A 228,164-nucleotide genomic window follows, 5' to 3' on the forward strand; every position below is an offset into this window, starting at 1 on the left:
GACCTTGCGGTCGGTGTCGTACGTGACGGTCGGCGCCCCCCGGAACGCCTTCTCCTGCTGCTGCTGTGGCAGCTCCGCGACCCCCGGCAGCAGGTCCTTCAGCGTGGAGCCGGGTACGGCGCGGCAGGGCGCGGGCAGGGTCCGGTACTTGCCCGGGGGCGCGGTGGTGACGGTGGGGCCGCCCGGCTTGCTGTCGGCGTCGCTCGCGCTGCCGTCGGAGCCGGCACTGCAGCCCACGGCGAGCGCTGCGAGGAGCGCGACGCCGGGTACGTACGCCATGTGTCGCACCGTCCCAGGCTCCCTTCGGTACGGAAAACATGTTGCCGCTCGGAGGCGGCCGATGGACACAATGTGTATCGCACGCGCCGCTGTGAATGCCGGTCGGCCGACTTGTTTGCCGACCTTGGGCCCGGTTTTGCGCTTTCAGTCTTTTCGGGGGAATCTCGGGGGAATCGAGGAGTTATGTCGTACGTAGAGGTGCCGGGGGCGAAGGTCCCCATCCGGATGTGGACCGATCCGGCGTCGGTCGAGGACGTCGCCATGCAGCAGCTGAGGAACGTGTCCACGCTGCCGTGGATCAAGGGTCTCGCCGTCATGCCGGACGTCCACTTCGGCAAGGGGGCCACGGTCGGTTCGGTGATCGCGATGCAGGGTGCGGTCTGCCCGGCCGCGGTGGGGGTCGACATCGGCTGCGGGATGTCCGCGGTCAGGACGTCCCTGACCGCAAACGATCTTCCCGGCGACCTGTCACGGCTGCGTTCCAAGATCGAACAGGCCATTCCGGTGGGCCGCGGGATGCACGACGGCGCCGTCGACCCGGGGAAGCTGCACGGGTTCCCGACGTCCGGGTGGGACGACTTCTGGGGGCGGTTCGACGGGATCGCGGAAGCGGTCAAGTTCCGTCAGGAACGTGCCACGAAGCAGATGGGAACGCTCGGATCAGGTAATCATTTTATCGAGTTCTGTCTCGATGAGACCGGTTCTGTCTGGTTGATGCTGCACTCCGGCTCGCGGAACATCGGTAAGGAGCTGGCCGACTTCCACATCGGCCAGGCGCAGAAGCTGCCGCACAACCAGGGTCTGATCGACCGGGACCTGGCGGTGTTCGTTGCGGACACCCCGCAGATGGCGGCCTACCGCAACGACCTCTTCTGGGCGCAGGAGTACGCGAAGTTCAACCGCGCGATCATGATGGGGCTCTTCCAGGACGTCGTCCGCAAGGAGTTCAAGAAGGCGCGGGTCACCTTCGAACCGGTCATCTCCTGCCACCACAACTACGTGGCGGAGGAGCGGTACGAGGGCATGGACCTGCTGGTCACCCGCAAGGGGGCGATCCGGGCCGGCTCCGGGGACTACGGGATCATCCCGGGTTCCATGGGCACGGGCTCGTACATCGTCAAGGGTCTCGGCAACGAGAAGTCCTTCAACTCGGCGTCCCACGGGGCGGGCCGGCGGATGAGCCGGAACGCCGCGAAGAAGCGCTTCTCGACCAAGGATCTGGAAGAGCAGACGCAGGGCGTGGAGTGCCGCAAGGACTCCGGGGTGGTGGACGAGATCCCCGGCGCCTACAAGCCGATCGAGCAGGTCATCGACCAGCAGCGGGACCTGGTCGAGGTCGTCGCGAAGCTCAAGCAGGTGGTGTGTGTGAAGGGCTGAGGCCCCATTGCCCCAGCCGCCTCACCACCGCCCGGTCCACCGCATCCGCTACAGGGTGCGGTGGACCTTCGTGTTGGAGGCCTGGGCGCGGGGGCGGACCACCAGGAGGTCGATGTTGACGTGGCTGGGGCGGGAGACGGCCCAGCCGATCGTGTCGGCCACGTCCTCGGCGGTGAGGGGGGCGTCCACGCCCGCGTAGACCTTGGCGGCCTTCTCGGTGTCGCCGCGGAAGCGGGTGGTGGCGAACTCGTCGGTCTTGACCATGCCGGGGGCCACCTCGATGACGCGGACCGGGGTGCCGACGATCTCCAGGCGCAGGGTCTCGGCCAGGACGTGCTCGCCGTGCTTGGCGGCCACGTAGCCGCCGCCGCCCTCGTAGGAGGAGAGGGCGGCGGTGGAGGAGAGGATCACGATCGTGCCGTCGCCGCTGGCGGTGAGGGCGGGGAGCAGGGCCTGGGTGAGGTTGAGGGTGCCGATGACGTTCGTCTCGTACATCTGACGCCAGTCGGCGGGGTCGGCGCTCGCCACCGGGTCGGCGCCCAGGGCGCCGCCCGCGTTGTTGACGAGCAGGGCCAGGGAGCGGAACGCGGTGGCGAACTCGTCCACGGCCGTGCGGTCGGTCACGTCCAGGGCGTAGGCCGTCGCCTCGTGGCCCGCCTCGGTGATCTCGGCGGCGAGTGCCTCGATCCGGTCCTTGCGGCGCGCGGTGAGCACGACCCGGAATCCGGCTGCTGCCAGCGTGCGGGCGGTCGCGGCGCCGATGCCGCTGCTCGCGCCGGTGATGACGGCGATGGGGGTGGCGGTCATGGCGATCTCCTCGGGCAGTTGATCGGTAACGGGGCAAGAATATGCAGCCGTTGCCCGCCCGGTCTGCCCCGCCTCCACGGACCGGACAGGGGGCCTCGGGGAGCCGTACGGGGTTCCCCGTGGGCTGTGCGGGTGGGTAAGAGCGCGTCGGGTCTGTCGTTTAATAGGGTTATTCGGTGTGATCGGTATGTTCCGGGCATGGGACTGACGCGTAGAGGACTGCTGATGCCACTGTCCGCCGCCGCGGCGATGGCGGCGGCGATGACCGTACTGGTGGCGGCCGTGGTGCCGGGGGCGGCCGCTTCGGCCGGGACCTCCCCCGAGGCGCCGACATCCGGGGCGCCCGTGACCGAGTTGTCCGCGACCATTGGTGAGGGGGTCGGGGCCGCTCCCGTGCCCGAGGCGGACCTCTCCCACCACGGGTACGTCTCCTTCTCGGGCGGCCATATCGCGCTCCGGATCCGGAGCGAGAACCTGGGGCCCTCCGATGTGACCTCCTCGACCGTACGGCTGCGCTTCTCCGTGCCGCTCGCCCTGCGGCAGGAGCTGCCGCACGGCTGCCTCCGGTCCGGAAAGGCCACCGTGCTCTGCGAGACGGGCGGGCTGCGTTCCGGCGGCGGGGCCCGGCAGACCGCGCTCGACCTGCGGCCGGCGGGCGGTCCCGACGAGGTGATCGTGCGGCTCGACACCGTCTGGAACGGCGGGGCGCGGGACACGGACCCCAAGAACAACGTGCATCAGGTGCTCGCACCCGCCACGGGGGATGCGTACGCCTTCTGAACCGGTGATCATGGTGGGGTGATCGTCGAACGCGCGTATGCCCATGTGGACTCCCCCGATCCGGGGGAGTGGCCCTGGTCGGTGCCGTGCGTGCGGCAGTTCCTCGCCGAGGGGCTGCGGTTCCGGGCCCCGGTGACCTTCCTGGTGGGCGAGAACGGGTCGGGGAAGTCCACGCTGGTGGAAGCCCTCGCCGAGGGGTTCGGGCTGGACTCGTACGGCGGGTCGCTCGACTGGAAGTACGCGACCTCGCGGGGCAAGTCCGTGCTCGGTGAGCGCGTCCGCTTCGACGCGGCGCCCCGGGGGCGGCGGATGGTGGGCAGCCGGTCCGCGCGCAAGGGGTTCTTCCTGCGCGCGGAGACCGCCCTGGACGCGTTGGAGCGGGAGAATTTCGGGCCGGACTCCCTCAGCCACGGGGAGGGGTTCCTCGCGGCCTTCCGGGAGAAGTTCGTGGTGCCGGGGCTGTACGTCATGGATGAGCCGGAGGCCGCGCTCTCCTTCGGCTCCTGCCTCGAACTCCTCGGGCACATCGACCAGTTGGTCAAGGCGGGCGGTCAGGTGGTGTGCGCCACGCACTCACCGCTGCTCACCGCGCTGCCGGGCGCCGACATCGTGCAGGTGGGGGAGGACGGCATGGAGCGGGTGCGATGGGCGGACCTGGCCCTCGTCGACCACTGGCGGCGCTACCTCGCCGACCCGCAGGCGTATCTGCGGCACATCACCGGCTGAGGCCGTCGCCCTACGCCGCCGCGCCGCCGAACTCCCGTACCGCGTCGGCGACGATCGTCTCCAGGTGGCCGTGGTGCGCGCCCCGCCAGTACACCCGGGCGCACGCCGTGCACTGGGCGAACACGTCGTACGCCTGTTGCGTGCCGTGCTCCAGCAGATCGCTCACCGCGTCCTTGTCCGCCTCCGCCAGCGTCCCGTTGCAGGCGGTGCAGCGGGTCCACGGGGCGAGGTGCGGGGCGAAGCGGCCGAGGACGTCGCGGAGCTGCTCCTGGGGGCGGTCGCTGTAGACGTACGCCCCCGCCCAGAGTTCCCGGCGCCGCAGCAGCCCGCGGTCCCGGGAGAGCAGGACGCGCCGCTCCCGCGCGGAGAGGGCGGCGAGCGCGGGATCGCCGATGTCCTCGCTCTCGTACGCCGCGTCCACGCCCAGGAGCCTCAACCGGCGGGCCAGCGTGCCGAGATGGACGTCGAGGAGGAAGCGCAGGGGTGCACCGGGGACCTGCTGGGGGCGCTCGATCGCCCGTACGTCGATGTGTTCGCCCGGTCCCGGGACGTGCGAGCGGGCGACCGGTTCGCCGTTCACCAGCAGGGTGCCGGCCTCGGTGAGCGGGACGCCGAGGGACTCGATGACGTGGCCGAGGGTGGAGGCGCCGTCGGTGGTGAGCCGGGTGGGGCCTCCGCGGCGCTCGTGGGGGACGAAGAGCCGCAGCTCAGGGGCTACTTCGAAGGTGATCTCGGGTCCGTTCACCGGGCCAGGATGCCACTGGGGAGGGGCGGGCTGCCAGGCATTTGGGACGCCCTGCCGGGCCGCTCCTCAGGGCGGTGGTGTGAAGGCCGTCGGGGGTACGCCCACCGTGGTGGTGAAGTCCCGTACGAGGTGGGCCTGGTCGCTGTAGCCGAGGTCGGCCGCCAGCCGTGCCCAGTCCACGGCCGGTTCGGACTCGGCGCGCTCCAGCGCCTCGTGGATGCGGTAGCGGAGGATGACCCACTTGGGGCCGACGCCGACGTACGCGGAGAAGAGCCGCTGCAGCGTACGGGCGGAGAGCCCCGCGCTCCGGGCGAGCTGTCCGACCCGGCGCACCGAGCGGTCCGTGCGTACCCGGTCGACCAGCTCCATCGCCAGCGTGGCCTGCGGGTCGGGCCGGGGCTCCAGGGCGAGCAGGCAGGCGTCGAGTGCGCGGACCCGGGCGTCCTCGTCGGCCGGGTCCAGGACCGCGCCGACGGGCGGTGGCGTACGGAGCACCTCGGCGGCGTCGATCCGGCGCCCGGTCAGGTCGCTGAGGGCGTGCTCCGGCGCGAACGGGCGGAATCCGCCGGGCCGGAACTGCACCCCGCAGACCCGCCCGCGCCCCGTCAGCTTCTGGGTGAAGAGCCCGAGGCCGATGCCCGCCACCTCGGCGTACCCGGCTCTCTCGCGGGCGCTCTCCCCGGCCTCGTACCGCTGGAGGACGAGGTTGACCGACGGGTGCGGGACGACGTGGGCGGCGTACGGCTGGTCGAGGTCCCAGTCGATGAGCCAGTAGTGCTCCAGGTACGGGCGGAGCGCGGGGGCGGGCTCGCGGCGGCGGAAGCGGACCCGCGTGAACAGGTCCGGGGCGTCGACGATGCCCCGGGTGTCGCGGCGAGGTCCGGCGGCCATGACATCGATCCTAAGGAGCCCGTGGGGGCCTGTCGCGTTTCTTCAAGACGCGGGCGGGCCGGAAGGGGAGTGTGGGGTCCATGACACAGAAGATCAGTGAACTGCTGGAAGCCGCCGCGGGCCGGGCCCTGCCCGTGGTGCGGGGTATCGACGACGGGCAGCTGGACCGCCGTACGCCGTGCGCGGAGTACGACGTACGGGCGCTGGTGAACCACCTGTTCCTGGTGGTCGTGAACTTCCAGGCCCTCGCCGCCCGCAAAGAGGTGGATTTCAGCCAGGAGCCGGAGTTCGTGACGGGTGACTGGCGGGCCCGGTTCGGTGCGGAGACCGCCCGGCTGGTGGAGGCGTGGGGTGCGCCGGGCGCCGAGGAGGGCACGACCGGGCAGATGGGGCTGCCGGCCCGGACGGTGGGGCTCATGGTGCTCGGTGATCTGACCGTGCACGCGTGGGACCTGGCGCGGGCGACGGGCGCGGAGTTCGTTCCGGACCCGGGTGTGGTCGAGGAGGTGGGCCCGGGGCTGGCGGCCCTGGCGCCGAAGGCCCGGGAGATGAAGGTGTTCGGCGAGCCGTTCCCGGTGGGGGCCGGGGCTACGGCTTTCGAGCGGGTGCTGGCCGTGACGGGGCGCGATCCGGGGTGGCGTCCGGCCGGGGGCTGAGGGCGGTGGGCCGGTCGGCGGCGGGGGCCTGGGCCGCCGGGCGGTCGTAGAGGGGGCCGAGTGCGGCGTACGCGTCGTCGACGATCTCCTCGGCGAGGAGCAGCATGTCCTGCTCGGCGAGGCGGGCCGCCCGGTGGGTGTACGGGGACGGCGGGGCGGGGTGCCTGCGGCGCCACCAGCATTCGCAGGCCGCGTAGATACCGCTGGCGAAGACGAGTACGGGGATGGAGAGGGCCAGCAGTACATCGCCCACGGCGGATCTCCTTGAGGGTCGGTGTCCTCTCCATCGGCGTTTCGGGCGGGTGGGCTGAAGACCGGACTTCAGCCATTTATTTGGCGTGATGCGACCGAATAGGTGCACGTGGGCGCGGGTGTGTGAGCGGTTCGAGCGGGTGTACGCCACTGCTGCGCGGCCGCCGCCCGTCAGGCGGGCTCCGGTGGATCAGGGCCAGACCAGGCAGTACGCCTGGTGCCCCGCGTCGTGCAGCCGGTGGGAGAAGTCCTGCCACTCGTGGAGCAGCTGGTAGACGTTGTAGGCGTCGCGCGGGCCGCCGCGGTCGGGGACCGTGGACCAGATGAAGGCCGCCGCGCCGACAGCTTCCTCGCCGACGCCGCGCAGCGGGTCGACGACGGTCATGGGGAGCTTGACCACCGCGTAGTCGGGGTGGAGGACGACCAGTTCCAGCGGGGGGACCTTGTGCAGGGGTATGCCCTGGATGCCGGTCAGGACCATGGCGGCCACCGTCTCCGGCTTGATCTTGGTGAACATGCCGCCCATGCCCAGCTCGTCGCCGCCCAGCTCCTCGGGGCGCATCGAAATGGGCACCCGTGCGGCGGTCGCTCCGTCCGGGGCGCCGAAGTACTTGTAGGTCACCCCCATCCCGCCACTGCTCCTGCTCCCGGGGGGCGGTGTGCTCTCCGCGCCCCTGCCCTGTGCGCGCTCGGCCCTTCGCCGGTGCCGCCCTCGCCGGGCAGGCTCGGGCCCCAGGTCGTCGGTCCCTTCGCCCACTCCGCCACCGCGATGCATATCTCATCCACCCGACTACTTCTTAGGAGACACAGCCCCCGCCGCGCAACCCGATCATCGTGTCAGTGACCTCCCCCACGGGCGTGCGGTGAAACACCTGTCCGCAAGACCGTCCGTGCCTCTGACACCATGGCATGTGTGAGCGTTCCCTGTGTCGCCCCAGTTTCGCAGACGTGAGGGGGCCGACGCTCTTCCGTGATACGAGGGGGGCGCGCTCCCTGCTCACCGGTGGCCGGGATTACCTTGGATTTTCCGGCCAGGCCTCCCGATACCCGAATCGCAGATCAGGACCAAAGTGGCGTATTCATACGAAGCCCCAGTTTCGCAGTCGCTGTTCGACCGGGCGTCCGTCGTGACGCCCGGCGGCGTGAACTCACCCGTGCGTGCCTTCCGGGCCGTGGGCGGTACGCCCCGGTTCATGGTCTCCGGCACCGGTCCGTACCTCACCGACGCCGACGGCCGTGAGTACGTCGACCTCGTCTGCTCGTGGGGACCGATGATTCTCGGACACTCCCACCCCGAGGTCATCGCCGCCGTCCAGGAAGCGGTCTCCCGGGGCACGTCCTTCGGCACGCCGGGTGAGGGCGAGGTCGCGCTGGCCGAGGAGATCGTGGCGCGGATCGCACCGGTGGAGCAGGTCCGCCTGGTCTCCTCCGGCACCGAGGCGACGATGTCCGCGATCCGGCTGGCGCGCGGTTTCACCGGCCGGTCCAAGGTCGTGAAGTTCGCCGGCTGCTACCACGGGCACGTGGACGCCCTGCTTGCCGCCGCGGGCTCGGGCCTCGCAACCTTCGGCCTCCCCGACACGCCGGGCGTCACGGGCGCCACGGCCCGGGACACCGTCGTGCTGCCGTACAACGACCTGGACGCCGTGCGGGCCGCCTTCGCCGCGCACCCCGGCGAGATCGCCTGTGTGATCACCGAGGCCTCGCCCGGCAACATGGGCGTCGTCCCGCCCGCCGACGGTTTCAACGCCGGGCTCAAGGAGCTCTGCGCGGCGGACGGCGCCCTCTACATCTCCGACGAGGTCATGACGGGCTTCCGTACGTCGAAGGCCGGCTGGTACGGCGTCGACGGCGTCAGCCCCGACCTGATGACCTTCGGCAAGGTCATGGGCGGCGGCTTCCCCGCCGCGGCCTTCGGCGGCCGCGCCGACGTGATGGCGCACCTCGCCCCGGTCGGCCCCGTCTACCAGGCGGGCACCCTCTCCGGGAACCCGGTCGCCACCGCCGCCGGCCTCGCCCAGCTGCGGCTGCTCGACGACGCGGCGTACGCGAAGATCGACGCGGTCTCCGCCGAACTGCGCTCCCTTGTAGGTGACGCGTTCACCAAGGAAGGCGTCGCGCACACCGTCTCCTCGGCGAGCAACATGTTCTCGGTGTTCTTCACGGACGAGCCGGTCCGCAACTACGACGACGCCAAGAAGCAGGAGGCCTTCCGCTTCACCGCCTTCTTCCACTCGATGCTGGAGCAGGGCGTCTATCTGCCGCCCTCCGCCTTCGAGTCCTGGTTCGTCTCCACCGCCCACGACGAGCGGGCGGTCGAACGCATCGCCGCCGCCCTGCCCGCCGCCGCCCGTGCCGCATCGGAGGCCACCGCATGAGCAGCGGGAACGGAAGCCGCGAGGACATCACCGTGGTGCACCTGGTGCGCCACGGCGAGGTGCACAACCCGGACGGTGTGCTGTACGGGCGGCGCGCCGGCTACCACCTCTCCGAGCTGGGCCGGCAGATGGCCGACCGGGTCGCCGGCCACCTGGAGAAGCGCGACATCACCCATGTCGTCGCCTCCCCGCTGGAGCGCGCCCAGGAGACGGCCGAGCCCGTCGCCAAGTCGCACGGCCTGGACCTGGCCACCGACGCCCGGCTCATCGAGGCCGGCAACGTCTTCGAGGGCAAGACCTTCGGCGTCGGCGACGGGGCGCTGCGCAACCCGGACAACTGGAAGCACCTCACCAACCCGTTCAGGCCGTCCTGGGGTGAGCCGTACATCGAGCAGGTCGTCCGCATGATGGGCGCGCTGGACGCCGCCAAGGACGCGGCGCGCGGGCACGAGGCGGTCTGCGTCAGCCACCAGCTGCCGATCTGGATCGTCCGCTCGTTCGTGGAGCGCCGCCGGCTCTGGCACGACCCGCGCAAGCGGCAGTGCACGCTGGCCTCGCTCACCAGCTTCACGTACCAGGGCGACCGCATCGTCTCGGTCGGCTACTCGGAGCCGGCCCGGGACCTGGTGCCCGCGCATCTGCTGGCCGGGGCGAAGCCGGTGAAGGGGAAGTCGAAGGCCTTCGGCGCGTAAGCCCCCACGCGCCGCGAACATACGGGACCGACCGCCACCGCGCGGCCGGTCCCGTTCTCGTATGCGGTGTGGTGCGGGAGGGGCGGGAAGCGCCGGTGCGGGAGGGGCGGGAAGTGCCGGTGCGGGAGGGGCGGGAAGTGCCGGTGCGTTAGATTAGGTTAGCCTAAGCTAAGTTGGCTCTGACGAGAACGGTGGAGCGATGACGCAACCTGCCCCGACCCCCCTCCCCGACCCGAGACGGGCGCCGCGGTCCAGCCCGGTGAGGCACGCCGATGAGTGACTGTACGGACGTGGACGCCACCCCCCGGCCGGTCACCGGCCCCCGGATGGCCCGGCTCGCCCGGCAGCTCGAAGGCGCCCGGGACGCCGCCGCCCGGGACGCCCTGGCCGAGGCCTTCTGGGCAGAGGCCGCCCGCACCGGCACCCCCCTCGTCGAGGAGCTCGACGACGCCCCCGGCCACCGGGCCGTCACCTTCCTGTGGCGCGGCCACCGCGCCACCCGCCGGGTCCTGCTGATGGCCCCGGGCCTCACCGGGCGCGACCGGCTCGCCGACTCCCTCCTGCACCACCTGCCGGGTACCGACATCTGGCACCTCGGCCTCCGGCTGCGCGCCGACCACCGCGGCTCCTACCGGATGGTGGCCGACATCTCCGCCGGGGCCGACCCCGCCGACCCCGCCCTGCTGCAGCGGCGGCTGCTGGCGCTGCGGGCGCACGGCGGGGCCGACCCGCTCAACCCGGCCCGGATGGCGACCCGTTGGCGTGACGCGCAGGACTCGGTCTTCGCCCTGCCCGAGGCCCCGCCCCAGCCCTGGGCCGCCCGGCGGCCCGCTGTCCCGCGCGGCGGCGTCGAGCGCCACGCCGTCGCGGCCGGTGTCCTGGGTGCCGAGCGGGACGTGTGGGTCTACCTGCCGCCGGACGCCGTCCCGTACCGGCCGGCGCACGAGCCCGGGGAGCAGGGGCGCCTGCCGCTGCTGGTGCTCTGCGACGGTGACATGTGGTTCGACCGGCTCGGCCTCCAGGACACCCTGGACGCGCTGATCGCCGACGGGCTCCTGCCGCCGCTGGCGGTCCTCGCCCCGGACGCCGTCGGTACCGCCACGCGCAGGCTGGAGCTGGGCGGCCGGGAGAGCTATGTCTCCTTCCTCGCCGACGAGGTGGTGCCCTGGGCGAGCGCCCGGTGGCCGCTGACCGCGCGGGCGGACCGGACGGTGGTGGCCGGTCAGGGGCTCGGCGGGATGACCGCGCTGTACGCCGGACTCACCCGGCCCGAGCGGTTCGGCGGGATCGTCGCGCAGTCCCCGTCGCTGTGGTGGCGGCCGGGTCTCGAGCCCGGGGCCGTGGCGCCGGACGCGATCGGCACCCCCTGGCCGGCCACGCTCGCCGCCGGACTCCGCGACGGGCTCCCGGCCGGACGGGGCACGGTGCGGGGGGCCGCCGTCCGCTTCGACGTCGGCCTGCACGAGGGAGCCATGGCGGATCACACCGAGGCCCTCCAGGCGGTGCTGCGCGCCCGGGGCCACCGGGTCACCCGCAATCTCCACAACGGCGGCCACGACTACGCCTGCTGGCGCGGGTTCCTGGCGGACGCCCTGGTGGAGCTGGTGGGCACCAGCCTTGACGTGGACGCGGCAGAGTCCCAGGGCGGGACGGGCGCCGCCCACCGCTCGGCCGGGCGCCCCTCAAGGCTGCCCTCAGGCCCCGCCGCAAGGTAAAGCGTATTGAAAGTCCCCAATTGCACGGAACCGTCGTGTTGTCCAAGGCCTCTCACCCATCAGCAGTTTGTATGGCCTTGAGATAAAACGACCGCAGATGGGGACGACATGCGCGACATCAATCGAAGGGGACTGCTCGGCGCGGGGCTCGGCACCGCCGCCGCGATCGGACTCGCGGGCTGTGGTTTCTCCACTTCCTCCGGCTCGTCGGAGGGCGGCCGGTCCGGTGACGGCGGCGGTGACAAGGGTGACACCGGGAACGGCGGAAAGGGCAGCGGAAACGGTTCGCCGAAGAACAAGGCCCGTCCGATCGGCGACGGCTCCACCGCCGACACCGGAAAGCAGCCCCATCAGCCCGCCGCCCCCGTCCCGCTCGAACCCGGCCAGACTCCGCCGCAGTTCGTGATCTTTTCCTGGGACGGCGCCGGCGAGGTCGGCAACGGGCTCTTCCCGCGCTTTCTCGACCTCGCGAAAGAGCACGACGCCGCGATGACCTTCTTCCTCTCCGGGCTGTATCTGCTGCCCGAGTCGAAGAAATCCCTCTACCGTCCCCCGAACAACCCCCGCGGCGCCTCCGACATCGGCTATCTCACCGATGGCCATGTCAAGGACACGCTGAAGTACGTGCGCCAGGCCTGGCTGGACGGCCATGAGATCGGCACCCACTTCAACGGGCACTTCTGCGGCGGTTCCGGTTCCGTCGAACGCTGGACCTCCGCGCAATGGCGGAGCGAGATCGATCAGGCCATGTCGTTCGTCACGGAATGGCGGACCAACACCGGCTGGGAGAACGAGGACCCGCTGCCGTTCGACTACCGAAAGGAGTTGATCGGCGGCCGCACCCCCTGTCTGCTCGGCCAGGACAATCTTCTGCCGACCGCGGGCAAACTCGGGTGGCGCTACGACGCCAGTTCGCCCGGCGGCCGCCAGATGTGGCCCGTGAAGCGCGGCGGCGTCTGGGATCTGCCGCTGCAGGGGATGCCGTTCCCCGGCCACTCCTTCGAGGTCCTCTCGATGGACTACAACATCCTCGCCAATCAGTCGAAGAATTCGACCAAGGGCATGCCCTCGCGCTATCCGGGCTGGCGCAAGCAGGCCGCCGGCGCGTATCTCGCCGGTTTCGAGCGCGCCTACACGACGAACCGTGCGCCCTTCTTCATCGGCAATCACTTCGAGGAGTGGAACGGCGGCATCTATATGGATGCCGTGGAAGAAGTGATCAAGAAGACCGCCGGCAAGAAGGATGTGCGGCTCGTCTCCTTCCGGCAGTTCGTCGACTGGCTGGACGTGCAGGATCCCGCCGTCCTCGCCAAGCTCCGCACCCTGGAGGTCGGACAGTCGCCTGCAGGCGGCTGGAACTCCTTCTTTAAACAGGCTTGACAAGGGGCTTTACGGTCACCGAGGGGGGTGCGGGAGATCGCCGGAACTGCCATGCGAAACTTTTCACATGAGCTTTGGCCGCGCATCCCGACGCCGCTTCACCCTGCTCGCCGCCACCGCCGTGGCCGGTGCCCTGACGCTGACCGCGTGCGGGGACGGCAACAAGGCCCAGGGCGGCGGCAACACCAACTTCGTCACCGGCAGCGGGGGCATCTCCACCGTCGCGAAGGGGGAGCGCCCCGAGGCTCCGAAACTCCAGGGCAAGGGCCTGGACGGCAAGCCGCTCGACCTCGCCGACTACAAGGGCAAGGTCGTCGTGCTCAACGTCTGGGGCTCCTGGTGCGGCCCCTGCCGCCTGGAGGCGAAGTACTTCGCGAAGGTCTCCGAGGAGACCGCCGACCAGGGCGTGCAGTTCCTCGGGATAAACACCCGGGACGCGCAGCGGGACCCCGCGGTGAACTTCGAGAAGGACTACGGGATCACCTACCCGAGCTTCTTCGACCCGATCGGCAAGCTCATCCTCCGCTTCCCCAAGGGCACCGTGAACCCGCAGGCCATCCCCTCGACGGTGGTCGTCGACCGGGACGGGAAGATCGCGGCCCGCACGCTCCAGCCGCTGGACGCCGAGCAGCTGCGCGAGATGATCGACCCGATCATCGCGGAGAAGTGATCCGGTGATCCCGCTCGCCACCCACCACGGCACCGCCCTGCTCGCCGGGCACGAGGGCACGCTCACGCTCGCCTCGGCCAACGAGACCGTCCTGAGCGGGACCCTGCTGGTCTCCCTGCCCATCGCCCTGCTGGCCGGTCTCATCTCGTTCTTCTCGCCCTGTGTGCTGCCGCTCGTCCCCGGCTATCTGAGTTACGTCACCGGGGTCACCGGCACCGACCTGGCCGAGGCCCGGCGCGGCCGGGTCGTGACGGGCGCGGCACTCTTCGTCCTCGGCTTCACCGTGGTCTTCGTCTCGGGCGGAGCGCTCTTCGGCTTCTTCGGCCGGGAGCTCCAGATGCACGCCGAGGTGATCAACAAGGTCCTCGGTGTCCTGATGATCCTCATGGGCGTCTTCTTCATGGGGTTCCTGCCGGGCGTCACCCAGCGCGAGTTCCGCATCCACAAGCGGCCGGTGAGCGGCCTGGCCGGGGCACCGCTGCTGGGCGCGCTCTTCGGGATCGGCTGGACGCCGTGCATGGGCCCGACGTTCGCCGCGGTGAGCACGCTCGCGTTCAACGAGGGCACGGCCGGACGCGGCGCGATACTGACCGTCGCGTACTGTCTCGGACTCGGTGTCCCGTTCGTCCTGGCCGCGGTCGCCTTCCGCAGGGCACTCGGAGCGTTCGGCTGGGTCAAGCGCCACTACGCGTGGGTGATGCGGATCGGCGGCGGCATGATGATCGTGACCGGGATCCTGCTGCTGACCGGTGTGTGGGCGACGCTCATGCAGCAGATGCAGACCTGGTCCAACGGCTTCACTGTGGGGATCTGAGTTCATGGGCAAGACGAACACCACGGACACCGGCGCGGGCGCCGCCGCGGCCGAGCGCGAGCAGGAGCGCGTCGACAGCGCGGCCGGCGAGCGGCTCTCCACCGCGCCCCGCGAGGAGCGGCCCGAGACCGAGCCCCAGGCCGGTACCGGCGTCCCCGCCATGGGGGTGGTCGGCTGGATCCGCTGGTTCTGGCGCCAGCTCACCTCGATGCGGGTCGCGCTGATCCTGCTGTTCCTGCTCTCCCTCGGCGCCATCCCCGGCTCGCTGATCCCGCAGACCAGCGTGGACGACCTGAAGGTCCAGAACTTCAAGGACCAGCACACCACGCTCTCCCCGATCTACGAGAAGTTCCAGCTCTTCGACGTCTACAGCTCGGTGTGGTTCTCCGCGATCTACATCCTGCTGTTCGTCTCCCTCATCGGCTGCATCGTGCCGCGCACCGGCCAGTTCGTCGGCCAGCTCCGCAGCCGCCCGCCGGGCGCCCCGAAGCGGCTGACCCGGCTGCCCGCGTACACCACCTGGCGCACGGAGGCCGAGCCCGAGGAGGTCCGCGAGGCGGCCCTCGGCGTGCTGGGCAAGCGGCGCTTCCGGGCCCACACGGTGGGCGACGCGGTCGCCGCCGAGAAGGGCTACCTCCGCGAGGCCGGGAACCTGGTCTTCCACGTCGCACTGATCGTGATGCTGGTGGCCTTCGCCGCCGGGCAGCTCTTCAAGTCCGAGGGCGGCAAGCTGGTCGTGGAGGGCGACGGCTTCGCCAACACGCTCACCCAGTACGACGACTTCAAGTCCGGATCGCTCTACGACACGGACTCGCTGGCCCCCTTCAGCTTCGTCCTGGACGACTTCGTCGGCACGTACGAGGAGAGCGGCCCGCAGCGCGGCACGCCCCGCACCTTCGAGGCCCGGGTGAAGTACACCGAGGGCGTCGAGGGGCCCGAGCGCAAGGGCGTCATCCGCGTCAACGAGCCGCTCGTCGTGGACGGCACCAAGGTCTATCTCATCGCCCACGGCTACGCCCCGGTCGTCACCGTCCGGGACGGCAAGGGCAAGGTCGTCTCGCGGAACTCCGTACCGCTGCTGCCGATCGACAACAACATCACCTCCACCGGCGCCATCAAGGTGATGGACGGCTACCGGGACAAGAACGGCGTCAAGACGCAGCTCGGCTTCAAGGCCTTCTTCGTGCCGACCTTCGCGGGCCACGGCAAGGGCCAGATGTTCTCGCAGTTCCCGGGGGCGGAGTTCCCGGTGCTGGCGCTGAGCGCCTACAGCGGCTCCCTCGGGGTGGACTCAGGCCTGCCGCAGAACGTCTACCAGCTCGACACGTCCCAGATGAAGGAGTTCAAGAACGAGGACGACGAGCTGCTCAAGAAGATGCTGCGCCCCGGTGAGAAGCTGGACCTGCCCGACGGCGCCGGTTCGATCACCTTCGACGGCATCGAGGAGTGGGCGAGCTTCCAGATCTCGCAGCAGCCGGGCAACGGCCTCGCGCTCGGCGGCGCCGTCGCCGCCATCGCCGGACTCGCCGCCTCGCTGTTCATCCAGCGCCGCCGGGTCTGGGTCCGGGCGGTGCGGGGCGCGGACGGGGTGACCGTCGTGGAGATGGCGGGCCTCGGCCGCAGCGAGTCCGCGAAGCTCCCTGAGGAGCTGGGAGACCTCGCGGCCGCCCTGATCACGACTGCGCCGGTCGCCCCGGAGAAACCCGCAGTGTCCACGTCCATGGACGTGGACGGACCCGACGCCACGAACGAGGCCGGGAGCCGGCCCGTACACCCTGCTGAAGCACCTGCCGAAGGGGCTGAGAAGTGAATCTCGCCGCCGCAACCAACGAGAGCCTGGCGCACACCAGCAATGTGCTGATCTATTCGTCGATGGCCGTCTACACCCTGGCTTTCTTCGCGCACATCGCGGAGTGGGTGCTCGGCAGCCGCAGCAAGGTCGGCCGTACGGCCGCCGCGCTGTCCGGCGCGGCCGGCGGTTCCGCCGCCGCCCCGGTGGTCGTCCAGGCCGGCTCCACCGCCGTGCTGGAGCGGCCGAAGGTCGTCACCCGTGCGGCCGCCGGGACCCGTGACGTGCCCGACGGGCCGGGCGCCGCGGGCGGCACGTTCAAGGGTGACCTGTGGGGCCGGATCGCGGTCTCGCTGACCGTGGTGGCCTTCGTCGTGGAGGCGGGCGGTGTCATCACCCGCGCCCTGTCGGTGCAGCGGGCCCCCTGGGCCAACATGTACGAGTTCTCGATCACCTTCTCCACCGTGGCGGTCGGCTCGTACCTGGTGCTGCTCGCGCTGAAGAAGAACGTCCGCTGGATCGGCCTCCCGCTGGTCACCACGGTCCTGCTGGACCTCGGCATCGCGGTCACGACGCTCTACACCGACAGCGACCAGCTGGTGCCCGCGCTGCACTCGTACTGGCTGTGGATCCACGTCTCGACCGCGATCATCTGCGGCGCGGTCTTCTACCTCGGCGCGGTCGGCACGGTGCTCTACCTCTTCCGCGACAGCTACGAGAACAAGCTCGCCTCCGGTGGTACGCCGGGGAAGTTCGCCGCCTCCGTCATGGAGCGGCTGCCCTCCGCGTCGTCGCTGGACAAGTTCGCGTACCGCATCAACGCGGCCGTCTTCCCGCTCTGGACGTTCACGATCATCGCGGGCGCGATCTGGGCGGGCGACGCCTGGGGCCGGTACTGGGGCTGGGACCCCAAGGAGGTCTGGTCCTTCATCACCTGGGTCGCCTACGCCGCCTATCTCCACGCCCGCGCCACGGCCGGCTGGAAGGGCCGCAAGGCCGCCTATCTGGCGCTCGTCGCCTTCGCCTGCTGGCTGTTCAACTACTACGGCGTGAACATCTTCGTCACCGGTCTGCACTCCTACGCCGGGGTCTGAGACCGCGTACGTACGAAGGCGCCCCGGACGGATACCGAAACCGTCCGGGGCGCCTTCGTACGTCGTCAGCTCAGCGGGGTGTCCAGGACCGCCTTGCGGTGGCTGAACGTCTCCAGGGAGTAGCGGCCGTGGTAGCTGCCCATGCCGCTCTCGCCGACCCCGCCGAACGGCAGGTCCGAGACGGTCAGATGGGCCAGGGGCAGCCCGATGCCGACCCCGCCCGACGAGGTCTCGGCCAGCAGCCGCTCCCGTACGGCGGGGGAGTCGGTGAACGCGTACAGGGCCAGCGGCTTGTCCCGGTCGTTGATGAAGCCGATCGCCTCGTCCAGGCCGTCCACCGTGACCAGCGGCAGGATCGGGCCGAAGATCTCCTCGCCCATCACGGGCGCGTCCGGCGCCACATCGGCGAGCACGGTCGGCGCGATGTACTTCGTGTCCCGGTCGTGGGCGCCGCCGGTCACCGCGGTGCCGGAGTCGAGCAGGGCCGTCAGCCGGTCGAAGTGGCGCTCGTTCACGATCCGCCCGTACTCCGGGTGCTCGGCCGGGTCCGTCCCGAACAGCCCCTCCACCGCGGCCGCCAGCGCCTGCGCGAGGGCCGGGGCGGTCTCCGGGTCGGTCAGTACGTAGTCGGGGGCCACACAGGTCTGCCCGGCGTTGAGGAACTTCCCCGAGGCGAGCCGCCCGGCCACGGCCTTCAGGTCCGTACCCCGGTCGACGAAGACGGGGGACTTGCCGCCGAGCTCCAGGGTGACCGGGGTGAGGTGCTTGGCGGCGGCCGCCATGACGATCCGGCCGACCGTGCCGTTGCCGGTGTAGAAGATGTGGTCGAAGTGCTGCTCCAGCAGGGCGGTGGTCTCCTCGACCGCGCCCTCCACGACCCCGACCGCGTCCGTGTCCAGATACTGCGGCAGCAGCCGGGCCACGGCGGCGGAGGTCGCGGGCGCCAGCTCGCTGGGCTTGACCACCACGCAGTTCCCGGACGCCAGGGCGCCCACGACGGGGGCGAGCAGCAGCTGCACCGGGTAGTTCCACGGCGCGATGACCAGGACGACACCGAGCGGGTCCAGCACGGTGTGCGCGGTGGCACCGGTGGGGGCGAGATGCGGCGGTACGGGGGCGGGCTCGGGCCGCAGCCAGCCGGCGAGGTGCTCCAGGGTGTGGTCGATCTCCCGGACCGTGAAGTCGATCTCGGTCCGGTACGCCTCCTTGCGGCTCTTGCCGAGGTCGGTGCGGAGGGCATCCGCGAGGTCGTCCCCGTGCTCGGTGAGCAGGGCGCGCAGCCGCTCCAGCTGGCCGGTGCGCCAGGCGAGGTCCTTGGTGCGGCCGGTGCGGAAGGTGGCGCGGAGGCGGGCGACGAGCTCGGCGGGCGTTTCGGACATGTGGGGGCTCCTAAGGAGGGTCACGCGTGCTCCTGAGGAGGTCACGTGTGCTCATGAAGAGTCACGCGTGCTCCTGAAGGGGGGCGCGTGCGGTGCATGCGTTACCCCTTCGAGGATGGCCGACGCCGCCCCCGGGACGCGCCCACCGCGCCGGTCGGAAAGATCACCCCTGCCCGGAGGAATAGCCCCTCAGGAAGTGGGCGGGGACTTGTCGTCGGGGCCCGTACCGCCATCGCGGCGCTTGAGCTCCTCCTCGGCCTCGGCCTTCTCGGCCTTCCTGGACTCCGCCTCCGCCTCGGCCTTCCTGGCGTCCTTGTCGTCCTTGAGCGACTTGAGGAAGTCGGGGTTGTCGTCCGGGGCCACCCACTGCTGCCGCCTGCCCCGCTGCCACGAGGAGGGGCCGGTGCCGGTGGCCGCGTTGCGGCGGGCCTTGCCGGCGAAGAGCCACACGACCGGGCCGACGATCCAGAACAGCAGGATGATGAAGACCCAGGCGATCTTCGGCAGATGCCTGGTGTCCTCCTCCGAGGTGTTCAGGCAGTCGATGAACGCGTAGATCGTCAGAGCCAGCGGGACGATGAACAACAGGGCTCTCATGGTGCGTCCCCCAGTGAGCGGCGGCGGGGCTCGGTGTTTCCCCGGTGTCGCGGCCAGGGTACCGGCTGGCCGCCGTCGATCCGGGGCCCGGCGGCGGGGAGCCCCGGCGGGGCCGGGCGGAGGGGGATGACAAACTGGACCGCATGGCTTACGACGATCTCCGCTCCCTGCTCCGGGCTCTTGAACGCGATGGTGATCTCAAGCGCGTCAAGGCCGAGGTCGATCCTCACCTGGAGGTCGGTGAGATCGTCGACCGGGTGAACAAGGCGGGCGGCCCCGCCCTGCTCTTCGAGAACGTCAAGGGGTCCTCGATGCCCCTGGCCATGAACGTCTTCGGCACCGACCGGCGCCTGCTCAAGGCCCTCGGGCTGAAGTCGTACAGCGACATCAGCGACAAGATCGGCGGGCTGCTCAAGCCGGAGCTGCCACAGGGCTTCGTCGGAGTCCGGGAAGCCTTCGGCAAGCTCGGCTCGATGGTCCACGTACCGCCGAAGAAGGTGAAGTCCGACGACGCGCCGGTCCAGGAAGTCGTGCTGAAGGGCGACGACGTCGACCTGGAGCAGCTGCCCGCGCTCTTCACCTGGCCCGGCGACGGCGGCTCCTTCTTCAACCTGGGCCTCACCCACACCAAGCACCCCGAGACCGGCGTCCGGAACCTGGGGCTCTACCGGCTCCAGCGCCACGACAAGCGCACGATCGGGATGCACTGGCAGATCCACAAGGACTCCGCCAACCACTACCAGGTCGCCGCCCGGCGTGGTGAGCGGCTGCCGGTCGCCATCGCCTTCGGCGCCCCGCCCGCCGTGACGTACGCCTCCACCGCGCCGCTGCCGGGGGACATCGACGAGTACCTCTTCGCCGGGTTCGTCCAGGGCAAGCGGATCGAGATGGTCGACTGCAAGACCGTGCCGCTCCAGGTCCCCGCCCAGGCCGAGGTCGTCATCGAGGGGTGGCTGGAGCCGGGCGAGATGCTGCCGGAGGGCCCGTTCGGGGACCACACCGGCTTCTACACCCCGCAGGAACCGTTCCCCGCACTGACCATCGACTGCGTCACCATGCGGAAGCGGCCGCTGCTCCAGTCCATCGTGGTGGGCCGGCCGCCGACCGAGGACGGGCCGCTGGGCCGGGCCACGGAGCGCTTCTTCCTGCCGCTGCTGAAGATCATCGTGCCGGACATCGTGGACTACCACCTCCCCGAGGCGGGCGGCTTCCACAACTGCGCGATCGTCTCGATCGACAAGAAGTACCCGAAGCACGCGCAGAAGGTGATGAGCGCGATCTGGGGTGCCCACATGATGTCGCTGACCAAGCTGATCGTGGTCGTCGACTCCGACTGTGACGTCCACGATCTGCACGAGGTCGCCTGGCGGGCGCTCGGCAACACCGACTACGCCCGGGACCTGACCGTCACCGAGGGCCCGGTCGACCATCTGGACCACGCCTCCTACCAGCAGTTCTGGGGCGGCAAGGCGGGCATCGACGCCACCCGGAAGCTGCCCACGGAGGGCTACACCCGGGACGGGGGCTGGCCGGAGATGGTCGAGTCCGACCCGGAGACGGCGGCGAAGGTCGACCGCCGCTGGAAGGAGTACGGACTGTGAGCAGTGCGGCAGAGGCGGCGGCGTCCGTACCCGGTTCCGCGCCGTCGGACAGCAGGGTGAAGTCCTTCCTGCGGCTGGTGATGATCGAGCACTCGGTCTTCGCGCTGCCCTTCGCCTACATCGCCGCGCTGACCGCGATGTTCCAGCTCGACGGCACGATCCACTGGGGCGTCCTGCTGCTCGTCACGCTCGCGATGGTGGGGCTGCGGACGTTCGCCATGGCCGCCAACCGGATCATCGACCGGGAGATCGACGCCCGTAACCCGCGCACCGCGGGCCGCGAGCTGGTCACCGGTGCGGTGTCGGTGAAGTCGGCCTGGACGGGGGCGCTCGTCGCGCTCGCCGTCTTCCTGGGCGCCGCCGCCCTGCTCAACCCGCTCTGCCTGGTGCTGGCGCCGCTCGCGGTCGTGCCGATGGTGGTCTATCCGTACGGCAAGCGGTTCACGAACTTCCCCCACGCGATCCTGGGTCTCGCGCAGGCCATCGGGCCGATCGGCGCGTGGCTCGCGGTGACCGGCAGCTGGTCGTGGGACGCGGTGATCCTGGGGCTGGCCGTCGGCATCTGGATCGGCGGCTTCGACCTGATCTTCGCCTGCCAGGACGTGGCTGCGGACCGGGCCCACGGGGTGCTCTCCTTCCCGGCGCGCTTCGGTATCCCGGCGGCGCTCTGGGGCGCCCGGGTCTGTCACGTGATCACGACGGGGCTGCTGGTCTGGTTCGGCCTGGCGACGGACGCCGAGGTCTTCTACTGGATCGGCATGGTGATCGTCGCGGTGGCGTTCGTCTACGAGCACCGGGTGGTGCGGCCGCACGACCTGTCCCGGCTGAACCGCGCCTTCTTCTCCGTCAACGGCTTCATCGGCATGGCGCTCTTCGCCTGCGCGCTGCTGGACCTGCTGCTGCGCGGCCTGACCCCGTAACCGGGCCGCTCAGACGGTGACCAGGTTGTCCGGGCCGCGACGCGCGGGCGGCCTGCGGAAGAAGAAGGCCGCCGCCACGCCGCCTATCAGCCCGAAGAGGTGGCCCTGCCAGCTGACGCCCGAGTCGGTGGGCAGGACGCCCCAGAGCAGCGAGCCGTAGACCACGGCGACGCCGATGCCTATCAGGACGTCCCAGGGGCGGCGGTCCACGAAGCCGCGGACCAGCAGATAGCCCAGCAGCCCGAAGACCACGCCGGAGGCGCCGAGCGTCACCGTGAACGCGGGGGCGGTCAGCCAGACGCCGACGCCGCTGACCAGGATGATCGTCACGACGACGGCGGCGAACCTGCGCAGCCCGCCGAGGGCGGCGATGAAGCCGAGGACCAGCAGCGGGACGCTGTTGGAGGCGACGTGCTCCCAGCCGCTGTGCAGGAACGCGGCGGGCACCACGTCACGCAGCTCGGCCATCTCGCGCGGGCTGATGCCATAGGTGTCGAGTGCGTGTCCGGTCGCTACGTCGATCCCTTCGAGGATCCACAGCAGAGCGACGCAGCCCACCATGAGGATGCCGGCCGTGAGCGCCCGTGCGCCGCCGGTCGTGGTGGAGCCGGTGTTGCGGTCGGTTGTCCAGTAGTCGCCCATGGTCTGTCCCTGCCCCCGGGTTGCTGTCATCTGTGGAACGTCCCGGGCCGCCGCCCGGTTCCGGGTGCGGGGTGCCGGGGTGTGCCGGATAGGCTCGCTGCTGTGGAATCCGGGACTTCAGTGACTCATCAGCAGCGGCGGCCTTGGATTGTCGGGGTATCCGGTGCTTCGGGGACCCCGTTCGCGGCGGCCGTCCTGCGCGGGCTGCTGGCGGGCGGCGAGAGCGTGGACCTGGTGGTGAGCCGGGCCTCGCGGCTCACCCTGCTGGACGAGACCGGCATCGCGTTCCGGGACGGGCACTGGCGCGAGGACCTGCGCTGTTGGCTGGAACGCGGCGCCGACGGGAAGCGGGACGCCTTCGCGGTGGGCGACGCGGAGCTGGAGCGCGTACGCCACTGGCCGGCCGGTGATCTGGCCGCCGGGCCGTCCTCCGGGTCGTACCCGGCGAAGGGGATGCTCATCGTGCCGGCCTCGACGGCCTGTGTGGCCGGGGTGGCGCTCGGTCTGTCGAAGGATCTGCTCCAGCGGGCCGCGAGCGTGACGCTCAAGGAGCGCCGCCCGCTCGTCGTCGCGGTGCGCGAGACCCCGCTGAGCGGCCAGACGCTGAAGCAGATGGTGGCCCTGGACGAGGCGGGCGCGGTCGTGCTGCCCGCCTCTCCGGCGTTCTACGCGGGCGCGACGCACATCCAGGACCTGGTGGACTTCGTCGCGGGGCGGGTGCTGGACGCGGCCGGGGTGGAACACCGGCTGTACCGCCGCTGGGAGGGAGAGCTCGGTGGCGGCTCCCGCAGCCCGGGTGAGTGAGGGGCGCGGGTCAGCGCTTCTTGGTGGTGCGCGGGGCGCGGGTCTTGTCCACGCGGTGCGCGGCGGCGGGCTGGTGGGCACGCGAGCGGTTGGCCAGGTCCTGCAGCTCGCGCATCCGGGCGTAGGCCATCTCGATCGTGTACACGGTGAAGTTCACTCCTGAAGATTCGAAAGCATTTCTTGGATGTTCTAGAAGATTTGCAGGGCCTGAGCCCTGCATGCCTTAGATTCTACACGTAGACTCGCGGTACTGCTGAACAATGGAAGGTTTCAGTCATATGGACGCGGTGGACAGGCAGCTCATCCAGGCCCTCAGAGAGAACGGCAGGGCCTCGTACGCCGAGCTGGGACGGCTCGTGGGGCTCTCCGGGCCCAGCGTCACCGACCGCATCAACCGGCTGGAAACCGCCGGTGTCATCACCGGCTACCGCGCCACCGTCGACTCGGCCTCGCTCGGCCTCGGCGTCACCGCGCTGATCGGGATCTCGCTCTCGGACGCCGCCGACCACGAGGACGTCGCCCGTCGGCTCAAGGACCTCGCGGAGATCGAGGACTGCTGGTTCATCGCGGGCGACGACTCGTACATGCTCAAGGTGCGGGTCGGTGACGTGGACGGCCTGGAGAAGACGATCCGGCGCCTCAGCGGCACGAAGGGCGTCTCGCGGACCCGTACCACGATCGTGCTCTCCACCAAGTGGGAGAACCGGGTCGGGGAACTTCCCGAGGAGTCGTAGGCGTACGGTTGGTGCGGTCTGTTGTACGGAGGAAATGGGAGGCGGCCAGGTGGACGCGGGACTCAAGCGCGAGCTGGAGCAGAAGGTCCGGGCCGGCGAGCGGCTGACCCGCGAGGACGGGATCGCGCTCTACGCGTCCGACGACCTGGCGTGGCTCGGCGGGCTGGCGCACGAGGTGCGCACCCGTAAGAACGGTGACGTCGTGCACTTCAACGTCAACCGCCACCTCAACATGACCAACGTGTGCACCGCCTCGTGCGCGTACTGCTCGTTCCAGCGCAAGCCGGGCGAGAAGGACGCGTACACGATGCGGATCGAGGAGGCCGTCAGCCTCGCCAAGGCGATGGAGGGCGAGAACCTCACCGAGCTGCACATCGTCAACGGACTCCACCCCAACCTCCCGTGGCGCTACTACCCGCGCTCGCTCAGCGCGCTGAAGGAAGCCCTGCCGGACGTGGCGCTGAAGGCGTTCACGGCGACGGAGATCCACCACTTCGAGACCATCTCGGGCCTGAGCGCCTCCGAGATCCTCGACGAGCTGATCGACGCCGGTCTCGAATCGCTGACCGGCGGCGGCGCGGAGATCTTCGACTGGGAGGTCCGCCAGCACATCGTCGACCACCGCACCCACTGGGAGGACTGGTCGCGCATCCACCGCCTCGCGCACGAGAAGGGGCTCAAGACCCCCGCGACGATGCTGTACGGGCACATCGAGGAGCCCCGTCACCGCGTCGACCACGTGCTGCGGCTGCGCGAGATGCAGGACGAGACCGGCGGCTTCCAGGTCTTCATCCCGCTGCGCTACCAGCACGACTTCGTGGACATGAAGGACGGCAAGGTCCGCAACAAGCTCCAGGCGCGCACCACGATGGCTACCGGCGCCGAGGCACTGAAGACCTTCGCCGTCTCCCGGCTGCTGTTCGACAACGTGCCGCACGTCAAGGTCTTCTGGGTGATGCACGGCGTGCAGACCGCCCAGCTCGCGCTCCAGCACGGCGCGGACGACATGGACGGCTCGGTCGTCGAGTACAAGATCACGCATGACGCCGACGACTTCGGTACGCCGAACAAGCTCGGCCGCGAGGATCTGCTGGACCTGATCCGTGACGCCGGTTTCCGGCCGGTCGAGCGGAACACCCGGTACGAGATCCTGCGCGAGTACCCGGGTCCCGAGGCGGACCGGCGCGAGTCGCCGCAGCCGATGCGGGTCTGAGTCCAGCTCCGTCCACCGCGTCGTGCGAAAGCCCCGGCCGCCGTCCCCGGCCGGGGCTTTCTCGCGTTCCGGACAGGGTTGAGCCGACGGTTGGGTAATGGTTAGTCTTGCCCTATGCCACTTACCTTCGAGCTGGATCCCGTGTTCTCGCCCACCCTGCGCGACGGCATCACCGCCCTGTGGGCCGACGTCAGCAACGCGGGCGGCGCCGTCGGGTTCGTCCCGCCCGTCACGGCCGAGGAGATCCGGCCCGAGCTGCTCAAGCACCTCGTCGCCATCGAGCAGGGCCGCACCCGGCTGCTCGTCGGCCGCGACGAGGAGGGGGCCGTCGCCGCCACCGCTTTCCTCACGCTGAACACCCACCGGCTGATGAAGCACTGGCTCTGGCTCTACACGGTCATGGTCCACCCCCGCCACCAGGGCAAGGGGTACGGTCGCGACCTCATGGCCGCCACCGCCGACGCGGCCCGCTCAATCGACGGCATCGAGGCGATCCGCCTCACCTGCCGCGGCGGCACCGGCGCCGACCGCTTCTACGCCGCCTGCGGCTACAAGGAGGTCGGCCGGGTCCCGGGCGGCATCCGGGTCGCCCCGGGCGACGACCGCGACGACATCGTCTTGCTGCTCCCGCTGGGGCCGGCCACCCCCTGAAGGTCCGGCCACCCCCTGAACCCCGAGGGCCCCGGGAACCCCCTTAACCCTGAGAATTCGGGCCATGCTTCACTGGACGGGCAGGAGTGTGTCGAGAGTTCATGGGAAGAGAGGGCCTGCCGTGTCCGCTGCCAAGCCGAGCGCGATGATCCGGTACACGGCATTGCGCCTGTTGATCTTCGTCGGCTGCTTCTTCGCCGCCGGTGTCGCCGTCCACTTCGGGCTGGTGCCGTCCGGACTCGGAGGCTCCAACGTCGTCTGGGTGATCCTCCTCGGCCTCGTCCTCTCCGCCCCGCTCAGCTACGTCCTGCTGCGCAAGCAGCGCGACGAGATGTCCGAGCAGATCATCACCACGGTCGACCGGACCAAGGCCCGCCTCGACGCGAACCGCACCCGCGAGGACGCCGTTCAGTAAGCTTCCTCACACGCACGCCCCCGCGGGTCGTGCCATGTGAACTTCCCGCAGAGCCCCGGACCGGAGCGCATCGCTCCCGTGCCGGGGCTCTTGGCGTTTCCGGGGCGCCCGGAGGTGGTGCGACCCCTGAGTCGGGGGCCTGTTCCGTGGTCAAAGAAAGGCTTTGAGGTTCCCAAAGTTCAAGTGTTAACGTATTCGACATGAAGACAGCAGTGCGCCTCCGTCACGCCGCGAGCATTCCGCTCGTGGCGCGCCTGCATGTCGATCTCTGCCGCTGTATGTCCGCGGTCTGTTGCCGCGAGGTCTGATTACGGCATCATGCAGCGGCGCCGCCCTTCGACGCGGGCGCCGCGACCCCGTCCCCGTTCCACCGCACGTCCGTACGCCTGTCCTCGTACGTCCCGATGCGTCCCCCACTGGAGTGTGTCCGTGTCCGCGAATTCCGCGTCCGCCGCCCCCGAGGCCGAGCAGCCGTCCACCGGCTCCGGTCCGCGTATACCCAAGGTCCCGTTCTGGGCCCAGATCGTCGCCGGTCTGGTCCTCGGTGTCCTGCTCGGCTGGCTGGCCCGCAGCCAGGACGTCTCCTGGCTCGTCACCACGCTCGACAAGGTCGGCTCGATCTTCGTCCAGCTGCTGAAGCTGGCCGTCGCCCCGCTGGTCTTCTTCGCGATCCTGGTGTCGATCACCAACCTGCGCAAGGTCAACAACGCCGCCCGGCTGGCGACCCGCACCCTGCTCTGGTTCATGATCACGTCGCTGATCGCGGTCGCGATCGGTCTCGCGATCGGCCTGATCACCAACCCGGGCTCCGGCACCGGCCTCACGCCGAAGGACGGCAAGCTCCCCGAGAACCGCGGCAGCTGGATCGACTTCCTGACCGGCATCATCCCGGACAACGTGATCACGCCGTTCACCGAGCTCAACGTTCTCCAGATCGTCTTCATGGCGGCCGTCGCCGGTATCGCGGCCCTCAAGCTCGGCGACAAGGCCCAGCCGATCCTCACGCTCAGCCAGTCGATCCTGGAGCTGCTCCAGAAGGCCCTGTGGTGGGTCATCCGCCTCGCCCCGATCGGCACCGTCGGCCTCATCGGCTACGCCATCGCCGACTACGGCTGGGACCTGATCGGCAAGTACGCGACGTTCACCGCCGACGTCTACATCGGCTGCCTCCTGGTGATGTTCGGCGTCTACCCGCTGCTCCTGGCCACCGTCGCCAAGGTCAGCCCGCTCCAGTTCTTCAAGGGCGCCTGGCCCGCGATCCAGCTGGCCTTCGTCTCCCGCTCCTCGGTCGGCACCATGCCGGTCACCCAGCGGGTCACCGAGCGCCTCGGCGTTCCGAAGGAGTACGCCTCCTTCGCCGTCCCGTTCGGGGCGACCACGAAGATGGACGGCTGCGCCGCGATCTACCCCGCGCTGGCGGCGATCTTCATCGCGCAGATCTTCGACGTCCAGCTGGGCATCGGTGACTACGTGCTCATCGCCTTCGTCTCGGTGATCGGCTCGGCGGCCACCGCCGGTCTCACCGGTGCGACGGTCATGCTGACCCTGACCCTGTCGACGCTGGGTCTCCCGCTGGAGGGCGTCGGTCTGCTGATGGCCATCGACCCGATCCTGGACATGATCCGCACCGCCACCAACGTGGCCGGTCAGGCGCTGGTCCCGGTCATCGTCTCGGCCCGCGAGAAGATCCTCGACCACGACAAGTACAACTCGGCCTCGGCCTCCCCGATCGACGCGTTCGGCTCGTCCGACGACGCCGGCCGGGACGAGGACCGCGACCGCACGCCGGAACCGAAGGACGCGGTTCCGGTCACCGCCTAGCGGCAGCCCGGCCCGAGCGCCCCTGGTCCACCCCGCGAGGTGGGCCAGGGGCGCTTCCGCGTCGGGAGGGCGGGAACGGGCGGGCTGCCGGGCGGCTGTGTCGGCGGCGCGGCGCGGCCCGCCGTACCCTTGCCGGGAGCAGGGCTGCGGGGCGGGACTGTGGGGCGGGACTGTGGGGTGGGGAGGATGTCGGACGTGGGTGCTGTGAAGGGCAAACGGATGCCACGCGCCGTGCGTGAGCGGCAGATGATGGACGCCGCGGTGCAGACCTTCGGGCAGCGCGGGTACCGGGCCGCCTCGATGGACGAGATCGCGGAGCTGGCAGGCGTCTCCAAGCCGTTGGTCTACCTCTACCTGCACTCCAAGGAGGACCTCTTCTCCGCCTGTATCCGGCGCGAGGCACAGGCCCTGGTGGCGGCGGTGCGGGCCGGGGTGGATCCGGAGCTGCCCGCCGACGGCCAACTCTGGTCGGGGCTGCGGGCGTTCTTCACCCACACCGCCGAGAACCCGGACGGCTGGGCGGTGCTGCACCGCCAGGCGCGGTCGCACGGGGAGCCGTTCATCAGCGAGGTCGTGGTGATGCGCGACGAGATCGTCGCGTTCGTGACGGGCCTGATCGGCGCCGCCGCCCGCGAGGCCCACCGTGACCCCGCCCTCGTGGACCGGGACGTGGCGGGCCTGGCCCAGGCCCTGGTGGGCGCCGCGGAGTCGCTGGCGGGCTGGGCCAACGACACCCCGGGCGTATCGGCCAAGGAGGCCGCGGCGACCCTGATGAACTTCGCCTGGGCGGGCCTGGAGAACCTGATGCACGCCCGGCCGTGGCAGCCGCCGGCGGACGCGTCGTAGGGGGCCGTACGAGGATCAGAGTGGCTGGAGCCGGGTGCGCAGGAGGCAGAACTCGTTGCCTTCCGGGTCGGCCAGGACGTGCCAGCTCTCGTTGCCGGTCTGGCCGACGTCGGCGGGCCTGGCGCCGAGGGCGAGGAGCCGTTCCAGCTCGGCGTCCTGGTCGCGGTCTGTGGCGTTGACGTCGATGTGCAGCCGGAGCTTCCCGGTCCGGCACTCGCTGTTGGGGCTCAGGACGATCGTGGGCTGCGGGCCGCCGAAGCCGGCGCCGGGCGGCCCGATCTCGATGGACCCGTCGCTCTCCCGGCCGAGTTCGCCATAGCCGAGCACCTCGCTCCAGAACGCGGCGAGCCGCTCGGCGTCGGCGGCTTCGATGACCAGTTCGCTGATGCGGCATGCCATGGCGGCAGTGTAGGGAGCGGGGGCGCCTCGCGGGGTGCGGTGGAGGGCCTCAGGAGGTTCGTGTCACCGCCCCGGTGAGGTGCACGCGCCCGCTCCCGCTCTGCAGCGCGAAGGCGTTCCCGGCCGGGTCGGCGGCGTACGTCACGGTGGCGGGCAGCAGCACGGGAGCCCTGAAGTCGGCCCGTACGGAACGGATTTCACCGGGCTGCCCACCAGCCTCGGCCAGGCAGCGGGCCACCGTCCACATGCCGTGCGCGATGGCCCGGGGGAAGCCGAAGAGGCGGGCGGTCAGCGGGTGGAGGTGGATCGGATTACGGTCACCGGAGACGGCTCCGTACCGCCGCCCGAGATCACCGGGGAGCCGCCACTGGGTGACGGCGGGGAGCGCGGGGCCTCCGTCGGCCTCGCGGGTACCCCCGGCGGCTTTCGTCGCGTGCCGTGACAGATAGCCGCTGCGGGACTCCCACACCAGCGCCCCGTCCATCCGCGCCTCGGTCACCATCGTGACTTCGGTGCCGCGCCGGTGGGGCGTCAACTTCTCTGCGTAAAGCGTCAGTTCGAGCGCCTCGTCGGACTGTACCGGCCGTCGGGCGGCGATCTCGATCCAGGTGTGGACGAGCCCGACGACGGGGAGCGGGAAGCCCCGAGCGGTCATCAGCCGCATGGCGAGCGGGAAGGCCAGGACATGGGGGTACGTGAGCGGGAGCGGCCCGGATGCGGACCCGGGCCGGAGTGCGGATCGCTGGAAGCCGCAGATCCTGCGGTACGCGGCGAGAGGGCCGGGTGCGGCAGGGGCCGCCGGGAGGGTGAGGCGGTCGGTGGGCAGGGTGGCGCCCGGCCGGCCGGGGTGCTTGAACGGCGAGGTGACGGCCCCGCGGACGAGGGAGGCGCTCAGTCCGGTCACCGCGCTCACGCCCCCAGCAGGCTCTGGCCGCAGACCCGCAGCACCTGGCCGTTGACGGCGGTGGAGTCGGGCTGGGCGAACCAGGCGACGGCTTCGGCGACATCGACCGGAAGGCCGCCCTGGGAGAGGGAGTTCATACGGCGGCCCGCCTCGCGGATGAAGAGCGGCACGGCGGCCGTCATCTTCGTCTCGATGAAGCCGGGGGCGACCGCGTTGACGGTGACGCCGTGGTCGGCGGCGGCGCGCGGCCCGAGCGAGCGGACGAGCCCGATGATCCCGGCCTTGCTCGCGGCGTAGTTGGTCTGCCCGGTGTTGCCCGCGATGCCCGCGATGGAGGCCGTGGCGACGATCCGGCCGCCGCGCGTGATGACGCCCGCCTTGAGCAGCTCGTCGGTGGTGCGGAGCACGCTGTCCAGGTTGACCTCGATCACCGATGCCCAGCGGTCGGCGGGCATGTTGGCGAGGCGGCGGTCGCGGGTGATGCCCGCGTTGTGGACGAGGACGCCGAGCCCGTCGGGCGCCGCTGCGGCGATGCGGTCGGCGGCGTCGGGTGCGGTGATGTCCAGGGGGAGGGCTGTGGCGCCGAGCCGGTCTGCGGTGCGTTCCAGCTCCTCCCGCGACCCCGGCACGTCCAGGGCGATGACCTGTGCCCCGTCGCGGGCGAGCACCGAGGCGACGGCCGCGCCGATGCCCCGGGCGGCCCCGGTGACCAGGGCGGTGCGGCCGGTGAGCGGGGCGGCCCGGTCGGCGGCGGGGCCGGGGGCGGCGGTGGTGAGCTCGATGACCTGGCCGCTGACGTAGGCGGACCGGGGGGAGAGCAGGAAGCGGAGCGTGGACTCGGCCGCTCGGGCCGTTCCCCCGGCCGGAATCCGCACGAGCTGGACGGTGGAGCCGCGCCCGATCTCCTTGCCCAGCGAGCGGACGAACCCCTCCAGGGCCTGCTGGGCGGCGGCCTGGTGGTGGTCGTCGGGTGACGGCACCGTACCGAGGACGACGATCCGCCCGCCCGGGGTCAGGGAGCGTACGACGGGCTGCAGGGCGGCGTGGACGTCCCCGAGCCCGGCGGCGGTGGTGACCCCGGTGGCGTCGAGGACGATCGCGGCGGGCCGGTCGGTGTTGCCGACGACCGGGAGCCCGGCCCGGGAAAGCACCTCCGCCACCCCCGTGACCGCCGACGTCCCCGCCGTCAGGCGCAGCAGCGGCCCCTCCAGGTGCGGGGTCTCCAGGGTCCAGCGGCGCAGCGGGGCGGGCTGCGGCAGGCCGAGCCGACGGGTGAGGAAGCGGCCGGGTGCTGTGCCGGTGAGGTGCAGATAGCGATCGGCCATTGTCCTGGCTCCCTGCTCGGTCGTAGATTTACTCCAGAGTAAGGTTACTGAAGAGTCAGGAGCTGGTCGAGATGAACAATCCCGGACCGACCGAGACGAGATGGTCACCATGACGACGGAGCCCCGGTCCCGGCCGATCCCCCTCGCCCTGCCCCGCCCCCGCCGCGTCGCGGTCATCGGCGGCAGCCGTACCCCGTTTGCCCGCTCGGACGGCCCGTACGCGACCGCCTCCAACCAGGACCTGCTGACGGCCGCGCTCGGCGGACTGGTGGAGCGGTACGGCCTGGCGGGGGAGCGGGTGGGTGAGTTCGTGGCGGGCGCGGTCCTCAAGCACAGCCGCGACTTCAACCTGGCCCGCGAGACCGTCCTCGGCTCCGCGCTGGACCCGCGCACACCGGCGTACGACATCCAGCAGGCCTGCGGTACGGGCCTCCAGGCCGTGATCGCCGCCGCCAACAAGATCGCGCTGGGGGCCGTGGACTCGGCCGTCGCGGGCGGCTCCGACACCACGAGCGATGCCCCGCTCGGCGTCAACGACGAGCTGCGCCGCATCCTGCTGGCCGCCCGCCGCGCGAAGTCGACGGGCGCCCGCCTCAAGGCGCTGTCCGCCGTCCGCCCCCGCCACCTGGTCCCGGACGTCCCGCGCAACGCCGAACCCCGCACGGGCCTCTCCATGGGCGAACACGCGGCCCGTACCGCCCGCCGATGGTCGGTGACCCGCGAGGACCAGGACCGGCTGGCCGCCGCGAGCCACCAGCGCCTGGCGGCGGCGTACGAACGCGGCTTCCTGGACGACCTCGTCGTCCCGTACCGGGGCCTGACCCGCGACCAGAACCTCCGCCCCGCCTCCACGCCCGAGCAACTCGCCGGACTGAAGCCGGTGTTCGGCACGGACGACCCGGCGACCGCCACGATGACGGCGGGCAACTCCACCCCCCTCACGGACGGCGCGGCGACGGTGCTGCTGGCGAGCGAGGAGTGGGCCCAGGAGCGCGGCTTCGAGCCCCTGGCCTACCTCACCCTCTACGAGACGGCGGCGGTGGACTACGTGGACGGCGACGACGGCCTCCTCATGGCCCCGGCGTACGCGGTGCCGCGCCTGCTGGAGCGGGCCGGTCTGGGCATCGAGGACTTCGACCTCTACGAGATCCATGAGGCGTTCGCCTCCCAGGTGCTGGCCACCCTCGCCGCCTGGGAGAAGCAGGGCCTGTCCCCGCTGGACCGGACCCTGCTGAACGTGGCCGGCTCCTCGCTGGCCACCGGCCACCCCTTCGCCGCCACGGGCGCGCGGATCGTCGCAACGTTGGCCAAGCTGCTGGCGGAACGGGAGGCCCCGGGACGGGGGCTGATCTCGGTCTGCGCGGCGGGCGGCCAGGGTGTGACGGCAATCCTGGAACGCCCCTGACCGCTCCTTCTGTCACCCCTGCCGGACGGACGACCCGGCGACAAGACCCGCCCGACCCCCGCTACCGAGGAGCCGCACGTGTCAACGCCTTCATCCGCCCCCGTAACGACAACGCCCCCTGCTGCTGCGGTACTTGTGGAACCGACGAAGACGAGAGGCCCGGACGGCCGGGTCCGGGAGGTCTCCGTACCGGCGTTCGCGCCCCCGGTCCTGCGCGGCTCGCTGGCGGAGATCCCGTTCGACAACGCGCGGGAGGCCCCGTCCGATGCGGTGCTGAGCCGGAAGGACGTGGAGGGCGCCTGGTGGGACGTGAGCGCCGAGGAGTTCGCCGCCGAGGTACTGGCGGTGGCGAAGGGCCTGATGGCGGAGGGGCTGCGGGCGGGGGACCGGGTCGCGATCATGGCCCGTACGACGTACGAGTGGACGCTGCTGGACTTCGCGTCCTGGGCGGCCGGGCTGGTGACGGTCCCCATCTACCCCACCTCCTCCGCCTTCCAGGCCCGCTGGATCCTCCAGGACTCGGGCGCGGTGGCGTGCGCGGTGGAGACGAAGGAACAGGGCCGTCTGATCAGCCAGGAGCGCAAGCAGCTCGGCGACCTGGCGCACCTGTGGCAGTTCGACACGGGGGCGATCGGCCACCTCAAGTCCCTGGGCAAGGACATCCCCGACGCGGCCGTGGCGGCGCGCCGCGCAACGTTGGAACCCGACAGCCCCGCCACCCTCATCTACACCTCGGGAACGACGGGCCGCCCGAAGGGCTGTGTGCTCACCCACGGCAACTTCTTCGCCGAGGTGGACAACGCGATCGAGCTGCTGCACCCGGTCTTCAAGTCGGTGTCGAAGGACCCGGCCTCCACGCTCCTCTTCCTCCCGCTCTCGCACGTGTTCGGGAGGATGGTGGCGATCGGCTGCATGCGGGCGAGGGTCCGCCTGGGCCACGCCCCCTCCATCCAGACGGAGGACCTGCTGGCGGACCTGGCGGGCTTCCGCCCCACCTTCCTCCTGGCCATCCCGTACGTACTGGAGAAGGTCTACAACACGGGGAGGGCGACGGCGGAGAAGATGGGCCGGGCGTCGTCGTTCGACCGGGCGGCGCGCATAGCGCAGCGCTACGGCAAGGCACTTGAGGCCGCCGAACACGGCACGGGCCCCGGCCCCGGCTTCGGTCTGCGCGCGGCCCGCGCCCTGTACGACCCGCTGGTCTACCGCCGTATCCGGGCGGCGCTGGGCGGCAGGGTCCGCTACGTGATCTGCGGCGGCTCCCCGCTGGGCCGCCGGCTCGCCTCGTTCTACGAGGGCGCGGGCATCGGCATCTTCGAGGGGTACGGCCTGACGGAGACGACGGCGGCCCACACGGTGACCCCACCCCTCAAACCCCGCCTGGGCACGGTGGGTTGGCCGCTCCCCGGCACCTCGGTACGCATCGCGGACGACGGCGAGGTGCTGCTGCGGGGCGGCCAGGTGTTCCGGGGCTACTGGGACACGGAACGCGCGGAGCCGGTCCCGTACCTCCTCGACGGCGACTGGTTCCCCACGGGCGACCTGGGCGCGCTGGACGAGGACGGCTACCTGACGATCACGGGCCGCAAGAAGGACATCATCATCACGTCGGGCGGCAAGAACGTCACCCCCGCCCCCCTGGAGGACTGGCTCCGCGCGCACCCCCTGGTCAGCCAGTGCATGGTGGTCGGCGACAACCGCTCGTACATCACGGCCCTGATCACCCTGGAGCCGGACGGCCTGCACCACTGGCGCCAGATGGTGAAGAAACAGGACGTGCCGCTACGGGAGCTGGTCCACGACGAGGAGCTGCGCACGTCCTTGCAGAAGGCGGTGGACGAGGCGAACCGCCTGGTCTCGCGGGCGGAATCGATCCGGAAGTTCGTGGTGCTGCCGGTGGACTTCACGGAGGAACGGGGCCACTTGACGCCGTCGCTGAAGCTGAAGCGGGACGCGATCGCCCGGGACTTCACGGCGGAGATCGAGGGGCTGTACCGGCGGTGAGGGAGCTCGCCCGGCTACCCGTGGCCGGGGCGGGTTCCCGGAGCGGCCGGGCGTGGCGGACGCGATGGCAGGATGGGTGGGTGGATACGAATCGCCCATGGGCAGGACTGCATGGTGACCTGCTGGCAGCGAAGGCCTTGGTGTACGGCCCGAAGGGCTTCGTCTGCTCACAGCCGGTGCCCGAACCGGAGAGTGCCGAGTACGCAGCGCACCGCTTCACGCTGGACGGGCAGTCGGTCGCGTTCCGTGTGGCCAGGACCACCCCGACCAAGGCCGGCCAGTTCGTCACCTTGTGGCAGCGTTCCACAGAGGGCCCGATCCGGCCCTTCGACGCTGATGACGGGGTCGATCTCTTCGTCATCAGCAGTCGGGACAGCGGCCACTTCGGGCACTTCGTGTTCCCGTGGGAGGTGCTGTGCGAGCGCGGCGTCGTGTCCCGGAACGGGGCCGGCGGAAAGCGGGGGTTCCGCGTCTACCCCCCATGGGCGACCACGACCAGTCGTCAGGCCGGCAGCACCCAGGCATGGCAGGTGAACCACTTCCTGAGCCTCGGGGAGGAAGGGCCCGCCGACCTTGCGCGTGCCCAAGTTCTCTACCACCCGTAGCGCCCCGGAAGGAATGCGGACGACTTCCGTGATGACGTCGGCGAGCTGCCGACTCTCCGTCTGGGTCGGCAACGAGGCTCGGGGCTCAAGCCTCGGCCCCCGAGCTTCGGGGGCGGTCGGTTCGCTCTTTCGGGGGTACGGGGGTGGGGTCCCGGCCCGAAGCTCGGGTCCCGGGATGCGGGTGTCGGGATGCGAGGTTCGGGGGTCGAGCGCCTTCTTTAACCGGTAGGTAAGAGAAGTGGTTTGGGAAAACCTCCCCTACCTCCCTGCCCCCTCACGGCGAGCAAGTATGACTAATCGTGACAGCTTGCGGCACAGCGTCACCACTGCTTACGGTTCGAGAACCAATCGACCCCGACGCGGTGTAACAGCACCAGGCCGGGGTCTGACCGCAAGATCGTCAACCGAGAAAGCCGATCCCGTGGCTACCCAGCACACTAGCCCTGCTCTGCGCGCCCCCGCACGCTCCGCCGCGTACCCGATGGCCAAGCCCGGGTACGGCAAACGCTCCGCACCCGACCAACTTCCTCGTACGCGCGGAGACTTCGCTCTCCTGCCTGTGCGTGAGCGGTACGTTGCCGGGTTCGTCGACCATCTCCCCGAGGGTGCGGCGATGAGCGTGAAGCAGCTGGCCAAGCAGCTTCCGCTCTACGGGCAGCAGGCCATCAGCAGCGCCCTGACCGCCCTGTCCGTCGCCGGGCACCTGCGGCGTGTGCGGTGCGCGGTCGGCGCGGGAGACGAGACGCGGTGGGTGTTCCGCACCTTCTGGTCCCGCACCGCACACGACAACGAGTGGTGGCAGACCTACCTCGCCGCAGAGCACGCTGCCAACGCCGTGAGCCCCGCACCGGATGCCTCGGCCACTGACACGACTCCGCCGCCCTGGGTCCCGGCCGAGGAACCGCCGCCCGCGCCGGAGGACCCCGGTATGGAACAGGCGGCCCCCCAACCCACCGCTGTACCGCACCAACGCACCCCGGCCCAGGCGCCGGACGCAGAGCCCGCGCCTCTCGCCCCGGACACGGCCCCGGCAGCACCCCAGCCCTGCGAAGCCACCCCTTCCCCCGCCTACCTCGCCCTCGCCCGCCTCGGCCACGAGGACCACCGCCTCCCCCTCTCCGCCGACGACTGCGCAGACCTGGAACCACAGGCAGCGGAGTGGCTCGCGAGGGGCGTCAGCGTCGACTACCTGATCAGCGCCCTCACCGCAGGACTCCCCGCCCAGGTCGACACCCCCCTCGGATTCGTCCGCCGCCGCCTCACCGACAAGATCCCGCCCCGGATCCCCACGACCGCGAGCACTTCACCCGGCACCCCCGGCCCCGACCCAACTCGCCGCATCCTCATGGAATGCACCGACTGCGGCCGCCCCGGCCAACCAGAAGCCCTCCCCGACGGCCTCTGCCGCCCCTGCCGCACAACCCACCGACCCGACACCTACGACGCCCCGATCCACCCCACCGAAGCCGCCGACATCAAGGCACGCATGACCGACCTCCGCGGCCTCCTCAAATCCGTCTGAGGCCGATGGCTGCAGAACGGTCCCCGCGCACGCGGGGGATCATGGCTGCGTACCAGCCGCCGGAGGCACAGTGATGGGGGAATCATGGTCGCGTTCCACGCGTCCGCGCTGGACGGAGTCGCTCGCAACCCGGCGCTGCCGACACCCTTGCTGCTGCGCCTGCTCGCCTTCGACGGCGGCGGTGACGGCCCGCCCCGATACGCCCCGCAGCGGGCTGGACTCCCCGAGCCGGCCGTCGCGGTGATTCTGGCTCACCCGAACCCTGGCGCTCGGGTCGACTTCGCGATGAGCGAGTTGGCCGAGCCTGCGCAGCGGGCCCGGCTCGTGGACGACCCTTCTCCCAAGGTGCGGGCCGCTCTCGCGTACGGAGCCGAATGGGGCGACCCGCGTGCGACGGCCGCGCCGCTGCCGGACGACGTGTGCGCCCGCCTGCTCGACGACCCCGACCCTTCCGTACGGACGGCCCTGCTGGATTCACCCCATCTCGCGCCGTCGTTCGTGGCCTCCTTGGCCACGCACCACGATCCGGCAGCGCGCCGAATGGCGGCCCGCGCATGGGAGAGGCTGGCGCCGGACGAGCGGTCGGTGCTGCTGGCCGATCCCGACCCCGAGGTACGGCGGGCCGCCGCACTGGAGGGGTGCCGACGGGACGCACACCTCACCGCCGAACTCCTCCGCGATCCGCAGTCCGCCGGCGAGGCGCTGCGCCGCGGGCTTCTCCACCGTGCCGACGCCGAACGGCATGTCGCCGAGCGGACTCACCTGGCCGCCCTCGCCGAGAACCCGTCGCTGCCCGCAGACCTCGTGGAGCGCCTCGCCGTCGACCCCGACGAGGACGTACGGCTCGCGGTCTCCCTCAGGCCCGAGCTGGACGAGACGCGGCGCATGGCGATCGACTTCAGGGTCGGGGACCTCGACAGGGGCGACGGCGTGCACTGGGTACGGGAGGGGCTCGCCGACCCCGAGGCGCTGCGACGGGCCGCGAACTCCGCCCACCCGCTGCTCCGCCGCAGCGCCGCCCGGAGCCCCCACCTGCCGCCCGACCTGCTGCGCCTGCTCGCACGCGTCGAGGACCCGGTGGTGGAGAACTGCCTCGGCATCCACCATCCCGAAACCCCGGAGGAGGTCCTGATGCGTGTGTACGCACGGCTCGGCGGCACCTTCTCCGCCTGGATGGCGGAGACCCACCCCCGCTTTCCCCGAGAGGGCCTCGCCGCGCGCTACGCGGACCACCCGGACGGCAACTACCGACGGCTGGCCGTCCGGGACCCGGCCGCGACCCCCACGTTGATCGAACGCCTCAGCCATGACCCCACGGTCTGGACACGCCAGGCGGCGGCCGGCGACCCGCGCCTGCCCCTCCACCGGCTCCGCGAGGCACTCCATGTCCCCGAACTGGCCTCCAGCGCGGGTGCCAACCCGGCGCTCCCCGAGGACGAGATGGCCGCTGTCCTGAACCGGGCCGGCGTTCCCGCTTGAGCGATGTGGTCGTCATGAACGCGGAGCTTCAGCGCGCTCCGTACGATGCGGGCGTGATCTCTCAGATACCCGACGACACCCGTCGCCTTCTCCTCGTCGCCTGCGCCGTCACAGCTCTCGCCGCCGGAGCTCTCGGCGCGTTCGCCGCCCAATCCGTCCGGCCGAGCTGCAGCTACGTCGTGTTCTCCCTGGGGTCGGGGGCGGAACAGGAGGAGGCCGTGGAACGCGGATACTGGCAAGCCGTCGGATCCGGCGAGTGCGCCCCGCCCCACGCCCGCTGGCAGTTCTGGCGCGCCTGACAGGTGAGGGCCGCCGCCCCCCTCCCCAGCCCCCACGGCCACTACGCTGGCCGCGTGACCAGCCACGACAACGCCTACGCCGTCCACGTAAGTACCGACGCGATGCTCGAAGACCTCCGCGCGCTCGTCGAGATCGAGTCCCCGTCGCGCGATCTCGACGCCCTGGCCGCGTCCGCCGAAGCCGTCGCCACCGTCATCGAGAACCGCCTCGGCGGGCAGGCCGTGCTCATCGTGAACGAGGGCGGCACCCACGTGCACTGGGCCGGCGGTGGCGAGCCCCGCGTCCTGGTCCTCGGTCACCACGACACGGTGTTCCCGCTCGGCACCCTCGCCCGCCGCCCCTTCGCCGTAGCGGACGGCCATGCCACTGGGCCCGGTGTCTTCGACATGCTCGGCGGTCTCGTGCAGGCCGTCCACGGACTGTCGGCGCTCGGCGACCTCTCCGGCGTCGAGATCCTGGTGAGCGCCGACGAGGAGGTCGGCTCCTTCTCCTCCCGGGCCCTCATCGAGGAGCGGGCCCGTGCCTGTGGTGCAGTGCTCGTCTTCGAGGGGGCCGCTGACGGGGGAGCGCTGAAGACCGCGCGCAAGGGCTGCGGCGCGTTCCAGGTCTCCATCGCGGGCCGGGCCTCGCACGCCGGGCTGGAGCCGGAGGCGGGGGTCAATGCGCTGGTGGAAGCCGCGCATCAGGTGCTGGACATCGCCGCTCTCAGCCGGCCCGAGCTGGGGACGACGGTCACGCCGACCGTGGCGTCCGCCGGGACCCTGGAGAACGTCGTACCCGCCGAGGCCACCGTCGTTGTCGACGTCCGGGTCGAGTCGGGCGCGGAGAAGGAGCGTGTCGAAGCCGCCTTCGCCGCCCTGGCTCCCCATGTCGACGGGGCGCGGATCACCGTCGAGGGGTCCATCGGCCGGCCGCCCATGCCCGAGGCCGCCGCCTCTGAACTCTGCGCCCTGGCGATGCAGTTGATGTCCGGCATCGGGGCCGCGGCCGTCGGCGGCGGCAGCGACGGCAACTTCACCGCCGCTCTGGGTGTGCCGACGCTCGACGGTCTGGGGGCGGTCGGGGGCGGCGCCCATGCCGATCACGAGTACGTCGTCATCGACGCCATGGCCGAGCGCGCAGGCCTGGCGGCCGGGCTGGTGAAGGCCATCCAGCACGCGCCGCGGGCGTGAGTGAGGGCGGGCTTCCCACCTCGTCCGGAAACGCTCAGCTGGTGAAGTAGCCGGCGTCGAGCCCGATCCAGCCGGTGAGGCCGCGCGGATCGTAGATGTGCAGCGAGCCGTCGGTGAGGACCTCCCAGCGGACGGTGAGGGAGCCGTCGACACCGGCGCCGGTGGTCTGGCCGACCATGCCCTGGGTGCGGTTGGGGCGGATGTGCGGCGGGAGGGTGAGGATCTTCTCGCCGGTGGTCCACGGGGCCTTGTCGGTACGGGACAGCCGGAGGTGGAGGTCGATGCGGTTGCCGACCTGGCGGTACTGGGGAACGTAGTTGCTGGAGTTGGGGGTGTAGACGGCGGTGTCGTACTCCAGGGTGGTCCACGGGACGTGGTCGCCCGTGCCGTCGGTGGTGCTGGTGATGCCATAGAGGGCCATGCGGCGCGGTCCTGGTTCTTGAGTGGCGAAGCCGAAGACGAGTTGTGGCCCGTCGGGCGTCCGGCGGACGGTGATGGATTCGGTCTCGCGGTGGGACAGGCCGAGAGCCGTGGTGTTGAAGCGTCGCTCGATCATCAGGCCGGTGGTGACGTCGTAGACGTTCCACCAGGAATTGCCGGGTGAGGGGTTGGTCGGGCCGTAGGCGCTGCCCTCGTTCTGATGGACGAGATCCCCGTACAGGCACCAGGCCTGGGTGCGGTACAGGGACGGGAAGCGGTACAGCGGGGTGAAGTCGCGGCGCTTGAAGGCGGCAAGGTCGTAGACGCGGTACTCCGCACCGTCGCCCGACCCGTGGCGTACCCCGATCCGACCGTGATCCATGTCCAGGGACGGGGTGACGCCGGAGGAGCCCGGGACGGGGTCGAACACCTCGATGTCCGGGCTCCCCGCGTCGACGACGGCGCTGGGGATGAACGCGATACGGCCGATGCGCTTGCCGTAGGCGAAGCCGCTGCCGACGGGGGTGGCGTCGGTCTCCAGCCAGAGGTGGGGCCGGCCGTCGGTGTGCTCGACGCCGAGTCCGCCGCCGTGGCCGACGCCCCTCAGGTACATGGCGGCACGGACAGTGCCGTCGGGAGTGACCTCGCTGATGCAGAGATCACCCCGGCGGTCGCGCTCGGCACCGGGTACGGGGGCGCTTTCGTCGGCGAGTTGGCGGCCGTCACTGATGATCTGGGTGACGTAGGCCAGGCCGGTCACCGGGTCGAAGGCGACCTGCTGATGCACTCTGCTCTGGGTGAGCCGGAGCTCCCTGCCGAACAGATCGAGGGGTTCGGCCCGCAGGTCGAACCTGTGCTGCGCGTGCATGCCGCTGCTGAGCCGCTGCCCGGCGACGGGGGCGGTTGCCGGATCAGTTGCCGGAGCGGCTGCCTGGGCGGTTCCGCCGGGGGCGATGACCGGGGCGGCGGCTGCGGCGGCTGCGGCGGTCAGGACGGTGCGGCGAGTCAGCGACATGGCGGGAGAGCCTCGTTGACCTGCTGCGACGCCGTGACGGAGGCGCCCCCTGCCGTCGTGGGGCCGACAACGGCGACCGTGGCCACCGTCACCTTCAACGAGCCGCGGCACGGTATGCGGGCGGGACGAACGGGCATCGGCGCACAAGCCCCCTTCCAAGATCATCTGATGTGCGAAGTCGTAATTTTTGCATACCGAAGGAGAGGGCCCGGGGTGAGTTCCTGGCCTCCGACACGCCCATGAGGCGGACGGGCGAAAATGAATACCGCACCGGCCGCGAAAGGCGGAGACTCGCCCCATGGCTGACATGGAGGCGTTCCGCGAGGCGGTCACCGCATGGGCGGCCGGTGGGCCCGGCGACCCCGCCCGTGAGCTGGCCGAACAGCTCCCCTTACGGACCGCCGTCCTCCTCGAAGGCCCGAGCGACGCCGCCGCGGTCAACGCGCTGGCCGAGAGCCGCGGCCGGGACCTCGCCGCCGAGGGTGTCTGCGTCCTCCCCATGGGCGGCGCGATGAGCGTCGCCCGCTTCGCCGGTCTCCTCGGGCCCTCCGGACTGGGCATCCGCCTCACGGGACTCTGCGACGAGCGGGAGCGCGGCTTCTACGAGCGGGGGTGGGAGCGGGCCGGTGCGGGGGCGGAGCAGGAGTTCTTCGTCTGCGTGGCCGACCTGGAGGAGGAGCTCATCCGCACCCTCGGCGTGACACGGGTGGAGGCGCTCGTCCAGGCGGAGGGCGACCTGCGCGCGCTCCAGATCTTCCTGCGCCAGCCCGCGCAGCAAGGCCGGTCCCCGCGGCAGCAGTTGCGGCGCTTCCTGGGTACGAAGAAGGGGCGCAAGATCCATTACGGCCGCGCCCTCGTCGAAGCCCTGGACCCCGACCGGGTCCCCGCCCCGCTCGACGACCTGCTCGCCTGCCTCTGAAGCCGACTCCGAAGCTGAGGCATCCAAGGCACGGGGTCTGTCCGCGCGGCTCGGAGTACGGCACTCTGGAGTCCGTTCAACTCGCGTAGATTCCACGGCACTTCGCACACCCCGCACCCCACTGCCCGGTTGTCGACCCGGAGGATTCCCCCACCCATGCGCCGCGCTCCCCGAATGCGTACCCGCGCTCGTACGCGTACGAGTCTCCTCGCCCTGCTGGCACTCCTCGGCGGGCTGCTCACCGTCGCCGCCACCGCGTCCCCGGCCTCCGCCGCGCCCAACTTCAAGGCGCCCTACGCCTGCGGCCAGCAGTGGACCTACAGCCACCACTCCGCCGAGGTCAGACGGGCTCTCGACTTCGTCCGCACCGACGGCGGCGCCACCGCCGGCTCCCCGGTCCTCGCCTCCGCCCCCGGCACGGCCTACCGTCACTCCCAGCCCAGCGGCGCGGGCAACTACATCTCCATCGACCACGGCGGCGGCTGGCAGACCTACTACTTCCACCTCAACGCCTTCTCCGTCGCCAACGGGGCCCAGGTCGGCCAGGGCCGGCAGATCGGCACCACCGGATCGACCGGCAACAGCTCCGGCGCCCACATCCACTACGAGCAACTGCTCAACGGCGTCGGCCAGAACATCGTCATCAACGGCCAGTCGCTCAGCCCCTACCCGGGCTCGTACTACAACAAGTACCTGACGAGCGACAACGGTTGTGGTGGCGGTCCCGGCAAGTACTGGGTCGACACCTTCGCCAGCGCCACCGGCTACGCCGCCCCCAACACCGCCGATGCGCAGGGGATCCTCAACGCCGGTACGAACTACGTCTATTGCAAGGTGTGGGGAGCCCGTGTGGGTACGGCGACCCAGTTCAACCACTGGTGGCTGCGTACCGACCTGGACAGCGTCTACGCGGGCAAGAACGGGCGAAACGCCTACGTCTCCGCCTACTACCTCTCCCGCTGGGGCAACGACGAGGCCCGCGACAACAACGGCACGGTGATCCCGAACTGCTGACCGCACCCCCCATGACCCCGTGCATGAGCTCGGCCGAACGAGAGCGCTCCGCTCGTGACAGCTTTGCTCCCTGTTACGGCGTGCGCTACCAGGTGTCGATCACGGCCGCGTCGAACGTGTTCGTCGCCTCCGAGAACGCCTTTCGCCGTTTGCGTGACGTGCGGGATCTTGCGGCAGCGGGCACGCTCGCTGGAGACGAGGCGTACTCAGGGGGCCGGGCTGAGTACGAGGCGGCGCTAGAAGGACTCCGGGATGCCATGCGACTCGATCTGGGAGCCGATCGGTGCCATCATCCGCTCCGTCGCCCTGCGCATGGTCCGCAGACTGGCTGACCGGCCCCAGTCGGTCAGCGCTCTGACATCGGTCGTTCATATGGTGGAGAACGACGAGACCGAATTGGCCATGGGCGACATCGGTTTGCTGATTCAGTTCTACCAATTCCCTGTCCTCCGAGCGGAGTACGAGGACCTCGTCCTCGCCGCACAACAGCTCGACTCCCTCGACTCCCTCGACTCGCTCACCGACACCGGAATCGGGCAACTCGTCGTCGACGGATAGACGGGCGACGAAGGTGAGCGGTGGCGGCGCTCTGTGCTGACGGACCCGTCGGTGCGGTGTCCTCAGCGGCGGCAGGCGGTCGGAAGCACGGCAAGAACGTCCACGTCCTCACCGACCGGGCAGGGCACCTGTGCCTGCCTCGGCCGGCTCGCACCGAGGGTGAGAGCCAGCAGCTCCAGGACCTCGCAGGCCCGCAGGCAGGTCTCCTCTTCCGCCGCCGGCATGCCCACGACCGGTGCGGGGGACAGCTCCAGGTCCTGGACCGGTCGCGCCAGGTACAGCGACCGGTCGTCCGTCCCGTCCCACCGCCGGTCACGGCGGATCCCGTCGTACACGAACACGGCGGATTGCCGCGGGTCCTGGAGCGCTCGCACCGCGCCCAGGCCACGCCCACGCTGCAGCAGGCCCTCGGTGGAGTCGGGGTGGGCGTAGGGCGTTTCGTACTCGTCGCTCATCACCCCGTACCCTACCTGCCCCGGTCGACGGCCCGCCAGCCGATAGGGGCCGGGCAAGGGCCCCCGCTCGCAGGCGCCCCCGCCTCCTCACTCGAAGAACTTCAGGCTCCACCCCGTGTCCGTGTTCGGCCCCGGAACGTTGGCCCGCGAGTACGTCGTGTTCCCCCACCACGCGAACGTCCCCGTGTACCAGTGGCGGTTGGCCCAGGAGTACGGAGTGCCCTTCGGGACCGCGTGGAACATCGACGGGAACCTCGGGCCCGCCGGCGGGCTCGTGTCGATGTCCCCGTGCAGCAGCACGAACGTGTGGTGGCCGGGGCCGTTCACGTGCAGCGTCGGGTCCCAACCCGCCATCATCGTCGCCCGGTCGGAGCCGAACAGGCAGCCGTTCGACTTGTACCAGTCCCATACGTGCGTCGGGTCGCCGCCCGCCCGCAGCCGCAGGTCCGCCAGGCAGTACTGCTCGCTCCAGCTTCCGTTGGCGGAGTACACGATGTGCAGCTGCCCGTTCGGGTCCTTGATGGCCTCCGGGCTCTCGTTGATGAACGGGTTGCCCGCCACCCGTTCCCAGCTCTCGCGCGGCTGCGAGATGACGTACCGGGCGCCGGTGGGCCGGGTGGGGCTGCTCATGCGGGCGATGTAGAGGTTCTGCTCCACGTTCGTGTCGCCCGCCCAGCCCGACCAGACGAACCAGCGCTGCCCGCCGAAGGTGAACAGGGTGCCGTCGATGGCCCATTTGCCGTCCGGCAGGGCGAGTTGCGTCTCGGCGCCGTAGCCGCTGTCCGGGGTGGCGGAGCTGATCGCGAACATCCGGTGCGCCGCGCCGACACCGGCCGTGAAGTAGATGTAGTACCGGCCGCCGTCCATCACGATCTCCGGGGCCCAGACCTCACCCCGGCCGCGGGTGTCCGACCAGACCTGGCGGGCGGGGGCCGTGGCGAGGCCGTCCGTCGATGACGCCTGCCGTACGGCGATGCCTCCGCCGGTCGACTGGACGGCGACGTACGTGCCGCCCACCCTCAGCACGCTGGGGTCGGCCGCCCGCAGGCTCGTCTGTCCCTGCGGTGCCGCCTCCCGGGCCGGCGGCGCACCCTGGGCGGTGTCGGGGGAGGACAGGAACAGGGTGGCGGTGAGGGCGGCGGCCAACGCCAGGGCGCCGAGGCCGGAAGAGCGGCGGAACAGTCTCATGGGCGGCTCGCTCCCGGGTGTGCCTCCGGTGGGTGATGCCCGGTCGGGGTCGGGTGAGCGGGGAGGCTGTGGGGGTGGGTGACCCTGCCCGGTGCGCCCGTCCCGGTGGGGATTTATATCGATGGAAGAGCGCTCTCACAGCATCCCGGCGGGCCCTGGGGCTGTCAACGAGCCGCGCAGGCAGCGTTCGTGGAGCCTCAGTGCGGCCAGATCGGCGGGTCCGTGACGAAGTGGCCGCCCACGCCCGCGTGCGCCGGGTCGGCGGGGTCCAGTTCGCCGTGCTCGGCCACCAGCTTCGCCGCGTACGGCTCCGAGTCGTCCTGCGGGTCGTAGCCGAGCGCGCGCGCCGTCGTCAGGTCCCACCACAGGCGGGTGTTGGCGGACGAGCCGTAGACCACCGTGTGGCCGACCGCCTCGGCGGTCAGCGCCGCGTGGAAGAGCCGCGCGCCGTCGGAGGGGCTCATCCAGACCGACAGCATCCTTACGGAGGTGGGCTCCGGGAAGCAGGAGCCGATCCGGACCGAGACCGTCTCCAGGGCGTGCTTGTCCCAGTAGAGCTGGGCCAGGTCCTCGCCGAAGGACTTCGACAGGCCGTAGAAGGTGTCCGGGCGGCGCGGGGTGCCGACGGGGATCAGCGGGTCGCCGGGTTCCGGGCGCGGGGTGTAGCCGATCGCGTGGTTCGAGGAGGCGAACACGATGCGGCCGACGCCCTCCTCGCGCGCGGCCTCGTAGAGGTTGTACGTGCCCTCGATGTTCGCGCGCAGGATCTTGTCGAAGGTCGATTCCAGGGAGATGCCTGCCAGGTGGATCACCGCGTCCACCCCGCGTACGGCCTCGCGCAGCGCCTTCCGGTCGGACAGGTCGGCGGTGATCGCGTCCGGTTCGCCCTCGACCGGGGCCAGGTCGAGGAGGCGCAGCTCATACCCGTACGCGGGCAGCAGGGCCCGCATCAGGGTGCCGAGGCCGCCTGCGGCGCCGGTCAGCAGGACGGTGCGGGGCGTGGGCATAGGGGATCTCCTCGGTGCGGACGCCGGCGTCGGCGCGGCTGCCGGTGTCGGCGTGGACGCTGACACGGGCGGGGCGCGTTCGGGGCGTGTACGGGGGTCGGCGGACGCGTGCCGACGGGCGGTCAGGGGGCTCTCCCGGGACGGGAGAGGGCTGCCCGCCGCACCCCGCGCTTCAAACTCGTGGATCGCATTCACATGCGTGGACAAGCTAAGGAGCCCGGGCGGCTACGTCAAGAGCCCTGCACGCACCGCAAGTTCTTCGGTCCGAAGCGTTGACGAAACATTCCGAGCGGCTCTAGCTTCATCGCGTCGTACTTCGTACGTCATATATGAGACGCGATACGCGAGATGTGAGAGCCCGCCACCCATGACCTTCGCCCCTGCCCCGATCCCGTCCCGGACCCAGTACGTGCTGGAGGCCATCAAGCACGCCATCCTCACCGCGCAGCTGAGACCGGGGCAGGCGCTGGTGGAGACGGAACTCGCCGCGCAGTTCGGGGTGTCGAAGACTCCCGTGCGCGAGGCGCTCAAGACCCTCGCGGGTACGGGGCTCGTGGTGATGAGCCAGTACAAGGGCGTCACCGTGCGGCTCGTCGACGCGACCATGGCCCGGGAGGTGTACGACGTACGCCTCCTGCTGGAACCGGAGGCGCTGCGCCGGTCCATCAACCGGAAGGCCTCGCTGGAGGCGGCCCAGGAAGCGCTGGAGCGCGCCGACCTGGCGGAGGACACGGCGGACAGGTCGCTGGCCAACCGGGACTTCCACCGGGCCCTGTACCTGCCCTGCGGCAACCCCCTGCTCTCCCGGATGCTCGACGAGGTCCGCGACCAGGCGGCCCTCGTGTCGACCGTGGCCTGGTCGGCGGTCCCGTCCTGGGAGCGCGAGGCGGCCGAGCACCGCGAGATCCTGCGGCTCGCCCTGGCCGACGACGCGGAGGCCGCCGCGGGGGCTCTGCACCACCACATCGCATCGTTCGTACGCCGCGCCTTCCCCGACGACGAAGACGGGGGTGGCACCGCGTGAACCGTCTGCTGGAAACGCACCACCAGCACCTCGACGAAAGGCCGGTCCGCATGGACTTCTCCGAGCTGAAGGCGGCCCTCGCGGACGTTGTGGCGATCCCGGTGACCCCGTTCGCCGAGGACGGCACCATCGACACCGCGACCCACCGCGTCCTGACGCGCAGGCTGCTCGACGGCGGTGTCCGCATCGTCACCCCGAACGGCAACACCGGGGAGTTCTACGCGCTCACCCCCGACGAGCGGCGCCTGGTCACCGAGCTGACCGTGGAGGAGGCCGCCGGGCGTGCCACCGTCCTGGTGGGCGTCGGCCACGACGTGCCGACCGCCGTGGCCGCCGCCGAGCACGCCGCCGGAGCCGGAGCGGCGATGGTGATGGTCCACCAGCCGGTCCACCCGTACATCGCGCAGGAGGGGTGGGTCGACTACCACCGGGCGATCGCCGAGGCCGTTCCGGAGCTGGGCGTCGTCCCGTACATCCGCAACCCGCAGCTCGCGGGCGAGCGGCTCGCCGAACTCGCCGACGCCTGCCCCAACGTCATCGGCGTGAAGTACGCCGTCCCCGACGCGGCCCGCTTCGGAGCCTTCGCCCGGGACGCCGGACTGGAGCGGTTCGTCTGGGTCGCCGGTCTCGCCGAGCTCTACGCCCCCTCCTACTTCGCCACCGGTGCCACCGGCTTCACCTCCGGACTCGTCAACGTCGCCCCGGGCGTATCCCTCGACATGCTGGAAGCGCTGCGCGCCGGGGACTACGTGGCGGCGATGAAGGTCTGGGAGCGCATCCGCCGCTTCGAGGAGCTCCGCGCCGAGGAGCAGTCCGCCAACAACGTCACCGTCATCAAGGAGGCCCTCTCCGCCCTGGGCCTCTGCCGCCGCGACGTACGCGCACCGAGCCGGGTCCTGCCCGAGGCCCGGCGCGCGGAGGTCGCCGGGCAGATAGCCGAGTGGTCCCTGTGACGGACGACCGGAGGGCGGTCCGCATCGTGCCCGAGGAGCTGCGGAGCCACCAGTGGTACGGCACCGACGGCCTGCGCTCCTTCAGCCACCGGGCCCGCACCCGCCAGCTCGGCTACCTCCCCGAGGAGCACCTGGGCAAGCCCGTCATCGCGGTCCTCAACACCTGGTCCGACATCAACCCCTGCCACTCCCACCTGCGCGACCGCGCACAGGCGGTCAAGCGGGGGGTCTGGCAGGCGGGCGGGTTCCCGCTGGAGTTCCCGGTCTCCACGCTCTCGGAGACCTTCCAGAAGCCGACCCCGATGCTCTACCGCAACCTGCTGGCGATGGAGACCGAGGAGCTGCTGCGCTCCTACCCGGTCGACGGGGCCGTGCTGCTGGGCGGCTGCGACAAGTCGACGCCCGCGCTGCTGATGGGCGCCGCCTCCGCCGACCTGCCCACCGTCTTCGTGCCCGCCGGGCCGATGCTGCCGGGGCACTGGCGCAACGAGGTCCTCGGCTCCGGCACGGACATGTGGAAGTACTGGGACGAGCGGCGCGCCGGCCTCATCGGCGACTGCGAGATGGGTGAGCTGGAGAACGGCCTCGCCCGCTCCGCCGGACACTGCATGACGATGGGCACCGCCTCCACCCTGACGGCTGCCGCCGAGGTGCTGGGTGTCACGCTGCCGGGCGCCTCCTCCATCCCGGCCGTCGACTCCGGGCACGAGCGGATGGCGGCCGCCTCGGGGCTGCGGATCGTCGAACTCGTATGGCAGCAGCGGACGTTGTCGCAGATTCTCACCGCCGAGGCGTACGAGGACGCCGTCGCCACCGTCCTCGCGCTCGGCGGCTCCACCAACGCCGTGATCCACCTGATCGCCATGGCGGGCCGGTCCGGCGTCAAGCTCACCCTCGACGACTTCGACCGGATCGCCCGTACGGTGCCCGTCCTCGCCGACCTCCGCCCCGGCGGGCGGTACTTGATGGAGGACTTCCACTTCGCGGGCGGGCTGCCCGGCTTCCTGGGCCGGCTCACCGACGTGCTTCATCTGGACCGGCCCACGGTCGCGCACACCACCCTGCGCGAACAGCTCGACGGGGCGGCCGTCCACAACGCCGACGTCATCCGGGAGCGTACGGACCCGCTGGCCGAGGAGGGCGGGGTGGCGGTCCTGCGCGGCAACCTCTGCCCGGACGGCGCGGTCATCAAGCACATCGCGGCCGAGCCGCACCTGCTGCGCCACACCGGGCCCGCCGTCGTCTTCGACGACTACCAGGAGCTCCAGCGCACGATCAACGACCCGGCCCTGGGCATCACCCCCGACCATGTGCTCGTCCTCCGCAACGCCGGGCCCCAGGGCGGCCCCGGCATGCCCGAGTACGGCATGCTGCCGATCCCGGACTACCTGCTGAAGCAGGGTGTACGGGACATGGTGCGGATCTCCGACGCCCGGATGAGCGGAACCAGTTACGGGGCGTGCGTCCTGCACATCGCACCCGAGTCCTTCGTCGGCGGGCCGCTCGCCCTGGTCCGCACCGGCGACCCGATCACGCTGGACGTCGAGGCCCGGCTCCTGCGGCTCGACGTCGACGACGAGGAGCTGGAGCGGCGCAGGGCCTCCTGGACCCGGCCGCCCGCCCGCTACGGACGCGGGTACGGGGCGCTGTACCAGGAGCAGATCACCCAGGCCGACACCGGATGCGACTTCGCGTTCCTGGCCCGGGAGGGAGAAGTGCCCGACCCGTACGCGGGGTGAGCCGAGCCCGTGTCCGTACGCGGGGTGAGCCGAGTCCCGTGTCCGTACGCCGGGTGAGCCGAGCCCCGATCCCTTACGCGGGGTGAGCCCGGCGGGAGCCGCCCCGCCCTCCACCCCGTACCCCGTACTCCGCAGCCCCCAGGCCGGCCCAGGGCCGTATAGCAAGCGCTTTCACAAACGGCCCCCGCACACCCCCCCCAGCAGGCACCGCACATCCAGCACACCCCGCACTTCCCAGAGATCGGAGACGCGTCATGGCCCAATCCGCAGCCGTGGCCACACCGCCGCCCAAGGCGCCCCGGCGCCGGCCGGTGAGCCCTCGCCGCTTGCCGTATCTGCTGATCGCGCCCGCGGGCCTGCTGATGCTGGGCTTCATCGCCTATCCGGTGATCAGTGTCTTCTACTACAGCCTGCAGAACTACAACGTCACCAAGCCGTGGCGGAACGGTTTCGCCGGGCTCGACAACTTCCGGCGGATCTTCACCGAGGACGACCAGTTCTGGCCGACCCTCGGCTTCAGCGCCCAGTGGGTCTTCACCCAGGTCACGCTGCAACTCGTCCTCGGCCTCGCGCTCGCCCTGATCGTCAACCAGACCTTCATCGGGCGCGGCATCTCCCGGGCCATGGTCTTCTCGCCTTGGGCCGTCTCCGGTGTGCTGACCAGCACGATCTGGATCCTGCTCTACAACTCCTCGACCGGCTTCAGCCGTTACCTCGCGGACGCCGGGATCGGCGAGTACGGCACCTCGGTGCTGTCGGACACCGGAACCGTCTTCTGGGCGGCCACCGTCACCGAACTCTGGCGCGGTGTACCCTTCTTCGCGATCCTCATCCTCGCCGACCTCCAGTCCGTCTCCAAGGAGCTGTACGAGGCGGCGTCGGTCGACGGGGCGGGCCGGCTGCGGCAGTTCTTCCACATCACGCTGCCGCACCTGCGGGACGCGATCATCCTCGCCACCCTGCTGCGCGGCGTCTGGGAGTTCAACAACGTCGACCTGCTCTACACCCTCACCGGCGGCGGGCCCGCCGGTGAGACCACCACCCTGCCGCTCCACGTCGCCAACACCGGCATCGAGGGCCACGACTTCGGGTACGCCTCCGCGCTCACCACCGTCGCGTTCGTGATCCTCCTCTTCTGTTCCATCGTGTATCTGCGCCTGAGCAAGTTCGGAGGCGATCACAAGTGACCGTCGTACTCACGGAGAAGAGCGGCACCGCCCAGCGGTCCGCCGGCCACAGCACTCCGCCGCCCTCCTCGCGCCGCCGCCCCGGACGTGAGCGCGCCTTCGACGACGTACCGCGCTGGCAGATCTATCTGCCGCTCGGCCTCTACCTGCTGTTCACGCTCATCCCGTTCTACTGGATGCTGCTCTTCGCCGTACGGCCCGCCGGTTCCACCTCGCTGGTGCCCTGGCCGATGACCGGGCAGCACTTCTCCAAGGTCTGGAACGAGCGGAGCTTCGCCGTCTTCTTCCAGAACAGCATGATCGTCGGCGTCGCCACCCTCGTCGCCACGACGCTGGTCGCCCTCGCGGGCGGCTACGCCCTGGCCCGGTTCGACTTCAGGATCAAGGGCGCGTTCATGCTGGCGCTGCTCTGCTCGCAGTTCATCCCGGGCGCCCTCATGCTCGTGCCGCTCTTCGAGATCTTCCGGAACCTCCAGATGATCAACTCGCTGGGCAGCGTCGTCATCGCGGAGACGGTCTTCCAGCTCCCCCTGTCGATCATCCTGATCAGCGGGTTCATCAAGAACGTCCCGGTCTCCCTGGAGGAGGCCGCCTGGGTCGACGGCTGCTCGCGCTTCACCGCCTTCCGCACGGTCGTGCTGCCGCTGCTGCGCCCCGGGCTGATCGCGGTCGGCTCCTTCGCCTTCGTGCACAGCTGGAACCACTTCCTGTTCGCCCTGATGTTCCTGAGCGAGCAGGACAAGCAGACGATCCCGGTCGGCCTCAACACCCTGATCGGCGCGGACAGCGTGGACCTGGGGGCGCTCGCCGCGGGCGGTGTCATCGCCGCGGTCCCCGTAGTGATCGTCTTCGCCTTCATCCAGAAGTGGCTCATCACGGGCTTCAGCGCCGGTGCGGTGAAGGGATGACCAGGGACATGGCCACCCCGGCCCCGGACATGACAGCCCCCGGCCCCGTTCCCGTGGTCCTGGCCGGTGCCCGCGGGCACGGCCGGTGGCACCTCGCCAACCTGCGCCGGCTCCAGGACCGGGGCCGGGTCAGGCTGGCCGGCGTCTGCGAACTGGAGCCGCTGACCGCCGGGGAACTCGCCGGCGCCGGCTTCCACGACGAGGAGCCGCCCGCGCAGTCCGACGACTTCGGGGCGCTCCTCGACTCCACCGGAGCCCGGATCGCCGTCATCTGCACCCCCATCCAGACCCACACCGGCCTGGCCCTCACCGCCGCAGCGCGCGGTGTCCACCTCCTGCTGGAGAAGCCGCCCGCCGCGACCTGGGCCGACCACGCGCGGATGACAGCCGGCGTCGAAGGCGCGGGTGTCGCCTGCCAGGTGGGGTTCCAGTCGTTCGGGTCGCACGCCCTGCCCGCCATCCGCGACCTCGTACGGACCGGAGCCATCGGGAACGTCACCGGCATCGGGGCCGCCGGGGCGTGGGTCCGCGACGACGCCTACTTCCGGCGGGCGCCCTGGGCCGGGCGGCGCAGGCTCGGCTCCACGGACGTGGTCGACGGCGTCCTCACCAACCCGCTGGCGCACGCCGTGGCCACCGCGCTCGACCTCGCCTGCCGGGGCCGGGCCGAGGACCTCCGCTCCATCGAGACCGAGCTGTTCCGGGCCCACCACATCGAGGCGGACGACACCAGCAGCGTCCGGATCACCACCACCGGCGGCCTGCCCGTCACCGTCGCCGTCACCCTCTGCGCCGAACAGGCCGGGGAGCCGTACGTCATCGTGCACGGCGAGCGGGGCCGGATCACCTTCTGGTACAAGCAGGACCGGGTCCTGGTCCAGCGCGCCGGGCACGGCCCCGAGGAGACCGTCCACGGGCGGACCGACCTCCTGGAGAACCTCGTCGACCACCTGGAGCGGGGGACGCCGCTCCTGGCGCCGCCCGCGTGCACCGGCGCGTTCATGCGGGTCGTCGAGGCCGTACGTACGGCCCCCGAGCCCGCCCCGCTGCCCGCCGGCGCCTGGGAGACCCGGTACGACGGGCCCGGCGGGGGCCCGCGGCGGGTCGTGCCCGGGATCGACGCCCTGGTCGCCTCCGGGGCCGAGTCCCTCGCCCTCTTCTCCGAGCTGGGCGCCCCCTGGGCCCGGGTGAGTGAGGGGGCCACCCCATGACCCACCACCCCACGGACCCGTTCCCCGACCTCCCCGCCACCCTGACCTGCGGCACCGCCACCGTCGCCCACTACGGCTACGGGCCCGGCGCGGACGACCGCCCCCGCCTCCACCCCGTCACCACCCTGGGCGGGATCACCGTCACCGAGGAGCGCCCGGCCGACCACCTCCACCACCTGGGCGTCTCGGTCGCCGTCCCCGATGTGGCCGGGTACAACTTCTGGGGCGGCCGCACCTTCGTACGGGGCCGGGGCCCCACCGCGCTCGACAACCACGGCGTCCAGCGCCACCTCGCCCGGCCGCACCGCAGCCCTGACGGCTTCACCCAGGAGCTCGGGTGGGAGGCGGCAGGCGTGGAACTCCTGCGCGAGCACCGCACGGTGACCGCCACCCGAATCGCCTCCACCGCCTGGGAGCTGGACCTCTCCTTCGTGCTCACCAACCACGGGGGCGGGGACCTCTCCATCGGCAGCCCCGCCACCAACGGGCGTCCCGGTGCCGGGTACGGCGGGTTCTTCTGGCGCGCCCCCAAGGAGGCCGCGCCGCCCGCCGTGTTCAGCGCCACGGGTGAGGGCGAGAGCGAGGTCCACGGCCGCGCCGCCGACTGGCTGGCCCTCGCCGGGGACGGCTGGACCCTCGTCTTCGTGGGGGCGACCGAGGAGACCCGGCGCGACCCGTGGTTCGTGCGCACCACCGAGTACCCGGGCGTCGGCTCCTCCCTCGCGGCGCACGAGCGGCTGCCCGTACCCGCCGGGGGATCCGTCGTACGCCGGATCATCACCGTCGTCTCCGACGGCAGGCTGGACCGGGAGACCGCGGCCGGGTACGCGCGCCGGGCGGTGGCCCGGTGAGCGGGCCCGGGCCGGGCGGTGGCCCGGTGGACCGGCCCTGGACCGCCGACCTCGGCGACGGCACCTATCGCAACCCGGTCCTGAACGCCGACTGGTCCGACCCCGACGTCGTCCGTGTCGGCGACGACCACTACCTCACCGCGTCCAGCTTCGGACGCGCCCCCGGGCTGCCGCTCCTGCACTCCCGCGACCTGGTCAACTGGACGCTCGTCGGGCACGCGCTGGAGCGGCTCGAACCCGCCGCCGACTTCGCCTTCCCCCGCCACGACCGGGGGGTCTGGGCGCCCTCCCTGCGCCACCACGGCGGGCGGTTCTGGATCTTCTGGGGCGACCCCGACCACGGCATCCAGCAGATCAACTCCCCGCACATCGAAGGGCCGTGGAGCGCGCCGCACCTCCTCAAGGCGGGCAAGGGGCTCATCGATGCCTGCCCCCTGTGGGACGAGGAGAGCGGCGAGGCCTATCTCGTGCACGCCTGGGCCAAGTCCCGCTCCGGCATCAAGAACCGCCTCACCGGCCACCGGATGAGCGCCGACGGCCGTGAACTCCTGGACGAGGGCGTGACGTTGGTGGACGCCGACCGCCTCCCCGGCTGGTTCACGCTGGAGGGCCCCAAGCTCTACCGCCACGACGGCTACTTCTGGATCCTCGCCCCGGCCGGGGGAGTGGAGACCGGCTGGCAGGGCGCCTTCCGGTCCCGCGACTTCCGTGGCCCGTACGAGGAACGTGTCGTCCTCGCCCAGGGCCGCACCGACGTCAACGGCCCTCACCAGGGCGGCTGGGTGCGGACCGCCGCGGGTGAGGACTGGTTCCTCCACTTCCAGGCCCGGGGCGCGTACGGGCGGGTCGTCCATCTCCAGCCGATGAGCTGGGACGAGGAGGGCTGGCCCGTCATCGGCGCCGCGGGCGAACCCGTCCCCGTACACACCAAACCGGCCGCCCCGGCACAGCCGCCGGCGGCACCCGCCGTCGACGACGACTTCCCCGGCGGTCGGCCCGGCAGGCAGTGGCAGTGGACGGCCAACCCCCGGCCCGGCTGGACCGCCGGGCACGCCGGGGACGCCAGGCGCGCCGGGGACGGGCTGCGGCTCACCTGCGTACGGACCCCGGACGAGCACGATCTGCGGCTGCTCCCCAACGTCCTGGTCCAGCGGCTGCCCGCCGAGGAGTTCACCGTCGAGGTGGACCTCGCGCTGGACAGCGACGAGCCGGGCGCCAAGGCGGGGCTCGCCGTGCTGGGGGACGCCTTCAGCTGGATCGGTCTCACGGCCGGGGCGGACGGGACACCGCTCCTCGTCCACCGCTTCGCCGAGGGTGTCGCCGCACACGAACGGGACGCGGCCGAGCCCCGCGCGTCCCCCGGCGGACGGGCCCGGCTGCGCATCGAGGTGACGGCGGGGGCCCGCTGCCGGTTCTCCGCCGACACCGGCGACGGGTTCCGGCCCTCGGGCCAGGTCTTCGCCGCCACCCCCTGGCGCTGGGTCGGGGCCCTCCTCGGCCTCTTCGCCACCGCACCGGCCGGGACGGGCCCCGCCGGAACGGCCCGCTTCACCGCATTCCGCACCACCGACCCATCCCCTCCCGCATCACACCGACAGAGAAGAGCCGACGATGAACATCTCGAAGACACAGCGGGGGCGTGCCGCGGCAGCGGTCTCCCTCACGGCCGTGCTCGCGCTGACGGCCACCGCGTGCGGTGACGACGGCAGCGGTTCCGGCACGGAAGGCAGCGGAAAGGGCGAGATCACCTTCTGGGACAACAACGGCGGTCCCCGTACCGCCGTCTGGACCGAGATCATCAAGGACTTCGAGAAGCAGAACCCGGACATCGAGGTCAAGTACGTCCCGATCCCGATCGCCGACGTCCAGTCCAAGTACGACACCGCTATCGCGGGCGGCGGGCTGCCCGACGTGGGCGGGGTCGGCACGGCCTACCTGGCCAGCATCGTGTCGCAGGAAGCCCTGGAACCGGTCAACGAGCGGCTGGAGGGCTCGGCGCTCAAGGGCAAGCTCGTCGAGTCCATGGTCGAGAGCGTCCGCGCGGCGGCCGGCCGGGGCGACGACATCTACTCCGTACCGACCTCCGCGAACAACGGCGTGCTCTGGTACCGCACCGACCTGTTCGACCAGGCCGGTCTGGAGGCGCCCGACACCTGGGCGAAGTTCTACACGGCGGCCGACAGGCTCACCGACGCCAGGAACAACAAGTTCGGCTACACGATCCGCGGCGGCGCCGGCTCCATCGCGCAGGCACTGGACGCCGTCTACGGCCAGTCCGGCATCACCGAGTTCTGGAAGGGCGGCAGGACGACGCTCAACGATCCGAAGAACGTCGCCGCTCTGGAGAAGTACGCCGGGCTCTTCAAGAAGACCACGCCGGCGGCCGACGTCAACAACGACTTCACCAAGATGGTGGCCCAGTGGGACACCGGCACGATCGGCATGCTGAGCCACAACCTGGGCTCCTACCAGGACCACTTGAAGGCCCTCGGCGAGGAGAAGTTCGCGGGCATACCCGCCCCCGTCGGGGACGGCGGCACCCGTGTCCAGGTCTCCAACCCCGTCGACGGCCTCGGCCTCTTCCGGTCGAGCCGGAACAAGACCGCGGCCTGGAAGTTCATCGAGTTCGCGGCCTCCCACGAGTCCAACAGCAAGTGGAACGAGTCGGCCGGTGCCATGCCGGCCAACACCGAAGCGGCGAAGGACCCGTGGATCAACGAGACCGAGTCGACCGCGCTGGCCGCCAAGACGCTGACCGACGGCTCGACGAAGATCGTCGACCTGCCGTACTACCTGCCCGACTGGAACAACATCAGCAAGGCCGACAACGAGCCGGAGTTCCAGAAGCTGCTGCTCGGCAAGATCACGGCCAAGGCGTTCCTGGACGACATGGCCGAGCAGCTGAACGCCGCCAACCAGGAGTGGAAGGAGATCGGCAACGGCTGATCCGGCCGCACCTCCCCTCCCGCCCCCGATGACGAGGGGCCGGCGGCGGTCCGGGTCGCGCTCCGCCGCCGGTCCCTCTCCCGCGCACGCGTGCACCCCTCCTGAGAGAGGCAGCCCTCCGTGTCACTCACCCGCAGACAGACCGCCACCGCACTGCTCACCCTGCCCCTCGGCCTGGGCCTCGCCCTCACCGCCACCCCCGCGCTCGCCCACGGCGGCGGGGGCGGGAGCGGCGGGCCCCGGGCCCGTACGATCCACATCGCCGGTGACTCCACGGCCGCCGAGAAACCCGCCGACGCCGCACCCGAGACGGGCTGGGGCATGGCGCTCCCCTTCTTCCTCGCCGGACGGCTCCGGGTCGCCAACCACGCGGTGAACGGCCGCAGTTCGAAGAGCTTCATCGACGAGGGCCGCCTCACCGCGCTCCTGGCCGGTGTCCGCCCCGGCGATCTCGTCCTCATCCAGTTCGGTCACAACGACCAGAAGACCGAGGACCCGGCCCGCGGGACGGACCCGTACACCACCTATCAGGAGTACCTGCGCCAGTACGTGAAGGGCGCCCGCGCCCGACGGGCGCGGCCGGTACTGGTCACCTCGGTCGAGCGCCGCCGGTTCACCGCCGACGGCACCGCCCGGCCCACCCTCGGCGAGTACCCGGCGGCGATGCGCGCCCTGGCGGCCGAGGAGGGCATCCCCCTGATCGACGTCCAGGCGCTCTCCCTCACCCGCTGGCAGGAGCTGGGCCCGGACGGCACCGAGGCGTACTTCCTGTGGCTGGAGCCCGGAGACTCGCCCAACCACCCGGACGGCGCCCAGGACAACACCCACTTCAGGCCGGTGGGCGCCATCGAGGTGGCCCGGCTGACGGCACGGGCGCTGCTGGGCGAGGGCGTGCTCGCCGCGCGCGATCTCCGCCGGCTGGACGACCGGGTCCCGGCGGAGTGGATCACCTGGTCCGGGCCGGCCTGACACCCGCCGTACGCACTCTTCCCTCCTCCTCTCCCGACGACACAGAAGGATTCGCCATGCCCGCACGCAAGCGCCCCACCCGCGCCATCGCGGTGACCCTGGGCTGCGCCTCCCTGGCCCTCGCCCTCAGCACCCCGGCCCAGGCCACCGTCCACCCGCGCCACCCCGGTCCGGGCGTCGAGCGCGCCGTACTGCCCGCCGGAGACGGCTGGGCCGCCGCCGAGGGCTCCACCACGGGTGGCGCGAACGCCACCCCCGACCACGTCTACACGGTGACCGACCGGGCCGAACTCATCGCCGCCTTCGCGGAGGCGGGCGACGCACCGAAGATCATCAGGGTCTCCGGGACCGTGCACGGCAACTCCGACGCCGACGGCACGCCGATCGGCTGCGAGGAGTACCGGACGGGCGGCTACACGCTGGAGAAGTACCTCGCCGCCTACGACCCCGAGGTCTGGGGCCGGGACACGGTCCCCTCGGGTCCGCTGGAGGAGGCCCGCGCCGCCTCCGCGAAGCTGCAGGCGGCCGCCGTCAACATCAAGGTGCCCTCCAACACCACCCTGGTCGGCGTGGGGAAGAACCCGAAGATCATCGGCGCCGGGCTCCAGGTGAGAGACGTCTCCAACGTCATCATCCGCAACATCGGCTTCGAGGACACCTACGACTGCTTCCCCCAGTGGGACCCCACGGACGGGGCCGGGGGCGCCTGGAACGCGGAGTACGACAACCTCGTCGTGTACGGCTCCCGCCATGTCTGGATCGACCACAACACGTTCAGCGACGGCGACCGCCCCGACGCCGACCAGCCCCACTACTTCGGCCAGGTGTACCAGCAGCACGACGGCCTCTTCGACATCGTGCGCGGCGCCGACCTGGTCACCGTCTCGTGGAACGTCCTCAAGGACCACGACAAGACCATGCTCATCGGCAACAGCGACGGCGCCGGGGCCACCGACCGGGGCAAGCTCCGCGTCACGCTCCACCACAACCTCTTCAAGGACGTCAAGGAGCGGGCCCCGCGCGTGCGGTTCGGCCAGGTCGACTCGTACAACAACCACTTCGTGGCGACGGGGGGCAGCGCCTACGGATACACGTACGGCATCGGCGCGGAGTCCCGACTGGTCGCCGAGCACAACGCGTTCACCCTCACGCGGGAGGTGGACCGGGCGACGATCCTGAAGAAGTGGTCGGAGTCCTCGCTCACGGCGGAGAACAACTACGTCAACGGGCGGAAGACCGACCTGGTCGCCGTGCACAACGCGGGTGTGCCGGCCGAGCACCTCACCGAGGGCGCGGGCTGGACGCCCAGCCTGCGGACGTCGGTCCACCACCCGCTCGTCGTGCCCGTAGTCGTGGCGCTCAAGGCGGGAGCGGGCAAGGCGAGCGTGACCGGCCACTGAGAGAGCGCCTTTCGCGCTTGTACGCCCCTGAACCTGCACGTCCCTGAACCCGTACGCCCCCGAACCTGCACGTCCCCGAACCGGCCGGAGCGGCACCGCATGCTTTCCACCATCCCGGAGAGCGCCGCTCCGGCCTTTCGCGCTCACCCCGAGGAGACCCATGCCCAGCAGGCGCACCGCTCTCGCCCTGTTCGCCGGAACCACCGCCGCCCTCACCCTGGGCGTGCCCGCCGCCCACGCCGGGACCGCGCGCCTCCGTCCCTTCGGCCGTTACGGCTCACCCGCCCGACGCCGGGACCCCCGCACGCTCTACGTCGATCCCTACGGCCGGGGCGACCACACCGACGTACAGTCCGCCGTCGACGCGGTGACCGGCACCGGGCACACCCTCGTGATCGCCCCCGGTGTGTACCGGGCGACCGTGCTCATCGGCCCCGCCCACGAAGGGCTCACCCTGATCGGCGCGAGCGGCGACGCCCAGGACACCGTGCTCGTGTACGACAACGCGGCGGGTACGCCGAAGCCCGACGGCTCCGGGACCCTGGGCACCAGCGGATCTGCCTCCGTCACCGTCCGGGCGGCCGGGTTCACGGCCCGCGACCTGACCTTCGCCAACGACTGGCTGCGCTCGGACAACCCCGAGTACACCGGCACGCAGGCCGTCGCCATCAAGGTCCAGGGCGACCGGTCGGCGTTCTACGGCTGCCGGTTCCTCGGCCACCAGGACACCCTGTACGCGGACTCCCTAGCCCTCACCGCAGTTGCCCGCCAGTACTACCGCGACTGCTTCATGGAGGGGGACGTCGACTTCGTCTTCGGCCGCGCCACCGCCGTCTTCGACCGCTGCCACTTCCGTACGCTCACCCGCACCGACCTGGCCTCGGCCCCGTACGGCTACGTCTTCGCGCCGAGCACGGCCGGGGCCAACCCGTACGGCTTCCTGGTCCTGCGCTCCCGGGTCACGAGCGCCGCCCCCGACGCGTACTACAAGCTCGCCCGCCCCTGGGTGCCCTCGTCGGACCTCACCGCGCACCCCATGCTGACCGTCCGGGACAGCCAACTCGGGCCGGGGATCGACGCGGTGACGCCGTACGCCACCATGTCCGCGGGCTTCCCCTGGCAGGACCAGCGCTTCGCCGAGCACCGCAACACCGGCCCCGGCGCCCGTGTCACCGTCCCCGCGAACCGGCCGCAGCTCACCGCCGCCGAGGCCCGCGCCCACACTCCGGCCCGCTGGCTGTCCGAGGCCCGCTGACCGGACGCCCGGGACCCGCACCTCCCGGGTACGTGGGGGATGCGGGTCGTGGGCGGTGGGCGGGTCTTCCCGGCTAGCCCGCGTAGGTCTCGTACTCGGCGATCTTCGGGGTGCCGGTCGAGCCGGTGATCTCGAAGGTGATCTTCCGCAGGGTGGTCCGGGGGAAGGTGACGGCCCCCGCCCCGGTGCCGGAGGTCAGAACGGCGCCGGTGTCACCGTTCAGGAGCCGCCAGGCCTTGATGTTGCCCGTGGCGCCGGCCGCCTCGCGGATGTGGACCGAGGAGACGGCGGTGGCGGAGGCCCACTTGACCGAGGCGGAGCCGGTGGCGCCGGCGGGCGACCAGTAGGTGGTCAGGTTGCCGTCGCGGAGGTCGCCGTAGCTGGTGCCGGCGGCCTTGCTGGAGCCGTCGGAGCCGGCTCCGAGGCTGAGGTTGGTCCCGGTGGGCGGGGTGGGGTCGGTCGGTCCGGGGGTCGGGTCGGTCGGTCCCGGAGTCGGGTCGGTCGGCCCGGGGGTCGGATCGGTCGGCCCCGGCGTGGGGGTCTGCGGGGAGCAGTTCCCGTCCGAGACCTTCAGCCCCGTTCCGGCGCCGGCCGTCCGGCTCACGACGTCCGGCACGCAACTGGCCGCGTCGGCGCGGTAGGTGTAGGGGATGTTCACCGTGGTGGTGGACTTCATGTCGGGACCGGCGGGCTGGTTCGTGCCGCCCGGGCTGGACCAGGTCACGTTGTCGAGCGTGTTGCCACTGACCTGCCAGTAGCCGGCCTGGTCGGTGTAGAAGGTGCCGAGGACGTCCTTGGAGTCCTTGAAGTAGTTGTTCTCCACCTTGGCGCGGGCCCCGGCGCGGGAGTTGATGCCGGATTCGTTGAGCCTGACGTAGTGGTTGTTGTAGATGTGGGCGATGCCGCCGCGCAGCAGGGGCGCACGGGAGTCGATGTTCTGGTACAGGTTGTGGTGGTAGGTGACGAAGCCGTTCGAGCGGTCGCTCTCGCTGGACCCCACGAGGCCGCCGCGGCCGGAGTTGCGCAGGATGCTGTACGACAGGGTCACGTACTGGGTGTCGTCCTTCATGTCGAAGAGGCCGTCGTACCCCTCCGACTCCCCGCCCGACGCCTCAAGGGTCGTGTGATCGACCCAGACGTTGCGGACGCCGGACTCCATACCGATGGCGTCACCGCCGTTGGAGGTGGGCGACCCGGACTTCTTGACGTTCCGGACGGTGACGTTCTGGATGATGATGTTGCCGGCCTCGCGCAGGTGGATGCCCAGCTGGTCGAAGACGGCCCCGCTGCCGACGCCGACGATCGTGACGTTGCTGATCTGCTTGAGCTCGATCACGCCCGCGGCGGTGTTGCAGCTGCTGCCGGAGACCTTGGTGGTGTTGCCGTGGTTGATGGTGCCCTCGACCTCGATGACGATCGGGGTGCTGCTGCTGGCCCGCCCGCACAGGGCCGCGTGGATCTGGGTCCCGGTGGTGGCCCGTACCGTCTGGCCGCCGGCCCCGCCGGTGGTCCCGCCGTTCTGGGTGGCGTACCCGGTGGCGCTGCCGGTCGCCGCCGAGGCCGCGGGCGCCGACGTCAGCACCACTCCGGTGGCGGCCGCGAGGGCCAGGGCGGCCACGGCGGCCTGCAGTCGCCGTGCGACTGGTCGTCTCATGTTCGATTCCCCATTCATCTGTCGCGTTCATGACATGTGGGAGCGCTCCCGTGCGTGGTCGCGTGCGGGAGGTGGCTCCTGTTGTCGTGGGGCGTGCGGCATGCCGGAGTTCTGTGTCCGCGCCGTATCGCCAAGGATAGAAAGCGCTTTCCCTCAGGTGAAGATAGAAGGGGGCGGGAGCCTCTGGCAAGGTGCGTGCAGGGTCGTAATCTCTCGGCTTCTCCGATGCGCCGTCCTGCCCGAAGTCCGTTTGCTTGCCGCCGGGTTGGGGGACGCCGAAGCGCCCCCCTCAGGCCCCTACGCCCCCGCCCGGTCTCCCACCGGCCGCCTGCGCAGCGGGACTTCGGTCAGGGACGGCGGGGTCCAGACGCCGTCCGGCGGGTAGACGTCCGTCCCCGGGGCCACGATCGCGTCGATGCGGTCCAGGGTCTCGTCGTCCAGCGTCAGCGAGGCGCCCTTCAGCAGGCCCTCCAACTGGCCCATCGTGCGCGGGCCGATGATCACCGACGTGACGGCGGGGTGGGCGATCGGGAACGCGACGGCCAGCTCGGGCAGCGTGGTGCCGATGCTGTCCGCGACGGCCACGAGCTGCTCCACGACCTCCAGCTTGGCGGCGGTCAGCGGGGCCTCCGGGTCGAAGCGGTGGGGGGTCAGGGCCGCGCGGCCGGACGACAGGTCGATGGTCCCGCCCTTGCGGTACCTGCCGGTCAGGAAGCCGGAGGCCAGCGGGCTCCAGGTGAGGACGCCCATGCCGTACCGGCGGCAGACCGGGAGGACCGACTTCTCGATGCCCCGGGCGAGGATCGAGTACGGCGGCTGCTCGGTCCGGAACCGGCCCAGCCCCCGCCGCTCGGCGACGACGTGCGATTCGACGATCTCCTCGGCCGGGAACGTCGAGCAGCCGAACGCGCGGATCTTGCCCTGCCGTACGAGGTCGGTCAGGGCGGAGAGGGTCTCCTCGATGTCCGTCGTGTGGTCGGGGCGGTGCACCTGGTAGAGGTCGATCCACTCGGTGTCGAGGCGGCGCAGGCTCTCTTCGACCTCCTTGACGATCCAACGCCGGGAGTTTCCGCCCCGGTTGGGACCGTCGCCCATCGGGAAGTGGACCTTCGTGGCGAGGACGACCTCGTCCCGGCGGCCCTTGAGCGCCTTGCCGACGATGACTTCGGACTCGCCGGCGGAGTACATGTCCGCCGTGTCGACGAAGTTGATGCCCGCGTCGAGGGCGGCGTGGATGATCCGGACGGACGCGTCGTGGTCGGGGTTGCCGACCGAGCCGAACATCATGGTGCCGAGGCAGTGCGCACTCACCTCGATGCCGGTGCCGCCGAGTGTGCGATAGCGCATGTCCGCTCCCCTGTTCCGTAGTCCCGGCCTGTTCGGCCGGGGTTTCGCGGCACTCTAGAAGTTGGAGTGCGATCTAGGGCAAGGGGCCGGGTGGCCGACCGGGCGACCTCACGGGGGAGGGGCCCCACCGCAGTGTGCGGTGGAGCCCCTCCTCGTCACGCTTCCCACGCCTCAGGCGTCGGCGCCCGTCCTGCGGCGGCGCACGATGAACATCGCGCCGGCGCCCAGCACCACGGCCGCGCCGCCCGCCAGGGCGATCTGCGTGGTGGCGTCGGACGAGCCGGTCGCTGCGAGGGTGCCGCTCGTGGTGTTCACCGGGACGCTCGAACCCGAGCCCTGCGGGGTGACCCCGGAGCCGGCCGGGGCGGCCTTGGTGGGCTTGGGGACGGGCTTGCCGGCCGCCGCCTTGATGTCGAACTTGTTCACGGCGGCGTCGGGCGTGAGGCCGCAGCCGTCCTCGTTGAAGTAGTCACCCGCGATGAAGGTGAGGCCCTGCCCGGCAGGGGCCTTGGCGTCGACGTCCAGGCGCAGCTTGATGTCGCCGTGCTCGCCGCGCTTCAGTGCGCCGATGGTGTCGATGTAGAGGTCGCCGTCGACGGTCTTCCACTTCGGGGACGAAGCGGAAGTCCACTTCAGCTTCAGGTACTTGGCAATGTCCTTGGCGCCGCTCTTGTCGGTCGCGTGGACGCTCGCGTACGTGAGGACCTTCTCCATGTCCTTGTCGGTGCCGTTGGTCACCCGGACCGAGAAGGTGGTGGCGGTACCGGCGGTGACCTTGGAGGGGAAGCCGGTGACGACCGTGGTGAGGCCGGGCTCGTCCAGGCACTCCCCGCCGCCCTGGTTCTCCTCCTCCTTGGCGCGGGCCAGGGCCGCGTCGGCGGCGGTCTTGGCGGCGAGGGTCTCCTTCGTGGCTGCCCGCGCCTTGGTGTAGGCCCGGTCGGCCGCCACCCGTGCGTCGTCGGCGAGGTCGCCCGCGGCCTTGGCCTCGGCCTCGGCGGTGGTCTTGGCCGTCGCTGCCGCCTCGGCGGCGGTCCTGGCCTCGGAGAGGGTCTTCGCCGCGGCGGCCCTCACCTCCTCGGTGGCGTCCTCGGGCAGGGCGTCCAAAGCGGTCTGCGCGTCGGTGACCGCCTGATCGGCGGTGGTCTTCGCGACGGCGGCGTCGTCCGCGGCCTTCCGTGCGGCCTTGGCCGCCACCGCGAGGGGCGCGGTGTCGGAGAGCGCCTCCTCCACCACCTGGTACGCGATCTTCTCGGCCGCCACAGCCGCGTCGTACGCCTTCTGCGCCTCGGCCGCCGCCTTTTCGAGCTCCTTGACGGTCGGCTTGGCCGGCGTCTGTGCGGCGGGCGCGGTGTCGGCGTACGCGGGGGTGACGGAGAGCATGACGGCGGGCGTCGTCACGGCAATGGCGACGGCCGTGGCGAGAATGCGGCGAATCTTCACTTGAACCCTTTGGTCCGCGACAGAGGATGAGGATGGCCGGCCCGGTGGCGTGCACGACGTCATCGGTACGCGGGGTGAGGGCATCGTGGATCACGTTGGCGGCCTGGGGGATCGTAGGGGGAAACACCGGACGTACGCTCGGCATTTGTGGGTGGTGCCGAGGTGGCCGGCCTGGTAGCGCACCGACAGAACAAGTGAAAAGGGGCAGTTGCTCTTCAGCGCTGTGCTTTTCCTGTGATCAACGCCATGGGCCGCCCGTGCAGGTGCCTTGGCCGGTGTCCGTGCCGGGAGCCCGCGAGCTGATCCGGCCTGATCCAACGAAAGGCACTGGCTGTCAGCCGCGCAACTCCGTTGCACGTATAAGTGGTTGGCGAGCTTCCGCCCAAACTCCCTATCGCGAGCGATATCACGAATGACACGATCGGCTCGGCGTACCTGCCGTACGCCCATATCCCGATCGAAAGTGTGACGTTCAGCAGATGCGAAGATCCCTCGGTGCGGCGCGCCGAACCGCCGGTGTGGCCGTGCTCTCCCTGGCCACCGCCCTCACCGGACTCGCCCTTCCCGCCACCGCGCAGGCGGCCGTGAACTGCTCGGCCGGCGTGTGGAAGGCCCAGTTCTACGCCAACACCACATTGACCGGCACCCCGAAGGCCACCGTCTGCGATACCGCCATCGCCGAGAACTACGGCACGGGTGACCCCGCAGGCGTCAAGCTGCCGCGCGACAACTTCGGTGTCAGCTGGAGCATGACCCGCGACTTCGGCTCCGGCGGCCCCTTCGACTTCGCCGTCGCCGCCCAGGACGGCGTCCGCGTTCACCTGGACGGCTCGCGCAAGATCAACCTGTGGCGCAACGTCTCCAAGAACCAGGAGAAGACCGTCCGCGTCACCGTCCCCCGCGGGGTCCACACCCTGCGCGTGGACTTCGCCGCCTTCACCGGCCGCGCCAACATCGCCTTCTCCTACAAGTCCGTCATCGGCAAGGCCGACAAGACCGCCCCGCTGACCCCGTCCGGACTGAAGGCCGGCTACGCGGCGGCCACGCTGAAGGCAACCCTGGCCTGGTCCCGCAACCACGAGCTGGATCTGGCCGGCTACCACGTCTACCGCCGCACCGGCGGCAGCGGCGCCTGGAGCCTGCGCACCCCCAAGCCGGTCACCGGTGCCACCTTCACCGAGGTACCTCCGGCCACCGGCGACACCTACGAGTACGCCCTGCGTGCCCTCGACCGCTCCGGCAACCTCTCCTCGCTGACCGGCGTGAAGCGCGTCGTCAGCGCTGACAGGACGGCCCCCGCCGCCGTAGCCGGACTCACCGCCACGCACGACGGTTCCGTCGCCCGGATCTCCTGGTCGCCGGTGACCGGGTCGACCCACTACGAGGTGCAGCGGTCCCTCGCGCCCGGGGGGCCCTTCTCCTTCTTCTCGTCCAATCCGGGCACCGTTCTGTTGGACCACGACGCCGCCGTGGGCGTGACCTACTCCTATCGGGTACGGGCCCTGGACAGCGCGGGCAACGCCTCCGCGTACTCCGCGCCCGTCCAGCTCGTCACGGTCGAGGGCGAGCCCCTGGCACCGGCGAACGTCTCCGCCTACGGCTGGGTCGACCGCAGCACCGTCGGCTGGAAGTACCACGGGGACGCGGCCCACCGCTTCCACGTCTACGCCGCCGATTCGGCCACCGGCCCGTGGACCCGGCTGACCGGGACCCCGGTCACCGGCCTCGCCTACGAGGACTTCACGGCGCCCGTCGGGCAGGTGCGCCACTACCAGGTCAGGGCGGTCGCGACGCGCGGCACGGAGTCGGGCCCGTCGGCGACGGCCTCGGCCACCCGCACCGGCGACGTCACTCCGCCGCGCATGCCGTACGACCTGGACGCGTGGAACGGCACCGATGGTGTGCACATCTCCTGGCGCGCCAACACCGACGACACGGAGCACTACCTCGTCCTGCGCAAGCCGATGTTCGGCGCGTGGGAGCAGATCGCCGTGGTGCGTGACGTCACGTACCTGGACACCAGCACCCCGGTGGACGTGCAGTTCGGCTACACCGTCCGCTCCGTCGACGCGGCCGGCAACGTCTCGCCGATGCCCGAACCCGGCTACGGCACGGTCTACGGCCAGCGCCTTCCGGTCAACGAGAAGCCTGCCGCGCCCGCCTCGGTGACCGCGACGGCGGAGAGCGGCAACGTCAAGGTGGAGTGGACCGCGAGCGCGTCGGCCGATGTGGCCGGCTACTACGTCTACCGCACCGCCTTCGCGAACCCCGAGTCGGCCGCCGCGGTCTCCTCGCTCATCACCGGGACGACGTTCACGGACGTGGACGTGCCCGCCGGCACCACGTGGCGCTACGTGGTGCGCGCCATCAACAAGCGCAGCATGTGGTCCGACTTCTCGCCGATGGCCGAGGCCACCATCGCCTGCCCCGTCATGACCACTCCGGCCACTCCCCGGATCACCGGGAGCAGCAGGGACGGTGCGAGCTCCGCCCGCCTCACCTGGGCGGTGGGAGCGTGCGACCAGGGCGCCACCGTCTCGTACAACGTCTACCGGTCCACGTCCGAGTCGGACGTCTTCACCCCTGAGCACCGCATAGCTTCGGACGTGACGGCGCTGACCTACACGGACACCGGTCTGGCGCGGGCCAGCTACTACTACCTGATAACCGCCGTGGCCGCCGACGGCACCGAATCGGCGCCGCAGGCCAAGCCGGTCCGGATCTCGCTCCAGGCACCCTGACACCCGGTTCGATCCCCTGGGCCCCCGTAGCCCGGACGCCTCCACGCGTCCGGGCTACGGGGGCCTTCGCCGTCGCCCGGCCCGCACCCCTTGTCTGATGGTCCGTCAAGTATGACGATGGCGGCCGTCACCCGGAGCGGGCAACGTCCCGGGGCCGAACGGGAAGGAGGCCGCCGTGCCGATACCGCCGCCGTCGCTGCCGTCAGCCGACGGGCCGCTGTCGTACGGGATACAGCTCCCGGTCCAGTCGCAGAGCGCCATCTACGCCGAACCCTGGGAGGCGGCGGCGGTCCCGGCCGACCTCGTCCGCATCGCCGGGGCCGCCGACCGCGGCGGCTTCGCCTACATCGCGAGCTGCGACCACATCGCCATCCCGCGCCGGCTCGCCGAGGGGATGAGCACGGTCTGGTACGACCCCGTCGCCACGCTCGCGTTCCTGGCCGGGGTCACCGAGCGCGTGCGCCTGATGAGCCATGTCGCCGTCGTCGGGCTGCGCCACCCGCTCGTCACCGCCAAGCAGTACGCCACCCTCGACCACCTCAGCGGCGGCCGGCTGATCCTGGGCGTCGGGGCCGGGCACGTACGGGAGGAGTTCGAGGCGGTCGGGGCGGACTTCGACGGGCGCGGGGGCGTGCTCGACGAGACGATCGACGCGCTGCGGGTCGCGCTGGGGCCGGAGGAGTACCCGGAGTTCGCGGGGGAGCGGTTCTCGTTCGGCGGGCTCGGGCAGCTGCCCCGCCCCGCGCAGGAACGGGTGCCCATCTGGGTGGGCGGCTCCTCGCCCGCCGCCGTGCGCCGGGCCGCCGTGCGGGGGGACGGGTGGCTGCCGCAGGGCGATCCCCGGGACCGGCTGCCCGCGCAGATCGCCCGGGTGCACGCCCTGCGGGAGGAGGCGGGGGTCGAGGAGCCGATCGTCGTCGGTGCGATCACCGAACCGCTGTACGTCGGTGAGCCGGCGTGGTCCGTGGGGCGGCGGACCCTCGCCGGAAAGCCGGAGGAGCTGGCGGAGTCGCTGCGGGCGTACGCGGCGATCGGCGTGCACCAGATCCAGGTGCGGTTCCGGAGCCGGAGCGTGGACGAACTGACCGATCAGATGGCGGCGTTCGGTGCGGACGTGGCCCCTCATCTCGGCAGCTAGGGAGAGCGGTATGGGCAAGCTGGACGGGCGGGTCGTCCTGGTCACCGGGGCCGCGCGCGGGCAGGGCGAGCAGGAGGCGCGGCTCTTCGCGGCCGAGGGCGCGCGGGTCGTCGTCGCCGATGTGCTGGTCGGACAAGGGGAGGCGCTGGCCAAGGAACTGGGCGAGGACGTCGCCCGGTTCGTGCGGCTGGACGTGGGGAGCGAGGAGGGGTGGGCCGAGGCCGTCGGCGCGGCCAAGGACGCCTTCGGGAAGATCGACGGGCTCGTCAACAACGCGGGCATCCTGCGCTTCAACGAGCTGGTCAACACCCCGCTGGCCGAGTTCGAGCAGGTGGTGCGGGTCAATATGACGGGTGCGTTCCTCGGGATACGCGCCGTCGCGCCGGAGATCGAGGCCGCGGGCGGCGGGACGATCGTCAACACGTCCTCGTACACCGGCCTGACGGGCATGGCACTGGTGGGCGCGTACGCCGCGACCAAGCACGCCGTCCTCGGGCTCACGAAGGTGGCCGCCGTGGAGCTGGCGGGCAAGGGGGTCCGGGTCAACGCCATCTGCCCGGGGGCGATCGACACGGCGATGAGCAACCCGGCCCTGCTGGACCCGGAAGCCGACCTGAGCAGGTCGGACGCCGCACTGGACGCGTACTACCGCAAGCTCGTGCCGATGGGGCGGATCGGGCGGCCCGAAGAGGTGGCCGCGCTGGCCCTCTTCCTGACCTCCGGGGACTCCTCGTACATCACCGGGCAGCCGTTCGTCATCGACGGGGGGTGGCTGGCGGGGGTGAGCCTGTTCTGATCACGCCCCCCGCCCGCTTCTGACGAGGCATCAGCTATTGACGGGTCGCGGCGGCGGTGGAACAGTCGGTCGCACCACAATCTGACGGTGCGTCAGGAAAGCCGTCAGGAAAACTTGAGGACGGTGAACCTCCGTGGAATTCGGGCTCTTTGTTCAGGGGTACGTGCCCGCCGCGCGTGCCAAGGTGGACCCCGAGGCAGAGCACAAGGCACTGATCGAGGAGACCGAGTACGTCATCCAGGCGGACAAGTCCGGCTTCAAGTACGCCTGGGCCTCCGAGCACCACTTCCTGGAGGAGTACTCGCACCTCTCCGCCAACGACGTGTACCTCGGCTACCTCGCGCACGCCACCGACCGCATCCACCTCGGCTCGGGCATCTTCAACCCGCTCGCGCCCGTCAACCACCCGGTGAAGGTCGCGGAGAAGGTCGCCATGCTCGACCACCTCTCCGAGGGGCGCTTCGAGTTCGGCACCGGGCGGGGTGCGGGCAGCCACGAGATCCTCGGGTTCATGCCGGGCATCACCGACATGAACCACACGAAGGAGCTGTGGGAGGAGACGATCGCCGAGTTCCCCAAGATGTGGCTCCAGGACGAGTACGTCGGCTTCCAGGGCAAGCACTGGTCCCTGCCGCCGCGCAAGATCCTGCCGAAGCCGTACGGGAAGTCCCACCCGGCCATGTGGTACGCGGCCGGGTCCCCGTCCTCGTACGCGATGGCGGGGAAGAAGGGGCTCGGGGTGCTGGGCTTCAGCGTGCAGAAGGTCTCCGACATGGAGTGGGTCGTCGAGTCCTACAAGAACGCGGTCAAGGACGCCGAACCGGTGGGGGCGTTCGTCAACGACAACGTGATGGTCACCTCCACCGCGATCTGCGCCGAGACGCATGCCGAGGCGGTGGAGATCGCGGTGGGCGGCGGGCTCAACTACCTCCAGTCGCTGCTGTTCCGCTACCACGACACGTTTCCGCGGCCGGAGGGGATTCCGGAGTGGCCGCAGCTGCTTCCTGAGTACACCGAGGAGATCGTGGAGCTGCTCATCGCGGAGGAGCTGATGATCTGCGGGGATCCCGACGAGGTGCTGAAGCAGTGCCGGCGGTGGGATCAGGCGGGGGCGGACCAGCTGAGCTTCGGGCTGCCGATCGGGATCAGTCCGGAGGACACGATGACCACGATCAAGCTGATCGGGGAGCACGTGATTCCGAAGATCGACACGGACCCGGTGCATCGGACCTCGCGGTTCCGGGCCGCGGGCTGAGGCTCTCCGGACAGACCGAGCCCCTCCGGCGATTGAGGAGCGGGGGAACGGGGGCGGAGCCCCCGCCCAGGCCGGGCGGCGTCTTCCCGGACCGTCGCCCTGTGAGCCGGGGTACGTACCGCGGCCCAAGCGTGCGTACCCCGGCTGTCCCAGCCGAGCCGAAGAAGGAACCCCGGAAGGGAACCGTCATGCTCGACCACCTCATCCGCCGCGCGACCGTCGTGGACGGCACCGGCGGCCCCGCCTACACCGCCGACGTCGGCATCCGCGGCGGCAGGATCGCCGTCATCGCCGAGCCGGGGACGATCGCCGAGGAGGCCGTCACCAGTGAGGACGCCGACGGCCTCGTCCTCGCCCCCGGCTTCGTCGACCCGCACACCCACTACGACGCCCAGCTCTTCTGGGACCCCTACGCCACCCCCTCCATGAACCACGGCGTCACCACCGTCGCCGGCGGCAACTGCGGCTTCACCCTCGCCCCGCTCCACCCCGACCGGCCCGAGGACGCCGACTACACCCGCCGGATGATGTCCCGGGTGGAAGGCATGGCCCTCGCAGCCCTGGAGGAGGGCGTCGACTGGACCTGGTCCACCTTCCGCGAGTACCTCGACGCCCTCGAAGGCCGCATCGCCGTCAACGCCGGGTTCATGGTCGGCCACTGCGCCCTGCGCCGGCACGTCATGGGGGCCGACGCGGTCGGCGGGCAGCCCACCCCGGCCCAGATGGACGCCATGCTCGCCCTCTTCCACGACGCCATGGACGCCGGGGCGTGGGGCCTCTCCACCACCCAGTCCGCCACCCACGCCGACGGCGACGGCGAGCCCGTCGCCTCGCGGCACGCCCTCCCGGAGGAGCTGCTCGCGCTCTCCCGCGCGGTGGGCGAGCACGAGGGGACTCAGCTCGAAGCGATCGTCGCCGGGTGCCTGGACCAGTTCTCGGACGAGGAGATCGACCTCTTCGTCGACATGACCGCCGCCGCCGGGCGCCCGCTCAACTGGAACGTGCTCACCATCGACGCCGCCGTCCCCGAACGCGTACCGCGCCAGCTGATCCCCAGCGAACGCGCCCGCCGCGCGGGCGGCCGGATCGTGGCCCTCACCATGCCGATCCTCACGCCCATGAACATGTCGCTCGGCACCTTCTGCGCCCTCAACCTCATCCCCGGCTGGGGCGAGATCCTCGCGCTGCCCGTGCCCGAGCGCATCGAACGGCTCCGGGACGCCGGCACCCGCGCCGAGATGCTGCGCCGCGCCGACAGCAAGGAGGCCGGGGTCTTCCGGCGCCTCGCCGACTTCGGCCGGTACGTCATCGGGGACACGTACAGCGCCGCCAACGAAGGGCTCGGCGGACGCGTCGTCAACGACATCGCCGCCGAGCGAGGCCAGGACCCCTTCCACTGCCTGGTCGAGATATGCGCCGCCGACGACCTGCGTACGGTCCTGTGGCCGATGCCCACCGACAACGACCCGGACTCCTGGGCCCTGCGCCGGCGCACCTGGGAGCACGAGGACGTCATGCTCGGCGGCTCCGACGCGGGCGCGCACCTGGACCGGATGTGCGGGGCCCCGTACACCACCCGCTTCCTCGGCGACTGCCTGCGCGGGCGGAAACTCGTCCCGCTGACCGCCGCCGTCAGGATGCTCACCGACGACCCGGCCCGCCTCTTCGGGCTGCGCGAACGCGGCCGGATCGAGGAGGGCTTCCACGCCGACCTCGTCCTCTTCGACCCCGAGCGGATCGACGCCGGACCGGCCACCCTCGTCCACGACCTGCCCGGGGACAGCCCGCGCCTGGACTCCAAGGCCATCGGGATCGTCTCCGTACGCGTCAACGGGGTCGAGACCCTGCGCGACGACAAGGTGACGGGGGCGGTGCCGGGGACGGTGCTGCGCTCGGGCCGTGACACCCGGACGGTGAGTACGGCGTGAACCCCACCGGACCGCAGAAGCTCTTCATCGGCGGGGAGTGGACCGAGCCCGTCGACGGCCACTACGAGGTCATCGACCCCGCCACCGAGGAGGTCGTCGGCCTCGCCCCCGAGGCGAGCCGCGCCCAGGTGTACGAGGCCGCGGCGGCGGCCGAGGAGGCGTTCGGCCCGTGGTCGCGGACCCGGCCCGAGGAGCGCGCCGCGATCCTCGACCGGGCCGCCGACATCGTCCAGCGCGACTTCCTCGCCCATGCCGAGGTCGCCCGCGCGGAGAGCGGAGCCACCGCCTCCACCGCCCGCGGGATGCAGGTGGGGGTCGGCGTCGCCCGCTTCCGGCGGTACGCGAGAGGCGCGCTGGAGCCCGTCGAGGAGGCCATCGCGCCGCAGATCAACGAGGCCGGGCCGATGGGCCGGGCCGGGGTCTTCGGGGCGCTGGCCGTGCGCCGGCCGGTCGGCGTGGTCACCTGCATCACCTCGTACAACAACCCCTGGGCCAACCCGGCCGGCAAGATCGCGCCCGCGCTCGCGATGGGCAACACGGTCCTCGTGAAGCCCGCCCCGCAGGACCCGCTCTCCGTCTACCGGATGGCCGCGGCCCTCGCGGAGGCGGGCGTTCCGCCCGGCGTGGTGAACGTGGTCACCGGGTCGGGCGCGGAGGCGGGGGAGGCCGCCGTGGACTCCCCGGACGTCGACATGGTCAGCTTCACCGGCTCCACCGCCGTCGGGCAGCGCATCGCCGAGGTGTGCGGGCGCGGGATGAAGCGGCAGCTGATGGAGCTGGGCGGGAAGGGCGCCGCGCTGGTCATGGAGGACGCGGACCTGAACTCCGCCGTCGCGGGCATCGGCACCACGTTCTCCTTCTACAGCGGACAGATCTGTACGGCTCCGACCCGCGTCCTGGTCCATCGGTCCCGCCAGGGCGAGCTGATCGCCATGCTGGCCGCGTACGCCGAAGCGCTCACCGTCGGGGACCCCTCCGACCGGGCCACCGTCGTCGGCCCGGTCATCTCCGCCGCCCACCGCGACCGTGTCGAGGCGTACGTGGAGCTGGGCCGGAAGGAGGGCGCGCGGGTTGTCACGGGCGGCGTCCGCCCCGGCCACCTGGACCGGGGGTTCTACGTGGCCCCCACCCTCCTCGCCGACTGCACCCCTGACATGCGGGTCGTCCGCGAGGAGATATTCGGCCCGGTCGTCGTGGTCGTCCCCTTCGATGACGAGGAGGAGGGCGTCGCGCTCGCCAACGACAGCGACTACGGCCTGATCGACTACGTGTGGTCCGGCGATGTGGCCCGCGCCTTCCGCCTCGCCCGGCAACTCCGCGCGGGCGGGGTCGGCGTCAACACGGTCGGGCGGAACATGGAGGCCCCGTTCGGGGGGTTCAAGAAGAGCGGCGTGGGACGGGACGTGGGCTCGTACGCGCTGCACGCCTACAGCGAGACGCAGGCGATCGTCTGGCCCGGCTGAGGGCACTTCCCGCACGCTGCCGGAGGAGGCGCGGGAAAATTTTGAATCAGTACAAAACGGACAGTGCTGCGATTACCGTACGTGGTCACTGTCGTGCGACCGGCATGCATTGCAAGGCTTCATGTGTATGTGACCTTGAATTGATGAAGTGTTCATGGAGGATCGGCCGATGTAAGCAAGGGTGAGACGTTGGAGTCTCACCCTCCGAATGTGGATATCGCAGCGCATAGCGTCCTCCTCATGACTCAGCTGGACGCGCGGCCACGGGCCGGAGACACGGTACGGGGAAGCGCCCCGGCCGACGGCGGTGTACGCGGCAAGGGCCTCGGCGGGAACTCCGTCGGCCTGATGGGCAGCGCCGTCATCGGTGTCTCCACCGTCGCCCCCGTCTACTGCCTGACCTCCACCCTCGGCTCCACCGCCGGCGAGGTCGGCGTGCAGATGCCCGCCGTCTTCCTGGCCGGGTTCCTGCCGATGCTGCTGGTCGCCTTCGCCTACCGCGAGCTCAACAAGGTCATGCCGGACTGCGGCACCTCCTTCACCTGGACGGTGAAGGCGTTCGGCCCGCGCGTCGGCTGGATGTGCGGCTGGGGCCTGGTCATCGCGACGATCATCGTCCTGTCCAACCTGGCGGGCGTCGCCACCTCGTACTTCTGGCTGCTGGCGGGCGAGGTCACCAACAGCGCCTCGGTCGCCGCCCTGGACGACAACAAGCTCGTCCACATCACCACCTGCCTCGCCCTCATCGCCGCCGCCACCGCGATCAGCTACCGGGGGATGACCGCCACCAAGGGCATCCAGTACGCCCTGGTCGGCCTCCAGCTCGCCGTCCTCGCGCTCTTCGTGACGATGGCGCTGTCCAAGGCGGGCAGCGGTGACGCGTCCTTCGCCACCTCGCTCGACTTCTCCTGGTCCTGGCTGAACCCGTTCGCCGTCCAGTCCTTCGCGGCCTTCACCGCGGGCCTCTCCCTCTCGATCTTCATGTTCTGGGGCTGGGACGCCTGCCTGACCGCCAACGAGGAGACCACCGGCAGCGAGAAGACCCCCGGCCGGGCCGCCCTCGTCGCGATGGTCGTCCTGGTCGGCTCCTACCTGGCCACCGGCATCGCCGCCCAGATGGCCGTCGGCTCCGGCGGATCCGGGCTCGGCCTCGCCAACCCGGAGACCTCCGACAACGTCTTCGCCGCCCTCGCCGGGCCGGTGATGGGCCCCGGCCTCGGCGTGCTGCTCTTCGTCGCCGTCCTCGCCTCGGCCGCCGCCAGCCTCCAGACCACGTTCATCCCGGTGGCCCGCACGGTCCTGGCGATGTCCGCGTACGAGGCGATGCCGGCCTCGTACGCCAAGGTCCACCCCCGCTTCAAGACACCCGGCCGGGCGACGATCACGGCGGGCATCGGGACCGGCGTCTTCTACACCGTGATGACCCTGGTCAGCGAGCACGTCCTGGTCGACACCATCTACGCGCTCGGCCTCATGATCTGCTTCTACTACGCGCTGACCGCCTTCGCCTGCGCCTGGTACTTCCGCGCCGAACTGACCCGCTCCGCCCGGGACCTGGTCTTCAAGGGCCTCTTCCCGGCCGTCGGCGGTCTGCTGCTCGCCGCCGTCTTCGCCAAGACCCTCTACGACATGTGGGACCCGGCGTACGGCTCCGGCTCCTCGGTCCTCGGCGTCGGCTCGGTCTTCGTCATCGGCGTGGGGCTGCTGCTTCTCGGCGTGGTGCTGATGGTCGCGATGGAGCGCCGCAGCCCGGCGTTCTTCCGGGGCGAGGTACTGACGAAGGAGACCCCGGCCCTCGTGGTCGAGGACTGAGGTCTCCGGTACGGCGGTACGGCGGTGTTACGTGTCCGGCTACGGGCGCCAGTAACCCAGCGCGTTCACCCGGTCCTTGGGCAGGCCCAGCTCCTTGCGGAGATACGCCGACAGGGCCCGGGTGGTCGCCGTGTCGCAGGCGACCCAGACGTACGCGTCCGAGTGGTCCTCGCCCAGCAGCGCGGGCAGGGCCGCCTTCACCTCGGCGACCAGGTGCGCACCGCCCTCGCGGCGCTCCACGTGGTGCAGGGTGTGGTGGGCCTCGTCGATGCGGAACGGCAGTTTCCGGTCGGCCTCGTCCGAGGACTCGAACCAGATGGTCGCCGGGGTCCGAGGGACCGCGTCCAGCAGCGAGTTGATCGCGGGGAGTGCGGCCGGGTCACCGATCACGAAGAGCCGCGAGGGCTCCGGGTCGGGCAGGTCGAAGCCGGTGCCCTGGAGCGTCGCGTCGATCGTGTCGCCGGCCTCGGCGGCCTTCGCCCAGTCGCAGGCGGGGCCCTCGTGGAGGGCGAATTCCAGACTGAAGGTCCCGGCCTCGGGGTCCGGGTCGACCAGGGTGTAGGCGCGCTGATGCGGTTTGCCGGCGCTCTCGAACCAGAGCCGCACCCACATCGTGGGGTGCGCCCCGCCGGTCGCGGCGAGCAGTCCGCCATCGGTCACATGCACCCGGCGGAACCGGTCGGTGACTTGCTCGGCGCCGGTCACGGTGAACGTGAAATCCCGCCCCCGGAACAGTTTGAGAACGACGCCTTCCCAGCCATGACCCACGGTGTCTCCCACCTTCCCCTGGTGCCCCGGCCCACTGCCCAAAGGGTCACTTTAGGTTAGGCTAACCTAAATTCCGGGGGCTGGGGAGTGGCTGAAAACCACCGGAAGCAGGGGATGGCAGAACGATGACCGCTGACATCGACAGCGAGAGACCGGACGAGAGACCGGACAGCAGGCAGGACGGCCGGCAGGACGGCCGACAGGACCACGGGCCGGGCACGCGTGATCATGGCGGCTTCGAGGTCTTCCGGGACGGCCGGGGGATACCCCACCTGAGGGCCGGCACCGCCCTCGGCCTGGCCCGCGCGCAGGGGCACAACGCCGCCCTGGACCGGGCCTGGCAGCTGGAGACCGAGCGCCACCGGGTGCTCGGGACGACCGCCGCGTACCTCGGTGCGGAGGCCGTCGACTGGGACCGGTTCGCCCGTCGGGCCCGGCTCGCCGACACCGCCCGCCACTGCTTCGACCGCCTCGCGCCGGAGACCGCCGCCTGGGTGGGCGCGTACGTCGACGGGGTCAACGAGGGCCTGGCCGAAGGGGCCTCCCGTGCACCGGAGTTCGCCGCCGCCGGGCTCGCGCCCGGCCGCTGGGAGCCCTGGACCCCGCTCGGTGTCTGGCTCTCCACCCACATCCTCTTCGCCGGGTTCCCCACCAAACTCTGGCGCGAAGAGGTCGCCCGCAGGCTCGGCGACGACCGCGCGGCCCTCTTCGCCACCGACGGCCCCGGCACCTCCGGCTCCAACGGCTGGCTCCTCACCGGCGACCGCACCACCACCGGCGCCCCGGTCGTCGCGGGCGACCCGCACCGCTTCATCGAGGACCCGGGCGTCTACCAGCAGATCCGGCTCGCCTGCCCCGAGTTCGACGTGGTGGGCCTCGCCGTCCCCGGCGTCCCGGGCATCGCCCACTTCGGGCACACGGGGGGCGTCGCCTGGGCGATCACCAACGCGATGGCCGACTACCAGGACCTCTACCGGGAGCAGGTGCGCCGCACGGCGGACGGCGGAGTGGAGGCGCTCGGGCCGGACGGCTGGTACCGGGTCCACGCCCACACCGAGACCGTCGAGGTCGCCGGGGGAGAGCCGGAGACGGTCGAGGTCGTGGAGACCGACCGGGGGCCGGTGATCATCGGGGACGTACACGGCGATCCGAAAACCGACGCGGCCCCCGACGCGCCCGTCATCAGCCTCCGCTACCCGCCCCGAGTCACCGGCGACCTCGGCTTCGACGTGCTGCCCGCGCTGCTCCGGGCCCGTACGGTCGCCGACCTCGACACCGCCCTGGACGGCTGGGCCGAACCCGTCAACGTGGTCCTGGCCGCCGACACCACCGGGGCCACCCTGCACCGGGTCGCCGGACATGTCCCCGTGCGCCCGTACGAGAACCGGCTGCGGGTCGTCCCCGCGCACGACCCCGCGTACGCCTGGCGCGAGGGCGGCGAGCCCCTGCCCCGTACCGAGGTCGACACCGCCACCGGCATCGCCGTGATGGCCAACGAGCGCGGCCTGGCCGCCCCCCTCGGCATCGAGTTCGCACCCCCGCACCGCGCCGACCGCATACGGGAGTTGCTCGGCACGGCCCCGGGCGCGGCAGCGAGCGGGACCACCGGCGTGCGGACGGTCACCGGCCCGCCCTGGTCGGCCGCGGACATGACCGCCGTCCACACCGACACCCGCCTGGCCTCCTCCCGCCAGCTCCTCTCCCTGCTCGCCTGGGCCCCGGACCTCAGCCCCGACGCCGAACGCCTGCGGGACCGGCTGCTGCGCTGGGACCGCCACATGGACGCGGACAGCACCGACGCGACCCTCTACGCCCGGCTGCGCGCGGACGTCGTCCACCGGCTGGCCGGCCATCCCGCCCTGCGCCCCGTCACGGGCGACGCCGACCCCTGGCGCTCGACCGCGTACCCGCCGCTCTTCCGACCCTGGCTCGCCGCCGTCCCCCGGATCGGCTACGCCCTGGAGAGCCTGCTCACCGTCGGACTCCTCCCGTGCGAGGACCGGCTGGCGATGGTCGCGGCCTCGGCCGAAGCGGTCGCCGCCACGCACGCGGAGGGGCCCGGCCCGAGCGCCTGGGGCGAGGTCCACCGGGTCTCCCCCTGGCAGGCGCTGCCGGACGCGACCCCCGAGGAGGTCTGGCCGGGGCTCGCGGGCGACCACGACTGCGTGCTCTCCACCTCCAGCGTCCCCGGGATCACCGACCTCTTCGCCCGGGGGCCCGCCGCCCGGTACGTCTGGGACCTGGCCCGCCGCGAGGACAGCCTCTGGGTGGTGCCGTTCGGCGCGTCCGGAGTGCCGGGCTCCGCCCACCACCGCGACCAGACGGAGCTTTGGGCGAGCGGCCGGCCGGCCCCGGTGGTCACCGACTGGAACCTGCTGCACCGCACGGAACACGTCACGGAACACGTCACGGAACACGTCACGGAACACCGCACCGAACTCCGAACCGAGGAGACCACCACCATGACCACGACCCCCGAGCCCACCGCGTCCACCGTCCCCGCCCTGCGCCCGGCCGTCCACGAGCAGAAGGTCGAGGGCTTCGGAGTCGTCCGCCTGGTCCCGGTCGTCCCGGCTGCCGATGCCGGTCTGCTGCACGCCTGGGTCACCGAGGAGCGCGCCCGCTTCTGGGGCATGGCCGACCACACCCGCGAACAGGTCCGGGAGATCTACGAGTTCGTCGACTCGCTCGCCACCCACCACGCCTACCTGGCGCTCCGCGACGGCGTCCCGGCCGCGCTCTTCCAGACGTATGAGCCGGACGCCGACCCGGTCGGCGAGCACTACGACGTGCAGCCCGGGGACCTGGGCATCCACCTGCTGATCGCGCCCGCCGAGGGAACGGTGAAGGGGTACACGGACGCCCTTCTCACCGCGTTCATCGGCTATGTCTTCAGCGACCCGGCCCACCTGCGGGTCGTCGTCGAGCCCGACGCCCGCAACGAGAAGGCGCTCGCCCGGATGGTCCGGGTCGGCTTCGAGCTGGGCCCGGAGATCGAGAAGCCGGAGAAGACGGCCCGGCTGGCGTTCCTGCCCCGGGCGGCGCTGGGCCTGGCCTGAGGCGTACGGCGGCGGGCTGCCGAGGCGTACGCCGGAGGCTTACTGAGGCGGACGGCGGCGGGCTACAGCGGGCTGGACCCGTCCGGGTTCAGCTCGCCGCCCGCCCGGAACAGCCGCCTGGCGACGGCGTGACCGCGCCCGGCGGCCATCCGGAACCACGGCTCCGCCGCCGCCAGGCCCTCCCGCTCCCGGAGCAGCCGCCCCAGCTCCCACATCGACTCCACGTCCCCGGCCTTCGCCGTCTGCCGCAGCATCCGCTCCGCCGCCTCCGGCCGCCCCTGGCTCCGCGCGTCCAGGGCGAGCGTGCGCAGCCCCCGTACCGCACGGGCGTCCCCGGCGGCAGCGGCGGCGGCCAGCACCTGCGGGTCCGGAGGGCGGCGGTAGCGCTGGGCGATCAGCAGCAGGATGCCGGCCAGCCACATGATCCAGCTCAGGCTGATCAGCGTGCCGCTGCCCAGGAACACCCCGGTCAGGCTCAGCGCACCGCCTGCGGGCAACAGGAAGAACCCCAGCCCCATTCCCATCACATGTCCCTTTCCCTCGCAGCCCTGCCGGATCGCCGGATCCCCGGGCTGTCGGATCGCCGGCCCATCGTGCCCCGATGCCTTCCCCCTTCCGCCTCCGCCCTACCGGGGAGGACCGGTGAGGAAGACCGGATTGGTGAGGGCGGCGAGGGCGCCGGGCAGCCCCGGCACGGTCGCCGGGTGGCGGACCTCGGCGCGTACGTAGGCGGAACGGGCCGGAGTCGTCCGCCACTCCACCACGCCCTTGCCGGAGGCGGGCAGCGGGGTGGTGACCAGGGTGCCCTGGTCGGTGACGAGGTGCGCGGTGAGGCCGGGGAGGCCGGAGACCTCCAGCGTCACGGTGACGGGGGCGTCCGCCGAGGCCGGGCGCAGCCGCTCGCCGATGCCCGCGTGGCGGCCGCGCCCGTCGGACGCGGTGAAGGAGAGGGTCACGTCGGAGGATTCGGCGAGGTAGGAGCGTCCGGCCCGGATCCCGGCGAGGATCGCGTCCCGGGACAGCTCGTCGGCGAGGACCACGGTCTGCGGGAGGCCGAGCCGGTCGGGTTCGCGGTGGGCGTCGCTGCCGCCGACGGCGGGCAGCCAGCCCTGTGCTCCCGGTCCCGGCTCCCGTACTGACCCCCGTACCGGCTCCCGTGCCGATCTCCATGCCGGCTCCCGGACGGAGGCGACGAGCGCGTTGTCCCACTCCGCGAGGGCGATCTCGTCGTCCGGGGTCCAGGGCCCGTTCCACACCTCGACCGCGTCCGCCTCGGCGAAGCCGAACTTCCAGTGGCAGCCGATGCAGGTGGCGTGCGGGTGGGCGGGCACGACGAGCCCTCCGGCCCGCCGCACCTGGTGCGCGTACCGGCCGAACCGCTGGTCGCGGGCCCGGTAGCGCCAGTCGACGAAGGTGCCCGGGTCGGTGCCGACGGCGAGCACGTGCCCGTTGCGGGTGGTGATCTCCTCGCCGGTGAGGATCAGCAGGTCGTCGCCCCAGAGCCCGCCCCAGGCCCCGTGCGCGGAGGTGGTGTTGTGCTCGCTGCTGTTGATGAAGTCGAGCCCGGCGGCCCGCGCGGCGGCGGCCACCTCGGCCGGGGTGCGCCGCCCGTCGGAGTGCACGGTGTGGATATGGCAGTCACCCCGGTACCAGGCACGGCCGCGTCCCCCGGCCCGCTGGGGCGGATGGACGGGCGCGGGGGTGCGGCCCGGCTCCCCGAACCGGAGGGTGACGGTCACCTCGTACGGGAGACCCCCGGGCGCCACGGTGTAGGGGGCCAGCACGATGTGCCAGGTCCCGGCCCGCAGGGGCCCGGCGAGATAGCCGGGGGTCGCCGTGTCACCCCGGAGGAAGAAGGAGGTACGCGCCCCGCCGGACCAGCCCCGGAAGCCGCGCCCGCCGAGTTCGGTGCCGCGCTCGTCGAAGAGGCCGATGTCGAGGGCGTTGCCCTGGATGCCGGGCGGGACGGGCGTCTTCTCGTACGCGTACGAGACGGAGAGCTCGCCGACCCCGCGCGGGACGTCGACGGGCAGGTAGACGTAGTCGGGCGATCCGGCGGGGAGTGTGCCGCGCACGGTACGGGTGTGGGTGGGGCCGTCCGGTCCGCCCCCCGGCCGTTCGGCCGCGTGGGCGAAGCTCACCCCGGCCAGTGTCAGGCCGGTGGTGGCGGTGGAGGCGAGCAGGCTGCGCCGGGCGATCGGTTCCGTCATGTGAGGGCTCCCTCGATCGGGTGCGGCTGATGGCTGCCACGGTCTCGGATTTCACCGACGTACGGCTTACGTTGGCGCTTCGTACGGACGACGTCCGGAAGGACGACGCGCGGGCCGGGCGGCTCCGGCTCCGGCTTCGGCTCCGTACGCACTGCCACTGACTACGTACCCACCGACCACGACCACGACGGAGGTGCTCTCGATGCGGATCGCCACAACGATCTTCCTCACCGATGAGACGGTGACACCCGTGAGACTGGCGCGCGAGCTGGAGCAGCGCGGGTTCGCCGGGCTCTACCTGCCCGAGCACACGCACATCCCGGTGAGTCGCCGCACCCCGTACCCGGCGGGCGGCGACCTGCCCCGCGAGTACGGCCGCACCCTGGACCCCTTCGTGGCGCTCGGCCAGGCGGCGGCCGTCACCGAACGGCTCACGCTCGGCACCGGCATCACGCTGGTCACCCAGCACGACCCCGTCGACCTGGCCAAGCAGGTGGCGACCCTCGACCACCTCTCCGGCGGCCGGTTCACGCTCGGCATCGGCTACGGCTGGAACGTGGAGGAGGCGGCCGACCACGGGGTCGAGTGGGCCACGCGCCGGGAGCTGTCGCGCGACCGGATGGCGCTGATGCGGGCGCTGTGGTCGGCGGAACCGACGGCTTACGAGGGGGAGTTCGGCTCGGTCCAGGCGAGCTTCGCGTACCCCAAGCCGGTGCAGGCGCCGCGCGGACCGGTCGTCGGCCCCCGCACGCTGATCGGCGGCGGGGCGGGCCCGAAGCTGTTCGCGGCGATCGCGGAGCACGCGGACGGCTGGCTGCCCATCGGCGGCCGGGGCCTCACGGAGTCCGTACCGAAGCTGCGGGCGGCCTGGGAGGAGGCCGGACGCGACCCGAAGGACCTCCAGGTGGTCCCGTACGCCGTCCTCCCGGACCCCGGCAAGCTCGCCCACTACGCGGACCTGGGCATCGAGGAGGTCGTACTCCAGCTGCCTCCGGCCGGTGAGCCGGAGGTGCTGCGGGTTCTGGACGGGTACGCGGCGTTCCTCTGAGGCCCGGCCGTGCGGGCTCCGTGCAACCAGGGGCGCCGACAAGGCATCCTTACCCCCGGGGGATCGCATACGTGGGCACGGCCCGCACGCCTGTCCGGGCGTGCGGGCCGCGGGCCCGCCCGGGTGGGGAGTGGAATGAACAGGCCGTTGCGGCACATAGCAATCTTCTGCGGGCTGCTGGTGCTGGCGCTGCTGCTGCGGGCGAACTGGCTGCAGCAGGTCGACCGCGTGGAGCTGTCCCAGCACGAGAAGAACGCCCGGGTGCGGTTCGAGCGGTTCGCCACCCCGCGCGGCGACATCATCGTCGGCGGCAAGGCGATCACCGGCTCGAAGGAGACCGGCAGCAGGGACTACACGTTCCGGCGGACCTTCAAGGACGGGCCGATGTACGCGCCCGTCACCGGTTACGCCTCCCAGGCCCAGGGCACCTCGCTGCTGGAGCGGACGTACGACAGCGTCCTCAGCGGCCAGGACGACCGCTTCGCCTTCCGGCACGCCAAGGACGTCCTCACCGGGCAGCCGAGGCGCGGCGGCAACGTGATCACCACGATCGACGCCAAGGCGCAGAAGGCCGGCTACAAGGGGCTGACCGACCTGGGCGCCCGGGGCGCGGTCGTCGCCCTGGACCCGCGCACCGGCAAGGTGCTGGCCCTGGTCTCGACGCCCTCGTACGACCCGGAGGTCTTCGCCGGGATCTCGTTCAAGGAGAGCGACCGCTTCAAGGCCCTCCTCGACGACAAGAGCAAGCCGCTGGCCAACCGCCCGCTGCGCGAGACGTTCCCGCCCGGCTCGACCTTCAAGATCCTCACGGCCGCGGCGGCGCTGGAGCACGGCGTGGTCTCGGACGTGGACGCCCCGACGAAGGCGGTGTCGCCGTATCCGCTGCCGCTCTCCAGGAACAAGATCGGCAGCGAGGCGGGGGACGCCGTCTGCAACAAGGCGTCGATGAAGACCGCCATGCAGTACTCCTGCAACAACGTCTTCCTCGACGCGGCCGCCGAGCTGGGCGAGGACCGGATGAGGGAGACGGCGGAGAAGTTCGGCTTCAACGAGGACGTGTACGCGGAGGAGTTCGGCGACCTGCTCGCCACGAAGAGCCTCTACCCGCCGAAGCTCGACAAGCCCGGCACGGCCCTCACCGGCATGGGCCAGGGCAGCCTGACGAGCACCCCGATGCAGATGGCGATGGTGACGGCGGCCCTCGCCAACGACGGCAAGCTGATGCAGCCGCACATCGTCGAGGAGCTGCGCGGTCCGGACCTGTCCACGCTGGAGACGAACGAACCGGCGGAGATGAGCCAGGCCGTCTCCCCCGAGACGGCGAAGAAGGTCCAGGAGATGATGGAGCACACCGCGAAGGAGGGCAGCGCGAAGCGCGCCCTGATCGACGGTGTGACGGTCGGCGGCAAGACGGGTACCGCCCAGCGCGGTGTGAACGTGCGCGACGAGGTCCCGTACGGCTGGTTCGTCAGCTACGGCAAGAAGGACGACGGGCGTTCGGTCGCCGTCGCCGTCTTCATCGACCCGACGGACATGGACATCTCCCGCTCGGACATCTCGGGCGGCCGCCTCGGTGCCCCGATCGCCAAGAAGGTGATGGAGGCGGTGCTGGGGGAGTAGGGGGCCGGTGCAGCGGGGATTCATCGGTGCATTGGCCTAGGCCAATGCGCTCCAGTCCCCGTACCCTCATCCGTAGCCAGTGGCACACGCCCCCACCCCGGTTGCATGCTGGCGCGGGCACCCCCACCGAACTCTGCCCCGAGCAGCCAGGGTGAACTCCCCCACTCGCCGCCTCCAGGAGGCCACGGTGAAAGTTCGTACCAGAAGCTCGGCGATCATCGGCGCTCTTTTCCTCGCAGCATCCCTGACCCTGACGGCGACGCTGACCACGGCATCGGCCGACGAGGCCCAGGCACAGGTCGTGCTCACGGAAGTGGCCCGCGCACAGGGCCCGTCGGCGGGCGCGGCCGGACCGGACGGCAAGGTCTGGATAGCCGAACGGGCCGGAACGGTAAGGGTCCTCGGCGACTACGGCCTCGGCGAACCGGTCCTCGACATCTCCGCCGAGACCACGACCGACGGCGAACGCGGCCTGCTGGGCGTGGCGTTCGACCCGGAGTTCGCGCACTTCTACATCTCGTACACGGACCTCGAAGGCACCAGCACCATCGACGAGTTCGCGGTGCAGGACGGCGAACTCCAGCCGGACACCCGGCGGACGGTCCTCACCCAGGAGCAGCCGTACCCGAACCACAACGGCGGCGACATCAAGTTCGGCCCCGACGGCTACCTCTACATCGCGTTCGGCGACGGCGGCTCGGGCGGCGACCCGCACGGCAACGGCCAGAACCTCGACACCCTGCTCGGCAAGCTGCTCCGCATCGACCCGAGCGGCGGGGACGGGACCGACGCCGCCCCGTACGCGATCCCGCCGGACAACCCGTTCGTGGCCGACGAGAACGCGAAGGACGAGATCTGGGCGTACGGGCTGCGCAACCCGTGGCGCTTCTCCTTCGACGCGGGGACGGGCGACCTGCTCATCGGGGACGTCGGCCAGAGCGAGTGGGAGGAGATCGACTGGGCCCCCGCGAGCAGTGAGGGCGGCGAGAACTACGGCTGGTCCTCGATGGAGGGCAACCACCCCTTCCGCGGCGGCACGGAGCCGGCGAACCATGTGCCCCCGGTCCACGAGTACGACCGCAGCGGCCTGGGCTGCTCGGTGACGGGCGGCTTCGTCTACCGGGGCGAGGCGATCACGGACCTGGCGGGGGCCTACGTCTTCAGCGACTACTGCGACGGCACGCTCCGCACGATCCGGATCGAGAACGGCGAGGTGACGGAGGAGGGCGACCTGGGGGTCCAGGGCGGCGAGGTGATCTCGTTCGTGGAGGCGGGTGACGGGGAGCTGTACGTGTTGGCGATAGGCGGCGCGGTCTCCCGCCTGGACCCGGCGTAAGACACCACCCCTGGGACCCACCCCCTCAGCCCGCCTTCGGCCCGCCCGGCACCCTTTCAGCCGGGCGGGCCCACTCCAGCCCGTCCGGCGTTCGAGGACGGAACCCTTGCTGGGGTGGGCCCGGCGCTCAGAGGCCCCTCAGGTACGAGACCCTCGCAGGACGCCCGACCCCCACCGCCCCGCTTCCGTCCTCGAACGCCGGACGGGCTGGGCGGGCCCCGCTCACGTCCTCCGAGTGCGGGCCCTCCTCGTCCCCCACCACCACCCCCACAAGCTCCGTCAACGCGTTGACCCGGAAGTCCGCCGTCCCCACCACATCCGGATGCTCCGCCCACCAGTGCCCGTAAGGCCCCCGCCGCAGATGCGCCGTCCGCAGCCCCGCCGCCGAGGCGGGGAAAAGGTCGTCCGCCGGGTGATCGCCCACGTACAGCGTCGCCTCCGGCTCCGCCCCCGACACCTCGGCCACCCGCGCGAAGAAGGCCGGGTCCGGCTTCCGTACGCCCCACTCGTCCGAGGTCACCACCAGATCCGCGGGCAGGTCCAGCGCCCGCAGCCGCTCCCCGGCCCGTACCGTCCCGTTCCCCGCCACGACGACCCGGATCCCCGCCGCCCGCAGTTCCGCCAGCGCCGGCCGCACGTCCGGGTAGAGGTCCGACTCGTCGAGGTGCTCCCCGCGCCCGGCGGCCGCCCGGGCGAGGTACGCCTCGTCGACGTCCATGCCGGGCCGCAGCACCCGCAGCGCGTCCGTGGCGTCGCGGCCCTGGGCGACGGCCGCGCCCACCAGGGCGCTGAGCGTGTGCGCGGGCACTCCGAGCCAGTTGGCCCAGGACGCCCAGTGGCGGTCGTCGCGTACGAGTGTTTCGCCGATGCCGAGGACGATCGTTTCCATCACCGTGCCGACACTAGGCGTGAGGACGCCGTGGCAGGGCTCTCATTCGGTGAGTCGGCCCGCACGAGTGAAGGGGGCCGCGGGCACAGGCCCCACCGGCACCCGGTCCGGCAATCCGATACGGAGGCCCTTGTCCGGCGCGCACGCCTCGCTCGTATGCTCGGTTCATGACCGATCCTCAGAGCGGACGCCCCACCTCCAACGCCATGCGGCGCGCACTCAAGCGTGCCCGTGACGGTGTCGCCCTCGATGTCACCGAGGCCGCCGTCCTGCTCCAGGCGCGCGGCGACGACCTGACGGATCTGGCGGCATCCGCCGCCCGCGTCCGGGACGCGGGCCTGGAGGCGGCGGGCCGGCCGGGCGTGATCACGTACTCGCGCAAGGTCTTCATCCCGCTCACCCGCCTCTGCCGTGACAAGTGCCACTACTGCACCTTCGTCACCGTCCCCGGCAAGCTCCGCCGGGCGGGCCACGGGATGTTCCTCTCGCCCGACGAGGTGCTGGCCATCGCCCGCGAGGGCGCGGCGATGGGCTGCAAGGAAGCGCTGTTCACCCTCGGCGACCGCCCCGAGGACCGCTGGCCCGAGGCGCGGGAGTGGCTGGAGGCGGAGGGGTACGACGACACCCTCGCGTACGTACGCGCGATGGCGATCCGGGTCCTGGAGGAGACGGGCCTGCTGCCCCACCTCAACCCGGGCGTCATGACCTGGACCGACCTCCAGCGCCTGAAGCCCGTGGCCCCCTCCATGGGGATGATGCTGGAGACGACGGCGACCCGCCTGTGGTCCGAGCCGGGCGGCCCGCACCACGGCTCCCCGGACAAGGAACCGGCGGTGCGGCTGCGCGTCCTGGAGGACGCGGGCCGTTCCAACGTGCCGTTCACCACCGGCATCCTGATCGGGATCGGCGAGTCGTACGAGGAGCGCGCCGACTCCCTCTTCGAGCTGCGCAAGACGGCCCGCGCCTACCACGGCATCCAGGAAGTCATCGTGCAGAACTTCCGCGCCAAGCCGGACACGGCGATGCGCGGGATGCCCGACGCGGAGCTGGAGGAGCTGGCCGCCGCCATCGCGGTGGCCCGGCACATCCTCGGCCCGTCCGCCCGCATCCAGGCCCCGCCGAACCTGGTGGACGCCGAGTACGCGCTGCTCATCGGCGCGGGCATCGACGACTGGGGCGGGGTCTCCCCGCTCACCCCCGACCACGTCAACCCCGAGCGCCCGTGGCCGCACATCGACGAACTGGCCGCGAAGACGGCCGAGTCGGGCTTCACGCTCCGTGAACGGCTCACCATCTACCCGGAGTTCATCCAGCGCGGGGAGCCGTGGCTCGACCCCCGCCTCCTCCCGCACGTCCGCGCCCTGGCCGACCCGGAGACGGGCCTCGCCCGCGAGGACGTGCTTCCCGCCGGCCTGCCCTGGCAGGAACCGGACGAGGGGTTCACCTCCTTTGGCCGCACCGACCTCCACACCACCATCGACACCCAGGGCCGCACCGGCGACCGCCGTGACGACTTCGACGAGGTGTACGGGGACTGGGAGGCGCTCCGCGAGGCGGCGGCCCCCGGCATGGTCCCGTCCCGTATCGACGCCGACGTACGCCAGGCCCTGAGCCAGGCCGCCGACGACCCGACGAAGCTCACCGACGACCAGGCCCTCGCCCTGCTCCACGCGGACGGCCCGGCGCTGGACGAGCTGTGCCGGATCGCGGACACCCTGCGCCGGGACGTGGTCGGCGACGACGTCACGTACATCGTCACGCGGAACATCAACTTCACCAACGTCTGCTACACCGGCTGCCGCTTCTGCGCCTTCGCCCAGCGCCGCACGGACGCCGACGCGTACACCCTCTCCCTGGACCAGGTCGCGGACCGGGCGGCGCAGGCGTGGGACGTCGGCGCGGTCGAGGTCTGCATGCAGGGCGGCATCCACCCGGACCTGCCCGGGACGGCGTACTTCGACATCGCGCGTGCGGTGAAGGAGCGCGTCCCCGGCATGCACGTGCACGCCTTCTCGCCCATGGAGGTCGTCAACGGGGCGACCCGCACCGGCATGTCGATCCGCGACTGGCTGACCACCGCCAAGGAGGCCGGGCTCGACTCGATCCCCGGTACGGCGGCGGAGATCCTGGACGACGAGGTCCGCTGGGTCCTCACCAAGGGCAAACTGCCCACGGCCACCTGGCTGGAGGTCATCAGGACCGCGCACGAGGTGGGCCTGCGCTCGTCCTCGACGATGATGTACGGACACGTGGACCAGCCCCGCCACTGGCTGGGCCACTTCCGTACGCTCTCCCAACTCCAGCAGGAGACAGGCGGGTTGACGGAGTTCGTCACCCTCCCCTTCATCCACACCAACGCCCCGGTCTATCTGGCCGGCATCGCCCGCCCGGGCCCGACGGACCGCGACAACAGGGCCGTCACCGCCATGGCGAGGCTCCTGCTCCACCCGCACATCACCAACATCCAGACGAGCTGGGTGAAGCTCGGCACGGAGGGCGCGGCGGAGATGCTCCGCTCGGGCGCGAACGACCTGGGCGGCACGCTGATGGAGGAGACCATCTCCCGTATGGCGGGGTCGAGTTACGGCTCGTACCGCTCCATCCAGGACCTGAAGGCCATCGCCGAGCTCGCCGGCCGCCCCTCCCGCCCGCGCACCACGCTGTACGGGGAGGTCCCGGCCGAACGGGTCGCGGCGGCCACGGCTTCGGACGGCCACCTGCCGGAACTGCTCCCGGTGCTGCCGAGCTGAGGGCGAGGGGTCCGGTTGCCGTGCCGGTCAGGGGGGGGGGAGCCGCCGCCGGGTCACACGGTCGCGGCCTCCTGCGGGGCCGGGCCGGGGGCGGCGGTGGGCAGGTCGTTCCCGGACCGGTTCTTCACGAGCTCGACGTTCTCGACGAAGAGCTGGAAGAGCAGCTGGCTCGCGCTGACCTCCCGGCCGTTCTTGCCGTTGGCGCCCTGCGCGATGCCCAGGCTGCAGGGCTCCTTGTCCTCGGCCTTCACACCGATGTACCCGCCCAGCGTGCCCTCGTTCGGGCTCGCGTTCATGAATTCCCCGCCGCCTGCGTTCGCCCTGCGGATCAGGTCGTTCTTGTAGCCCGGCCCGAGGGCCATGTGGTCCTGGTTGTAGAGGAGTTCGTGGGCGCCGGGCTTCAGCGTGAACTTCAACTGGACCGCGTAGGAGGCACTGTCGGTGTTGTAGTACCCGTCGGCCTGGCCCTGGTCGCCGAGGTGCGCTCCGATCGTCAGGCCCTTGTGGTTCTCCCTGAACCCTGCCGCTGAACGGCTCTCGGCGGCCAGGTACTCCGTCAGGGCCTGCCGGGCGTCCTCGTCGCCCCAGTAGGTCAGGGCGCTGTGGGCCTCCTCGAAGCTCATGGACCTGTACAGCTCCATCCTCCCCGAGTCCGGCCCCTTGTTCGCCAGGGCGGCCAGAAGGTCGGGGCCGACGGACTCGATGACCTCGTCCATCCGGCGCGGAGGCTTGCTGGCCTTGAACTTCTTCGCGTTCGCCTTGGACGTCCTCATCTGTGCGGCCCTGTCCTTCGCGGCGTCCTTGCCGGCGCCCCTCAGCCCCGCCTGCTCCTCCCAGTGCTCGACCGTCAGCAGGTCCTGGGGGCCGGCGACGCGCTGCACGGAGGGGCTGGGGCCGTGGCCGGGGGAGGGTGCCGCCTGGCGCTGCACCTCCGTGGCGGCGGTCTGCGGGCGGGCCGCCATGACCCGGCCGGCATTCGCCTCCGCTTCGCGCTCGAACCGGTCCGACGGGTCGGAGACCCTGAGCCCTGTTCCGTTGTCGGTGCCGGCGACGGGTCCCTGGCGTTGCTGGATGACGTGGGTGAGCTCGTGGGCGAGGGTGTGCTTGTCGTGGCCGCCGTCACCGATGACGACGTGGCTGCCGGAGGTGTAGGCGCGGGCGCCGACTTCGGCGGCGGAGGCCTTGGCGGCGCCGTCGCTGTGAATGCGGCGCCGGGCGGGGGTGCTTGGTGCTCACGCGATCGCCTTCCGATTCATCGGGGCAGACGACTCGCGCGGCTGCCCGGCCCCACCCCCGAGGGGCGGTCACCGTCGTGACCAGGGCCTCTGCAGTCGTATCAGCTACTTTCCCGGCGTGAAGCCAATGATCGTCCGCCGTGGCGAGCCGAGCCCTGCCGTGAACCCGGCGGCTTCCGCCGCCTGGTGACGGAGTGCTGGATGTCCCCGAACGTCTCCGGGGTGTCGCCATCCCGTCACGGAAATTTATGTCCGTGTACGGACAAGCGCGCCGGGGTTCCTGCAGACTGCGACAGGTGCCCCCACGCCGAGGCGGCCGGTCGTCGCTTCGGCCACGCCTCCACGAGGAGAGAAGCAGTATGCGCAAACCGCCCTCCCCGTCCCCCGCCTCCACCGGCCCCAGGCCGCCCGCCTCCGTCAAGGGCCGGGCCTCGCGCGTCGGCGCGGTCCTCGCCGCCGCGGCCCTGTTCGTCCTGATCCCCGCGTCCACGGCCCACGCCGACCCGCCGCGCAACCTCCCCCAGAACGCGGGCGGTTACGAGCAGGCGTTCTCGCCCGCCTTCGACTACGACGGTGACGGCTGCTACGCCACCCCCGCCATCGGCCCGGACGGAACCCTCGCGCCCGGCCTGAAGACGACCGGCGCGATCAACGGGAGCTGCCGGGACCGGTCGGACCTGGACAACTCCCAGACGTACGCCCGCTCCCTGTGCAACAACGGCTGGTGCGCCATCGTCTACGCGGGCTACTTCGAGAAGGACCAGGCCGTCCACGGCAGCGGCCTCGGCGGGCACCGCCACGACTTCGAGCACGTCGTCTCCTGGGTCAACCAGGGCTCCAACCAGGTGGATCACGTCTCCACCACCCAGCACAGCACGGTCAAGACCTACCCCCGCTCCCAGGTGCGCTTCGACGGCTCGCACCCCAAGATCGTCTACCACAAGGACGGCGCGAGCACGCACTTCTTCCGCCTCGCCAACGGCAACGACGAGCCGCCCGAGAACCACTACGGCAACTGGCGCTACCCCCCGATCGTCGACTGGAACGGCTTCCCCAGCACGGAGTTGCGCGACCGCCTGATGAACGCGGACTTCGGCGCCGCCACCATCAAGGTCACCGACAGGGACAACCGCTTCCGCAATCTCCTCAACAACTCCAAGCCCAGCGGCATCCCCTTCGATCCCTGGGCCTGACGGACGCGGCCAGGCCGGACGTGCATCTATTGACTTTCGATCGATGCCTATCGAAATTCAATAGATGCACAGTCTTCTGGTGGGCATCCTCCGTATCGGTATCGCCGCAGCGGTCCTCTTCGGCCTCTTCGCCCAGGCCGTCATCATCCCGACGACCGCGGCCGACGAGGTGGACCTCTTCGCTCCGTACGAGCCCTACGCCCTGCCCTACGTGATCGCGTCGATCCTCGGCGTCGCCTGCGTGCAGGCCGCCCTGGGCGCGATCTGGATGCTGCTCTCGATGGTCGAACGCGACGCCATCTTCACGCGCTCCGCCTTCCGCTGGGTCGACGCCGTCATCGGAGCGGCCGTCCTGGCGACCGTTATCGCCCTCGGGGCCGCGCTCCACCTGACCCTGGACGCCATCCGGTCCCCCGATGACGGCATGGACGTCGAGAGCGCGCTGTTCGCCGCCCTGGCGTGCGTGGCGGTGGGGACGGCGTTCTCCATGCTCATGGTCATCATGCGCACGCTGCTCGGCAAGGCGATGGACATGCAGACGGAACTCGCCGAGGTCATCTGATGCCGATCGTGGTCGAACTCGATGTCCTGCTCGCCGAACGCCACATGTCCGTAGGGGAGTTCGCGGCCGCCGTCGGCATCACCCCCGCCAACATCGCGGTCCTGAAGAACGGCCGCGCGAAGGCGGTGCGGTTCGCGACGCTGGAGGCGATCTGCCGCGTACTGGAGTGCCAACCGGGTGACGTGCTGCGGTACGTCCCCGACGAGTGACCGCCCACCGCCGCCCGCAACGGTGAACCCGGCAGCCGACAGGACGGGGCCGGCCGGATTCGAACCGGCGTCCTCCCACATGCGGTGAAGGCGCGACGACCACTGCGCTACGAGCCCCGTCCCGCTCGCGAGCATACGGTCACACTGCCCACCCCGGTACGCGATTTTCTGGCGGCCCTGCGGTGTGCGGCGGCCCCGAGGAACGAGGAGCGCGAGGCCCGGAGCCGCTCGTCGCGCACAGCCGGGCGGCCGCGGCTCCCGGAGACGGCGGCCCGCTGACAGACTGGGCCCATGCCACCGTCCAGCCCCCTCCGCCTCTCCCTCCAGCAGATCGTCGAAGGGCAGCGCCGCGCCGCGTTCGTCGGCCGGGAAGCCGAACTCGACCGGTTCCGGCGCAACTTCGCGACGCCGCCCGAGGACCCGGGCCACCGGTTCGTCTTCCATGTGCGGGGCAACGCGGGGGTCGGCAAGACCTCGCTCGTACGGGAATGGCATCAGACGGCCGAGGAGTTCGGGGCGCTCACCGCGTCGGTCGACGAGAGCGCCGACTCCGTGCCGGAGGTACTCGCCACCGTCGCCGCGCAGTTCGCCGGGCAGGGGCACCCGCTCAAGGCGCTGGACCGGCTGCTGGCCACGTACCGGCGCGCCCTCCACGACACGGCCGACCGGCTCGCGACGGACGACGAACCCTCGCCCGGGGCGCTCGCCGCCGCGCAGGCCGGGCTGATCGCGGCCGGGGCGATACCCGTCGTCGGAGCGCTGGCCGGGGGCATCGACCCGGCGGTCGTGGCGCGGGGCGCGGGCGGGCTGCGGGCGGTGTTCGGGGGGCGGGCCCGGCAGCAGGAGGAGGCGCGGCTGCTGGCGGAGCCGGTACGGGTGCTCACGCCGGTGTTCGTCACCGAGATCGACCGGGTCGCGGACGCGGTGCCCTGGGTCGCCCTGTTCCTGGACACCTACGAGCGCACCGCGCCCCTGCTGGACCGGTGGCTCGTGGACCTGCTGATCCGCGGCCGGTACGGGGAGCTGCCCGCCAACCTCGTCCTGACCCTGGCCGGTCAGCGCCGCCTCGATCCCGCGCACTGGGGCGACCGGGGCCGCCTGGTGGCCGACGTGCCGCTGGGGCCGTTCACCGAGGAGGAGGCGCGCCAACTCCTTACCGGACGCGGGGTGGTGGAGGAACCCGTCGTACGGGAGGTGCTGCGGCTCTCCGGCGGGCTGCCGGTCCTGGTGTCGACGCTCGCGGCGAACCCCGGGGCGGCCGGCGAGGCGAACGCGACCGCCGTCGAACGCTTCCTGGCCGGCGAGAGCGATCCGGCCCGCCGGGCGGCGGCTCTGGCGTGCGCGCTGCCGAGGCGGTTCGACGAGGACCTGGTGGCCGTCGCCGTACCGTCCTCCCTCCCCGGGCTCTACGACTGGCTGCACGAGCTGCCGTTCGTGGTCGAGCCGCACTCGGGCCGCTCCCGCTACCACGGTGTCGTAAGGGCCCCGATGCTCCGGCTCCAGCGCACCGGCTCCCCGCAGCGGTGGAGGGAGACGCACGACCGGCTGGCCGACGCCTTCGCCGAGCGGAGGGACGCGGCTGCTCACGGTGTCGACCCGGAACGCCTCTGGGCCGAGGAACCGTGGCGCCGGGCGGCCCTGGACGTGCTCTACCACCGGCTCTGCGCCCGCCCCCGCACCGCACTGCCCGACGCCCTGCGCGCCGGGATCGAGGTGTGCGGCCGGCAGCCGTCCGCCGCCCGCCACTGGGCCCGGACCCTGGTGGAGGCGGGCGAGGACGCCGACAGCGCCGTACTCCGCGACTGGGGCCGGGACCTCCTCACCGCCTGCACCGACCAGGGCCCCCGCCCCACGGCCGTACTCGGACTCCTCCTGACCCGCGCCGAGTTGACGGACACGGACAGGGCGGCCGCCCTCGCGGCGCGCGCCTGGGACCGCTTCCGGGCCCGGGAGTTCGACGCAGCCCTGTCCGACCACGGGCGGGCGATCGCGGTGGACCCGCGCAGCGAACGCGCCTACCAGGGCCGGGCGGTGGTGCTGCGGTCGCTGGGCCGCCACGAGGAGGCCCTCGCGGACCTGGACCGGGCCGAGGAGACCGCCCCCGCCTGGGCCTGGGCGGTGTACGAGCGGGGCGAGACGTACCGGCGGATGGGCCGGCTGGAGGAGGCCCTGACCGTCCTGGACCGGGCCCACGCCCTGGACCCGTCCGCCGCCGTCCCCCTGGGCAGCCGGGGCCTGGTCCGCCACCGCCTGGGCCGCCACGAGGAGGCGCTGGACGACTTCGACCGGGCGATCGCGCTGTGGCCGGAGTACGCGTGGGCGCTGGTACGTCGGGCCCGGGTCCGTACGGCTCTCGGCGACCCCGTGGGCGCCCTCGCCGACCTGGACCGGGCCGAGGAGCTGACCCCCGGGCTGGCGGGCACGGAGGGGGAGCGGGGCGAGGTGTACCGGGCGACGGCCCGCCACGAGGAGGCCGTCGCCTGCTACGGGCGGGCGCTGTCCCTGGACCCCGCCTACGCCTGGGCCCACGGCAGCAGGGCCCTCGCGCTGGAGGCCCTGGGGAGGCTCACGGAGGCCCGCGCGGACCTGGACCGGGCGCTGGAGCTGGACCCGGAGTACGGGTGGGCGCGGGCGCAGCGGGAGCGGATGGGGACGGCGGGGGACCGGCGGGGCGGGGAGGTGGGCGTAGGGGAGGGTTCGTAGGGGCGGGGAGGGGCTGTAGGGCCGACGCCCCTTCCGACCGGCCCAAAAACGACCTCAGGGACGTCCGTCGACATACCCGTACGTACTCCGGTCGCCCCCTCTACCGCCCGTTCCCGTTCGATTACAGTGCTTGCGCGGTCGCCCGCAAAGGCCCGCACAGGCGCACGCGGTGTCGGGAAGGGGGCGGGGTGAGCACAGGGACCAGGGCGGTCTGGGGACGGGCCGAGCAGCAGGACTTCCGCAGCCGGGTCCGCGGGGCCCTGCTCGGCGGGGCCATCGGGGACGCGCTCGGGGCCGGGGTCACGGGGCTCGCGCTGGAGGGGATCCGTGAGGCGCATGGGGCCGAAGGGGTCACCGACTACGTTCCCGCGCACGGCAGACGCGGGGCTGTCACCGCCCTCACCCAGCTCACCCTGTTCACCGTGGACGGGCTGATCCGCGCCCAGGTCCGCCGCGACACCGGTGCCTGGCACCCGCCCACCGATGTGCACCGGGCCCACCTGCGCTGGGCCGCCACCCAGCACGACTGGGGGCCCGACGAGCGGCGCAAGGACAACGGATGGCTGGCCGCCGAGGAGTGGCTCTACGCCCGCCGCGGGCCCACCCGGGAGTGCCTCGGCGGCTTCGGCGACAACGTCATGGGCACGCTGGAGCGGCCCAAGAACCCCACCGCCCGGGACGCGGGCGCGGTCACCCGGTCCGCGCCGTTCGGGCTGCTCGTGGGGTGGGAGCCGCAGCTCGTGCTCCAGCTGGCCGTCGAGTGCGCGGCCCAGTCCCACGGTCATCCCGCCGCCCAGCTGGCCGCCGGAGCCTTCGCCGTACTCGTGCACGGGCTGGCGCGCGGGGAGACCCTGGACGGTTCCGTTCAGCACGCCCTGACCCTCCTGGCCGGGCGGCCCGGCCACGAACCGGTGACCGAGGCCCTCCAGCAGGCCCTCGGGTCCGTGCGGCAGGGCATCCCGGGCCCGGCTCTCATCGAGGCGCTGGGCGCGAGCGACGCCGCCGAGGAGGTGCTCGCCGTCGCCGTGTACTGCGCCCTGGTCAGCGAGGACGTACGGCACGGGCTGCGGCTCGCGGTGAACCACGGCGGGCCGTCCCGTGCCACCGGATCCCTCTGCGGGGCGCTGCTCGGTGCCCTGCACGGCGAGACCGCGCTGCCGCCGGCCTGGCTCGCGGAGCTGGAGGGGCGCCCCACCCTCCTCGAACTGGCCGACGACTTCGCGATGGAGATGACCCAGGGCCCGGCCCTGCACAGCCCGACCGCCGCCGCCCCCGGCTGGCTGGCCCGCTACCCGCGCGGCTGAGCGGCCGGGCCTGCATACGGGGGTGGCTGAGCGGCTGCCCCGGGCGGGTGGCCGGGCGGCTGCCTACGGGCGTGGCTGAGCGGCCGGGCTCCCGCCTCCGTCCTGTGCGGGGATCGTGGCGGCCGCCGCCGTACCACCGCCGCCGTCCCCGCCCCCGTCCCCGTCTTCCGCGTTGATCTGTGCCAGCACCGCGTCGCGCTCCGGGGTGTCCTCCGGCTTCACGAAGCCGATCAGGACGTACAGCACGAGCGAGACGGCGAGCGGCACCGAGACCTGGTACTGGAGCGGGACCCCGCCCTCGACGGCCCAGTCGATCGGGTAGTTGACCAGCCAGAACGCCAGCAGGCCCATCCCCCAGCTGACCAGCGCCGCCGTCGGTCCCGACTTACGGAACGGGCGCAGCAGGCCCAGCATGAACGGGATCGCGATCGGCCCCATCAGGCCGGCGACCCACTTGATCACGACGGTGATGATGTCCTTGAACGTGGGGGAGTTGACCTGCGTCGCGATCGCCATCGACAGCGCGAGGAACGTCACCGTGGTCCAGCGCGCCGCGATCAGCCCGGCGCGGTCGCCCCAGCCGCGCGCCGCCTTCGAGAGCGTCGGGGCGATGTCCCGGGTGAAGACGGCGGCGATGGCGTTGGCGTCCGAGGAGCACATGGCCATCGTGTGGGAGAAGAACCCGACGACGACCAGCCCCAACAGGCCGTGCGGCAGAAGCTGTTCGGTCATCAGGGCGTAGCTGTCGGAGGCGTCCGGCTTCTGCGCCTCGACCAGCAGCGGGGCGCACCACATCGGGAAGAACAGCACCAGCGGCCAGACGAACCACAGGATCGCCGACAGCCTCGCCGAACGGGTCGCGGAGGCGGCGGAGTCGGTCGCCATGTACCGCTGGGCCTGGTTCCACATGCCGCCGTTGTACTCGAAGGTCTTGATGAACAGGAACGCCAGCAGGAACGTCACCGTGTAGGGCCCGGCGGTCGGATCCGCGTGCCCGTCCGGAAGCTTGTCCCAGACCGTCCACAGGGTGGAGAAGCCGTCCAGCTTGCTCATCACGGCGAGCAGCATCGCCAGCCCGGCGAACAACTGGATGATGAACTGGCCCAGTTCGGTGAGCGCGTCCGCCCACAGCCCGCCGACCGTGCAGTAGATCCCCGTGATCACGCCGGTGATGAGGATGCCCTGGGAGATCGACAGGCCGGTGAAGACCGACAACAGGGTGGCGATCGCCGCCCACTTGGCGCCGACGTCCACGATCTTCAGCAGCAGCCCCGACCAGGCGAGCGCCTGCTGGGTCTGGATGTTGTAGCGGTTCTTGAGGTACTCCAGCGGCGAGGCGACATGGAGCCGCGAGCGCAGCCGGTTCAGCCGCGGGGCGAAGAGCTTCGCCCCGATGAAGATGCCGATGGCGATCGGCAGCGACCAGGTCACGAAGGACGTGACCCCGTACTGGTACGCGATCCCGGCGTAGCCGGTGAACATCACCGCGCTGTAGCCGGACATGTGGTGCGAGATCCCGGACAGCCACCACGGCATCTTGCCGCCGGCCGTGAAGAAGTCGCTGACGTTGTCCACGCGTTTGTGCGACCAGAGTCCGATCGCGACCATCACGCCGAAGTAGCCGATGAGTACAGCCCAGTCGAGACTGTTCATGTCCCCCTCCAGGGGTCCGCCTTGTGAACGGGTGCGCACTTCGTCGGTACGGCCGTTCAGCGGCGTCCCCGTGCGGGAGTCGTTCGGGAGCGGGGACTTCGGGGATTGAACCCTCTGTTCGGCCTCGCGGTCAAGAAGGCCGTGAGGTCATATATATGAACACCGATCACCAAGGCGAACGATTTTGCTTGTTCTTGACCTTGTGAGGCGTTGTCGCGCACATGGCGGCGGCCACACGATGGGCGGGCACTTCGTCGGGCCACGCGCGCGAAGGCCGCACGGGATGCGGGTCCCGTGCGGCCGAGAGTCGAGAGGAGGGGGTGCGTCAGTACGTTGGTACGTCAGCGCATCAGCGCATCAGCTCACCGGCGTTGACCAGCAGCGACTGGCCGGTGATCGCTCGCGCCCGGTCGGAGGCCAGGAATGCGACGGCCTCCGCCACATCCCCGTCCGTGGCCAGCTCCGGCAGTGCCATCCGCTCGGTGAGCCGGGCCAGCACCTCGGACTCCGGTACGCCCTCGGAGCCGGCGGTGAACTGGACGTACGCCTGCACCGGCGGCCCCCACATCCAGCCCGGCAGCACGGTGTTGACCCGGATCCGGTGCGGCCCCAACTCGCGCGCCAGGGAGTACATCGCGGAGGTCAGCGCCCCCTTCGACGCCGCGTACGCCGCCTGCCACACCTGGGAGGGCGCGGCCACCGCGGACTGCGTGCCGATCACCACCACCGAGCCGCCGCGCTCCTTGAGGGCGGGCAGGCAGGCCCGGGTCATCCGCAGCGTCCCCAGGAGGTTCACATCGATGACCGACTGCCAGGTGGTGAAGTCCGCGTCCTCCAGCCCGCCGAAGTAGCTGTCCCGGGCGGCCACATGCACCACCGCGTCGACCCCGCCGAACCGCTCGACCGCCAGGGCGGCCAGCGCCTCGCACTGCGCCTCGTCGGTGATGTCGGTCGGCAGATGGGCGGTGCGGCTGCCCTCGGGGTCGATCTCCGCCGCACTCTTCGCCAGGTTCGCGGCTGTGCGCGCACCGAGCACCGCGCGCCCTCCGTCCCGTACGACGGTCTCCGCGACCCGGTGCCCCAGCCCCGCGCCGACGCCCGACACGATGACGGTCTTCCCCGCGAGCAACATCGGTGCCTCCCGGCCCTGGAAGTTTATCTGACGGAGCGTCAGAGTAGGTGGCTGCGAGGCCCGATGGAAGGGAATGGAAGGGAAAGGGGAGAGGAGACATGGTGGACGACGATCACGGGACGCGGAGTGCGAGCTATGCCGAGCTGGCGGCATCGGGGCCGTACGGGGTGCGCCCCGGGCATGCCCTGATCACCATGGTCGAGCCGCATCCGGGCCATGAGTACGCGTACAACCGCTGGTACGAGGACGACCACTACTACGCCGGCGCTACGGCCATGCCGTGGATGTTCGCCGGGCGGCGCTGGGTGGCCACCAAGGACCTCCAGGAGCTGCGCTACCCGGAGAAGTCGGCGGTCGCCCGGCCCGTCGGTGCGGGGTGCTACCTGTCGACGTACTGGGTGACCGAGGGGCGCTACGACGAGCACATGAAGTGGACCGTCGCCATCAACAAGCGGCTCAACCGGGACGGCCGGGTCTACCAGGACCGGACCCATGTCTTCACGGCCTTCCAGGACCACGAAGCGACCGTCTACCGCGACGGGGCCGCCGGGCCGCGGGACTTCCACGCGCTCGACCACCCGTACGTCGGCCTCGTCCTCCAGGTCGTCGACGCGGACGGGACCGAGCGGCGGGCGGAGCTGCTGGAGTGGCTGCGCTCCCGGCACCTGCCGAAGCGGCTGAGCGGATCGCCCGCCGCCATGGTGACCGTCTTCCGGCCGACGCCCCTGCCCGGCGACCGGATGACGTACGTGAAGCAGGTCGAGGGGGTGGATACCCGGCTGACGCTGCTGTGGTTCCTCCAGGAGGACCCCCGTACCTGCTGGACCGAGCACTTCGCCGGACTCGACGCGGCGGTCGCGGAGACGGGGCTGGGGCGGGTCGAGCTGGTCGCCCCGTTCGTCCCGACCGTGCCGGGGACCGATCGGTACGTCGACCGGCTGAGGTGACGGCCGCCGGGTGCGGTGGCCATGCCGAGCCCCCTCGGCCAGGACGGCGAACCGGTCGAGAGGGCTCCATCAGGTGGTGCGGTGGTGCGGCCTGTGGTGCGGACAGGCGGATTTCGGTCAGGCGTCGACCGGGCCCGTGGCGACATCGCGCACGAACGCGTTCCACGCACCGGGGACGAAGGTGAGCGAGGGACCCTCGGGGGCCTTCGAGTCACGCACGGCGATGGAGAGAGCGACCGGGGACTTGACCTCGACGCACGCGCCGTTGCCCCCGGAGTACGACGACTTCGTCCACATTTCCGTAGCACCCTGAAGAATAGCCATGTTCACTCCGGTTCAGAGAGTTGGGTGAGTCGCACCAACCAGATTCCGGTTGGCGTGATCGACGCTACTCGCCAAGCCCCGTCCATGAGATGGCCGTTCACTCGACCGGGTGTCATTTCGCTGGGAACCCTTACGCTGTGAGTCGGCGGCGGTGTATCGTTCCGCCGCCGACTCGCTGGGTGCTCTTCGGTGCCCGTCAGTACCCGCCGGCATCCGTCGGTGTCCACCCGCCGGACGGTGCGGTGTCCTGATTCAGCCGGTGCACGACATTCAGCTGGTGTACGACTTGGCGATCTTGCTGATGAACTCCCGCGTCTGCTCCACGTTCAGAGCCTGCGCCCTCAGGTGCTCGTACATCACGCTGTAGCGCTGCACGTCGTGCGCCTTCTCCAGGTAGAGATCGCTCGTGACGCCCTCGATGTAGACGACGCTGGAGTCCGCGGCGTCCGGGAACTCCAGGATCGCGTACTGCCCGTTGATCCCGGGGTGCGCCCCCATCTCGAACGGCAGCACCTGCACGGTCACATGCGGCAGATGGGACTGCTCGACGAGGTGTTCCAGCTGGTCGATCATCACCTGGTTGTCACCGACCCGCCGGCGCAGCGCCGACTCGTCGATCACTGCCCACAGCCGCAGCGGGTTCTCCGGCGCGTTGATCCGGTCCTGGCGCCGGGACCGTACGTTGACGCGCTTCTCGATGTCCGACGGCGGGGCCTCGGGCAGCGCACCGCTGATCAGCGCCTCGGCGTACGCCCGGGTCTGGAGGAGACCCGGAACCATCTGGGGCTCGTACACCCGCAGGGACTCCGCGTCCGTCTCCAGACCGATGTAGACGCTGTACGGGATGTCGCCGAAGGCGTGCCACCAGCCCTGCTGGCGCGAGTCCTTGGCCATCTGCATGAGCGAGTCGACGATGCGGACGTCCTCGACCTCGTACACCCCGCAGAGGTCACGCACGTCGCGCTGGCTGATGGAGCGGCGGCCGTTCTCCAGGCGGCTGATCTTCGACTGCGAGACCAGCAGGCGCTCCGCCACCTCCTCGGCCGTCATGCCTTTGAGTTCGCGCAGGCGGCGCAGTTCCTGGCCCAACCTGCGTCGCCTGACTGTGGGATTGACGTTGGACGGCACGGAAAGTGCACCTCCGGCTATGTAGCTGTGCGTATCTACTGCTCAGCAGATTGCCACCCCTTGCCCCGGCCGCGCTGGGAAACGGCCACACGCAGGTGCGTGCGGTATAAGCCCCCGACCGCGCACCGGAGCACGTACCGGCGCGCGATAGGGCGTGCGATACGGCGCGCAAGCGCGCGGGGCAGCCGGTCGAAACCGGCTGCCCCGCGCGTGGTGCGGCTCCCGAACCGGGTCCGATGACGACGGTACGGCGGTGTGCGATTGTCCGCGCGGTGCTCTGCGCGGGTCCTGCTCGGGCCTGCCGGATCAGCTCGCGGCGGTGTGCGCCATGCTGTCGCGGCGTGCCTGTGCTTGCGGCTGCAACGGAACGCCCGCTGCCTGCTGCGTACGGCGCGGCTGGACCGCCACACCGTTCTGGACGTCCATCACGGCATGCGCCACGAGGCCGCCCATGGGGTCGTGCCTGATCAGGTCCCGGAGCCGGGAGCGCGATGAACGCCCCTCGTTCCCGGGGTACAGGTGCTTGCCGAGTCCGACCGCGTGGGCCAGTGCGGCGAGCGCCGCGGTCCGCGGGTCCGGCGGTACGCCGGTGCGGATCGCACTGTCCAGCCGGGCCCTGATGTCCCGGCTGATGGCCGTCTCCGTCGCTTGGTAGCGAGTCGTCGGCAGCACTCCGCACATCTGGCCCGCCACGGCATGAACCATGCCGCACCGCTCCAGATGAGCGAGATAGATCTGGCGCAGCCCCAGCCGGGGTCCGCCGATCCAGTGGACCGCCCGGACCGGGCTGCCACGACGGCGCAGCAGCTCCAGTGCGGAGTCCAGTGTCGGATCTCCTGTCGGCCGTGGCATCACCACGGCGATACGATCCCCGTCAGGGGCTATCCGTCCTGCCAGAGCCAGCTCCACTAGCTGTGCCCCGGCCAGGCCGAGGTCGAGCGACTGCGGCTGCGCTGTGGTACCCGTGGTCGGGTCCAGAGCGAGCAACAGAAGCTCCTCCGGGATTGTTCTGCGGCTCCTGCCCATCCATGCCTCCCCGCGTGGATGTCTGACAGGGTGACCCCTCTCACATTCATCTGTCGAGAGCGCCTGACTGCTTTGTATGGGAACCAGTAGGTATGTCGTTCTCGTCTAGCAGCTCGGCCAGGGGTTCACACAGGACACTGGTAGATGGTTCGGACAGCGCGGGGTTGCCCCGCAGCGCATGAGGAGGCATCGGTGGCGGGCGAGTCCCCCGACAAAACGGAGCAGCGGAAGTCGTCGGGGACGGCTGCGGAGGAACGCGACCCGCGCTTTGCGGTGTTCCGCGAACCCGGTGCGGAGGCCGACGCGGACACGACTGCGGCTGCGGGTGCCGTTGCGGACGAGGCTGTGGACGAGGCGACGACGGACACGGCCACTGCCGTCTTCCGGCCGCGGCTTCCGGAGGACGAGGCCGTGCGTGCGCCGGAGGCGCCTGCCGAGCCTGTCGAGTCTGCCGAGGAGGAGCCTGCGGAGGCCGCTGAGGGCGCTGTAACGCCCCAGAAGCCCGTAGGGGACTCCGGGGGCTCCGAGGGCCCTGATGCGGCCGCAGAGCCTTCTGAGGGTGACGTGGAGGACACGGCCGCCGTTGCCGACGCGGCGGAGGACGCGGCGGAGAGTGAGCCGGAGCCCGGTGACGTACGGCTGCGGGCCGTGGTGGCGGCGTGGGTCGATGCGGAGGCCGAGGGCGACGACAAGGGCGAGGGGCAGCCGGAGGACAAGCCGGCCGCTGACGCAGGTGCAGGCGCAGACGCTGGCGTGGACGCGGACGAGGACGCGGATGTCGAGCCTGACGCCGAGTCCAAGGCCGCCCCCAAACCTGTTGAAGAGTCCGCTGAGGAGCCCGAGCCCGCTGAAGAGCCCGATGCCGGGACGGAGCGCGCAACTGCAGCCGACCGTGCGGGAACCGCGGCCGACTCCGAATCCGACTCCGAATCCGACCCCGACCCGGACGGCGGCACCTCAGGTCCCGACGCCGGCACCGGCTCCGACCTGCGAGGAATCGATCAGCCCACGGCCGTCTTCAAGGCGGTCGTACCCGCAGGGCGGGTCGACCAGCCGACGACCGCGCTGAAGCTCACGCCGCAGGAACTCCAGGAGCTCAAGGCCGCGGGCGACAAGGCCCGAGGCGCGTCCGGGAGCGCCTCGCCGACGAAGCAGGCCGAGCCGGAACCGAAGAATTCGGAACCGCAGAAGCCGGAACCGCGCACGCCGGAATCCCGGAAGCCGGAACAGTCCGAGCCCGAGCGGAAGACACCCGACCAGGAGACACCTGAGCAGGGCAAGTCCGAGCAGGAGGCGCCCGAGCAGGGCAAGCCCGAGAGTGCCGTCGAGCGTACGAGCACCTTCGTGCCCCTGCGCTCCGACGAGGCACGGCCGGCCCCCGCGCCCCGCGCGCCGGAGACCCCGGAGACCGGGACCCCCACGGGCACACCGGCCGCCGCCCCGGAGACCGCCTCCGCGGCCCCGTCCGCCCCCTCCTGGGCGGCCGCCGAGCGGACCCGGCAGCAGCCGCTGCCGCCCAGGCCTCCGCTCGACCTGCTCGCCGAGCTGACGAACACTCCGCCGCCGGCCGAGACCCCGGTCCGCACGGCGGTCCGGCGGGTCAAGATCTGGACCCCGCTGGTCCTCCTCCTGCTGATCGTCTTTGCGATCGTGCAGGTCATGCGCCCGCTGCCGGAGCCCGCCCTGGAGCTCACGGCGAAGCCGACGTACACCTTCGAGGGCGGCGAGACGAAGCTGTCCTGGCCGGGCCAGGGGCAGTCCGCCGTGATGGTGGACGGCGTCGGGTCGCTCGGTTCCGAGGGGGCGCAGAAGCCGGCGCCCATCGCGAGCGTCGCGAAGGTCATGACGGCCTACGTGATCCTCGAGGAGCACCCCCTCAAGGGCGACGAGGAGGGCGAGACGATCACCGCCGACCAGAAGGCGGAGGACGAGTCCAAGAACGCGGACGAGTCGACGGCACCCCTGACCAAGGGCCAGCAGCTCACCCAGCGCCAGATGCTCCAGCTGCTGATGATCCCCTCGGGGAACAACGCGGCGCGGCTGCTCGCCCGCTGGGACGCGGGGAGCGAGGACAAGTTCATCGACAAGATGAACGACGCGGCCAAGGACCTCGGGATGACCGACTCGACGTACACGGACCCGAGCGGCCTGAAGAAGACCACCGTCTCCACCGCGACCGACCAGCTGAAGCTGGCGCAGGCGGTCATGCGGAACGATGTGTTCCGGAAGATCGTGGACATGCCCGAGATCGAGATCAAGGGCATAGACGGCAAGATCTACAACAACAACACGCTGCTCCTGGAGCCGGGCGTGAGCGGTATCAAGACCGGGTCCTCCACCCCGGCGGGCGGCAACCTGCTCTGGTCCGCGAACACCGTGGTCGACGGCAAGACGCTGTGGATCTACGGAGCGGTCATGGGCCAGCAGGCCGGTACCGGCAGGGTCTACGACAGCCTGACGCTGTCGCTGACCAACAGCCTGAAGCTGATCAAGGACGCGCAGGAGGCCCCCACCTCCACCACGGTGGTGAAGAAGGGTGACGTGGTCGGGTACGTGGACAACGGATTCGGCGCACAGACCCCGGTGATAGCGACGAAGAACCTCAAGGCGGTCGGCTGGGCCGGCCTGGAGGTCGAGCTCAAGGTCACCGACAGCGGCAAGGGCATCACGCACGCCGCGAAGGCCGGCAGCGAGGTCGGCATGGTCACCGTGGGCACGGGCACCGGAAAGGTCACGGCACCGGTGGTGCTCCAGGACGACCTGACCGAGCCGGCCTTCGGCGACAAGCTGACCAGGATCGGTTGAGCAGGCAGCGGTACGAGGACAGGCGCGGGACGGGGTGAGCGGCATCGCTCACCCCGCTCCATGTCAGGGGTATGTGTCGGAGGTACGTGTTAGCGTCCCCGGACAACTGAAGGACGCCGGGACGCGTCCTGAAAGGCGTACGGGGCCGCCGGAGGACGGGGAGAGCCGTAGTGACCACCGCGGAGCCGAGACCCGGCCGCGAGGCGGACAGCACCACCGGGAAGAGCGACAGCGCCGCCCCGCGCGTCCTGCTGCCGTCCCCCCGTACGCCGGAATCCGAAACACCGGGACCTCCCGCGCGCCCCGCCGCCCCCGAGCCGGCCACCCCCCTGACCCGGCGGCTGCTGCGCCACCCCGTCACCATCGCCACGGCCGCCGCGGCCGTCACCCACGTCCTGTGGTTCCTCTTCTTCGCCAACAGCGGCGGCGACATCGCGGCGCAGGACGCCTGGGCCGAGTTCGTGGGCCGGCACCCGGGCACCGCGTACAACCTCGCCTGGTACGGGGGCATGCACCCCGTCTCGTACAGCGTGGTCTCCCCGTATCTGATGTCGTTGCTCGGCGTCCGCTCGACGATGATGATCGTCGGTACGGTCTCGGCGGGGCTGACCGCACTGATCCTGGTCCGGGTCCGGGCCGTGCGCAATCCGCTGGCCTGCTCGCTCGCCGGGGTCTTCGCCTACCTGTGCAACGCGCTTTCGGGGCGGGTGACGTTCGGACTCGGCATGATGTTCGCCGTCGGAGCCGTCGCCGCAGTCTTCTGCTGGCCCCACCGCTGGCGGTACAAGCGGTGGGCCAAGGCGGCCGTCGCCGCCCCGCTCGCCGCACTGGCCACCGCGTCCAGCCCGGTCGCCGGGCTCTTCCTCGGGGTCGTCGCCGCCGCGCTCTTCCTCCACAAGCGGCGCCCCGGCGCGTACGCGATCGGGCTCGCCCCGGTCGCCGTGGTGGCGCTGTCCTCGCTGCTCTTCCCGTTCTCCGGTACGCAGCCGATGTCGCTGGGGACGGTGTCGCTGCCGTTCCTCTTCTCGGTGCTCGTCTTCGTCCTCGTACCGCGCGACTGGAGCACGGTCCGCACCGCGGCCGCCGTCTACGGCCTCGGCACCGTGCTCACCTACTTCATCGACTCGCAGATCGGGTCGAACGTGACCCGCATGGCGATGCTGTTCGCCGGGATCGTGCTGCTCGCCGCCCTGCCGTACACGGTGCCGCGCAGCCGCCGCTGGTACGCGCTGGTCCTCGCGTTCGCCGGGCTCAACTTCTGGATCGGCTTCAAGGGCGTCGACGACATCGTCCGCACCACCCCCACCGCCTCCTGGGCCCGTTCGCTGGCCCCCCTGGTCAACCAGCTCCAGCAGGTGGGGGCCGAGAGGGGCAGGGTCGAGGTGATCCCCGCGAGCAGCCACCGGGAGGCCTCGGCGCTGGCCACGTACAACCTGGCCCGCGGCTGGAACCGGCAGGCCGACATGAAGCGCAACCCGCTCTTCTACGACGACACCCTGAACGCGGTCAACTACCGCCAGTGGCTGGACCGCTGGGCGGTCCACTACGTGGTGCTGCCCACCGGCAGGCCGGACGGCGGCGCCGAGCGGGAGACGGAACTCGTCGGGAAGGGGCTCTCCTACCTCCGTGAGATATGGGGCGACGAGAACTGGAAGCTCTACCGGGTCCTGGAGCCGACCCCGCTCGCCGATCCGCCCGCGACGGTGGAGAAGGCGGGCGCGAACGAGATGACGATCCGGGTCGAGTCGGCCGGCCGGGTGCTGATCCGGGTCCCGTACTCGCGCTGGCTCGGCCTCGTCGACGAGCAGGGCAGGAGCCTGGAGCGGCCGCAGGAGACCGAGGAGTCCAAGCTGCGGACGCAGGAGGACGAGACCGCTCCGAAGACCTACGACAACATCCATGGCTGCCTGAACAAGATCGAGGAGGGCCCGTACGGCGACGAGTGGGTCGAACTCCTCGCGCCGAAGCCGGGGGTGTACCGGCTGGCGGCCCCGTATCAGCTGCAGCCGGGGACACCGTGCCCGGAGGAGCTCAGCTGAGCCGAACCGTCCTTTTGTGCAAGGACGTTGCGAAACTGACGGCTGTACGGGCCGCCGCACCAGGTCTTAAACCGATCGCTGTACGGGCCATCGTTTGTGGGCCCTCCCTCTGAGGCCGCCGCCCTGGCAAGGTGTCCTGGCATGAGGTGCCAACACTGCGGCGGTCAACGCGGCGCGCTGCCCGGGATGGTCTGCCCCGGCTGCGGAGCGGCCCGTTCCCGGACGGCGGCCGGCGACGGCTCCTGGGTCGCGCACGAGACCCTGACGGGCCGCGTCTCCACCCTGCCCCGACGACGTAAAGCCCTGCTCGCGACGGGAGTTGTGGTCGCGGCCGGAGGCCTGGCGACGGTGGCCGCGCTGCTTCTGTCGGGCGGCGGGAGCGTGGGCGGCGGCCCGAGCCGTACGGACGCGGCGGGCCGGGCGGGCGCCCTGCCGGACCGGATCGGGGGCGGGGCCCCCACGCGTATCGCCCCGGGCGAGGAGGCCCCCGGCGCGCCACCGGCCGAGGAGCCGTCGAGTCCGGAGGTGCCGGATCCCCCGGACCCTGCGGCTCCCCCGAATCCCCCGGAGGAGGGCCGCCGCTTCACCGCATGGACCGGCCCGGGCTGCATGGCGGGGGAGTACCGGGAGAACGGCCGCTTCGAGAGGGGCGAGGCGGGCTGGTACGCGGTCACCTCCGGCGGCTTCACCGGCGGCGGCTGCGACGGCCGGTTCAGCGCCGTCCCCATGTCGGGCAGCCCCACCGAGGACCGCGGCTCCACCGCCACCTGGTCCTGGCACCTCGGCGAGGGCTTCCGCGAGTGCGCGCTGACGGTGTTCGTGCCGGAAGGGCGCCCCCGCGATGTGGCGGGTGACCCGACCATGTACCGGGTGCTCTCGAACCCGGCCGACGCGGACTCCGCGTACACCGGGTTCGCGATACGCCAGACACGGCACCGGGGGAGCCCGGTGGAGGTGGGCAACTACCCGGTCAAGGGCGACACGTTCGCGGTGCTCCTCATCGACCGGGGCCGGGACTGGGGCGCGGCGGACCGGGTCGGGGCGCACCATGCGGCGGCGCAGATGATGGTGGAGTGCCGCTGAGGGGTACCGGTCGTCCATGCCGGGCGTAGGGGCTGTCCGCGTAGGGGGGCAGGACTGTCCGCGGACGGGAATTAGGCCTGTCCGTACGGGACGTAGGTCAGGGGGCGTCTTCGTACGGTCCGCCCCGGAAGTGCAGCGCTCCGGAAGCCCTCGAACGGTCACCGCGCTCATGCGCCGCGTCGGACCGGTCGGTGGGTGCGGACCGCCCGGCCAGGCCGCGCAGCGTCTCCAGGCCGGTCAGGACCTCCGACCGGTTGCTGGACAGCTTCATCCAGCGGGGCAGCCGGGCGAACATCGCCATCGTGGTGCCGGCGCCTCCGCGTTCGCGCAGGGTGGCGCGGACATAGTCCGACAGATGGTCGACGTGCTCCTCGTTGTAGGCCCACAGAATGCGGCCGGTACACCGGGTCTGCAACCACAGGGGCCGATGGAAGAACGGATCCTCCGTACCGCCCAGCCTGGCCCCGACGAGCCCGGCCCCGCGCATCCCCGGCTGCCACCCGGCGACGGCGCCGCACCCTCCGCAGGCCAGCCGGCGCGGCTGGAACAACAGCTCGCTGAAATAACGGACTTCGGGGAGTCCGGGGTGTGGGACGACGTGCGCGCGTCCCCCGCACCGATGACAGACCACCAGCACGAGGCCGGCGAACTGGGCCAGCCAGCGCCCTGAGTCGAAGTGCCGGACCGGGCCGGTGTCCGGTGCGTTGCCCGGCACGGGCACGGGTGCCGGGTCGGCGGACGGGGCTGCGTTCATGCAGGACACACTCGCAGGCCACGGGCGCGTCCACGACCGGATTTCGCGGAGGAGGGGCCCCGTACCCCGGTGACGTACGACCGACGTTGTGCCGCCGCGGACCCACCTGGTTCACTCACCGAATGACCCCCGACTCCGCGACCTTCGACTCCGCAACTGTCGTACGCACGCTGATCGCCGCCCAGTTCCCGCACTGGGCAGACCTCCCGGTGCGGGCGGTCGACGCGAGCGGGACGGCGAACGCGGTCTACCGCCTGGGCGACGACAAGGCGGTACGGCTGCCGCGTACGGAGGGCAGCGCGGCGGACGTGGAGACGGAGCACCGCTGGCTGCCCCGGCTGGCCCCGCAGCTGCCGGTGCCCGTCCCGGCGCCGCTGGCCCAGGGGGCACCAGCCGAGGACTTCCCCCGGCCATGGTCGGTGTGCACGTGGCTGGAGGGCACGAACCCCACTCCTGGAACGGGCACTTGGGCCCCGGAGCTCTTCGCCGCGGACCTGGCGGAGTTCGTCCTCGCGCTGCGCCGGATCGACACCACGGAGGCCCCGCCCGCGTACCGCAGTGAACCCCTGGCCGACCGGGACGCCGTGACACGCAAGGTGATCGCCGAGCTGGACGGCGTCCTCGACGCGGAGGCGGCCACCACCGCCTGGGACAAGGCGCTGACCGCCCCGGCCTTCACGGGCGCGCCCGTGTGGGTGCACGGGGACCTCCAGCCGGGCAACGTCCTGGTCGCGGACGGCCGCCTCACGGGGGTGATCGACTTCGCCTGCATGGGCCTGGCCGACCCCGCCGTCGACCTGATCGCCGCCTGGTACCTCCTGCCGGCCGGGGCCAGGGAGACGTTCCGAACGGCGGTCGAGGCCGATGAGGAGACCTGGGAGAGGGGGCGCGGCTGGGCCCTGTCGATCGCGGTGATGGAGCTCGCCGCCTACCGGGAGTCGAACCCGGTGATGGCACGGAACGCGTGGTGGGTGATCGAAGGGATCCTTGCTCGGCGGACGGGCCGGGATGGTGGTAGTCCCATGAAAGCGGGAGAGCTGACCCCCTCGTGAACTGGGGTGCCAGCCGTAGTGAGTGCGAACGCCCGGACTTCTAGCGTCTGATGGGTGAGATACGCAGAGAAGATCACCCACAGCCCGGCGGCCCGCAGCACCGCAGCCGCACTCCTCGCACTCGCCTTGGGCCTCACGGCGTCACCAGCCCTGGCGGCACCGCCCACGGGCGTGGCGACAAAGACGCCCGGAACGCACCCCACCGCAACGAACACCACCGCAACGGACACCACTGGAACGCACCCCACCGCAGCGCAAACCGGCGGGCAACTGGACCGCTACTACGACCAACGCCTCGCCTGGGGCAGTTGTCGGGAGTCCCCCGAGGACACGATGGGCGGCGACCTGGACAAGGCGGGCGTGCAGTGCGCTGACGTAACGGTCCCGCTGGACTACGCCGCTCCCCGGGGCCGCACGATCACGGTCGCGATATCCCGCCTCAAGGCCACCGACACCCGCCATCGCATCGGCGCGATCCTCCGCAACAACGGCGGCCCCGGCGGTACGGCGCTGGAGTCCCCGCCGTACACCCGCGAGGCGATGAAGGAGGTCGGCTCCCGCTACGACATCATCGGCTTCGACCCGCGCTTCGTCGGCCGCAGCACCCCGCTGGACTGCGGCTGGCCCGTCAGCTTCACCTGGTTCTCGGCCGGTGCGGGCCGGGCGGGCTTCGACCGTCAGGTGGCCCTGAGCAAGGGCCTGGCCCAGAAGTGCCGCGCCACCAATGCCTCGGTCCTCCCGCACGTCACCACGCGCAACACCGCCCGGGACATGGACGTGATCAGGGGCGCGCTGGGCGAGCGGAAGATCTCCTACCTGGGCTACTCGTACGGCACTTACCTGGGCACGGTCTACACGCAGATGTTCCCCGGACGGTACGACCGCATGGTCCTGGACGGTGCGGTGGCCCCGGGCGACTACGGCCCCCGGCTGCTGAAGGGCACGGTACGGGAGAACGACCGGGCGCTGGCCGCCTGGGCTTCCTGGGCGGCCGGCCACCACGCGGCCTACGGCCTCGGCCGCACCCGCTCGGCCGTGCTCGCCACCATCGACCGCGTGATGGCGAGGGCGGCGCGCGCCCCTCTGACCATCGGCACCGCAGCGGACGCCTTCCGGGTCGACGACACCCACATACCGATGTTCCTCTTCATGGGCATAGCCGACGACACCGACGGGGCACGGGCGTCCCTGGCCGAGCAGGTCTCCGTACTGGCCGAGGCCGCGAAGGGCCGACCCGCGACCCCGTCACCGGAGTTCAGGGAGATGCTCCGCTTCGCGCTGAGCGGCTCGGACTCGCCCTCCGGCAGCGCCCAGATGGCGATCATCTGCGGAGACGTGCCGGCCCCGCGCGACCCCGAGCTCTACTGGCGCGACATCGAACGCACCCGCGCCGCCCACCCCCTGTTCGGCCCCCTCACCGAGAACATCGGCCCGTGCGCGTTCTGGAACGCCCCGCGCGAGAACCCCACCCGAGTCCGCCACGACGCCCCGTCCCTGATCGTCGCCGCCACGGGCGACCCGCGCACCACCTACCGGAGCAGCGTCGCCCTGCACGACCAGCTGCCCAGCTCCAGGCTCCTCACCCTCAAGGGCGCCAACCGCCATGCGGTGTACGGGGAGTACGGGAACGCGTGCGTGGACACCAAGGTCAACCGGTACCTGGCGACGGGCAGGCTGCCCGGGAAGGACGAGGTCTGCGTGAAGTAGGGGCGCCTAATCCACCTCGATGCCGTAATCCTGGACCAGCTCCTCCAGTCCGCCCGCGTAGCCGCGGCCGCCGGTGACGAACTTCCAGTCGCCGTTGGCGCGGCGGCGGAAGGACCCCAGTACGAGGGCGGTCTCGTTGTCGCGGCCGTCGGAGACGTCCAGCTGGTCGAGCGGTGTTCCCTCGGCGTCGAGCAGCCGGATACCGGCGTCGGCGAATCCGGAGAGATCGGCCGCGGGGTTGGCGACGGGATCGATGGCGGCGATGACGACCAGGCGGTCGGCGCGGGCGGGCAGAGCGTCGAAGGAGACCTGGATGGCGGCCTTGTCCGGCGCCAGGGGAACGAGCGCGCGGACCGTGCCGTCGGGCGTCCGGGGGTTGTTGTAGAAGACGAAGTGGTCGTCGTCCAGGACCCGGTTGCCGTGGCAGACGAGCGCGCAGACGTCCAGGGCGACGTTGCCCGACCAGTACATGCCCAGCACGTTGTGGTCGTCGTCATCCGTCCCGCTCACGCCGTCCGGCGCCGTCCGCTGGGCGGGCACCGCCCCCGCCTCTTCGCCCCCGCTGCCCAGCCGCCCGCGCAGCCCGTGCCGGTGCAGGAGGTCGACCAGCTCGGAGCCCGCGACCAGCTCCAGGGGCTTGCCGTTGGCGAAGGTGTGGGCGCCGGGGCCGAAGTGGGACGTCGTGACGAGCACTCCCTTGTTGGCCCCGGCGTCCTGGACCGTGCCGTACAGGTCGCGGACGGCTGTGGGCGGCACGGTGCTGCGGTATCGCTTGACCTGAACGACGATCTTGCCGCCACGGATCGGGGTCGGGTCCAGCGCGTCGACGTCCACCCCGCCGTCGTTCGAGCGCTGGGTGGTCACGGCCTGCATGCCCATGGCCCGGAACAGGTCGGCGACCAGCCCTTCGAAGGCGATGGGGTCCATCTCGTACAGATCCGGCTCTTCGCCGCCTCCGTGGGTGACGACCCCGTTCCCGACGTCCTCGGGAACCCGTCCGGGGCGTACGGCCGCGTACTGGTCCGGGCGCGTCGAGAGCTGTCCCCGGAGCCCGTCCACCAGGCAGGTGACGGCGTTCACCTGCTCCAGGTGCAGGGCGGCGAAGGTCGAGCGCGAGGCCATGACCGTACCGAGGAACATGGGTGCCCGTCGGCCGGTCGTCGGGTCGTGATCGTCCACGAACCCGTTCAACGCGACCGATTCCAGCGCCCCGAACTCATCGGCGGCGAAGAGATCACGCAACACCAGCAGGAGACACTGCGCGAGGACGTCCCGGTACAGGGTGCGCCGCTGCGTGGCCGGGCGGGGCGAGTCCTTCACCTGATCGGCGTTGATCATGTAGCGCGCCGACTTCGCCTCCGGCACGACGTCGTACCGGGGCAGCTCCCAGTTCAGCACCAACTGCCGTGCCCCGGCGTCGTAGGCCGCCGACACCTGACGGGGCAGGCCCTCCGGCCACCCGGTCGAGGCGTAGAGGGCGGCGGAGAAGTACTCCACGGCGGCCTCGGGATCCCCGTTGCGCAGCCCTGTCGTCATCGCCGTGATGGCAGCGTTGTGCCGGCGGACTTCGCCCAACTGCCCCTCGGCCCAATGCTCGTACTGCTGCCGATAGGCGGCCAACTGCTGCAGGCGCTGCGCCTCCGCAGCTTGGGCGGCCTGCCGGTCACGCTCGAACGAGGCCTGCGCTTCCGCCTGCGCCTGGGCTCGCCGGGAGGCGGTCCAGCCTCCCTGCGGCTGATACTGATGCTGCTCCGGCATGCGGACGGGCTGCGCGAGCTGCCCCGGGGCGAACGCCGCGACCTGCTCGGCCCGTGCCAAGGCGCCCACCCTGAACGCCGGGGCCCGGCACCCTTCCGCGAGCAGCCGCTGCAACGACTCGACCTGCGTGCCGAGTTCCTCCGTACGCCGACGCGCCTCCGCCTCGCCCTGCTCCCGGTACGCCCTGCGCTGCTCGCGATAGCTGGAGGCGATCTCTCGCTGATGGGCGCGTTGCTGCCTGTCCAGATCCCGCTGGTACCCGGCGTGCGCCTCTTGTTGACGTTGCTGTTGGCGCTGCGCTTCAGCCCAGACACCGACCAACCCATTGGAGCGACGGCTCATGCTCTACAGGCCCTCCCCACCAGCGGCTCGGCGTGTATGCACCTCGCCCTGGCCCCATAACCAGCAGTGATGGAGTGACTCTAGTCGGCAACCTGGCGCACGCCCATGCTCTTGCCGCATACGCCCGTACGGTGTGGGAGGGGCAGGGCCCCGCACGGTTCCGCGTCACCGCGTTCTCGCGAAAGCGGGCCGCCGGAGCACCGCCAACTCATAGGCTGCGAAGCCCGCTTGTCGTTGCCTGGAAGGGAACCTGTTGGAAGAGCTGCGAAGGCTCGTCGACGCCCATGCCCGGCGCAGCCAGGGCCCGGTGCGCTTTCGCCCGGACACCTGGCGCCCCTGGCTGGAGCCGTTCGCAGCAGGGCACGTTCTCGAAACCGGCACGGCATGCACGACCGGCCGGCAGGGAGACCGCGAGATCAGCCGGGATGACGTGACGGCGCTGCGGTCGCCCGTCGAGGACGACCCCGACGGGCTCCGCGACCTGTTCGTGGCCGTCATGATCTGGGGCTCGGGCACGACCAACGGCCGCGGCCCACGCCACACGTCCGCTGCCCTCTCGGACGCCCGCCTGAAGGACGTCCTGCGGACCACCCGCGCGTCGGTCCGGAGCGGGGACCTGAAGTCGGCCTATGCCCGGTTCACCCTCAACGGCGTCGGGCGTTCCTTCTTCACCAAGTGGTTCGCGGCCGTGGACGACCGGGCCCCCGATGCAGACCGGGCCCTGATCCTCGACGTCCGGGTCTTCCGCTCACTGAACGCGCTGGGCTGGACGAGCAGAGAGGCAGCGGGAGTCGGCCATTGGCCGACCAGATACGCCGTGTACGTGAGCACCATGCATGGCTGGGCGAGGGAGCTCGGGGTCACGGCCGAGTGGCTGGAGTGGCTGCTGTTCGACCTGAATGGCAGGGTGCACGGCGACGAGCCCTGAGGGAGTGCCTTGCGGACCGGCACGGAGCGTCCTACTCCTGTGGCGGTACGAGGGTCCCCTCTCTCCGGTGAGGCAAGCCGCGATAGACCACCCAGAGACTGACGAATACCAGGACGGCTCCGCCTATCGGCCAGGCTATGGAAGCGCCTTCGCGGTAGTCCCTGATGCCGAGCGAAAAGAGCATCGAGGACGGTATGAGCCCTGCCCAGTCGAGTGCTCTGCTGATTATCGAAGAGGTCGAAGTCTCGGTCACAGCCGGATCCTGACAGGTGCTGGTGCCTTCCGCCAGAACACGGGAGGACTGCCGAAGGGCTGGTCCAAGAAGATCGCGCCTCCTCCATCACGGCGTGGTTCCGCCGGGCGGTGTGAGCTGTCCTTGGATCCAGATGGTGGGCGCTTCCTCGATCCAGCAGTCGCTGTGGACACGCAGAAGGCCGGGATCCTTGGGAGCGGCATCTTGCGCCCGATTTTCGGAGTGCCCGCGTCAAGGATCAGCGGCCCGTAGCCCTCGTACTCCGGCTTCATGGCGACCCGCATCAGCGACGCACGTCGCTCGACCGGCTTCCCCTGCCGACGCCGGGCCGGTTCATCCACACGAGAGGGTGTGCTGAAGTGTGCCGCACGATGTGTGCCGTACGCCGGAAGCCCTCCCGCCCTTACGGGCAGAAGGGCTCCTGAACTGCTGCTTTTCTGTGCCCCCGGCAGGATTCGAACCTGCGACACCCGCTTTAGGAGAGCGGTCGGAGGCGGTTGAGCACTCTGGCGGGACCGGCCGCGGCTGCCGTCCAAGGTTCTCCGGAGCTGCCGGTGTGCACCGACGTTGATGTCGGCAGTGGATGTCAGCTCAGGGGTTCGGCATCTGCTCGTCGGCCGCCCTGCGGGGTCGCGTCAACGTCGCCGCGGCGCGCCTGTCGTTTGCATGCTTCTGCTCTATCGAGGCTCGCAGATCCTCAGGGGTCGGCCATGGCGCACGCCGGTGGATCATGCGGTGACAGTTGGCGCAGATGAGGGCGAGATCGCTGAGCTTGGTGCGGCCTTCTCCTGCGATGTGAAGCGGAAGCACGTGGTGGCACTCGATGTACCCGGCACCGCGGTCCCCGTAGACCTTCTCGAAGTCAAAGCCGCACGCCTCACAAGCGAGCTGCCCGCCACGCTGGAGGACAGAAGCGATCTTCTTCTTGCGCAGGCTCTTGTTCCGTTCACGCGCCCGGTGCCGCCGCATGAGCAGCCGCCCCTCCGGCGCGCTGAAGTCGTCGTCGAACTCCTCGTCCTCAGTCGGTGCGAAGGACTGCAATTCGCCGGTCGCGATGCCCTGACGGATCAGCCGCGCGGCCTCGGTCATCTCCTGGGGCCGGGCAAGGAACTCGTGCAACACAGCGACATCCAGCGCGCCGCCGTTGGTGGGCTTCCCCCGGTAGTCCGGGTGGCGAGTGGCTATGTCGAACGTCTTGCGCGCGACGCCGTTAGAGTTGCGGAACTTCTCGTTGCGGTCCGCCTCCGCGTGGATGGGAAGCAACTGGAGGAGGGCAGACAGCTCCACCACCCGGCCGTCCTCCGCGTCCAGCCCCTTCCAACCGTTCTCCATCACTAGGTGGCAGGCAAGGATGATCTCGTCGCGAGCCCAGTCCGGGTTCTTGATGGCCTTGACCTGGAAGCCAACCCGCTTGAGCCACGCCGCGGCATGATCCTTGCCGCCGCTGAACTCGTCCCGCGTGAGGGCCCGCCCCTGATCCCACTTGTGGGCCACCCCGGCAACGGCCTTGGAGTCGTACTCCTGGCCCTCATGAACCAGGACGTACGACCGCGCCTCCCCGAAGCCGTACTTCGCCAGGAAGGCTTCACGCCCCAATTGGTCATGCTCCGCCAGGACCTTGAGCACGGACTCTCGCGTGATCGCTCCTCTTCGCATAGGAGGATCGTAGGGCCGGGCACTGACAACACCCTCGGCGTCCGACAGGTGCATCGTCGTGGCGTACGGCATCTTCGTCTGGAAGCGACAGCATGGCGCACCGCGCCACGATCAAGGGCCTTTGCAGCCGCCGAGCCGACCATGAACCCCTGCTCGATCAGTAGCCGAAGAAGTGAGGGGCCGGGTCGCTGACCTGCGCCCCTCCTTGCGCGCAACGGGCTGACCTGGTCATTGCGGGTCGCCAGTTGTCATCAATAGTCGCCGTCGTGCACCCTCGTACGGCCCCACGACGGCCCCGGCCCCGATCGTCCGCATCAAACGATTGGTTTGCTGCGGAGTCTGCCTCATCGCACGCCCCGAGCCCTTAAGGTTGGCCCATCCGAAGGTGGAGGGGCCAAGTGATCCTGCGAGAATTTCTCTACGTGGACACCAATAAGGTGCGTGCGATGCTGGCTCAGTTGGATGGGGGCGTCGCGGAAGAATCGCGGCAGACGGGGCGGACGGAGAAAAGGACCACGGTGGGACCGCGAGTTGCAGCCCAACATTTTCAAGGTTCCTCGGATGAGACGTACACAAATAAGTCGATGGGGGATGCCCTATTCCCCATGCTTGAAGGATTTCTTGAGGAGCAGGGATTCCTTGACGACATCTCGCTTGAGGTGTCCAACTTGACGCAATGGAATTCCGGCGAACTCAAGAAGTCGTACCCGCCTGGATCGTTCGTGAGAGTTACGGCGATGGGCTCGTTTTTTGATGCGCGCTACGTGGCGGCCTCATTCGCAGCCTTCGCGTCCGTCAGCGCTGGTCTGGCTGGACTTGGTTTCTCTCTCGACGGAACCGATCCCGCGCCCTCGAAGGGGAAGCAGGGGAAGCCGGGGGGAGGTAAGCAGCCTCCGACGGGTAAGGGGGCTAATTCATCGACCTCCGAACAATTGGAGGACCTGATCCCTGACTTTCCCCCTATGGCTGGAATTACTCCAAAGATGCTCCGTTCCTTTGTGCAGGTGTCTAAGGGGATGTTCAGTCCGGGGCTTCACATCAACTTGACCCCTGCGGAGGGTGTCCTGATTAGCGCTCGCCTGCAAGAGGGTAGGCAATACCTCGACAGTGAGGCTGATATCCTTCTCGCTCGCTATGGAGCGGAGGTTCAGGAACTCACGCTGGTCGGCACGGTCGGTAGCTACGGGTCGGAGGAAGGAGAGCTGCCTGATCAGGGATTTATGAAGGAAGATGAGACGGTAAGTCGAGGGGCTTTCGCAGAGGTTATGAACTCGCAGATGCGCAGCCTGGGGAGAATCGGCTTTATCGACCTTCCGCAGCACCCTGGATTTTCTCTCATTCCGTTCGCTGTGTATCGGGCGATTCCTCGACCGGGTGCGCTCGTGCCAGCTCCATACTGATCGCGCGGCGAGGCTGGAGGGCTGCCTTAACCACTACCCACCCCGGCTCCCATCCCGTCCGCCTTCGACCCACACGTCGTGGAGCGGTCGTGGTTCAGGGCGTCAAGGTGGAGCGCGCCACTGTACGAACGACCTTGACGCCCTGGGCCGCGACTGCTCGGCTCTGCCTGGGTCGAAGGTGGTCGGGATGGGAGCCCCACGACGCTCGCCCCGCTCCGGCCGGCACTCGCGAACGGCGCCCCGTCCCATCCCGGAGTCTGAGCGCCCCCGCCGGAGGCATCATCGTGAAGCCGCGGGCTTGGTTCTCGTCTCATGCCCCACGGGCCTATCCACTGCGGGCGCGCGTCGGCGGCGGCAGCGCCGAGCGGGCCGAAGGCAGGAGCGCGGGCGCAGCCAGAGCCGGGAAGCGCGCCCGGCGGAGCGGAGCGCAGCCGGGTGCCTTGATGAGGTAGAGAAACCTGTAACAGCTCTCGGCATCGGTCAAGCGGAGGGCGAATCGGTGGCCAGGAGTCGGCTGGTGAAACCGGCTTGGCGGAGGCGCTGGTACGCCTCGGATACGTCGGCAGGTACGAGCTGGCTGATCATGAATCCCTGATCCGGGTAGATCATCAGGCGCTGCAATGCGCCCATAAGCATGTCGATCACCAAACGCGCGTCACCGATGGAGTCCACGTATTCGTCCAGGCTCATCGGTGTCGAAGCGCTGACGATCTCCACCTCAGGCCACAGCTTGCGGGCAGTGGCGTACGCCCGGCGCTCCTCGTACGGCTTGCTGACCAGGAGAACGGAGGTCACCTCGACGCCCTCCTCCTCCAGCACTTCCCGCGAGAAGCGGATGTTCTCACCTGTGTTGCTCGCTCTCGGCTCCACAAGGACAGCCGCACTGGGAACGCCCAATTCGAGTGCCCGTTCCCGGTAGTGGATAGCTTCGCCCCGGGGCATCCGCTTGCGGGTTGTGGGGCTCGTGGCCCCCGTGAAGAGCAGGAGCGGCACCATCCCGCGCTTGTAGAGATCCACCGACGTGTCGGCGACTCCAAGGTCATGACTGCCGAGCCCGATAGCGACGGAGCAGGGTTGGAGGGTGTGGCCCATCTGGTGGTAGCTCCAAATGCGCCGGGCATCTTCCCAGTCTTGTGTGGAGATCACTGCGGGTCTTCCTTGTCCGTCGCCGAGTCAGGTACCTGGAACTCGTATTCCCAGGCGAAGCGCGATGCTGCGTGCACTCCAATGGCTACCTCCACGACGGTGCCGTCGGCCGTGTACGTCGTCCGGTGCAGTTCGACCACTGGTTCACCCGGCGGCAGTTGGAGAAGCTTCGATTCGTCCCCTGTGGCTGCCCGAGCGAAGATCCGCTCCTTCATGTGGTCGATCTCGTAACCAGCGTCGTAAAGCACCCGGAACCCTCCGCCCCGGCCGGCCGGTCCGGGAGTTGGGTCAACGATGCGGGTTCCCTCGACGTGTTCGGGCCGGTAGTAGCTCGTCAACGTGTGGGTGGGCTGGTCGCCTTCCTTAACGAGTCGCGCCCGCGCATACACCTGAGCTCCTGCGGGCAGTCCGTGCGCTTCCGATACGGCGGGGGGAGCCTCCACGAGACTGACTGTCTGTGTCTGCTCGTTGCGGCGGTAGGCACGTCCACTGGCTACACGGTCCGCGATGAACGCCACTTCGTCGCCATCCCGCCACTTGGCCTTGTCATACCGGGAGATACCGAGCCGCTTAAGCGGCACTTGTTGGCGTACGACCGTGCCGTGCCCGCGGGAAGAGGTGACCAGGCCCTCGGCTTCGAGAGCCTTGTAGGCGGCGTGCACGGTGGACTTGGAACCCTCGCCCGCCTCCACAAGCTCCCGGATGTGCGGAAGCTGTTTGCCTGGCGTGTAGTGGCCACGCCTGATCTGGTCGGCCAGCTTGTCTGCCAGCTCCCGCCACTTGGGCGCCATCCCGAACCCCTCTCGTCAGAACTAAGTCAAACACAGTCCCAGGACTGTTGACAGTCCCAGGACTACGGGTCATCATCTTGCCTAGGAGTTCGCAGTCCCAGGACAGCGAATCGCTAAGGGCCCGCTTTGGGCTGCTCCACGTCAATCCAGGGAGTATCAGATGCCGTCCTTCAAGATCGACACTTCTTCCGCTGTCGTGTTCGTGGCGACGCCTCCGACGCCGAAGCTCGTGAGCAAGCAGACCGGCGAGATCGCCATCGACCGTGAGACCGGCGCCCCGTTGGCCACGGTGGGTCTGCTGGTCGCGGACGAGGGGGAGGGCAACCTCTACCAGGTGACCGTGCCGAGCACGGGTGTCCCGGAGGGCCTCGCCCCGGGGACGATGGTGCACGTGGTGGGTCTCAAGGCCCGGGACTGGGAGAACACGTTCAACGGCCAGACCCGGCACGGGATCAGCTTCCGTGCGGTGGCCATCACGGCGGGTGCCTGATCATGTCGGACCTGTCCACGGTGATCGAGGTTGCGGGGGCCTTATCGGCTGCCGGTGGCCTCGGCTACGCGAAGGCCCGGTCCCCGCGGGTGTTCTGGTCGCTGGTCGGCGCCCCGGTCGCCCGGGTCCGGTTCACGCTCACCTACCGGGCGACGATGGATGTCTGCGGGCTGACGGTCCAGCCGTCCCGCCTGCGGGCGTTCATGGTCCGCAACCTGGCCCGCCGCCCCGACGTACAGCCCGTCCCCCCGCAGGTCCGCCGGGTCCGCTACTCCACCACCGGGATGCGGGCCATCCTCCGCCTTCCCGCCGGTCTGGAGCCCGCCGACGTCGCCGCCGCCTCGGAACGGTTGCGGCACGCCTGGGGCGTTCACTCCGTGCATGTGGTGGAGGTGAAGCCGGGGTTCGTGGAACTGCGGATGACCGGCTACGACGTGCTCCGCCGCGTGAAGATGCCGCGCCGCCTGCCCCGCAAGCTCACCGCTGGTCCGCTGGTCGTGCCGGTGGCGCTTCGGGAGGACGGCACCGCGTTCGTCCGGGACTACCAGAAGATCCCTCACTCCCTGACGCTGGGCGCGAACCAGTCGGGCAAGTCGATGTATCAGCGCAACCTCGTCTCTGGCCTGGCAAAGCTCCCGGTCGGCCTGGTCGGGATCGACTGCAAGCGCGGCGTGGAACAGCGCGGCTACGCGCCCCGTCTCTCCGCCCTCGCCATCACCCCCGATGAAGCGTCCGGCCTGCTGGAAGCCCTCGTTGGGGAGATGGAAGAGCGCTTCGACCTCCTCAGCGATCACGGTGTCTCGGACCTGTGGGGTCTGCCTGCCGCGGTGCGGCCGGTGCCGCTGGTGGTCCTGGTCGATGAGGTCGCGGAACTCTTCCTCGTCTCGGCCAAGAAGGATGAGGAGCGGCGGGACCGGATGGTGATGCACATGATCCGGCTCGCGCAGATGGCCCGGGCGGTCGGGATCTATCTGGAGGTCTGTGGGCAGCGTTTCGGTTCCGACCTCGGCAAGGGCGCCACCATGCTCCGCGCTCAGCTCACCGGCCGGGTCGTCCACCGCGTCAACGACAAGCAGACCGCAGACATGGGCCTGGGCGACATCGCCCCCGACGCAGTCTTCGCCGTGACCACCATCGCCCCCGACCGCCCCGGCGTCGCCGTGGCCGGGGACTCCTCCGGCGGCTGGTCCCGCATCCGCACCCCCGCCATGACCCCGGCCCAAGCCGTCGCCATCTGCCGGGAATACGCCCACCTCACCCCGCACATTGCCGCTCTGGCACCGTTCCGGCCGGCCGTTTCCGCCGCCCCGGCCCCGGGCTCCCCGCTCCTCAAGCCCCGCCCGGCAACCAGCTAACTCCCCACCCAGCACATCCAGTTGGTGTGACTGTCTCGCGCCAGGTCCCTACCCCGCCCATGCCCGGAACCGGAAGGAACCACCGCCATGGCCACCAAACGGACCACCTCCAAACCCCCGAAGAACCTCGCCCCCGACCCCGTCGCGGTCGAACCGGCGTCGTGCCAGCCGTGCGGCGGGACCGGGAACGTCGCGATCACGGTGCGGGTCGGTCGCAAGCGCCGCCCGGTCGGCCAGCAGGACGGCCTCTGCCTCAACTGCCTCGGCGAAGGCACCGACCCCGACGCCTGACCCCTTCGCCGGGGTGCCGGGCGGTGAACTCTCGTGTCCCGCCCGGCCCCGGCTCCGCCCCCTTCGAAAGGAGGTGAACCCGTGTCCCGCATCCGAATCGACGCCGTACTCATCCAGGCCGTCATCGCCGGTGCCCTGTCCTTCGCCCACCTGCACGACCTGGCCGCAGCCGCCGGACAGGACGGCTGGAAGGCCTGGGCCTACCCGGTCAGCGTGGACCTGCTCCTTGTCGCCGCCTGGCGTCGTATGCGCACCACCGCGGACAACCGCGCGGCCTGGGCCTGGTTCGTCATCGCCCTCGCCGCCTCGCTCGGTGCGAATGTCGCCACCGCCGGACTCCTCGACCTTGGTGACGTTCCCGCCTGGCTGCGCATCCTTGTGGCCGGATGGCCCGCCCTCGCCTTCCTCGGCGGCACCCTCCTCGTCCACAGCCCCCAGGCCACACCGACCGAGACCGCACCCGTCACCGCGGCAACTCTGCCCGCCCCTTCCGAGCTCGGACCGGTCCCGGACGTGACGGTGGAGCGCGCTCCCGAACCGGCCCCCGAACTGTCGCCCGCGCCTTCTCCTGAGGAAGCCGCGGCACCCGCTCCGGCTCCGGTGTCCGCTCCGGCCACGCCCGTTCCTCCGGCTCTTCTGGATCACGCCCGGAAGCTGGCCGACTCCCACCAGGCCACCACCGGAAGTCGGATCGACTCGGCCACCCTGCGCGCTCGCCTCGGCGTCCCTGCACCTCTCGCCGACGCCATTACCGCCCAACTCGCCTAACCCATAAGGAGGTTCATGCCATGGCGCGCCCGAACCGCTTCACGAACGTGCTCCGCGTCGGCCCTGTTCAGGTCGGCACCCACCACGACGGCCGCGGCCGGACCAAGCACACCGCCGCCTGCACCGCCCCCGGCTGCAACTTCTCCGCCGACTACCTCAACCGATCCGCCGCCGAACTCGCCGCCCGCACCCACCGCTGCAACCCCTGACAGGAGGTCCACCCGTGTTCACCCCGAAGATCCCGCCCCCGGACACCGCACCCACCCCGGCCATGTCCCTCGTCCAGCCGCTCACCGGCATCACCCACACCCCGGCCTGCAACTGCCACCCCAGCTCCAGCGTCGCCCCGACTGCTCCGGTCTCCCGGCCGGCCGTTCAGTTCACCCCGGGATCGCTCCTCGCCGCCGCCGCTGGCGGGACCGCCATGGTCCTGATCATCGGCACGGTCCTCGTCTCCATGCTCCTCGCGACCGCGATCACCGCCGCGTCCGTCGCGATCTGCGCCGTGGTCCTGCGCTCGCTGCTCAACCGCCCGAACAACCGCTGACAGCCCCCGGGGCGGCCTCAACCGCCAAGTTTCCGCCGCCCCGGGTGCCCACCACTTCCCGATCCAACGGACCCGAAAGGGAGATCCCATCATGCCCCAGCACACCCGACCCCGGCCGATCTGCGGCCACTGCGACGGCTTCCCCACCGTCACCATCACCACCGGCACCCGCACCCCCACCGGGCAGCGCCAGACCATCACCGCCCACTGCCCCGCCTGCCGCGGCACCGGCCACACCACCCCCTCCGCCCGCGCCCAGACCCGGATCGGGGCCTGAGCACCATGGCCGACCTGACCCCCACCCCGGACCGCCCCGGCCTCCACGTCAGCAAGCCCTCCCCGAACGCCCCGGCCACCGGCTCGGCCGTCTGCCACTGCGGAGCCTCCGCGACCGCGACCGGCGACAACCAGGTGCGTGCCCTGGTTGAGGGCTACACCGCGAACCACGGTGCCGCGCACGGCCGGACGGGACGCTGACCATGACCACTACCGCTGCTGCTGCGGCGGGCCTGGACCCGGCCACCCTGGGCGATCTGCTCCGGGTGGTCGGGGCTCCCGGCTTCGACCGTCTCACCGAACAACTCCGCCGCACCGGCGGCTGCTCCCAGCCCATCCACCTCACCGGAGCCACCAAGACCATCGACCGCACCACCGGCACCCTGCTCCACCACTACTCGACCGACACCGAGCCCGGCGGCCGGTTACGGATCGCCTGCGGCAACCGCCGCGCCTCCCGCTGCCCCGCCTGCGCCTGGACCTACGCAGGCGACACCTACCACCTCATCCGCGCCGGACTCACCGGCGATCCGGAAAAGGGCACCCCGACGACGATCCGGGATCACCCCCGGGTCTTCGCCACGCTCACGGCCCCGTCGTTCGGCCCGGTCCACAACCGGCCCGGCAACCGCCCCTGCCGTTGCGGTGTTCGGCACCCCGAGGACGCACCGGAGCTGGGCACGCCCCTCGACCCGGATACGTACGACTATGCGGGGGCGGTGCTGTGGAACAACCACGCCTCCGACCTCTGGCGCTACTTCACGATCTACCTCCGCCGCGAGATCGCCAAGCGAGCCGGACTCACGCAGAAAGCCGCCCGCGAACAGTCCAAGGTGTCCTTCGGCAAGGTCGCGGAGTACCAGAAGCGCGGGGCCGTTCACTTCCACGCGGTGATCCGCTTCGACGGACCTGACGGCCCGGACACCCCGCCCCCGGCCTGGGCGACCCTCGGCCTCCTGGACGATGCGATCCGCGCCGCCGCCGCCCGGGTCGAAGTGGTTGTGCCGGCCGTTCCGGAAGCCGGGATCAGGGACGGCTGGACGCTGCGGTGGGGCACGCAGCTCGACGTGCAGCCCATCGGCGCATTCGGCAACGGCGAAGACCTCACCGAACAAGCCGTCGCCTCCTACGTCGCCAAATACGCCACCAAAGCCGCCGAGACCACCGGCACCGTCGACCACCGCATCGGGAACAAGGAAGCCCTTGTCCTCCTCGACGTCCCCGACCACCCCCGGCGGCTGATCGAGGCGTGCTTGGACCTGCACCACGCCTACTCCGAGCGCAAGCTCCGCGACTGGGCCCACATGCTCGGTTTCCGCGGCCACTTCTCCACCAAGTCCCGCGCCTACTCCACCACCCTCGGAGCCCTCCGACAGGTCCGCGCCGACTACCGCGCCGCCGAACAACGCGCCGCCCTCGGCCTCCCCGACCCCGACGACCACCCCGAGGCCACCACACTCACGCTCGCGCACTGGGCCTACGCCGGAAACGGCCACACCCCCGGCGAATCCTGGCTCGCCGCCAACATCCACCGCGACATCCAACACAACCGCGACACCGCCCGCGAACACCGCGCCGAGCTGCAAGACCAACTCGCTCTGGAAGGAGCCGCATCGTGACCACCGCCACTGCCGAACTCCTCACCGTGCCCGAGGTCATGGCGCGGCTGAAGCTCGGACGCTCCACCGTCTACGACCTGATCCGCTCCCGCCGACTGACCTCCATCACCATCGGCCGGTCCCGCCGCATCCCTGCCGACGCGGTACGGGACTTCATCGTCAACGAGATCGAGGAAGCCGCCTGATGCCTCCCCAGCGCAAGCGCAACCCCAACGGCGCGGGCACCATCACCAAGCGCAAGGACGGCCGCTTTCAAGCTGCGGTCTACGTCCTCCAGCCGGACGGCACCCGCGCCCGCAAGTTCGCCTACGGCAAGACCTGGGCCGAATGCGACACCAAGCGCCGTGACCTGCTCGCCAAAGTGGACCAGGGTGTACCCGTGCCCACGCGGTCGGCCAAGCTCTCCGAGTGGCTGCCCTACTGGCTCGACAACGTGGTGAAGCCCCGGCGCAAGCTCAGCACGTATGACAAGTACGAAGCGCACGTCCGGCTGTACCTGATGCCCATGATCGGAGGGAAGCGGCTGGAGTCGCTCGGTGTCGCTGACGTCCGACGCTTCCTCGTCCAGCTGGAGAAGAAGACCACCGCGGCTACCGCCAAGGAATCCCATCGGGTTCTACGCACAGCCCTCACTGCGGCCTGCCGAGAGGAGCTGATCACCCGCAACGTCGCCAGCCTCGTTGAACCGCCCCGGGCGAAGTCGCGAGAGCTGAGCCCGTGGTCCCTGGATGAGACCCTGACCTTCCTGGCTGCGTCCCGCAAGGACCCTCTCTACGCCGCATTCGTCCTCGCCATCACCATGGGGCTGAGGCGCGGGGAGCTGGTCGGGCTGCGGTGGACCGATCTGGACCTAGACCGCAGGGTCCTCTACGTCCGCCAGCAAACTCAGAGGCGGCGAGGCATCCTCTACGACGATGATCCCAAGGGACGTCGCCGTCGGGCTGTGCCTCTTCCTGCGATGTGCATCGCCCCCCTTCGGTGGCACCGCATGCGACAGGCTGAGACCAAGGCGCGCGCGGGGGAGTCATGGCAGGAAGGCGGGCATGTTTTCGTCACGCGCACCGGTCGACCGGTGGAGCCCCGGAACGTCTACCGCTCCTTCACTCGGGTTGCCGAAACTGCGGGCCTCCGGGTGATCCGCCTGCACGATGCTCGGCACGGTTGTGCCACGATCCTGACCGCGGCCGGGGTGGCTCCTCGCGTCGTGATGGAGATCCTCGGGCATAGCCAGATCAGCATCACGATGGACGTCTATACGCACGTCGTCCAGGACACGCAGCGCGAGGCGATCAGCCACATGGACCGGCTGCTCAAGAGGCGCCCTGGCCGAGAGTGACCGCCGCCGTTGATGTCAGGAGTGGATGTCAAAGGCCACCTAGGAACGTTCCTAGGTGGCCTTTTCGCTTGTGCCCCCGGCAGGATTCGAACCTGCGACACCCGCTTTAGGAGAGCGGTGCTCTATCCCCTGAGCTACGAAGGCCAGCTGACCGCTGACAGCCTAGCGGATAGGACTCGCTGGGGGCGCCCCCATAGGTGTGGCGGTCGTTGGACGTACGTGAAAGGCCGTCTGACCTGGTTATTTACGGTGGGGCGGAGGTCGGTGTCAGTACCGTAGGCGAGCATGGTGCCCGGCCGGCCGCTGAAGTGTCGAGGTGCCGCGCCCGCGGCCGTTCCGATGGGGCCGGCCCAGACGGTCTCGCATCGGTCCGCTGCGCGTTGCACCCGCGTTTTCGTCTTCGCTGACGCTGACCCCCATGGTCACGTAATCCACCACAGGCCCAGCGGCACCTGCCCACCGGAACGTGGCAGCCGGTCACCGGTTAACGTCACTCCCACCCAGCCAGCGCAAGAAAGGCCGCCGCCGTGCCGCACCCCGACCCGCCCCCGAGCGGGCAGCCGGACCCCGAGCGCGCCGAGCGCATCCATGCCCTTCTCACCGGCCCCGGTGCTCCCTTCGCCGTGGTCCGGGGCGAGCAGGGTGCGTTGGAGTACTCCGACGGCCCCCGCACGCTCCGGGAGTTCGTGGAGACCACCTGGGCCTTCGGCGACACGCCGTTCCTGATCGCCGGTGAACGCCGTTACTCGTACGGGGAGTTCTTCGCCGCCGCCTCCGCCCTGGCCGTCCGGCTGAACGAGCGGTACGGGCTGCGCCCCGGTGACCGGGCCGCGGTCGCGATGCGGAACCTCCCCGAGTGGCAGATCGCCTTCTGGGCCGTCCAGCTGGCCGGGCTCATCGCCGTACCGCTCAACGCCTGGTGGACCGAGGACGAGTTCACGTACGCCCTCGACGACTGCGAGCCGGGCGTGCTGCTCGTGGACGGGGAGCGGATGGACCGGGTCGCGGGGTGGGCCCGGCGGGCCGGGGCGCGCGTGGTCCTCTTCCGCGAGGAGGGGCACCTTCCGGACGGCCTCCGTGGGGAGGGGCAACTTCCCGACGGCGTACGCGTCGAGCGGTACGAGGACCTTCCCGCGCCCGACCCCCTGGCCGCGCCGCCCTATCTGGAGCCCCGGCCCGAGGACGACGCCACGATCATCTACACCTCCGGTACCACCGGCCGGCCCAAGGGTGCGGTGGCCACCCATCTCGCCCAGGCCGGGGCCGCGCTCAACCCCCGGTACCAGGCGGCCGCCTCCGCGCTGGGGCGGGGGGCCGTCCCGGGGATGGGGCCCGCCCCGGTCTCCCTGATGACGTTCCCGTTCTTCCACGTCGCCGCGTTCACCAGCTTCTACGGGGTGATGGCGGCGGGCGGCACCCTCGTCCTGATGGACAAGTGGGACGCGGACGAGGCCCTCCGGCTCATCCGCGCCCATGGCGTCACGCACTTCGCGGGGGTGCCGACGACCGCCCTCCAGCTGCTGGACGCCGCCGAGCGTACGGGGGACGGGCTGGCGAGCCTCACCCTGTTCAGCACCGGTGGCGCCCCCGCCCCGCCCGGCCTGGTCGCCCGCCTCACCGCCCGGTACGGCGAACGCATCGAGCCCCGTAACGGCTACGGCCTCACCGAGACCGGCGGGGGCGTCCTCGCGAACGTCGGCGCCGACTACCGGGCCCACCCCGGTGAAGTCGGCCGCCCGACCCCCGTGACCGAGGTCAGGATCGCGGGAGCGGCGGGTGAGGCGTTGCCCGAGGGCGAGGTGGGGGAGCTGTGGCTGCGCGGGCAGTCGCTGTTCCGCTGCTACTGGCGCGATGCGGCCGCGACCGAGGACGCGTTCCGGGACGGCTGGTTCCGTACGGGGGACCTCGCCGTGGAGCGTGCGGGGCGGGTCGCGGTCGTCGACCGGATCACCGACATGGTGATCCGGGGCGGCGAGAACGTGTACTGCGTCGAGGTCGAGGGTGTCCTGCACGACCACCCCGACGTGAGCGACGCCGCCGTTCTCGGCATCCCGCACCCGGTGCTGGGGGAGGAGGTCGTGGCCGTCGTCCGGTTGCGTGCCGGCGGCGGGGTCACCGCCGACGCCCTGCGCGAGCACGTCGGCCGGTCCCTCGCCCGGTTCAAGGTGCCGGCCCGGGTGCTGTTCACCGAGGATCCGCTGGAGCGCAACGCCGCCGGGAAGATCCTCAAGCGCGAGCTCCGGGCCGCGGTCGTGGCCCGCGCGGAGGGCGGGGGCAGGAGGCCGGGCCCCGGATGAGGGCCGAGATGCCGGGCCCCCTGGCCCAGGATGAGGGCGGAGGTGTGCCGGGGCGGGCCCAGGCGGCGGACCGGCCTGAGGCGGCGGACCGGCCTGGGGTGCCGGACCGGGTCACGGCCGGCTGATCCGTACCCGGTAGTTCCCCGACCCGTCCTCGTCGAGCACGGATATCCGTACGCCGTTGGCACGGTCCGTGAACGTCTGGCCGGGCCGGAACGGCGCGTCCGACAGTTCCGTGTGCACGTTGGGCCGACGGGTGCAGCCGCCGCTGTCCTGGGTGGCGTCGGCGACGGAGACCGGGCCCTGGCCGGTGTCCACGTCGGAGCTGACCTTGTAGATCAGCACCCCGGGACGGCAGACCGCCTCGTCGTTGCCCGCCGGTGTTCGGACCTCCACGGCGTAGCCGGACTGGGCGCTCAGCGGGACGAAGGCGAGCTTGGTGCCGCCCGCGGTGGCCAGCGGGCCGAGCGTGTGTTCGCTGACGCCGGGCCGGGAGGCACAGCTGATCTGCTCGTTGTCGAGCCAGCCGAGCTTCCACTTGTGCCAGCCGAGGACGTCGTTGTTGGCGCCCCAGTCCTCGGACATGATGTCCCAGTGCCCCACCGAGCCGCCGCCCTCCATCGTGTAGAGGTCGGGCAGGCCGAAGACATGGCCGTTCTCGTGCGGCAGGACGCGGTAGCCCGTCTGCGCGTACGACCCCGAGCCGTCGTCCTGGCGGCTGTAGACGAAGGACGTGTTGGAGAGCGGGACGCCGTCCGCGTGCGGGGCGTCGCTGTTGCCGGAGAAGGTCACCGAGAGCACGGTGTCCAGGGCGGAGGGGCCCGCGTTCGGGGTGACCAGGACGTTGACCAGGTCGTACGCCGAGAAGTCCACCTCCGGGTCGGCTGCGGTCACGAGGTCCTCGACCAGCTGCCGGTAGCCCGGTTCGAACGGTGAGCCGCGCTCTATCCCGTACTCCGCGAACGGCATCGGCATCCGCAGCCAGTCCTTGACGGGGGCCTCGGGGCGGTAGTCGAGCCGACCGTAGGAGCTGGTCGCGAACCAGTCGGAGGTCTGCGGGAAGAACTCCTCGAACCGGTCCGCCGCCGGTTCCGTGGCCTCCGCGTCCGGGAAGTCGATCATCAGGTTGAGGGCCCTGATCTCGCCGGTGGAGCGGGCGTAGCCGGGCGGGGTCGGCATGCCCTCCGACATCTGGACGCCCATGGCCGCCGAGATTCGGCAGGGGGCGAGCGCCGAGTCCTGGGCGGTCGCCGCCGGGCCCGCCGTGGCCCTTCCGGCCCCCGGAAGCGTGGTGCTCGCCGATGCCATGGCGGCTATGACCAGGGCGGTCGCTCCGGCCAGGGCGATGGGGCGGCGGTGACTGCGTATCCGGTGGCGGGGCTGCTGCATAGAGGCGCCTTCGGGGTCCGCGGCAGTCGGCCGACCCGGACTGCGCTCTGGCGATCAGCCTGTGCCGGGCGGTCCGGGGGCGCTCGCTGGGTGCGCCGATCGGAGGGTTTCGGCGTCGGGATGTGTGACTCAGGTCACATGACGGAGTGGAAATAAGCGGGGGTCCTCTCCCCGTTTACAACGGTGTCCCCAGGAAGCGGGGAGTTGGTCCCCGGTTACGAGTGGGGATCGTCCAGCTACACATCGTTCGATCAGGGAGAGGGAGGCCCGCCGCCGTGGACACCGTCGCCGACACCACCGCACCGGCAGTTCAGCGCCGTACGCCCCGACCGCGGGCCGACGCGCTGCGCAACCGCGAGCGGATCGTCACGGCCGCACGTGAGATGTTCGTCGAGTTCGGGCCGGACGTGCCGCTCGACGACGTCGCACGGCGGGCGGGCGTCGGCAACGCCACGCTCTACCGGAACTTCCCCGACCGCGCCGCCCTCACCCATGAGGTCGTCCTCGCGGTCACCTCCCGCACCACCCAGAGGGCCGAGGAGGCCGTCGCCGCGGAGGCCGACCCGTTCGCCGCGCTCAGCCGCTTCGTGCACGCGGCCGCCGACGAACGGATCGGCGCCCTGTGCCCGATGCTCTCCGGCGTCTTCGACAAGGACCATCCCGACCTGCTCGCCGCGCGCGGACGCCTCGAAGGGGCCGTCGAAGGGCTCGTGTCGCGCGCCATGTCCGCGGGGCGGCTGCGTACCGACATCGCCGTCGGTGACGTACTCGTCGCCCTCTCCCAGCTCACCCGGCCGCTGCCCGGCATCGCCTGCCTGGACATCGACCGCTTCACCCACCGCCACCTCCAGCTGTTCCTGGACGGGCTGGAAGCCCCGGCCCGCTCCGTGCTGCCCGGATCGGCGGCGACCCTGGAGAACCTGAGGCGCCGCGACTGACAGCGCCCGCCCCGACCTCTTGAAGCACCGACCTCGTAACGCACCGATCTAGCAACACAGCGACCTCGTAACGCAGACCGACACCCTCATACGTCCACACCCTTACGTACTCGTACGTACTCCCATCACACGTACGCCCTGACGTACCGGCGACTCTCCTCGCGACGTCCTCGGCGCCCTCCCATGTCCCTAGGTGGCTACTCCCATGTCAAAAACGGCTGACACCCGGCTGTCCGAAACGGCCGGCTCCCGGATTCCCGATCCCAGTCGCTGGAAAGCGCTGGCCTTCATCGCGCTCGCCCAGCTGATGGTCGTCCTCGACGCGACCATCGTGAACATCGCCCTGCCCTCCGCCCAGACCGACCTCGGGATCTCGGAGGGCAACAAGCAGTGGGTCATCACCGCCTACGCGCTCGCCTTCGGTGGACTCCTCCTCTTCGGAGGCCGGATCGCCGACCTCTGGGGGCGCAAGCGCACCTTCGTCGTCGGTCTGATCGGCTTCGCGCTGGCCTCCGCGCTCGGCGGAGCCGCCCAGAACGAGGCGATGATGTTCGGCTCCCGCGCCCTGCAAGGTGTCTTCGGCGCCCTGCTCGCGCCGGCGGCCCTCTCGCTGCTCGCCGTGATGTTCACCGACGCCAAGGAGCGCGCCAAGGCCTTCGGTATCTACGGGGCCATCGCCGGTGGCGGTGGCGCGGTCGGGCTGATCCTCGGCGGCTTCCTCACCGAGTACCTGAACTGGCGCTGGACGTTCTTCGTCAACATCCCGTTCGCCATCGTCGCCGCCGCGGGCGCCTACTTCGTGATCCGTGAGCCCTCCGGAGCCCGCAACCGCGCACCGCTGGACATCCCCGGCGTCGTGCTGTCCACGCTCGGCCTGGTCGCCCTGGTCTACGGCTTCACCCGCGCCGAGTCGGCCGGCTGGTCGGACACCCTGACCGTCTCGATGTTCGTCGCCGCCGCCGTACTGCTGCTCGCCTTCGTCGTGACCGAGTCGCGCGTGAAGTCGCCGCTGCTGCCGCTGCGCGTCCTCACCGAGCGCAACCGCGGCGGGGTCTACCTCTCGCTGGGTCTCGCCATCATCTCGATGTTCGGGCTGTTCCTCTTCCTGACCTACTACCTCCAGGTCGTGAAGGGCTACTCCCCGGTCAAGACCGGCTTCGCCTTCATGCCGATGATCGTGGGCATGATCACCGGCTCCACCCAGATCGGCACCCGGCTGATGACCAGGGTCCCGCCGCGCCTGCTGATGGGCCCCGGATTCCTGGTCGCCGCCATCGGCATGCTGCTCCTGACCCAGCTGGACCTGAACACCAGCTACGCGGCCGTCATCCTGCCCGGCATGCTGCTGCTCGGCCTCGGTATGGGTACGGCGTTCATGCCGGCCATGTCCCTGGCCACGCACGGCATCGAGCCGCGTGACGCGGGAGTCGCCTCCGCGATGGTCAACACCTCGCAGCAGGTCGGCGGCGCCATCGGCACCGCCCTGCTGAACACCATCGCGGCCGGTGCGACCACCGCGTACATCGCCGACAACGCGGCCCGCGCCACGGACCCCAAGCTCCTGGAGCTCCAGGCCATGGTCAGCGGCTTCGCCAGCGCGATCTGGTGGGCGGTCGGCATTCTCGTCGTCGCCTCCGCCATCGCGGTCGTGCTGATCAACACCGGCCGTCCGGGGACGGGTACCGGCGCCACGGGCGGCCCGTCCGACGGGTCCGGAGCGGACGCCGAGGACGAGTTCCGGATCCCGGTCGTCGCCCACTGACGCAACCGCCTCACAGGTCTGCCCTGGCTCCGCCGCTCGGCGAAGTCAGGGCAGACCTGTGTCCCTGGTTCAGCGCAGCCAGGGCAGGTCCGCGTCCGTGCCCTCCGGTTCGAGCCCGCCGGCGATCACCCGCATGATGTCGCCGAGGCTGCGCACCTGCTCGGGCGTGAGCCGATCGAACATCGCCTGACGTACGGCGTCGACATGGCCCGGCGCCGAGCGGCTGAGCATCGCGTACCCGTCGTCGGTGAGCACCGCGTTCTGGCCGCGTTTGTCGGAGGGGCACTCCTCGCGCCGCACCCAGCCGTTCTTCTCCAGCCGGGCGATGGCGTGCGAGAGCCGGGAACGGGTGATCTTCACGTTCCTGGCGAGCTCCGTCATCCGCATCCGGCGCCGGGGGGCCTGGGAGAGCTGGACGAGCAGCCCGTAATAGATGTGCGGCATGCCCGCATCCCGCTGCAACTGGCGGTCGAGGTGATCCTCCAGCAGCGTGGTGGCATGCAGATAGGCGCGCCAGACGTGCTGCTCCTCGTCGGTGAGCCAGCGTGTCGCGCCGGTGGATGCCGTGGTCATGTACTCCACTGTACGACCTTTTCTTGAAAGTTTAACTAGATAGGGCTAAGGTCTCAGGAGGTAGGAACTTGAAGATTCAATAACCTTGCCGGCGGGATTCCGCAGGCTCCCTGGAGAAACATCCCCGGGACCGGGAACCCATGATCGGTGTCTGATCAGTGTCCAGTGGATGGGGAGTGCCATGACTGTCACCGCGGAGCGCATGCCCGCCCTCTATCTCTCGCACGGCGCCCCGCCGCTCGCCGACGACCCCGTCTGGCCCGGCCAGCTCGCCGCCTGGTCCGCCACGCTGCCCCGCCCCCGCGCGATCCTGATGGTCTCCGCCCACTGGGAGGAGGCCCCGCTCGCGCTCGGAGCCGTCGAACCGGTCCCTCTTGTCTACGACTTCTGGGGATTTCCCGAGCACTACTACCAGGTGCGGTACGGCGCCCCCGGTGCCCCGCAGCTCGCCGACAGTGTCCGCAAGCTGCTGCGCGGTGCCGGTACGCCGGTCCAGGACATCCCGGACCGAGGGCTCGACCACGGGGCCTACGTGCCGCTGGTGGAGATGTTCCCGGACGCCGACATTCCCGTACTCCAGATCTCCATGCCGACGCTCGACCCGCAGAAGCTGATGGCCATCGGGCGCAAGCTCGCCCCGCTGCGCGACGAGGGCGTGCTGATCGTCGGCAGCGGCTTCTTCACTCATAACCTGGCCGCGCTGCGGCACCAGGGCGGCGGGGTCCCCGGCTGGTCGACGGAGTTCGACGACTGGGGCGACCGCGCGCTGCGGGCCCAGGACATCGATGCCCTGCTCGACTTCGAGCACACGTCCCCCGCCGGAAAGCTGGCCCACCCGCGCACCGAGCACTTCGCCCCGCTGTTCGTGACGCTGGGCGCCGCCGGGGAGGAGCTGGACCGGGGGCGGAGCGTCATCGACGGCTTCTGGATGGGGCTGGCCAAGCGATCGGTGCAGTTCGGTTGAGGGCGGTGCGCCTGGCCTGCGCGCTTCGGCCTCTTCGGCCTGAAGCGTTCCGCCGGGCCTCGCGCCTTTCGGCCGGGAGCGTTTCACCAGGCCGGTGTGTTCAGCTCGATCGCGCGCCCGGCGGCGGTGAGTGCCGCCGCGTCGCCCACGTCCAGGGCTGTGTCGGTGAACTTGATCGTGTGGTCGTCACCGTGCGCCGCCGCCCGCACGAACACCTCCTCCGCGTCCTGCGGCGCCGTGAGGTGTTCCGCGACCGGCAGCGCCTCGCGGGGCCCGTAGGCGGAGGTCACCGCGGCGCTCGCCGCCCAGGCCGCGTGGAGGCTCGGCACCCACAGGGCGTCGGGGAGCGCGGGCAGGGTGCGCAGCACCGCGTTGGGCGCGGTCGCCGCGTGGACCAGCATGATCGGTGAGCCGTGGCCATGGGTCGCGTAACGGTGGGTGGCGGCCCGTACGAGCTCCCCGAGCGCGGCGCGGGCCGCCTCCGGCCCTGAGGGGTCCTGCCCGGGCCAGTCGGGGAATCCGGTGAGCCGGCCGAGGCGGCTCTGCATGTCGCCGTCCTGGTCGGCGATGCGGGGCACCCGGTCCAGGGCGGCCGCCGCGTCGGGGGCCGGGGCGAGACGGCCGAGGGCGGGCAGCGGCTGGTACCGGGCGGCCCAGTAGCCGAGGGCGTGGGCCAGCTCCCGTACGCGCGGGGCGGTCTCCTCGCCCGCCAGCAGCGTGCGGACGGAGTGGCCGACCCGGATCACCCCGTGCGTGGCGCCGCCCGCGATGCCGGGCAGGAGCCGGGGCCACCACTCGGCGAGGACGGTGGGCCAGGGGTGGTCGGCGGTCTCCCGCTCGAAGAACAGCGTCCAGTCGGCGACGCGGCTGAGGTCGCCGAGGGCCTCGGGCCAGTTTTGGCCGGTCACCGGTGCGGTGGAGGCGGGCATGTCCTCCAGCTTGGCGCGGTAGTTGTCGAGCCAGCGGTGCGCGGTCCGCGCCTGCCCGCGCCGCACCAGGGCCTCGACCGCCATCGGGGCGTGGTTGCTGAGCCAGCCGTCGCGCTCCGGCCCCGACAGGTGGATGCGCTCCAAGGCCTCGTCGAGAGTGCCCGTCGTGTCCACGTGATTGCGCGCAGTGTCCGTCATGGGCCTCACGGTAGGGGCGCGGGCAGTCCGGCGGATCGGGCTGAGGTCCCGGTCCGCCGGAGCGGGGGCCTCCTCCTGTGGACCTAGGGCCTCTCGTTTGGATCAGGCCGGGCTCGCGGGGTCCCCCACGCCCATCTGCGGCGTTGTCGTCGGTCGCCAATGCTCCGCAGTGACTCCCTACCTCCGCCTTGCAGCTGCACGCACCGGACCTCGCTCCCTGATCCGGCCTGATCCAAACGAGAGGCCCTAGTTGCCCGGAGGCTCAGGGCCCGCTCTCCTGGCGACAATGCGGACATCGCGAGCAACCCCGAGGCGATACGGGTCGTCTTCCGGGGTAGGCGCGGGGTGGATGCAGCGGCGGCGCGGGATGGACGCGGGGGGCGGAGGGTGGCTGTGGGCGGCGTGGCCCATGGGTGTGGCTCCCTGTGAGTGCCGCCTCACCACAGCGGCGTCGGCGGCTCTCCGGCAGGGCCGCCGGAATTCCCTCGGAACCGGTCCTGACCTGCACTTACGTGGGTATCCGCACCAGGTTTCCCCCGGTCGGCGCCGGACAGGGTACTGCATGATCGCGAAAATGAATGGGCGGCATGGGAATTCTGTCCGGATTCCAGTCGTTGTTTCCATCGGATGCAGGGCACCCGAAAAAGGTGTCGCGACCTACTCAGCAAGGGAGCACGCATGGCAACCCGTGCCGTCGCCCGTCGTTCGTCCACCACTTCCGGTGGGACCGACCGGGCACGCAGTGTTCGCGCCGTGGGCGGGGAAATCGCCGATCGCGACCTGGTCGGCATGTACCTGGACGAGATCGCTCGCACACCGCTGCTCGACGCCGCCAAGGAAGTCGACCTCTCCCAGTCCATCGAGGCAGGCGTCTTCGCCCAGCAGATCCTCGACGGCGAGGTGGAGGGCGGCGCCCGCGGTGCGACGCGTGAAGAGCTGGAGGCGCTGGTCGCCGAGGGCGAGCGCGCCAAGGACATATTCATCCGTTCCAACCTCCGCCTCGTCGTTGCCGTGGCCCGCCGCTACCCGCGCGCCGGGCTGCCCCTGCTCGACCTGATCCAGGAGGGCAACGCGGGCCTGGTGCGGGCTGTCGAGAAGTTCGACTACGCGAAGGGCTTCAAGTTCTCCACGTACGCGACGTGGTGGATCCGACAGGCCATCACCCGGTCCATAGCCGACCAGTCCCGCACGATCCGGCTCCCCGTCCACCTGGTGGAGGAGCTCGGCCGGATCCGCCGGGTCCAGCGCGAGTTCAACCGGGAGAACGGGCGCGATCCCGAGCACGCGGAGATCGCCGCCGAGCTCGACTCCAACGCCGAGCGCGTGGGCAACGTCCTGGACTGGGCCCGCGATCCGGTCAGCCTCAACATGTCGGTGGACGACAACGGCGACACCCAGTTCGGCGACCTGCTGGAGGACACCTCCGCCGTCTCACCCGAGCAGTCGGTGATGACCCTCCTGCGCAGCGAGGAGCTGGAGGACCTGATCGGCAAGCTCGACAACAGGACCGCCTCCATCATCAAGATGAGGTACGGAATCGAGGACGGGCGCGAGCGGACGCTGACCGAGGTGGGCAAGCAGCACGGCCTGACGCGGGAGCGGATCCGTCAGATAGAGAAGCACGCGCTACTCGAATTGAAGCGAATGGCTCACGACACGGGCTTTGACGCTGCGGCGTGAGCCAATAACCCGTAACCTCCCCATCAAGCCGGTTCGCACCGGCTGACCGACCGGATCATGCCGGTCACCCGACCGGTTTTTCCCACCGGTCCCCGGAACTGAGTCCCGGCGCCCACCCCCCCCGGCGCCGGGGCTCATCCATGTCCGGGTCCTTGCCCGGGTCATCCGTGCCCGGGTCATCCGTCTCCGTCGTGTCCGTGCCCGTCGTGTCCGTTTCCGGGTGAGGCCGCGCGGGTCAGCCGGGCCCCCAGACTCTCCAGGTGGGCCACCAGAGCCGGTGGCCCCTGCACGGTGAACTCGCAGTCCACCAACGCCAGCCGCAGCGCCACCCACTCCAGCGAGTCCATGGACGAGGACCGCAGCCGGCAGGCGTTCTCCCCGTCCGGCTCCGGTACCCCGAGCGTCGGCGGCAGCCGCGCCACCACGAACTCGGCGGGCGCCGCGAACCGCACATCGAGCCGGAGCTCCGGCTGCATGCCCGCCATCGAACGGGCGAAGTAGCGCGCCGCGTCCCCCGGATCCCCGCCCTGCCCGTTCCGGCCGCCCTCCCCGCCTCCGCCGCCTTCCACCGGGAGCGGCCGGGGCGTGAACCGGACGCCCGTCGCGAACGGCTCGGAGACCCGGTCCACCCGGAACGTCCGCCAGTCCGCCCGCAGCAGGTCGTACGCCACCAGATACCAGCGCCGCCCCGTGCTCACCAGCCGGTACGGCTCGACCTGCCGCTTCGTCTCCGTACCGTCGCCGCTGCGGTACGAGAACCTCAGCCGCTCCTGCCCGGTGGCCGCCGAGGCCAGCGTCGTCAGGGTCTGCGGATCGATGGTGGCCCCGTCGCCCCGGACCAGCGGCACCGTGGCGTTCTGCAGCGCCGAGACCCGGTGCCGCAACCGTGACGGCAGCACCTGCTCCAGCTTCGCCAGCGCCCGTACGGAGGCCTCGTCGACGCCCTCGATGGCGTGCCCGGCGCCGGCCCGCAGCCCCACCGCGATGGCGACCGCCTCCTCGTCGTCCAGCACGAGCGGCGGCATGGCGGCCCCCGCGACCAGGCGGTAACCGCCCAGCGAACCGCGCGAGGCCTCGACTGGGTAGCCAAGTTCCCGTAGCCGGTCGATGTCACGGCGAACCGTGCGCGGGCTGACACCGAGCCGCTCGGCCAGCTCCCCGCCCGGCCACTCGCGCGGGGTCTGGAGGAGCGACAGCAGTTTCAGCAGTCGTGCCGGGGTGTCGGTCATGGAAACCAGGATGCTCCCCCATCAGGTCATGATCAGACCTAATGGGGACGTACTTTCTTCTCATGTCTTCTTCCGCAGCGCTGCCGGACCCGGCACCGAACACCGCATCCAGCTCCGCACCGCCCCTGCCCGACCCCGCCGACCGGCGCCGCTGGTTCGCCCTCGCCATCGTGATGACCGCGGCCTTCATGGACCTGGTCGACGTCACGATCGTCAACATCGCGATCCCGAGCATCTCCAACGACCTGGAAGCCTCCGTCTCCGCGATCCAGTGGATCACCGCCGGATACGCGCTCGCGTTCGCGGCCGGACTGATCACGGGTGGCCGGCTCGGCGACATCTACGGGCGCAAGCGGCTCTTCCTCATCGGCATCGCCGGGTTCACGGTCGCCTCGGCCCTCTGCGGCCTCGCGCCCAGCCCCGAGATACTCGTCGCCGCCCGCATCCTCCAGGGCGCGACGGCGGCGCTGATGGTGCCCCAGGTGCTCTCGATCGTGCACGCCACCTTCCCGGCGCACGAACGCGGCAAGGTCTTCGGCCTCTTCGGCGCGATCGTCGGCCTCGGCGCGGTCTCCGGCCCGCTGCTGGGCGCGCTGCTCACCGAGTGGAACCTCTTCGGTCTCGAATGGCGGCCGATCTTCCTGATCAACCTGCCCGTCGGTATCGCGGGTCTGATCCTCGGCGCCAAGTTCATCACCGAGTCCAAGGCCCCCAAGGCCATGCGGCTGGACCTTGTGGGCGTCGGCCTGGTCACCCTCGCCATGCTGATGCTCATCTACCCGCTCACCCGCGGGCACGAGCTGGACTGGCCGCTCTGGGGCTACGTCTCGATGGTGGGCAGCCTCTTCGTCTTCGCGCTCCTGGTCCTGCATCAGCGGCAGAAGGCGATCATCGACGGCTCGCCGCTGATCGAGCTGTCCCTGTTCCGGGTCAAGAGCTTCGCCGCGGGCATCGCCGTACAGCTCACCTTCGGTGTCGCCCTCGGCATCTTCTTCCTGGTCTGGACCCTGTACATGCAGATGGGCCTCGGCTGGAGCGCCCTGCGGGCCGGCACGACGGGCATCCCGTTCTCCGTCGCCGTCTCGGTGGCCGCCGGGATCTCCGTGCAGAAGCTGGTGCCCCGCTTCGGCCGCAAGGTCCTCCAGGCGGGCGCGCTCCTGATGGCCGCCGGGCTGCTGACCTACCTCTGGGAGGCCGAGCACTACGGCATGGCCATCACCTCCCTGCAGATGGCGGTGCCGCTGGTCGTCATGGGCGTCGGGATGGGCCTGATCGTGGCGCCGCTGACCGACGCGGTCCTCTCCGAGGTCCCCAAGGAGCACGCGGGCTCGGCGTCCGGGCTGATCAACACCGTCCAGCAGATGGGCACCGCGCTCGGCCTCGGGCTGGTCTCGGTGGTCTTCTTCGGCGCGATCGGCGACCGGCTGGCGCCGCAGCAGCTCGGCCCGGCCTTCGTGGACGCGTTCCAGCAGTCGCTGTGGTGGGTGGCCGGAGTGCTCGCGGTGATCTTCCTGCTGATGTTCGCGCTGCCGGCCCGGCCGCGGGTGCACGTGGAGGGCGAGGCGGCCGGCGACGAGGGCCCGCTCGCCAAGGAACCGGCGCTGAACGGCTGACCGGCCCGCGGTTTCTCGGCTCGTACGGATGCCCGTCCACCCCTCACCGGGGCGGGCGGGCATCCGCGTACGGGGATCCCCGTAATGGGAGGTCAGCAGATTCTGGTGCGGCTCTCCATCGCGGTGCGGGCGGTGTGCTCGTCCTCGTACACCTCGCACATGTGGCGGCCGTCGGGGGTCGCCGTGTGCTCGACCTCCCACAGGCTCGTCTCGCTGCCGTCCAGCAGCAGGAAGGCGTGCTCGTAGAGCGTGAACCCGGCCTCCTGGCCGTCCACCTGGCACTGGCGCCCGAAGATCTGGGTGATGTGGTGGGCGAAGGCGGACCGGAGCAGCCGCGCCTTCGCCGCGTCCGGCCGGTCGCTGTTCTCCGCGCGGCGCAGGACCCGTCGGGCGTGGTCCGCGGAGTTGTCGGGGGCGTAGGTCCGGGGCATCGGGGCCGGGGGAGCGGACATCAGGACCGTCAGGATCTCCAGGTCCCGGCCTCCGTCGTCGCCGAAGGCCGGGGCGTCCGAGAAGCTCCCGGCGAGCCGGGCCGCGGCGATATGGGCGTCCCCCTCGTCGGCGTAGAGCTCGTGGCGGCGGGGGACCTGCTCGTCCCGGCCGCCGCTGTGCACCAGCTCCCACAGCGTCAGGTCGGAGCCGTCGGTGAGGAGGTAGGTGTGGCGGTAGGTCTCCCGGTGCAGGACGGGGCTGTGGTGCGACGAGTGCAGTGAACTGCTGTGCGCCAGCGCCGAACCGAGCAGGTCGACCGTGCTGTCGGGAAGGTCGAAAGAGTTGAGGGCGCGTCGCAGGAGTCGGTCGAGGTGCTGCTCGGTTGTCTCGTACGGATCGCTCAAGGTGCTGTCTCCAGGCCGTCGCCGCGTGTTACTTGGTGCGTGCTTAACGTAGTGCCTGGGTCTGACATCGTGACCGGGGTTCGTAAAAACGTAAGGCGCACGAGATGAGTTCCCTGTCTGTTCCCGGCGCATTTCGGGCGGTTGGGGGTGAACTCCCTTGCCCCGGTTGCGAGTCGGGAGTCCGCGCGCCCCCGCTCGGGCGCCGCGCGCCCCCGGCGGTCCTACGCTTCGCCGCCGTCCGGCCCGTCCCCGTACAGGTCCGTGTAGGCGAGGAACGTGCCGCCCGGCCCCTGGACGGTCCGGGCCGCGCGTACCGCCTTCACGATCGCGCGGGCCAGTACGTCGGCGCCCGCCGCGAGGATCTCGTTGACCGCGACCGGGTTCTCCGAGGACACCCGCACCCGGCCCGTGGCCAGCGCGAACACGGTGTCCCCGTCGGTCAGCAGATGGACCGGGCGCACCGCGCGGGCCATGCCGTCGTGCGCGGTGCCCGCCAGCTTCTGCGCCTGGGCCCTGACGAGATCCGCGTCCGTCGCGACGACCGCGATCGTGGTGTTGAACGGAGGCACCCCGCCCCCGGCCGCCTCCGCCGCCTCCCACTCCCGCGCCAGCCGCCCCACCGCCGCCGCATGCGTCCCGGCCGAGGGGTGGGCGGGCGGCTCCCCGGCCCCGTACTCCCCGAACAGCACCCCGGTACGGGGGTCGAGCACCGAGCCCGCTGCGTTCACCGCGACCAGGGCGGCGACGGTGACCCCGGAGGCGAGCCGCACGCTCGCCGTGCCGATGCCGCCCTTGAGCTGCCCGGCCACCGCGCCGGTGCCCGCGCCCACGCTTCCCTCGGCGACCGGGGCCCCCGGGCCGGAAGTGGCCGCCGCCTCCACCGCGGCGCGGCCGGTCGACGCGTCGGGGCGGGCCCGCCAGTCGCCGCCCCGGCCGAGGTCGAACAGGGCCGCGGCCGGGACGACCGGGACCACCTGAGTGGGTCCGGCGCCGACCCGGACGCCCCGGCCCTGCTCCTCCAGCCAGGCCATCACCCCGGACGCGGCGTCGAGCCCGTACGCGCTGCCGCCCGTGAGGACGATCGCGTCGACCCGCTGCACCAGGTTGCGCGGATCCAGGGCATCCGTCTCCCGGGTGCCCGGCCCGCCACCCCGCACGTCCACGGCGGCCACCGCCCCGGCCTCCGGCGCCAGCACCACCGTCGTACCGCTCAACGCCCCGGCCCCGGCCACCCGGGCATGACCGACCCGGATCCCGGACACATCGGTCAGCGCGTCCAGCAACGGGGCGTCTGGCAGAGATGCGCCCTCCGGTGACGGGGCGTCCGACAGTGATGCGCCCTCCGGTGACGGGGCGTCCGGCAGCGGCGGGTGCGGGTCCTCGGCAGTCATCGTGCGCTCCTCGGGTCGGCGCCCGCGAACGGGCGCAGGCTCGTACGTACGCTCCGAACGTACCGGCGGTTCCTGTCCCTGTCCGCCGGGCCCCACGCCCCGCCCGCTGCCGCACCCCTGCTCTGCACCTGCCCTGAGCCTGCCCCTGCGCCTGTCCGGGCGACCCCCTCACCCCCTCGACACCCAAAACGGATTCAAACGCACTAGACCGCCCTACGGTGGCCGAGTGACCGAGCCATCAGAAGTCTCCGCCGCACCCGATCCGCATCCCCCAGGCGACTCCGCGGCCGCATCCCCCGCCGTCACCGGCCCCCGTTCGGTCACCACCCGGGCGACCCTGGTCGGCGTGGTGGTCTCCGCCCTGCTGATCCTCGCGATCGTGCTCGGCAGCCGCATGCTGCGCAACTTCGACTCGGCGCTCCTTCCCTACGCCGTGGCCACGGTCTTCCTCGCCTTCGGTGTCGCCTACCGCTACACGGTCTGGATCTCCGCCCCCGGCGCCCGACGCCTCTTCCGACAGGGCTGGCGCAGCCTCTTCTCCGTGGAGAACTTCCGCAAGGCCCCCACCGCCCTGCCGAAGATGATCGCCACCTATCTGGGCTTCCAGAAGTTCCTCGGCGCCCGCTCCCACGCCCGCTGGGCCGCTCACCAGCTGATCTTCTGGGGCTGCGTCCTCGCCGCGCTGATCACCTTCCCGCTCACCTGGGGCTGGTTCACCTTCACCTCCGGCAGCGGCTCGGGGCCCGGCTACGAGATGCGGATCTGGGGCATCAAGATGCTCGGCTTCGACTCCCTCTCCGTCCTCGGCTGGCTGATGTTCCACGGCCTCGACATCGCCGCCGTCCTCGTCATCCCCGGCGCCTCGTACTTCCTGTGGCGCCGGATGAAGGACCGCGGCGCCTCGACCGGCCAGCGCTTCGCCTACGACCTGGTGCCGCTGATCGCGCTGATCGTCATCTCCGTGACCGGGCTGCTGCTCACCTTCTCCTCGATCTTCCTGCACGGCGGCGGCTACCAGTTCCTGGCGATCCTCCACATGGTCTCGGTGGTCTTCACCCTCATCTACATCCCGTTCGGCAAGTTCTTCCACATCGTCCAGCGCCCGGCCGCGGTCGGCATGCAGCTGTTCAAGTACACCGGCCGCCAGGACGACAAGGTCTTCGCCTGCCGCCGCTGCGAGGAACCCATCGACACCGGCCCCTACGTCGAGAACCTGCGGGGCACCATGCGTGACCTCCGGCTCGGCTTCGACGCCTGGGCCGAGTACTGCCCGCGCTGCAAGCGGGTGCTGCGCGGCAGCGCCTACCTCTCCCAGGTGAAGAAGGGCTTCAAGTGACCGCGGATCCGCAAGCTGCCGCCGACCGCCGCACGTTCATCCCGCTCGACCCGTCCCTCGCACCGCCCGGCACCCGCGCCTTCCGGGACGCGGGCTCCATCCCGGCCGACAAGTGGCACGCCGACCAGAACGGCGAGACGCTGGTGCCCACCCACTGCTGCTTCTGCGGTGTCCAGTGCGGGATGTATCTGCGCGTGGACCGCGGCGGCAAGGTCTTCGGCGTCGAACCCCGCAACCACGACATCAACCGGATGCGGCTCTGCCCCAAGGGCATCAACGCCTACCAGCAGGTCAACCACCCCGACCGGCTCACCGCCCCGCTGATGCGCCGCTCCCGCGACGAGGAGTTCCGGGAGGTCTCCTGGGAGGAGGCGCTCGACTTCACCGTCTCCGAGGTCAGGCGCATCCAGCAGACGTACGGCAACGACGCCTTCGGGCTGCTCGGCGGCGCCAGCCTGTTCTCCGAAAAGACTTATCTGGTGGGCAAGTTCGCCCGGGTCGCCCTCAAGTCCCGGCACGTCGACTACAACGGCCGTCTCTGCATGGTCAGCGCGGCGGGCGCCAACAAGCTCGCCTTCGGCATCGACCGGGCCGGCAACCCCTTCTCCGACATCCTCCTCACCGACTGCCTCCTCATCGCCGGCTCCAACGTCGGCGAGTGCTTCCCCGTGATGACCCAGTACGTCTGGGGAGCCCGGGACCGCGGAGCGAGCCTCATCGTCATCGACCCGCGCGAGACCGCCATCGCCCGGACCGCCGACATCCACGTCGCCCTCAAGCCCGGCACCGACTCGGCCTTCTTCACCTCCGTACTGAACGTCGTCATCGCGGAAGGGCTCACCGACGAGAACCACCTCGCAGCCCACGCCACCGGCTGGGAGGAGGTGAAGGCCAAGGCGGCCGAGTACCCGCCGTCCCGTGCCGCCGCGATCTGCGGCATCCCAGCCGAACAGATCGTGCAGGTCGCCCGCACCTTCGCCCGCGCGCCCAAGGCCATGGCCTGGCACGCCCGGGGCATCGAGCACCACTCGCAGGGCGTCGAGAACTGCCTCTCCGTGATCAGCCTCTGCACCGCCACCGGCCACATCGGCAAGCCCGGCGCCGGCTACGGCACCATCACCGGCCAGGGCAACGGGCAGGGCGGCCGCGAGCACGGCCAGAAGTCCGACCTCCTGCCGGGCGGGCGCTCCATCATGAACGAGGAGCACCGCCGTCAGATCTGCGAGATCTGGGGCATCGAGGAGTCCGAACTCCCGCCCGCCGGCACCTCCATGATGGAAATGGTCTGGCAGATGCAGCGCCGCGAGATCCGCGGCCTGATCGGCATCTGCAACAACCCCTTCGTCTCCCTGCCCAACTACCGGGTGGTCCAGGAGGGTTACGACGCCACCGAGTTCCACGCCCAGTTCGACTTCTTCCTCTCCGAGACCGCGGCCAACGCGCATGTCGTCTTCCCCGTCACCACCTGGGCCGAGGACGAAGGGGTGATGGCCAACGCCGAGGCCCGCGTGGTCAAGCACAACAAGGCCCAGGACCCGCCCCCAGGTGTCCGCACCGACACCTGGGTGATGTGCGAACTCGCCCGTCGGCTCGGAGTCGGGGACAAATTCGACTTCCCCGACTCCCGGGCGGTCTTCGACGAGCTGCGCATCGCCTCCGCCGGCACCGTCAACGACTACTACGGCATCACCTACGAACGGCTGGAGGAGACCGGCGGCATCGCCTGGCCCTGCCCCTCCACCGACCACCCCGGCACCCCGCGCCTCTTCGAGGACGGGAGGACCTACCACCCCGACGGCAAGATCCACCTCCAGGCCGTCGAGTGGCACCCGCCGATGGACCCGTACGACGACGAGCACCCCATGTCGCTCACCACCGGCCGGACCGTGGCCCACTTCCTCTCCGGCAACCAGACCCGCAGGCTCGGCGCCCTCGTGGAGCAGACCCCGCGCCCCTGGGCCGAGATCCACCCCTCCCACGGCTTCCGCAACGGCGAGCCCGTACGGGTCGTCACCCGGCGCGGCAGCGAGGTCTTCCCCGCCCTGGTCACCGAGGCGATCCGCCCCGACACCGTCTTCATCCCCTACCACTGGCCCGTGCCCACAGCCGCCAACGCCCTCACCATCGACGCCCTCGACCCCCGCTCCAAGATCCCCGAGTACAAGGTGTGCGCCTGCCGCATCGAGCACGCCGACCGGATCGACGAGGTCCCCGCACCCCCGGTCGCCCCCGGCCATGTCGCCTACCCGGAGACCCAGGTCTCCCGAACCGACCCGCTGCCTCCCACGTCCCCCCAGGGCCGTGGCACCTCGGAGAGGAGCTGAGCCCCCATGATGGGCAGAACGATCTTCATCGACCCGGGGCGCTGCATCGGCTGCCAGGCCTGTGTCTCCGCCTGCCGCGAATGCGACTCGCACCGCGGCAAATCGATGATCCACCTCGACTACACCGACGAGGGCCACTCCGTCGCCTCCCTTCCCACCGTCTGCATGCACTGCGAGGACCCGGTCGCCCCCTGCGCCGAGGTCTGCCCCGCCGACGCGATCCTGGTGACCGCCGACGGTGTGGTGCAGCAGGCCGACACCACCCGCTGCATCGGCTGCGCCAACTGCGTCAACGCCTGCCCCTTCGGCGTCCCGAAGATCGACCTCGGCGCGAAGCTCCAGCTGAAGTGCAACCTCTGCTACGACCGCACCGCCTACGGCCTCGCCCCCATGTGCGCCACCGTCTGCCCGACCGGCGCGCTCTTCTACGGAACCGTCGAGGAGCTCCAGGCCGAGCGCCCCGGCGTTCAGGTCGCCGACACCTTCGTCTTCGGCGAGACCGAGGTGCGCACCGGCGTGGCCATGGTCGTCCCCGCCGAGAAGGTGCAGTGGCCGGTCCCCGGCGGTCTGCCCGTCGTCGAGATCAACGGGAAGGACGTCCGCCGATGAGCGTCACCGAACAGCAGCAGGGCGGCGAGCACCCGTCCGGCGGAGACCCGCGCGAGGCGCTCCAGGACCGGATCACCGCCGACTCCCTCACCTCCCGGCGCGACTACCTCCGGATCGTCACCACTGTCTCCGGCGGTCTCGCCTTCGGCGGCATCTGCGTGGCCGCGGGCATCCTGCACCGCCACGGCGACGGTGAGGAGGGCAAGGCACCCGAGCCGAAACGCATCGCCCAGCGGCTCCCGCCCGGCGAGTCCATCGCCTTCCGCTACCCGGGCGAGGAGGACCGGGCCGTCGCCGTCCGGCTCGACGACGGCACCCTCGTCGGCTACTCCGCCGTCTGCACCCACCTCGCCTGCGCCGTGCTCTGGCGCAGGGACCGGGGCAGGGAGGGCGAGCTGTACTGCCCCTGCCACGAGGGCGTCTTCGACGCCCGCTCCGGCGAGGTGACCGCCGGGCCGCCCCCGCGCGGACTGCCGAAGGTCGTGGTCATCGAGGAGGCCGACGGCAGTATCTGGGCCGTCGGGACCACCCGCTCCGGCGAGAGCGTCGAGGCGGGCCTCTGCCGCCAGCTCGGCGGCGAACGCCCCGACCTCGCGGCCCGTATCGGCTGCCCCGACATCGGCAGCGGCGCCGAATCCCCGCCCCGGGCCGCGGGAGCCGCCTCCCGGGGCGGCGGCGCGGCCGTGGCTCCGGGCCGGACCGGGGCTTCCCCCGCCTCCGGCCCCACCGGGACCCCCGGCAGGCGGACATGACCGACGCCCCGCACCCCGGGCAGCCGCTGCCGCCCCCGGGCAGCCACTACCCCACGTACCGCCCGGGCAGTGCCGACCCCGCGCTGAACCGGCCCGTCCACGAGCGCTATCCGCAGATCCGCCCCACCAGCGGCTACGGAGACCCGCGCGTCCACCACACCGGGCCCGGCCCCGGCGCGGGCACCGACCAGGATCCCGAGCGCTCCTCGAAACTGACCGCCCGCCTCGCCCTGGCGATGACCGTCGTCATCGGCCAGCTCTGGGGCCTGACGGTGCTGATCGACGAGTGGATGGAAGGCAACACCGGCACGGCCTGGTGGGGGGCCGGTTTCCTCTGCCTGTCGTTCCTCGTGGTGCTCGGCCTGTGGCTGATCGACCCGAAGGACCGCTGACGGCCGCCGGGCCTCTTGGACGGACGAACCCCGCCGCGAGAGCCGCCCGGCCCCGGAGCGGCCCGCACCCCACCGCCGGCCGCCGTACCCTGGAGGCATGAGTGCCGCCCCCGCCCCCGGTCCGCGAGATGCGAAGCAGCAGCAGCCACAGGCAGAGCCGCCCGAGGAACCGAAGTCCAAGCCGGTTCTGATCTTCGACGATCCGCTGGACCAGCAGTCCGCGGACGATACGGACCGGGGATGGGGCGAGCGGCCCTCCTCCGGCTCCGGCGCCGCTGACCTCGCGCGCTTCCTCGACGAGAAGCCGCCCCACCACATCTGAACCGCCGATAGGCGGGCTACCGCTCCCCGTCCCGGCCCGGCAGCGCCCCGCCGCCCTCGCCCGGTCCACCGGTGCCGAACCCGCCGCTCCCGGCGCCACCGACACCGCCCGCGCCACCATCGCGCTGCGCGACCAGGGCGTCGCGGATCTCCTTGAGCACCTCCAGCTCGCTCACCTCCAGCGTCTCCTGCACGCCCTCCTTGGCGGCCTGCATCGCCGCCCGCCGGGCCAGGTACTTGGCCATCGGCAGCACCATCAGGAAGTACACGACGGCGGCGGTGATCAGGAAGCTGAGGGCGGCGCTGAGCACCGAGCCCCACAGGATCTCGATCCCGTCCATCTCGCCGGTGGCCGGGTCCTTGGTGCAGGGGCCCTGGAGGCAGGAACTGTAGTTGTCCAGATCCTGCGTCCCGAACGCACCGACCAGGGGGTTGATGACGCCCTTGACGACGGCGTTCACGATGTTCGTGAACGCGGCGCCTATGACGACAGCCACCGCGAGGTCGATCACGTTGCCGCGCGTCAGGAAGGCCTTGAAGCCCTCCAGCAGACTGACCTTCTTCTCGCTCACAGGTGAGCCTTCCTTCGCATGTGCGGTGACGGGAGCAAACTGCTCCGCCACCTAAGGCGGCAGAAGGCGACACTGTCCAATCCGGTAACGAGCACGGGTGACTTGAGAGAGCGTCAGTTCCCATCGGACACCGCCACCGCCAGCCGTCCCGAAGCGCCCGCGCCCAGCAGCGCCGTGGCGGTGGACCGCTCCACGGACAGCATCACCAGGGCCCCTTCCCCCGCCGCGCCCGCGCCGACCACGCCCGCACCGCCGCTCCGGTGGCCACCGTCGGCGGCCGGGCCCGGCACCTGAGCCACGCGCACGCCCCGCGCCACCAGACGGGCGTCGTCGCCCGCCTCGCCGACCGCGATCACATCGACGCGGTCTCCCGGGCGCAGCAGCCGCACCGTCGCCGCGTCCGCGATCCGCACCGGCGCGGAGACGAGGTGCACCGATGGCCGGCCGGTCTTCGCCACCGTGTCCGAAGCGGCGGTGTCACCTGCGGCGCTGCCCGGTCCCGTCGTGGCCAGAGCCGCACCCACCAGCGCGATCCCGGCGGCGATGGCACGCCGCTGCCTGCGCAGCATCCGCCGCAGCCGGTATGCCCCGCCGCCCCGCACCCGCAGCGGCGCGAACGGCCCCACCCCGCAGGGGGCAGGAGGCGGCGCCGGAGGCCGGGGAAGCGCCTTCACCTGGTCGGCGGCGCGCGGGGGAGCGGCGGGGGCGTGACGTGTGGAGTGGGCGGAGTGGGTGGAAGGAACGGAGGGGACGGAACGGGCAGGGAAGGGGGACTTGGTCATGGCGCCACCTGCAATCGGACGAGGGGAGCCCGGCCGGAGGTCCCGGCCGAACTCCCCTCACGATCCATCGTCCGCGCGGATCCCGCCGGGGCCTGTGGACAACCCCCGGATTGTGGACAACTCCGTCACCCGATCCGGTGCCCCGGCCGCCGCGAGGCGGCCCTACGGCAGCGTGCTCCCGTCCCGCGACCGGCCGCTACGGCAGCGCGACCCCCGTGTCGATCCCGTCCAGCGCGTGGGCGCAGGCGCAGTTGCGGGACCCTGCCCCAGGCAGCCCGCCCACCGCGTCGAACAGCACCGACCGCAGCCGGTCGACGTTGGCCGCGAACACCTGGAGCACCTCCTCGTGCGAGACGCCCTCACCGGCCTCGGCGCCCGCGTCCAGGTCGGTCACGAGGGTCATCGTCGTGTAGCAGAGCCCCAGTTCCCGGGCGAGCACGGCTTCCGGATGCCCGGTCATGCCGACCACCGACCAGCCCATCGCCGCGTGCCAGCGGGATTCCGCGCGGGTGGAGAAGCGGGGCCCCTCGACCACCACCAGGGTGCCGCCGTCCACCGGCTCCCAGCCGCGTCCGCGCGCCGCCGCGAGGGCGGCCTTCCGCCCTTCGGGGCAGTACGGATCGGCGAAGCCCAGGTGCACGACGTTGGGTACGGTCCCGTCGGCCCGCGTCTCACCGTCGTAATAGGTCTGCACACGTGCCTTGGTGCGGTCCACCAGCTGGTCCGGGACGAGCAGGGTGCCCGGGCCGAACTCCGGGCGCAGCCCGCCGACGGCACAGGGGCCCAGCACCTGGCGGACGCCCACGGAGCGCAGGGCCCAGAGGTTGGCCCTGTAGTTGATGCGGTGGGGCGGCAGATGGTGACCGCGGCCGTGCCGGGGCAGGAAGGCCACCCGGCGGCCGCCGATCTCGCCGAGGAAGACCGAGTCGCTGGGCTTCCCGTAAGGGGTGTCCACGGAGACCTCGGTGACGTCCTCCAGGAAGGAGTAGAAGCCCGAGCCGCCGATGACGCCGATCTCCGCCCCCGGCGCCGTACCCGCGATGTCTGTGCCGGAACTCGTGTCCGTATGTGGGTTCACCATGCGGTCACCGTATCCGGGGGAGCATTCCGTGTTGCGCCCGGGAAACGCACGTACTCCGTCCCGGGGAAACGCACGGACCGCGCCCCGGAAACGCACGGACCCCGCCGAGTGGATATCGGCGGGGTCCGGTGAAGCGTGTGGGGCGTACGCGGGCTCAGGCGGCCGACGTACCGCTCGACGACGAGGCCGGCGCGGAGGCCGACGACGAGGAGGAAGCGGAGGACGAGGACGACGACGAAGCACTCGACTTCGCGTCCGAACCCGTCGACGAGGACGACCCGGAGTCGGACGACTTCGAGGACGACGTCGCCGACGTGCTGCTCGACGAGGAGCCGCGGCTGTCGTTCCGGTAGAAACCGGAACCCTTGAAGACGATGCCGACCGCAGAGAACACCTTCTTCAGGCGTCCGTCACAGCTCGGGCAGACGGTCAGGGCATCATCGGTGAACTTCTGCACCGCCTCGAGGCCCTCGCCACACTCGGTGCACTGGTACTGATAGGTCGGCAATTGCTCCTCCTGGCACTCTCACTCAATGAGTGCTAACGACGGTCCATACTGACGTATTCCGCGGGATCAGTCCACCGTGACCGGCTCGCGGTGACCGATCCCACGTGCCACGGTCCGGCCCACGGACCTCGGCGCGAGCCGTGAACGCAGGGCCAGCAGGGTCGCCAGCGCCAGTACGGTACCGGCCAGCGGGACCAGGAATCCGGTGCTCGCGCCGTGGGCGTCGGCGAGTTGGCCCGCCACGGTCACGGCGGCCGCCTGGCCCAGGGCCACGGCGCCCGTCAGCCAGGTGAAGGCCTCGGTGCGGGCGGTGGCCGGGACCAGCGACTCGACCAGCGTGTAGCCGCTGATCAGCGCCGGGGCGATGCAGAGGCCGACCAGCAGGCCGAGTCCGGCCAGCAGCGGTACGGAGTGCACGGCCCAGAGGCCGGACGCCATGAGGGTCAGGGCCACATAGCCGACGACGAGGCGGCGCTGCGGGCTGCTCTTCCAGGCGATGGCGCCGCAGACGATGCCGGCCAGCATGTTGCCCGCCGCGAAGATCCCGTACAGCAGACCGTTCACGCCGGGGTGGCCGATCTCCTCGGAGAACGCCGTCAGTGAGACCTGCATCCCGCCGAAGACCGCGCCGATGCCCAGGAAGGCGACGACCAGCACCCGGACGCCGGGTACGGAGAGCGCCGAGGTGTGCGGCCGGTCCGCCGTGGCGGCGGGGCGGGGTGCGGGCTGGGTGGCGCGCTGCGCGGCGAAGAGCAGGCCGCCGATCAGGGTGAGGGCGGCCTCGGTGATCAGCCCGGCCGCCGGGTGCACGCCGGTGCACAGCGCGGTCGCGATCACCGGTCCGAGGACGAAGGTGAACTCGTCCGTCACCGACTCGAAGGCGGCGGCGGTGGACATCAGCGGGGAGGCGGGCCGGTCGGGGGTGGCCCCCAGCATCGCGGCCCAGCGGGCGCGCACCATCGGGCCGATCTGCGGGACCGAGGCGCCGGTGGGCACCGCGGCGGCGAACAGCGCCCACAAGGGCGCGTCCGCCAGCGCCAGCGCGGTCAGCGCGCTCACGGAGGCGGTGTGCAGCAGTACGCCGGGCAGCAGGACGGCCCGCTGGCCGAACCGGTCGGCGAGTTTGCCGCCCTGCGGGGCCACCAGCGCCATCGAGACGCCCGCGACCGCAGCGACGGCGCCGGCTGTCCCGTAGGAGCCGGTGGTGTGCTGGACGAGCAGCACGATGCCGATGGTCAGCATCGCGAAGGGCTGCCGGGCGGCGAAGCCCGGAAGGAGGAAGGTCCACGCACCGGGGGTGCGGAGGAGTTGCCCGTAACCGGGGCGGTCGGAGACCGTGGTTGCCACGGTCCTTGCCTTTCTGCCGCCTGGTGGCGCTGCTTCCCGACGCCTTTGTGGGGCGGGCCGGACGGAAGCGGCCGAGAGCTGTCCTCTTCGCGCGGAACTGCGGTAGATGCCGGGCGACTCGCTGCCATCGGCGAAGAAACGCCGGGCGAAGAGACACCACGACCGCCATACGGTCGCGCCAGCTCTGCTTCAGACAGAGTTGGTCGATCAGTGTGCCTTTATCGTACAGGCAGGAAGTCCTGTGCGCCTGTGAATGTGCACAGGACTTCCTGGTCGGCCTGTGATCAGTGTCCTATGAGCGACGCGCGTTCGTAGTAGGGGCGTCGTCGGCCAGTCCGAGCTTCTTGACGGGCCTGACCGGTTTCACGGCCTGGCGGAGGGCGGATCCGCCCGTTCCCGAGGCTTTCGGCAGCCCCGGAGGTCCGGGGTTGCCCGGCGTACCGGACGATCCGCTTCTGCCGCCCGTGCCCAGCCAGCCGGCCAGCTTGCCGCCCTCGCCGACCGCCCGGAGCCGGGCCTCCGCCTTGTCGCGCACCGGGTCGGTCGCCACCACCAGGAGCTCGTCGCCGCGCCGCAGGACCGTGGTGGGGGAGGGCACGAAGCTCTCCTCCTCGCGGACCACCAGCGTGACCGCGGCCCCGGCCGGGAGCCGGAGCTCACCGACCTCGACGCCGTGCATCTTGGACTTGGCGGGGATGCCGACCGACAGCAGGTGGCCGCGCAGCCGCTCCAGCGGTGCGGACTCGATGCCCAGGTCGTCGGGCTCCGGCTCCTCGGCGATCTTCAGCTTGTCCGCGACCCACGGCAGGGTCGGGCCCTGGATCAGGGTGTAGACGATCACGAGGACGAAGACGATGTTGAAGATCCTGGTGCTGCCCTCCACCCCGGAGACCATTGGAATGGTCGCCAGGACGATGGGCACGGCCCCGCGCAGCCCGGCCCACGACATCAGGACCTTCTCGCGGGCCGGCAGCCGGAACGGCGCCAGGCTCAGGAAGACCGAGAGCGGCCGGGCCACCATGGTCAGCACCAGGCCCACCACGACGGCGGGCCAGAAGTCGTCGACCAGGTCGTGCGGGGTGACCAGCAGGCCGAGCAGTACGAACATGCCGATCTGGGCCAGCCAGCCCAGGCCGTCGGCGAACCCGCGGGTGGCGGGCCAGTGCGGCAGCTTGGAGTTGCCGAGGATCATGGCGGCCAGATAGACCGCGAGGAACCCGCTGCCGTGGGCCATCGCGCCCGCCGCGTACGCCATCACGGCGATGGCCATCACGGCGATCGGGTAGAGGCCGGAGGCGGGCAGGGCCACGTGCCGCAGCCCCAGGGAGCCCAGCCAGCCCACCGTGATGCCGATGGCGGCGCCGATGGCCAGCTCCAGGGCGATCTCGCCGATCAGGAGATACCAGTGCTCGACCGGGCCGACGGCGGAGAACGCGACGACGAGGATGACCACGGGGGCGTCGTTGAAGCCGGACTCGGCCTCCAGCACACCGGTGATCCGGGACGGCAGGGGCACTCTGCGCAGTACGGAGAAGACGGCCGCGGCGTCGGTGGAGGAGACGACCGCGCCGATGATGAGGGCCTGGCGCCAGTCCAGGCCGACGAGGTAGTGCGCGGCCGCGGCCGTGATGCCCACGCTGATGCCGACGCCGACGGTCGAGATCACCGCGGCCGCGGGCAGGACGGGGCGGACCTCTTTCCACTTCGCCCCGAGTCCGCCCTCGGCCAGGATGACGACCAGGGCGGCGTAGCCGATCACCTGGGTCAGCTCGGCGTTGTCGAACTTGACGTCGAAGATGCCGTCCTGCCCCAGGGCGATCCCGATGCCGAGATACAGGAGCAGGCTGGGGAGCCCGCTGCGCGAGGAGATCCGTACCGCCGCCACGGCGACGAGCAGGACGAGCGAGCAGACGAGCAGGAGTTCGTTGAGCGCGTGGACAGTCAGGGTCCGTTCCTTCCCTGCGTGCGCCTGCCGGATCGTCCTCCGGCAGCCAGTCACTTCGTTACCTTACCTAATCTTTAACGTTTCCTTGACGGCTTCGGCGATCGCATTACGGCTTCGCGTGTCCGTACAAGGGATACGCGCAAATGGATGCATCCCTATACCGCGTCCGAGTGGCTTCTCGGCTGCGCCTATGGTTGCTCCTGCACTCCCAGGACCACCCTGCCCCTCGAAGGACAGCGATGCCCGCCAATACAACCGACTCTTCCGGCCCTTCCGACGACGCGAAGAAGCCCGGCAGGAAGAAGAAGGGGCGCCGCGTCCGCCTCCTTCTGCTCGTCCTGGTGCTGGCGCTCGTCGCGGGTGTCGGGTTCGGCGCCTACTGGTCCGTCTCCACGGTGCGGGCCTCGTACCCGCAGACCACCGGAACGATCACCCTCGACGGCCTTACCGGTGACGTCGAGGTCAAACGGGACTCCTACGGGATTCCGCAGATCTACGCGGACTCCGACGCCGACCTCTTCCGCGCCCAGGGCTTCGTGCAGGCCCAGGACCGCTTCTGGGAGATGGACGTCCGGCGCCACATGACGGCGGGCCGGCTCTCCGAGATGTTCGGTTCCGGTCAGGTCGAGACCGACTCCTTCCTGCGCACGCTCGGCTGGCGGAAGGTCGCGCAGCAGGAGTACGACGAGGTCCTGACCGAGGACACGAAGAAGAACCTCCAGTCGTACGCGGAGGGCGTCAACGCGTACCTGAAGGGCAAGGAAGGCCGGGACATCTCGGTCGAGTACGCGGCGCTGGGGCTGACCAACGACTACAAGCCGACCGAGTGGACCCCGGTCGACTCGGTCGCCTGGCTCAAGGCCATGGCCTGGGACCTGCGCGGCAACATGCAGGACGAGATCGACCGTTCGCTGCTGACCAGCCGGCTCGACAAGGACCAGATCGACGACCTGTACCCGGACTACCCGTACGACACCCACAAACCGATCGTCGACCGGGGGGCCGTCTCCCCGGCCACCGGGAAGTACGACCTCGACGCCACGCCGTCGGACGACATCGGCTCCGGAACCGCGCAGGGGGCCACCGAGGGCCTGAACACCCAGCTCTCCGCACTCTCCGACACCCTGGACGAGATCCCCGCGCTGCTCGGCCCCAACGGCAACGGCATCGGATCGAACTCCTGGGTCGTCAGCGGCGACCACACGACGACCGGCAAGGCGCTGCTCGCCAACGACCCGCACCTGGCGCCGATGCTGCCCTCGCTCTGGTACCAGATGGGCCTGCACTGCCGGGAGCTCTCCAAGACCTGCCAGTACGACACCGCGGGCTACACCTTCTCCGGCATGCCCGGTGTGATCATCGGCCACAACCAGGACATCGCCTGGGGCCTCACCAACCTGGGCGCGGACGTCACCGACCTCTTCCTGGAGAAGGTCTCCGGTGACGGCTATCTGTACGGCGACAAGGTGAAGTCGTTCACCACCCGCGAGGAGACCATCAAGGTCGCGGGGGGCAGGGACCGGAAGATCACCGTCCGCGAGACGAACAACGGACCCCTCGTCTCCGACCGCAGCAAGGAACTGGACAAGGTCGGCCAGAAGGCCCCCGTCCCCAACGCCGCTCCCGACCGTGCCGACGGTTACGCGGTCGCCCTGAAGTGGACCGCGCTGGAGCCGGGCAAGTCCATGGACGCGGTCTTCGCCATCAACCGGGCGAAGGACTTCACCACCTTCCGGGCGGCCGCCAAGAACTTCGAGGTCCCCTCGCAGAACCTCATCTACGCCGACACCGAGGGCAACATCGGCTACCAGGCGCCGGGCACCATCCCGGTCCGCCTCAAGGGCGACGGCACGCTGCCCAGCCCCGGCTGGGACCCGGCGTACGGCTGGGCGAAGGAGCCGATCCCCTTCGACGAGCTGCCCTTTGAGTACAACCCCGAGCGCGGCTACATCGTCACCGCCAACCAGGCCGTGATCGACGAGAGCAAGTACCCCCACCTGCTGACGAAGGACTGGGGTTACGGCACCCGCAGCCAGCGGATCAACGACCTCATCGCCCAGAAGATCAAGGGCGGTGAGAAGGTCTCGACCGACGACATGCAGAAGATGCAGATGGACAACACCAGCGAGATCGCCGCGCTGCTGGTGCCCGAGCTGCTGAAGATCAACATCTCCGACCCGAGCGTGCGTGAGGCGCAGAAGCTGCTGGAGGGCTGGGACTACACCCAGGAGCCCGACTCGGCCGCCGCCGCGTACTTCAACGGCGTCTGGCGCAACATCCTCAAGCTCGCCTTCGGCAACAAGCTGCCCAAGGAGCTGCGGGTCGAGGGCGACTGCCTCAACGTGCCGCCGGCCAAGAACAGCGGCCCGGCCGACCAGCAGAAGAAGCTCGTGCGCGAGTGCGGCCAGCGGGACGGCGACTCCGCGCAGCCGGACGGCGGGGACCGCTGGTTCCAGGTGGTCCGCGACATCGTCGAGGACCAGGACAACGAGTGGTGGAAGGCGCCCGCCAGGGGCCGCGAGGCCGCGCTGGAGAGCCGGGACGACCTCTTCGCCCAGGCGATGGAGGACGCGCGCTGGGAGCTGACCGCCAAGCTCGGCAAGAACATCTCCACCTGGAGCTGGGGCCGGCTGCACCGGCTGATGCTGAAGAACCAGACCCTCGGTACCGAAGGGCCCGATCTGCTCCAGCGGGCGCTCAACCGCGGCCCCTGGAACCTCGGCGGCGGCGAGGCGGCGGTCAACGCCACCGGCTGGAACGCGGCGAGCGGCTACGAGGTCGTCTGGGTGCCGTCGATGCGGATGGTCGTCAACGTGGGGGACTGGGACAAGTCCCGCTGGATCAACCTCACCGGCGCCTCCGGGCACGCGTTCAACGCGCACTACACCGATCAGACCGACAAGTGGGCCGACGGTGAACTGCTCGACTGGTCCTTCGGTACGGACGCGGTCGGCGAGTCCACCGTCGACACGCTGACGCTCAGGCCGTAGCAGCCCGATCGGCCGTCAGGCGGTGAAGCGCCGCGCTCCGGCCGGGGTGACCACGGCGTCCACGGGGTGGTCGTGCGGTTCCGAGGGGACCCGCGCGACCACCTCGTTCTCGTACAGCAGGACGATGAGCGCCGGGTCCGCACCGGCCGCCGAGAGCCGGGCCAGCACCCGGTCGTAGCTGCCGCCGCCCCGGCCCAGCCGCATCCCCGCGCCGTCCACGGCCAGTCCGGGCAGCAGGACCGCGTCGGCCTCCAGGACTGCGGCGGGGCCGAGCCGGGGGCCATCCGGCTCAAGGAGGCCGCGCCCGGCCGGCAGAAGGTGCTCCGCGCCCTCGTAGACCGCCCAGTCCAGGTCGTTGTCCTCCAGGAGCACCGGAAGCAGCACCCGCACGCCCCGCTCGCGCAGCGCGTCCAGGAGGGCCCGGGTCCCCGGTTCACGTCCGACGGAGACATAGGCGGCGACCGTTCGGGCGTCGGCCAGTTCGGGTAGTGCCAGTGCGCCGGTGGCGAGAACCGCGGCGGCTCCTGCGGCGTCCTCCTTGGTCAGGAGGGCGCGTGCGGCGAGGAGTTCGCGCCTGAGAGAGGCTTTTGCCGGCACCTTCACAGATACCTTTCCGGACTTGTCGGTGTTCAATAGAGACTCGCACGGTTCTCGTATGGGCATATTTAAGGGCAAAGTTAACCGGAAGCTCATCTTCCGGGTGTGTGCACCCGTTAAGGTTCTGCGCATGACTCAGTCGTCGCCCTCCAGGATCAGCAAGGCCGTCATCCCGGCAGCAGGTCTCGGCACCCGCTTCCTGCCCGCCACGAAGGCCACTCCCAAAGAGATGCTGCCTGTCGTCGACAAGCCGGCCATCCAGTATGTCGTCGAGGAAGCCGTCGCGGCGGGCCTCTCCGACGTCCTGATGATCACCGGTCGGAACAAGCGTCCCCTGGAGGACCATTTCGACCGCAACTACGAACTGGAGTCCGCGCTCACCCGTAAGGGAGACGCCGAACGGCTGGCCAAGGTCCAGGAGTCCAGTGACCTGGCCACCATGCACTACGTGCGCCAGGGCGACCCGCGCGGCCTCGGCCACGCCGTGCTGTGCGCGGCCCCTCACGTGGGCGACCAGCCCTTCGCGGTGCTGCTGGGCGACGACCTCATCGACCCGCGCGACGCCCTGCTGGCCCGCATGGTGGAGATCCAGGAGCGTGAGGGCGGCAGCGTCGTCGCGCTGATGGAGGTAGACCCCTCCCAGGTCCACCTCTACGGCTGTGCGGCCGCGGACGCCACCGTCGACAGCGATGTCGTCCGGGTCACCGGGCTGATCGAGAAGCCGGAGCCGGCCGACGCGCCCAGCAATCTCGCCGTCATCGGCCGGTACGTCCTGGACCCCGCCGTCTTCGACATACTGCGACACACCGAGCCGGGCCGCGGCGGCGAGATCCAGCTCACCGACGCCCTCCAGCTGCTCGCCGCGGACGAGAAGATCGGTGGCCCCGTGCACGGCGTCGTCTTCAAGGGCCGCCGCTATGACACCGGTGACCGGAGCGACTATCTGCGTGCCATTGTCAGACTGGCGTGCGAACGTGAAGACCTGGGACCGGACTTCCGGACCTGGCTCCGCAAGTACGTCACCGAGGAGATGTAACCCCGTGAGCAGCACGATCTGGTCGGTGGACGAGCACCTGGACGACATCCTCGCCACGGTGAGGCCGCTCGAACCCATCGAGCTGCAGCTGCCCGACGCACAGGGCTGCGTCCTGGTGAAGGACGTCGTCGTGGAGGTGGCCCTGCCGCCCTTCGACAACAGCTCGATGGACGGCTACGCGGTGCGGATCGCCGATGTCGAGGGGGCGAGCGAGGAGTTCCCCGCCGTCCTCACGGTCATCGGTGACGTCGCCGCGGGCAGCGCCGGGCTCGCCGACGGCCAGGTCGTGGGGCCGGGTCAGGCCGCCCGCATCATGACGGGCGCCCCGCTGCCCGTCGGTGCGGAGGCCGTGGTCCCGGTCGAGTGGACGGACGGCGGTACGGGCGAGGGCCCGGCCGCCACGATGCGCGCCCACTCCGACGCCCCGGAGGGCGCCACCGGTGAGGTCCGCGTCCACCGGTCAGTCGAGGCCGGCGCCCATGTCCGCGAGCGCGGGAGCGACGTCAAGCCCGGCGATCTGGCCCTGCGCGCGGGCTCGATCGTCGGCCCGCCGCAGATCGGGCTGCTCGCCGCGATCGGCTGCGCGACCGTGGTCGTACGGCCCCGCCCGCGCGTCGTCGTCCTCTCCACCGGCAGCGAACTGGTCCAGCCCGGCGAGGAGCTGACGGGCGGGCAGATCTACGACTCCAACAGCTTCGCGCTCACGGCCGCCGCCCGGGACGCCGGAGCCATCGCCTACCGGGTCGGCGCGGTCACCGACGACGCCGAGACCCTGCGGGCCACGATCGAGGACCAGCTGATCCGCGCGGACGTCATCGTCACCACGGGCGGCGTCAGCGTCGGCGCGTACGACGTGGTCAAGGAGGCGCTCTCCTCCGTCGGCGACGAGGACGAGCCGGGCAGCGGGATCGACTTCCGCAAGCTCGCCATGCAGCCGGGCAAGCCGCAGGGCTTCGGCTCGATCGGCCCCGACCACACCCCGCTGCTGGCCCTGCCGGGCAACCCGGTCTCCAGCTACGTCTCCTTCGAGCTGTTCGTCCGCCCCGCCATCCGCGCCCTGATGGGTCTGCCGGACCTCCACCGCCCCACGGTCCGCGCCGTGCTCAGCGTCGACAAGGCGCTCACCTCGCCCGCCGGCCGCCGCCAGTTCCTGCGCGGTACGTACGACGAGGAGGCGGGCACCGTCACCCCTGTCGGTGGCTCCGGATCGCACCTGATCGCCGCACTCGCCCAGGCGGACGCGCTGATCGTGCTGCCCGAGGACACCACCTCCGCCGAGCCCGGCACGGAGACGGACGTGATCCTGCTCCGCTGACCGCCGCCCGGTGGCGGTACGGTATCTGCCGCCGTGCCTTCCGGGGGAACCCCCTCCGGGCCCGGGCCGATCGGCGCCCCTACCGCTAGGCGGAGTGAGTTGAGTACGCAGAACAGGCTGACGCACATCGACGAGGCGGGCGCGGCCCGCATGGTCGACGTGTCCGAGAAGGACGTCACCACGCGCGTCGCCCGCGCCAGCGGCCGGGTCCTCGTCTCGCCGCGCGTCATCGAGCTGCTCCGGGGCGAGGGAGTCCCCAAGGGCGATGCCCTCGCCACCGCGAGGATCGCCGGGATCATGGGGGCCAAGCGCACCCCGGACCTCATCCCGCTCTGCCATCCGCTGGCCGTCTCCGGAGTGAAGGTCGACCTGAGCGTGGCCGACGACGCGGTGGAGATCACGGCCACTGTGAAGACGACGGACCGCACGGGCGTCGAGATGGAGGCCCTGACCGCCGTGTCGGTGGCCGCGCTGACGGTGATCGACATGGTCAAGGCCGTCGACAAGAGCGCGGTCATCACCGACGTACGGGTCGAGGCGAAGTCGGGCGGCAAGTCCGGCGACTACCGGCGCACCGCGCCGGAGGGGCCGGACGCGTGACGCCGCCCGGGCCCGGAGCCCCCGGCCACGAACAGCCCGCGCAGTCACCCGAGGCCGCCCGGGAGTCCGCCCCCGCGTACCGCGCCCTCGTCGTCACCGCCTCCAACCGGGCCTCCGCCGGGGTGTACGCGGACAAGGGCGGCCCTCTGATCGCCGAAGGGCTCACCGCCCTCGGCTTCACGGTCGACGGCCCGCAGGTCGTCCCCGACGGCGACCCGGTCGAGGCGGCCCTGCGCGCCGGAGTGGCCGCCGGGTACGACGTGATCGTCACCACCGGCGGTACGGGCATCTCGCCCACCGACGCCACCCCCGAGGCCACCCGCCGCGTCCTGGACCACGAGATCCCCGGCATCCCCGAGGCGATCCGGGCCGAGGGGCTCGCCAAGGTCCCGACCGCCGCGCTCTCCCGGGGCCTCGCGGGCGTCGCCTCCCGCACCCTGATCGTCAATCTGCCCGGCTCCACCGGCGGGGTCCGCGACGGCCTCGCGGTCCTCGGCAGGCTCCTGGTGCACGCCGTCGACCAGCTCCGCGGCGGCGACCACCCCCGACCGGGGAGCCCGAGCTGAACATCGCGACCTGGCCGGTGACGCTGACCGACGGCGAGATCGTCCTGCGCCCGATAAAAATGCGCGACCAGCGGGTGTGGCGCGAGGTCAACCGGCGCAACCGTGACTGGCTGCGTCCCTGGGAGGCCACCGTCCCGCCGCCGGCCCCCGGCGGCCCGGTCGCACAGCGGCCCACGTACCGGCAGATGGTCCGTCATCTGCGCGCCGAGGCGCACGCCGGGCGGATGCTGCCGTTCGCCATCGAGTACGAAGGCCGGCTCGTCGGCCAGCTCACCGTCGCGGGGATCACCTGGGGTTCGATGTGCTCCGGCCATATCGGCTACTGGGTCGACCAGGGCGTCGCCGGGCGCGGAGTGATGCCGACGGCCGTGGCGCTCGCCGTCGACCACTGCTTCCGCTCGGTGGGGCTGCACCGCATCGAGGTCTGCATCCGCCCGGAGAACGCGCCGAGCCGCCGGGTGGTGGAGAAGCTCGGCTTCCGCTCCGAGGGCGTGCGCCCGCGCTACCTCCACATCGACGGGGCCTGGCGGGACCACCTGATCTTCGCGCTCACGGCCGAGGAGGTGCCCGAGGGGATGCTCAGGCGCCGGCGCCGTACGCGACCGGTGACGCCGCCGGGCCCGGAGGAGCCCGGACAGCGGCCCGGGCAGTCCGGCCGGCTCGACTAAATAAAATAAGTGTTCGAATTTGATCGACGGATGACAGCAATGGGTCGCACTATCGGTGACTGTTGATCTGATCAATCACAAAAAAAGTCCGTGATATCAGCCGGATCGTGCGACACACCGGGCCAATTGGCGGATGCCTCCGCGTAAACCCCTCTACGGTGTGAGCGTGAGCAGCAGCGGCCTCATCTACGCAGTCATCGTCGGGGCCTGGGCCGCCTACTTGGTGCCGATGTGGCTCCGCAGGCAGGACGAGCTCAACGAAGCCCGTCCGACGGAACGCTTCAGCACCGCCATCCGGCTGCTGTCCGGACGGGCGGCGATGGAGCGCCGGTACGCCAGGGAGCTGCAGGAGCGCACCGCCGAGGAGGCGGGGCCCGACGTCGACCCGGACGCCGAAACGGACCGTATGGATTCCGTGGACGTCCGGGCCTTCGCCGCGCCTCCGGCGCATACCGAAGCCAGGGTGCAGGACCCGACGCACGCCCCGGCCCCCCAGGCCCCCGAACGCCAGGCGCACGACCGGCGGCCGGCGCATCAACCACCGGTGCATCAGCCACCGGACCGCCAGCCATCGGACCGTCAGGCGCACGACCGTCAGGCGCACGACCGCCGGTCCGGCGAGCGCCCCGCGCATCCGGGGCCCCCGTCCCAGCGCCGCCCGCGCTCCGGCGCGGCCGACGCCGAGCGGGCCCGGCGCGCCCAGCGCTCCCAGGTCCTGGCGCGGCGCAGGCGGACGACGGTCGTCCTCTTCCTGGCCTTCACCCTCGGCGCGATCGTGGCCGCGGTCGGCGGTCTCGGCTTCCTCTGGGCGCCGGCCGTCCCCGCCGTGCTGCTGAGCACGTACATCGTGCATCTGCGCGCCCAGGAGCGGCGCCGGTTCGCGTTCACCATGGACCGCCGGCGGGCCGAGGTCGCGGCACAGCGGCTGCGCGAGAATCGGCCCCGCAGGCACCAGCCCGCGGCCTCCGCCCCCGCCGAGCAGGACGACGACTCCGAAGCCCACCACCCGGAGCCGGAACCCACCCCCACGGTCTCCCCGCAGGAGGCCGGCCGCCGCGCCCTCGTCGAGCAGACGGACCACGCGGAGTGGGTGGACCAGCAGCGCGAACGCGGCCGGGTCCAGGGCGACAGCTGGGAGCCGGTCCCCGTACCGCTCCCCACCTATGTCACCGCCCCCGTCGCCCCCCGGGCCACCGGCGGCGTCGAGGTGGGCGACCCGGAGACCTGGAGCGCGGCCCGCTCCAGCACCGCCGAGCCCACCCAGACCGGCACGTCGCACCCCACCGCCCCCGCGGTGGACCAGGCTCCGCGCCAGCGCACCAACCAGTCCCGCCGCACCCGCGACCGGGGCCGTACCCCCCTCTTCGACCAGTACGACGACGAGGACCGGCCCCGGGCGGCCAACGAGTGAGACCTGCGGAACCCCGGCACCGCTGACCAGCGGAGGAACGGATTTCCAAGCACCCCGGTGAGGGTGCTAGAGTTTCACTCGTTGCAAGGGCCTGTGGCGCAGTCTGGTAGCGCACCTCGTTCGCATCGAGGGGGTCTGGGGTTCAAATCCCCACAGGTCCACAACAACAATCCGTCGGTGATTCAGTTCTCAGACGGATGACGGAATCCCGTCCGATCGCTTCGATCGGGCGGGATTTCTTCGTTCCGCGACGCGTGCGGGCCGTTACGCGGCCCGGCGCCCGCTCGCGGCATCGCGCACCGCTTCAGGTTCGGCGCACGAAGCTCCCGGAGACGTGACCGGCCACGCCGCATGCATCCCCGCGCGCCGGCCGGTGTCCTCGCCCCGTTCTGTTTCCGCCGGGTTTCTCTACAGTTCTCGGCCAGTTCTGTAGAAAAGAGCCCCATCTCCGGTGCTTGTCGCGACAGTTCCGCTTACGCGAGAGTTCGAGGCGCGGCGACAGGAACATGTCATCGCCGCCGGGCAGTGTCCACGGAACACATCGCGCGTCCCCAAGCGTGGTGTGGCCACCCCCCCCATTGTCTGGACGCTCGCCTGTGTAGCGGAAGGAATCGCGTGAAGCACGGAAAGAAGAACGCGCGCAGATACATCGTGGCGGCCTCCATCGGCGCCCTCCTGTCGGCCGGAGTCGCCACAGGGGCTTACGCCGGGACGGCGGAATCCGCGCCGCTGCGGTACCAGCCGGAGATGGTCCAGGCTCTCGCCACCACCCTGGGCGTGAGTGAGCAGGAGGCCGTCGAGCGGCTCGACGAGGAAGCGCGGCAGCAGGACCGGTTCGCGAAGCTGCGGGCCGAGAAGGTCTCCACCCTCGGGGCCTTCTTCGCCGGTGACGGGACGCTCGTCGTCAACGCCGCCGATGCCGAGGCGGCGAAGGAGGTCAGGGAGGCGGGACTCGCAGCACGGGTCCCGGAACGCGGTGAGGGTGAGCTGAACCGGATCAAGGCCCAGCTCGACGCCAAGGCGCTCAGGAGCGCCCCGGCCGGGGTGTCGGCGTGGTCCGTGGACCTCGCATCCGACACCGTGACCGTCGAGGTGAACGGGGCGTCGGACAACGCCACCCGTGACTTCCTCAAGGCGGCGAGGAGCAACGGCGACGCGGTACGGGTCGTCGCGGGCCAGGAGAAGCTGGAGACCCAGGCCGTCGTGCCGCCCGGCAGCCGCATGACGTTCAACGGCTACCTCTGCTCCGTCGGTTACGGGGCGAAGGACCGCAACGGCAAGCAGGTGCTGGTGACCGCCGGGCACTGCATCGAGGACCTGCCCGCACTCGCCTACAACGGGACCCGGTTCGCCAAGGGCACCCACACCCGGTTCGCGCTCGGCACCCGCAGCGTGGACATGGGCATAGCCGCGGTGGACGCGGGCAACTCCATCGGCCTGGACATCACCACGTACGGCAAGGCGGGCACCGTCGCCGTCCGGGGCAGCCAGCGGGCCCCGCAGGGCTCGGCGCTCTGCAAGGCCGGCCAGACCACCGGCTGGACCTGCGGCAAGGTCGGTTCGTACAACGTCAGCGTTACCTACACCGACCAGAACGGCGGGCCGGACACCGTGGTGACCGGTCTTGCCAGCTCCTCCGTCTGCACCCAGGGCGGCGACAGCGGAGGCGCCTACGTCTCCGGTAACCAGGCCCAGGGGATGACCTCCGGCGGCCCGACCAACCAGCGGTGCAACGGCCAGGTGAACTCGCCCGGTTCGTCGTACTTCCAGCCGCTCGATGACGCCCTCAAGTACTACGGGCTGACGCTCAACACCAAGTAGCCCCGACCGGGTGAAGGTGCCCCATACGCGGGAGACCGTCCACTGACCCTGGGCGGTCTCCCGTTTCCAATTCTCCTGTCATTCCGTCGTGCCGAAATCCCAGGCCACTCCGTGCACTCCGGGTTTGCAGCGGGAGGCGAGCACATGGGTGCTGTGGGAATCGTTCATCGAAATGCGCCGCTGCGCGCGGGGCGGGGAGCCCACCTGGTCCCGGAAGTACCGCCGGCAGCCGGAGGGAAGCGCGTCCGGATGGAAGAAGACCTGCTGAAGATATTCGTGCAGATTCGCTCGCGACCAGCGTTCGTAGTGCGTGGCCGGCTCCCGGGACGGGCTCACATCGACCGAGTAACTCACCACCGTCGTATCCAATTTGGCGAGTTCGCGGCCGAAATGGATTTCCAGCACCAGGGATTTCAGTCCCTTGAGGTACGTGGCCTCGCCGAGCCGCCCGCTGGTGACGCGGATGTCGAGCGGCTCCGCCTGTTCGTCGTCGAAGCTGAGCACGAACAGCGCGCGGTCGGCTCCGGCGCGGCTGGCCCGCAGCACATTGGTCGTGGTGATGTTGCTCAGCGTTCCGGTCCCGCCCAGCGTCACCACGTCGTGGATCAGCAGCGAGCCGGTCTCCTGGTTGAAGTGGCGGAATCGTTCGCCGAGCGCCTTCTCCACCACCGAGTCCTCGCCCAGCACCTGGAGGGCCGCCCCCTCGCCCCGGGCCGGTGCGACCCGGCCGCGCGGGCGGCGCGGGCCGAGCAGCGAGCGCAGGGCCCCGCCCGGCAGGTCCAGGATCTCCTCCAGCACCTCCACGGCCCGCAGCGACCGGGCCCGTTCCGGCTGGCTGCGGCCCCGCTGCCAGCTGCTCAACGTCGCCTGGCTGACCCCGATGCCGCGCGCCCTGAGCCGTTCGCTCACCCGCTCCAGGGAGAGGCCACGGCGCCCCAGCGCCTCCCGCAGGGCCGTCGGGAAGGCGTCGGCCTCCGTGGCGCCCCCGTCGATCTCCATCGCCGCACGAGAGCCTGCGGCCCGCTCCGTGTCCCCGGCGCCCGGCAGTCCGACGCCGGCTTCCGCTCTGCTCGACATGTCCCTCCCCCATCCCGGCACTCCCGCCGCGGAGCATCCGTAAGGTCCCCGCATACTGGTTGACCACCGGACAGGGACCGGATAACAAAACCCCCAGGAGTGACCTGCCCCACACTCCGGGGACGCGCTGCCCGGTGTCCTCCGCACGGCCCGAGGAAGTGAGCACGTGGTGAACAGCGTGAACGGCGTGGACGTCACCGCTCTGGTCGTCGCGGCCAGGGACGGGGACCAGGGAGCCGGGGAGCGGCTCGCCGCCCTCTACCTGCCGCTGGTCTACAACGTCGTGGGCCGTGCCCTCAACGGTCACCCGGACGTGGACGACGTGGTGCAGGAGACCATGCTCCGGGCGCTCTCCGGCCTCTCCTCGCTGCGCGATCCCACCCGGTTCCGGTCCTGGCTGGTGGCCATCGCCATGAACCAGGTCCGCACCCGCTGGTCCGTCCTCGGCCACCGTCCCGCCGCGCTGGAGGAGACCGACGAGCCCGCCGACCCGGCGGCCGACTTCGTCGACCTGACCATCCTGCGCCTCGAACTCTCCGGCCAGCGGCGCGAGACCGCCGAGGCGACGCGCTGGCTGGACGACGCGGAGCGCGATGTGCTCTCCCTGTGGTGGCTGGAAACGACCGGTGAACTCACCCGGGCCGAGCTGGCGGACGCCCTCGGGCTCTCGCCCCAGCACGCCGCCGTACGGGTACAGCGGGTCAAGAACCAGCTCGACATCGGGCGCGCGGTCGTCCGGGCGCTGGCCGCCGAACCCCGCTGCCCTTACCTGGACGGGCTGCTGGAGGACTGGGACGGGGTGCCCACGCCCCTGTGGCGCAAGCGCATAGCCCGCCACATACGCGGCTGCGCCTCCTGCTCCGCCGGCAGCTCGGGGCTCGTGCCGCCGGAGGGGCTGCTCTCCGGTCTCGCCCTGGTGGTGCCGTTGTACGAAGGGGGGCAGCACGCCGCCGCCGCTGTCGCCCCGGCCGTGGCTCCGGCCGCGTTCTCGGCGGGGAAGGCGGCGGGGCTCGTGGCCGCCGCGGCCGCCGTGACCTCGATCGCCGTACTCCTGTGGCCCGCGGCGCCCGCTCCGCCCGCACCGCGCGCCGAAGGGGGTACGACACAGCTCCCGGCGCCCGCGCCGGCACCGGTCACCGCCTCGGCCACCCCGTCCGCGTCCCCGACGCCCACCCCCACGCCGTCAACCACGCCGAGCCCCGCCGCCCCGAGCGTCTCGCCGTCCACCGTGGCCCCGCCGCCGTCCCCGCGCCCCGCGCCCCGGCCCCGTCCGGAGACCCGCCTCGTCGCCGAGGTCAACACGCTGCGCGCCCACAACGACTGCCCGCAGCTGACCACCGATCCCCGGCTCACCGAGGTCGCCCAGCGCCACTCCGAGGACATGGCGGCCCGCGACTATTTCGGCCACACCGATTCGACGGGCCGGGGGATGGGTGACCGGGTGACCGATTCCGGCTACCTCTGGTCCGCCGTCGGCGAGACCATCGCCACCGGGAACGCCGACCCCGCCGCCGTGGTTGACCAGTGGCGCCGCAGCCCCGGCCGCGACGACGACATCCTCAACTGCAACTTCACGCATGTGGGCGTGGGCATCGCCGACTCGCCGCGCGGGCCCTACTGGACGCAGGTGCTGGCCACACCCCAGTGAGGTGTCACGGCCGCCGGAGCGGCTTGGCCATGCAGATGCTGCTCTCGTACTCCCGGTAGTGGCCGAACTTCGCGCACACCGTGTAGCCGCTGGAGGTGTACAGCGCTATCGCCTCGGGCTGCTGGTCGCCGGTCTCCAGGACCATCCGGACGCGGCCCGCGGCCCGGGCGTCGTCCTCCAGGGCGGCGAGCATCCGGCGGGCCAGGCCCCGGCCGCGGCCCTCGGGGATCACGAACATCCGCTTGATCTCGGCGTCGCCGTCCGCGTACCCCTCGGGGTTACGGTCCTGCGTCCGCCAGCCGCCGGTCGCCACCGGGCGCTCCTGCTCGTCGTAGGCGAGCAGATACAGACCGTGCGGCGGGTCGAACATCGTCGGGTCGAGCGGTGTGAGATCGCCCCCGTCGCCGTAGCGCACGGCGTATTCGAGCTGGACCTGGTCGTTGAGTTTGACGGCGTCGGGGTGATCGAAGCGGTACGGACGGATATTCATGCTGAGTATCGTATATCTATGGGTAGGGGTGGGGTAGGTACTGTTTCCTGATGCTGACCGTTACAAGCGTGAATGTTAATGGGCTCCGCGCCGCCGCGAAGAAGGGCTTCGTGGAATGGCTGGCGGGCACCGAGGCCGATGTCGTCTGCCTCCAGGAGGTCCGCGCCGAGCCGGGCCAGCTGGCCGAGGGGGTGCGTACCCCCGAGGGCTGGCACACCGTGCACGCCCCCGCCGCCGCCAAGGGGCGTGCAGGGGTCTCCCTCTACTCCCGGCAGGCGCCGGAGCGGGTCCAGATCGGCTTCGGCGGGTTCGGGGTCCCCGGGGCCGAGGAGTTCGACGCGAGCGGCCGGTACGTCGAGATCGACCTGCCCGGCGTGACCGTCGCGAGCCTGTACCTGCCCTCCGGTGAGGTCGGCACGGAGCGGCAGGACGAGAAGGAGCGCTTCATGGCGGCCTTCCTGCCCTACCTCCAGGGTCTGAAGGCGCGGGCGGCGGCGGACGGCCGTGAGGTCGTGGTCTGCGGTGACTGGAACATCGCGCACCAGGAGGCCGACCTGAAGAACTGGAAGGCCAACCAGAAGAGTTCGGGCTTCCTCCCCGAGGAGCGGGCCTGGCTGACGCGGGTCTTCGAGGAGGCCGCGTACGTGGATGTGGTGCGGCAGCTGCACCCGGACGTCGCGGGGCCGTACAGCTGGTGGTCCTACCGGGGGCGCGCCTTCGACAACGACTCCGGCTGGCGTATCGACTACCAGATCGCCACCCCGGGTCTCGCCGGGCGCGCGGTCAAGGCGTGGGTCGAGCGGGCCGCCACGCACGGCGAGCGGTGGAGCGACCACGCGCCCGTGACGGTCGTCTACGAGCGGTAGCGCCGGGCTGGGCCACGGGGGCGGTTACGCCTTCGGAGGCTGCGTGCCGTCCTCGCGGCGCAGCCTCCGGTCCAGGGCCATCGACAGCTCCGCGTCCACCACCGCGCGGGCCAGTGGCCGCAGTTGGGCCGGTTCGGTCTCCGAGGCGTGGGCATGCAGTACGCGTACGAAGATTTCGGCGAGAGCGTCCGCGTGCTCGCGGACGCGGCGGCCCGAGGAGAGCACCGTGGCCAGCGGCACCCCTTCCCGTACGAGCTCCGCCGAGACCTCCAGGAGGCGCCGGCTGATGTGGACGATCTCGTCGCCGTCGGTGGCGAGATAGCCGAGGTCCAGCGCGGTGGCCAGGTTCTCCGGGGTGACCTCGCCCTCGAAGTAGTCGGCGAGCTGTTCCGGGGTGAGCCGGACCGGGGTCTCCTCGGTCGGCTCGCCGAGCCCCAGCACCTCGGCGACATCGCGGCCGCTCTCGAAGGTGGCTGCCAGGTCCGCGATGCCGTTGAGGGTGTGGCCGCGCTCCAGCAGGCCCGTGATGGTCCGCAGCCGGGCCAGGTGGTGGTCGTCGTACCAGGCGATCCGGCCCTCGCGGCGGGGCGGCGGGATCAGGCCGCGCTCCCGGTAGAAGCGCAGGGTCCGCACGGTGATGCCGGCCTCCTCGGCCAGCTCCTCCATGCGGTATTCGCGGTGCTCGCGTCCTTCAGCCACAGGGGCACCCTATGTTGTACCGCCAGTAACTTTCCTCGGTCCGCCCCCTACCCATCAGTACGACCCTGCTCTACTCTCCGAACCATGCCAGTGATTGCTGGCAGGGTGGCGTGACGTACCGCGGGAGGCGGCAGCATGGCCCAGCACGAGCACGTACGTGTGGCGGTGATCGGAACCGGATTCGGGGGCCTGGGGGCCGCCGTCCGGCTGCGCCGCGAAGGCATAACCGATTTCGTCGTCCTGGAGCGGGCCGACTCGGTGGGCGGCACGTGGCGCGACAACAGCTATCCCGGCTGCGCCTGTGACGTACCGTCGCACCTCTACTCCTTCTCCTTCGCGCCCAACCCCGACTGGCCGCGCACCTTCTCCGGCCAGGAGCACATCCGGGCCTACCTGGAGCGGGTCGCGGACACCTTCGGGCTCCGCCCGCACATCCGGCTGAACCACGAGGTGAAGCTGATGAGCTGGGACCGGGAGAACCTGTACTGGGTGATCGAGTCCGCCAACGGCACCACGCTCCGTGCGGACGTCGTCATCTCCGCGACCGGGCCGCTCTCCGACCCCAAGATGCCGGACATACCCGGGCTCGACTCCTTCCCCGGGAAGGTCTTCCACTCCGCGCGCTGGGACCACGACTACGACCTCGCCGGCAAGCGGGTCGCGATGGTCGGAACGGGTGCGTCCGCCATCCAGATAGTCCCGGCGATCCAGCCGAAGACGGCCAAACTGACGCTCTTCCAGCGCACCCCGCCGTGGGTCATGCCCCGAGTGGACCGCACGATCAGCAAGGCCGAGCGCGCACTGCACCGGGCCGTCCCCGTCACCGGCACCGCCCGCCGCGGACTGCTGTGGGGCATAAGGGAGTTGCAGGTCAGCGCCTTCACCAAGCACCCCGACCAGCTGGGCCTGGTGGAGAAGATAGCCAAGTCCAACATGGCGCGGGCCATCAAGAACCCGGCGCTGCGGGCCAAGCTGACCCCCGACTACCGCATCGGCTGCAAGCGGATCCTGCTCTCCAGCACCTACTACCCGGCCCTCGCCCAGCCCAATGTCGACGTCGTGGCCTCCGGGCTCAGCGAGATACGCGGCTCCACCGTCGTCGCCGCCGACGGCAGCGAGGCGGAGGTCGACGCGATCATCTTCGGCACCGGCTTCCATGTGACGGACATGCCGATCGCGGAACGGGTCGTGGGCGAGGAGGGCATCACGCTCGCCGAGTCCTGGAAGGACGGGATGAACTCGCTGCGCGGCGCGACCGCCGCCGGGTTCCCCAACTGGATGACGATCATCGGCCCCAACACCGGGCTCGGCAACTCCTCCATGATCCTGATGATCGAGTCCCAGCTGAACTACATGGCCGACTATCTGCGCCAGTTGAACGTGCTCGGCGGCCGCGCCGCACTCGGCGCCCGCTCCACCGCCGTCACCGCCTGGAACCACCGGGTCCAGGAACGGATGAAGCGCACGGTGTGGAACACCGGCGGCTGCACCAGCTGGTACCTCGACGAGGCGGGCCGCAACACCACGGTCTGGCCCGGCACCACCGGCGAGTTCCGGCGGCAGACACGGTCTGTGGACCTCGCGGAGTACGACGTCATCCGGGCCGGGAAGCCGGGCGCCGGGGGCGTGCGCGAGGGCGGGCTCGTACCCGAGCAGCCGGGCCGCACCGACCGGGAGACCGTGACCGCCGGGGAGCCCGTCGTCGAGGAGGCCTCACGATGAGCAGGCTCCTGCACCGCGACGACCTCCCGCCGGTCCCCGCGGGCGAACTCTTCGTACGGTCCGCCGACGGCTCCCGCATCCACGTCGAGCTGCACGGCCCCGAGGACGCCCCCGCGGTGGTCCTCGCCCACGGCTGGACCTGCAACACCCACTTCTGGGCCGCGCAGATCCGGGACCTCGCCGCCGACCACCGCGTCATCGCCTACGACCAGCGCGGCCACGGCCTCACCCCCGAACCCGGCCCCGGCGGCTACAGCGTCAACGCGCTCGCCGACGACCTCGAAGCGGTGCTCGCCGCCACCCTCGCCCCCGGGCGGAAAGCGGTGCTCGCCGGGCACTCCATGGGCGGGATGACGCTGATGGCCGCCGCCCGCCGCCCCGGCCTGCGCGAGCACGCCGCCGCCGTACTGCTCTGCTCCACCGGCAGCGGGCGGCTGACCGCCGAGGCCCTCGTCCTGCCGCTGCGCGCGAGCGCCTTCCGGACCCGGCTCACCGCCGCGGTCCTGGGGGCGAAGGCGCCGCTCGGGCCGGTCAACCCGGTCTCGAAGAAGCTCCTCAAGTACGCGACCATGGGCGCCGGTTCGGCCCCGGAGCGGGTCGACGCCTGCGCCCGCATCGTGCACGCTTGCCCGCGCCGCGCGAGAGTGGGATGGGGCCAGGTGCTCGCCGACCTGGACCTGACGGCGGACGTGCGGGAGCTGCGGGTGCCGACGGCGGTGATCGCCGGCAGTGGCGACCGGCTGACCCCGCCGGTCCACGCGCGGGCCATCGCGGCGGCGCTGCCGGTCGGCCTCGGGCTGACCGAGCTGGCGGGCATGGGGCACATGACGCCGGTGGAGGCCCCGGAGGCCGTCACGGCGAAGCTCAGGGAACTCACCACCCGGTACGTCGCAGCCCCGACGGCCGCCACGGCCGCCACGGCCGAGAAGGAGGATGTCGCATGAGCAGCAGGCGGAGTCTGGAGGGCCAGGTCGTCGTCGTCACCGGCGCGGCCCGTGGCGTGGGCGAACTGCTGGCCCGCAAGCTGTCGGCGCGCGGGGCGACGCTGGCGCTGGTCGGCCTGGAGCCCGACGAGCTGAAGAAGGTCTCCGAGCGGCTGCACGGCGAGAGCGACCACTGGTTCGCCGATGTCACCGACCACACGGCGATGGCCCAGGTGGCCCGCGAGGTCAAGGAGCGGTTCGGCAAGGTCGATGTGGTCGTCGCCAACGCGGGCGTCGCCTCGGGCGGCCCGTTCGCCGACTCCGACCCGGATGCGTGGCGGCGGGTCATCGAGGTGAACCTGATCGGCGGCGCGGTCACCGGGCGGGCGTTCCTGCCGGTGCTGATGGAGAGCCGCGGCTACTTCCTCCAGATAGCGTCGCTGGCCGCGATCACCCCGGCCCCGATGATGACGGCGTACTGCGCGTCCAAGTCGGGTGTGGAGGCGTTCGCGCACAGCCTGCGCGCCGAGGTCGGCTACAAGGGCGTGAAGGTCGGGGTCGGTTACCTCTCCTGGACCGACACCGACATGGTGCGCGGCGCCGACCAGGACGATGTGATGCGGGAGTTGCGCCAGCGGCTGCCGTGGCCGATGAACCGTACGTATCCGCTCGGCCCGGCCGTCGAGCGGATCGTGGACGGGATCGCGCGGCGCTCCCCCCATGTGTACGCCCAGTGGTGGCTGCGGGGGATGCAGTCGGTCCGCGGCTATCTGCCCTCCGTCATCGCGATCGGCGGACAGCGCGAGATGCGGCGCTTCGAGCCGCGCCTCCACACGGTGTCGAAGGGGCTTGTGGGGGCCGGGGGAGCGGCGGACCAGGACGCGCGCGCCGAGCGCGCTGACCGTGCGTAACGGTCCGTAGCAGTCCGAAATGCGCGGGATGTCGGGGCGTGCAACGCTGAGGACGGCCCCGCTGGGGGCCACCCCACACGTACCCCCACGCATCCCACAGGAGTGAACAGCATGGGTATCGCAGACCAGTTCAAGGACAAGGCGCAGGAGCTCGCCGACCAGGCCAAGCAGAAGGCCGGCCAGGGCAAGGACCAGGCTCAGGACCGCGCGTCGGACGCCCGGAACCGGGACCAGGAGCACGGCTCCGACGCGTCGACGGGCCTGCGGGACCGGGCCCAGGACGCGAAGGACCAGGCGCGCGAGCGTTTTGACCGTTGACGGTCACTGAGGTGTGACGCGTGCGCGCTGCGCTGTGCGCGTGCGTGCGCGTCGCTTCAGGAGGCGTACCCGGGACACCGGGTGCGCCTCCTTTTCGGTGCGGGCCCACCCGGTGACCGGATCGGTCCGCTGCCGGACCCGATGCGGCCTGTCGCCGCCCCACCCGTGCGGCCCAGGCTTGGGGGCATGACCCGAGCACTGATCGTCATCGATGTCCAGGAATCCTTCCGCGCCCGCCCCCTGTGGGAGACCACCTCCGACCTGAAGATCGCCGACCGGGTGAACCGGCTGGTCCGGCTCGCCCGCCGGTCCGGGGACCTGGTGGTGTGGGTGCTGCACTCCGAACCCGGCACCGGTGACGTCTTCGACCCGGCCCTCGGCCATGTCCGGCTGATGGAGGAGCTGGAGCGGGCGGACGGGGAGCCGCTGATCCACAAGACCTCGCACAACGCCTTCACCACCACCAACCTGCGGCAACTCCTCACCGAGCGCGGCATCCACGAGCTCACCGTCTGCGGTATCCGTACCGAGCAGTGCGTGGAGACCACCACCCGCCTGGCCGGTGACTTCGGCTACCGGGTCACCCTGGCCATCGACGCGACCGCGACCAACCCCATCCCGCACCCCGACGCCCCCGCCGGCCTGAGCGTCGCCGAGCTGCTGGCCGACCCCCGCACCCTGTCCGCCGAAGAGGTCATCAGGCGCACCGAGTACGCCCTCGCCGGACGCTTCGCCACCATCGCGACGGTCGACCAGCTGGAGGCCGCGGCGGAACTTCAGGCATGATGACCGGATCGTGAGCCACATCGTCTTCCTGCTGGTCCCCGGAGTCCACCTGCTGGACCTGGCAGGCCCCGCGCAGGTCTTCTCCGCCGCCGCCGGCTTCGGCCACCCCTACACGCTCTCCTACGTCGCCGAGCAGCCCCAGGTCACCACCGCCCAGGGGCTGCCGCTGGTGGCCGGGCTCGACTGGCCCGAGCTCGGACCCGGGGACCTGATCGTGGTGCCCGGCTGGCGGGCGGTCACCCTGGCAGACGCCCCCGCCCTCGGCAGCGCCACCCTGAAGGTCCTCCGGGACCACCACGCCGGGGGCGGGACGGTGGCCAGTGTCTGCGCCGGGGCCGAGGCGCTCGGCCAGGCCGGTCTGCTCGACGGCCGACGCTGCACCACCCACCACGACGTGCAGGACGAGCTGGCCCTGCGCCACCCCGGGGCGGTGGTCGTCCGGGACGTCCTGTTCACCGCCGACGACCGGGTGATCACCTCGGCCGGTATCGCCAGCGGCATCGACCTGGCCCTGCACCTGGTCGCGACGCACCACGGCCCGGCCGCCGCCGCCCAGGTGGCCCGGGAGATGGTCGTCTACGCCCGGCGCAACGGCCACGAGCCGCAGTCCAGCGCGATGCTCCGGCACCGCTCCCACCTCGACGACACCGTGCACCGCGCCCAGAACCTGATCGACGCCCGCTTCGACCGGCCGCTCCCGCTGCCCGCCCTGGCCGCCGCCGTCGGCGTCAGCGAACGCACCCTCACCCGCCTCTTCGGCCGCGCCACCGGGCTCACCCCGCTGCGCTACCAGCAGACCCTCCGCCTCGAACGCGCCCAGCACCTCATCAGCCACGGCGCGACGATCGACGCCGCCGCCCGCTCGGTCGGCTTCGAGGACCCGCGCATGCTGCGCCGCCTGCGGGCCCGCACGGTCTGACCGCGGTGCGCCCTGCCTCGGTAGTGCTCCTACCTCGGCGGCAGCGGCGGCCGCCGCAGGTTCGGGGCCGTCCCGTACGAGGGTGGCGTCGCCGCCGGGTGGGCGGCCAGCAGGTCCAGCGCCACCCGGACCGCGTCGTCCAGCACCGCGTGCCGGCCCTCCGCCCAGTCCAGCGGGGTGCGCAGGGCCTCCAGGTCCGGTTCCACGCCGTGGTTCTCCACCGACCAGCCGTAGGTGTCGAACCAGGCGGCGTTCATCGGGACCGTGATCACCGTGCCGTCCCCCAGGCGGTGGCGGCCGGTCATGCCGACCACGCCGCCCCAGGTCCGCTGCCCCACCACCGGGCCCAGCTTCAGCAGCCGGAACGCGGCGGTGATCATGTCGCCGTCGGAGGAGGTCGCCTCGTCGGCCAGGGCCACCACCGGGCCCCTCGGCGCGTTGGAGGCGTAGCTCACCGCCTGCGCGTTGCGCGTCAGGTCCCAGCCGAGGATCTTGCGGGTGAGCTTCTCCACGACCAGCTCACTGATGTGGCCGCCCGCGTTGCCCCGTACGTCCACGATCAGCGCCGGGCGGGACACTTCGAGGCGCAGGTCCCGGTTGAACTGGGCCCAGCCCGAGCCGCCCATGTCCGGGATGTGCAGGTAGCCGCACTTGCCGCCGCTCAACTCCCGTACGACATCACGCCGTTTGGCCACCCAGTCCTGGTAGCGCAGCGGGCGCTCGTCCACCAGGGGCATGATCGCCACCCGGCGGGAGGGGCCCCCGCCCGCCGGGGAGAACGTCAGCTCCACCGTCGTGCCGCCCGCCGCCGTCAGCAGGGGGAACGGGCCCGTCACCGGGTCCACCGGGCGGCCGTCCACGTGGGTGAGGACCGCGCCCTCCCGGATCCCCGTACCGGCCAGCGGTGAACGGGCCTTGGAGTCCGAGGAGTCGCCCGGCAGGACGCGCTGGAGGGTCCACGCCCCGTCCCGGCAGACCAGGTTGGCGCCGAGCAGCCCGATCGCCCGCTGGTAGTGCGGCGGGCCCTCGTTGCGGCGGGCGGGGGAGACGTACGCGTGCGAGGTGCCCAGTTCGCCCAGGACCTCGCGCAGCAGATCCGCGAACTCGTCGGGCGACGCGACGCGTTCGACCAGCGGGCGGTACTGGTCGAGCACCCCGTCCCAGTCGATGCCGCACATGTCGGGCTCCCAGAAGTAGGAGCGGATGATCCGCCCCGCCTCCCCGTAGGCCTGCCTCCACTCAGCCCCCGGGTCTACCTCGTGCAGGATGCGGCGCAGGTCCAGATAGACCGTGGAGTCGGTGTCGCCCGGCTCGGCCGCCGGTACGGCGCGCAGCTCGCCGTCGTCCATCACGACGAGCCGGGACGCGTCGCCGCTGACCGCGAACCAGTCGAGGTGGTCGACCAGTTCGGCCTTGCGCGCCTTCGCGATGTTGAAGTGCTCCAGGGTGGGCCGCCCCGACATGTCGGCCGGATTGGCGAACGTCTCGCCCAGCGCCCCGGAGATCGGCCAGCGCAGCCAGACCAGCCCGCCGCCGCTCACCGGGGCCAGCGCCGAGTACTTGGAGGCGGAGACCGGGAACGGCGTCACCCGGCTCTCCAGCCCCTCGAACTCGACCATGACCGTGGACCCTTCGCCCGTACCCCCTGCTTCCGGAACGTCTATCGGGTCGAGACCGCCCGCCGCCGGGCGCCCGTCCGGGGAGAGCGCGAAGGGGGAGGGGGTCGCCGAGGAGAGCGGGACCAGGTAGGGGCGGCAGCCCAGGGGGAAGGAGAGGTCGCCGGTGTGGACGTCGTACACCGGGTCGAAGCCCCGCCAGGACAGGAACGCGAGGTAGCGGCCGTCCTCCGTGAAGACCGGGTTCTCGTCCTCGAAGCGGCCGTTGGTGACGTCCACGATCACCGGGGCGCCGGGGCCGGAGATCCGGGCCAGCTTGATCTGCCGCAGCGAGCGGCCGATGCCCGGGTGGGACCAGGTCAGCCAGTCGCCGTCGGGGGAGAAGGCCAGATCGCGGACGGGTCCGTTGACCGAGCGGATCAGCTCGGTGAGCCCGGGGTGCTCGTCGACCGGCGCCGCACTGTCCAGGGCCGCCGCGCCCGTGGCCGCGTACAGGTCGGCGCGGGTGGATCCGCTGGGGGCCTTCTCCCCGGGCTCCAGCGGCTCCTCGGGCTCCAGCGGCTCCTCCTCCGGCTCCCCCGTGTCCAGGAGCAGCAGCCGCCCGTCGTTCGACGCGATGGCGAGGCGTTCGCCGTCCGGGTCGGAGATCAGCTCCTGGACCCGGCCCAGCTGTCCCGAGGCGAGCCGGCGCGGGGCCCGGTCGCCGCTGGCGCGCGGCAGGTAGGCGATCTCCACCGCGTCCTCGCCGTCAGCGTCGGTGACGTACGCGACCTGGCCCCCGCTGCCGAGCATCTCCGGCAGCCGCACCCGCACGCCCGGGGTGTCGCTGATGGTGCGGGCGGGGCCGTCGCGGTGGGTGAGCCAGTAGAGGCTGCCGCGTACGGTGACGGCGCTGGCCCGGCCCGTCTCGTCGACCGAGAGCGAGTCGACGTTGCTGGCGGCGGGCACCTGGTAGCTCCGCCGGCCGGTGCGCGGGCCTCCCAGGCGTACCTCCAGCTTGCGCGGGGTGGCGTCCGGCGACTCCAGATCCTCGACCAGCCAGAGGTCGCCGGCGCACTGGTAGACGACGCGGTGGCCGTCGCTGGAGGCGTTGCGGGCGTAGAAGGCGTCGTGGTCGGTGTGGCGGCGCAGACCGGTGCCGTCGGTCCGGCAGGAGTAGAGGTTGCCGACGCCCTCGTGGTCGGAGAGGAACGCGATGCGGCGGCCGACGAACATCGGTGAGGCGAGGTGGCCGTCGATGTCCGGGAGCAGGCGTTCGCCGTGCAGCCAGAGGCGGCCCATCGCCCCGCCCCGGTAGCGCTTCCAGGCGGCCGGTTCGTGCGGGGGCGTGCCGGTGAGCAGCAGGGTGCGGCGCTCGCCGTCGAGGTCGGCGACGGCGATGTCGGAGACCGGGCCCCAGGGGAGCCGCCCTCCTGGGCTGCCGTCGGTGGGGAGGCTGTAGGCCCAGGAGAAGTACGAGAACGGCTGGTTGTGGGAGGAGACGGCGAGGATCTGGGAGGCGTCGGCGGGGTCGGGGGTCCAGCCGCAGACCCGGGCGTCGGTCGAGCCCCAGTAGGTGAGCCGGCGGGCCGGGCCGCCGTCGACCGGGGCGAGGTGGATCTCGGGGTCCAGTGTGCGCCAGGTCGTGTAGGCGATGGAGGTGCCGTCGGGCGAGAAGCGGGGATGGCTGACCCGGGTCCGGTCGACGGTCACCCGCCAGGCCCGGCCCGGCCGGTGGCCCGCCGGGACGAGGGGGGCGACCCACAGGTCGTCCTCGGCCGCGAAGCAGAGCATGTCCTGGTGGAGGTGCGGGAACCGGAGATACGCGACGTCGTCACTCACCCCCCAATGCTTTCCGCGCGAAGGGCCCGGGGCAACTTGTGGTGCAGCCCACAAGCGAAACGATTTCGTTTCGCTGGGCGACGGGGGTACGGTTCAGGTGTACGAAACAGTTTCGTTCGATGCTGAGCGGAACTGCTGAACGGGACTGCTGAGCGGAACACCGGCAGGTAGAAGCGAGCGCGAAGGAGGTCGGCACATGGCACGCACCAGGCTGACCCCCGAGCGCGAGGGCGAGCTCTACGAGTCCGTCCTCGACCTGCTCCGCGAGGTCGGCTACGACGCCCTGACCATGGACGCCATCGCCGCCCGCACCCGGTCCAGCAAGGCCACTCTCTACCGCCAGTGGGGCTCCAAGCCCGAGCTGGTCGCCAAGGCGCTGCGGCACAACAAGCCGGGGAGCCTCGCCGACATCGACACCGGTTCGCTGCGTGGGGACTTCCACGCCGCACTGAGCCGGACCGACGACTGCCAGATGGAGAAGGACGCCGCGCTGATGCGGGGTCTGAGCCATGCCGTCCACGAGTACCCCGAGCTGCTCCAGGCGTTGCGGGAGCTGCTGATCGAGCCGGAGATGACCGGTCTCGACGAGCTGCTGCAGCGGGCGGTGGCACGGGGCGAACTGCGCGCGGACAACCCGGCGCTGAAGTACATCCCGCACATGCTGGTCGGCGCGCTGGCCGCCCGGCAGCTGATCGAGGACCGTCCTGTCGATCAGGCGTTCCTCATCGACTACGTGGACTCCGTGGTTCTCCCCGCCCTCGGCGTCTGACGACCTTCACCCCGACGTCCCCACCCTGACGTCCCCCCGTCCAACCCGCACGGCCCTCTCCCCGACGCTCCACCTGACACGCCGCTCTCGTCGTCGGGCTGGTTCCTCACGCCCAATTCCACTCACACGACCTGACCGGGAGTACGCCCCCGTGGCCACTTTCCTCTACAAGCTCGGACGGCTCGCCTTCCGGCGCCGCCGCTATGTCGCCCTCGTCTGGGTGGCGCTGCTGGCGCTCGCCGGATTCGGCGCGGCCTCCGCGTCCACCGCCACCTCCAGTTCCTTCTCCATCCCCGGTACGGAGGCGCAGCGCGCCTTCGACCTGCTGGAACAGCGCTTCCCCGGCACCAGTGCCGACGGGGCCACCGCCCGGGTCGTCTTCAAGGCGCCCGAGGGCGAGAAGGTCACCGACTCGGCCAACAAGGGCGAGATCCAGGGCATCGTCAAGGAGCTGGCCTCCGGCTCGGACCAGATCGCCAAGGTCGACGACCCGTTCGAGGTCCAGGCCGTGAGCAAGGACGGTTCGACGGCGTACGTCTCGGTCTCCTACAAGGTCAACTCCATGGAGCTGACCGACAAGACCACCGACGCACTGAAGGACGCGGGCAAGGACGCGCAGAACAACGGCATGAAGGTGGAGATCGGCGGTGACGCGCTCCAGGTCATGCCGCACACCGGGGCCGCCGAGATCATCGGCGTCGCCATCGCCGCCGTCGTCCTGGTCATCACCTTCGGCTCGCTGATCGCCGCCGGCCTGCCGCTGCTGACCGCCCTTATCGGGGTCGGTATCGGGGTCTCGCTGATCACGGCGCTGGCCAACGTCCTGGACCTCGGCTCCACCACCTCGACGCTCGCCATGATGATCGGCCTCGCGGTCGGCATCGACTACGCCCTCTTCATCGTCTCCCGCTACCGCGCCGAACTGGCCGAGGGCCGGGAGCGCGAGGAGGCCGCCGGGCGGGCCGTCGGCACCGCCGGATCGGCTGTCGTCTTCGCGGGCCTGACCGTGGTCATCGCCCTGGTGGGCCTGGCCGTCGTCAACATCCCGATGCTGACCAAGATGGGCTTCGCCGCCGCCGGTACGGTCGCGATCGCCGTGGTCATCGCCCTCACCCTCGTCCCGGCCCTGCTGGGCTTCGCGGGCAAGCGGGTCTTGGGCCGCAAGGCGCGCAAGGCCGCCGAGGCGGAGAACCGTCCCGAGGCCAAGCCGAACATGGGCACCCGCTGGGCGCGGTTCGTGCTGCGAAGGCCGGTCTGGGTGCTGCTGGTCGGTGTCCTCGGCCTCGGCATCATCGCCGTACCCGCCGCGTCCCTGGAGATGGGCCTGCCCGACGACGGCGCCCAGCCGAAGTCGACCACGCAGCGCCAGGCGTACGACACGCTCTCCGAGGGCTTCGGCCCCGGGTTCAACGGTCCGCTGATGATCGTCATGGACGGCAAGGGCAGCTCCGACCCGAAGGCCGCGGCCGAGCGGGTCCGCGAGGAGATCGAAGGGCTCGGTGTCGTCACCGTCACCCCGGCCACGTTCAACAAGGCCGGCGACACCGCGATGATCACGGTCATCCCGAAGGACCGGCCGTCCTCCCACGCCACGGAGGAGGTCGTCCACGACATCCGTGACGCGGGCAAGGACATCAAGGCGGACACCGGGGGCGAGGTCCTTGTCACCGGCGCCACCGCGATGAACATCGACTTCTCGCAGAAGATGAACGACGCGCTGCTGCCCTACCTGGCGCTCGTCGTCGGCCTCGCGTTCCTGCTGCTGATGCTGGTCTTCCGCTCGGTCCTCGTCCCGCTGAAGGCGGCCCTCGGCTTCCTGCTCTCGGTGGTCGCGGCCCTCGGTGCGGTCGTCGCGGTCTTCCAGTGGGGCTGGCTCGGCTCGCTCTTCGGGGTCGAGCAGACCGGTCCGATCATGAGCATGATGCCGATCTTCATGGTCGGTGTGGTCTTCGGTCTCGCGATGGACTACGAGGTCTTCCTCGTCACCCGGATGCGCGAGGCGTACGTCCACGGCGAGAGCCCCGGCCAGGCCATCGTGACCGGCTTCAAGCACGGCGCACGGGTGGTCACGGCAGCGGCGGTGATCATGATGGCCGTCTTCGCGGGCTTCATCGGCTCCAGCGAGCAGATGATCAAGATGATCGGCTTCTCGCTCGCCATCGCCGTCCTCTTCGACGCGTTCGTGGTGCGCATGGCGATCGTGCCGGCCGTCCTGGCCCTGCTGGGCAAGAAGGCCTGGTGGCTGCCGCGCTGGCTCGACCGGGCGCTGCCCAACGTGGACGTGGAGGGCGAGAAGCTGCAGAAGCGGCTGACCGAGGAGCCGTCGGCCCCCGAGGGCGGTGACGGCGGCGAGCGCGAGCTCGTACGCGTCTGACCCTGCCCGAGCCGGCCGTACGGGCCCACCCGCCCGATCCGGCCGTACGAGGACTCCGTCGAGCCGTTCGAGTCCTCCATGAACCCCGGGGCCGTGTCTGAGCGGAGCGCGGCCCCGGAAGCGCCGGTTACCTGTGGGGACGGGGGACCGGGGCACAGAGAAGGCCCCCGTGCGATGAGCGCGGGGGCCTTCTCTGCATGCGGGTGCCGTCCTTCAGCCGTGGGCGGGCTGCGCGCCCCGGTCCGTGCGGGGGGTGGTGCGGGACGGGGGCTTCTCCGCGGCCCCGTCCGGCGGTGCGGCCGTGGCCGGGGCCTGTGCGCGGGTGCGGGCGAGGAAGCGGATCAGCGTCCTGATCTCGAACTGGAAGACCTCGACGCCGTCCGTCGAGTGCAGCTCCACGATCAGCTGCGTACGGCCGCAGGGCCAGACGCGGACGGCTCCGCGCTCGATCGGGGTGCGCAGACCGCGTTCCAGGAGGTCGCGGCCGAACGCCCAGTCGGTGCCGCCGGGCAGCGTGATGTGGACGGTGCGCGGATCGTCGGCCGCGTCGTAGCGCAGGTCGACGGGGACCGGGCGGGTCAGAGGGCCATCGGTGATGAGCCGGGCGCGAGCATGTACTTCGATCACAGGGGACATGGGCCGGCTCCTCCTATATGTATCGCTCTGCCCTCTAATGTCGCATATTTCACAGAACTGGCACGGTGAGCGTGCGCTCACGTGACAGCGGGTCATGCCCGCGGGCATATCGGCGGCAGATGCTGGGCTCCTGCTCTTGCATATGGTTCGCAGGAGAGCACTATTATTGATGGGTTCATGACCCCGCCCGCAGAACCGCGTCCACGCGGACGCGGACACCGTGCGGAACCGCAGGAAGCGGAGCCTTTCCATGCATGTACCCGATGGTTTCATCGATGCACCTGTCTCCGTCGCCGCCGGCGTGTTCGCGGCCGGCGCGGTCGCTGTCAGCCTGCGCGGCGCGCGCCGCGAACTGGACGAGCGCACCGCCCCGCTCGCCGGTCTGGTGGCCGCCTTCATCTTCGCCGTACAGATGCTGAACTTCCCGGTGGCCGCCGGTACCAGCGGCCACCTGATGGGAGGGGCGCTGGCCGCGATCCTTGTCGGGCCGTACACCGCGGTCCTCTGCCTGTCGGTGGTGCTGCTGATGCAGGGCATCTTCTTCGCGGACGGCGGCCTCACCGCGCTCGGCGTGAACATCACCGTCATGGGCGTGGTCACCGTCGTCGTCGCGTACGGACTGTTCCGCCTTCTCACCGGCCTCCTGCCGCGCACCCGCCGGTCCGCGACCGCATCCGCGTTCGTCGCCGCTCTGGTCTCCGTGCCCGCGTCGGCCGCCGTGTTCACGCTGCTCTACTGGATCGGCGGCACCACCGACATCCCGATCGGCAAGGTTTTCACGGCCATGGTCGGCGTCCACGTCCTGATCGGCATCGGCGAGGCGGTCATCACCGCGCTGACCGTCGGCGCGGTCCTCGCCGTCCGCCCCGACCTCGTCCACGGCGTCCAGGGCCTGGCCGCCCCCCTCAAGCTCCGGGTCGACGGCGAACTGGTCGACGCCCCGGCCGCCACCCGCGAGTCGGAGCCCGCCGCCGCCCACCGGTCCACCCGCGGGTTCTGGATCACCGGCCTGGTCTCGGCCTTCCTCCTGGCCGGGTTCGTCTCCTTCTACGCCTCCGCCAACCCCGACGGCCTGGAACGGGTCGCCGCCGACCAGGGCATCGACGAGAAGGTGGAGGAGCACGGCGCCGCCGACTCCCCGCTCGCCGACTACGGCGTCGGCGACATCGCGAACGCCCGGCTCTCCGGCGGCCTCGCCGGGGTGATCGGCGTCAGCGGCACGGTCGTCGTGGGCACCGGCATCTTCTGGGCGGTCCGCCGCCGCAACCAGGAGCCCACCGAGGCCTCCCGCGACCACGAGAACGTCTGACAGGGGAGCGGGCCGACAGGGAAGCGGGCTGACGACATGGGAGCGGGCCACGCGCACAAGCTCTACCGGCACGGTCACTCGCCGGTGCACCGGCTGCCGCCGCACTGCAAACTGGCCGCCGTCTTCTGCTTCGTGCTCGTGGTCGTCTCCACCCCGCGCGAGGCGATGTGGGCCTTCGGGCTGTACGCGGCCCTCCTCGCCGCCGTCGCGGCCGCAGCCCGCATCCCCGTCGGCTTCCTGCTGAAGCGGCTGGTCATCGAGGTGCCGTTCGTCGCGTTCGCGCTGCTCATGCCGTTCGTGGTGCCGGGCGAGCAGACAACCGTGCTCGGCGTCTCCGTCAGCGTCCCCGGCCTCTGGGGCGCCTGGAACGTGCTGGCCAAGGCCACCCTCGGGGTCGCCGCCTCGGTGCTCCTGGCCTCCACCACCGAACTGCGGGCCGTGCTGCTCGGCCTCCAGCGGCTGAAGCTGCCCCCGCTGCTCGTCCAGATCGCCTCGTTCATGATCCGGTACGGGGACGTCATCACCGACGAGATGCGGCGGATGTCGATCGCCCGCCGCTCCCGGGGGTTCGAGGCGCGCGGCGTACGGCAGTGGGGCGTGCTGGCCACCTCGATGGGGGCCCTGTTCATCCGTTCCTACGAGCGCGGCGAGCGCGTCCACCTCGCCATGGTCAGCCGCGGCTACGCGGGCACGATGCCGGTGATCGACGAGGTGACGGCCACCCGCACGCAGTGGGCGTACGCGGCGGCCCTCCCCTTGCTCGCCCTCACCGTCTGTCTGCTGGGATGGACCCTGTGAATCTCTCTCCGAAGGATGCCGGGCCGAAGGATGCCGGGCCCGCCCCGTCGCTCGAAGTCAGCGGCCTCGCCTACGCCTACCCCGACGGCCACCAGGCCCTCTTCGGGGTGAACCTGGCCGTGGGGCGCGGCGAACGCGTCGCGGTCCTCGGCCCCAACGGCGCGGGCAAGACCACGCTCGTCCTGCACCTCAACGGCATCCTGGAGGCGGGCTCCGGCACGGTCCGGGTCGCCGGGCTCCCGGTGGCCAAGCGGCACCTCGCGGAGATCCGCCGCCGGGTGGGCATCGTCTTCCAGGACCCGGACGACCAGCTCTTCATGCCCACGGTCCGCGAGGACGTCGCGTTCGGCCCCGCCTCGGCGGGCCTGCGCGGCCCCGAGCTGGAGGAGCGCGTCCTGCGCGCGCTGAAGCAGGTCGGGATGGAGGATTACGTGGGCCGCCCGCCGCACCACCTCTCCTTCGGGCAGCGCCGCCGCGTCGCCGTGGCCACCGTCCTCGCGATGGAGCCGGAGATCCTCGTCCTGGACGAGCCCTCCTCCAACCTGGACCCGGCCTCCCGCCGCGAACTGGCCGACATCCTGCGCTCCTTGGACGTCACCGTGCTGATGGTCACCCACGACCTGCCGTACGCCCTGGAGCTCTGCCCGCGCGCGGTGATCCTCAGCGAGGGGGTGATCGCCGCCGACGGACGTACGCAGGACCTCCTCTGCGACGAGGAGTTGATGCGGTCGCACCGGCTGGAGCTGCCGTTCGGCTTCGACCCGCGTTCGGTCACCGTTCCCTCGCCGTGAACGGGCCGGCGTTCCATCGCCGTAAACAGATCGTGACAGCCTGAAGGGACCGCCGCCCCGGCGACCACACACCCCACCCGGCCGTGCACCATGGGGGGATGAGTGGGAGCGCGGGCGCGGGCACATCGGCGGGTACGGGAACGGGCGTGGACGTGGACGTGGACGTACGGGGCACGGTGGCCCCCGGGTTCGAACCGGTCCGGGACGCCTTCGTCCGCAACTTCGAGCAGCGGGGCGAGCGCGGCGCGGCCGTCGCCGTCTACCGGGACGGGCGCAAGGTCGTCGACCTGTGGGCCGGTACGAGGGACGTGGACGGGACCGAACCGTGGGCCGTCGACACCGTCCAGATCGTGCGCTCGGCGGGCAAGGGCATCGCCGCCGCCGTCCCCCTCCTGCTCCACCAGCGCGGGCAGGTCGACCTGGACGCGCCGGTCTCCACGTACTGGCCGGAGTTCAAGGCGAACGGCAAGGAACGCGTCCTGGTCCGCGACCTCCTGGCCCACCGCGCCGGGATCCCCGCCCTGGACCGCACCCTCACCCCCGCCGAGGCCGCGGACGGGGTCTCCGGGCCCGCCGCCGTCGCCGCGCAGCGCCCGGAGTGGGAGCCGGGCACGGACCACGGCTACCACGCCCAGACCTACAGCTGGCTCATCGGCGAACTGGTCCGCCGTGCCACCGGCCGCACCATCGGCCGCTGGATCGCGGAGGAGATCGCGCGCCCGCTCGGCCTGGACTTCTGGTTCGGGCTCCCGGCCGACGAGGCCCACCGCATCGGCCGCATCGGCCCGGTGGAGCCCCCGGCCCCGCCGGAGGCCTCCGGCGCCCTGCGCGTACGCCCCAAACGCTCGGTGGTCGAGGCCTACCGCGACCCGGACTCCCTCACCCGGCGGGCGTTCGGCGCGATCGACCCGTTCCCCGACGAGAACGACGACGCCTACCGTACGGCGGAACTCCCCGCCTCCAACGGCATCGCGACCGCCCGGGGCCTGGCCCACTGCTACGCCGCGATGATCGGCCCGGTCGACGGCCACCGCCGCCTCTTCGCCCCCGCGACCCTCACCCTGGCCCGCACCGAGGAGTCCTCCGGCCCCGACCGGGTCCTGGTCGTCAACACCCGCTTCGGCCTGGGCTACATGCTGCACGGCCCGGCGGCGCCGCTGCTGGGCCCCGGCTCGTTCGGCCACCCGGGCCGGGGCGGCTCACTCGGCTTCGCGGACCCGGAATGGGGCATTGCGCTGGGCTATGTCACCAACGGCCTCCAGAAGGGAGTCACCGCCGACCCCCGTGCCCAGGCGCTGGTCAGGGCAGTACGGTCGGCGCTATGACACGAGCCCGCTTTGATGGTTACAGCGTCCTGATCACCGCCGCCGGCCAGGGAATCGGCGCGGCAACGGCCCACCGCCTGGCGGCGGAAGGCGCCTCGGTCCTCGTCACCGACCTGGACGCGAAGCGCGCCTCCGACACGGCGGCGGCGATACGCGAGGCGGGCGGCACGGCCGACTCCCTGCCCTGCGACGTGGCGGACCGGACGGCGGTGGAGGCGGCGGTGGCGTACGCGGTCGAGACCTTCGGCCGACTCGACGTCCTGGTCAACAACGCCTACGCGGCCGGCCAGGACGAGAGGCTCTTCGAGGACGAGTCGGACGAGATCTGGGAACGCGACCTGGACATCACCCTCTCCGGCCCCTTCCGCTGCGCCCGCGCCGCGCTGCCGCACCTGGTGGCCTCGGGCCGGGGCGCGATCGTCACCATCGGCTCGGTCAACGGCGAACAGGACTTCGGCGGCCACGCGTACAGCGCAGCCAAGGCGGGCCTGACCAGCCTGACCCGTACGCTGGCGGGCCACGCGGGCCCGCGCGGCGTACGGGTCAACCTGGTGGCCCCCGGCACGATTCGTACGGCGGCTTGGTCGGGCCGTGACGCCGAGTTGGACCGCGCGGCAGCGCTCTACCCACTCGGCCGGGTCGGCACCCCCGAGGACATCGCGTCGGCCGTCGCCTTCCTCGCCTCCTCCGACGCGTCGTGGATCACGGGGACGACGCTGCGGGTGGACGGCGGGATCCTCGCGGTGAACACGGGCTTCCGGCAGGCGATGGCGTCCGGGGAGTAATTCCCTGGCAGGGCGTTGCGGACCGCCCCTACCCTCCCCGCATGATCATCACGTACGAACACACCGACAAGGCGGGCCGCCCCGTCACCCTCCACGAGGTCGACGCGGACAACTGGCGGGCGGTCGCCGACTGCGCCCCGCGCGACGACCAGCGCGACTGGGTCCCGGCGCTGGCCGCCCGCTACCTCGTCCTGACCGCCCGCGAGGACACCTGGAACTCCCTGGCGGTCCTGGCCGGCGACGAGGTGACCGGCCACATCATGTGGGCGCGGGACGAGGACGGTTCGTACTGGATCGGCGGCATGCTGATCGACGCAGCCCATCAGGGCCGGGGCATCGGTGGAGCCGCCGTACGCACCCTGGCGATGTGGCTGTCCGCCCGCCCCGGCTGCACGGCGGTCCGCCTCTCCTACGCCCCGTCCAACGAGGCCGCCGCACACCTGTACGCGTCCCTCGGCTTCCGCCCGACGGGGGTCGAGGAGGACGGGGAGGCGGTGGCGGAGTGGGGGTAGCGTTCCGCACCGGCCGGCTGCGCGTGCTCCATAATCCCGCTGTGGACCTATCCGATGAGGGGCAGCCGCTCGATCCCGCCTGGTACGAGATCAACAACAACGTGTGCGGTGGCCTGCCGGATGCCCCGAGCGCTTCGCTGGTGGCCGCGCGGTTCGTCGCGGCCGGCTGGAGTTCGAGGTCGGCATCCTGGGAGTCGTACGAGATCGAGACCAGTTGGTGCCGCATCGAGGTGGACCCGACCGAGGGCCACACCCTCCTGAACGGGGTCGTCGATCCTCAACGGTTCGCAGATCTGGCGGCCCTGCTGACTCGGTTCGGCCTGCGGTTCAGTCTTGAGCTCTATGACGAGGAGGGGGAACTGCTGAGGGAGATCGGACCCGGAGCTGGGACATGACCGCCTCCGGTGTGCCGGGCAACCCGGCCGCCAGAGTGAGCGCGGCCTCCACGTGTTCGGCCGGGGCCGCCCGGTCCGTGTGCACCGCCCGTACGAGCTGGGCGTCGCCCATCGGGACCAGGCAGTACCGCCAGGCCGAGTGGCCGTGGGACCGGGCGTAGCGGACGGTCAGCAGCTCGGCCGGGGTCAGCGGGGCCGCGGTGCGCAGGAGGACCGGGGCCAGCCCCGCCTGCCTGACGTGGTGGCAGATCTGCTCCGGCTCGACCTCGTTGCGGCGGTGGTCGTCGTGCACCTGGTAGATCAGGCCGTACACGAGCAGCGCCTCCCGCTCGGTGGGCGGGCTCGTCAGCCGTACGTCCTGCCAGTAAGCCTCGACGGCGGCCGCGTCCACATGGGGGCGAGGCCCGGAACCGTCCGTGGAGGTCGCCAGCCTTACGGCCCCGAGGGCGACGGACGTCTCGGAGAGCGGGCGCCAGTAGCCGAGCAAGCGCGCGGCCTCGGTCTCCGCGCCCAACTGCCGTGTGAGCAGGGCGGCGAGGGCGTAGTGCGGGCTGTCGGGGGCCGGTGGAATCCCTCTGCCGGGCACGGGCGCCTACTGCTCGTGGCTCAGGATCATCAGCCGTTCCGGATCCGGTACGGGGGTGAACCCGACCTTCGCGTACAGCTCGTGCGCGTCCAGCGTGGCGAGCATCGTCCGCTTGAGCTCGTACGGGGCGAGGTGGTCGCGGACGGCGGTCGCCAGTCGGCCCCCGAGCCCCCGGCCGCGGTGTGCGGGCGCCACGTAGACATCGCAGAGCCAGGCGAAGGTGGCCCGGTCCGTGACGACGCGGGCGTAGGCGACCTGTGCCCCATCGGGGCCGTAGACACCGAAGTTGAGCGACCCGCGTATGGACCGCTCGACGGTGTCGCGGCTGCGGCCGAGCGCCCAGAAGGCGTCCGTGGAGAGCCAGTGGTGCACGAGGCCGATGTCGAGGCGGCCGGGGTCGGTGTCGATCTCGTACCCGTTGCTGTCCCTGTCCCTGTCCCTGTATCCGTCTTCGGTGTGCGTGGTGGTCATGGGGTGGGAGCGTAGTCGGGGCGCGGCAGACTGGGCCCATGGACTCAGGACTCGCCGCACTGCTGAGCGCCGCCGTCGGTTCCGCCGCCACCCTCGGGGCCGCGATCGTCAACGTCCGTTCCCAGGCGCGGTCCCAGCACGCCCAATGGAGCCGCCAGCACCGCCGCGACGCCTACGCCCGGTACCTCAGCGCTCTGCACGACCGCGATATGGCCATGGACGCCGTCCTCGACGCGCTGCGCTCGGACCGGCCCGATCTGCCCGGCCTCGACGAGAAGACCGGCCGCTTCGTCACCCTGCCCCGTGAGGTCCACCGTGCCTGCGAGATCGTCATCCTCGAAGGGCCGGAATCCGTCGCGGGCGCCGCAGAATGCATTGCCGGTGCCTCCAGCGATCTCTCCCACGTCATGCGGCGGATGGCCGAGAACGCCCGCGCGGGGGACATCACCGGCAAGGCCGAGGACATGGCCCTTGCCGCCGAACGGGAGCGAACCCTCTACCAAGCGGTCAAGGACTTCCGCCTCGCGGCCCGCAGCACTCTCGGCAAGGCCACCTGAGGTCCCGCTCAAGCGGCGGTGGCCCGGTGCTCGTCCTCGGTTCGGCAGTCGCGGCAGTGGCCTGGGGTGGGGGCACGGAAGGCGCGTTCGCAGCCGTCGCAGGTCTGGAAGGGGGTGACGGGGTTGCGGCGGGCCGGTGGTGGCGTGAGGTCGTGGGCGCCGGGGAGGGGTGGTGGGAGGAGGACGGTGAGGCGGTGTTTGACGAATTGGTAGGGGTAGTTCACGGGCTCCGGTGCGTTGGTGGTGAGGGTGTGGCGGATGGTGTCGGGGTGGGCGTCGCGTTCGAGCCAGGCCGCGACTCCGGGGACGAGCTCCCGGACGTGTTCCTCGGAGAGGGTGAATCGGGGCGCGTGGTGGCGTAGGTCGCTGAGGAGTGCGGTGGAGATGCGCTCCAGTTCGGGGGTGAGCTCGCGGGGCCGGGGGAGGGGCGGCCGAGGAGGTTTGGGTGCGGTCGGGGGCGGCACGAGGCGTACGAAGGGTGGGGCGGTGGCGGGGGCGTGATCCTGCGGCTGGGTGGCCGCTCCCGGCGCGGTGGCCTGGGGCGTGGGCGGGCCTGGTGTCGGGACTGGCTCGGGTGATGCCTCAGGCTCGACGGTCGGCTCCGGTTGCGGCATCGGCTCCGGCACCGGAACGGGTGTGTCGATCGGCCGGGCGGTGGGCGGCAGTTGGCACGGGGACGCCGCAGCTCGGGGCCGTAGCAGCGCCGCCGGCTGGTTGCAGAACACCGTACGGGTCACGATCCGGCCGTTCGGCAGCCGCGTGCGGGCCCGTTGCAGGTAGCCGTGGGTCTCCAGCTCCCGCAGGGCGGCGGCGATGAGCTTCTCGCCTTCGGGGAAGCGGGCGGCGAGTGCCTTGATACCGACCTCGGTGCCCTGGGGCAGGGACTGGATGCGTACGGCGAAGCCCACGGCGGTCGTGCTCAGGCCGGGGTGCTGGGCGAGGTCGTTGCCGACGACGGTGAAGCGGTCGGTGTGCCGGATGACGACGTGGATCACGCCACGGGCCGGGAGAGGCCCGGGAAGCTCTGTCAGGGCGCGCGTGAGCGCAGTATTCTGCGAGGTATCCATCGGGAAGGTGCTTTCTTCCTTGGTGGTCAGGCCCTCGATCGGGATTGCAGTCCCGGCCGGGGGCCGACGTATGTGCTGGTCTGGTGGCGTGAGCATATGCCTGCCAACCGGTGCGAAATCCAGCTCAGTTGGCAAATCTCACCCGTGTGGGTGACGAGCCCCCGGGGTGTGTCAGGTGAAGGCCGGGCTGGGTTTGGTTGGGTTATTTCTCCTGGTTCTTTAAGTAGTTGATGTCCCGGGTCACCACGTCGCGGTGGAGCGCGATCCGGTGGGCGCTCTTCGCGGGGGTACCGGGTCGCACCCGCGCACGACCCGGTGGCGAGACCGTCACCGTACGAGGTCGATCTCTGCCCATACGGTCTTGCGCGGTACGGGTCCGGGGGGCGATGCCCCAGTGGTCCGCCAGGGCCTCCACGATGAGCAGTCCGCGCCCGTGTTCGGAGTCGTCCTCGGGCGCTTTGACGGCACCCGGACCGGGAGGGGCGCTGTCGCCCCGGGTGTCGGTGACCTCGATCCGCAGCGTCCGCCCGCTGACGGCGAGGGTGAGTTGGAAGTCCCGGCCCTGTACGCGGCCGTGGACCGGGGCGTTCGCCGCGAGTTCGGCGACGATGTGCGCCGCCGATTCCGAGGGGAGCCCCCAGGCGCCGAGATGGGCCACGGTGAGCAGCCGGGCTAGCCGGGCGCCCCGGCGGGTGGGGGAGAGCAGGACGGTGAATGCCCGGTCGGTGGCAGGGGGTTGGGTGCAGACGATGTCTTGGTTCATGTCACTCAGCGTGGCGGTGTCTGCGTACCGTTCCCAGTGGCAGAGCGCTTGCGTACGGCCACTGTCCAACGCTTGTCCGGCCTTGTCCTGGCTGTCGGGGGTGACGCTCCGGGGATGTACGCGGTTGAGGAATGAACGGCACGCACGACTTTGAAGTGGGGCCCACATGAGCGTGGTTGGTGACGGTACGGGGTTTGGCGACGGTGGGGTGGACGAGCCCGGCTGGGAGGTCGACCCGGACGATGAGTCGGGCGCAGCGGTGGTTGCCGCCGTGGGCCGCCAGATCAAGGCGTGGCGCGAGGCGGCGGACATGCGGGCGGCTGAGTTCGGCGCGGCGATGGGGTACGGGGAGGACCTCATCTACAAGGTGGAGGGCGGCCGGCGCATCCCCCGCCCGGAGTTCATGGACGGCGCGGACGGGGTGCTGGGGGCAGGCGGGAAGCTCGCGGCGATGAAGGCGGACATCGCGGAGGTGCGGTACCCGAAGAAGATCCGGGAGCTGGCCAAGCTGGAGGCCGCAGCAGTGGAGTTGATGGCCTACAGCAACGGCAGTGTGCACGGTCTGCTGCAAACGGCCGAGTACGCACGCGCATTGTTCGCGATGCGCCAGCCCGTTTACCCGCAGGAGGAGATCGAACGGGCGGTGGCCGGGCGTCTGGCTCGACAAGCCATCCTCGAACGGAAGCCCGGTCCGACGCTCGGATTCGTCCTGGAAGAGGTGGTGCTACGCCGCCCGCTCGGAGGCAAGATGGTATTACGCCGCCAACTCGAACACCTGCTGACGGTGAACGAATTGCGGAATGTGACGGTTCAGGTGATGCCGATGGATCGCGAGGAGCACGCGGGAATCGACGGGGAGATCCAGGTGCTGAAGTTCAAGGACGGAACCTCAGTGGGACGTTCGGACGGGGCGTTCGGCGGGCGGCCGGTCTCGGATCCGAAGCAGGTCCGAATCCTTGATCTGCGGTGTGGCATGATCCGGGCCCAGGCTCTCACCCCTCGGGAGTCGACGGGCTTCATCGAGCGAGCACTAGGAGAGACATGATGCGCAAGCTGCCCGCCGGGGACACCTCCGAACTGTGGTGGTTCAAGAGCAGCTACAGCGACAGCAGCAACCCCAATGACTGCGTCGAGGTGGCGACCGCCCCGAGCGTCGTCCACGTCCGCGACTCCAAGAACGCCCAAGGCCCCCGTCTCGACCTCTCGGCCGCCGCCTGGGCGGCTTTCGTCCCGTACGCGGGCGGGGACGAAAGCCGCTGATTCCGGCCTCAACTCCGGTGCCGCATCAGGCCGGCACGGCAGGCATCACTTCACCACGACGTGATCCCCCGGCGACGTCGACGCACCGGTGGTCGTATTGCCGTAGTACGCCCAACGCCACGTGCCCGTCTTCGACGCCTTGACGGTCGTCTTGAGGGTGCCGGAGCCGTTCGCGTACACCTTCTTCACCGTGGTGTAGGAGGCGGCACCGGAAGGCTTGAACTGCAGGGCCACATGCCGGCCTCCGTACAAGGCGTACTTCCTGGTCTCCCAGTTGGCCCGCGTCACTTTCCCGGTCACGGTGAGGGTCTTGCCCCTGGCCACCGGTTCGGGCGAGGCGTTGACGGTCAGGCGGGAGTTGCGCTTGACGTGGACCGTCAGCCCCGTGGCGTCGACGTCTTTGCTTCCGTCCTTGAAGTACACCTCGCCCGCGACCTTCCAGACCCCGGCCTCACTGTTGCGCATCATCCACAAGCTCGGGTCGAAGTACAGCGTTTCCTGGATGTCGCAGGAGCCGACCCGCTGGGGGCAGTCGTTCGTCCCGATGTCGTGCCGCAGTGCGTCATCCGCACCGTTGCGGTAGAGGTACACCAGGGGACCCCACTTCCAGGTGCGCGTGGTCACCACCCGGAAGGAGGCCGGTATCGCGACCTCCTTCGACGTCCCGATCACGATCGGTTTGCCGCTGTTCACCTGGACACGGCTGAACGAGGCCCCACCCTCGGCCGCCCCGGCCGGCACCGCGGCCACGGCCGTGAACACCGCCGCCGCACCACCGGCCACGACGGCTCTCCAGACCTGCTTCCCCACCTGATCCCCGATCTCCCTGCGGAAAGGCGCCGGAGGCTCATCCCTCCAGCGCCTTACAGACAGCCGAGGGCCACCCGAGGTTGTGGACCGGCACATCACGATGAGGCATCGAGCCGCCCCGCCTCCCGTGAGGCGGACCAGCCAGTGCGCCGCAGTGTTCAACTCGTGTGCAGCATCAGCCCGATGCCCACCACCATCAGCCCCGCCGCCGCGATCCTCGGTGCCCCGAAGCGCTCCTTGAAGAACAGCGTGCCGATCGCCGCGCCCACGATGATCGACGACTCCCGCAGCGCCGCGATCGGGGCGAGCGGGGCCTTGGTCTGGGCCCAGAGGACCAGGCCGTACGCGACCACCGAGAGGGCCGCGCCGAGCAGGCCCCGTACCGCGAACGGGCGCAGCTGGGCGGCCAGTTCCGCGCGGCGGCGGTAGTACGCGTACGCCGGGATCGCCAGGCCCTCCAGGATCATCAGCCACGCCACGTAACCCAGCGGTGTGCCGGAGGCCCGGACCCCGACGCCGTCCACCGTCGTGTACCCGGCGATGGCCAGGCCCGTGCCCAGGGCCGCCACGATCGCGGGCCAGTGCGGGCGTTTGCCGGAGCCCCGGATGCCCCAGAGCGCCAGCCCGACCAGTCCGGCGGAGGCGACCGCGACGCCCGCCGTCGCCCACGCGTCCGGGCGTTCGCCGACGAAGACCGCCGCCAGGATCGTCACCACCAGCGGGGCCGTGCCCCGGGCGATCGGGTACATCTGGCCGAAGTCGCCGAGGGTGAACGACCGCATCAGCAGCATCATGTACGCCACGTGCAGTGCGGCCGAGACCAGCAGGTAGGGCCAGGCCCCGGCCGCCGGGAGCGGGGCGAAGAGGGCCAGTACGGCACCGATCAGCAGGCCGCCGCCGGAGATCAGCGTGAAGGAGAGCAGCTGGTCCTTGATGGCGTGGGCGATGGCGTTCCAGCTGGCGTGCGTTATCGCGGCGATGAGGACCGCGAGGGCGACCAGCGGGGTCACTTCGGAAGCTCGCGCACATCCGCAACCGTCGCGCCCGCGTGGGCGATCAACGTCTTCGGGTCGAGCGGGAACACCGTGTGCGGAGTACCCGCCGCCGCCCACACCACGGCGTGGTCCAGCAGGCGCCGGTCCGCCAGTACCCGGGTCCGGGTCGCGTGGCCGAAGGGCGGTACGCCCCCGATGGCGTACCCGGTCGTCTCCCGGACCAGGTCCGCGTTCGCCCGCGCCACCTTCTGCGCGCCCAGCTCACGCCGTACCAGCTCGACATCCACCCGCGAGGCGCCGTCCATCAGGACCAGCACCGGGACGCCGTCCGCCGTGAAGACCAGGGACTTGACGATCTCGCTCAGCGCACAGCCGACCGCCGCCGCGGCCTCGGCCGCCGTACGGGTCGCGTCGGGGAAGCGGCGCACCTCGACCTGGAGGCCCAGCTCGGCCAGCGCCTCGGCGAACCGGGGGTGGGCATGGGAGACGGGGGCGGTGGCCGAGGACGGCTCGGAGGTCTCGGGGGTGTCGCTAGTGCTCATGGCTGCACGCTAGCGGTCGGTGCATGGTGCATGCGAGGGGGTTCCGGGGGGTGGTCCCGCGACCCTTCCCGTGCGCCCCCGCGCCCTTTCGCCAGGTCATCCGGCCAATCCGGGGACGGTCCCTGGCCGGAAGTGGCGAGTGCTGATCGCGGTTTCCTCCCTTCGCGCGACAGTGATGGGGCGATATGTACAGGAAAGTGCGACAAGGGGGAAATAATGTTGCGCATCCACTTCACCGCCAGAGACCTGGAGTACGTCCGCATCGCCCGGGGCCCGGACCCGCTCTGGGAGATCGTGTGCAGCGTCTGCCGGCTCCAGACCGACGAAGGCCGGATCGCGTTCGGGCCGTGGCGGCGCGCGGTGACACCCCTGCTGCGAGGCGGCGGAGGGGGAGGTGGGGGCGGGGCGGACCGTGCGGTCGCGCTCGCGCTGCGCAGCCTTATGCCGTGCGGCCCGTACATCCCCGACTTCCTGACGCCGGCCGTGGACGGCGGCAACGCCGACCTGCGGCAGGGCGTGGACCGGGTGCTGTCGACGCCCCGGAGCCGGCTCCGCCGGGAGTTCACGCTGCTCACGGAGTCGGAGGCGCGGACCCGGCTGCTCACGGGGCCCGGGTCGGGGGCGGGCGCACCGGTGCGGCCCTTCGCAGCGGAGCAGCTCGCGCGGGGCGACGCGGCGGCGCTCCGGGCGCTCGGGGGCCTGCTCACGGCGTACGACGCGGCGTTCGTCGCCCCGTACCGGCCCTGGATCGACGCGGCGGTGGCCTCGGACGTCGCCTGGCGCTCGCGCGAACTCGCGGCCGGCGGGATCCGGGCGCTGCTGGAGACCTTCCGGCCCATGGCCCGGTGGAGCCCGCCCGTACTTGAGGTGACGTACCCGGTCGAGCGGGATCTCCACCTGGCCGGGCGCGGCCTGCTCCTGGTGCCGTCGTACTTCTGCTGGCGCAAACCCATCACGCTCTTCGACGGGGCGCTGCTGCCGGTGCTGGTCTACCCGGTCGAGAAGCCGGTCCAGCCGCCCACAGCCGCCTCGGACGCCTCGCTCGCCCGGCTGCTGGGGCCGACGCGCGCCGCGCTCCTGTACGAGGTCGCTCTGCGCGGCTGTGCCACGACATCCGAACTGGCCCTCGCGGTGGGCTGCTCGCTGCCCAACACCTGCCAGCAACTGGCGATCCTGCGCGAGGCGGGCCTCGCCGCCTGCCGCAAGGAGGGCCGGTGCGTGCTCCACCACCCCACGCCGCTCGGGCGGCGACTGCTGGAGACGGCCGGGACCGGCCCGGCGGAGGAACCGCTGCCGATGCCCCGGCCCGCGACGGTTTCACCCTGATGAAAGGGTGCGGCGCGACCGGCCGGTCCACTGCCACGCTTCTGCCATCCGGGCGGCCGGCCTGCGGGAGGGAACGCCGCAGGGCGGCCGCCCGGACCGACCGGAATCACCCGTCCCACAGGGGAGCGCCGGGTCCAGGGGCCCGGGGCAGGGAGGAACGAAATGCGCAGTTTCGTACGAGCGGCAGTGACGCTCATGTTCACGGCGGGGGCCGTGCTGGCGACGGGAGCGGGGGCGCAGGCCGGCGCGTCCGACACCCGGGATGCCCAGGACACCTACGCGGGATGCCGGTCCGGGCACGTCTGTATCTACCCGGGCGCGTCCTGGAACGGCAACCGGCCGGAGGCCACGTACTTCCGGTACGGCGTCTACAACCTCGACAACCAGACCGGCACCCACCGGGTGTTCAACAACCAGACCGGCGGGGCGACCGTGCAGCTGTGCACGGGGTACGACGGGGTGGGCTGCGGGGAGAAGATGCCCACGTGGACGTACTGGGACGTGAACCTGACCCCGATCAACTCGATCAAGCTCGCGCCCTAGCCGTCCCACGGCTGTAACTCGGGTGACCGGGGGCGGGGGTGCTCCTACCCTCGCCCCATGGACGCGGACTTGGGCATGGGCGAGCAGTTGCTGAACGTGGTCGATGTCGAAGCGACCTGCTGGGAGGGGCAGCCACCGCCCGGCCAGGTGCACGAGATCATCGAGATCGGCCTCACCGTCGTCGACCTGCGCGCGGGGGAGCGGGTGGCGAAGCACCGCCTGCTGGTGCGCCCGGCCCGCTCCGAGGTCAGCCCGTTCTGCACGGAGCTGACCGGCCTGACGCAGGCGGAGGTGGACGGCGGCCTGACCTTCGCCGAGGCGTGCCGGGTGCTGGCCGCCGAACACCGTACGGGCCTGCTGCCGTGGGCCAGTTGGGGCGACTACGACCGCAAGCAGTTCACGCTCCAGTGCCGGCGGACGGACACGGAGTACCCGTTCGGCCACCGCCACACCAACGCGAAGGCCGTCTTCACCACTTCGTACGGGCTCCGCCGCCGCCCCGGCATGGCCCAGGCGCTGGAGCTGGCAGGTCTGCCGCTGGAGGGTCGTCATCACCGGGGCGACGACGACGCGTGGAACATCGCCGCCCTGGTGCTGGACGTGGCGGGGCGGGGGGACTGGGAGACCGAACCGTAGCAGCGTGATCATTCAGTTGCGTAAAGTGACAGATTGATAACCGGCTGGGTGATCGGACCCCTCGCGTGGTCCTGTCCGGCCTACTCTCGCAAGGACGGGAACCGGCCAGGGGGAGACGGCCCGGGCCCGCGACTCAGGGGGTGGGTCATGAGCGATGCCGGCCATGAGCAGGGCACCGGTGACGAGTTCGACGTGCTGGTCCAAGTGGCTTCCTTGGACGGCAACCGACAGATCAGTGCCGGCGCGGCGCTACCCGAAGCGCTCGCGAGCAGGCTGGACGACATCCGGGCGGCCATGCGCGTCGGCGGACAGTCCGTCCTCGCGGGAGCCGACGCCCTTCCACCGGACGAGAAGTGGCGGCTGAGTGAGCTGAGCGCCACGTTCGGCATCACCTTGACGGCCGAGGCCGGGGTGATCGTCTCGAAGGCGACAGCCGGCTGCACCTTCGAGGTGACCCTCACCTTCCAGCGCGCGGAACCGGCCGCCGATGGCTCCTGACAGCCCCCTCGGGCGCGTCGTCGTCACGCGGGAGAGACAGCCCGCGAGCACGGGCGGCGCCGTACTGGTCGAACCCCGGTCGGTGCTCACGGCCCTGCACGTGGTCAAGGGCGCGCCGCCCGACCGCATCCGGTTCCGCTCCGGCGGACGGGAGCTGGCGGTGACGGCCGTCCGGGAGGCCGCCGGCCACGACATCGCCCTGCTGACCCTCGGCGAGGACTGCGGACCTGGCGCGGTTCTGTCCACCGCGACCCTGGGGGAGCGGTGGTCGGTGCCCGTGCCCAACCAGGCGGCGGGCGCCCACCTCTCCGGCGGAATCAGCGCGGTGGGCCGTACCGACTTCACCGACTCCTACGGGAACACCGCCCGCGTCCACCAACTGCGGGTCGACGAGGAACTGAAGGGGTTCGGCGGGTACTCCGGCAGCGGTGTGATGGTCCCCGGCAGGGGCGACGCCGTGGTCGGCATCCTGATCGAGCAGCAGCCCGAAGTCCTGGACCGGCGTGAGGCGGGCGGGCGCGTCGCGAGCAACGTCCTGTACGCCGTCCCCGTCGAGGACGCCCTGGCCGCCGTGGGGCTGGCCGACGTCGTGGTCCGCCAGAACCCGCAGGGCGGCAGACCGGGAACGGCCTTCGCCATGGCCCACCAGGAGTACCGGCTGCTGACGGCCGCCGCGGACGTGGACGGCCGTCTTCCGGCGGGGGCCGCCCTGCCTCCGTTCGACCGTTTCACCGAAGCGGCGGGCCAGTTGGCCGAGACGCTGGAGGCGATGTACGCGTACGGCTGGCAGCCCACCGTGGTGCTGACGCCGACGCTCACCCTGGGCGAGTGGAGCAACCTCCTGCTGCGGTACAAGGCGTCCGGTCCCGGCCCCGGCTTCGGCGGAGTCGGGGTGGCCCGCAGGATGTCCTTCGACCTGCCCGCCGGAGTCGTTGCGCTCCAGGACGCCGAACCGGGCGCGACGGGGGCCGACGTCCCCCGCAGGGCGTGGGGCCTCACCGTGGTCAACGACTCGGTCACCCCCGCGCTGCCGGGCGTCCTGGCCCCGCGGACCGAGATCCGCGGGCCCCGCCTCCGTGCCACGGCAGGGGCGCTGGCGGCGCTCCCCGGACTGCACAACCGGCACCTGGACGCGGGAGAGACCGTCCGGGCGGCGAGCCCGACGATGGGCGTCTACCTGTCCCTCCAGTGGCGCCGGCTCCACCACGCCGCCGGGCCTGCCGACGAGTTCAGCCGGACGTTGCTGCGCGACATCATCCCGTTCCGCTTCGTCGGACGCGGCAGCGGCTACGCGTACTGGGACGACGGGGTCCGCCACTCGGAGACGAACATGATGAACGACCGTTACTACGTGCACAGTTGTGTCGCGCTCGGGCGGGGCGACCGGAAACTCTCCCGGCGGGGCGTCAGACCCGCGGTGTCCCGGACCGTCACGTGGTGAGCGGCGTGCTGCGCAGGCTCGGGGCATTGGCCCTCGGAAGCTGAGACGGACCGCACAGCACTACGGGGGTCCTTCCGGTACCCGCGCGGGCGGGCACCGGAAGGACCCCCGGAGGGTCCGCTCCGGCCTCAGCCGCCCGCGCGCAGCACCTCTGCCACCACCGGGCCCGCCGCGTCGCCGCCGTGGCCGCCGGTCTGGACGACCGCCGCCGCGGCGAGATCGTTGCTGAAGCCGGTGAACCAGCTGTTCGAGGTCTCCTGCCCGTCGACCTCGGCCGACCCGGTCTTGGCGCCCTTGTCGCCACCCACCGCGGCCATGGCCTTGGCGCCGGTGCCCCAGGCCGCCGTGGCCCGCATCATCGTCTTCAGCTGCTGCGTGACGGAGGGGGACAGCGAACGCGAGGCCTCGGCCAACTGCCGGTTGTCCAGGGACTTCGGGACGATGACCGGCTGCTGGAAGGTGCCGGTCATGGCGGTGGCGGTGATGGACGCCATGTTGAGGGCGTTCATCTGGACGGTGCCCTGCCCGATGTACTGGGCCGCGGCCTCACCCTCCACCTCCTCCGGCACGCTGCCGTCGGTCGTGACGACGCCCGTCTTCCAGTCCAGGCCGATCCCGAAGACGTCCCGGGCCTCCTTGGCGAGCGCCGAGTCGTCGTCGACATCGTCGATCAGCTTGATGAAGGCGGTGTTGCAGGACCGGGCGAAGCTCTGGGTGAAGGTGGAGCCGTCGGGCAGCGAGAACTTGTCCAGGTTGTGGATGGTCCGGGTGTAGTACCTGGCCTCCTTGGGGCATTCCGCCGCCCCGTTCGCGGTGACGAGCCCCTTCTCCAGCAGCATCGCCGCCGTCATGATCTTCAGCGTGGAGCCGGGCGCCTGCTTGCCCTGCAGCGCCGCGTTGAACCCGGTCGCCGGGTTGTTGGCCACCGCGCGGATCGCCCCGGTGGACGGCTTCACCGCGACCACCGAGGCTTGCGCGTACTTCTTCACCGCCCGCTCGGCCGCCGCCTGCGCGCCGGCGTCGAGCGTCGTCTGCACCTTGCCGGGCTTGCCCTTGGCCAGCGTCAGCAGGTTGATGTCAGGCTGGGCCTCGTCCGCGGGCTCGATCCAGGTCTCGATGCCCGGCGAACCGCCCGCGCTCTCCCCATACTTCTCGCGAAGCGTGTCCAGGATCGGCCCGAGCGAGGGGTACTTCTCCTTCGTCAGCACCGCGCCGTTGCGGTCGACGGCCTCGATCGTCGGTGTCGACGACTCGCCGGTCTTCAGCGTCGCGCCCTCGGTCAGCTGGGGGTGCACGACGGTGGGGGCCCAGTCGACCAGGGCCTTGCCCGTCGTCAGCCCCCGCACCACGGTCAGCTCCGAAGCGTACGACAGGGGCTTGGACTTCCCGTCGTGCGAGACGGTGGCCTTGACCGTGTACGGCACCTTCGTGCCGACCGCCGGGCCCGGGGTGATGTTCACCTTGCCGATGTGCGCGGCCTCGCCGTACGAGGCGAGTACGGGCTCCGCGCCGGCCTCGTTGTTGGTGAGCAGGGCCGCTCCCGCCGCGTCCCCGGCCGCCCAGGCGTCGAGGAAGCCCTTGGACGCCTGGGCTATCTCCTCGGCGCTCGGCGGCCCCGTCTTCACCTCGGGCGTCGCGTTCCGGGACGCCACGCTGCCGTCCCCGCCCCCGTCGCTCCCGAGCACGCTGTATGCCCCGTAGCCGATGCCGCCGGCCACGAGGACGAACACTCCGCCGACCACGGCGACCTTCGCTCCACTGCGCATCTGTGCAGTCCCCCTCCCCAGGAGTGCCCCCTGAACACGTTCAAGGGGCAACTGTGAGGAACCCTAAGGGGTTGCCGTGAACAGTGAGGGCGTTGTTACCGGACCGGAATGCTTGGCTGGAAAGCGCTCTCCGGGCGGCGGGTAAGCGCGGACTGTGGCCGTCTCAGCTCTCGGTCAGCGCGATCAGTACGTCGGGCGTGACGCCGGCCGTTGCACCGGGCGGGCCCGACGGATCCCCCGGGCCTCGGGTGCCGGGTGTTCCGCAGTCCTTGCGGACCGAGGTCTGCGCGCGGCGCAGCTCGTCGACCGCATGGTCCTTCAGCTTGCGCAGAACGAGGAACCCTCCGCCGCTGACCACGCTTCCCGCGCCCGAGACGACGGCCGCCACCGTGTCGCCGAATATCACGTGCCCGAGGGCGAGGACGAGCGTGATGGTCAGGGCCGCGGAGATCGCGTACAGGAGGTTCCAGAACCTCTGCACGTTCTTCCGTGCGCGGTGGAACTCCTCGATCGCTATCGCACAGGGGACGGAGAGGCGGACCGCGGAGTCGTCGGTCACCGGCAGGTCTCCTCTTCCGGTCGCGCCACGCGATGGCCCTCCTGGGCCTTCAGGCGGTAGTAGCCGCTCAGCCACGGCGTCTCGGTGGCAGGTGAGACGACGGACTCGGGAACCACTTCGATCCCGGCGCGGCCGACCGCGTCGATCTTCACCGGGTTGTTGGTCATCAGGCGTACGGCGGCGACGCCGAGGTCCCGCAGGACCACCCCGGCTCCGTCGAAGGACCTGGCGTCCGACGGGTAGCCGAGCGCCGCATAGGCCTCGGCCTGGTTGCACCCGTGCTGCTGGGCGTAGACCGCCGCCCGCATCAGCGCCGCGTGGCCGTTCCCCCGGCCGTCCTGGTCGAGGAAGACCAGGATGCCGGCGCCTTCCCGCTGCATGTGGTTGCAGGTGATGTCCAGTTGTTCACGGCAGTCGCATTCCGCACTCCACAGATAGTGCGCGGCGAAGCAGGCGGAATGGATTCGTGCGAGCGGTGCGGGTGCCTTCTTCCAGTTCCCGATTCCCATCACCACGATGTCCGAGTTGGTGTATCGGTAAAGTAATTCGTCGACGACGCCGAAGAGTGTCTTGAGTTGCCGGCTTGCCAGGAGATCGACCGATGCTGGTCCGCTCATTTCCGCTGCCCCCTCGGATATTTGATCAGGTAGCCTTGCGGGACCACTTCCAGGGAGTGTCCTCCATGAGGGAAATGCCCACAAGATGGCTGCAGTTGCCTGTCTCTGAAAATAGATCGCAGTCGCAGGTCCATCTTCCGTTCCACGTTACGGTGCGCGTGGCGCTTTCGGACCCGAATTGAATAGTGACGGACCGGATCCGATCGGGCTCTTCGGCGTAACGCAAAGCCTTGGCAATCTTCCGGGCGGGCAGCCCCTCGACCCCTGCCAGCATGTCGGCGATCGCCTCGCCGGCCTGCCCGGCGGAGGTGATGGGTGTGCGAGGAGTGTGGCGCTGCTCCACCTGGGCCCTCACCCACTGCCGGGCATCCTCGACGATCTGCGGAAAGCCGAGCTGTCCGGCCCGCTCCACGGTGGCCGTTATCAGCGACGCGGAGTCCTTCCACCGTCCCTCCGCATAGGCGATCATCGCTCCGGCAAGGTCGGCGAGAATCTGCCAGAACGGATCCTCCATCTCCTGGGCGGCCTGCTGACAGCGATTCTGGTAGCCCTTCGCCTCCGGCAGACGCAGGCGACTGAGTTCCAGAAGTGTCAGCTGGTAGAGCGGGGGAGCCAGGAAATTCTTGAATCCGACGGTTTCCGCTCCGGAGAGGACGAGATGGTAGGCCCGGTCGGCCTCCTCCAGATCGCCGTTGCTCTGCCACACGCGCGCGATCTCGTGCTGTGCCTTGATCATTGATCGCACGTCGTTGGTCTTCCGCCGGTACTCGATGACCCACTCCAGGTCGGCCACGGCCTCCGGAATCCGCTGGAGCCGGAAATAGGCCTTCGCCCGGTGGTGCCGCAGCGTGGCCACGACGTCTTCGGGAGCCTCGGCCACGTACTCCTCGGCCGCTTGGTAGAAGTCCAGACTGGCGGTGTATTCACGGCGCCGGTAACTGACTTGCCCCAGCGCGCGCAGTGCCTGCAGTTTCCGTCCCGGCGGCGCTTGCGTGGCCAGAACCTGCTGGAACGCCTCCGCGGCCGTGTCGACCCGCCCCAGCTTGTAGTAGCTCTCGCCGAGGACGAGGCCGAGCTGACCGGCCGCGTCCCACTCCCCGGTCCGCCGCGCCGCCTCGAAGGACACCTTGGCCAGCAGTTCGACGTCGGCGAACGAGCCGGACAGGCGGAAGGAACCGTTCTTGTGGAGGAGCGCCATGCCCAGTTCGGCGGCCTCGCGGTCCAGGGCCAGCTCATGGCAGAGCTGCGCGACCTTGCTGACCCAGAGGGCGTCGTTCGTCACGGAAAGGGTGTCGGCGCGGGCCCGGTCCAGCGCGTATTCGAGCAGGGCGAGGGCCGATTCCCTGCGTTCGGACGCCGGGGCGGGCCCCACGTGGTCCTGCGCCACGCGGAGAAAGTCGTTCGACACCGAGAAGTAGGCCTCCGGCAGGTGCCGGGGCACTGCCTGCACCTCGGAGACCCACAGGACGCGGGCCCGGCGCAGTGCGGAGGCCGCGGTCTCGAAAGCGCTGTGCGCGTCCGGGGTGGAGGCGGACGGAGCCGAGCGGGTGAACGCGGCGAAGACGGCCTCACGGGGCACGTGCGGCCCCGCCGCGACCAGGCACCGCGCCAGTCGCTTGGCGGGCTTTCCGTCCGTGACCCGTTCGACCTGGCGCGCGAGCCCCGCCCGTGGATCCCCCGAGCGCAGCAGCGTCCGGAGCCGGTCCTGGCCCACCCCGTTCTCCACGTCACCGGCCACCAGACCGAGCCGCCCGGGGAGGAGGGGAACCAGCTCCAGCACCCAACGGTGCTTCTCCGCACGCGAGGACCCCAGAGCCTGCTCCAGGATCGCGTACGCGTACTCCTTGGACAGGGCGCCGAGTTCGACCGTGTGCTCGTCGGCGCGCGCCCTGCTGTCGGGCGGTCCCGCACAGCCGATGATGACGCGCGCCCTGGTCTCCGGCCCCTCCCGCAGCAGTTCCAGGAGCCGCTGCTGTGCCGGGGCGGGAGCCTTCTCGAAGTTGTCGACGAGAACGAGCGCCCCGTCCGTGTCGAACCACGCCCGCACGTGGTCCCACGTCTGCTGCACCTCGCCCTGGGGCGAGGTGAGGACGCGGTCCGCGACATAGCGCAGATCGACTTCCGCGGGAGGCGTGGGGAACATCCAGTTGAACTGGGCGCCCGCGGCTCGGAGGAAGGAGGAGACACCCGCGAGCGGCGGCCCCGTGACCCAGGCGACGGGTGCTGAAGCACCCGCCATGAACGGGTGGAGATCGAGCAGTTGCTGCTCACGGCCGATCGTCCGCGGAGCCTGGTGCCTGCGGCGCGCGGCCACGAACGAGCGGTCCACACCCACCGTGCCGGGGACCGGCCGGGGCAGGGGAGTGGTGCCGTCGATGAAGTGGTACGGGGCCTGACCCGCCACCTGCCGGGCGAAGGAGACGGCGGTGTCGAAGCCGGCCCGCAGGTCGCCCGTCCCGAGGGCGATCGGGTAGAAGCTGGAGACGAAGCGGGCCGCCGCCTCGTGGGAGAGGTACTCCTCCGTGCAGACGACATCGGCCTCGCACAGCTCGGCGATCACCCGGCCGATCCCCTCCGTGTCGCAGCCGTTGAGGACGAACAGCGCCACCTCCGGGTCCGCCAGGGACTCCGCCAGCGAGTCGGAGCCGACGTGCACGCGCGCGCCCCGGTGGTCCTCCAGCTCCACCAGCTCAGGCCCCCCATGGCCCACGAAATGGACGATGTGGGGCTTCTCGCGGCGGATGGCGAGGCGGATCCGGTCCAGGCTCGCCGGTGTCACCGCGCTCACGGACGCGCTGACACCGGCGGCGCGCAGCGAGGTGAGGAGAGCGGAGGACTCGTCGTCGACGGCCACCGGAGCGTCCGAGTCCAGCGGCGCGGACCCGACGAACAGCACCCGGATGGTGTCCGCGGTCACGGCCTGCTCGATTCCGGCGCGAGGAGTGCCCGCAGATAGTGGCTCGCGGCCTCCACCACGGTGTCCCGGTTGCCGAGGGTCAGCGGGATGACGGCGATGTCGGAGGAGTCCCGGAGACCTGAGATCCAGGGCTCGTCGGCCAGCGCGATCGACGCCAGCAGCGGCACGTCCGATGCGACGATCTCCTCGACCAGATGCCGGAAGACCGCGGACCGGGCCTGCATCGGCCCGATCTCGTCGATCACCATCAAGTGGGCGGTGGGCAGGCCCGCTCGCAGCGAGGGGCAGGCCACCTTCTCCAGGAACTCCAACGACAGGCCGAGCCTTCGCGTGCCGTCCGGGCGCAGCGTGCCGAAGCGTACGTCCCCATCGATGTCGGGCGAGGCCAGCACCCCCGACTCCCCTGACGGCACGAGTTCCAGCTTGAACCCCTGCCTCTTGCCATCGACGCGGATCTCACCGGAGTGCAGACCGTGGACGCCGGTGAGCTCCAGCGCGTCGGTGACCTTCCGTACCGCCGTGGACTTTCCGATTCCTGGCGGGCCGGTGAACAGAAGCGGCTTCATCCTGCGGGTCATCACTGTCTTTCTCTCAGCTGAAGAACGTGGGGAGGCTGGATCCGTGGTCGCCGCCGTAGAGGCTGGGGCACTGCTCGCCCTTCGTCTTCCTCAGAAGGGTCTCCTGCAGCGAGGCGTACAGACGGGCGACGGAGACCGCCTCGGTGGGCCCGGCCGCGCGCAGCGTCCGCAGCAACGCCCAGGTGAGCAGTCCGTGCCCCAGGACGCTGCTCTCGTGGGCGTACTGGTTCTCCCCGCAGGCGGCCAGGATGATCCGGCCGCTGCCGCGAGGGGGAGGCAGCGAACGCCTCCGCAAGGGGCGCCCCGTCTGGAGCTTGCGCAGGTACTCCGGTCCGAGCACCGAACGGCCCTGAGGGTGACCGGAGAAGCAGCAGTCCAGCACCACCACGGCACTGGCGGCCGAGGACGACTCGCACATCTTCACCACGTCGGCCAGCCGGAGCGATCCGGACAGCGGATCCGAGGCCGAGGCGCCCGCGCAGGCGAGGAACAGGCCGTCGCCGTGCCCCGGCTCCTCCTCGACGACGCCGTGGCCCGCGAAGTAGACCAGCAGCAGATCGCCGGGCCGGGCCCCGGCGGCCTTGCTCTTGACCGCCTGCCGTACGTCTTCCGCGCGGCGGGGGGCGACGAAGAGGTCGCAGTCCGTCAGGTCGTGGACGCGCTGGGTCCGCAGTCCGCTGTGGAACGCCCGCGCGTCACTCTCGGCATAACGCAGCGGCCTGCCGAGCGGGCCGGTGCCATGGTTCGACCCGATGATGACGGAGCGCACCGCCGACATCCCGCCTCCCCTGAGCAGCCGCGGGCCAATGGGCTCGCATCATATGGGCGCGATCGCCGCCCAGGTCCGGAAATCGGCCGAACCGGCCCCGCCGGAAACGGAGATGGGGGCGGCTGCCGTCCCGCCGGACACTCCCGTCACACCAGCCCCCCTCGCGGCCGTCCGGCGCGGGCTTCGTGTTCTGTCATGCGTGCGGCCGGGCTGTCCCCGGTGTGACCCGCGGAGGCCCTCGGGCGGCCTGGGAACAAATTTTCGTTGTGGTGAGTGAACCGGGTTTTGCCGGGCACATGAATCAACGCAACGAGGTCCTGGCGACCATTCGGAGCCGGGACTTACCGGTGGGGTGCATTGAGGGCCGTTGTGAAGCGCAGACGCATCCGCGTCTGAATCCGACTTGACGATGGGAAAAGAAAATGATCGTCCTTGGACTTATTCTGCTTATTATCGGCCTGCTTGTCGGTATGGGGCTGCTGACGACGATCGGCGGCATCCTCATCCTGGTGGGTGCGATCCTGTGGATCCTGGGTGCGACCGGCCGCGCGGTCGGTGGGCGCAAGCACTTCTTCTAGCCTGAGGAGTTCAGGAGTTCTGCCGATCGAGCAGACTCCTGTACATGTGGATGTCCATGCGGAGGGGCCGCGACGATTCTTCGTCGCGGCCCCTCCGCATGATGTCGTGTATTTCCCTTTCTATGGGATCTCCGGCCACTTCCTAAACCCAGGTGTCCAGCCACATCCGGTCCCGCCACAGGTCCTCCGGGATCGACGTCCCGGTGTACAGCGGCCAGAAGTAGATGAAGTTCCAGACGATCAGGAGCACCAGCACGCCCGCCGCGATCGCGCCCAGCGTGCGGCGGCGTTCGCCCGTCGGGTCGCCCGATGTGAGGCCCAGTTCGGCCCGGGCGCCCTGGCCCGCCGCCGGGCCCACGATCGCGCCCAACAGCATCGTCACGGCCAGGCAGAGGAACGGGACGAAGACCACCGCGTAGAAGAGGAAGATCGTGCGCTCCTGGTAGAAGAACCAGGGCACCCAGCCCGCCGCCACCCCACAGGCGATCGCCCCGGCCCGCCAGTCGCGGCGGAAGAGCCAGCGCCACACCACGTACGCGAGGGCGAAGCACGCCAGCCACCACAGCAGCGGGGTGCCGATGGCGAGGACCTCGCTGGCGCACTTGCCGGTGGTCGACTCCTTGCAGCCCGCCTGCTCCTCGTAGAAGTACGAGACGGGCCGGCCCAGCACCAGCCAGCTCCAGGGGTTCGACTCGTAGGTGTGGCCCGAGGTCAGGCCCACGTGGAAGTCGTACACCTGGTTCTCGTAGTGCCACAGGCTCCGCAGCCAGTCCGGGAGCCAGTTCCATGAGGAGTTCTTGCCCTCGGTGGCCGCCCAATTGCGGTAGTAGCCCTTGTCCGTGACGATCCAGCCGGTCCACGAGACGATGTACGTGACGATCGCCACCGGCACCGTGGACACGAACGCGGGCACCAAGTCCCGGCGCAGTACCGCCATGTACGGCTTCACCGCACCCGCCGTGCGGCGCGCGCCCACGTCCCAGAACACCGTCATCAGGCCGAACGCGGCCAGGACGTAAAGGCCGTTCCACTTCGTGGCGAAGGCCAGACCCAGCATCACGCCCGCCGCCGACCGCCACGGCCGCCACCCCAGCCGCAGGGTCTCCGCGATCCGGGCGTCCGGGCGCAGCACCCCCTCCTCGTCCACCGGCAGCGCGTCGGCCAGTCTGCGGCGGGCGCGGTCCCGGTCCACCACCAGGCAGCCGAACGCGGCCAGCACGAAGAACATCACGATCAGGTCGAGCAGCGCGGTCCGGCTCATCACGAAGTGCAGCCCGTCCACCGCGAGCAGCAGCCCCGCCAGACAGCCCAGGAACGTCGAGCGGAACAGCCGCCGGCCGATCCGGCAGAGCAGGAGGACCGAGACCGTGCCGAGCACCGCCACCATGAAGCGCCAGCCGAACGGTGTGAAGCCGAACAAGTGCTCGCCGAACCCGATGATCCACTTGCCGACCGGCGGGTGCACCACATAGCCCGGGTCGGTCGGGATCGGGACGGAGGACGGATCCTTCAGGATCAGCTTGTCGACGTCCTTGGGCCACGAACCCTCGTACCCCTGGTTGACCAGCGCCCACGCGTCCTTCGCGTAGTACGTCTCGTCGAATATCACCGCGTGCGGCTGGTCCAGCTTCCAGAAGCGCAGCAGCCCCGCGACCAGCGTCACCAGCAGCGGGCCGCCCCAGCCGGACCACCGCACCAGCCGGTCGGCGACGTGCGGCGGGATCGCGAGCACCGACCACACCTGCCGCCCCGGCCGGTTGTACGGCGGGTCCAGCCGGTCGCGGAGAGGGGTCTCCGGGCGGGGAACATGGCCGAAGCGGCGCAGCCGCCGTTGCCAGGAGGTCGGCTGTTCGCCGAGCGGGTCCCCGGCGTCTTGGCCCCGCTGGGTCTCGGGCGCGGTACTCGTCACCGCGCCATCGTAGGGAACGCATCTGTGCGAAGGGTGCTGCCCGTGCTGCGAGGATGGCTGATGTGACTGGAACGACTGGAACGCTCGTGCTCGCAGGGACCCCCATCGGTGACGTGGCGGACGCCCCGCCACGCCTGGCCGCCGAACTGGAGCGGGCCGACGTCGTCGCCGCCGAGGACACCCGGCGGCTGCGCCGGCTCACCCAGGCGCTCGGCATCCACACCTCGGGGCGTGTCGTCTCCTACTTCGAGGGGAACGAGTCCGCCCGTACGCCGGAGCTGGTGGAAGCCCTGGTCGGGGGCGCGCGGGTGCTGCTCGTCACCGATGCCGGGATGCCGTCCGTCTCCGACCCCGGCTACCGGCTCGTCGCCGCCGCCGTCGAGAAGGACATCCGCGTCACCGCCGTCCCGGGGCCGAGCGCCGTGCTCACCGCGCTCGCCCTCTCCGGACTGCCCGTGGACCGCTTCTGCTTCGAGGGGTTCCTGCCCCGCAAGGCCGGTGAGCGGCTCTCCAAGCTCCGCGAGGTCGGGGACGAGCGGCGCACCATGGTCTTCTTCGAAGCGCCCCACCGGCTCGACGACACCCTCGCCGCCATGGCCGAGGTCTTCGGCGCCGATCGTCGCGCCGCCGTGTGCCGGGAGCTGACCAAGACGTACGAGGAGGTCAAGCGCGGTCCGCTCGGTGAGCTGGCCGTGTGGGCCGCCGACGGGGTGCGGGGGGAGATCACCGTCGTCGTGGAGGGCGCCACCGACTCCGGTGACGAGGGGCTGGACGCCGAGGAGCTCGTACGGCGCGTACGTGTGCGCGAGGAGGCGGGGGAGCGGCGCAAGGAGGCGATCGCCGCGGTCGCCGCCGCTGCGGGGGTGCCGAAGCGGGAGGTGTTCGACGCGGTGGTGGCCGCCAAGAACGCGGAGAAGGCCCCGAAGTCTTAGCGGAGAAGCCCGAAGCTCTGGTGCTTACGGCGTTTCCGTCAGCAGTCCGTACGCCGTCGCCACGAACGTGTCCCCCCGGTGCACCCGCCGCGTCGCCGTCGCCGCCACCACCAGACCCGTCTCCGGGCGGAAGCCCAGGAACGCCTGCTGGCCGAGGGTCGCCCCGGCGTGGAAGAGGGCCGGACCGTACGGGGTCGGGTGCTGGAACCACGTCAGCGTGTGGGTGTGCGCGTGGTGCAGGCCCCGCCGGAGCACCGGGCGGGTCACATCGGTGAGCGCGGCGCCCAGTGCCGCGTCCCGGGGCCCGGCCCCGCCGCCCACATGCGCCTCCAGGAACGTCAGCAGGTCCAGCGGCGTCGACCGCACCGCCCCCGCCGCCGTGAAGCCCCCCGTGTCCAGCGCGGGCAGCGGGGTTCCGTCGCGGCGGTGGCCGGTCGCGTCGGTGCCGTCCGGGCCCGGGCGCAGCAGCGTGGCCTCCAGGCCCAGCGGGGCCAGTACCTGCTGGTGCAGCAGCACCTCCCACGGGGTTCCGGTCGCGGCGGCGAGGGTGTGGCCGAGGACGGAGACCGCGAAGTTCGAGTAGTGCCAGCGGGTGCCGGGGCGGTGGCGCGGGCGGGCGCGCAGGAAGGCCCGGACCACCCGGTCCGCCGGGTAGTTGCCGTACGGGTCCGTCGACCATCGGGGCACCGCCTGCGGGTAGAAGTCGGCGGGCAGGCCCGGCAGCCCCGAGGTGTGGGTGAGCAGATGGCGCAGGGTGATCCGGCGGACCGAAGGGTGCACCGGCAGGCCCGGGGCCAGCAGGTCCGCCGCCCGGTCCTCGTACCGCACCCTCCCCTGCGCCACCAGCCGGGCCAGCAGCAGCCCCGCGAACGGCTTCGACGCCGAACCCAGCTCGTAGTGCAGGTGCTCGCGGGCGACCGGGCCCGGCTCCGCGCTGCCGCCCGTGCGGACCGTGCGCACCCCACCCCGGCTGATCGCGATCACCACGTCCGGGGCATCGATCCGCCCGCCCGCCTCGGCGAGGAGGCGGGCCATGGTGGCCGAGGAGCCGGGGGCCGTCACCGGGGCCGCCGCCGTCACGTCCGTCATGCCGGAGCCGTCGCCGGGGCGCTCAGGCCGGACAGGGCCCGGCTCATCGCCAGCGCGGAGGCGAACGCGGCGACCAGCGTCGGGTGGTAGACGAGGTCGAACACCGACTCCTCGTCGCCCTCCGGCATCCCGCCCACCACCGGCATCGCCCCGTCCGGCTGCTGCGCCTGCGCGAACCCCTGCCAGGCCGCCGCGTCCAGCGTCGGTTCCGGGAGGCATGCGTCCACGACCAGCAGTTCGCCCAGCAGGTCCCAGCGCTTCAGGTCGAGCCAGTCGTCCAGCCAGGTGGGCAGCCAGAGTTGCAGGTACTCCGCGATGTCGGCGGGGAGTCCGGCCGGCTTCTCGCCCCAGTCGGTGAGGTGGAAGACCGTGTGCGTGATGTCGTAGCCGATATGGCCCTCGACCGTCCACGGCTCGGGCCGCCGCGCCAGCCAGGTGTGCGCCAGCGCCGCCGTCTCCGGAACGCTCGGCTCCACCCCGAACCGCCGCTCGATCGCGCTCAGCCCCAGCCGCCGCACCGGAAGCACCTCCAGCGCCGCCCAGCTGGCCAGGCGGTGGTTGAGCCGGATCGCGGACTCCAGGTCCGGCTGCCGGTAGCCCAGCTCCCGGAACGGTACGTAGACCTCCAGCGGCACCGGCGACAGCGGCTCGCGCCGCTGGCCCTCCAGCAACCGCGCCCCCGACCCCAGCAGCTCGTGCCATGCGTGGTCCAGGAGCTTGTGCGCGAGCGCGGACTGCTGCGAGCCGGCCACGCCCTCGCGGAAGATGACCTTCGCGATCAGCGCCAGCTCGCCCAGCGGCTTGAACCGGTCCAGCATCCCCGCCTCCGGGGCCGGGTCGGCCTCCAGCCGGAACCCTTCGCGGTGCTCGTACAGCCAGCCCAGGGCCTTCGCCCCGACGTCGTGGATCTGCTGGATGCCGCTGCTCATGGGGTGTGCCTTTCCCGGCCGGGAGTCGTCCTGTCCGTCCGCCGCGGCGACCTCAGCGGCCTGAGGGACAGGGCCGCCGCGAAGGCCGTGACGAGCGTGGAGTGGTAGCAGTCGATGAAGGGGTACGGGTCCGGCGCGTCCTCTTGAATCGGTACACCGGTCTCCGGGACGCAGCCGGTCGTGTGCTGTACGTCGGCGAGCACCGGCCAGACCGCGTCCAGCAGCTCCAGGGGCGCCGGACCCGGCAGCGAGGCCGCCACCGCGAGCAGCTCGCCCGTGAGGTCCCACTGGCCGCTCTCCAGACAGCCGTCGGCCCAGGCGGGCAGCCAGGTCCGCAGGTACGCGTCCGTCTTCTCCGGCACCCGGTCGGGCATCCGGCCCCAGTCGGTGAGGTGGAAGACGGTGTGGGTCAGCGCGTAGCCGGAGGGGCCCTCGAACGTCCACGGCTCCGAGAGCCCCCCCAGCCAGGTCCGGGACAGCACCCCGCCGGCGTCCGTGTGGGTCACCACCCCCACCCGCCGCTCCGAGTTGATCAGCCCGAGCTGGCGGTTGGCGTGCTGCTCGGTGTGGGCCCAGGCGCGGGTCGCCGTGAGCGGGCGGGCCAGCGCCTCGAACCCCTCGTGGCGCAGCCCGTACCCGGCGAAGGCGGCGTAGATCTCGTACGGGTAGGCCGCGAAGGGCTCCGCGCGGAGCAGCTCCAGGAGGAGGCCGCCCGCGCCCACCTCCTGCCAGGCGTACGTGACGAGGTCCCCGGCCACCTCGTGTTCCGGGGTGCCGGGGGCGGTGGCGGCGCGGACCGTGGAGCAGAGCTGGGCCAGTTCGCCGAGGGGTTTGAGCGTGGCGTTGACCTGGGTGTGGGGTTCCAGGACGTCGTCGGGGAGCGCGAACCCCGCCCGGTGCGCGTCGGTCCAGGCGAGGGCCCCGCGCAGGACGAGCGGGAGGACGGCGAGCGCGGCGCCGGGGGAAGCCGGGTCCCGGGGGGCCGGGCGGGCGTGTGTCCGGGAGCCCTGGCGGCCTTGGGGGTCCGGGTGTCCCTGGGGCCCCTGCGTCGCGGTCGTCGTCATCGCGCCCTCGCCTCGGCCATCAGCCGGGCCGCCCGCACGTGCAGGGTGACACGGGGGTCGTGGCCGCCCATCAGCTCGACGAAGTCGAGGCCGCGCTCCAGGCCCAGGGTCGCCGGTTCACCGCCGATCGCCGCGAGCCAACGGCCCGCGCCCGCCGCCTGGAGCCAGTCGCGCCGCCGCACCGCGCGGACGAAGCCGCGTGCGAGGTCGACCGCCCGGTCCGCCGCGGCCCGCTGCACGGCCGAGGGGGCGGCCGGTACGGCGAGGGGAGCGAGGACCGAGAGCTGATGGGTGAAGGACTGCCAGGGCGCGCTCTCCAGCCAGGCGGCGTCGGGCTCCGCGTACGTGCCGGTGCCGGTGCTCGTGCCGGGACCGGTCGCCCCGGTCGGGCCCGTCGCGTCCGGGGGCGGCGGCGTGAACCGCTGGAGCGTGGAGATCATGTGCCAGTGGCTCCAGGCCGTCGCGGCCGGAGCGTCGGGCTTGGGCGGGAATTCCCGTACCGCCCGGTCGAGCACGGCGACATCCCCGGGATGCGGATGACGGCCGTACAGAACACTCGGCAGCAGCAGGTCGGCGCCGATGACCCGCGCGGCCGCAATTCCGGTCCGGTTCTCCTCGTCGATTCCTGCCGCACCGCAAACCGTGGCGAGGTGGTCCCCGCTCCGAAGAGCGAGGACCACCTCTGTTGCCAGGTCATGCACGGCACCCGCTAGCGGGGACGAAGCATGTGTCTGGTCCATGTTCCGACGTTCAGCCCTTCTTCGGGCGCGGGGTCGGAGGCGAAAGCAGCAGGGCGCCGCCGCCGGCGAGAAGCGCGAGGTAGGCGCACTCGCGGGAGTCGCGGTACACGCCGTCGATCTCGCCCGGGTTGAGCGCGGTGTCGAGGTCGAGCTCGATGTCGGTGGCAGTGGTGTCCGTGGTGTACATGGGTGCTCCCCATCCTGTGGGAAATCGGGTGGATGTACGTACCAAGTCGTGCTTGACGTACGTTCCGAGTGAAAGGGAGAAAGGAGGGCGCCGCAAATGGAGATCGGGCATCCGTGGCAATTTTCCCTTCAATTGAATGGTGAATTCATGGGACGGTCGGGTGATGAAAGGCCGGGGATTCGGGGAATCCAGGGGGGTCGCGCGGGGGTGGTGCGCGGGCGCATTCACGCCCCGGTGGTGGCGCGCACGGGGCGCTCGTCGGCCTCCCGGACACCGGCTTTCTGCTCCACCGGTCACGGGCTGCCCTGTCGCGGGCCATGCGGCGGCAAAGGGCGGCAAAAGGAGGCCAAGAACGCATCAATAACGCCTCTGAGCTGGTGCGTCGGCCCCTGCCCGGGTGTCCACTGGAAGGGACGGGCCGCCTGTCCGAATCCCTCGGGCGGGCCGGCCGTCCCCGGAGTGCCTGACCGGCGGACAAGAGGAGCGGGTATGAGCGAGATCGCAGCGACCACCGTCCACGAGGCGTACGCCTTCGCCTGCATGAGGTGCGGGTACGGCTGGGAGCAGTCCTACGAGATAGAGCACCACGTGGACATCCACGGTCACGAGTTCGTCGTCTACACGGCGGACGGTGAGCGGGTGCCGTCCCCGCTCTCGACGCCCACCTGCACCAACTGCGGAGGGCACGTGGTCCGGATCATGCGCGCCGGGCGGGTGGCCGGTGCCCAGCAGCTGCTGCACGCCCCGCGCAGTGCGAAGAGGGACGCCGAGAAGGTCCCGGCCGCCGCCTCCTCCGACCGCCACTGGCGGCTGTCGGACCTGCTCCACCCCTTCCACCGCAGGTGACGTACGTGTGACGCCGGGCCCGGCGCCGCCGGTGACCGCCTCCCCGCGTGAGGGCCCGGGTCCTCGTACGCCGGTGGACCGGGCCCTCGTAGAGTCGTCCGCATGAGCCGTACCCAAGCCCCGCCGCAGCCCGAACCCCTCCGGGTCCCGGTCGCCGACTCCCACACCCACCTGGACATGCAGGACGCCAGCGTCGAGGAGGCCCTCGCCCGGGCCGCCGCGGTGAACGTGACGACGGTGGTCCAGGTGGGCTGCGACGTGGCCGGCTCCCGCTGGGCCGCCGAGACCGCTGCCGCCCACCCGGCCGTCCACGCCTCGGTCGCCCTGCACCCCAACGAGGCCCCGCGCATCGTCCACGGCGACCCGGACGGCACCGCGCGGCAGGGGGCCCGGAAGCCCGGCGGCAAGGCCGCACTGGATGAGGCGCTGGCGGAGATCGACGCGCTGGCCGCCCTCGACCACGTGCGCGGGGTCGGGGAGACGGGCCTGGACTTCTTCCGTACGGGCCCTGAGGGGATCGCCGCCCAGGAGGAGTCGTTCCGGGCCCACATCGAGATCGCCAAGCGGCACGGCAAGGCCCTGGTCATCCACGACCGGGACGCGCACGCGGATGTCCTGCGGGTCCTGCTCGACGCGGGCGCGCCCGAGCGGACCGTGTTCCACTGCTACTCCGGCGACGCCGAGATGGCCGAGGTCTGCGCACGGGCCGGGTACTTCATGTCCTTCGCGGGCAACGTGACCTTCAAGAACGCCCAGCCGCTGCGCGACGCGCTCGCCGTCGCCCCCACGGAGCTGGTCCTCGTCGAGACGGACGCGCCTTTCCTCACCCCCGCCCCGTACCGCGGACGGCCCAACGCCTCCTATCTCATTCCGGTCACGCTCCGCGCGATGGCCGAGGTGAAGGGGCTGGACGAGGACACGCTGGCCGCCGCGATCTACGACAACACGGCACGTGCGTTCGACTTCTGACCTCTGGTCACACCTTCCCGGCGACGCTGTGCAGCCGTGTCGCTTTGGAGAGTCACCGGAGCTCCGCTATCGTCCCCGCGCACGACGGGGTGGTGGCGGGCGGATCTTCGGGAGCGGCGTGAGTACTTCGCAGGGCAGTCACCGGGCGGTGCGCGGCGGACGGCGTACGGCACTGGCGCCGCCGCCTCCCGCCCCGGTGCCGATGGCCCCTCCCGGCGCGTTCCACCAGCAGCTGACCGTGGCCGACGGGGTCCTCGTCGAGGGCGGTGCCGCCCACGCCCCGACCGTGGTCGACACCCCGCTCCCGGCGCCCTGGCAGGGACCCACCCGCGCCGCCGCCCGACGGGCCGCCAAGCGCCGCCGCCGTACGTTCGCCGGGAACCCGTTCACGGGAATGTCCTTCGCCGGGAACCCCGACACCCTGCGGCGGTTCGTCCCCAAGGCCCTAGTCGTCGCCTTCCTGGCCGGCGGCACCACCGCGTTCGTCGCCGACGACAAGGCGGTCCGGCTGGACGTCGACGGCACGCCCCGCACCCTGCACACCTTCGCCGACGACGTCACCGAGCTCCTGGCGGACGAGGGCGTCACCGTCGGCCCCCATGACGTCGTCGCCCCGGCCCCCGGCGCCGGGCTCGACCACGGTGACGAGGTCGTCGTCCGCTACGGCCGCCCCCTCGACCTCACGCTCGACGGCCACCACCGCCGGGTGTGGACGACCGCCGACACCGTGGACGGGGCCCTCCGCGCGTTCGGGATCCGCGCGGAAGGGGCGTATCTCTCCGTCTCCCGCTCCGCCCGGATCGCCCGCACCGGCCTCACCCTGGACGTCCGCACGGAACGCACCGTGACCTTCATGGCCGACGGCCAGGAACGCACCCTGCGCACCAACACCGCCACCGTCCGCGAGGCCCTCGCCGAGGCGGGCATCACCCTGCACGGCCACGACACCACCTCCGTCGACCCCGCGAGCTTCCCGCGCGACGGCCAGACGGTCTCCGTCATGCGGATCACCGACACCCGCGAGGTGCGCGAGGAGACCGTCCCGTACGCCGTCGAACGGAGCGAGGACCCCGAGCTGTTCCGGGGCACCGAGGTCGTGGAGCGGGCGGGCCGCAACGGCGTGCGCCGGGTCACGTACGCCGTGCGGACCGTCAACGGCGTCCGGCAGAAGCCCCGCAGGACCGCCGAGGAACTGGTCCACCGGCCGGTCAGCCGCATCGTGCGCACCGGCACCCGGCAGCGGCCCGCATCGGTGGCCGGGGCGGACCGGCTGAACTGGGGCGCGCTCGCCGCCTGCGAGTCCGGCGGGCGGGCGGGGGCGGTGGACCCGAGCGGGACGTACGGCGGGCTGTACCAGTTCGACACCCGGACCTGGCAGTCCCTCGGCGGCAGCGGGCGGCCCCAGGAGGCCCCCGCCGCCGAGCAGACGTACCGGGCGAAGAAGCTCTACGTACAGCGGGGGGCGAGTCCGTGGCCGCACTGCGGCCGTAGGCTTACCGGGTGAGCAGCACAGAGCCCGACGCCCTCCTGGGCCCCGCAGACATCCGCGACCTGGCCGCGAAGCTGGGCGTACGCCCGACCAAGCAGCGCGGTCAGAACTTCGTCATCGACGCCAACACGGTCCGCAGGATCGTGCGCACCGCCGAGGTCCGCCCGGACGACACCGTCGTCGAGGTCGGCCCCGGGCTCGGCTCGCTGACCCTGGCGCTGCTGGAGGCGGCGGACCGGGTGGTCGCGGTCGAGATCGACGACGTGCTCGCGGCCGCGCTGCCCGCCACGGTCCGGGCCCGGATGCCGGAACGGGCCGACCGCTTCACCCTCGTCCACTCCGACGCGATGCTGGTCACCGAGCTGCCGGGCCCCGCGCCCACCGCGCTCGTCGCGAACCTCCCGTACAACGTGGCCGTGCCCGTCCTGCTCACCATGCTGGAGCGCTTCCCCAGCATCGAGCGGACCCTCGTCATGGTCCAGGCAGAGGTCGCCGACCGGCTGGCCGCCCGCCCGGGCAACAAGGTCTACGGCGTGCCGTCGGTGAAGGCCAACTGGTACGCGGAGGTCAAGCGCGCTGGGTCCATCGGCCGTACGGTCTTCTGGCCCGCCCCGAACGTCGACTCCGGGCTCGTCTCGCTCGTCCGGCGCACCGAGCCCATCGCCACCACCGCGACCCGCGCCGAGGTCTTCGCGGTCGTGGACGCGGCCTTCGCCCAGCGCCGCAAGACGCTGCGCGCGGCCCTGTCCGGCTGGGCCGGCTCCGCGCCCGCCGCCGAGGCCGCGCTGATCGCCGCCGGGGTCTCGCCGCAGGCGCGCGGGGAGGCGCTGACGGTGGAGGAGTTCGCGGCGATCGCGGAGAACAAGCCGGAGGTGTCCGAATGAGCGCCGCCGTCACGGTCCGCGTCCCCGCCAAGGTCAACGTCCAGCTCGCCGTGGGCGCCGCCCGCCCCGACGGCTTCCACGACCTGGCCAACGTCTTCCTCGCGGTCGGCCTGTACGACGAGGTCACCGCGGCCCCCGCCGACGAGCTGCGCATCACCTGCTCGGGCCCGGACGCCGCCCAGGTCCCCCTGGACGCCACCAACCTCGCCGCCCGGGCCGCCCTCGCGCTGGCCGAGCGGTACGGCATCACGCCCGCCGTCCACCTCCACATCGCCAAGGACATCCCGGTCGCGGGCGGCATGGCGGGCGGCAGCGCCGACGGGGCCGCCGCCCTGGTCGCCTGCGACGCCCTGTGGGGGACCGGCGCGAGCCGCGACGAACTCCTGGCCATCTGCGCCGAGCTGGGCAGCGATGTGCCGTTCAGCCTGGTCGGCGGGGCCGCGCTCGGCACCGGACGCGGCGAGAAGCTGACCCCGATCGAGGTCGGCGGGGCCTTCCACTGGGTCTTCGCCGTGGCGGACGGAGGGCTGTCCACGCCTGCGGTGTACGGGGAGTTCGACCGGCTCACGGCGGACACCGAGGTCCCCGAACCGACCGCATCGCCCGCACTGCTGGCCGCCCTGCGCTCCGGCGACTCCGGCGCACTCGCGGCGGCCCTGAGCAACGACCTCCAGCCCGCCGCGCTCTCCCTGCGCCCCTCCCTCGCGGACACCCTGGCCGCGGGCACGGAGGCGGGGGCCCTGGCCGCCCTGGTCTCCGGATCCGGGCCGACGACGGCTTTCCTGGTGGAGGACGGGCCGACGGCCCTCAAGGTGGCCGACGCGCTGCTGGCGTCGGGGACCTGCCGCAACGCACGGGTGGCACCGGCTCCGGCGCCGGGCGCGCACGTGGTGACGGCCTGAGCCGGTGAGCCGCTGACGGGGGCGAGCGGGTCAGCGGCCCGTCGTACCGTCGATCAGTTCGCGGAGGATGTCCGCGTGACCGGCATGGCGGCCGGTCTCCTCGATCATGTGGGTGAGCGCCCACCGGACACTGGGCGCGGACATCCCTGACCCCGCCCCTGACCCCGGCCGGGGAACCGGTGCGGCCAGGTCGGTGCACCCGTCGAGGACGGCGTTCGCGCTCCCGACCGCCGTACGGTAGCGGGCGACGACCTCGGCCACGCTGTCCGTCGGGGCAGCCCGGAACGTGGCCTGCCAGTCGCGGATGTCGTCCCCGAGGAACATCGCGCGCTCCACGCACGTGAGGTGATGGAGCAGGCCGAGCAGATTCGTACCGGAGCGCACCGCGGCGGTCCGGACCTCCGGCTCCGGGGCGCCGTCGACCTTCGCGGCGACGGAGGCCCGCAGATAGTCGAGGAACCCGCGCAGGGTCTCGGCCTCGCCGGTGCCGGTCCGGGGCGGCGGGGTGTCACGTCGGCGGTCACGGGTCGCCATGGCGGATCTCCTTCGGTCTCCTTCGCGGGGCGAGGCCCCGCACACGGTCAGGCGGCGGTGCGGCGGACGACGAGGACGTGGTCGGTGACCTCGGCAGTGGTGCCGTCCGGGCCGGTCGCGGTCCGTCGGGGTGACGCGGCCCGCTCGACCGTCCAGATGGCCGGGTCCAGCGCGATCCCCTCGGCGACCTCCTGCGGGCCCGGGTAGTGGGCATCCGGGTCCTGGTTCCACGACCAGGGCGCGGTCGATCCGTGGTCGACGACCAGCAGCCGCCCGCCCGGGCGCAGCGCGTGTGCGGCCCGGCGCAGGACGGCCGCCCGGTCCAGGTCGAACGGGGTGTGCAGGTAGTGGGCGGTGACCAGGTCGAACCCGCCGTCGGTGCTCCCGGTGCTCTCAGGGCTCTCGGGGCTCCTGGGGCCCTTCGGGAAGGACGCGCCCAGGTCGTGCTGCTCGGCGGTGACCCGGTCGCCCAGACCGAGCGAGCGGGCCAGGCCGGTGAGCCGCTCGACCGCCACGGCCGACAGATCGACGGCGGTGACCCGCCACCCCTGCCGGGCGAGCCAGAGCGCGTCGCCGCCTTCACCGCAGCCGAGGTCCAGCGCGTCGCCGGCCGGCAGGCTGGTGACCGTCTCGGTGAGGCGGACGTTCGGGCGGGGGTCGGTGGCGGCGGTCCGGGCCGCGTAGATGCCGTCCCAGGACGTGCGGGCGGCGGTCGTGTCGGTGGTCTTCATCGGGGCTCCTCCGGTCGGGATGCGTGCTGCCGTGGCACGCGTTCAGTCTTGCCAGGCCTGCCACCATCCGCACGGGATCTTGCCGTTCTGGCAAGATGACCGCATGGGCGGAGACGTGGACGGCGGCAGGGAAACCGACGGCGTGCTCGACGCGGTGGGCCCCCGGCTGCGTGCGCTGCGCCGCGAGCGCGGCATCACCCTCGCCGGCCTCGCGGCGACGACCGGGGTGTCGGAGAGCACCCTGTCCCGGCTGGAGAGCGGCCGGCGCCGGGCGACCCTGGAGCTGCTGCTGCCGCTGGCCCGTACGTACGACGTTCCGCTGGACGACCTCGTCGGCGCCCCGCGCACGGGCGACCCCCGGATCCATCTGAAGCCGATCCGGCGGTTCGGCATGGTCTTCGTCCCGCTGTCCCGGCGGCCGGGCGGGACGCACGCGTTCAAGATGATCATCCCGGCCCGCCCGGAACCGCTCGAACCGACCCCGCAGACCCATGAGGGCTACGAGTGGATGTACGTGCTCAGCGGACGCCTCCGGCTGGTCATCGGCGAGCGCGACCTGACGCTGCCGCCCGGTGAGGCGGCCGAGTTCGACACGTCCTTGCCGCACTGGCTGGGCAGCGCCGACGGCGGCGCGGTCGAACTCCTCATCCTGTTCGGCCCGCACGGGATGCGGGCGCACGTACGCGCCGACCCGTGACCGCCGTGACGGCCGCGGATCACCGACCGGCCCGCGTCCTCGTCACTGCCAGCGGTACGGCGTGATGCTGGGGTCGTAGGAGCAGGTGACCATCGTCCGGTTGGTGGCCTTCAGGGTGCGTCCGCGGTCGGCCTTCGCGCAGAACTGGCCGTCGACGACGGGGTGGCCGTTGGACGTGCAGTCGTATCCCTGCTTGCCGTCGGAGCAGGTGATCATCGACCCTCCGGCGGGCTTCGGCGTGGTCTTCTCGGGGGCCGGGGCGGGAGCCTGGGGCTCGGCCGTCCTCGGCGCGGCCGTCGGCTTCGGCTTCGGCTTGGGGGCGGGCGGGGTGTAGGCCGGGTCGTTCTTCTGGTGCAGGTAGCCGTTGAAGCTGGTCGTGCAGTCGCTGAAGTCCTCCGCGAGCTTCACGGTGACCGTGGTGGCGGCCGTGAGCCGTGTGCCGTGCCCGGGGCTGGCGTCGCAGATGTACCAGGCGTCGTGGTCCCGGGGGAGGACGACGTCCTTGTGCTGGGCGGCGGCCGTCAGGCGTGCGGGGGATATGTCCTGGCCGGTGAACTCCGCCTGCGCCTCCTCGTAGGTCTTGCTGTGCAGGACCGGCATGGCCGGATCGGGCGTGGGGGCCGGGGTGGGGGCGACCGTGGGGGTGGCCGAGGCGGTGGCCGAGGCCGAGGCGGTGGACGGGGTCGCCGGGGCGCTGTCGTCGGTCTGTGTGCCACCCCCGCATCCGGCCAGGGCGAGCACGCCGAGGAGGGCGAACGGGGCGAGGTGGCGAGGGATCCGCACGGTGCTGGTACTCCGGTTCTCGGAAACGGCGGGCGCCGCGGCAGGTCGCCGTGGGCCGGCCGGTGGGCCTGCCCCGCGAGCCGCGACGACAGGCCGCGCGGAGGTGCGGACACCCCTGCCGACATGCGCCGTCTCCCCCGAAGAGCAGCTTTTGTGCTTGTTTTACTCGGCACGCACCGGCCTGTCCAGGTCTACTCCGCAGTACGGCAATTAGGCCCCCGTCCGGACGCCGTTCGCCCGCCGTCCGGCCGCCGACTCCCGTACTCAGGCGGCGAATTGAGTACCCGTACCCTGACGCCCCGGCCACGCCCGCCGCGAACGTATGGACATGGGATCACCAGTTCGCGTACTCGCCGAAGCCACCCCCGCCGCCCGGGACCGCTACGTCGACCTGCTGCGCGTCGCCTCGCTCGCCGCGGTCGTCCTCGGCCACTGGCTGATGGCGGCCGTCACCCCGGACGGGGTCGGCAACCTGCTCGCCGTCGTCCCGGCGCTCCAGCCGCTGACCTGGCTGCTCCAGGTCATGCCGGTGTTCTTCTTCGTCGGCGGGTTCTCCCACGCGCTGTCCTACCGCTCGCTGCTCCGCAAGCGCCACGAGGGCTCCACGGACTCCGTCTACGCCGCCTTCCTGCGGGCCCGGCTGCAGCGGCTGCTGCGCCCCACCATGGTCTTCGTGCTGGTCTGGGGTGCGGCGGCTCTCCTCATCCAGCTGCTCGGCGGGGGCGGCGGGCTGACCGGTGTCACCCTGCGGCTGGTGACCCAGCCGCTCTGGTTCATCGGGATCTACCTGGCGATGGTGGCCTTCACCCCGCCGCTGCTGAGGCTGCACGAGCGGTACGGCTGGGGCGCCTTCGCCGGGCTGGCGGGCGCGGCGGCCGCCGTGGACGTGCTGCGGTTCGCGGCCGGAGTCCCGTACGTCGAGTTCCTGAACTTCGCCTTCGTCTGGCTCGCGGTCCACCAGCTCGGCTTCCTCCGCGCCGACGGCCGCCTCGGCGTCGGGCCCGGCCTTTCGGCCCTCCGCCGCCCCGCCCTGCTCGCCGGGGGCGGGCTGGTGGCCGCCGTGGCCCTGGTGGCGTTCGGGCCGTACCCGCTGTCCATGGTCGGGATGCCCGGCGAGAAGGTCAGCAACATGGCCCCGCCCACCCTCGCCCTGCTCTGCCACGGCCTCTGGCTTGTCGGCGCGGTCGAGCTGCTCCGCGTCCCCGCCGCCCGCCTGCTGGCCCGCCCCCGCGCCTGGCGCGCGGTGGTGGCCGCCAACGGGGTGGCGATGACCGCGTTCCTCTGGCACCTCACGGCGATGCTCGGGGTGTACGGGGCGATGCTCGCCCTGGACGTCCCGCTCCCCGGACCCGCCACCGCCGCCTGGTGGGCCCAGACGCCGCTGCGGCTGGCGGTCGCCGCAGCGCTCACTGCCGTACTCGTCGCGGCCTTCCGCACCTTCGAACGCCCGGCGGCCCCCGCCACCCCTCCCGTTCCCGCAACCACAACCACAACCGCACCCGCCTCCGGTACGGGCTCCGCCCCGCTGGCCGCCCTCGGCGCGACCCTCTGCCTGCTCGGCGTGCTCGGCCTCTCCATGGTCGGCTTCGCGGGCCTGCTGGAGGGCCGCACGGCCCTGCTGATCGCCATCCCGGTCTCGGCCCCGGCGGCCGTCGCGGCGACCCTGTGCGGCTGGCTCCTGGTGGAGCGGGCGGGGAGGGCGCGGTGCGCGCGGTGACCGGCGTACGCGTCGGGCTCCACCCGTCCACCTGCCGTCGGCCACCGACCCCCCTCCGCCGCGCCGTACCCTGGGAAGGTCGATCAACCCCCTAGGCAGGAGTGAAATGGCCGTCAATCTGGTCAATGTCGAGCAGGTCAGCAAGGTGTACGGCACCCGTGCCCTGCTCGACGGTGTATCCCTCGGGGTGTCCGAGGGCGACCGGATCGGTGTCGTCGGCCGCAACGGCGACGGCAAGACGACCCTCATCCGGATGCTCGCCAAGCTGGAGGACGCGGACACCGGCCGCGTCACCCACAACGGCGGGCTGCGGCTCGGTGTCCTCACCCAGCACGACTCCCTGGACCCGGCGAAGACCATCCGCCAGGAGGTCATCGGCGACCTCGCCGACCACGAGTGGGCGGGCAGCGCCAAGATCCGTGACGTGCTCACCGGGCTCTTCGGCGGTCTCGCCCTGCCCGGCTTCGAGCACGGGCTCGACACCGTCATCGCCCCGCTCTCCGGCGGCGAGCGCCGCCGTATCGCGCTGGCGAAGCTCCTCATCGACGAGCAGGACCTGATCGTCCTGGACGAGCCCACCAACCACCTCGACGTCGAGGGCATCTCCTGGCTCGCCGGCCATCTGCGGACCCGGCGCTCGGCCCTCGTCTGCGTCACCCACGACCGGTGGTTCCTGGACCAGGTCTGCACCCGTATGTGGGACGTCCAGCGCGGCACGGTCCACGAGTACGAGGGCGGCTACAGCGACTACGTCTTCGCCCGCGCCGAGCGTGAGCGGATCGCCGCCACCGAGGAGTCCAAGCGGCAGAACCTCATGCGCAAGGAGCTGGCCTGGCTGCGCCGCGGCGCCCCCGCCCGTACCTCCAAGCCGCGCTACCGCATCGAGGCCGCCAACGAGCTCATCGCCGACGTGCCGCCCCCGCGCGACACCAGCGAGCTGATGAAGTTCGCCAACGCCCGCCTCGGCAAGACCGTCTTCGACCTGGAGGACGTGACCGTCCAGGCCGGGCCCAAGACCCTGCTCACCCACCTCACCTGGCAGCTCGGCCCCGGCGACCGGATCGGCCTGGTCGGTGTCAACGGCGCGGGCAAGACCTCGCTGCTGCGCGCCCTGGCCGAGGCCGCCCGCACGCAGGGCGATGTGCAGCCCGCCGCCGGGAAGGTCGTCGTCGGCAAGACCGTCAAGCTCGCCTACCTCTCCCAGGAGGTCACCGAGCTCAACCCGAACCTCCGCGTCCTGGAGGCGGTCCAGCAGGTCCGCGACCGGGTCGACCTCGGCAGGGGCCGCGAGATGACGGCGGGCCAGCTCTGCGAGCAGTTCGGCTTCACCAAGGAGAAGCAGTGGACGCCCGTCGGCGACCTCTCCGGCGGTGAGCGCCGCCGCCTCCAGATCCTGCGGCTGCTGATGGACGAGCCCAACGTCCTCTTCCTCGACGAGCCCACCAACGACCTGGACATCGAGACCCTCACCCAGCTGGAGGACCTCCTCGACAGCTGGCCCGGATCGATGATCGTGATCTCCCACGACCGGTTCTTCATCGAGCGGACGACGGACAAGGTCATGGCGCTCCTCGGCGACCGCGCCCTGCGGATGCTGCCGCGCGGCATCGACGAGTACCTGGAGCGCAGGCAGCGCATGGAGGAGGAGGCCACCCCCTCCGCCGCCCCCGCCCCTTCGCGCTCCTCCGCCGCCTCGGCGGCCCCCGCCGTCTCCGCCCAGGAGGCCCGCGCCGCGAAGAAGGAGCTCCAGAAGGTGGAGCGGCAGCTCGACAAGCTCTCGACCCGGGAGACCACGCTGCACAAGCAGATCGCGGAGAACGCCACCGACTTCGAGAAGGTCGCCAAGCTCGACGCCGAGCTCCGCGAACTCGTCACCGAGCGCGACGAGCTGGAGATGCGCTGGCTGGAACTGGCCGAGGACGCCTGAGAGCCGGCTTGAGGACGTAGGACCGTACGAGGGGGAGACGTACCGATGTCGCAGTTGCCCGGCCCGCCCGGTCAGCCACCACAGGGAGAGGGCCGGGCGGACCCGGGTGTCTTCGGCGCCCCGTTCGAGCCGCAGCCCGGCGTGTACGGGCAGCCGCCCGCCGCCTTCCACGGGCAGCCGGACTCCGCGTACGGCTACGGCCACCCCGGGCCCGGTGGCCCGGCTGGCCCGGGTGGTGGCCGCAAGAGGCGGGGCCGTACCTCCGTCGTCGTCGCCGCCGTGCTCGCCGCGATCCTCGTCGTCGGCGCCGGGGCCTGGTACGCCACCGGGGACGGCGGCGACGATGCCAGGAGGCCCGTCGCCGAGGGGAGCGGAAGCGCTGCCTCCGGGCAGCCCGACACCCCGCCCGGGCGGAAACACACCCCC

209 protein-coding genes, 3 tRNA genes and 2 pseudogenes (2 of these 214 only partly in view) are annotated in these 228,164 nt (G+C 71.3%); 136 read left to right on the forward strand and 78 right to left on the reverse strand.

What is annotated here, in order from left to right:
• Positions 1-279 carry the 5' portion of a DUF3558 domain-containing protein gene (locus ACK8N7_RS20985; protein WP_403212829.1) on the reverse strand. The gene continues 552 nt to the left of window position 1, outside the view, so 279 of the gene's 831 nt are visible here — the first part of the coding sequence; it begins with the start codon at positions 277-279; its stop codon lies beyond the left edge, outside the window.
• A 183-nt stretch (positions 280-462) separates the two neighbouring features.
• On the opposite strand from ACK8N7_RS20985, the gene ACK8N7_RS20990 reads away from it, so the two are divergent.
• Positions 463-1,656: an RtcB family protein gene (locus tag ACK8N7_RS20990; RefSeq protein WP_031126069.1), complete on the forward strand. Its 1,194-nt coding sequence runs from the start codon at positions 463-465 to the stop codon at positions 1,654-1,656.
• Between the two features lie 48 nt (positions 1,657-1,704).
• Here ACK8N7_RS20990 and ACK8N7_RS20995 read toward each other — a convergent pair whose 3' ends face one another.
• Complete coding sequence (locus ACK8N7_RS20995) at positions 1,705-2,463, reverse strand: SDR family NAD(P)-dependent oxidoreductase (RefSeq protein ID WP_403212827.1); 759 nt, start codon at positions 2,461-2,463, stop codon at positions 1,705-1,707.
• Positions 2,464-2,688: 225 nt separating this feature from the next.
• On the opposite strand from ACK8N7_RS20995, the gene ACK8N7_RS21000 reads away from it, so the two are divergent.
• On the forward strand, positions 2,689-3,243 hold the full coding sequence (locus ACK8N7_RS21000; protein WP_500445798.1) for a hypothetical protein: 555 nt from the start codon (positions 2,689-2,691) through the stop codon (positions 3,241-3,243).
• A gap of 18 nt (positions 3,244-3,261) precedes the next feature.
• The gene (locus tag ACK8N7_RS21005; RefSeq protein ID WP_403212825.1) at positions 3,262-3,969 is read left to right on the forward strand and encodes an AAA family ATPase; all 708 of its coding nucleotides are present in this window, start codon (positions 3,262-3,264) and stop codon (positions 3,967-3,969) included.
• Between the two features lie 10 nt (positions 3,970-3,979).
• Here ACK8N7_RS21005 and ACK8N7_RS21010 read toward each other — a convergent pair whose 3' ends face one another.
• A complete protein-coding gene (locus ACK8N7_RS21010) occupies positions 3,980-4,714 on the reverse strand; it encodes a Mut7-C RNAse domain-containing protein (protein WP_500443666.1) in 735 nt (244 codons plus the stop codon).
• A gap of 66 nt (positions 4,715-4,780) precedes the next feature.
• Positions 4,781-5,605: a DUF6597 domain-containing transcriptional factor gene (locus ACK8N7_RS21015; RefSeq protein WP_403212821.1), complete on the reverse strand. Its 825-nt coding sequence runs from the start codon at positions 5,603-5,605 to the stop codon at positions 4,781-4,783.
• Between the two features lie 80 nt (positions 5,606-5,685).
• Between ACK8N7_RS21015 and ACK8N7_RS21020 the strand changes: the two genes are divergently transcribed.
• A complete protein-coding gene (locus ACK8N7_RS21020; RefSeq protein ID WP_403212819.1) occupies positions 5,686-6,261 on the forward strand; it encodes a TIGR03086 family metal-binding protein in 576 nt (191 codons plus the stop codon).
• On the opposite strand, the gene ACK8N7_RS21025 is transcribed toward ACK8N7_RS21020, so the two are convergent.
• The gene (locus ACK8N7_RS21025; RefSeq protein ID WP_500443668.1) at positions 6,194-6,514 is read right to left on the reverse strand and encodes a hypothetical protein; all 321 of its coding nucleotides are present in this window, start codon (positions 6,512-6,514) and stop codon (positions 6,194-6,196) included. The two genes, ACK8N7_RS21020 and ACK8N7_RS21025, sit on opposite strands and share 68 nt — an antisense overlap.
• Positions 6,515-6,703: 189 nt before the next feature.
• On the reverse strand, positions 6,704-7,141 hold the full coding sequence (locus tag ACK8N7_RS21030; protein WP_403212815.1) for a hypothetical protein: 438 nt from the start codon (positions 7,139-7,141) through the stop codon (positions 6,704-6,706).
• A 478-nt stretch (positions 7,142-7,619) separates the two neighbouring features.
• Between ACK8N7_RS21030 and hemL the strand changes: the two genes are divergently transcribed.
• From hemL to ccsB, 8 genes are all read left to right on the forward strand, one after another.
• Entirely contained in the window at positions 7,620-8,891 is a 1,272-nt protein-coding gene (hemL, locus tag ACK8N7_RS21035; protein WP_099127740.1) for a glutamate-1-semialdehyde 2,1-aminomutase, read from the forward strand.
• Positions 8,888-9,583 carry a histidine phosphatase family protein gene (locus ACK8N7_RS21040; protein WP_500443670.1) on the forward strand — a complete coding sequence of 232 codons (696 nt, stop codon included), beginning with the start codon at positions 8,888-8,890 and terminating at the stop codon, positions 9,581-9,583. Before hemL ends, ACK8N7_RS21040 begins: the two co-directional genes overlap by 4 nt.
• A 272-nt stretch (positions 9,584-9,855) precedes the next feature.
• Positions 9,856-11,298, forward strand: coding sequence for an enterochelin esterase (fes, locus tag ACK8N7_RS21045; RefSeq protein WP_500443672.1), 1,443 nt, complete (start codon positions 9,856-9,858; stop codon positions 11,296-11,298).
• A gap of 108 nt (positions 11,299-11,406) precedes the next feature.
• On the forward strand, positions 11,407-12,678 hold the full coding sequence (locus ACK8N7_RS21050) for a polysaccharide deacetylase family protein (RefSeq protein ID WP_403212809.1): 1,272 nt from the start codon (positions 11,407-11,409) through the stop codon (positions 12,676-12,678).
• Positions 12,679-12,745: 67 nt separating this feature from the next.
• The gene (locus ACK8N7_RS21055; RefSeq protein ID WP_403212807.1) at positions 12,746-13,348 is read left to right on the forward strand and encodes a TlpA family protein disulfide reductase; all 603 of its coding nucleotides are present in this window, start codon (positions 12,746-12,748) and stop codon (positions 13,346-13,348) included.
• Between the two features lie 4 nt (positions 13,349-13,352).
• Positions 13,353-14,162 (forward strand): cytochrome c biogenesis CcdA family protein, encoded by an 810-nt coding sequence (locus ACK8N7_RS21060; protein ID WP_403212805.1) that lies wholly within the window; start codon positions 13,353-13,355, stop codon positions 14,160-14,162.
• 4 nt (positions 14,163-14,166) lie between these two features.
• Positions 14,167-15,972 (forward strand): cytochrome c biogenesis protein ResB, encoded by a 1,806-nt coding sequence (gene resB, locus ACK8N7_RS21065; protein WP_500443674.1) that lies wholly within the window; start codon positions 14,167-14,169, stop codon positions 15,970-15,972.
• Positions 15,969-17,045, forward strand: a complete 1,077-nt coding sequence (gene ccsB, locus ACK8N7_RS21070; protein ID WP_403212801.1) for a c-type cytochrome biogenesis protein CcsB — start codon at positions 15,969-15,971, stop codon at positions 17,043-17,045. Before resB ends, ccsB begins: the two co-directional genes overlap by 4 nt.
• Before the next feature lie 65 nt (positions 17,046-17,110).
• Here ccsB and ACK8N7_RS21075 read toward each other — a convergent pair whose 3' ends face one another.
• Together ACK8N7_RS21075 and ACK8N7_RS21080 are read right to left on the reverse strand one after the other, a co-directional pair.
• Complete coding sequence (locus ACK8N7_RS21075; RefSeq protein ID WP_500443676.1) at positions 17,111-18,424, reverse strand: aldehyde dehydrogenase family protein; 1,314 nt, start codon at positions 18,422-18,424, stop codon at positions 17,111-17,113.
• 189 nt (positions 18,425-18,613) lie between these two features.
• Positions 18,614-19,021, reverse strand: a complete 408-nt coding sequence (locus ACK8N7_RS21080; RefSeq protein ID WP_500443678.1) for a PLD nuclease N-terminal domain-containing protein — start codon at positions 19,019-19,021, stop codon at positions 18,614-18,616.
• A 143-nt stretch (positions 19,022-19,164) separates the two neighbouring features.
• On the opposite strand from ACK8N7_RS21080, the gene ACK8N7_RS21085 reads away from it, so the two are divergent.
• Together ACK8N7_RS21085 and mqnP are read left to right on the forward strand one after the other, a co-directional pair.
• On the forward strand, positions 19,165-20,622 hold the full coding sequence (locus ACK8N7_RS21085) for a menaquinone biosynthesis decarboxylase (RefSeq protein WP_164238464.1): 1,458 nt from the start codon (positions 19,165-19,167) through the stop codon (positions 20,620-20,622).
• Positions 20,619-21,542 carry a menaquinone biosynthesis prenyltransferase MqnP gene (gene mqnP / locus ACK8N7_RS21090; protein WP_403212795.1) on the forward strand — a complete coding sequence of 308 codons (924 nt, stop codon included), beginning with the start codon at positions 20,619-20,621 and terminating at the stop codon, positions 21,540-21,542. The genes ACK8N7_RS21085 and mqnP overlap by 4 nt, the downstream gene beginning before the upstream one ends.
• Positions 21,543-21,551: 9 nt before the next feature.
• Here the strand turns inward: mqnP and ACK8N7_RS21095 are convergent, their stop codons facing one another.
• Positions 21,552-22,184 (reverse strand): rhomboid family intramembrane serine protease, encoded by a 633-nt coding sequence (locus ACK8N7_RS21095; protein WP_500445800.1) that lies wholly within the window; start codon positions 22,182-22,184, stop codon positions 21,552-21,554.
• Between the two features lie 120 nt (positions 22,185-22,304).
• Here ACK8N7_RS21095 and ACK8N7_RS21100 point away from each other — a divergent pair, with 120 nt between their 5' ends.
• Complete coding sequence (locus ACK8N7_RS21100; RefSeq protein ID WP_403212793.1) at positions 22,305-22,988, forward strand: UbiX family flavin prenyltransferase; 684 nt, start codon at positions 22,305-22,307, stop codon at positions 22,986-22,988.
• 10 nt (positions 22,989-22,998) lie between these two features.
• On the opposite strand, the gene ACK8N7_RS21105 is transcribed toward ACK8N7_RS21100, so the two are convergent.
• Positions 22,999-23,145: a hypothetical protein gene (locus ACK8N7_RS21105; RefSeq protein WP_018512700.1), complete on the reverse strand. Its 147-nt coding sequence runs from the start codon at positions 23,143-23,145 to the stop codon at positions 22,999-23,001.
• Positions 23,146-23,266: 121 nt separating this feature from the next.
• On the opposite strand from ACK8N7_RS21105, the gene ACK8N7_RS21110 reads away from it, so the two are divergent.
• The 6 genes from ACK8N7_RS21110 (at position 23,267) to ACK8N7_RS21135 (ending at position 28,668) form a co-directional block, all read left to right on the forward strand.
• Complete coding sequence (locus ACK8N7_RS21110) at positions 23,267-23,722, forward strand: Lrp/AsnC family transcriptional regulator (protein WP_010063935.1); 456 nt, start codon at positions 23,267-23,269, stop codon at positions 23,720-23,722.
• Between the two features lie 49 nt (positions 23,723-23,771).
• Entirely contained in the window at positions 23,772-24,935 is a 1,164-nt protein-coding gene (mqnE, locus tag ACK8N7_RS21115) for an aminofutalosine synthase MqnE (RefSeq protein WP_031126089.1), read from the forward strand.
• Positions 24,936-25,049: 114 nt separating this feature from the next.
• On the forward strand, positions 25,050-25,586 hold the full coding sequence (locus ACK8N7_RS21120; RefSeq protein WP_500443682.1) for a GNAT family N-acetyltransferase: 537 nt from the start codon (positions 25,050-25,052) through the stop codon (positions 25,584-25,586).
• 121 nt (positions 25,587-25,707) lie between these two features.
• Positions 25,708-26,001 (forward strand): DUF4229 domain-containing protein, encoded by a 294-nt coding sequence (locus ACK8N7_RS21125; protein WP_015609248.1) that lies wholly within the window; start codon positions 25,708-25,710, stop codon positions 25,999-26,001.
• Positions 26,002-26,430: 429 nt separating this feature from the next.
• Positions 26,431-27,822: a dicarboxylate/amino acid:cation symporter gene (locus tag ACK8N7_RS21130; RefSeq protein WP_500443684.1), complete on the forward strand. Its 1,392-nt coding sequence runs from the start codon at positions 26,431-26,433 to the stop codon at positions 27,820-27,822.
• Between the two features lie 219 nt (positions 27,823-28,041).
• Positions 28,042-28,668 carry a TetR/AcrR family transcriptional regulator gene (locus tag ACK8N7_RS21135; protein ID WP_403212908.1) on the forward strand — a complete coding sequence of 209 codons (627 nt, stop codon included), beginning with the start codon at positions 28,042-28,044 and terminating at the stop codon, positions 28,666-28,668.
• A gap of 15 nt (positions 28,669-28,683) precedes the next feature.
• Here ACK8N7_RS21135 and ACK8N7_RS21140 read toward each other — a convergent pair whose 3' ends face one another.
• Genes ACK8N7_RS21140 through ACK8N7_RS21150 form a run of 3 tightly spaced genes read right to left on the reverse strand, consistent with a single transcriptional unit; the run spans position 28,684 to position 31,296 of the window.
• Positions 28,684-29,067, reverse strand: a complete 384-nt coding sequence (locus ACK8N7_RS21140; RefSeq protein ID WP_403212788.1) for a VOC family protein — start codon at positions 29,065-29,067, stop codon at positions 28,684-28,686.
• A 49-nt stretch (positions 29,068-29,116) separates the two neighbouring features.
• On the reverse strand, positions 29,117-29,971 hold the full coding sequence (locus tag ACK8N7_RS21145; RefSeq protein WP_500445802.1) for a MaoC/PaaZ C-terminal domain-containing protein: 855 nt from the start codon (positions 29,969-29,971) through the stop codon (positions 29,117-29,119).
• A 5-nt stretch (positions 29,972-29,976) separates the two neighbouring features.
• Positions 29,977-31,296 carry a 3-oxoacyl-ACP reductase gene (locus ACK8N7_RS21150; RefSeq protein ID WP_500443686.1) on the reverse strand — a complete coding sequence of 440 codons (1,320 nt, stop codon included), beginning with the start codon at positions 31,294-31,296 and terminating at the stop codon, positions 29,977-29,979.
• Between the two features lie 100 nt (positions 31,297-31,396).
• On the opposite strand from ACK8N7_RS21150, the gene ACK8N7_RS21155 reads away from it, so the two are divergent.
• The 7 genes from ACK8N7_RS21155 to ACK8N7_RS21185 all read left to right on the forward strand — a co-directional run bounded on the left by ACK8N7_RS21155 (position 31,397) and on the right by ACK8N7_RS21185 (position 39,783).
• Entirely contained in the window at positions 31,397-32,701 is a 1,305-nt protein-coding gene (locus ACK8N7_RS21155) for an acetyl-CoA C-acetyltransferase (protein ID WP_403212785.1), read from the forward strand.
• Between the two features lie 78 nt (positions 32,702-32,779).
• Entirely contained in the window at positions 32,780-34,705 is a 1,926-nt protein-coding gene (locus tag ACK8N7_RS21160; RefSeq protein ID WP_403212783.1) for an AMP-dependent synthetase/ligase, read from the forward strand.
• 80 nt (positions 34,706-34,785) lie between these two features.
• Positions 34,786-35,310 carry a MepB family protein gene (locus tag ACK8N7_RS21165; protein WP_403212781.1) on the forward strand — a complete coding sequence of 175 codons (525 nt, stop codon included), beginning with the start codon at positions 34,786-34,788 and terminating at the stop codon, positions 35,308-35,310.
• A 481-nt stretch (positions 35,311-35,791) separates the two neighbouring features.
• Positions 35,792-36,832 (forward strand): MarR family transcriptional regulator, encoded by a 1,041-nt coding sequence (locus tag ACK8N7_RS21170; protein WP_403212904.1) that lies wholly within the window; start codon positions 35,792-35,794, stop codon positions 36,830-36,832.
• A gap of 84 nt (positions 36,833-36,916) precedes the next feature.
• Positions 36,917-38,311 (forward strand): Mucin-2, encoded by a 1,395-nt coding sequence (locus ACK8N7_RS21175; protein WP_500443688.1) that lies wholly within the window; start codon positions 36,917-36,919, stop codon positions 38,309-38,311.
• Between the two features lie 53 nt (positions 38,312-38,364).
• Positions 38,365-38,610: a hypothetical protein gene (locus ACK8N7_RS21180; RefSeq protein WP_403212777.1), complete on the forward strand. Its 246-nt coding sequence runs from the start codon at positions 38,365-38,367 to the stop codon at positions 38,608-38,610.
• A 102-nt stretch (positions 38,611-38,712) separates the two neighbouring features.
• Complete coding sequence (locus ACK8N7_RS21185; RefSeq protein WP_500445804.1) at positions 38,713-39,783, forward strand: M20/M25/M40 family metallo-hydrolase; 1,071 nt, start codon at positions 38,713-38,715, stop codon at positions 39,781-39,783.
• A 34-nt stretch (positions 39,784-39,817) separates the two neighbouring features.
• Here ACK8N7_RS21185 and ACK8N7_RS21190 read toward each other — a convergent pair whose 3' ends face one another.
• The gene (locus tag ACK8N7_RS21190) at positions 39,818-41,218 is read right to left on the reverse strand and encodes a signaling protein (protein ID WP_500443690.1); all 1,401 of its coding nucleotides are present in this window, start codon (positions 41,216-41,218) and stop codon (positions 39,818-39,820) included.
• A gap of 298 nt (positions 41,219-41,516) precedes the next feature.
• Here ACK8N7_RS21190 and ACK8N7_RS21195 point away from each other — a divergent pair, with 298 nt between their 5' ends.
• The 3 genes from ACK8N7_RS21195 (at position 41,517) to ACK8N7_RS21205 (ending at position 43,709) form a co-directional block, all read left to right on the forward strand.
• Positions 41,517-42,137, forward strand: coding sequence for a TOPRIM nucleotidyl transferase/hydrolase domain-containing protein (locus ACK8N7_RS21195; protein WP_500443691.1), 621 nt, complete (start codon positions 41,517-41,519; stop codon positions 42,135-42,137).
• Positions 42,138-42,311: 174 nt separating this feature from the next.
• Positions 42,312-43,151, forward strand: a complete 840-nt coding sequence (locus ACK8N7_RS21200; RefSeq protein WP_500443693.1) for a M23 family metallopeptidase — start codon at positions 42,312-42,314, stop codon at positions 43,149-43,151.
• A 252-nt stretch (positions 43,152-43,403) separates the two neighbouring features.
• Positions 43,404-43,709 carry a hypothetical protein gene (locus ACK8N7_RS21205; protein ID WP_500443694.1) on the forward strand — a complete coding sequence of 102 codons (306 nt, stop codon included), beginning with the start codon at positions 43,404-43,406 and terminating at the stop codon, positions 43,707-43,709.
• A gap of 62 nt (positions 43,710-43,771) precedes the next feature.
• On the opposite strand, the gene ACK8N7_RS21210 is transcribed toward ACK8N7_RS21205, so the two are convergent.
• The 3 genes from ACK8N7_RS21210 to ACK8N7_RS21220 form a co-directional block, all read right to left on the reverse strand.
• Positions 43,772-44,164, reverse strand: a complete 393-nt coding sequence (locus ACK8N7_RS21210) for a hypothetical protein (RefSeq protein ID WP_403212769.1) — start codon at positions 44,162-44,164, stop codon at positions 43,772-43,774.
• 87 nt (positions 44,165-44,251) lie between these two features.
• Entirely contained in the window at positions 44,252-45,352 is a 1,101-nt protein-coding gene (locus tag ACK8N7_RS21215) for a glycoside hydrolase family 43 protein (protein ID WP_500443696.1), read from the reverse strand.
• 197 nt (positions 45,353-45,549) lie between these two features.
• On the reverse strand, positions 45,550-46,359 hold the full coding sequence (locus ACK8N7_RS21220) for an NAD-dependent epimerase/dehydratase family protein (protein ID WP_403212765.1): 810 nt from the start codon (positions 46,357-46,359) through the stop codon (positions 45,550-45,552).
• A 367-nt stretch (positions 46,360-46,726) separates the two neighbouring features.
• Here ACK8N7_RS21220 and ACK8N7_RS21225 point away from each other — a divergent pair, with 367 nt between their 5' ends.
• From ACK8N7_RS21225 to ACK8N7_RS21280, 12 genes are all read left to right on the forward strand, one after another.
• A complete protein-coding gene (locus ACK8N7_RS21225; RefSeq protein WP_015609218.1) occupies positions 46,727-47,383 on the forward strand; it encodes a GntR family transcriptional regulator in 657 nt (218 codons plus the stop codon).
• Positions 47,384-47,433: 50 nt separating this feature from the next.
• Positions 47,434-48,336 (forward strand): dihydrodipicolinate synthase family protein, encoded by a 903-nt coding sequence (locus ACK8N7_RS21230; RefSeq protein ID WP_403212898.1) that lies wholly within the window; start codon positions 47,434-47,436, stop codon positions 48,334-48,336.
• Entirely contained in the window at positions 48,333-50,075 is a 1,743-nt protein-coding gene (gene araD / locus ACK8N7_RS21235) for an L-arabinonate dehydratase (RefSeq protein ID WP_500443699.1), read from the forward strand. Before ACK8N7_RS21230 ends, araD begins: the two co-directional genes overlap by 4 nt.
• A 254-nt stretch (positions 50,076-50,329) precedes the next feature.
• Positions 50,330-51,262 (forward strand): carbohydrate ABC transporter permease, encoded by a 933-nt coding sequence (locus tag ACK8N7_RS21240; RefSeq protein WP_403212761.1) that lies wholly within the window; start codon positions 50,330-50,332, stop codon positions 51,260-51,262.
• Positions 51,259-52,170, forward strand: coding sequence for a carbohydrate ABC transporter permease (locus ACK8N7_RS21245; RefSeq protein WP_403212759.1), 912 nt, complete (start codon positions 51,259-51,261; stop codon positions 52,168-52,170). The genes ACK8N7_RS21240 and ACK8N7_RS21245 overlap by 4 nt, the downstream gene beginning before the upstream one ends.
• Entirely contained in the window at positions 52,167-53,381 is a 1,215-nt protein-coding gene (locus ACK8N7_RS21250; RefSeq protein ID WP_403212757.1) for a Gfo/Idh/MocA family protein, read from the forward strand. The genes ACK8N7_RS21245 and ACK8N7_RS21250 overlap by 4 nt, the downstream gene beginning before the upstream one ends.
• A complete protein-coding gene (locus ACK8N7_RS21255; protein WP_500443702.1) occupies positions 53,378-54,232 on the forward strand; it encodes a DUF6807 domain-containing protein in 855 nt (284 codons plus the stop codon). The genes ACK8N7_RS21250 and ACK8N7_RS21255 overlap by 4 nt, the downstream gene beginning before the upstream one ends.
• Before the next feature lie 26 nt (positions 54,233-54,258).
• The gene (locus ACK8N7_RS21260; protein ID WP_500445806.1) at positions 54,259-55,932 is read left to right on the forward strand and encodes a glycoside hydrolase family 43 protein; all 1,674 of its coding nucleotides are present in this window, start codon (positions 54,259-54,261) and stop codon (positions 55,930-55,932) included.
• Positions 55,844-57,178, forward strand: coding sequence for an ABC transporter substrate-binding protein (locus ACK8N7_RS21265; protein WP_403212753.1), 1,335 nt, complete (start codon positions 55,844-55,846; stop codon positions 57,176-57,178). Before ACK8N7_RS21260 ends, ACK8N7_RS21265 begins: the two co-directional genes overlap by 89 nt.
• 120 nt (positions 57,179-57,298) lie before the next feature.
• Positions 57,299-58,147: a rhamnogalacturonan acetylesterase gene (locus tag ACK8N7_RS21270; RefSeq protein WP_403212751.1), complete on the forward strand. Its 849-nt coding sequence runs from the start codon at positions 57,299-57,301 to the stop codon at positions 58,145-58,147.
• Between the two features lie 56 nt (positions 58,148-58,203).
• A complete protein-coding gene (locus ACK8N7_RS21275; protein WP_403212749.1) occupies positions 58,204-59,547 on the forward strand; it encodes a pectate lyase family protein in 1,344 nt (447 codons plus the stop codon).
• 160 nt (positions 59,548-59,707) lie between these two features.
• Positions 59,708-60,802: a pectinesterase family protein gene (locus ACK8N7_RS21280; protein WP_403212747.1), complete on the forward strand. Its 1,095-nt coding sequence runs from the start codon at positions 59,708-59,710 to the stop codon at positions 60,800-60,802.
• A gap of 73 nt (positions 60,803-60,875) precedes the next feature.
• Here the strand turns inward: ACK8N7_RS21280 and ACK8N7_RS21285 are convergent, their stop codons facing one another.
• The 3 genes from ACK8N7_RS21285 to ACK8N7_RS21295 form a co-directional block, all read right to left on the reverse strand.
• Positions 60,876-62,456 carry a pectate lyase family protein gene (locus ACK8N7_RS21285; RefSeq protein WP_403212745.1) on the reverse strand — a complete coding sequence of 527 codons (1,581 nt, stop codon included), beginning with the start codon at positions 62,454-62,456 and terminating at the stop codon, positions 60,876-60,878.
• A gap of 297 nt (positions 62,457-62,753) precedes the next feature.
• Positions 62,754-63,803 carry an aldo/keto reductase gene (locus ACK8N7_RS21290; RefSeq protein ID WP_403212743.1) on the reverse strand — a complete coding sequence of 350 codons (1,050 nt, stop codon included), beginning with the start codon at positions 63,801-63,803 and terminating at the stop codon, positions 62,754-62,756.
• 171 nt (positions 63,804-63,974) lie between these two features.
• Positions 63,975-65,243 (reverse strand): LPXTG cell wall anchor domain-containing protein, encoded by a 1,269-nt coding sequence (locus ACK8N7_RS21295; RefSeq protein ID WP_403212741.1) that lies wholly within the window; start codon positions 65,241-65,243, stop codon positions 63,975-63,977.
• A 479-nt stretch (positions 65,244-65,722) separates the two neighbouring features.
• Between ACK8N7_RS21295 and ACK8N7_RS21300 the strand changes: the two genes are divergently transcribed.
• The 7 genes from ACK8N7_RS21300 to ACK8N7_RS21330 all read left to right on the forward strand — a co-directional run bounded on the left by ACK8N7_RS21300 (position 65,723) and on the right by ACK8N7_RS21330 (position 76,376).
• On the forward strand, positions 65,723-67,984 hold the full coding sequence (locus ACK8N7_RS21300) for a hypothetical protein (protein WP_403212739.1): 2,262 nt from the start codon (positions 65,723-65,725) through the stop codon (positions 67,982-67,984).
• A 196-nt stretch (positions 67,985-68,180) separates the two neighbouring features.
• The gene (locus ACK8N7_RS21305) at positions 68,181-69,122 is read left to right on the forward strand and encodes a TIGR03619 family F420-dependent LLM class oxidoreductase (RefSeq protein ID WP_403212894.1); all 942 of its coding nucleotides are present in this window, start codon (positions 68,181-68,183) and stop codon (positions 69,120-69,122) included.
• A 10-nt stretch (positions 69,123-69,132) separates the two neighbouring features.
• Entirely contained in the window at positions 69,133-69,918 is a 786-nt protein-coding gene (locus tag ACK8N7_RS21310) for an SDR family NAD(P)-dependent oxidoreductase (RefSeq protein WP_403212737.1), read from the forward strand.
• Between the two features lie 133 nt (positions 69,919-70,051).
• Positions 70,052-71,173, forward strand: a complete 1,122-nt coding sequence (locus ACK8N7_RS21315; RefSeq protein ID WP_403212735.1) for an LLM class flavin-dependent oxidoreductase — start codon at positions 70,052-70,054, stop codon at positions 71,171-71,173.
• A gap of 188 nt (positions 71,174-71,361) precedes the next feature.
• Positions 71,362-73,101, forward strand: coding sequence for an N-acyl-D-amino-acid deacylase family protein (locus tag ACK8N7_RS21320; protein WP_403212733.1), 1,740 nt, complete (start codon positions 71,362-71,364; stop codon positions 73,099-73,101).
• Positions 73,098-74,564, forward strand: coding sequence for an aldehyde dehydrogenase family protein (locus tag ACK8N7_RS21325; protein WP_500443707.1), 1,467 nt, complete (start codon positions 73,098-73,100; stop codon positions 74,562-74,564). The genes ACK8N7_RS21320 and ACK8N7_RS21325 overlap by 4 nt, the downstream gene beginning before the upstream one ends.
• A gap of 240 nt (positions 74,565-74,804) precedes the next feature.
• Positions 74,805-76,376, forward strand: coding sequence for an APC family permease (locus ACK8N7_RS21330; protein ID WP_500443709.1), 1,572 nt, complete (start codon positions 74,805-74,807; stop codon positions 76,374-76,376).
• 39 nt (positions 76,377-76,415) lie between these two features.
• Here the strand turns inward: ACK8N7_RS21330 and ACK8N7_RS21335 are convergent, their stop codons facing one another.
• On the reverse strand, positions 76,416-77,144 hold the full coding sequence (locus ACK8N7_RS21335) for a siderophore-interacting protein (RefSeq protein WP_403212728.1): 729 nt from the start codon (positions 77,142-77,144) through the stop codon (positions 76,416-76,418).
• A gap of 125 nt (positions 77,145-77,269) precedes the next feature.
• Here ACK8N7_RS21335 and ACK8N7_RS21340 point away from each other — a divergent pair, with 125 nt between their 5' ends.
• Positions 77,270-80,203, forward strand: a complete 2,934-nt coding sequence (locus ACK8N7_RS21340) for a GNAT family N-acetyltransferase (protein ID WP_500443711.1) — start codon at positions 77,270-77,272, stop codon at positions 80,201-80,203.
• Between the two features lie 62 nt (positions 80,204-80,265).
• On the opposite strand, the gene ACK8N7_RS21345 is transcribed toward ACK8N7_RS21340, so the two are convergent.
• Both ACK8N7_RS21345 and ACK8N7_RS21350 read right to left on the reverse strand, forming a co-directional pair.
• Complete coding sequence (locus ACK8N7_RS21345) at positions 80,266-80,721, reverse strand: sel1 repeat family protein (RefSeq protein WP_500445809.1); 456 nt, start codon at positions 80,719-80,721, stop codon at positions 80,266-80,268.
• Positions 80,722-80,829: 108 nt separating this feature from the next.
• Positions 80,830-82,413: a CehA/McbA family metallohydrolase gene (locus tag ACK8N7_RS21350; protein WP_500443713.1), complete on the reverse strand. Its 1,584-nt coding sequence runs from the start codon at positions 82,411-82,413 to the stop codon at positions 80,830-80,832.
• A 202-nt stretch (positions 82,414-82,615) separates the two neighbouring features.
• Between ACK8N7_RS21350 and ACK8N7_RS21355 the strand changes: the two genes are divergently transcribed.
• From ACK8N7_RS21355 to ACK8N7_RS21365, 3 genes are all read left to right on the forward strand, one after another.
• Positions 82,616-83,461, forward strand: a complete 846-nt coding sequence (locus ACK8N7_RS21355; RefSeq protein ID WP_032758146.1) for an LLM class F420-dependent oxidoreductase — start codon at positions 82,616-82,618, stop codon at positions 83,459-83,461.
• A 135-nt stretch (positions 83,462-83,596) separates the two neighbouring features.
• Positions 83,597-85,081: a peptidoglycan D,D-transpeptidase FtsI family protein gene (locus ACK8N7_RS21360; protein WP_403212720.1), complete on the forward strand. Its 1,485-nt coding sequence runs from the start codon at positions 83,597-83,599 to the stop codon at positions 85,079-85,081.
• Positions 85,082-85,268: 187 nt separating this feature from the next.
• On the forward strand, positions 85,269-86,417 hold the full coding sequence (locus ACK8N7_RS21365; RefSeq protein ID WP_403212718.1) for a PQQ-dependent sugar dehydrogenase: 1,149 nt from the start codon (positions 85,269-85,271) through the stop codon (positions 86,415-86,417).
• Positions 86,418-86,544: 127 nt separating this feature from the next.
• On the opposite strand, the gene ACK8N7_RS21370 is transcribed toward ACK8N7_RS21365, so the two are convergent.
• Positions 86,545-87,306: an HAD family hydrolase gene (locus ACK8N7_RS21370; protein ID WP_500445811.1), complete on the reverse strand. Its 762-nt coding sequence runs from the start codon at positions 87,304-87,306 to the stop codon at positions 86,545-86,547.
• 167 nt (positions 87,307-87,473) lie between these two features.
• On the opposite strand from ACK8N7_RS21370, the gene ACK8N7_RS21375 reads away from it, so the two are divergent.
• The gene (locus ACK8N7_RS21375; RefSeq protein WP_500443716.1) at positions 87,474-90,056 is read left to right on the forward strand and encodes a bifunctional FO biosynthesis protein CofGH; all 2,583 of its coding nucleotides are present in this window, start codon (positions 87,474-87,476) and stop codon (positions 90,054-90,056) included.
• 53 nt (positions 90,057-90,109) lie between these two features.
• Here the strand turns inward: ACK8N7_RS21375 and ACK8N7_RS21380 are convergent, their stop codons facing one another.
• Both ACK8N7_RS21380 and ACK8N7_RS21385 read right to left on the reverse strand, forming a co-directional pair.
• Complete coding sequence (locus tag ACK8N7_RS21380) at positions 90,110-91,018, reverse strand: hypothetical protein (RefSeq protein ID WP_500443718.1); 909 nt, start codon at positions 91,016-91,018, stop codon at positions 90,110-90,112.
• A gap of 153 nt (positions 91,019-91,171) precedes the next feature.
• Positions 91,172-91,261, reverse strand: a pseudogene (locus ACK8N7_RS21385) (eCIS core domain-containing protein); the annotation flags it as partial.
• Positions 91,262-91,650: 389 nt separating this feature from the next.
• Between ACK8N7_RS21385 and ACK8N7_RS21390 the strand changes: the two are divergent.
• The 3 genes from ACK8N7_RS21390 to ACK8N7_RS21400 all read left to right on the forward strand — a co-directional run bounded on the left by ACK8N7_RS21390 (position 91,651) and on the right by ACK8N7_RS21400 (position 93,255).
• Positions 91,651-92,484 (forward strand): NPP1 family protein, encoded by an 834-nt coding sequence (locus tag ACK8N7_RS21390; RefSeq protein ID WP_500443720.1) that lies wholly within the window; start codon positions 91,651-91,653, stop codon positions 92,482-92,484.
• 64 nt (positions 92,485-92,548) lie between these two features.
• Positions 92,549-93,046: a DUF2975 domain-containing protein gene (locus tag ACK8N7_RS21395; RefSeq protein ID WP_500443722.1), complete on the forward strand. Its 498-nt coding sequence runs from the start codon at positions 92,549-92,551 to the stop codon at positions 93,044-93,046.
• Positions 93,046-93,255, forward strand: a complete 210-nt coding sequence (locus tag ACK8N7_RS21400) for a helix-turn-helix domain-containing protein (protein WP_350683752.1) — start codon at positions 93,046-93,048, stop codon at positions 93,253-93,255. Before ACK8N7_RS21395 ends, ACK8N7_RS21400 begins: the two co-directional genes overlap by 1 nt.
• 44 nt (positions 93,256-93,299) lie before the next feature.
• Here the strand turns inward: ACK8N7_RS21400 and ACK8N7_RS21405 are convergent.
• Positions 93,300-93,373, reverse strand: a tRNA-Ala gene (locus ACK8N7_RS21405).
• A 173-nt stretch (positions 93,374-93,546) separates the two neighbouring features.
• On the opposite strand from ACK8N7_RS21405, the gene ACK8N7_RS21410 reads away from it, so the two are divergent.
• Positions 93,547-95,958: a tetratricopeptide repeat protein gene (locus tag ACK8N7_RS21410; RefSeq protein WP_500443724.1), complete on the forward strand. Its 2,412-nt coding sequence runs from the start codon at positions 93,547-93,549 to the stop codon at positions 95,956-95,958.
• 188 nt (positions 95,959-96,146) lie between these two features.
• Complete coding sequence (locus ACK8N7_RS21415; protein ID WP_500443726.1) at positions 96,147-97,262, forward strand: ADP-ribosylglycohydrolase family protein; 1,116 nt, start codon at positions 96,147-96,149, stop codon at positions 97,260-97,262.
• Between the two features lie 63 nt (positions 97,263-97,325).
• Here the strand turns inward: ACK8N7_RS21415 and ACK8N7_RS21420 are convergent, their stop codons facing one another.
• Together ACK8N7_RS21420 and ACK8N7_RS21425 are read right to left on the reverse strand one after the other, a co-directional pair.
• A complete protein-coding gene (locus ACK8N7_RS21420; RefSeq protein ID WP_500443728.1) occupies positions 97,326-98,915 on the reverse strand; it encodes a sodium:solute symporter family protein in 1,590 nt (529 codons plus the stop codon).
• A gap of 349 nt (positions 98,916-99,264) precedes the next feature.
• Entirely contained in the window at positions 99,265-100,047 is a 783-nt protein-coding gene (locus ACK8N7_RS21425; protein WP_500443730.1) for an SDR family oxidoreductase, read from the reverse strand.
• 98 nt (positions 100,048-100,145) lie between these two features.
• Here ACK8N7_RS21425 and ACK8N7_RS21430 point away from each other — a divergent pair, with 98 nt between their 5' ends.
• Positions 100,146-100,994, forward strand: a complete 849-nt coding sequence (locus ACK8N7_RS21430) for a hypothetical protein (RefSeq protein WP_500443732.1) — start codon at positions 100,146-100,148, stop codon at positions 100,992-100,994.
• 117 nt (positions 100,995-101,111) lie between these two features.
• On the opposite strand, the gene ACK8N7_RS21435 is transcribed toward ACK8N7_RS21430, so the two are convergent.
• From ACK8N7_RS21435 to ACK8N7_RS21445, 3 genes are all read right to left on the reverse strand, one after another.
• Entirely contained in the window at positions 101,112-101,318 is a 207-nt protein-coding gene (locus tag ACK8N7_RS21435; RefSeq protein WP_015609176.1) for a DUF397 domain-containing protein, read from the reverse strand.
• Between the two features lie 270 nt (positions 101,319-101,588).
• Entirely contained in the window at positions 101,589-102,446 is an 858-nt protein-coding gene (locus ACK8N7_RS21440; protein WP_319345335.1) for a helix-turn-helix domain-containing protein, read from the reverse strand.
• A gap of 306 nt (positions 102,447-102,752) precedes the next feature.
• Entirely contained in the window at positions 102,753-103,472 is a 720-nt protein-coding gene (locus ACK8N7_RS21445; protein WP_015609174.1) for a GOLPH3/VPS74 family protein, read from the reverse strand.
• A gap of 144 nt (positions 103,473-103,616) precedes the next feature.
• Between ACK8N7_RS21445 and ACK8N7_RS21450 the strand changes: the two genes are divergently transcribed.
• From ACK8N7_RS21450 to ACK8N7_RS21460, 3 genes are all read left to right on the forward strand, one after another.
• Complete coding sequence (locus ACK8N7_RS21450; protein ID WP_500443734.1) at positions 103,617-106,277, forward strand: D-alanyl-D-alanine carboxypeptidase family protein; 2,661 nt, start codon at positions 103,617-103,619, stop codon at positions 106,275-106,277.
• 170 nt (positions 106,278-106,447) lie between these two features.
• Positions 106,448-108,316: a DUF8823 domain-containing protein gene (locus tag ACK8N7_RS21455; RefSeq protein ID WP_403212696.1), complete on the forward strand. Its 1,869-nt coding sequence runs from the start codon at positions 106,448-106,450 to the stop codon at positions 108,314-108,316.
• A gap of 141 nt (positions 108,317-108,457) precedes the next feature.
• Positions 108,458-109,399, forward strand: coding sequence for an adhesin (locus ACK8N7_RS21460; RefSeq protein ID WP_500443737.1), 942 nt, complete (start codon positions 108,458-108,460; stop codon positions 109,397-109,399).
• Between the two features lie 97 nt (positions 109,400-109,496).
• On the opposite strand, the gene ACK8N7_RS21465 is transcribed toward ACK8N7_RS21460, so the two are convergent.
• Entirely contained in the window at positions 109,497-110,153 is a 657-nt protein-coding gene (locus ACK8N7_RS21465; RefSeq protein WP_500443739.1) for a hypothetical protein, read from the reverse strand.
• Between the two features lie 122 nt (positions 110,154-110,275).
• Here ACK8N7_RS21465 and ACK8N7_RS21470 point away from each other — a divergent pair, with 122 nt between their 5' ends.
• On the forward strand, positions 110,276-111,205 hold the full coding sequence (locus tag ACK8N7_RS21470; RefSeq protein WP_500443741.1) for an aminoglycoside phosphotransferase family protein: 930 nt from the start codon (positions 110,276-110,278) through the stop codon (positions 111,203-111,205).
• A 54-nt stretch (positions 111,206-111,259) separates the two neighbouring features.
• Positions 111,260-112,912, forward strand: a complete 1,653-nt coding sequence (locus ACK8N7_RS21475; protein WP_403212688.1) for an alpha/beta hydrolase — start codon at positions 111,260-111,262, stop codon at positions 112,910-112,912.
• Between the two features lie 6 nt (positions 112,913-112,918).
• Here the strand turns inward: ACK8N7_RS21475 and ACK8N7_RS21480 are convergent, their stop codons facing one another.
• Positions 112,919-115,012: a restriction endonuclease gene (locus ACK8N7_RS21480; protein ID WP_500443743.1), complete on the reverse strand. Its 2,094-nt coding sequence runs from the start codon at positions 115,010-115,012 to the stop codon at positions 112,919-112,921.
• A gap of 253 nt (positions 115,013-115,265) precedes the next feature.
• Between ACK8N7_RS21480 and ACK8N7_RS21485 the strand changes: the two genes are divergently transcribed.
• On the forward strand, positions 115,266-115,940 hold the full coding sequence (locus ACK8N7_RS21485; protein ID WP_500443744.1) for an 8-oxoguanine DNA glycosylase OGG fold protein: 675 nt from the start codon (positions 115,266-115,268) through the stop codon (positions 115,938-115,940).
• A gap of 844 nt (positions 115,941-116,784) precedes the next feature.
• Here ACK8N7_RS21485 and ACK8N7_RS21490 read toward each other — a convergent pair.
• Positions 116,785-117,849, reverse strand: coding sequence for an HNH endonuclease (locus ACK8N7_RS21490; protein ID WP_390397621.1), 1,065 nt, complete (start codon positions 117,847-117,849; stop codon positions 116,785-116,787).
• Positions 117,850-118,247: 398 nt separating this feature from the next.
• Here ACK8N7_RS21490 and ACK8N7_RS21495 point away from each other — a divergent pair, with 398 nt between their 5' ends.
• The gene (locus ACK8N7_RS21495) at positions 118,248-119,249 is read left to right on the forward strand and encodes a DUF6414 family protein (RefSeq protein ID WP_500443746.1); all 1,002 of its coding nucleotides are present in this window, start codon (positions 118,248-118,250) and stop codon (positions 119,247-119,249) included.
• 480 nt (positions 119,250-119,729) lie between these two features.
• Here ACK8N7_RS21495 and ACK8N7_RS21500 read toward each other — a convergent pair whose 3' ends face one another.
• Both ACK8N7_RS21500 and ACK8N7_RS21505 read right to left on the reverse strand, forming a co-directional pair.
• Positions 119,730-120,395 (reverse strand): YdcF family protein, encoded by a 666-nt coding sequence (locus tag ACK8N7_RS21500; protein WP_500443747.1) that lies wholly within the window; start codon positions 120,393-120,395, stop codon positions 119,730-119,732.
• Positions 120,392-121,186 (reverse strand): GntR family transcriptional regulator, encoded by a 795-nt coding sequence (locus ACK8N7_RS21505; protein WP_358531008.1) that lies wholly within the window; start codon positions 121,184-121,186, stop codon positions 120,392-120,394. The genes ACK8N7_RS21500 and ACK8N7_RS21505 overlap by 4 nt, the downstream gene beginning before the upstream one ends.
• 160 nt (positions 121,187-121,346) lie before the next feature.
• Here ACK8N7_RS21505 and ACK8N7_RS21510 point away from each other — a divergent pair, with 160 nt between their 5' ends.
• The 11 genes from ACK8N7_RS21510 to ACK8N7_RS21560 all read left to right on the forward strand — a co-directional run bounded on the left by ACK8N7_RS21510 (position 121,347) and on the right by ACK8N7_RS21560 (position 127,868).
• Positions 121,347-121,676 (forward strand): SCO3933 family regulatory protein, encoded by a 330-nt coding sequence (locus ACK8N7_RS21510; RefSeq protein WP_084993676.1) that lies wholly within the window; start codon positions 121,347-121,349, stop codon positions 121,674-121,676.
• Positions 121,677-121,678: 2 nt separating this feature from the next.
• Complete coding sequence (locus tag ACK8N7_RS21515; protein WP_500443750.1) at positions 121,679-123,031, forward strand: FtsK/SpoIIIE domain-containing protein; 1,353 nt, start codon at positions 121,679-121,681, stop codon at positions 123,029-123,031.
• An 87-nt stretch (positions 123,032-123,118) separates the two neighbouring features.
• Complete coding sequence (locus ACK8N7_RS21520; RefSeq protein WP_500443752.1) at positions 123,119-123,322, forward strand: hypothetical protein; 204 nt, start codon at positions 123,119-123,121, stop codon at positions 123,320-123,322.
• 81 nt (positions 123,323-123,403) lie between these two features.
• On the forward strand, positions 123,404-124,090 hold the full coding sequence (locus ACK8N7_RS21525) for a DUF2637 domain-containing protein (RefSeq protein WP_500443754.1): 687 nt from the start codon (positions 123,404-123,406) through the stop codon (positions 124,088-124,090).
• 20 nt (positions 124,091-124,110) lie between these two features.
• The gene (locus tag ACK8N7_RS21530) at positions 124,111-124,299 is read left to right on the forward strand and encodes a mobile element transfer protein (protein ID WP_030075804.1); all 189 of its coding nucleotides are present in this window, start codon (positions 124,111-124,113) and stop codon (positions 124,297-124,299) included.
• A gap of 14 nt (positions 124,300-124,313) precedes the next feature.
• Positions 124,314-124,637 (forward strand): SpdD protein, encoded by a 324-nt coding sequence (locus ACK8N7_RS21535; protein WP_500443756.1) that lies wholly within the window; start codon positions 124,314-124,316, stop codon positions 124,635-124,637.
• Positions 124,638-124,728: 91 nt separating this feature from the next.
• Positions 124,729-124,914: a hypothetical protein gene (locus ACK8N7_RS21540; RefSeq protein ID WP_500443758.1), complete on the forward strand. Its 186-nt coding sequence runs from the start codon at positions 124,729-124,731 to the stop codon at positions 124,912-124,914.
• Positions 124,915-124,919: 5 nt separating this feature from the next.
• The gene (locus ACK8N7_RS21545; protein ID WP_364442668.1) at positions 124,920-125,114 is read left to right on the forward strand and encodes a hypothetical protein; all 195 of its coding nucleotides are present in this window, start codon (positions 124,920-124,922) and stop codon (positions 125,112-125,114) included.
• Positions 125,115-125,116: 2 nt separating this feature from the next.
• Complete coding sequence (gene repSA, locus ACK8N7_RS21550; RefSeq protein WP_500443760.1) at positions 125,117-126,532, forward strand: replication initiator protein RepSA; 1,416 nt, start codon at positions 125,117-125,119, stop codon at positions 126,530-126,532.
• Entirely contained in the window at positions 126,529-126,717 is a 189-nt protein-coding gene (locus ACK8N7_RS21555; RefSeq protein ID WP_030075792.1) for a helix-turn-helix domain-containing protein, read from the forward strand. Before repSA ends, ACK8N7_RS21555 begins: the two co-directional genes overlap by 4 nt.
• Complete coding sequence (locus tag ACK8N7_RS21560; RefSeq protein WP_500443762.1) at positions 126,717-127,868, forward strand: tyrosine-type recombinase/integrase; 1,152 nt, start codon at positions 126,717-126,719, stop codon at positions 127,866-127,868. Before ACK8N7_RS21555 ends, ACK8N7_RS21560 begins: the two co-directional genes overlap by 1 nt.
• A gap of 71 nt (positions 127,869-127,939) precedes the next feature.
• Here the strand turns inward: ACK8N7_RS21560 and ACK8N7_RS21565 are convergent.
• A tRNA-Arg gene (locus tag ACK8N7_RS21565) sits at positions 127,940-128,012 on the reverse strand.
• A gap of 383 nt (positions 128,013-128,395) precedes the next feature.
• Here ACK8N7_RS21565 and ACK8N7_RS21570 point away from each other — a divergent pair.
• Positions 128,396-130,165 (forward strand): class I adenylate-forming enzyme family protein, encoded by a 1,770-nt coding sequence (locus ACK8N7_RS21570; RefSeq protein ID WP_500443764.1) that lies wholly within the window; start codon positions 128,396-128,398, stop codon positions 130,163-130,165.
• A gap of 111 nt (positions 130,166-130,276) precedes the next feature.
• On the opposite strand, the gene ACK8N7_RS21575 is transcribed toward ACK8N7_RS21570, so the two are convergent.
• Entirely contained in the window at positions 130,277-131,554 is a 1,278-nt protein-coding gene (locus tag ACK8N7_RS21575) for a M6 family metalloprotease domain-containing protein (RefSeq protein ID WP_500443766.1), read from the reverse strand.
• Between the two features lie 275 nt (positions 131,555-131,829).
• On the opposite strand from ACK8N7_RS21575, the gene ACK8N7_RS21580 reads away from it, so the two are divergent.
• Both ACK8N7_RS21580 and ACK8N7_RS21585 read left to right on the forward strand, forming a co-directional pair.
• Positions 131,830-132,492, forward strand: coding sequence for a TetR/AcrR family transcriptional regulator (locus tag ACK8N7_RS21580; RefSeq protein WP_500443768.1), 663 nt, complete (start codon positions 131,830-131,832; stop codon positions 132,490-132,492).
• Positions 132,493-132,697: 205 nt separating this feature from the next.
• Complete coding sequence (locus ACK8N7_RS21585; protein ID WP_403212676.1) at positions 132,698-134,254, forward strand: MFS transporter; 1,557 nt, start codon at positions 132,698-132,700, stop codon at positions 134,252-134,254.
• Positions 134,255-134,323: 69 nt separating this feature from the next.
• Here ACK8N7_RS21585 and ACK8N7_RS21590 read toward each other — a convergent pair whose 3' ends face one another.
• Positions 134,324-134,836: a MarR family winged helix-turn-helix transcriptional regulator gene (locus tag ACK8N7_RS21590; protein ID WP_403212674.1), complete on the reverse strand. Its 513-nt coding sequence runs from the start codon at positions 134,834-134,836 to the stop codon at positions 134,324-134,326.
• 172 nt (positions 134,837-135,008) lie between these two features.
• On the opposite strand from ACK8N7_RS21590, the gene ACK8N7_RS21595 reads away from it, so the two are divergent.
• Positions 135,009-135,791: a dioxygenase family protein gene (locus ACK8N7_RS21595; RefSeq protein ID WP_500443770.1), complete on the forward strand. Its 783-nt coding sequence runs from the start codon at positions 135,009-135,011 to the stop codon at positions 135,789-135,791.
• Between the two features lie 83 nt (positions 135,792-135,874).
• Here ACK8N7_RS21595 and ACK8N7_RS21600 read toward each other — a convergent pair whose 3' ends face one another.
• A complete protein-coding gene (locus ACK8N7_RS21600; RefSeq protein WP_500443772.1) occupies positions 135,875-136,918 on the reverse strand; it encodes a questin oxidase family protein in 1,044 nt (347 codons plus the stop codon).
• Positions 136,919-137,596: 678 nt separating this feature from the next.
• Here ACK8N7_RS21600 and ACK8N7_RS21605 point away from each other — a divergent pair.
• Entirely contained in the window at positions 137,597-138,598 is a 1,002-nt protein-coding gene (locus ACK8N7_RS21605; RefSeq protein WP_015609157.1) for a sigma-70 family RNA polymerase sigma factor, read from the forward strand.
• 176 nt (positions 138,599-138,774) lie between these two features.
• On the opposite strand, the gene ACK8N7_RS21610 is transcribed toward ACK8N7_RS21605, so the two are convergent.
• Positions 138,775-139,827, reverse strand: a complete 1,053-nt coding sequence (locus ACK8N7_RS21610; RefSeq protein WP_403212670.1) for a helix-turn-helix transcriptional regulator — start codon at positions 139,825-139,827, stop codon at positions 138,775-138,777.
• Positions 139,828-139,889: 62 nt separating this feature from the next.
• Between ACK8N7_RS21610 and ACK8N7_RS21615 the strand changes: the two genes are divergently transcribed.
• A complete protein-coding gene (locus ACK8N7_RS21615; RefSeq protein ID WP_500443774.1) occupies positions 139,890-141,440 on the forward strand; it encodes an MFS transporter in 1,551 nt (516 codons plus the stop codon).
• A gap of 92 nt (positions 141,441-141,532) precedes the next feature.
• On the opposite strand, the gene ACK8N7_RS21620 is transcribed toward ACK8N7_RS21615, so the two are convergent.
• Entirely contained in the window at positions 141,533-142,276 is a 744-nt protein-coding gene (locus tag ACK8N7_RS21620; RefSeq protein WP_403212666.1) for a DUF6227 family protein, read from the reverse strand.
• A 221-nt stretch (positions 142,277-142,497) separates the two neighbouring features.
• Positions 142,498-143,667 carry a P1 family peptidase gene (locus tag ACK8N7_RS21625; RefSeq protein ID WP_500443776.1) on the reverse strand — a complete coding sequence of 390 codons (1,170 nt, stop codon included), beginning with the start codon at positions 143,665-143,667 and terminating at the stop codon, positions 142,498-142,500.
• A gap of 226 nt (positions 143,668-143,893) precedes the next feature.
• On the opposite strand from ACK8N7_RS21625, the gene ACK8N7_RS21630 reads away from it, so the two are divergent.
• The 6 genes from ACK8N7_RS21630 (at position 143,894) to ACK8N7_RS21655 (ending at position 149,402) form a co-directional block, all read left to right on the forward strand.
• Entirely contained in the window at positions 143,894-145,003 is a 1,110-nt protein-coding gene (locus ACK8N7_RS21630) for an MFS transporter (RefSeq protein WP_403212661.1), read from the forward strand.
• Entirely contained in the window at positions 145,000-147,327 is a 2,328-nt protein-coding gene (locus tag ACK8N7_RS21635; RefSeq protein WP_403212659.1) for a molybdopterin oxidoreductase family protein, read from the forward strand. Before ACK8N7_RS21630 ends, ACK8N7_RS21635 begins: the two co-directional genes overlap by 4 nt.
• 6 nt (positions 147,328-147,333) lie before the next feature.
• Positions 147,334-147,936, forward strand: coding sequence for a 4Fe-4S dicluster domain-containing protein (locus ACK8N7_RS21640; RefSeq protein ID WP_015609150.1), 603 nt, complete (start codon positions 147,334-147,336; stop codon positions 147,934-147,936).
• Positions 147,933-148,688: a QcrA and Rieske domain-containing protein gene (locus ACK8N7_RS21645; RefSeq protein ID WP_403212657.1), complete on the forward strand. Its 756-nt coding sequence runs from the start codon at positions 147,933-147,935 to the stop codon at positions 148,686-148,688. The genes ACK8N7_RS21640 and ACK8N7_RS21645 overlap by 4 nt, the downstream gene beginning before the upstream one ends.
• Positions 148,685-149,080 (forward strand): hypothetical protein, encoded by a 396-nt coding sequence (locus ACK8N7_RS21650; RefSeq protein WP_500443779.1) that lies wholly within the window; start codon positions 148,685-148,687, stop codon positions 149,078-149,080. The genes ACK8N7_RS21645 and ACK8N7_RS21650 overlap by 4 nt, the downstream gene beginning before the upstream one ends.
• A gap of 97 nt (positions 149,081-149,177) precedes the next feature.
• On the forward strand, positions 149,178-149,402 hold the full coding sequence (locus ACK8N7_RS21655; protein WP_403212655.1) for a hypothetical protein: 225 nt from the start codon (positions 149,178-149,180) through the stop codon (positions 149,400-149,402).
• A gap of 16 nt (positions 149,403-149,418) precedes the next feature.
• Here the strand turns inward: ACK8N7_RS21655 and ACK8N7_RS21660 are convergent, their stop codons facing one another.
• From ACK8N7_RS21660 to ACK8N7_RS21685, 6 genes are all read right to left on the reverse strand, one after another.
• On the reverse strand, positions 149,419-149,973 hold the full coding sequence (locus ACK8N7_RS21660; protein ID WP_500443781.1) for an MscL family protein: 555 nt from the start codon (positions 149,971-149,973) through the stop codon (positions 149,419-149,421).
• Between the two features lie 113 nt (positions 149,974-150,086).
• Complete coding sequence (locus ACK8N7_RS21665; RefSeq protein ID WP_403212651.1) at positions 150,087-150,755, reverse strand: hypothetical protein; 669 nt, start codon at positions 150,753-150,755, stop codon at positions 150,087-150,089.
• Between the two features lie 196 nt (positions 150,756-150,951).
• Positions 150,952-151,836: an S-methyl-5'-thioadenosine phosphorylase gene (locus ACK8N7_RS21670; protein WP_500443783.1), complete on the reverse strand. Its 885-nt coding sequence runs from the start codon at positions 151,834-151,836 to the stop codon at positions 150,952-150,954.
• 154 nt (positions 151,837-151,990) lie between these two features.
• On the reverse strand, positions 151,991-152,344 hold the full coding sequence (locus ACK8N7_RS21675; RefSeq protein ID WP_403212647.1) for an FmdB family zinc ribbon protein: 354 nt from the start codon (positions 152,342-152,344) through the stop codon (positions 151,991-151,993).
• Between the two features lie 66 nt (positions 152,345-152,410).
• Complete coding sequence (locus tag ACK8N7_RS21680) at positions 152,411-153,691, reverse strand: MFS transporter (protein WP_403212645.1); 1,281 nt, start codon at positions 153,689-153,691, stop codon at positions 152,411-152,413.
• Positions 153,692-153,983: 292 nt separating this feature from the next.
• Entirely contained in the window at positions 153,984-155,576 is a 1,593-nt protein-coding gene (locus tag ACK8N7_RS21685; protein WP_403212888.1) for a potassium/proton antiporter, read from the reverse strand.
• 299 nt (positions 155,577-155,875) lie between these two features.
• Here ACK8N7_RS21685 and ACK8N7_RS21690 point away from each other — a divergent pair, with 299 nt between their 5' ends.
• Positions 155,876-158,626, forward strand: coding sequence for a penicillin acylase family protein (locus ACK8N7_RS21690; protein ID WP_403212643.1), 2,751 nt, complete (start codon positions 155,876-155,878; stop codon positions 158,624-158,626).
• A 15-nt stretch (positions 158,627-158,641) separates the two neighbouring features.
• On the opposite strand, the gene ACK8N7_RS21695 is transcribed toward ACK8N7_RS21690, so the two are convergent.
• Positions 158,642-159,259 (reverse strand): 5-formyltetrahydrofolate cyclo-ligase, encoded by a 618-nt coding sequence (locus tag ACK8N7_RS21695; RefSeq protein WP_364804169.1) that lies wholly within the window; start codon positions 159,257-159,259, stop codon positions 158,642-158,644.
• A gap of 94 nt (positions 159,260-159,353) precedes the next feature.
• On the opposite strand from ACK8N7_RS21695, the gene galU reads away from it, so the two are divergent.
• The 8 genes from galU to ACK8N7_RS21735 all read left to right on the forward strand — a co-directional run bounded on the left by galU (position 159,354) and on the right by ACK8N7_RS21735 (position 166,640).
• Positions 159,354-160,259 (forward strand): UTP--glucose-1-phosphate uridylyltransferase GalU, encoded by a 906-nt coding sequence (galU, locus tag ACK8N7_RS21700; RefSeq protein ID WP_403212639.1) that lies wholly within the window; start codon positions 159,354-159,356, stop codon positions 160,257-160,259.
• Between the two features lie 4 nt (positions 160,260-160,263).
• Positions 160,264-161,574 carry a molybdotransferase-like divisome protein Glp gene (glp, locus tag ACK8N7_RS21705; RefSeq protein WP_403212637.1) on the forward strand — a complete coding sequence of 437 codons (1,311 nt, stop codon included), beginning with the start codon at positions 160,264-160,266 and terminating at the stop codon, positions 161,572-161,574.
• A gap of 99 nt (positions 161,575-161,673) precedes the next feature.
• Entirely contained in the window at positions 161,674-162,174 is a 501-nt protein-coding gene (gene moaC / locus ACK8N7_RS21710) for a cyclic pyranopterin monophosphate synthase MoaC (protein WP_032758045.1), read from the forward strand.
• Positions 162,175-162,296: 122 nt separating this feature from the next.
• Positions 162,297-162,740 carry a MogA/MoaB family molybdenum cofactor biosynthesis protein gene (locus ACK8N7_RS21715; protein ID WP_043974469.1) on the forward strand — a complete coding sequence of 148 codons (444 nt, stop codon included), beginning with the start codon at positions 162,297-162,299 and terminating at the stop codon, positions 162,738-162,740.
• A gap of 17 nt (positions 162,741-162,757) precedes the next feature.
• Entirely contained in the window at positions 162,758-163,408 is a 651-nt protein-coding gene (locus ACK8N7_RS21720; protein ID WP_500443787.1) for a GNAT family N-acetyltransferase, read from the forward strand.
• Between the two features lie 166 nt (positions 163,409-163,574).
• Positions 163,575-164,819 carry a divisome protein SepX/GlpR gene (gene sepX, locus ACK8N7_RS21725; RefSeq protein ID WP_500443789.1) on the forward strand — a complete coding sequence of 415 codons (1,245 nt, stop codon included), beginning with the start codon at positions 163,575-163,577 and terminating at the stop codon, positions 164,817-164,819.
• Positions 164,820-164,906: 87 nt separating this feature from the next.
• Positions 164,907-164,980: transfer RNA gene (locus tag ACK8N7_RS21730), tRNA-Ala, on the forward strand.
• A 454-nt stretch (positions 164,981-165,434) separates the two neighbouring features.
• On the forward strand, positions 165,435-166,640 hold the full coding sequence (locus tag ACK8N7_RS21735; RefSeq protein ID WP_403212628.1) for a S1 family peptidase: 1,206 nt from the start codon (positions 165,435-165,437) through the stop codon (positions 166,638-166,640).
• A gap of 78 nt (positions 166,641-166,718) precedes the next feature.
• Here the strand turns inward: ACK8N7_RS21735 and ACK8N7_RS21740 are convergent, their stop codons facing one another.
• A complete protein-coding gene (locus ACK8N7_RS21740; RefSeq protein ID WP_403212627.1) occupies positions 166,719-167,717 on the reverse strand; it encodes a helix-turn-helix domain-containing protein in 999 nt (332 codons plus the stop codon).
• A gap of 166 nt (positions 167,718-167,883) precedes the next feature.
• Here ACK8N7_RS21740 and ACK8N7_RS21745 point away from each other — a divergent pair, with 166 nt between their 5' ends.
• Positions 167,884-169,365, forward strand: coding sequence for a sigma-70 family RNA polymerase sigma factor (locus ACK8N7_RS21745; protein WP_403212625.1), 1,482 nt, complete (start codon positions 167,884-167,886; stop codon positions 169,363-169,365).
• 4 nt (positions 169,366-169,369) lie between these two features.
• Here ACK8N7_RS21745 and ACK8N7_RS21750 read toward each other — a convergent pair whose 3' ends face one another.
• Positions 169,370-169,855, reverse strand: coding sequence for a GNAT family N-acetyltransferase (locus ACK8N7_RS21750; protein ID WP_403212622.1), 486 nt, complete (start codon positions 169,853-169,855; stop codon positions 169,370-169,372).
• Between the two features lie 50 nt (positions 169,856-169,905).
• On the opposite strand from ACK8N7_RS21750, the gene ACK8N7_RS21755 reads away from it, so the two are divergent.
• The gene (locus ACK8N7_RS21755) at positions 169,906-170,721 is read left to right on the forward strand and encodes an exodeoxyribonuclease III (protein ID WP_500443791.1); all 816 of its coding nucleotides are present in this window, start codon (positions 169,906-169,908) and stop codon (positions 170,719-170,721) included.
• A gap of 24 nt (positions 170,722-170,745) precedes the next feature.
• Here the strand turns inward: ACK8N7_RS21755 and ACK8N7_RS21760 are convergent, their stop codons facing one another.
• Positions 170,746-171,387: a MerR family transcriptional regulator gene (locus tag ACK8N7_RS21760; protein ID WP_388135889.1), complete on the reverse strand. Its 642-nt coding sequence runs from the start codon at positions 171,385-171,387 to the stop codon at positions 170,746-170,748.
• A gap of 168 nt (positions 171,388-171,555) precedes the next feature.
• Here ACK8N7_RS21760 and ACK8N7_RS21765 point away from each other — a divergent pair, with 168 nt between their 5' ends.
• From ACK8N7_RS21765 to ACK8N7_RS21790, 6 genes are all read left to right on the forward strand, one after another.
• Positions 171,556-173,142, forward strand: coding sequence for a flavin-containing monooxygenase (locus ACK8N7_RS21765; protein ID WP_500443792.1), 1,587 nt, complete (start codon positions 171,556-171,558; stop codon positions 173,140-173,142).
• On the forward strand, positions 173,139-174,086 hold the full coding sequence (locus tag ACK8N7_RS21770) for an alpha/beta fold hydrolase (RefSeq protein ID WP_500443794.1): 948 nt from the start codon (positions 173,139-173,141) through the stop codon (positions 174,084-174,086). Before ACK8N7_RS21765 ends, ACK8N7_RS21770 begins: the two co-directional genes overlap by 4 nt.
• On the forward strand, positions 174,083-174,976 hold the full coding sequence (locus ACK8N7_RS21775; RefSeq protein WP_015609124.1) for an SDR family oxidoreductase: 894 nt from the start codon (positions 174,083-174,085) through the stop codon (positions 174,974-174,976). The genes ACK8N7_RS21770 and ACK8N7_RS21775 overlap by 4 nt, the downstream gene beginning before the upstream one ends.
• A 111-nt stretch (positions 174,977-175,087) precedes the next feature.
• Positions 175,088-175,294 (forward strand): hypothetical protein, encoded by a 207-nt coding sequence (locus ACK8N7_RS21780; RefSeq protein ID WP_015609123.1) that lies wholly within the window; start codon positions 175,088-175,090, stop codon positions 175,292-175,294.
• Between the two features lie 186 nt (positions 175,295-175,480).
• Positions 175,481-176,080 carry an isochorismatase family protein gene (locus ACK8N7_RS21785; protein ID WP_403212613.1) on the forward strand — a complete coding sequence of 200 codons (600 nt, stop codon included), beginning with the start codon at positions 175,481-175,483 and terminating at the stop codon, positions 176,078-176,080.
• A gap of 10 nt (positions 176,081-176,090) precedes the next feature.
• Positions 176,091-176,999, forward strand: a complete 909-nt coding sequence (locus ACK8N7_RS21790; RefSeq protein ID WP_403212611.1) for a GlxA family transcriptional regulator — start codon at positions 176,091-176,093, stop codon at positions 176,997-176,999.
• 29 nt (positions 177,000-177,028) lie between these two features.
• On the opposite strand, the gene ACK8N7_RS21795 is transcribed toward ACK8N7_RS21790, so the two are convergent.
• On the reverse strand, positions 177,029-180,436 hold the full coding sequence (locus ACK8N7_RS21795) for a S41 family peptidase (RefSeq protein ID WP_500443797.1): 3,408 nt from the start codon (positions 180,434-180,436) through the stop codon (positions 177,029-177,031).
• A gap of 196 nt (positions 180,437-180,632) precedes the next feature.
• On the opposite strand from ACK8N7_RS21795, the gene ACK8N7_RS21800 reads away from it, so the two are divergent.
• On the forward strand, positions 180,633-181,205 hold the full coding sequence (locus tag ACK8N7_RS21800) for a TetR/AcrR family transcriptional regulator (RefSeq protein WP_403212605.1): 573 nt from the start codon (positions 180,633-180,635) through the stop codon (positions 181,203-181,205).
• Positions 181,206-181,356: 151 nt separating this feature from the next.
• The gene (locus ACK8N7_RS21805; RefSeq protein ID WP_500443799.1) at positions 181,357-183,579 is read left to right on the forward strand and encodes an MMPL family transporter; all 2,223 of its coding nucleotides are present in this window, start codon (positions 181,357-181,359) and stop codon (positions 183,577-183,579) included.
• 213 nt (positions 183,580-183,792) lie between these two features.
• On the opposite strand, the gene ACK8N7_RS21810 is transcribed toward ACK8N7_RS21805, so the two are convergent.
• Entirely contained in the window at positions 183,793-184,215 is a 423-nt protein-coding gene (locus tag ACK8N7_RS21810) for an SsgA family sporulation/cell division regulator (RefSeq protein ID WP_403212601.1), read from the reverse strand.
• 250 nt (positions 184,216-184,465) lie between these two features.
• Here ACK8N7_RS21810 and ACK8N7_RS21815 point away from each other — a divergent pair, with 250 nt between their 5' ends.
• The 7 genes from ACK8N7_RS21815 to ACK8N7_RS21845 all read left to right on the forward strand — a co-directional run bounded on the left by ACK8N7_RS21815 (position 184,466) and on the right by ACK8N7_RS21845 (position 190,130).
• Positions 184,466-185,524 (forward strand): energy-coupling factor ABC transporter permease, encoded by a 1,059-nt coding sequence (locus tag ACK8N7_RS21815; RefSeq protein ID WP_500443801.1) that lies wholly within the window; start codon positions 184,466-184,468, stop codon positions 185,522-185,524.
• 36 nt (positions 185,525-185,560) lie between these two features.
• Positions 185,561-186,322, forward strand: a complete 762-nt coding sequence (gene cbiQ, locus ACK8N7_RS21820) for a cobalt ECF transporter T component CbiQ (RefSeq protein WP_403212596.1) — start codon at positions 185,561-185,563, stop codon at positions 186,320-186,322.
• On the forward strand, positions 186,310-187,113 hold the full coding sequence (locus ACK8N7_RS21825; RefSeq protein WP_403212594.1) for an energy-coupling factor ABC transporter ATP-binding protein: 804 nt from the start codon (positions 186,310-186,312) through the stop codon (positions 187,111-187,113). The genes cbiQ and ACK8N7_RS21825 overlap by 13 nt, the downstream gene beginning before the upstream one ends.
• Positions 187,114-187,271: 158 nt before the next feature.
• Positions 187,272-188,438, forward strand: a complete 1,167-nt coding sequence (locus tag ACK8N7_RS21830; protein ID WP_500445814.1) for a serine hydrolase domain-containing protein — start codon at positions 187,272-187,274, stop codon at positions 188,436-188,438.
• Positions 188,435-189,223: an SDR family NAD(P)-dependent oxidoreductase gene (locus ACK8N7_RS21835; protein WP_403212592.1), complete on the forward strand. Its 789-nt coding sequence runs from the start codon at positions 188,435-188,437 to the stop codon at positions 189,221-189,223. Before ACK8N7_RS21830 ends, ACK8N7_RS21835 begins: the two co-directional genes overlap by 4 nt.
• Before the next feature lie 41 nt (positions 189,224-189,264).
• On the forward strand, positions 189,265-189,735 hold the full coding sequence (locus tag ACK8N7_RS21840; RefSeq protein WP_403212590.1) for a GNAT family N-acetyltransferase: 471 nt from the start codon (positions 189,265-189,267) through the stop codon (positions 189,733-189,735).
• 41 nt (positions 189,736-189,776) lie between these two features.
• Positions 189,777-190,130, forward strand: coding sequence for a hypothetical protein (locus ACK8N7_RS21845; RefSeq protein ID WP_403212588.1), 354 nt, complete (start codon positions 189,777-189,779; stop codon positions 190,128-190,130).
• Here ACK8N7_RS21845 and ACK8N7_RS21850 read toward each other — a convergent pair.
• Positions 190,063-190,716: a hypothetical protein gene (locus ACK8N7_RS21850; protein WP_500443804.1), complete on the reverse strand. Its 654-nt coding sequence runs from the start codon at positions 190,714-190,716 to the stop codon at positions 190,063-190,065. The genes ACK8N7_RS21845 and ACK8N7_RS21850 overlap by 68 nt on opposite strands.
• Positions 190,717-190,722: 6 nt before the next feature.
• On the reverse strand, positions 190,723-191,187 hold the full coding sequence (locus ACK8N7_RS21855) for a GNAT family N-acetyltransferase (protein WP_500443806.1): 465 nt from the start codon (positions 191,185-191,187) through the stop codon (positions 190,723-190,725).
• Between the two features lie 38 nt (positions 191,188-191,225).
• Between ACK8N7_RS21855 and ACK8N7_RS21860 the strand changes: the two genes are divergently transcribed.
• Positions 191,226-191,744 (forward strand): proline dehydrogenase, encoded by a 519-nt coding sequence (locus tag ACK8N7_RS21860; protein ID WP_500443808.1) that lies wholly within the window; start codon positions 191,226-191,228, stop codon positions 191,742-191,744.
• A gap of 8 nt (positions 191,745-191,752) precedes the next feature.
• Here the strand turns inward: ACK8N7_RS21860 and ACK8N7_RS21865 are convergent, their stop codons facing one another.
• Both ACK8N7_RS21865 and ACK8N7_RS21870 read right to left on the reverse strand, forming a co-directional pair.
• The gene (locus ACK8N7_RS21865; protein WP_500443810.1) at positions 191,753-192,811 is read right to left on the reverse strand and encodes a hypothetical protein; all 1,059 of its coding nucleotides are present in this window, start codon (positions 192,809-192,811) and stop codon (positions 191,753-191,755) included.
• Positions 192,812-193,138: 327 nt separating this feature from the next.
• Positions 193,139-193,574: pseudogene (locus ACK8N7_RS21870) on the reverse strand (ATP-binding protein).
• A gap of 166 nt (positions 193,575-193,740) precedes the next feature.
• Here ACK8N7_RS21870 and ACK8N7_RS21875 point away from each other — a divergent pair.
• Positions 193,741-194,619, forward strand: a complete 879-nt coding sequence (locus ACK8N7_RS21875; protein ID WP_500443811.1) for a helix-turn-helix domain-containing protein — start codon at positions 193,741-193,743, stop codon at positions 194,617-194,619.
• Positions 194,619-194,834 carry a DUF397 domain-containing protein gene (locus ACK8N7_RS21880; protein ID WP_403212574.1) on the forward strand — a complete coding sequence of 72 codons (216 nt, stop codon included), beginning with the start codon at positions 194,619-194,621 and terminating at the stop codon, positions 194,832-194,834. Before ACK8N7_RS21875 ends, ACK8N7_RS21880 begins: the two co-directional genes overlap by 1 nt.
• A 45-nt stretch (positions 194,835-194,879) precedes the next feature.
• On the opposite strand, the gene ACK8N7_RS21885 is transcribed toward ACK8N7_RS21880, so the two are convergent.
• The 3 genes from ACK8N7_RS21885 to ACK8N7_RS21895 all read right to left on the reverse strand — a co-directional run bounded on the left by ACK8N7_RS21885 (position 194,880) and on the right by ACK8N7_RS21895 (position 197,181).
• The gene (locus ACK8N7_RS21885; RefSeq protein WP_403212572.1) at positions 194,880-195,644 is read right to left on the reverse strand and encodes a hypothetical protein; all 765 of its coding nucleotides are present in this window, start codon (positions 195,642-195,644) and stop codon (positions 194,880-194,882) included.
• A 158-nt stretch (positions 195,645-195,802) separates the two neighbouring features.
• The gene (locus tag ACK8N7_RS21890; RefSeq protein ID WP_500443814.1) at positions 195,803-196,654 is read right to left on the reverse strand and encodes an EamA family transporter; all 852 of its coding nucleotides are present in this window, start codon (positions 196,652-196,654) and stop codon (positions 195,803-195,805) included.
• Positions 196,651-197,181, reverse strand: coding sequence for a YbaK/EbsC family protein (locus tag ACK8N7_RS21895; RefSeq protein ID WP_403212568.1), 531 nt, complete (start codon positions 197,179-197,181; stop codon positions 196,651-196,653). The genes ACK8N7_RS21890 and ACK8N7_RS21895 overlap by 4 nt, the downstream gene beginning before the upstream one ends.
• A gap of 216 nt (positions 197,182-197,397) precedes the next feature.
• Here ACK8N7_RS21895 and ACK8N7_RS21900 point away from each other — a divergent pair, with 216 nt between their 5' ends.
• From ACK8N7_RS21900 to ACK8N7_RS21920, 5 genes are all read left to right on the forward strand, one after another.
• Positions 197,398-198,507 carry an ArsR/SmtB family transcription factor gene (locus ACK8N7_RS21900; protein ID WP_500443816.1) on the forward strand — a complete coding sequence of 370 codons (1,110 nt, stop codon included), beginning with the start codon at positions 197,398-197,400 and terminating at the stop codon, positions 198,505-198,507.
• Between the two features lie 162 nt (positions 198,508-198,669).
• On the forward strand, positions 198,670-199,050 hold the full coding sequence (locus ACK8N7_RS21905) for a hypothetical protein (RefSeq protein WP_403212564.1): 381 nt from the start codon (positions 198,670-198,672) through the stop codon (positions 199,048-199,050).
• Between the two features lie 57 nt (positions 199,051-199,107).
• A complete protein-coding gene (locus ACK8N7_RS21910) occupies positions 199,108-199,686 on the forward strand; it encodes a 3'-5' exonuclease (RefSeq protein ID WP_500443818.1) in 579 nt (192 codons plus the stop codon).
• Positions 199,687-199,833: 147 nt separating this feature from the next.
• Positions 199,834-200,184: a CU044_2847 family protein gene (locus tag ACK8N7_RS21915; protein WP_403212560.1), complete on the forward strand. Its 351-nt coding sequence runs from the start codon at positions 199,834-199,836 to the stop codon at positions 200,182-200,184.
• On the forward strand, positions 200,174-201,625 hold the full coding sequence (locus ACK8N7_RS21920) for a S1 family serine peptidase (protein ID WP_500443819.1): 1,452 nt from the start codon (positions 200,174-200,176) through the stop codon (positions 201,623-201,625). The genes ACK8N7_RS21915 and ACK8N7_RS21920 overlap by 11 nt, the downstream gene beginning before the upstream one ends.
• 128 nt (positions 201,626-201,753) lie before the next feature.
• Here ACK8N7_RS21920 and ACK8N7_RS21925 read toward each other — a convergent pair whose 3' ends face one another.
• The 6 genes from ACK8N7_RS21925 to ACK8N7_RS21950 form a co-directional block, all read right to left on the reverse strand.
• A complete protein-coding gene (locus tag ACK8N7_RS21925; protein WP_403212556.1) occupies positions 201,754-203,391 on the reverse strand; it encodes a penicillin-binding transpeptidase domain-containing protein in 1,638 nt (545 codons plus the stop codon).
• A 163-nt stretch (positions 203,392-203,554) separates the two neighbouring features.
• The gene (locus tag ACK8N7_RS21930; protein WP_403212554.1) at positions 203,555-203,950 is read right to left on the reverse strand and encodes a hypothetical protein; all 396 of its coding nucleotides are present in this window, start codon (positions 203,948-203,950) and stop codon (positions 203,555-203,557) included.
• Complete coding sequence (locus tag ACK8N7_RS21935; RefSeq protein ID WP_403212552.1) at positions 203,947-204,567, reverse strand: GTP cyclohydrolase II; 621 nt, start codon at positions 204,565-204,567, stop codon at positions 203,947-203,949. Before ACK8N7_RS21935 ends, ACK8N7_RS21930 begins: the two co-directional genes overlap by 4 nt.
• A gap of 25 nt (positions 204,568-204,592) precedes the next feature.
• On the reverse strand, positions 204,593-207,484 hold the full coding sequence (locus ACK8N7_RS21940) for a tetratricopeptide repeat protein (protein ID WP_500443821.1): 2,892 nt from the start codon (positions 207,482-207,484) through the stop codon (positions 204,593-204,595).
• Positions 207,481-208,062, reverse strand: coding sequence for a nucleoside-triphosphatase (locus ACK8N7_RS21945; RefSeq protein ID WP_500443823.1), 582 nt, complete (start codon positions 208,060-208,062; stop codon positions 207,481-207,483). The genes ACK8N7_RS21940 and ACK8N7_RS21945 overlap by 4 nt, the downstream gene beginning before the upstream one ends.
• Positions 208,063-208,075: 13 nt before the next feature.
• Complete coding sequence (locus tag ACK8N7_RS21950) at positions 208,076-208,840, reverse strand: caspase family protein (protein ID WP_500443825.1); 765 nt, start codon at positions 208,838-208,840, stop codon at positions 208,076-208,078.
• A gap of 413 nt (positions 208,841-209,253) precedes the next feature.
• Here ACK8N7_RS21950 and ACK8N7_RS21955 point away from each other — a divergent pair, with 413 nt between their 5' ends.
• Positions 209,254-209,409, forward strand: a complete 156-nt coding sequence (locus ACK8N7_RS21955) for a hypothetical protein (protein WP_003968543.1) — start codon at positions 209,254-209,256, stop codon at positions 209,407-209,409.
• Between the two features lie 142 nt (positions 209,410-209,551).
• Here the strand turns inward: ACK8N7_RS21955 and ACK8N7_RS21960 are convergent, their stop codons facing one another.
• On the reverse strand, positions 209,552-211,318 hold the full coding sequence (locus tag ACK8N7_RS21960; protein ID WP_403212543.1) for a dolichyl-phosphate-mannose--protein mannosyltransferase: 1,767 nt from the start codon (positions 211,316-211,318) through the stop codon (positions 209,552-209,554).
• 53 nt (positions 211,319-211,371) lie between these two features.
• On the opposite strand from ACK8N7_RS21960, the gene rsmI reads away from it, so the two are divergent.
• Entirely contained in the window at positions 211,372-212,250 is an 879-nt protein-coding gene (gene rsmI / locus ACK8N7_RS21965) for a 16S rRNA (cytidine(1402)-2'-O)-methyltransferase (RefSeq protein WP_366843412.1), read from the forward strand.
• 24 nt (positions 212,251-212,274) lie between these two features.
• On the opposite strand, the gene ACK8N7_RS21970 is transcribed toward rsmI, so the two are convergent.
• The 5 genes from ACK8N7_RS21970 to ACK8N7_RS21990 are packed head-to-tail and all read right to left on the reverse strand — an operon-like array spanning position 212,275 to position 216,259.
• Entirely contained in the window at positions 212,275-213,339 is a 1,065-nt protein-coding gene (locus ACK8N7_RS21970; protein ID WP_403212540.1) for a serine hydrolase domain-containing protein, read from the reverse strand.
• Complete coding sequence (locus ACK8N7_RS21975; RefSeq protein WP_500443827.1) at positions 213,336-214,268, reverse strand: DUF6895 family protein; 933 nt, start codon at positions 214,266-214,268, stop codon at positions 213,336-213,338. The genes ACK8N7_RS21970 and ACK8N7_RS21975 overlap by 4 nt, the downstream gene beginning before the upstream one ends.
• Complete coding sequence (locus ACK8N7_RS21980) at positions 214,265-215,332, reverse strand: DUF6895 family protein (protein WP_500443828.1); 1,068 nt, start codon at positions 215,330-215,332, stop codon at positions 214,265-214,267. The genes ACK8N7_RS21975 and ACK8N7_RS21980 overlap by 4 nt, the downstream gene beginning before the upstream one ends.
• Positions 215,329-216,072: a hypothetical protein gene (locus ACK8N7_RS21985; protein ID WP_500443829.1), complete on the reverse strand. Its 744-nt coding sequence runs from the start codon at positions 216,070-216,072 to the stop codon at positions 215,329-215,331. The genes ACK8N7_RS21980 and ACK8N7_RS21985 overlap by 4 nt, the downstream gene beginning before the upstream one ends.
• Positions 216,073-216,082: 10 nt before the next feature.
• Positions 216,083-216,259: a hypothetical protein gene (locus ACK8N7_RS21990; protein ID WP_015609087.1), complete on the reverse strand. Its 177-nt coding sequence runs from the start codon at positions 216,257-216,259 to the stop codon at positions 216,083-216,085.
• A 489-nt stretch (positions 216,260-216,748) separates the two neighbouring features.
• Between ACK8N7_RS21990 and ACK8N7_RS21995 the strand changes: the two genes are divergently transcribed.
• From ACK8N7_RS21995 to ACK8N7_RS22015, 5 genes are all read left to right on the forward strand, one after another.
• Entirely contained in the window at positions 216,749-217,105 is a 357-nt protein-coding gene (locus tag ACK8N7_RS21995) for a hypothetical protein (RefSeq protein WP_403212533.1), read from the forward strand.
• A gap of 102 nt (positions 217,106-217,207) precedes the next feature.
• A complete protein-coding gene (locus tag ACK8N7_RS22000; RefSeq protein WP_403212530.1) occupies positions 217,208-218,074 on the forward strand; it encodes a TatD family hydrolase in 867 nt (288 codons plus the stop codon).
• Positions 218,075-218,276: 202 nt separating this feature from the next.
• Positions 218,277-219,578 (forward strand): resuscitation-promoting factor, encoded by a 1,302-nt coding sequence (locus tag ACK8N7_RS22005; RefSeq protein ID WP_500445816.1) that lies wholly within the window; start codon positions 218,277-218,279, stop codon positions 219,576-219,578.
• Positions 219,575-220,447, forward strand: coding sequence for a 16S rRNA (adenine(1518)-N(6)/adenine(1519)-N(6))-dimethyltransferase RsmA (gene rsmA, locus ACK8N7_RS22010; protein WP_500443832.1), 873 nt, complete (start codon positions 219,575-219,577; stop codon positions 220,445-220,447). Before ACK8N7_RS22005 ends, rsmA begins: the two co-directional genes overlap by 4 nt.
• Positions 220,444-221,349: a 4-(cytidine 5'-diphospho)-2-C-methyl-D-erythritol kinase gene (locus tag ACK8N7_RS22015; protein ID WP_403212526.1), complete on the forward strand. Its 906-nt coding sequence runs from the start codon at positions 220,444-220,446 to the stop codon at positions 221,347-221,349. The genes rsmA and ACK8N7_RS22015 overlap by 4 nt, the downstream gene beginning before the upstream one ends.
• Positions 221,350-221,379: 30 nt before the next feature.
• Here the strand turns inward: ACK8N7_RS22015 and ACK8N7_RS22020 are convergent, their stop codons facing one another.
• A complete protein-coding gene (locus tag ACK8N7_RS22020; RefSeq protein ID WP_403212523.1) occupies positions 221,380-221,883 on the reverse strand; it encodes a DinB family protein in 504 nt (167 codons plus the stop codon).
• 47 nt (positions 221,884-221,930) lie between these two features.
• Positions 221,931-222,614, reverse strand: coding sequence for a class I SAM-dependent methyltransferase (locus ACK8N7_RS22025; protein WP_500443834.1), 684 nt, complete (start codon positions 222,612-222,614; stop codon positions 221,931-221,933).
• Between the two features lie 103 nt (positions 222,615-222,717).
• Between ACK8N7_RS22025 and ACK8N7_RS22030 the strand changes: the two genes are divergently transcribed.
• Positions 222,718-223,311, forward strand: a complete 594-nt coding sequence (locus ACK8N7_RS22030; RefSeq protein ID WP_403212517.1) for a helix-turn-helix domain-containing protein — start codon at positions 222,718-222,720, stop codon at positions 223,309-223,311.
• A 42-nt stretch (positions 223,312-223,353) separates the two neighbouring features.
• Here the strand turns inward: ACK8N7_RS22030 and ACK8N7_RS22035 are convergent, their stop codons facing one another.
• A complete protein-coding gene (locus tag ACK8N7_RS22035; RefSeq protein ID WP_500443836.1) occupies positions 223,354-224,094 on the reverse strand; it encodes a hypothetical protein in 741 nt (246 codons plus the stop codon).
• Between the two features lie 328 nt (positions 224,095-224,422).
• On the opposite strand from ACK8N7_RS22035, the gene ACK8N7_RS22040 reads away from it, so the two are divergent.
• From ACK8N7_RS22040 to ACK8N7_RS22050, 3 genes are all read left to right on the forward strand, one after another.
• Positions 224,423-225,811: an acyltransferase family protein gene (locus tag ACK8N7_RS22040; RefSeq protein ID WP_403212513.1), complete on the forward strand. Its 1,389-nt coding sequence runs from the start codon at positions 224,423-224,425 to the stop codon at positions 225,809-225,811.
• 106 nt (positions 225,812-225,917) lie between these two features.
• Positions 225,918-227,738: an ABC-F family ATP-binding cassette domain-containing protein gene (locus ACK8N7_RS22045; RefSeq protein ID WP_403212511.1), complete on the forward strand. Its 1,821-nt coding sequence runs from the start codon at positions 225,918-225,920 to the stop codon at positions 227,736-227,738.
• Positions 227,739-227,783: 45 nt separating this feature from the next.
• Positions 227,784-228,164, forward strand: partial view of an outer membrane protein assembly factor BamB family protein gene (locus ACK8N7_RS22050; RefSeq protein ID WP_500443838.1) — the 5' end (the start) only. Its footprint extends 1,269 nt past the window's final position; 381 of the gene's 1,650 nt are visible here — the first part of the coding sequence; its start codon is at positions 227,784-227,786; its stop codon lies off the right edge, out of view.

Source organism: Streptomyces griseobrunneus, from assembly GCF_046713465.1.
In the GTDB taxonomy this organism is placed as follows: Bacteria; Actinomycetota; Actinomycetes; order Streptomycetales; family Streptomycetaceae; genus Streptomyces; species Streptomyces microflavus.

Coding starts and splice junctions, on each gene's coding strand:
- ACK8N7_RS21275 (WP_403212749.1), top strand. CDS start 58,204: ATGCCCGCACGCAAGCGCCCCACCCGCGCCATCGCGGTGACCCTGGGC.
- ACK8N7_RS21280 (WP_403212747.1), top strand. CDS start 59,708: ATGCCCAGCAGGCGCACCGCTCTCGCCCTGTTCGCCGGAACCACCGCC.
- ACK8N7_RS21140 (WP_403212788.1), bottom strand. CDS start 29,067: ATGGCATGCCGCATCAGCGAACTGGTCATCGAAGCCGCCGACGCCGAG.
- ACK8N7_RS21430 (WP_500443732.1), top strand. CDS start 100,146: ATGGTGGACGACGATCACGGGACGCGGAGTGCGAGCTATGCCGAGCTG.
- ACK8N7_RS21015 (WP_403212821.1), bottom strand. CDS start 5,605: ATGGCCGCCGGACCTCGCCGCGACACCCGGGGCATCGTCGACGCCCCG.
- ACK8N7_RS21740 (WP_403212627.1), bottom strand. CDS start 167,717: ATGTCGAGCAGAGCGGAAGCCGGCGTCGGACTGCCGGGCGCCGGGGAC.
- ACK8N7_RS21255 (WP_500443702.1), top strand. CDS start 53,378: ATGACCCACCACCCCACGGACCCGTTCCCCGACCTCCCCGCCACCCTG.
- rsmI (WP_366843412.1), top strand. CDS start 211,372: ATGGCTGATGTGACTGGAACGACTGGAACGCTCGTGCTCGCAGGGACC.
- ACK8N7_RS21450 (WP_500443734.1), top strand. CDS start 103,617: ATGGTTCGGACAGCGCGGGGTTGCCCCGCAGCGCATGAGGAGGCATCG.
- ACK8N7_RS21980 (WP_500443828.1), bottom strand. CDS start 215,332: ATGACGACGACCGCGACGCAGGGGCCCCAGGGACACCCGGACCCCCAA.
- ACK8N7_RS21575 (WP_500443766.1), bottom strand. CDS start 131,554: ATGCAGCAGCCCCGCCACCGGATACGCAGTCACCGCCGCCCCATCGCC.
- ACK8N7_RS21425 (WP_500443730.1), bottom strand. CDS start 100,047: ATGTTGCTCGCGGGGAAGACCGTCATCGTGTCGGGCGTCGGCGCGGGG.
- ACK8N7_RS21000 (WP_500445798.1), top strand. CDS start 2,689: ATGCCACTGTCCGCCGCCGCGGCGATGGCGGCGGCGATGACCGTACTG.
- ACK8N7_RS21775 (WP_015609124.1), top strand. CDS start 174,083: ATGAGCAGCAGGCGGAGTCTGGAGGGCCAGGTCGTCGTCGTCACCGGC.
- ACK8N7_RS21810 (WP_403212601.1), bottom strand. CDS start 184,215: ATGTCCCCTGTGATCGAAGTACATGCTCGCGCCCGGCTCATCACCGAT.
- ACK8N7_RS21395 (WP_500443722.1), top strand. CDS start 92,549: ATGCACAGTCTTCTGGTGGGCATCCTCCGTATCGGTATCGCCGCAGCG.
- ACK8N7_RS21310 (WP_403212737.1), top strand. CDS start 69,133: ATGGGCAAGCTGGACGGGCGGGTCGTCCTGGTCACCGGGGCCGCGCGC.
- ACK8N7_RS21605 (WP_015609157.1), top strand. CDS start 137,597: ATGGCAACCCGTGCCGTCGCCCGTCGTTCGTCCACCACTTCCGGTGGG.
- ACK8N7_RS21895 (WP_403212568.1), bottom strand. CDS start 197,181: ATGAGCACTAGCGACACCCCCGAGACCTCCGAGCCGTCCTCGGCCACC.
- ACK8N7_RS22015 (WP_403212526.1), top strand. CDS start 220,444: ATGAGCGCCGCCGTCACGGTCCGCGTCCCCGCCAAGGTCAACGTCCAG.
- ACK8N7_RS21910 (WP_500443818.1), top strand. CDS start 199,108: ATGGACGCGGACTTGGGCATGGGCGAGCAGTTGCTGAACGTGGTCGAT.
- ACK8N7_RS22040 (WP_403212513.1), top strand. CDS start 224,423: ATGGGATCACCAGTTCGCGTACTCGCCGAAGCCACCCCCGCCGCCCGG.
- ACK8N7_RS21530 (WP_030075804.1), top strand. CDS start 124,111: ATGGCGCGCCCGAACCGCTTCACGAACGTGCTCCGCGTCGGCCCTGTT.
- ACK8N7_RS21170 (WP_403212904.1), top strand. CDS start 35,792: ATGGCCAAGCCCGGGTACGGCAAACGCTCCGCACCCGACCAACTTCCT.
- ACK8N7_RS21990 (WP_015609087.1), bottom strand. CDS start 216,259: ATGTACACCACGGACACCACTGCCACCGACATCGAGCTCGACCTCGAC.
- ACK8N7_RS21330 (WP_500443709.1), top strand. CDS start 74,805: ATGACTCAGCTGGACGCGCGGCCACGGGCCGGAGACACGGTACGGGGA.
- ACK8N7_RS21560 (WP_500443762.1), top strand. CDS start 126,717: ATGCCTCCCCAGCGCAAGCGCAACCCCAACGGCGCGGGCACCATCACC.
- ACK8N7_RS21265 (WP_403212753.1), top strand. CDS start 55,844: ATGAACATCTCGAAGACACAGCGGGGGCGTGCCGCGGCAGCGGTCTCC.
- ACK8N7_RS21925 (WP_403212556.1), bottom strand. CDS start 203,391: ATGCGCAGTGGAGCGAAGGTCGCCGTGGTCGGCGGAGTGTTCGTCCTC.
- ACK8N7_RS21400 (WP_350683752.1), top strand. CDS start 93,046: ATGCCGATCGTGGTCGAACTCGATGTCCTGCTCGCCGAACGCCACATG.
- ACK8N7_RS21800 (WP_403212605.1), top strand. CDS start 180,633: ATGGCACGCACCAGGCTGACCCCCGAGCGCGAGGGCGAGCTCTACGAG.
- ACK8N7_RS21470 (WP_500443741.1), top strand. CDS start 110,276: ATGACCCCCGACTCCGCGACCTTCGACTCCGCAACTGTCGTACGCACG.
- ACK8N7_RS21945 (WP_500443823.1), bottom strand. CDS start 208,062: ATGACCCGCAGGATGAAGCCGCTTCTGTTCACCGGCCCGCCAGGAATC.
- ACK8N7_RS21040 (WP_500443670.1), top strand. CDS start 8,888: ATGAGCAGCGGGAACGGAAGCCGCGAGGACATCACCGTGGTGCACCTG.
- ACK8N7_RS21665 (WP_403212651.1), bottom strand. CDS start 150,755: ATGACCAAGTCCCCCTTCCCTGCCCGTTCCGTCCCCTCCGTTCCTTCC.
- ACK8N7_RS21690 (WP_403212643.1), top strand. CDS start 155,876: ATGCCCGCCAATACAACCGACTCTTCCGGCCCTTCCGACGACGCGAAG.
- ACK8N7_RS21515 (WP_500443750.1), top strand. CDS start 121,679: ATGTCGGACCTGTCCACGGTGATCGAGGTTGCGGGGGCCTTATCGGCT.
- ACK8N7_RS21445 (WP_015609174.1), bottom strand. CDS start 103,472: ATGGGCAGGAGCCGCAGAACAATCCCGGAGGAGCTTCTGTTGCTCGCT.
- ACK8N7_RS21350 (WP_500443713.1), bottom strand. CDS start 82,413: ATGACGGAACCGATCGCCCGGCGCAGCCTGCTCGCCTCCACCGCCACC.
- ACK8N7_RS21020 (WP_403212819.1), top strand. CDS start 5,686: ATGACACAGAAGATCAGTGAACTGCTGGAAGCCGCCGCGGGCCGGGCC.
- ACK8N7_RS22020 (WP_403212523.1), bottom strand. CDS start 221,883: ATGGCGACCCGTGACCGCCGACGTGACACCCCGCCGCCCCGGACCGGC.
- ACK8N7_RS21360 (WP_403212720.1), top strand. CDS start 83,597: ATGAACAGGCCGTTGCGGCACATAGCAATCTTCTGCGGGCTGCTGGTG.
- ACK8N7_RS21075 (WP_500443676.1), bottom strand. CDS start 18,424: ATGTCCGAAACGCCCGCCGAGCTCGTCGCCCGCCTCCGCGCCACCTTC.
- galU (WP_403212639.1), top strand. CDS start 159,354: ATGACTCAGTCGTCGCCCTCCAGGATCAGCAAGGCCGTCATCCCGGCA.
- ACK8N7_RS21375 (WP_500443716.1), top strand. CDS start 87,474: ATGACCGATCCTCAGAGCGGACGCCCCACCTCCAACGCCATGCGGCGC.
- ACK8N7_RS20995 (WP_403212827.1), bottom strand. CDS start 2,463: ATGACCGCCACCCCCATCGCCGTCATCACCGGCGCGAGCAGCGGCATC.
- ACK8N7_RS21175 (WP_500443688.1), top strand. CDS start 36,917: ATGGTCGCGTTCCACGCGTCCGCGCTGGACGGAGTCGCTCGCAACCCG.
- ACK8N7_RS21655 (WP_403212655.1), top strand. CDS start 149,178: ATGAGTGCCGCCCCCGCCCCCGGTCCGCGAGATGCGAAGCAGCAGCAG.
- ACK8N7_RS21970 (WP_403212540.1), bottom strand. CDS start 213,339: ATGACGGACGTGACGGCGGCGGCCCCGGTGACGGCCCCCGGCTCCTCG.
- ACK8N7_RS21880 (WP_403212574.1), top strand. CDS start 194,619: ATGCGCAAGCTGCCCGCCGGGGACACCTCCGAACTGTGGTGGTTCAAG.
- ACK8N7_RS21380 (WP_500443718.1), bottom strand. CDS start 91,018: ATGGCGGCCCGCCCGCAGACCGCCGCCACGGAGGTGCAGCGCCAGGCG.
- ACK8N7_RS21290 (WP_403212743.1), bottom strand. CDS start 63,803: ATGCGCTATCGCACACTCGGCGGCACCGGCATCGAGGTGAGTGCGCAC.
- ACK8N7_RS21840 (WP_403212590.1), top strand. CDS start 189,265: ATGATCATCACGTACGAACACACCGACAAGGCGGGCCGCCCCGTCACC.
- ACK8N7_RS22030 (WP_403212517.1), top strand. CDS start 222,718: ATGGGCGGAGACGTGGACGGCGGCAGGGAAACCGACGGCGTGCTCGAC.
- ACK8N7_RS21505 (WP_358531008.1), bottom strand. CDS start 121,186: ATGGCGCCCAAGTGGCGGGAGCTGGCAGACAAGCTGGCCGACCAGATC.
- ACK8N7_RS21900 (WP_500443816.1), top strand. CDS start 197,398: ATGTTGCGCATCCACTTCACCGCCAGAGACCTGGAGTACGTCCGCATC.
- ACK8N7_RS21285 (WP_403212745.1), bottom strand. CDS start 62,456: ATGAGACGACCAGTCGCACGGCGACTGCAGGCCGCCGTGGCCGCCCTG.
- ACK8N7_RS21540 (WP_500443758.1), top strand. CDS start 124,729: ATGCCCCAGCACACCCGACCCCGGCCGATCTGCGGCCACTGCGACGGC.
- fes (WP_500443672.1), top strand. CDS start 9,856: ATGAGTGACTGTACGGACGTGGACGCCACCCCCCGGCCGGTCACCGGC.
- ACK8N7_RS22045 (WP_403212511.1), top strand. CDS start 225,918: ATGGCCGTCAATCTGGTCAATGTCGAGCAGGTCAGCAAGGTGTACGGC.
- ACK8N7_RS21770 (WP_500443794.1), top strand. CDS start 173,139: ATGAGCAGGCTCCTGCACCGCGACGACCTCCCGCCGGTCCCCGCGGGC.
- ACK8N7_RS21780 (WP_015609123.1), top strand. CDS start 175,088: ATGGGTATCGCAGACCAGTTCAAGGACAAGGCGCAGGAGCTCGCCGAC.
- ACK8N7_RS21355 (WP_032758146.1), top strand. CDS start 82,616: ATGCGGATCGCCACAACGATCTTCCTCACCGATGAGACGGTGACACCC.
- ACK8N7_RS21975 (WP_500443827.1), bottom strand. CDS start 214,268: ATGAGCAGCGGCATCCAGCAGATCCACGACGTCGGGGCGAAGGCCCTG.
- ACK8N7_RS21050 (WP_403212809.1), top strand. CDS start 11,407: ATGCGCGACATCAATCGAAGGGGACTGCTCGGCGCGGGGCTCGGCACC.
- ACK8N7_RS21055 (WP_403212807.1), top strand. CDS start 12,746: ATGAGCTTTGGCCGCGCATCCCGACGCCGCTTCACCCTGCTCGCCGCC.
- ACK8N7_RS21950 (WP_500443825.1), bottom strand. CDS start 208,840: ATGTCGGCGGTGCGCTCCGTCATCATCGGGTCGAACCATGGCACCGGC.
- ACK8N7_RS21855 (WP_500443806.1), bottom strand. CDS start 191,187: ATGACCACCACGCACACCGAAGACGGATACAGGGACAGGGACAGGGAC.
- ACK8N7_RS21760 (WP_388135889.1), bottom strand. CDS start 171,387: ATGGAGGAGCTGGCCGAGGAGGCCGGCATCACCGTGCGGACCCTGCGC.
- ACK8N7_RS21865 (WP_500443810.1), bottom strand. CDS start 192,811: ATGGATACCTCGCAGAATACTGCGCTCACGCGCGCCCTGACAGAGCTT.
- ACK8N7_RS22000 (WP_403212530.1), top strand. CDS start 217,208: ATGAGCCGTACCCAAGCCCCGCCGCAGCCCGAACCCCTCCGGGTCCCG.
- ACK8N7_RS21410 (WP_500443724.1), top strand. CDS start 93,547: ATGCCACCGTCCAGCCCCCTCCGCCTCTCCCTCCAGCAGATCGTCGAA.
- ACK8N7_RS21190 (WP_500443690.1), bottom strand. CDS start 41,218: ATGTCGCTGACTCGCCGCACCGTCCTGACCGCCGCAGCCGCCGCAGCC.
- ACK8N7_RS21585 (WP_403212676.1), top strand. CDS start 132,698: ATGTCAAAAACGGCTGACACCCGGCTGTCCGAAACGGCCGGCTCCCGG.
- ACK8N7_RS21955 (WP_003968543.1), top strand. CDS start 209,254: ATGATCGTCCTTGGACTTATTCTGCTTATTATCGGCCTGCTTGTCGGT.
- ACK8N7_RS21750 (WP_403212622.1), bottom strand. CDS start 169,855: ATGAATATCCGTCCGTACCGCTTCGATCACCCCGACGCCGTCAAACTC.
- ACK8N7_RS21995 (WP_403212533.1), top strand. CDS start 216,749: ATGAGCGAGATCGCAGCGACCACCGTCCACGAGGCGTACGCCTTCGCC.
- ACK8N7_RS21155 (WP_403212785.1), top strand. CDS start 31,397: ATGGTCACCATGACGACGGAGCCCCGGTCCCGGCCGATCCCCCTCGCC.
- ACK8N7_RS21320 (WP_403212733.1), top strand. CDS start 71,362: ATGCTCGACCACCTCATCCGCCGCGCGACCGTCGTGGACGGCACCGGC.
- ACK8N7_RS21120 (WP_500443682.1), top strand. CDS start 25,050: ATGCCACTTACCTTCGAGCTGGATCCCGTGTTCTCGCCCACCCTGCGC.
- ACK8N7_RS21600 (WP_500443772.1), bottom strand. CDS start 136,918: ATGACGGACACTGCGCGCAATCACGTGGACACGACGGGCACTCTCGAC.
- ACK8N7_RS21545 (WP_364442668.1), top strand. CDS start 124,920: ATGGCCGACCTGACCCCCACCCCGGACCGCCCCGGCCTCCACGTCAGC.
- ACK8N7_RS21815 (WP_500443801.1), top strand. CDS start 184,466: ATGCATGTACCCGATGGTTTCATCGATGCACCTGTCTCCGTCGCCGCC.
- ACK8N7_RS21345 (WP_500445809.1), bottom strand. CDS start 80,721: ATGGGGCTGGGGTTCTTCCTGTTGCCCGCAGGCGGTGCGCTGAGCCTG.
- ACK8N7_RS21225 (WP_015609218.1), top strand. CDS start 46,727: ATGACCTTCGCCCCTGCCCCGATCCCGTCCCGGACCCAGTACGTGCTG.
- ACK8N7_RS21110 (WP_010063935.1), top strand. CDS start 23,267: ATGGACGCGGTGGACAGGCAGCTCATCCAGGCCCTCAGAGAGAACGGC.
- ACK8N7_RS21210 (WP_403212769.1), bottom strand. CDS start 44,164: ATGAGCGACGAGTACGAAACGCCCTACGCCCACCCCGACTCCACCGAG.
- ACK8N7_RS21250 (WP_403212757.1), top strand. CDS start 52,167: ATGACCAGGGACATGGCCACCCCGGCCCCGGACATGACAGCCCCCGGC.
- ACK8N7_RS21905 (WP_403212564.1), top strand. CDS start 198,670: ATGCGCAGTTTCGTACGAGCGGCAGTGACGCTCATGTTCACGGCGGGG.
- ACK8N7_RS21230 (WP_403212898.1), top strand. CDS start 47,434: ATGGACTTCTCCGAGCTGAAGGCGGCCCTCGCGGACGTTGTGGCGATC.
- ACK8N7_RS22005 (WP_500445816.1), top strand. CDS start 218,277: ATGGCCCCTCCCGGCGCGTTCCACCAGCAGCTGACCGTGGCCGACGGG.
- ACK8N7_RS21645 (WP_403212657.1), top strand. CDS start 147,933: ATGAGCGTCACCGAACAGCAGCAGGGCGGCGAGCACCCGTCCGGCGGA.
- ACK8N7_RS21985 (WP_500443829.1), bottom strand. CDS start 216,072: ATGGACCAGACACATGCTTCGTCCCCGCTAGCGGGTGCCGTGCATGAC.
- ACK8N7_RS21755 (WP_500443791.1), top strand. CDS start 169,906: ATGCTGACCGTTACAAGCGTGAATGTTAATGGGCTCCGCGCCGCCGCG.
- ACK8N7_RS21765 (WP_500443792.1), top strand. CDS start 171,556: ATGGCCCAGCACGAGCACGTACGTGTGGCGGTGATCGGAACCGGATTC.
- ACK8N7_RS21300 (WP_403212739.1), top strand. CDS start 65,723: ATGCGAAGATCCCTCGGTGCGGCGCGCCGAACCGCCGGTGTGGCCGTG.
- ACK8N7_RS21915 (WP_403212560.1), top strand. CDS start 199,834: ATGAGCGATGCCGGCCATGAGCAGGGCACCGGTGACGAGTTCGACGTG.
- ACK8N7_RS21185 (WP_500445804.1), top strand. CDS start 38,713: ATGCTCGAAGACCTCCGCGCGCTCGTCGAGATCGAGTCCCCGTCGCGC.
- ACK8N7_RS21480 (WP_500443743.1), bottom strand. CDS start 115,012: ATGAGCCGTCGCTCCAATGGGTTGGTCGGTGTCTGGGCTGAAGCGCAG.
- ACK8N7_RS21650 (WP_500443779.1), top strand. CDS start 148,685: ATGACCGACGCCCCGCACCCCGGGCAGCCGCTGCCGCCCCCGGGCAGC.
- ACK8N7_RS21435 (WP_015609176.1), bottom strand. CDS start 101,318: ATGGCTATTCTTCAGGGTGCTACGGAAATGTGGACGAAGTCGTCGTAC.
- ACK8N7_RS21195 (WP_500443691.1), top strand. CDS start 41,517: ATGGCTGACATGGAGGCGTTCCGCGAGGCGGTCACCGCATGGGCGGCC.
- ACK8N7_RS21460 (WP_500443737.1), top strand. CDS start 108,458: ATGAGGTGCCAACACTGCGGCGGTCAACGCGGCGCGCTGCCCGGGATG.
- ACK8N7_RS21835 (WP_403212592.1), top strand. CDS start 188,435: ATGACACGAGCCCGCTTTGATGGTTACAGCGTCCTGATCACCGCCGCC.
- ACK8N7_RS21875 (WP_500443811.1), top strand. CDS start 193,741: ATGAGCGTGGTTGGTGACGGTACGGGGTTTGGCGACGGTGGGGTGGAC.
- ACK8N7_RS21510 (WP_084993676.1), top strand. CDS start 121,347: ATGCCGTCCTTCAAGATCGACACTTCTTCCGCTGTCGTGTTCGTGGCG.
- ACK8N7_RS21030 (WP_403212815.1), bottom strand. CDS start 7,141: ATGGGGGTGACCTACAAGTACTTCGGCGCCCCGGACGGAGCGACCGCC.
- ACK8N7_RS21085 (WP_164238464.1), top strand. CDS start 19,165: ATGGCTTACGACGATCTCCGCTCCCTGCTCCGGGCTCTTGAACGCGAT.
- ACK8N7_RS21520 (WP_500443752.1), top strand. CDS start 123,119: ATGGCCACCAAACGGACCACCTCCAAACCCCCGAAGAACCTCGCCCCC.
- ACK8N7_RS21080 (WP_500443678.1), bottom strand. CDS start 19,021: ATGAGAGCCCTGTTGTTCATCGTCCCGCTGGCTCTGACGATCTACGCG.
- ACK8N7_RS22025 (WP_500443834.1), bottom strand. CDS start 222,614: ATGAAGACCACCGACACGACCGCCGCCCGCACGTCCTGGGACGGCATC.
- ACK8N7_RS21935 (WP_403212552.1), bottom strand. CDS start 204,567: ATGAGCGGACCAGCATCGGTCGATCTCCTGGCAAGCCGGCAACTCAAG.
- ACK8N7_RS21640 (WP_015609150.1), top strand. CDS start 147,334: ATGATGGGCAGAACGATCTTCATCGACCCGGGGCGCTGCATCGGCTGC.
- ACK8N7_RS21095 (WP_500445800.1), bottom strand. CDS start 22,184: ATGGGCGACTACTGGACAACCGACCGCAACACCGGCTCCACCACGACC.
- ACK8N7_RS21150 (WP_500443686.1), bottom strand. CDS start 31,296: ATGGCCGATCGCTATCTGCACCTCACCGGCACAGCACCCGGCCGCTTC.
- ACK8N7_RS21610 (WP_403212670.1), bottom strand. CDS start 139,827: ATGACCGACACCCCGGCACGACTGCTGAAACTGCTGTCGCTCCTCCAG.
- repSA (WP_500443760.1), top strand. CDS start 125,117: ATGACCACTACCGCTGCTGCTGCGGCGGGCCTGGACCCGGCCACCCTG.
- ACK8N7_RS21465 (WP_500443739.1), bottom strand. CDS start 110,153: ATGAACGCAGCCCCGTCCGCCGACCCGGCACCCGTGCCCGTGCCGGGC.
- ACK8N7_RS21390 (WP_500443720.1), top strand. CDS start 91,651: ATGCGCAAACCGCCCTCCCCGTCCCCCGCCTCCACCGGCCCCAGGCCG.
- cbiQ (WP_403212596.1), top strand. CDS start 185,561: ATGGGAGCGGGCCACGCGCACAAGCTCTACCGGCACGGTCACTCGCCG.
- ACK8N7_RS21370 (WP_500445811.1), bottom strand. CDS start 87,306: ATGGAAACGATCGTCCTCGGCATCGGCGAAACACTCGTACGCGACGAC.
- ACK8N7_RS21200 (WP_500443693.1), top strand. CDS start 42,312: ATGCGTACCCGCGCTCGTACGCGTACGAGTCTCCTCGCCCTGCTGGCA.
- ACK8N7_RS21490 (WP_390397621.1), bottom strand. CDS start 117,849: ATGCGAAGAGGAGCGATCACGCGAGAGTCCGTGCTCAAGGTCCTGGCG.
- ACK8N7_RS21205 (WP_500443694.1), top strand. CDS start 43,404: ATGCCATGCGACTCGATCTGGGAGCCGATCGGTGCCATCATCCGCTCC.
- ACK8N7_RS21595 (WP_500443770.1), top strand. CDS start 135,009: ATGACTGTCACCGCGGAGCGCATGCCCGCCCTCTATCTCTCGCACGGC.
- ACK8N7_RS21215 (WP_500443696.1), bottom strand. CDS start 45,352: ATGAGACTGTTCCGCCGCTCTTCCGGCCTCGGCGCCCTGGCGTTGGCC.
- ACK8N7_RS21420 (WP_500443728.1), bottom strand. CDS start 98,915: ATGAACAGTCTCGACTGGGCTGTACTCATCGGCTACTTCGGCGTGATG.
- ACK8N7_RS21920 (WP_500443819.1), top strand. CDS start 200,174: ATGGCTCCTGACAGCCCCCTCGGGCGCGTCGTCGTCACGCGGGAGAGA.
- ACK8N7_RS21825 (WP_403212594.1), top strand. CDS start 186,310: ATGGACCCTGTGAATCTCTCTCCGAAGGATGCCGGGCCGAAGGATGCC.
- ACK8N7_RS21240 (WP_403212761.1), top strand. CDS start 50,330: ATGGCCCAATCCGCAGCCGTGGCCACACCGCCGCCCAAGGCGCCCCGG.
- ACK8N7_RS21625 (WP_500443776.1), bottom strand. CDS start 143,667: ATGACTGCCGAGGACCCGCACCCGCCGCTGCCGGACGCCCCGTCACCG.
- ACK8N7_RS21670 (WP_500443783.1), bottom strand. CDS start 151,836: ATGGTGAACCCACATACGGACACGAGTTCCGGCACAGACATCGCGGGT.
- ACK8N7_RS21135 (WP_403212908.1), top strand. CDS start 28,042: ATGCCACGCGCCGTGCGTGAGCGGCAGATGATGGACGCCGCGGTGCAG.
- ACK8N7_RS21860 (WP_500443808.1), top strand. CDS start 191,226: ATGGACTCAGGACTCGCCGCACTGCTGAGCGCCGCCGTCGGTTCCGCC.
- ACK8N7_RS21615 (WP_500443774.1), top strand. CDS start 139,890: ATGTCTTCTTCCGCAGCGCTGCCGGACCCGGCACCGAACACCGCATCC.
- resB (WP_500443674.1), top strand. CDS start 14,167: ATGGGCAAGACGAACACCACGGACACCGGCGCGGGCGCCGCCGCGGCC.
- ACK8N7_RS21220 (WP_403212765.1), bottom strand. CDS start 46,359: ATGCCCACGCCCCGCACCGTCCTGCTGACCGGCGCCGCAGGCGGCCTC.
- ACK8N7_RS21340 (WP_500443711.1), top strand. CDS start 77,270: ATGACCGCTGACATCGACAGCGAGAGACCGGACGAGAGACCGGACAGC.
- ACK8N7_RS20990 (WP_031126069.1), top strand. CDS start 463: ATGTCGTACGTAGAGGTGCCGGGGGCGAAGGTCCCCATCCGGATGTGG.
- ACK8N7_RS21785 (WP_403212613.1), top strand. CDS start 175,481: ATGACCCGAGCACTGATCGTCATCGATGTCCAGGAATCCTTCCGCGCC.